Origin of the sequence: Sphingobacterium paramultivorum, assembly GCF_014109745.1 — a bacterium.
GTDB classification, from domain to species: Bacteria; Bacteroidota; Bacteroidia; order Sphingobacteriales; family Sphingobacteriaceae; genus Sphingobacterium; species Sphingobacterium paramultivorum.
Genome location: NZ_CP058555.1, coordinates 3,574,490 through 3,805,175 on the forward strand (window position 1 = coordinate 3,574,490; position 230,686 = coordinate 3,805,175).

The following is a 230,686-nucleotide window of genomic DNA, read 5'->3' on the forward strand; positions in this document are numbered from 1 at the left end:
CTGCACGGATTGAAATCCCAGCAGAGTCATTGCAGCATTATTTGGTGCAAAAACTGTATAGGCTCCCTGATTTGTTTTTTCGGATAAAATGCCGGTCCTTTTTATCGCACGAGCAAATATGCTGATACTCGCATCTGCGTTGATAGCATCCACAATCTTGTCATGTACATAAGGAGTCATAACGCGGTCGAGCACTTGAATTAGTCCATTAGATGCAGGCAAGTTTTGTGTCAATACACGTGCTCCATTCAGTGTCAGTACTGTATCAGCTCCTTTTACCCAATGTGTGGCATAGACCTTACCTCGACGTGTTTTCAATTCTTGATTGAACAGAAAAGGAAGCTTATTGAGCTCATATTTTCCATCCAGTATGTGATAATTAGCGATATTAGAAACTATCGCTGCGCGTTCAGACAACATGCTCACGACAGTTGGATAACCCGCCTTTCCAAAGGCATTGTCGGATGGAGCCAGCAAAGTATAGGGACCTTCGCCCTTTTGCAACTCCTTATCCATATTACTGACACGCAATGCAGCATTAAATACCGATAAATTAAAATTATCAGCAACAACTAAATTGACCTTATTATTATCAAAACTCGTCGCGTTTTCTTCCTTTTTACAAGCAAATAATAGATTAATCGCCAGCAAAAATAGGCTACACTTACTATAACTAAAATTATGTCGTCTCATCTTTTATTTAAGTTTAAATCCTTTTGGAAGCAGTAGGTTATCAACAACATGGATAGGTCCATTGACCGTATTGATATCTGTATCAATAATATTGATCGGCGCTTGCTCGGCTTCTTTGACCTTCATTTGGATCTGATTCGCATTTTTGGAAAAGGAAAGCGGCATTTTATAGGCATATTGAACTTGTCCTGGCCCTCCCACATTCACATAGTAATCATTTAACAATACAGGATCCAGGTCATTACTGTAAAAGACGGTATTATTAGATAGCGCAATGCCATATGCAGGGTCTTTAGTTGCAAACACTCTGCCCCAATTGCGATGAAAACTGAATAAAGTATCTGTCGGATATGCTCCACGTGGTTCAAAATAAATGTCGTCGTATCTTACATCTCCTCGTTTAGCATTAAAAGCTAAAATATCTGCCACGCTATTAAACCCTGCTTTTCGAAAGGCATCATCTGTTGGTGCAAAGGTGGCTGTCAGGGTAAGATTAGGTGCCTCATTGTAAGATGGCCCACTATCTACATCCCAGCCTCGTTGATAGGGAGCTCTGGCCTCTGGATAATAGCTCAAAAACTCCTCTTTACTCATACGATATCCCCATAGAGGTTCAATATCATCCAACATTTTTTTATAAAACATTTCCTCGGACAAACGTTGGGATTCCACAAAAAAAGTAAATCTTCCGTCGGCTATTAGCGCCTCCAATATGGTCATAGTCGGTTTTTCGATCACTTTTTCCAACATATAAACACCGCCATTTGTCGCAGGCTCATAGGCTAATTTTCCTTTAGACTTACCATTGACTAGCAAATCGCCATCTTTCACAGCGAGATAATGACGATAAGCATAGATATCGTAACGTCTTCCTACAGGCTCGGTATTATCATAAAAAGGTACTCGGTAATTTTTATTTTTTAACATCGAGCGAACCATGAGACTATATTTACCAAGTTTAATTTGATTAAGATCTCCTAAAAAACTGTAAAATTGAATGAAATCGGCAGCTTCCTCAGTAGTCATTTTTTGAATAGTCTCTAATGTTATTCCTACTTGCTTCAACGCATTATCGGTTGGGACCAATATGGTCACTTTTGTATTGACTCCAGCAGCCTTGATCAGTGCTACAATGTTACTTTTCTGCCAAGCCGCTAAAAAAACTTTTGCTTCACTATGCTTTGTCAATAGTTGCGTAACATCTTGTGAAGCTTCATTTTTATAAGGGACTTCCTCACCCACAAGCTCCGGCATGAACTCAGTTTTTTGGCAAGATAGCAGTACAAACACAGCAGTAGTACATAACAACAGTATATGCCAAACGGCATTTATTGATTTATTTTTCATCTTTTCCTTTTTTTATCGCTTGATCTGGGCTTACTAATCCTTGATCTAAATCATGAACCAAACCATTACTACACAAATAGTCCATTTTAGCGCCGACAGCATACGTTACATCAGCGAGTATAATCGAATAGAAAGTATCGTTGTCCCTGAGCCTCATATTATAACTTAGTTTCCAGGTCGGATAGGCTTCATTGGCAAAATATTCCATATAATGTATTTTGTCTTTCAAGTGGTATTTGTAATTACCATTCGAATTAATGACATTAAAAACTTGCGAATCCGATATAAAAAAATGTTTATCGTACATGATGTAAGCACCAAATAATACCTCAGCGATATAATTTTGAGGAACGGCACTATTCAAAAATTCCATCGTAATCCCTCTCTTTTCTAGGGCCTCATTTGTTGGTGCAAATACCGTAAAAGGTCCTTTTTCAGCTAACTGATCCCATAGCCCAAATTTCTTCAGTCCAGCTACAAAAACAGTATAGTCTTTCTTGTCACTGAGCCAATCCTGAATATTTTTCTCAAATTGTGGTTTCATTACCTTATCCAGCACATGCAACACCCCGTTGGATAAAACCACGTCTTTGCGGACCGCTTTCGCTCCGCTAAAAAACAGCATATTTGTTGGAGTAATAGCCCCAGGTGAGATAGAACCGATTGAGGCGTACAATTCGGAACCTTCCAGTGTTGCATACCTAAAATCCACCGAATTGCTCGGAATATCGCTCACATAAAGACGCCTTGTGAGAATATGATAAGAAATCAGTCGCCGCAAGCTATCCTTATTCATTCGATCAAGGTCAGCTGGACGAAACACACCGATCTCATTAAAGGCGAGATCGTTTGGCACAAGAACTGTAAATGGCCCATTACCATTTAGTTCGACATTCAGACCTGTTTTCTCCAGCGCCGCATCAAAGAGGCGCATTTCGTAATTGTTGTGAATAAAGTCGGCGGCCGGTCGTATATTTTCATTAGGTTGGGGCACCGTGAGATTATCATGTTTGCAGCCTTGTAGCAACAAAATAAATAAGCACGCAGAAAACCAGCCCATAGCATGAAGCAGTGAAACCTTCTGTTCTATTTTGCTATTATATTGAATCATTTCTGCTAATTTTAGTAAATAGGTGGAGCATATTTTCGTTGTATGGTAGTTAGGTAGACGCGACCATTGACAATTTCGATCGTATTGACCGTTGCGAAAGTGCGTGGATTATCCTTTCCCGAATGTACATTGACCAACAAATTTGGAAGCAGTGTTCCGTTTTCATTACTGGTCAATCCTACTTTTCCGTTCAGGAGACAATTAAGTACAGCCCAGTTGCTACCTGTATTTGTATCACTATCATAAAATGGATTCGTGACGGGATCCATTCCAAGTGTAAAAAAGTCAAATCGTTGCCAAATAGCTGTGCGGATACCGTTGGATTTACTACTCGCCCATAACGGAAAACTTGCATATGCATTCACTTCATTTGAACTTGTATTACGTTTAACGGTTGTCAAAAAACGCCCTTGGTAACCATTTACTTTCGCAGCATAATGGCTGAGCTCTTCCTGACTTTCATAAAGTGACAAAAACACATTCATTTCATCTTTGACGCCATTTTTGAAGCTTTTCAACCTATAATCATCATCTTTTAAGCTTGCATCAGCTTCCCAGAACCCTTTTGCACTCATATTGTAAAAGTTTACGTACACCAATGAATCTGATAAAGGGAGTTTATAGAAATTTTCATGTCTCAATAAGATTCCATGATCCTTCTTGATAAAATCCGTTTGCAAAAGATGGAGTGTATAAACTTCTTTGCTTTGAAGATTGATAACCGTGTCAATCAGAATGTCATTTTTCAAACGATCTTCCAATTCAAAGAAGGGTACCGTATTTTTTGGACGATACGCAAATACGACTCTTACCTCGCCTGAGGGTACCTGAGCCCAGCTACTTAAGTCAAATCCGTTTAAAATAGGGCCGACTAGGACATTTTCCTTTCCTGGATATTCGGGATTGCTTGGGTCTGTACTATTCCCGATGTGAGAAGGATATGGGGGAGCATAAGGATCTCTTTTATCCAAGAAATCACCTATAATTTCCGCTCCTGTAAATTTTCCATCAGATCCTATTTTCGGATTGATAAGCATGCAGAAATAGGGTACTTTATCATCCTTGCTACCCATAGTCTGTACGTAATTGACATTATTAAAAACACGTAGGTAAGCCGGCTCTGCGATCTGTGTATATTCAATCTTCGTACAGGATGCAAACAATAATATAAAAATGGCCAATAGCCAAATACGATTTGATATGTTTTGCTTTTTCATTATTTATTATGTTTGATAATGATCATTCGCGCTTTCTCTTTATCGGACAGCCCCGTTCCACTTTTTCCAATCAACGCCACAGTATAAATTCCTGGCTCAAATGCTGGTAGAGACCTTCCAATGTTTGTGTATAGTGATTTATTTGCTATAAACTCCGTCGATTTCAATACGTCAATATCATCAGCCCAGATACCTGGTATTACATCTGGTTTAGAACGATAAGCCATTATAGCGTAGGGATCCGTCATAACATTTACATTGGTATAAGGCATATTAATCGAAGGAATCCCAGGTTGCAGATTTACATTGCCATTGTTCCCGAAAGGCTGTCCGTTGGGCAGTGTAAAGGTGATATAAGGATTGCTTGCTGATAGATTTAAAAAGCGATTAAAGAAGAAGAATTTAAAAGCTAGTCGGCTGTATGTTCCATCGTCTTCAGCTGGTAAAGGGAGCGTACCACTCAGATCATTGGAAATGAGAAGCAACTGAGCTTTTCCATTTAGATCAGGATAGAGCCATAACGTATAATTTTGATTGCTACGCAATTCCTGCTTTATTGTAGCGAGTACGTTTCCAGTTGCATCTATAGCCTCTATATCATATTGCTTTTGGGTAAACACACTATAATCGCTTCCTTTTCCAAATCCGATACCGCTGGCAATAACCTTTCCATCGACCCGAAATCCTATCGATTGATCCTTATATGCATTTACACCTTGTATCCTCAAATAACTTTGATTAACCTGTCCTGAAATATCTGTGATAATCTGAAACGAATTTTGATAGGCCTCAGCTGTTTCGTTCATCTCATTTGAGAAATAACTAAATCGCTGCGGGGTGACTACGATCGTATAAACACCACCAGGTTGGAAATCCTGAATCGGAGCATAAGCAAAATTAGTGGACTTCGCATAATCTTTTGGAATGGTGGAAGTCGGTAGATCAATAAGCCCATACTCAAACCGCCCCGAGCCCAAAGAAGGAAGGGGTCTGCCATCTGCTAGCAATATTTTAAACTGATAGGTCCCATAGGGCAGTTCAATATAGTCTGAATTGCGACGTGCGACAGAAATATCATTCGTTTTTTGATCAACCAAAGTACCATCGGCATAAGCTAACGATATTGCACCAACGAGATTCTCCTGTGCACCGCCCATCCCATTGGAAGGGTTTTTGATCGCTCCAGCTAGGTTAACAATCCGAATCTTAAAATGGTCTGGCTTACTGGGACTGGTAATAGTCCGCGTTAATGCAACAACTTCAGGTTGACCATTCATAATTAAGGAAGGAAGCAAAAAATAATCCTTGGGTTGCTCATAACTATTGTCAACCTTGACTTTAAAATCATGGTTCAAACCAAAACCCTGATAAAAGCGAGCTGCAAACGTAAGATCTGTCTCTTCTTTCTGATCAAAAAGATCTTGTGGAACTGTCCATGTCTTTCCCAAACGTCCGTCTGTTGGGAAATATGACGTTCCAGGATATTTATGATTCCCCGGATTTAACGGATGCAACACAACAAAACTTGTCAAGCTGTCGCCATTAGCAATAACCTGATTAAAGTCAGATAGATTAACAATTCTGGTATTCGAATTTGGTCGGTTTTCAGTTACAGGACGATTGTCATTAATCACATCCAGCTTTTCTTTTTTACAAGAAACAAAGGATAAAAAACATAAAGCTGCAACACCAAAAAACCGACAACTCACACGCTTAAACATACTGATTTTCATTAGATTAAAATAAGTTATAGGTAAAACCGATCATAATTTCCGCACCGCGCTTATAACTTCTGTTGATATACTCATTTCCATACCACTTTCCTCCGGTTTGCGGATTTGCATAAACAGTTTTAATAGCAGGATTCATTATATTTTTGGCATACCCTTTAAACAAGATCCGTTTATTGAGCTTTTGGGAAAAAACAAAATCAAGGTAAGGTACTGGCTGTGTATACAGATCCGGTTCCCCTGTCAGATTAATTTGCACTAAGCGTTCCCCAACCATATTAAAGGTCACTGTGAGGTCGGTCCCTGATTTGTCGTTATCATAGTTTAACCAAGCATTAATCGAATAAGGAGCCTGCTCGAATAAAGGACTATTTTTGGGGGTATATCTATCCAGTGAACGATTTGCTTCATAACGCTCCTCAGATTTTTTAATTTCACTTTGTGCCAATAAAAGATTGGTACCCAAAAACAAGTTTTTTAAAGGATCATATAAGGTTCCTAAGTTCTTAACAACCTCAAATTCCAATCCCCATACCCTACCAGTATTACCGTCATTCTGAAATTGGATGGTTGGAAATTCCGGATAAGTAGCAGCTAACCCTTGGGTTTTTAGATTAAATACCTTAACCAATTGATTTTCTATACGCTTTCCAAAAGCCGACACGGCAATAACCTCTCCTTTAGCAGGAAACCATTCCCAACGAAAATCCGCATTTTGGGTATATTGATTTTTCAAATTGGGATTACCAACAACTAAGCCCATTTGAAAGGCATCAAATTCAAATACATTGGTAATCTCACGCAATTCAGGTCTTGCCAGGGTCGTGTTGAAGGCCCCACGAAAATTCATATTGTCATTCAGCGTGTAGGTTGCATTGACAGAATAGAATGGTTTATACTTCGTTTTATAGACAGAATTGGGATTAATCGGGTCTAGTGGAATACGTGTACCATCTGGAGATGTTGCGGTCAGTGCAGGGTCTAAAAATACATTAGCAGTATCCACTGCCGAACCAATATTTGTCATCTCAAACCGAACTCCTCCAGCCATGCGGAATCGTTCAGCAATCTTGAGATCCAACATACCATATAGTGCATTGGTTTCAAAATAACCTTTGTAGTTATTTGGCGATTTTTGGCTATTGTATAGAAATCCACCTACTGGCATCATACCTTCACCCTGCCCCGCTTTTGGTAATACAACACCTACAATTTCATTGCTTACCAAACGGTCTAAATTGCCTTGGACGTCATATAAAGGAATGGCCTTATTACCCGTAAAATTTGAACCTGGCAGAAACAGCTGGTTTTCTGTAAATTTACGATCCCTAAATAAATAATTGAACCCCGTTTTAAACAGCTGCTTTTCACCCAATAGCCTGAAAGGAAAACTCAGATCAGCTTTTGCATTAAAATTATCTTCGTTCAAATTTCTCCATCTCCGACCATTAGGTTCAGCTTGAATAATGCCATAATTTCCAAATCCGTTTACATAGCCCGATGTAAGTGCATAGAGATGTTCAGAATATACATAGTCATCAAAATGAGCCTGCTCACCTATAATGGGACGTCGATACCATCCCCCACCCCGAGGTTTGTAGTCTACAAGACTTGCAAATCTAAAATCCGGATCATTCTGTGTGGACTTTGACGTTGCAACATTATAACTCAAACGAGGCGACAACTCATTTTTCAAAAACTTATGTTCGCCCTGCAGGTTAAAGGTATTCAGATTACGGAAAGTCTGCTTAAGCGAGTGTATAGTACTTCTGACTTCGCCAGGCAAGCCCGAATACTCATAGCGCCCGTTTAAATTTGTTGCGATAGATTCTCCTCCCCAGCTTCCCAAATATTGCATACTGATCTCATGCTGCGGATTAAATCGGTAGGTGACCCCTACAAGTGTACCATAGTTTAGTGTTTCGGTTCCTGTATTTTCACTATAAGTTTGATACTTCCCCATAAAAAGACTATTCGGTGTAATATAATTAGGGATATTCCTAAAACTAAAAATATCAGGGTTACCGGTTACTACCCCTTGATAGATGCTATACTGGGTCAGTTCGCCCTGATAAATATCAGCGGTTCTTCTATAATAATTCCCTCCGACAACAAGTCCCAATTTATGCTTTCCAAAAACATCATAACTATTACCGAATGTTGCCGAGTAAAGTTGATTCATCGGCGCACGGCGGTATCGAGTTGTCATAACGGGATCAAACCCTTTCATAATCGTATTAACCCGATTTACCTCCTGGTATCCTGATGGGCTATAGTTGCTATTGGCAATCATATCTTGGATGGAACTTAATCCATTGGGATATTGCGTTGCAAGATTTAGAAAATCCGAGGAAAGGTCTTTTTTATTGATTCGTGTTCCCAATAATCCCATCTCACTGTTCCAAAAGCTGTTGTAATTTCCTCCCAAACCAATGTTCGAATTGAGCCCGGTTTGAGCGATAAGCTCAAATGTCATTTTCTCAGGTACAGATTTCGTTTTGAGCTCAACGATACCCGAAGCAGCATCGGCAGGTTTATCTGGTGTTACTGTTTTATAAACGGTAATATTATCCAATAAGGAAGCCGGAACAAGATCCAATGGGATGGCGCTACGGTCAGGATCAGAAGAAGCCAATCTTACGCCGTTCAACTGACCGATCACAGATCGATCACCTAGCCCTCTTATCGCAACATATTTATCATCAGTCACCGTAACACCAGTAACACGCTGTAATGCTTGTGTAGTCGTGATACTGGCCGTACGCTCAATCAATTCAGCCGAAATAGCATCCTGTACAATAGAAGCGCGTTTACGTTCTTCCAGCACGGCCGTTTCAGTGTTCATTTTACGCCTTGCCTGGACGGTGACCTCTTCCAATGCTGTAGCAAGAGGGCTCAACCCAATGACAAGGTTTTCCTTCACATCATTAATTTCAATTTCCTTGGTCTGATAGCCTAGATAGGAAAGAACGAGAACAGTAGGGATTTTAGAAATCGATAACGAAAAATTTCCATTTGCATCAGAATTCGTTCCTCCAGATGTTCCTTTAACACGGATTGAAACACTAGCCAATGTCCTTTTTGTCTGTTGATCAATGACTCGACCAGCCAAGCGCTGCTGCAATACATCAGCGGGCTTTTCCAGCGCAGTCCGAAGCGCCGTAACAACAACCAGTTTATTTTTCACAACATAACCGAACGGTTGTCCTGCAAAACATATATTCAATGCTTCTTCAACAGTTGCATTGTTTAGATTGACATTAACGGGTTTTGCTCGATTAAAGAGCCCATTATCGTAAAAAAAGTCATAACCGCTCTGCTGCCTTATTTCTTTTAATATAGCTGGGATATGACTATTTTGTTTGTTAAGTGTAATACGTTGACCGTAAGTAAACGCACTGACTTTCATCAACAAACAAGTTAAAAATACCATGGTGATTTTCATAACACGCATGCATTGATAAAAACTCATATATTTGTTGTTGTTAATATTATTTGATGATCATTGAATCGCAACATGATCGATAAGCTTAACACATTGACCAAAGGTGTTACCAGCACCTTTGGTTGTTTTTATCCGGCTTATCGTAAAAATTAGATAGGTCAATCTATCACAATAAGCCTCCTTCCATTTAGCGTTAATTTTACTTTTCCTGTTGTTTGCAACATATCAATAATGGTAGATAGCGGTTGAGAACGCGACACCATACCATCAAATTTCAACTTTTCAAGTCGTTGAGGACATTCTACATCCACGTTGTACCACCTTGAAACTTTACGCAGCAGACTTACCAACTCCTCTCCTTTAAAAACAAAGTCACCATTTATCCAAGCTACTTCCTGAGAAATATCCACATTTTCTACACGCAGGGCTTCATTTAACAAGGCCCGCTGCCCTGGTTTTAAGAGCACCGATTCATTTCTTTTTTTCGAACTAACGCGTACACTTCCCTCCAATAAAGTGGTTGTTGTATAAGGTTCGTCATCATATGCGTTGACATTGAAATGCGTACCAAGAACTTCTATTTTTTGATTTGCGGTCTCCACGTAAAAAGGAATTCGTTTTCCCCCTCCCATTCCCGTCTCAATTTTTGCAATTTCAAAGTAAACCTCTCCGGTCATATGCACATGCCGTTCGTTTTCACTAAATTTCAAAGGATATGTCAGGGTTGAATTTGCATTGAGAAAAGCTTTCGATCCATCTGGCAATATAATTTGATATTGATTTCCCCTATTCGTCGCAATTTTATTCATTGCTGTGCTGGCGATCCGTTCCTTTTCAACAGCTTTATACACCAATTCACCATCCTGGTTCTTTTGTATTTCTACCCCGCCCTGAAGTGCGACGACACTTCCATTCTTTATATCAGCTAAGGAAACAACGGAGCCATCTTTTAGTGTCAATAAGGCATCATCCTTTCCTGGAACGCCAATATGCTGTGCACGTTCTGTTTTCTCGCCCTCCACAAACTGTTGTTTAAATAGAAACAGTGAGATAGCGCCAACAGCGACCAGGAGCGCCGCAATTTTTAACCAGGCAGCCATGCCAATTTCTGTAAAGCTGTGCTGGTTAGCGCGCTTTTTTATTTGAGACTGCAAACGCTCATAGTTTGTTTGAACGGATAGTTCGCCCGCATAATGTCCCATTGCCACAATGGTTTCCTGCAACTCCGCTATGGACGCTTTATGTTCAGGATATTTTTGTAACCATTTTTCCCATTTTTCGATATCCTCTTTATTTGTTCCCTTACAATAGTTCACAAAAGATTCGTCCAATAATAACGCTTGCAAATTAAGTTCGTTCATACTACTCTAATCGTAATTTATACAATAGAGTGGACAGGGTCATTTTTTCACTACTCGTTTTTAAGAAAAAATCAACAAAAATGAAGAAAGTAGCCCTACGGCAACTTTAAGGAATATTTCTTGTTCACTAGAAAGATTGTTTTTTATTTTTTCTAGGGATTTATAGATGGTATTATAGATCGTATGGATCGAAACCTGATTGGCATCAGCGATTTCCTGATAAGAAAGATCCAAAAAAAATCGTTGGTAAATCACCAGTCGTTGTTTTGTCCCTAATTGCTCCATATGCTCCTCAACCAACTGTGTGACGGTATTTGTTGTTACCGCACGGATATGTTGTTCTTCAACAGATTGATGGATTGACGGATCATGGATTTCTTCCACAAAATCCAAATCTGTCAGCTGCAGTGTTTCCTTGCGAAAAAGTTTTTGAAAGAAAACCGTAATAATGTAATTATGATGATTACGTATCTGACAATTACTGGACTTTTTCTCCCATAGATGTAGAAACACATCATTCACGCTATCCTGAACACGCTGTACCGACATTTTCTTTTTTAGCCCCAAATAAGAAAGATAGTGGTAATAATGTTTATACAACGTATAAAATGATTCTTCACACTCCTCTTTCACAAATTGGTCCCAAACATTTCTTAGATCTTTTCCGGTTAGTGCAAACATGATATCTTGGTAACAATGACTTTATACAAAAAAAGGAAAGTCTTATTAACAAGAGATTAACCAAAGATGAAGAATAGGAAAATTGTATGTAAATTGGACTTAGAAAACCAATACCAATTCTTCCTATAGCTGTAACGTGTAAATAATGGCAAAGGGCAGAAAAAAACTAATCATTGGAAAATTTTAACACAAAATGGAAAGACGTATATTTCTTGCAGATAGACTTCGCGAAGTTTTTTTGAATGGACGTTGGATTGCCAATACCAACTATCAGGAACAACTATTGTATACGACCTGGGAACAGGCCATATTCAAAATAAGTAATCTGAATTCTATCGCTGCCCTAACCTATCATATCAATTATTACCTCGAGGGATTACTTATGGCATTTGAGCATGGAAAATTGGAAATCAGCGATAAATACAGCTTTGATATCCCGCCTATCCGATCCAAAGCCGATTGGAATGAGCTAGTAGATCGACTCCTAAAAAACGCAGCAACATTTGCCGACAGTATTGCCCAATTTGAAGAAAACCTATTCGATCAGCCATTTATTGATAAGAAGTATGGATCTTACCTTAGAAATATCGAAGGTGTAATCGAACATAGCTATTATCACCTTGGTCAGATTTCACTGATCAAAAAGTTTATTCTTCAATCGGAATAAATTGTTATTTCGCTAATGCAGTGAGTTCCTGTTTCACTTTCTCTCGGTATTCCAAACCCCAACTGACCAGAGATTCGGTGACGGGGAACACACTTTTACCATAGTCCGTAATTTTATAAAACACTTTTATGGGGTCTTCACTTGGCGGGCGGGCGACTAACAAGTTTAATTCAAGGTCTCGAAGTTCTTTCGTCAACACTTTTGCAGAAATTCCCTGAATCTCCCGTTCCATTTTTTTGAAATAGATTTCCTGCGACTCCCGATTAGCCAAATAACGTAATATCATCAATTTCCATTTTCCGCCCAATATATCTAGCGCGTCACGCATAGCGCGCAATTCTTCTGTACAACTCGCCTCCCGCATTTGATTTCCGTCCAAAACTTGTCCCATATTGATTTCTAACAACTAGTTACCACTTGTTAACTACCAACAAATATATAGCAAACGAAAGGTAGATTTGTCATAACAACTATATAAGATGTAAAATCGATGGATGCAGTGTAAATTATTTCCAATTTGATTTTTCATCCCTTAAAATAGATAGAACTATGAATGCCGTTATATTAGATCAAGACAATCAATTGATAAATGTCAACGTTGACCTTCCTGAAGTGAAGCCCAACGAGGTGAAAATTAAAATAATAGCTTCCGCAATTAATCCCATAGACTACCAGATGCGTGAAAATGAATTTGAACGACGTTATTTATATTCACCGATACTTGGTAGAGAAGGGGCAGGAATTATTACAGATAAAGGTTCAGATGTAAGTGAATATGCAATTGGAGATGAAGTGTTTTTTGCCTGTGGTAGCATGGGCAGCAACGGGACCTATGCAGCATACATTCAGTTACCAGCTGGCCTCGTTGCCCCTAAACCAAAAAATATTTCTTTTGAGCAAGCGGCAGCACTTCCTACCGCTGGTATCACCGCATTACAAGTGTTCGACAGAGCAACAATTAATCCGCAAGACCATATTTTCCTAACCGGCGCGTCCGGGGGCGTGGGTCTTTTTGTATTAAAATTACTCCTGGCTAACGGCATTAAGAATATCGTCGCAACTGCAGGAAGTATGAGCAGTATTGAAAAATTACACCAACTAGGACTGCAAAAAGACAGCATCATTAATTATCGAAAAGAGAATTTGACCGAAATAATCAAGCGTAGAAGTAATCAGCAGGGTATTGATGTCGCTATCGATGCGGTGGGTCAGCATCTCTCGGAAGTTGCCGCCGCAGTACTAAAACCCTATGGAACTTATATCGACATCACACATTTTACGACCACGGCAGCAAGAGACCAACTATTTAGTTCGGCCGCACAGATCATCAATATATCCAACTTTACCCACGCGCAAAGACTAAATTATCCCTATTTCAAAAATGGGCTGGATCGGATCAGACACAGTATTGAGCAAGAAATTATTCAACCCGCCCCTATTTATCTTATCGGTGACCTGAGCGCCGAAACAATAGAAAAAGGGCATCTAATGTTGAAAAACAACCAGACTCAAGGCAATAAATTAATTATACAAAATCAATGAGAACTATACCTAGACTAATCGTGACAGGCATACGTGCCGGCAAATCCTTTATCGAAGCGGATGCATTGGTCGATAATGTATCGGAGCACTATCCCAATCTCGTTATTTCCGATATCTGGCAAACCAGTCAAATGCCGGCCAAGTTTGAGAAAGAGCATCCCATAGAAAACACTGCTATACCCCAAGTCATCAAAAATGGCACGTACTTTCGCTATGTACAGATCCCACCCGATCGGGAACTTGGTATAGAAACAGCGATTGGCACCCCTCATCCCCTCATGCATCAAACGGCAAGTTTAGATTACATCGTTATTCTTTCAGGAGAGATTTACTTGATTACAGACACAGAAGAAACGCTTTTACAGGCCGGCGATATTGTGATCCAACGTGGCACCAATCATGCTTGGAGCAATCGCTCCGATCAAATGTGCCTGCAATTGGCAATTCTAATCGATGCGAATTAAAAATCCACCTATTGCTCATTCGGAAAACTAAACATAGCATCGATTGAATCACATCGAATTTATCTTGCATGAACACCACAATTTTTCTAAGTTTGGACTTCATGATAGCAGCATATTTTCGGTCTTTGCGTCTGTTTGAGGAAGAAGAGATCAATCAGATTGTTCAGCTTTTTGAATATAGAAAGCTGAACAAAAACGACTTTTTTGTTAAAGAGAATCAACCTTGTCATGAGGTTGCATTTATACAATCAGGGATCTTCCGTTCTTATTATAGCAGTACAAACAAGGAAGATATTACCTATTGTTTTCGCTTTCCCAATACCTGGATAGCGGCCTACTCCTCCTTTATTACAGGCGGGCCAAGTACCGAGACCATGCAGGCCATCACCCCTGCCGAACTATGGACGATCAAAAAAAACACCATTGATACACTCGCTACAAATAACCTAAAATGGACAAAGTACCTTAAAATGATTGCCGAGGAACAATATCTTGAGCTTGAAAAACGCGTCTTTCAATTGCAAAAAGAAACCGCATCACAACGTTATGCCAATTTACTCAAAGATCATCCTGAGTTTATCCAACAACTTCCTTTACAATATCTTGCATCCTATTTGGGCATTACACAACGTCATTTAAGTCGTATTCGCAGCGAAATTTCTTTTTAGACATTTGTCCTATAAAGACGGTGGTTCTATCGCTATTTTTGTGATGTAATACGACATCATGCAGAAAAAAATACTTATTATAAATGGCCATCCGAATCGGGAATCCTTCAATTTTGGCATTGCAAATGCTTATCAAGAAGCTGCGGCAGCGTCCGGAGCTACAGTACGAACAATCCATATTATTGACCTTGACTTCAATCCAAACCTTGAATTTGGTTATCGTAAACGGACAGAACTTGAGCAGGACCTACTTCTTGCCTGGGAAGACATCTTATGGGCCGATCATTTGGTCTGGATACATCCCGTTTGGTGGGGTGGCCTTCCTGCCTTGATGAAGGGCTTTATCGATAGACTATTTTTACCTGGACGGGCCTTTCAATACCGCGAAAATTCTCTTTTTTGGGACAAATTGCTAAAAGGAAAATCTGCTCGGATCATTACAACACTCGATCAACCAAGTTGGTATTACGCTTTAGTTTACGGCAGACCAAGTGTTAATCAACTAAAAAGATCAACCCTCCAATTTTGTGGAATATCGCCCGTTAAAGTCACCTATATCGGAATTATCAAAACTTCCGATCCTATTAAACGAAATAAATGGCTACAAAAAGTACGACAGTTGGGACACAAACAAGCTTAAGCGCAATTCAAATTCAGTAATGCTACTGGCCAAATGATAATGAGGAGCACTTTTTGCCAAATGGCAATTGCCCTCCGCTTTGCAAGCCCTAGCTTTGACCATAAATTCAAGACAAACGCAATATGGACATTCTAATTGGGCTCCAGTGGGGAGACGAGGGTAAAGGAAAATTCATTGATCTAATCGGAAGCGACTATGATATTATCGCCCGATTTAATGGCGGCGCGAATGCCGGACATAGTATCTATTATCAAGGTAACAAGGTTACACTAAAACTACTTCCATCGGGAATTTTTTCGTCGCATGTCAAAAACATTATTGGCACCGGTGTGGTGGTTGACCCATTAACATTCAAAGCGGAAATTGAAGAACTCGCGCATATTATGCCTACTCAGGATCTCTTCAATAGGATTTTGATATCCCAAAAAGCGCATCTCGTTTTACCGACCCATCGTTATTGGGATATCTATATGGAACAGTCTCCATTGTATCGCACGATAGGAACGACCAAAAATGGAATTGCGCCAAGCTATTCCAATAAAATACTAAGACAGAACCTTCGTGTTGGTGATATTCACTCGGATAGTTTTAATACGGACGTATATCAAATTTTACACCGTCAATACAACGAACTACAGCTTTTGGGACAAGAAATGCCTGCATTCGAAGAGCTTTACCACGATTTTATTCAAGGATGCACTTCGTTAAAACAAGTGCCAATTATAGATACTGAAATCTTTCTGAATAAAGCAATCCGAGATGGCAAGAAGGTATTGGCGGAAGGTGCGCAGGCAACCCTGCTTGACATCGACCATGGAAGTTATCCTTATGTGACCTCATCAAATACGATTGCCTCCGCAGCCTGTGTAAGCTTGGGTGTGTCGCCTAAACTGGTGGACAAAATTTATGGTGTTACAAAAGCCTATTGCACGCGTGTGGGTAATGGCATTTTCCCAACCGAGATCACAGGACAAGCTGCCAATGATTTACGGGAAAAAGGAGCTGAATTCGGTTCCAATACCAAGCGTCCCCGTCGTGTCGGCTGGCTGGATCTTCCAGCATTAAAATATGCCATCATGTTAAATGGAGTCACTCAGCTTGTTCTTACAAAAGCTGACATCTTGAACGAAATGGCTGACATCCCCGTCTGTACACATTATGAAATAGATGAACAAGAAATTTCCTTAGCATTTCCTCAATCCGCTGAACAAGAAATTAAACCGATCTGGAAATATTTAAAAGGTTGGAATACCGATTTCTCTAATATCAAGCACGCAAACTTACTTCCAGAAACCTTGGGTGCATTTATCTCCTTTTTAGAAGAAGAGTTACAAGTTCCCATAAATTATCTTTCAACAGGACCTCAACGTGAAGAATTGATTAACTTAGCTAAGTAATATAAAGGTAACATGGAGCAATTACTGGAATACATCCGAAAATTTGGACAGCTCGATTTGCGAGAAGAGAACCTAATTCGACAGGCATTCGAAAAAAAAAGTATTCCAAAGTCAAGCTATTTTGTCGCTTGCGGTAAAGTAAACAATAGCATTGCTTTTGTGGAATCGGGGATATTCCGTTCGCTCTATTACAACAGTAAAGGCGACGATTTTACGCGTTATTTCATCTATGAAGGTCGTTTTATTGGAGATCTTCAGAGCTTCTTGGATCGAACACCTTCCAGTGACTATATAGAATCCCTCACAGATACCGAGATATGGAGACTCGATTTTGACAATTTTACGCTCCTTGAAAGGGAAATTAAAGTTTGGCCATTGCTAATGGCCAAACTTTATGGTTTTGTGGTGGAAAGCAAGCTAAAAACGGCAAATACCATGATGAATCTCGATGCCAAAGAACGCTACCTCCTGTTCTTAAAGCTTTACCCTGGTTTGGCCAATCGTGTTCCATTAGCCATGTTAGCATCCTATTTAGGGATTACCGCATCATCACTGAGCCGTATTCGGAAAAATATCTAGTAACCTCGCAACATCTAAATCAAATCGAGCCCCACTAATGCATTAGTCACACGAATACGAATCCTTCCGATCAACTCCGATTATTGCGATAAAATCGTGGCCCTGAACCAATTTACCAACGATAAAGTAGTCTTGTTGTGAAGACATTATCTTTCAAATCGGCCGAAAAGTTTGGTAAACTTGTGGTTTCGTTTGTTACATGCTCATTATATACGGTCAATTTTATCCTATTGTTAATCTGATAGGCAAGACCATAGCCCAGCGTACTAAACTTAACATCTCCGTCGGCCGTAAAATTATCAGGCATGCCAATTGTCATGCCACTTGCTTTAGTATTTGGATCATAGACATCATACGCTAACAGCGCGGTTATACCGGTCTTAGCAATCTCTTGCGTAAACCAAAGATAATATCCGTTAAATTTACGCTGATAAAGGTCTGTTGTCGGTTGGGTCGTAAAACTTCTGCTTGCGTAAGGTCCTTTGATATCGGCACCACCCGCTACCCCTGGCTGATCACCGGCGACATATTCTGTTTTAAAGCTGGACTTTCCCAAACTACTATCAAATTCCAACTGTAAATTGGCGCCATAATAATTCCGACCGATCGCCCTGCCTTCATTCTCGTCGCTGGTATGTGCTGTATAACCATTGCTATTGGGCGTATAATAAGTTTTCGTATCATTACGAACCGAACCTTTATAGAATGAGCCACCAAATCCCAAATGAAGTTTTTTATCTGCTAGGCTATCAAATTTAAAAGCAAGATTACCGATGAGATCTTTTTTGGAATCATAATCTTTAGCCGAATGGCCACTCCCATTCACCAAGGCTAAATCTAAGTTCAAGAACTTGGCTTTACCGCCAGGGTGATAGCTTACCATCCCTCCAAGATCACGTTCGCGTGGCATCAACGTCTGGAATACACGTGCCCGTTCCGGAAAATCACGATAGCCGGATGAGTACACAATAGAGTATCCAAAAGGTCTATTGAAAAGACCCGCCGTTAAACTTAAGCCTTTTTGGCTTGGGTGACGCAATTGAATAAAGGCATCCATCAGTTGTACACCGTCTTGAGTAGCATCCAATTGAAAGACAATACTGGAGTACGTATCCACCCGGTCAATTTTAAGACGTCCCCTGCGGATCATAAATCTGTTATCCGAATTCTTTGAAAAATCCCCCCCCGAAAAGGAAGTAATTCCCGGAGATTGCGCTTTCTGAAACTGTGTCTGAAGGTACCCCGTAATCTTGATATCATGTGGATCATAGCTGGAGGGCGCATTATTATTTTGCGCAAGCGCTACGACAGGACCTATCAGGGCTAAGAGTAAAAGTGCTTTTTTCATGAGAATTTTAAATAAATTATCTTTTTCGCTTGTGATGATATGATACGAATAGAATCATTTTTCCATCTTCTATCCCATCATCTTTCAACGGCGTAAAAATAGATTCTCAATATTAAGTTAATATTAATAAATTGTTAGTCTATTAATTTATATACATAAAATTAACGATTTAGTAATATATCTCGAAAGAGATCGGTCAAGACAATGCGAACTCTCGCAATCTAGAAGTATCCTTAAAATAAAAAGGCCGATACAAATTGTATCGGCCTTTCAATCCTATTGATTTATACGTTGAATTATTCCAAACCCTTATTATAATCGCTTTCACGAAGAGGGATAGACCAAGTCCATTTATTTTTATCTTGAGGATTAATTGTAACAGCTAAAGATGTAAGGAAATTACCCCCGTTTGCGTTATTTCTTCTCACAATAGTATCTCCCCAACGTTTCATATCAAACCAATCGAATCCTTCGCCCCATAGTTCAACCGCGCGATAAAGTTTAATTTCATTAAGTAGATCTGTACCTGTTTTTGTACAAACATATTTCACATCTCTTCCTGAAGTTGCGTTTAATGCGTTAAGAACACCTTGAACTTCACTTGCTGCTTTATTTTGGAAAAATTTAGCTTCAGCTTCAATAAGATACATCTCGGAAGCCCTAAAGTGATTTAAATTTCCAACACCCGGTAGATCATTCGCTTTGAACTTAAAGTTCATGTAAGCGTAAGGCACTGCATTAGACTGTAAATCTGGAAATGTAGCAAAAGCCCTAGCCTTCATAGTCGCTCCGGCCAATCCTGTAGCTGTTGTGTACGCTTCGCCTTTTGGATCTAAGAAAAGATCTCTTCTAATATCTGTTGAAGGAATTTTATCGAACAATTCTCTACTGATACATTTAGGCGCTGTTCTAACAGCACTTGCCGACGAGTTATAAGCAATATACGATTGAAATGAATAGAAGTATAACGTTTCATCAGACGCACCGTAGCTACTCCAAATCCACTCTCTATTTGGATTTGCAAAGCCACTTTTATACTCCGTATTATTCATCAGTTCATAATTAGCCCGAGCCAAAACAGCATATTTCTCAGCATTGACATAATCCTGCTTGTTCAAAGCTGCACGAGCGTAAACCGCATAAGCAACATCTTTGTCCACTTCGTAATTTTTGCTTGCATTACGGACTAATTTTGAAGATTCATACAATGAAATGGCATCATTCAAATCCGTGTAGATCAAATCATAAGTCTGGCCCAAGGTAGATAAAGGCATGTCTCCTGTTGACACATCTTTTCTTAACACCAATCCACTTGTCTGTCCATTATTGGAATCACTCCATCTATTGCCATAGATCTGAGCTAGCATCATGTAACTGTAAGCACGGTAAGTCAATGCTTGCGCTTTTATAAATTGTTTGTCGGCTAAGTTTCCATCCGCAGCATCAATATTTTCGACAATTTGATTTGCGTTACCAATGATCTTGTAGTAATAAAACCAAGGATAATACAGGTAAATACTTGTTAAGTTTTGATTATAATTTGCATTAATAATGTCTGCCCAGCCACTTAAGTTGACAAAAAAATTGTTTCCAGGATAGTTCCCATAGTACATTTTGATTGTCCCCTCTCCATTAAAGCCTTGGCTACCTAAATACTGTTGGGTCATCATTTTTGCCAAACCGTTAACGGCTACTTCAGCATTTTTTGTCGTCTCAAATACTTTAGAAAGCTCAACGGAATCTGTAGGACTTGTATTTAGATAGTCTTTTTTGCAAGAAGAAACAAGAATCATTCCTGCTAACAATACTTTTATATATTTATTATTTTTCATTGTTTGATTTCTTATAATCCAATTTTTACACCAAAAGAAATTGTACGTGGAGTAACCCAAGCATTTGTGCTGGTACCATTCCATTGCTGTTGCGGGTTCATTCCTTTACGTTTTGTCATTGTAGACAAGTTTTCAATTCCAGCAACAACTCTCACGGAAGACAAATCTATTTTACTAATCAATGTTTTTGGCAAACTATAACCTACCGCAATATTCTTGATAACCAAATATGATCCATCAGTTAAGAAACGGTCACTAGTAGCATAATTATTCATACTACTTTGAGAAAAGTTGATAGAAGGGATACCATTTACATCCAACCTATCCGTCGAGGAGGCTGTCATTCCATCTGGAATACCGTTCCACGATTTCATGATATCCGTGTGCAGCGCACTTGGCGTACCGGACATGGCCATTAAACTAGCATAGGAAGAATCGTATACTTTACCACCGATAGCGTAAGTGAATAACGCTGAGAAGCTGAAGTTTTTATACTCAAAGCTAGTATTGAAACTTCCATTCATTTTAGGAATAACCGATCCGGACCAGCCCCTTAAACCATAGCTTGAAGCATTTGTTACATAGTATTTTCCATTAATTTCAACAAGTTCCGCTGTAGGGATCTCTGCTTTTCCTGGTGCAGAACCATTCACATTAAAACGCTCTGTATCTGCCAGGTAAAGTGAACGACCAGTCATCTGATCTACACCCGCATACTTAAACAACCAGAAGTCATAACGGCTTCCGCCTTCAACCCATTTGAAATTACCAGTTACAATTCCGTTCTCCCTATTTTCTTCAGGTAGTGATAATATTTTATTCGTCAACCAAGTTGCATTCGCACCAACATTCCATCTCCATCCATCACCTTTTAACACGTCTACATCAAAAGTTAACTCGAAGCCCCTATTTGACATTGAACCAATATTCCTTGTTACTGTTGAAACTGCACTTGAAGATGATGTTGCTCCAGCAGACAATGGAAGATTAAAATCAAAAATCAAGTTTTGAGACTGCTTGTTAAAGTATTCAAAGCTTAAATTTGCTCGTTTAAATAACCGGGCTTCTACTGCCGCAGAGAACGAACTAGAGGTTTCCCAAATTAAGTCAGGTGAAGGGTTTTGGTTTTTAAATACCGCCCCTGCATTCGCATTCTGGCTTAACTCATATAAGGATAAATAAGAATACTTACTTGCACTTTCATCATTACCTACCTCACCGTAAGATGCTCGAACCTTCAAATCATTAACAGTATTCAGCATATCTTTAAAGAAATCCTCTTTAGATACGCTCCAGCTACCGCCCAATGACCAAAAGTTACCCCAACGATTGTCTGGGCTGAATCGAGATGAGCCATCTCTTCTAAAAGATGCTTCCGCAAAATATTTACCCGCGTAATTATAACGAGCGCGAGACAAGAAACTTTCTACACGATAATCTTCTTGATAGTCATACAGCGACGTGATTTTGGTAAAATTTACCATATCCGTTTGGCCTTCAAAAATTTCATCTGTTTTATAGCCATATAGATAACTCCAGTTGTCAGAATAATTCTCATGTCCTGCCAATATATCCAGATGGTGTAAGCCAAAATCTTTGTTCCAAGTCAATAATTGTTGAACTGTATAGTTTTTGTAACGATAAATATTCCTAGCCGCTCTACCCTGACCGGCACCATCCCCTATTATTGCGTTATTATACGTACGACGTTCTGAATTGCGAAGATTTAAATCACCGTTTAAAGTCAGTGTAAAATCTTTCAGAAACTTGAATTCAAGAAAGCCTCTACCATTTACTGTATTACGAATCGTTTGGTCTCTGTTTAATTCATTTTCCCAAATGGTATGTCTTCCGACATATTGCAATCTTGTAGATTCACCGTTATCATACTGTATTTTTCCGGCCTCGTCCAATGCATAAGATCCGTCTGCGTTATGCAAATGAATTGGATAGATTGGTGCTATCGATCTTGCATAGTTATACGGATTAACAAATGAACCTGCATCGTCAGTAGAACCGCTAATTTGATTTGAGATTTGATGTGAACCTGCTAAGTTAAAGCCATATTTGAACCAATCTTTAGCTTGAAGTTCGGCATTTAATCGTCCAGTAAATCTTTTTAAACCCGAATTTTTAATGTATCCTTTCTCGTCTAGGTATCCTGTCGAATAAAAAACCTTTGCTTTATCTGTAGCGGTAGTTCCATCAATGTTATAATTTTGACGATGTCCAACGCGATCTACTTCTTTAAACCAGTCCAAATCGTCTGCATATCCACTTTTTATTTGGGCATCAGAGACAAGCTTTCCATTGGAATCAAATAGTTTATCATCAGCTTTATCATAGATGTTTAATTTCAAGTAATTGCTCACCAAAGATTTGGTTGCTTCATCATTTGCAGATTGAACTGTTGGATAGGATGTCGAATTGTTAGTTAGTAAACTATTTCTATATCCCTGCCACATGGCTTCCATAAATTGTCTATCATTCACGCGATCGTATTCGGCAATACCTCTCGAGTAGAAACCTTGGTCTGTTGAGATATTAACCTGAGAACGGCCAGCCTTACCCTTCTTGGTGGTAATAATAATTACCCCATTACTAGCCCGACTTCCATAAAGTGCAGATGATGAAGCATCTTTTAACACTGAAATACTTTCCACATCATTGGGGTTGATATCGGAGATATTACCACCAAAAGGTACACCGTCCACGACATAAAGCGGGTTGTTAGATCCATTCAATGATGAAAATCCACGTATCCGTATACTAGGTTCTGCGCCTGGCATACCAGAGGTATTGTTCAGTTGAATACCAGCAGCAGATCCCTCTAAAGCTGCAAATGCATTGGTAACTGGTCTCTTTTCGATATCTTTAGCAGAGACGGAGGTTACGGATCCAGTCACAGATTCTTTTTTGGCAGTACCATAAGCGACTACGACAACCTCATCTAATGCTGTATTCTGATCCTCTAGTGACACGTTGAATAATGACTGTCCATCTTTAACGATTATAGTCTTATCAGAATGACCGACATACCTGAAAACCATCACTTTACCAACAGGAACTGATAAAGAATATTTTCCATTTGCATCTGTTTGAGTAGCAATGTTTGATCCTTGAACAGCAATTGTCACACCGACTAATGGTTTACCATCAGCTCCAGTTACACGACCGCTTACTTTCTTCTCTTGCGCAAAAGCAACAGAAGAAAGGATCATACTCCCCACGAAAAAACTGAGTAGTTTGTGTTTCATATGTTTATGTTTGTTTAATAGTAAGTAGTTTATCTAACTAAAAAAGATAAAAGCGCCAAAAGGATCTTTTAATATATGTTTTTCTAAAAATGATGAGTCTATTAGACTAATACAGTTAGTGTGCAAAACCAAACATGAAATGTTAAGGTTTTGTTAAAAGCAAAGATAAAACAATCTTTTAAAGATGCAACAAGAAGTTAGAAATAGAATTAAAAAACTGGAAAACAAACGATATAAATCATAGTATTTCACATAAAAAATAACACACAAAAACACTAAATACCAAATAATTACACAAACAACACACCTTAATCTAAAAAAGTAACTATTTTTTTTATGAAGTAACAATAAATACTGTAATATTTTATATTTTTCATCATAAAACTATCCTTGCAATCGATAATAATAAAAAAAAACACATAACTGCTATCAAAAAGACAAAACAATAGTCCGAAACAATCAAAGGCAAAAAAAGATGAACTACAAAAGCTTAAATCCAATATTATATACAAAAAACTTAGACCAAACTATTCAGTTCTATACTGAAAAACTCGGATTTACATGTATTGAAAAAAATGAAGCATTGAACTGGGCTTTACTGCGAAGTGGAACCATCGAAATCATGTTTTCGCATCCTGTTGAAAGCATTACTTTTGAAACAGCACAATTTACAGGGTCCTTTTATTTTAACATAGATGAGGTTGATAATTTATGGGAAAGTTTGACAGGTAACGTCAAAATATGTTATGAAATAGAAACTTTCGAATGGGGGATGCGTGAGTTTGCTATTTATGATAATAATGGATATGTGCTTCAGTTTGGTAAAAAAATATAGAGGTAGCAAAATACTTGCTACCTCTATATTACATAAAAATTCCTTTTTTGATCTAATTAAATATGTGTTCTGAATTCTTTCAAATTCAATTTGAATGGAACAACAACAGAAGACTTTACAGCCTCCCCGTTTTGGGTTGCTGGTTTCCATTTACCTGCCCTGTTAAGGGCACGTTGCGCACTCGTTAACACGCCATAACCAGGATCATCTTTTAATTTAACACCAGTAATTTTCCCATCTTCTTTCACAATAAAATTTAACTCATAATCACCAGACAAGCCTGCTTTCAGTGCTTCAGGTGGATATTGGAAATTTTTATAGAATTTTTCAATGAAAGTAGACATGCCTTCAATTGGCTCTGCTTTTACTATTGCAGCTGAATTTGCAGACTCTTTAAAGCTCAACACTTTGTAAGGAAAACGTACCCAAGAAGCAATCGGTTTTCCATTTTTCGTAGCAGGTTCCCAATCCCCAGACATTTTAACAGCCTTTAACAAACGTATCCCCATCCCCTTTTCAATATCCTTCGCGATATCAGCTGAATCAATTTTTCCAAATTCATTTACACGGATGTCCAATATGATTTCCCCTGAAATATCTTTAGAGATCTCACTATCAGTTAATTTGAAAGAACGATTGACCTGTTTGACAAAACTGTCATATCCTATTTTTGGTAGGGCTGCATTTTCCTGTCCAAAGGAGAATACGCAGCTAAGCATTCCGATTAAGCTAAAAATTATTGGTTTCATAGAATTGGTTTTTTAATAAAGTAACTTTCTTTAAATTACCAAAAATTCTCAATAAAAACAAAAGAGACCTGTATTATGTCAGGTCTCTCTTATTTTATTTAAAAAATTAACGTGCTTTGCTGTATGTATAAACTTCTTTAAAGCTTAATCTTACAGCTCCCATTTGAGTCATAAAATAGCTAACTTCAATCTTTTGAACTTTTCCATCAGACCCGAAAGTAACCTTATTTACTCCAGTTGGATCTAATTGACCATCACGTCCTTGAGAGTTTTGCGAAGCAGTTCCATATGCATTTTTCACGCTCGTAATCTTACCGCTACTATCAAAAACGAAAATCGGACACCAGTTTCCATAATTCGTTGCACTTCCTGCTGCAGTTCTAAATATTGTACCATTTACACCGTAGGTATTATCAAAATACAATACACTACTAGCACCATTCGTTTGCAATGAAATATTTTTAGGATATAATCCAACATTGGTTGTTACGACATTGTCAGATGCTGTACCAGTAACTGTATAGACTCCATCGATCGCATTTTTAGCACCGATATTCACCACCATATTACCGAAATTACCTGAAATAACCCCTGAAGAAACAGTTTTTATTGTTAAACCTAAAGCGTAATCTTCGTCAAATTGAAACTGATCAGGTTTCAAATTAAGCGGTAAAATTGCCTCCCGCTCGCCTTTTTTAATGGTCACTTCGGTTGAAGTGAAACTATATACTGACGAAGATAACTCCGCATATTCAGTTTCATTTTCCTCGTTGTATTTTGCAATTAAAGAATTATCCACTGCTATAGTAACTTTAATATCGCTCTCGGCTTTCTTCGCGCCAACACATTTTAATTTTAAGTTTAAGACACCTGTAGGAGCTACATCAAAAGCCATAGTATATAAAGGGATTGAACTCGTTTCACTTGAAGCAGGCACTCCCAAGTCGCCAAACTCAATAACGTTTGCGACAGACCCATCAGCATCAGGTCCAATTAGTTCCTTATCTTTTAAACAAGAGGTAAAGACTAATGGAAGGACTAATGCTATGGATAGATATTTTACAATTTTTTTCATGTTATTCTAAATTTTATTTAGCCCAAAATATTTTTGTTGCATATTTGTCAACGTTCGGCACATTTGCCGCATTATAACTAAATTCTGTATTTGGATACAATATCCTAGTTGGCAATTTATCAGCTGACGTTGCACGAGATGCAATTGAAACAAATGTAGTTCTTGCATTTGCTGTTGTGTTTAAACCAGAAATAACCGGGTACCCTGTACGACGGTACTCATTCCAAGCTTCATGCCCAAATAAGAAATTCAGTGCAATATATTTTTGAGTGATGATTGCTTCCAATTTCTGTTCTTGACTTGTCGCCTTTTCAAAATTTACAAGGTAGCTATCCGGATTTTGTGTCTTATAAGTTTGCAAATAGGTCGCTGCCTCAGCTGCTGTTTTTGTTGCAGCATCAGCCTCATTTTTATATAAATAATTATATGAGGCTTTAATACCATTTTCAAAATACGTATCAGCAGTAACTCCTGAAATTAAACCCTTAACCACACCTTCTGCAGCTAAAAATTGTCCTTCAGCCGCCAGCATTAAAGGTTGGCCAGCTGCAGGACCTTTGATAACGCCCAAACCTCTATAGTTGGTGGCACTAATGGTACCTGAGACCGGACGCATTACCCAAGCTGACGGAGCTATGCCCGCAGGGGGATCATCCGTATTTCCTAATTGATTCTTATTTGTAGAAATTCCATTTGCAAATACCAATGATGCCCTTTCCCCATCTGTAATCTTAAAACCGTCATAAAAAGCCATTACATAATTTGTTGGAATAAATTGTGTACCCCAAGTACCGACAGCAGCATTATCAGCTCCATAAGCCCAAGTGTTCCACATTGGATTTTGCTTACCCGCAATTTTAGTAAACACGGGCTGTACGATAACGTCACTTTCTATTACACCAATATTATCTATTGTCTTATTAGTAAATGCAGCTTTACTTCCAGCTCTTAACACCAATCGCAATTTCAATGTATTTGCAAATTTCGCCCAAGAGGTTGTATTTCCTTTGAAAATGATATCTGCGCTCTTAAATGCATCGGTAGATGTAGCTGTCTTAAAGAATGCAGTTGCAGCATCCAATTTTTTTGCTAAATCCACATAAATGTCAGCAGCTTTATCATATTTTGGGGTTAATATTGCAGCTCCCTTTAATGCTTCTGAGTAAGGAATATCATTATAAGTATCGACAAGGTTTGCATAATTATACACTTTCAATATCTCAGCGACCTGTGCAAATAATGCCTTCTCTTCGCCTGCTTTGTCTACAACATATTGAAGATCTGTCAATGTATTATATGGAGTACTCCATAGGCCAGTCATAAACCCGGTTGAAAAATCGTAAGTAATCATATCACCCCAACCAGAAACACCGCCCGATGTAGCATAATAACCTACTAATCGTCCGCCATAAGTATTATATGTTGGAACAGAAAGAGCTGTCGCAACCATAGCCTGAGGTAAAACAAGCTCCGGAGTCGACTGAGTCGGTGAATTTGGATTATCATTGATATCCAATGCCTTTTTACAGGAAGAAGCGACCAGTAAAGTAGACATTGCTATGGATAAATATTTTATTTTATTGTTCATGAGATTCGATATTAAAAAGTTAAACTAACAGAAAAACCAACATAACGAGACGGTGGTGTTTGACTTAAACCTGTCAAACCAAGCGCATTTCCATTGGATGATCCGTTTCCATCAGAATATTCTGGATCGGTATAAACATTTGTCGCAGGCGTCCATAAAAATAGGTTACGACCCTGCACGCTAACTCTGGCTCTCTTAATTACATTTTGCCCAGCTAGGAATGATTTCGGAAGGTTATAGGATAATGACATCTCACGAATCTTCCAGAAAGCGGCTGAAGTCACATAAGTTTCGTCAATATTCCGTCTTCCTGTTGCCATTGTCCAATAGTCGGCTCCACCATCATAAACCGTAATATTCGTATTTTTAACATAAGATTTTGTTGCTTCATCCCAATAAGAAGAGTTTGGAATAACAAAACGCTCGCGATCGTAAGCGACGGTATTTATTCCTGATCCAGAAAAATCAAACAAATCTGCTCCATTATTAAAGATATAGTTACCTGTACGATACTCAGCACTTGTATAAAATGTTAAATCTTTATAAGATAATGACAAATTCAAACCTAGCGTATGCGTTGGAAGCGCTGCTCCCAACACCTTCAATGTACCATCTGTAGTTGGATATCCTGTAATACGATCCACAATAATACGTCCTTCTGGATCTCTGTTATAAGTCGATCCCATAATAACAGGGAATGACTCACCTTTTACTGCGTAAGAACCTGTACCACCTGTGTAAGTACCCAAAGCCAGCTGATCTAAACCTTCTGCAATTTCGACAACCTTATTCTGAATATAAGTAAAATTTCCGCCTAAAGTTAAGTTCCAATCTGCTGTACGAAGTGGTGTTACAGTCAATCTCGACTCAATACCTTTTCCAGTGGTTGTTCCCGCATTCAATAGATAAGAACTATATCCTGTAGCCCATGAAATACCTGTTGGAACCGTATTGTCCGTTGTTTTATTGTTAAAATAAGTTACATCAGCAGAAATTCTATTATTCCACCAAGCGGACTCAAATCCGAACTCTATCGACCGTGTCATCTCAGGTTTTAAGCCTGGCTGTACAATTTGATTTCCAACAGTATGACCACCGATTCCGTTGTACGGATAACCAGACCCTTGACCAAAGGTAGGAACTGTAGCATAAGCACCAAAGTTGGAAGAGCTACCCACGTTCACTTGCCCAACTTTAGATAAACTTCCTCTAAATTTCAAGAAGTTCAGCGGTTGAAAATCTTTCAATCCCTCTATTGCATCAGTTGCAACAAATGAAACGGTTGCACCTGGATAGAAGAATGAACGGTTCTCGGGGTCCAAAATTGATACCCAGTCATTACGTCCAGTTAATGTTAGAAACAAATAGTTTTTATAAGCTACATCAATTTTACCAGCCAATCCAAAAGTTCTCGCTAAATAGTCGGCCTGACCAGTAGAAGGAGGATTCAAACTATTTCCCTGATTGTAAATTCCATCTACGACCAAACCATTAACTGTAGCTGACAAATTCGAAGATTGATTCTGAACATATTGGAATAACGCCGTATAGTCGAATTTGAAATCTCCGTTTGTATGTGTCGCATGTGCATTAAAATCAGACACTATACTTGTCGCATAACTCGCGGCATCAGAGACGCTACCAGTAATATTAGTTCCTTTATATGCACCATGCAAACCCGCAGCATAAGGTGTAAAGGTGAATTTACCAGTCGTATATTTATAGGATTGATTAGAAGTAGTCATACCCACACGTCCCATAAAGTCTAACCAAGACAAAGGTTTAAAATTCAATTCCACATTACCCATGAAATAATCGTTCCTAATTTTTTGGCGATTATTTGCGGCAATAAAATAAGGGTTATTATAGTAAGCGTTATAATAACCATTTGGATTTGCAAAAGGATTATTTTGCCAATCTTTATAACTCGTTAGCGGGACCTGACCTGGAGATTGCAAAACCGCATCATAAATATTTGCGTTTGCAGAAGTTTGATCGTATCTATTTTGAGCGTAATATGAAGTATAGCTAATGTTTAAAATATCATTTAACTTCCTTGTTCCATTCACACGGGCAGAAGCTCTATTATATTTATCGAAAGGAACAGTACCTGTTGATTTTAAATATTGTCCTGAGAAACGGAAGGAACTATTTTCATGTTTGGATGCCACGGCCAAATTTGTCATGTTTGTCACTCCTGTTTCCCAAAATTTATCCTTTCCACCATTCCATGAATAAGGTCCTGTTTGTATTGATCCATCCTCTAGAGGATCACCAATTTGAACCGTTGAACCATCAAAAGCAGGTCCGTATTGTTGGTTTTCGTAAGGCACGTAAAAGATATTGTGTGCCGAATAACCGGAGCCAAATCGCTTCTGAACCTCGGGCAAGAAATTTACGTTTTCGAATGTTGTTGTATTATCAATTGTGACCTCCATTCCATTCGTTGCAGCTCCTTTTTTAGTTTTTATAATTAATGCACCATTGGATGCTTGAGAGCCATAGAGTGCTGCCGCAGAAGATCCATTTAATACGGTAATATCCTCAACATCGTCCGGATTTAGATTTCCCAACATCGACGACGGAGAAATTACATTATCAATAACGATCAGAGCTTGATTATTACCTGTCAATGAACGCATTCCCCTTAACATCACACGGTAATTGGGGTTCACACCCGATCCTACACCTTGTACAGTAAGGCCCGCAACTTTACCAGTTAAACCTGTCACGATATTGGTTGGCTTAGCTTGTTGCAAATCCTCTGCTTTAATCGTGGTCTGTGCAGCTCCGATTGAACGACGACTAGCAGTTAGACCCGCACCAGTCACAACAACTTCATCAAGAACAGATTCATTTCCACTAAGTTGTATGTTGTACAAACTTGAACCTTGTGCAACTGTGATTGTTTTGTCTGAATAGCCTACAGAGCGAAAGACTAAAATTTTTCCAGTAGGAACATTAATAGAATAGTTACCGTTTGCGTCGGTTTGTGTGGCTTGGTTAGTGCCTTGAATAACAATAGTAACGCCTGGCAACCCCTCGCCATTTGTACCTGTCACTCGTCCACTAACCTTCTTTTCTTGGGCGAATGCTACCGAAGTGAGGATAGCACCACCCAATAAAAAACTGAGTAGTTTGTGTTTCATATGTTTATGTTTAATTAAGTATGTTTATTTAAATTCTTGGCAATAAAGCACCTTGGCTAGCGAATTTTTTACTTCTCAATAATTATTATAAGCTATGTTAGTTAGTCATACATCTTTTAAGTCAGCAATGTCAGCTGTTAAAAAATGTTAAATACAAATTTATAACTTTTTTTAACTTTTGCAATGCAAGCATAACTTTGTGATAACATTTATTTCACAATAAATCACAAACAACTGATAAACAGTTTATTATTTTTAATACAATATTAATTAAAGTAACATTGTTTAAAAAAACATATTTATTTGTACTTCCCCTCGAACCATGTTATCCATTCACTTATCTTTCATCAAATTCTATTTATTTATAATAATATATTTTCCACTGACGGTAAATCCGACCTTAAAATGAATGATCTCAAACTCTCTATTCATCTGTTCACTTCAGACTTATAGATAAGGAAATTTTTATTTCATCGCTGTACGACTTTCCTTATGATCTTCAGGGCAAAAACTTATCATCCCTTTTTTCTCATACATTAACACCCCAGCGTCGCGTATCATAGCATAGACCTTTTCCCGATTGGTCCTGTAGCACACAGTCGTACTTATGAGCTTATTCGGTATGCAGTTCATATTTTTGACCGTAAATCCATGCCAGCGGCTCATCTGCCAGACAAACTCTGTCAGTGGGACATCTTTGTATTCACGTACAGCATTCGCCCATTGCGAAGCTTGTTCAAAATCCCCGTTCGTTAAATAAAATAAACTATCCCTTCGTATTTCTTCACCCTTCGGTAAATAGGATTTGATAACCGCAACTTCATCCAAACATTGAAGCACCTGTCTTTTGCTTGATCTGCGATCAGAAACTAAAACTTCTCCATATGATACCGTTGCTCGCGTAAACTGGGCATAAGAAGCTAATTCAAACCTCCCGTAATCACTCAAAATTTTCCCATTGCTAGTTTGTATTACCATCACGCCCCCAAACAGTTGTCCAGGAATATCTATAAGCGCCTCGCCCTCGATAAACAGATGTGTACTATCTCCTTGCGTCAACGGATAACGAAGAGTTGATTGGGCATTTAGCCGGACCCGCATACCGTACGGAAATTCTATAACACATTGCTGACGAGCAGCTGTTCTGATCACGATATCCGTCTCGTTGGCATTTATTTCCCGCCCACTGGATGATTTATCAAATTCCAATACCCCCTCGGCGGTCTTGGCGAGCGAAATACCGTTTAAATCAAGCAATACTCCGGTTGCATTCGTATCCAATCGAATGATAGATGAATCAGCAAGCATTATTGTACCTGCAGATTCAGACAATGGTATTTCCGTACCAGAGGACATACTAGCACATTCCAGACCGATTTCAGCCCTATAATTCCTGTGTTTTGAAATCAAAATTACACTCGACACTAAAACAAATAAAACCGCTGCTGCAGCACACCCCCACCATAATTGCCTTTTCTTTTTCCTAGCTAACCGATCTCCCGCAGCCCGGATCTGTTCAAAATCAGGCCGCCAATCGAATGACAGTTCGTTTGACCGATCATTAGACATTTCTTCGATCACCTCGGCAATCATTGCATCAAATTCCTCTTCACTAAAAATTTTCTCCGCTGCTTCTAATTGATCGGATTCTGTAAAACTGATACTCGCGTCCATACGCTTCCTAATCAGTTCTTTTACATATGTTCTGTTGTAAATCATTTCACCTTGTATTAAACAAATAAGCCCATAAGATCTTTCAACTTTTTTCGGATCACCTTCAGTGCCCTAGACAATTTATTTTTCACCGTCTGTTCTGCCATTCCATAGGTTGCCATTAATTCCTTGTTACTCCTACCCTCAAACTTCGATTTAATGACAAGCTCCCGATCCTGGGGAGGTAATTCCTCACAAGCCTCCAAGATCAGCATCTCAAGTTCGTTATAGGCAAATCTATCGTCTGCGCATTGACCACTAGCCATATCCAGACCGTTATCGAGCGAAATCTTATTGTATTTTGCCTCATCTCTAACGTAATAAAGAGCTTTATTTTTCGCTACGCGCTGCATCCAATATACAGGTGCTTCCAGCTTCGCGACCAATTGCCTTTTTTCCCAGATTACGATTAATGTCTCATTTAATACATCCTTGACTAGATCGTCATCATTATAGATAAAACAACGGATATACTTTTCCAGACTCCCGCCATAATGCGCAAAAATCTGCTCAAGCGCTGCATTAGGCTGTGAGTCTAATAATTGAAAAAAGTAACGATCGTAAGTATTTGTTTCTTTTGCCATTCGTCTACCCTCTCTAATATCATTTTGATAAATTATAAACTTAAAAATCAGCTACTTATAAAAAATACAGCGTATTAGCAGGTACGAACTAGCCTTTATTGCTAGTAGTATATAGAAGAATTAGAAGATTAGATTTTAAATCATTAATAAAACAAAGATAATAAAAGCTATATAACAAACCAAAAAAAATAACTCACAAAACACTGATTTACAAATAGTTGAATTAAAAATTCAACCCAATACTCTTATGCTTCTTTTATAGATTAGAAAAGACAGTAACAACCAAAAATGAACGCAAGAACAGCACATATCACAATGGAAAGCATCCGAATCGGATTTATGGTCTTTTGGATCTATGTGGCTATAGACAAGCTCATAGAACCCAGTGCATTCCAGGATGCTCTTCTCCGGCAACCGTTACCAAGCAGCTGGGCAAAACCTCTTTCTCTTGCACTTCCTACTTTTGAGTTCACTACCGGAATCCTTTTAGCCGGTCGGTATAAAAAAATAGGATTACTGCTATCTATAGCTTTATTATCCTCTTTCAGTGTCTATATTGCATTGGGACTACTCAATCTATATCCGCAGAAACCGTGTGGCTGCGCATCCGTATTTGAAAGTTTGTCGTGGGAATGGCATTTGGTGGTAAATATGGTCCTTTTTACGTTATCCATATTGGGATGGTACTTGACTGGCCCAACCAGCCCCATGGAAAGGCACGAGAAAAGGAACCTATCAATTGGCTTTACCTTTACACCGCACATTCATTTAGGTATTGTCATACTCTTTCATTATCACACTTCTCAAAAACGCTTTCCGCGAAAATTTGCACTATTCCCGGCTTAGCCGGTATAGAAATAAATTATGATACGTGATGGACAGCCCGTAAAAATCGATCCCGAGGTATAAAACAAACTGAAACACCTCGTTAAAGCAAGGTATCAGTCATCAATAAAAAATTTGAGTTTTTTGTGGAGGTAAACTTTTTTTGCTCTTATAAAAAAGGCCTCGGTATGAAAGCAATATCTTTCATCAAAAAGCATGCAACGGTGATGTTAGCCGGAGCTGCAATAATTGGATTCAGTTCTTTTAAAGTAATTAAACTAAATAACGAAAATAAAGATACTGACTTAATATTTACGTATGTTCCGCCAGCTGGTTCTCCAGCCCCCTATTCGGATACTAACGTAAAAAATACTGCAAATTGGCAGAGGAGTTCTACCAGCTGCTCAGATTCGGAAGACCAGGATGTCGCTTGTTCAATTGCCGTACCATCTACCAGCACGATGAATAGTGGAAATAATATCGATCCTTCCAAAGTAACGATCGAGACATTTCAGCACAGCACCAACAACTATGGTGTGTCTCCTTCTTCGGCGTCCACACCGGAGTACAATGATCCATTGAACAAACCTTTGGATCCATAAATCGAAAAGCCCATAGCCCCTAATTTCGGCTATGGGCTTTCAGCACAATGATACATTGGATTGATTCAGTTCTTATCTTAGAAAAGCATCTAAGTCTGTAGGAGTATTTAAAATTAGCTTTGATGAATTCGGACTAAGCTCCACCCGCTCTCCTTCTATCATACGAACCATTTTAATGGCTGTTCCTTCGAGGTTCAAGCGTTTAATATCTGATAAACGAATTCCCCTCATCAACAGTTCTTTTCGTCTTTCCAGCAATACAATCTCCAAAGCTTCGTTGCTATCCTGTGCTGCTTTTGGCACAAATACCTTCGTACGATCCCACCGATTTTTTAATAGGAGATTAACATCCTGCATGCTCGCTTTCAAAGCACCTTTTCGTGCATTGCTTTCCGCGCGTATCAGAAACATCTCTGCCGTTGTTAACCCCGAAAACATCCACTGTATGGAATGGGAATAAGTCCCTTTAAATTTAAAATACTTGCCCGAAGCACTAAAAAAAGCTATCCGTCTCAAGTCGGCGCTCTCATAGCTATTCATTAAAATAGAATCGATTAAAGCGCGCGTTGGGAGATAGTTCTGAAACTTTTGACCCATTTCAGAATAAAAGATCGTTTCCTTGGTAAACTTCGAAAAGGGCACCGAAGCGCTAATCTTTATTCCGTCTTCAGGCTGATTATAATCCATTAGCACATTGAACAGCTTCAACGATTCATCGGCGGCATTTCCTGCTTGTTCGTAAAGACCCATTGAGAGGTAAGCCCGAGCTAATAGTGCATATGCTCCTGCTTTTGAAGGCCGTGATTTCAGCAATGGTACATCATCTAAATTTTCTGCGGCCGTTTGAGCATCTTTCAATACTTGCTGATAGCATTCACCTACCGTAGAAAATTCACTCTTCACATTGAAATCAGATTTAAAACGCAAGACAATGCCTTTCTCCCCATTCTGTCCCTCCGGATCAAACGCTGGAGCGTAAGTCCATAATAACTGAAGTAAATAGTAAGCCCTGTAAAAATGGGCCGAGCCGTAGACATTTTTCCAGTCACTGTTGTTGACATCGGTCCTTTCAATTTTGTCCAATATTTCCAGGCAAAAGTTGGCATTATATATAGGTAGGTAGGCAGAAGACCAATCATTGGGATATGCATAATCGAAAACTTCCCATTTGTACAGCAACTTCATTTCCGGTAAAAGAGCCTTATAATTGTTGTCCATCAGAAAATAATCATCAGCTGCCGATTCAGCATATGAAGGTGTTCTCCGCTCATTCATATAGCCAAAATCATCCAGTATCTCCTGCAGGTCCCGTATCGATGCCGGAACCTGATAGGCATTGCTATTCTTTGGATCAAGGTAATGGCTGCAGGAAGTACATGCAACCAGACAGCATAAAATAAAATATATCGTCAATTTCATACAGCAAATGGTTAAAAGCTGGCACGAAGGCCAAGTGAATAATTTTTCTGCAAAGGAATCGCTTCGGGATTATCTGGATCAAGCCCGCGCCGGTTTGCACGCCAGATAATTCCTAGATTGGCCGCATTGGCAAATAATTGTATATTATTGATCCCACTGCTTATTTTGGGCAAATTATAGGTCAGGTTGATAAACTGGAGTCGGATATGGTCGCCCTTTTCAACAAGGATCTCACTAGCGCCATAAAACGCATCCCGCCCGGGCATAGTCAATGGAAATTCAAAAGATGGCACGTTGGTATGGTCTCCTTTTTGCTGCCAACGATCATAATAATCGGGATGAACCGTTCCATAATTGATAAGAGCACTTGAAGTGAACGAAGATCTCCGAAAGTAATAGCCCATGCGATAACTCAAATTGAAAGACAGACTCAGATTCTTATAGGAAAATGTATTCAACCAGCCACCATAATGAACAGGTATGGCAGAACCAATAAAATGGGCTGAACCACCCTCCCCCGCACTTCCTATTGAACCTTCACTAATTGCAGTATAGTCCGTCGATATTTCCCCATTCCATACTCCCTGCGGATTTCCCTTATCGTCAAGTCCTTTCCAGATAAATGCCGCAAGACCATACAGTGGATAGCCAATAACCGGATTGATCTGAGTGCCAGAAGTATTTACCATACGATAGAGCTGACTTTGGTCATTGGGGTAGTAATAAGCAGTTGTCTTGTTATTATTGTAATTATAGATCAGCGACGACTGCCATCCCAATACACCTGATTTTAGGTCATAATTTAGCTGTACATCCAATCCTTTTCCTTTCATTGCCGCTACATTCTGGATGATCGTTCCCCTAGCGCCCCAGCTCGTATAATCATAATTGGTCTCGCCATAGAGATCGGATCCATTTTTAATATAGTATTCTATCGAACCAGAAAGCGGGAAATCTTTTAGCGCGAACTCCAGTCCCGTATTCAGCTGCATCACTTCTTCCCAGCGCAAAGAAGGGTTGTTGATTGTTCCGATCCTTCCGTAAGGCAACGAACCATTGATGGCTGAATTTGTCGCCGAACCGCTAATCGGTAAGGCCGACCGGCTCAAATCAACATTTCCACTATAACCCAATGTTGCTTTAAGCTTTAGATAATTTAAAGGAAGTTTCTCAAAAAACGATTCTTTGGACAGCACATAGCCCGCGCCTAAAGACCAAAGCGGCATCCATTTGTCATTCGTCGCTACGCCATAAATATTCGAGCCATCTCTTCTTATATTTCCACTGAGCATATAACGATCTTTCCAGGTATAATGAAAATTTCCGTAAACACTTACAAATCTATTCAGTCTGGTTGGAGACAAATTTGGACTTCCCATTATTGTACCCGAACTTCCGAAAGGTTTCTTGAGATAACTCGTTGTAAAATCGACTGGAACCATTGATAGCGGATCTTCACGATAACCATAATAGACCATGCTATTGCCCCATGCCTTTGTTTGCCGCATCTCCAGTCCGGCCATCGCAATGAAAGCATGCTGGCCTACCTTTTTATTAAAATCAAATTGACTTCTAAAAGCATAAGATTCTTGGTTATTGCCTGTTTTCCATAAAATATCCCCATAAGGTACGATGTAAGTTACCTTTCCTGTGGTTTGATTGATCTGACTGAACGTATTCACCATATCGCGCACAAAATAACTTTCTTTCATATAATGATTATCGATCAGTCCGTCTTGACGCTGACGCTGGTAATTGGCTTTAAACATGCCACCGGAAAAAAGCTTAATACTGATACCAATATTTGCGATATATTCTTGGATCGTATTCGTTTCTGTATTGTATTTAAAATCCTCGACAGGATAGTAATTCCAGTCGAATAACCGTCCTTTTCCTACTGTATCCAGCACTGTTTTTCCATAGTTTTCATAAAATGCTGCCGGACTGCCGTCCTCATCAAACAAAGACAGATAGGGTACCACATACTGGTTGCCCACACTTGCCAATGCAGCATAAGAAGGAATATTGCTATTCCTATTTTTTTGATTAGAATAAGATGCTGACACATTGACGTTCAACCATTTGTTTAAGGTCATCGTATTGGCAAGCCTAATTGTTGTACGTGCAGCGGGCTGGCTATAATTATCTTTCTGCCAGTCCTGCCCCAACGCAAGAGTCCAGCTATTGGATGCGCCTCCTCCTGAGATATTTACTCCCAATTGCTGCGTCTGTGCAGGTTTATAAAAATAGCTGCTATACTGCTGCCTCAGATCAGACTTTAGGTAAAACGCTTTATGAGACTGATATACATCATCCGAGATTTCATTTTTACGCCTTTTATCCAACCAATAAACGATAGGCGAAACAGGTGGCCCATCCCAGCTGTTCAGTCGGCTATCAAACTGGCCAGCAGCAAACAACATTTCCTCTAGGCCAATATAATCCTTATTGCCCACTATAGCTAATGGAGAAAGATCAGGCTTTTCCTTAATACTTGTGTTGAAATTTAGATCAAGGCGTGTCTTTCCATCCATTTTTGACCTTTTTGTAGTCAGGACAATCACCCCATTTCCGCCCCGGGCACCATAGATCGACGTCGCCTCGGCATCTTTCAGGACTGTCACGGATTCAATATCGTTCGGATTGATATTATTGATATCTCCTTCATAGACAAATCCATCCAATACGATTAAGGGATCCAGTGGACCGTTTATGGTACCATATCCACGTACGGTGATCCCCAGTTTATTCTGCGGATTGAGATTGGTTTTTCCTTTCTGAAAAACAAGCCCATTTGTTACACCCTCTAAGCGGTCTAGGATATTCATTCCAACCTGCTTTTCCAGCAGATCTTTTTTAAGTACAGTTACAGAGCCATTGATCTGGTTGACCTTCAGTTTCTGATAGCCTGTACTTATCTCAACTTCCGCCAATTGATTTGTTAGCTCTTTTAGCACCACAACGAGGTTATCATCGTTTCCGCGAGCTATTATAGTTTCCGGCTGGTATCCGATCAGGGAAAAGCGTATCGAATCATTTAGTCCGGCCTTTACAGTAAATTTCCCGGCATTGTCCGAGCGCACAGAGCTACTTTTTGAAACCACATTTACATTTGCCAGCGATGTGCCACTGGAATTCAGAATCTTACCTTTCCATAATCTTTCGCGAGTCTGGCCTGCGGCAAAATGAAGGAGGATAAGAATATAACAAAAGACTTTTAGCATATATTTCATTTTCCACTCCTTTCTTTTAATGCTTTTGCGTTATTTTTATAAAAAGAGAGATCCAATATTTCTATCATCGCGTTAAATTCGCGAATAGAACCTAAAGACAAGACCCTGCCCTTTGGAGAAATCAGGACATAATGGGGAATGCTTCGATGTTGAAAATATTGATTCAAAATAGTGTCTTGATAAATCTGAGGCATATCCATTGCGTAGGAAAAACGACTATGATAGCCTTCAAAGAAAGCTGCAATACTTTCTTTGGTATCCCTATTGCCTTTTTGATTAACTAGGACAATGGCTATATTGTCTTTCAAGGCTCGATGCAAGCTGTCAATTTTTGGGAATCCCTTAACACAGACGGTACACCAGGTCGCCCAAAAATCAAGTAGGATAAATTTCCCTTTTGATTGATGAAAGTTAAATTCAGCAGTATTACCATCTTTAAGTCCGAGATACGAAGTAGACCAAAATTTATCCGGTAACCTATCACCAACCTGGAGCCCTTTTATTTTATCCAGCCCATCAGCCCCGCTGTTCTTGCAGGGCGTCTGAGCTGATAAACTAAACATAGAAACCATAAGAGCTAATACCATAAGAGCTCTGATGCTCTTCAATACCTTAAAAGAAAAATTAGATGATTGAAAAACTATCCTTAAGCATACGCACGACAAAACCATACGATACGCACTCTTAAAACTTGTCACTATTGAAAAACAATTTAAAGCCCGCTGAGCGACTTGTCGCACCAAAGCAAGCTGAGTACTGGCCCGTGTTACTTTAACCTCACAGATCAGATTAAAACACGTTAAAATCAATAGCTTCAATCTCCATCCATCTATCGATTCGAAATCTTTCGTACGCTTAAAAGCTCCATTTTTCTGCGTGTGGCTTGTGCAATGCTTTAGTCGTTCTTGTGTATAACAAGGGCTTAGGAAGGGTGAACCTAGGGTCACGCTATAGTCAAGCTTGTGTGTTTCTTGTGTCGACCTATAGTGGAGCATTATTTGACCAATACCCGTCAAATTTCTACATTTCATCGGATTTTCATCGGGTCGGCATCGGATTTTGATCGGTATGGCCCGATGAAATCCCGATGAAAACTCGATGCCAATAGCATGAAAGGCAGAAGCTGGGGCGAAGTTGGGCAGACAAAAGTCTAAAGAAAACAGCCTTAACATTCGCTTGATTAGTGCAGATTTTATGCTTAAGTAGTGCTTCGCACGTACTTGAAATATATAGGTTATATATAGCCTTACAAAGGCTAGTAATTTTAGGGTATTCATAATTTGTTTGTTAGTGGTTATTCCGATAACCTACCGAAAAAATCAACGATTTTTTTGCTCAATTCCAGCTCTTTTCCTATGCGGTCTTTTGCTTCTGCTGCCAGCTGAATTTCACTCAGGTCTATATGGCGATGGTTGGCGATGCAATAGGCGATCAATACGCGATTCAATGCAGTTGCAAATTCCTGCATTTCCTCATCCTTCAGGAGCCTATTTTCTACCGTGCCACCATCAAGATGCGTACTCAATAGCTGCAGCATATTAGCAGAAATAACCTCTAGCGCATAGTGATTCCAGAATGCTTCAATATCCTTAATAGGGTCATAGTCGTCCTTATGGACATCAAAGATTATCAAGTCAAAAGCAAGTTGTAGCGCTAAAATCCTGTTCATTTTTCAGTAAATCTTCGTAACCGAAAGTACATAGTATCCCCTCCCCGATCGAAATCAGCTTTTTATTGGGAGCCTGATGTTACTCATCAGTTCACATTTGTAATAATTAATTCATTCTTGGAACCAGAGCGCGTTTGATTGAGGGGTCACAAAGGTGTATAATATTGGCTTTACGCAGTCCATGGCAAGAGAAGCCAAATCTTATTTGGCCAAACCAGCCGAGCTACTCGGGGGCAGCGATGATGTTCTTTGATTGTTGTTTTTTGTTCATAACTCGTTTTATTGGTAACGAGTCTTGTTGCAGTGTTAGAAACCAACAATGGCGTGACATCCAACCTACTGTCAATGAGGCCCTGAGAAGCCCTGGAACGAGTAAGCGGACGCCACGCCATTGCTGACGGGCGTTTTGATCCACTTATCGCCTTGTTCCAAATTGAAATTTCTCAGGTTTCATTGACAAGACTCATAAGCGCATCCACCTATATGAGATGGAGCAAAAGTATTATATTTTATCTTATTTTACAATCCGACTTTTTGCTTTTTTTAGTATATTTGGTAATTAACTTTACAAAGATTTAAATTTCTGCACTACAATCAAATAGCAATCAGTTATAAAAACATAACTATGAGTTATAATTAGTTATAAAAATTAGTGATATGACAACAGGTACTAAAATACGATTATTGAGGGAGCAAAAAGGCTGGGGGCAAGACGTTCTAGCAGCGAAATTAAACATCTCTCAACCCGCTATATCAAAATTAGAGTCTGATCAGAATAAATTATCCTGGGATAATGCAGTCACTCTTGGCGAATTATTTGAGGTTGATCCAGAATATTTTTTCGATTCAAAAGTTAATAACTACATCTCTCATAACCAAAAGGTAAATCAGTTATTTAACTCCGATTATAATGATAACAACATAGAATTTATCAAGGGGTTATATGAAACTCAGATTAAATCAAAAGATGAGCTGCTTCAAGAAAGGTATGAAAGAATTGAGGATTTTAAAAGGCAAGTGGAGGAATTGAAGACTGAATTGGCCATTTTGAAGAAAGTTTAATTATTTTTACAATTAATATAAAGTGTAAATCATCAACTACCTATCGAATACAATTACTTAGATTCAATATTAAAAATAATTTATAATCAATTATTTAAAACAATTTCACTGGAGCAACTCCAGATGTTTGATTAACAGCTTTACGCTTACCATTGATAACGGAGTAGATGTTTTTTCCTAAACCAGCTATTTTATTCTAAAATAGGTTTTCGTTAATATAAAATAATATTTCGGGAGCTATATATACCTCATAGCTCCCTAATATTTTAAACTTTAAAAATTATTAACAAGATCAGCAGCAAACGTTTTAACAATTGTGGTTTTAGGCTTACCATTATTGGGTACAACGTCAAAAGAAATTCTTACAAAAGTACCAAGTTGCAGATTATTAACAACGATAGGACGATTAGATCTAGTCCAGAAACCGAAACTAAGACTTCCGACCCCTGTCACTACCTTTCTATCAATACCCATATACTCTTCAAACATCGGATACTCATCAAAATCATACGATGCCCGGCTTCTTAAATCATCTGTCACGACCTCTTGACGATAATTTTGAATTGAAGCTCCATTTAATGAAGTATTAATAATATCAGGATTTGTAACCATCTGAAAAGATTCCTTATCAATAAAGTATTCCGCCTGATAATATTTTAATCTGATATCATCAGGCGGTAAAACAACTGGAGTTACATCGCGTAAGACAACTTTTGGCTTTGCAGAAAGATTAAAAATCCCCAAGCGTCCATTGTAGTTTGGTATATTTCCAGGCGCTCCTGACAGCCCTTGTGTACCTGATATAAATAACGTTGTAGAGAAAAGTCCATTAGGATCATGGCTAATAGAACCGTTTAACTGCATTTTCGTATCCATAATCAAATTAACCTTTTGTTCCGAAAATCCCCCGCCACTTCCACCAGTAACTAATGAACTAACGGCATTAAATATACTAGATCCTCCTGTTTTCAAATTTTTATTTGCGGCTTCATCGATACCTTTTTTAACATTTTCAAGTTTGACAGGACCAAAACTTTTAGAAAAGAAGTTACCCAAAACTTTTGCACCAGTTGCATATAAACCTAGCCCACCTGATCCAACATTAATAGCCCCAGACACTAATTGCCCAAAAAGACTTGTGGTTGGCTTTGGAGTTTGAACTGTGCCATTAATTTCCCCCTTCTGAATACCATCCAAATTAACTTGATCAACACTTGCCGAAAACATATTCCATCGCAACTGGTTGCTTGTGTAACTTTTATTTATCAGACTTGGATCATAAGCCAATTGAAATTCTTCCGAGTACCACGAGCCACTTTGAAAAATTTTCTCTTGCTGAACTTTAGAAACTGTCGTTGGTAAATCCGCAAGATCTATGGCTTCTTGGTTATCGAAGCTCAATATATTCGATTTATTTTCCGTTCCCTTTAAATCGAGTTGAAAAGTAACCTGTGTAGTCTCAACACCGGATTTTGGTAAAAAATAATAATAAATCCTCATTGTACCTCTATACCTATTGTATAAGACAAAATAAGGCGCATCAACCTTAACACTAGAATTAAAAGTATTAAAATACATCTCCCAACCGTCCTCAAGCTTATAATCATTTAGATAATCTGTAGGGAAAGAACGCGATGCACCTCCCGCCCACGGTGCAGGCACAACATCATTTGGGCCGTTATTAAAAAAAGATGCATTACTCCAGTCCAAAGCTGGGGATGGTGTATTTGCTTTCAGTGAGACATTCTTCAAGGTTCCGTTTAATGTTTGGTCATTAACTAGTTCTTTATTACATGAACTAGTTAATGCGACAATTGCAAGAGCAAAATAAATTGATTTTTTCATTTAAATTTAAAGTATTAAATAATGTGATTTCGTAAGCACAATATACATACATAAATTAGTTTCAAAAACAACGATTTAGTAAAAAAAAATGTTGCATAACAGAAATTATTACACTAAACAAAGAAAAAAAAGCGGCAATTTCTTTCGAAATTGCCGCTTTTATAAGCATATAATCTAAAAGATTATTTAACGTCCCACCAAACCGGTACGGTAATCGCTTTCGTACCTGGATAGTTTAAGTTAGTTGTCAACTCAGTATTTGGATACAACAAACGTTGCGGCATTTCACCATTAGCCAAGATTGATGCTTTTGATTGAATCAAGAATGTAGGATAACCTGTTCTTCTATATTCGGTCCATGCTTCAAAGTTTTGAAAACCATTCATTGCATAGTATTTCTGCGTAATGATTGCTTCTAATTGTTTTGAAGCATCAGTTGGAAATTTACCCGCAGCAGCTAAATAAGAAGACAGTCCTTCCGTACCCAAATAGTCAAATGAAGCTGTAATACCTTCATTGTACAACGTTGAAACCGTCCCTGTTCCCCATCCTTTCAAAGCAGCTTCAGCTTGCAAGAATTTGCTTTCGGCAATAGAGAATAATTTTACAGGAGCGATTGCAGAAGCTGTATTTTTCGCATTTGCGCCAGTCGCTGGAGAAGGAGCAGAAACTTTCTTCATATTTTGTCCTCTAAAGTCGCCTTGTATTAAATAGGCTACTGTATCCTGTAGAGTAATGTTGTCAGCTTTGAACAATCTGTTGTACAATGCAAAAGATCTTTTATCCTTATTTGCTTCAAATGCTTTAACAGCAGTTCCGCTTGCAACCACGTTCTGAACGTAATCTAAACCTACCATTTCTGTATAGAATGGGTTCTGGTTACCACCAGTTGTCGTAAACGTGATGGAAACGTCTTTATTTAAAAATGTTGGATTTGTAGCATATAATGCTTTGATACCTGCTTGTGCAGTCGCCGCATCCACATTTGAAATACGTAAATAAGCCTTCAATTTCAAGGTATTTGCGAACGCAATCCAAGAAGCTTTATCACCGCCAAACAGCATATCTTGTTCACCAGGTGTGGTACCAAGATCGCCTTTCAATAACTCGACGCCTTTATCAATACTCTCGAAAATACTGTTGTATACCTCTTTCTGTGTTTGATATTTTGGACTTAAGTTCGTCGCTCCTTGCAAAGCTTCATCCAACGGAATATCTCCAAAAGCGTCAGTAGCTACTTGTAATGTATAAGCTTTCAACAAATACGCCATACCAATTGTATAGTTATTAGCACCTCTCTCTGAATTAATGATTATTTCAGCATTATTTAAAGCACTTCTATAGATTGTTGACCAAATACGATCCGAAGCCGTATTTTTAAGATTATACTGATCAATAGTTTGATACTGTGATGAGGATGGAGCCTGTGTCCAATATTGCGCCCATAAACCACCATACACTTGAAGTTGATTACCAACAATCTGACTTAAAGAGGCTTCAACTGTAGGTAGCAACAGGTTTGGTTCAACTTTTTCTGGATTATTTGGATTGTCGTTAACATCCAAATACTTATTACAACTTGTAAATGCTACGGATCCAACCAATGCAGCAAAAACAAACTTCTTTATATTCTTGTTCATTTTATTATTCTTTATAGTTTAGAAGGATACCTTCACATTGACACCATAGTTACGTAAAGACGGTTGAGCAGTATAGTCAAAACCTTGTGCATTTCCAGCACCAGCAGAGTTCACTTCTGGATCTGCATATTTATTTTCACTTGGAGTCCAGATAAATAGGTTATTACCGAACACACCAACAGTTACATCACCAAAAGGTGTATTTTTTAGCATATCTTTCTTGAATTTATAAGAGATAGCCAAGTTGCGCAACTTCACATAAGAAGCATCGACCACATTCATACCCGCCTCCAAATATGGGTAGTAATCCACTTTGTCATAAGTAGCTGTCGTATTTACAACAGAATTACCATTTGCATCTAAGTAAACAGAGTTCGGGAAGATTTGACCAAAACGCTCACCTCCTGTTTCAGCAGATGTACCTGTGAATGCCATGATATCTTTGGTACGTGAATAGAATACACCGCCGTGTTTCATATCAAACAACGCCGTCAGTGACCAGCTCTTGTAATTGACAGTCGTTCCTAATGATGCTTGGAATTTAGGATTGTAACTTCCTAAGTATTTTGCATCCGAAGTCGGCACAGGTAAACCTGTTTTTTGGTTTACAATCGTTCTACCTTCAGCATCGGTTGCATTCGTTACTGCATAAAATTCTCCATAAGGGCGACCTTTTGCCGCAACGATAGACATACCCGAAAAACCGCCTAGAGAAACTTGATCAATTCCATCCATCAATTCCACAACTTTATTGTTGTTTTTGGTGAAAGTACCCATCAATTCCCAGCTGAAGTTTTCTGTTTTCACCGGAGTTCCACGTAATGCAAGTTCGATTCCCGAGTTCTTGATTTTACCTGCATTGACAACATTGAATCCGTAGCCTGTAGAATTCGCAATAGGAATTGCTAAGATTTGATTTTTTGAGTTATTGTTGTAATAGCTAAAATCAACAGTCAAACGATTTCTAAAGAAACCTAATTCAGCACCTACTTCAGCTGATGTGGTAATTTCTGGTTTCAACTCTGCATTTCCTAATGTAGAACCAGACATGAATGCAGAAACATTACCAAATGGGAAGGTTGTAGTTCCGAATCCACCATTGATTTCACCTCTAGAGAATGTTGTCAACAATTGATATGGATCAGTATCCGACCCCACTTTTGCGTAGTTAGCACGCAATTTACCATAAGAAAGAATGTTCTTAACTTCCGTGCTCAACAACTCAGAAAATACAAATGACCCACTCACACTTGGATAAAAGAATGAGTTGTTTTTCTTAGGCAATGTAGATGACCAGTCATTACGTGCTGTAGCTTGTAAGTACAAGAAGTTTTTATATGACAAGTTCAAGTCTGCATATATACCAACCAAACGACGTTTTGACCATGAATCTTCGATCAAGTTCAATGGACCATTAGAATTAGCTAAGTTGTAATAGCCAGGCTGTACCAAACCTCCGCTTTCGTTGGTTGCTGTACTTAGATTAGAAACATTACGCTGACGAATGTTGTTACCCAACATTAATGATCCTTTAAAATCTTGATTAAATTCATGTGAAGCAGTCACCATGAAATCATGAATAACCTCTGTTACATTATATTGATCGATACGATACTCTCCATTGTTAATAAGATCATTAGCACTCGAATAATTTCCTGACGTCTTATCGATTGGTGTAAAACTATATTTAGGAGATTCTGAACGTCTGCGGTCTGTATAATGATCTACCCCTACACGTTCTTTGAAGTCCAACCACTCAAATGGCTTATAACCTACGTTAAAATTACCCATAATGCGATTTACATTATTGTAGTTGTTATAATTTGCCAATGTCCAATATGGATTCCTTGAATATGCCCCATAATAACCATACTCATTACTATGGTTTAGACCATTTGCGTCAACATAACCATACCCATTATATGGATTATTTAAATCTTTCAGATCAGCAACAGGAATATCACGGGGAGTTTGTAACAAGTTATTGTATACAGACGAATTTCCTTGTCCTCCACCTACGTTGTTCGAGTTAATCTGACTATAGTTAGCTGAAATTCCTGCATAAAATTTATTAGAGAATTCAGTTTGACCATTGAATCGAACACCATATTTATTGTAGTTATCTTTGCTCCCAGGATAAACACCGTTTGAGTTCAAAGAATTTAGACCCAAATAGAAAGATGATTTTTCACTACCGCCCGAGAAACCTAAATTATTATCTGTTGCAAATCCAGTATTAAAAAAATCTTTAATATTGTTTTTTACGGCCGAATATGGTTTTGTCTGTCTTACTCCATTAATAGCTTGGCCCCATTCTTGCATTTTTCCTGTAAAAGGCGCTCCCCATGACCAATTTTCCTTTGGATCATTGACAAAAACTAGATTTCCATCATCGTCATAGTCAGGATAACCTTGACCATATTCATTTTGAAACTCAGGCAATTTCAAAATGGAAGAAAAAGTATTTGTTGTATTAAAAGTAATATCTGTTTTACCCCCACCTTTTTTACCGGTCTTAGTTGTAATGATCAAGGCTCCATTAGATGCCCGCGATCCATACAATGCAGCTGCAGCAGGACCTTTCAATACGGTCATCGATGCGATATCATCAGGGTTAATATCATTACCACGGTTACCAAAATCAACACTAGACAGCGATGAGCCACCACCAATCACGCTGGAATTGTCAATAGGAACACCATCAACAACGATTAATGCTTGGTTGTTCCCTGAAATTGATGAACCACCACGTAATACTACACGAGATGAGCTACCTGGTGAATTCGATGTTGATGTAATATTCACACCAGCTACCTTACCAGCCAATGCATTAATAGCACTCGAATTTTGACCTGATCGTAATTCTTCATTATTCAATGTCGGCGCAGAGTAACCTAACGTTCTTTTTTCACGTTTAATTGCATTTGCAGTGACAACAACCTCTTCCAAGGCATTGTCATGATTTACTAAAGAGACATTAAATACCGCACTGTTGTTGTTAACAATAATGGTTTTATCATCAAAACCAACTGAACGGAATACCACAACTTTGCCTGCAGGCACATTCAATGAATAATTACCATCAGTATCAGTCTGAGTAGCCTGATTAGTACCTTGTACAACTACTGTCACCCCTGGTATTGCTTTACCGTCAGCAGATGTAACACGACCACTAATCTTTTTTTCTTGAGCGAATGCAACCGAAGTCAGAATCATACCGCCAACAAGAAAACTTAGTAATGTTTGTTTCATGTTTTAGTTAGTTAATTTTATTATTTTTTCTAATCCTATATAGTGATATAAATTATATCCGTTATCATAACCGTCCAAACATAAATTGCCTAGACAATAAACAGCAAAAAGCATAATTGCTATTGCAGTTTATTCAGTAACAGTTGAAAATATTTGTGGAAAAGCGGGCCCTAGGTAGATGCAGGGTCAGTTCTTAGATAAATATCCAGCTGTAAATTTGCTCTTTTCAGCATTTACAGTTAATAATAGTTAGTGCGATTTTTATTAGCGGTGTCAAATATAGAAAGCCAAAGTTGTTTTTACAAGTTTTTTAACATAATCTCCAGAAAACAGGAAATACCGCAATAATAAGTTCACAATTTTACAAATTGTTACAAAAGATTCAATTTAGAATAAAAACTCATCAAACTATTTACAAACAGAATTTTATACGGAATCAACTATATTTAACAAAACATTAACAATGCTATAAGAAATCGTTAACATATTAATTTATTAAATTTTTGTATCAAAAAGAAGATTAATTTATAATGATTCTAAACATTTAAAAATCGAATTATAACAAAAAAGACGCTCTACCTTCTCAGGCTGAGCGTCTTTCGTTTTTATATTAAACAAGCGCAAAAGCAACTTATTTATTGATATTTAATCGATATACTCAAATTTAGTATACGGCACCAAAACTGCAGGAATCTTAATTCCTTTTTCCGTTTGATTATTCTCCAATATCGCTGCGACAATACGTGGTAAAGCTAACGCCGAACCGTTCAAGGTATGTGCCAGTTGCATCTTGCCATCAGCATTTTTAAAACGGACTTTCAAACGATTCGCTTGATAAGTTTCAAAATTGGAAACGGAAGATACCTCTAACCAACGTTTCTGAGCAGAACTATACACTTCCATGTCATAGGTCAATGCAGAAGTAAAACTCATATCTCCACCGCAAAGGCGCAATACACGGTAAGGAAGCTCTAATTTCTGCAACAGCCCCTGTACGTATAAACTCATTTCCTCAAGCACTTCATAAGACTTTTCAGGATGTACAAGCTGCACCGTCTCCACTTTGTCAAATTGGTGCAGTCGGTTTAATCCACGCACATGTGCACCATAAGAACCTGCTTCACGACGGAAACAGGGCGTATAAGCACAATGTTTAATTGGAAACTGTGCTTCTTTTACAATCTCGTCTCTATAAATGTTGGTGACCGGAACTTCAGCTGTAGGGATCAAATACAGATTGTCGTTACCCACATAGTACATCTGTCCTTCTTTATCCGGTAATTGTCCCGTAGCAAATGCAGAATCTTCATTGACCAAAATGGGCACCTGTACTTCTTCGTATCCTTCTTCTGCTGCCTGATCCAAAAAGAAATTGATCAATGCGCGTTGCAATTTAGCGCCTTTACCTTTATAGATAGGAAAACCCGCACCGGCAACTTTTACGCCAAGCTCTAAATCAACAATATCATATTTGTTCAACAATTCCCAATGCGGCAATGCATCCTCCGACAAAGCCGGGATTTCGCCATGGCTCAAAACAACTTCGTTGTCCTCAGCACTTACACCTGCAGGAACGGATTGATGCGGTAAATTAGGTAATTGTACGATCTTCTCATTCAATTCGGCCTCAATTGTACCCAATTGATCCAAAAGTTGCTTAACTTGCTCCTTATATCCCGAGGATTTGGATTTAACGGTTTCAGCTTCTTCTTTTTTACCTTGGCGCATCAGATCTCCAATCTGTTTTGCTGCCGCATTAGCTTCTGCCGAAAGTGCGTCTGATTCCGATTGGATCTTACGGCGATCCTCATCTAAACTGATGATTTCGTCGACCAATCCAATTTCCTTGAAATGCTTGACAGCCAATCTTTCGATTACCGTATCCCTGTTCTCACGGATATAATTTAATTGCAACATAATATAAATGTGTTATTTAAAATAGTGAACAAACTTAGATAAATTTGCCTTTATTTACAAGCAATTTTATTCCTAAACCACCATCCAAAAGGCTTTTTAACTGCTTTACGGTCCTCTATTTTCATCGCACCGCACCAGTTAGCATCCACCAACTCATTGAATACTGATCTTCAAAGGGATCGGTATTTACAAACTATGATCCATAGAAAGAGCGTATCCATTAGACTGCTAATCGATACGCTCTATAATTCGATCTATACGCAAAGCCCTGTCGTGAGATTCAACCTGATGAACTCATGTGATGCGCATTTGCTAAACAATGCTTACCTCATCGCATAAATAAACATCCTGAATGGCATGTAATAGTGCGACGCCTTCATTCATTGGCTTTTGGAAAGCCTTACGGCCAGATATCAACCCTGTGCCACCTGCACGCTTGTTGATAACCGCAGTTTTTACAGCTTCCTGTATATCATTCTGTCCCGAAGCTCCACCAGAATTGATCAAGCCAGCCCGACCGGCAAAGCAATTAAGCACCTGGTAGCGGCATAAATCAATAGGATGATCGGAAGAAAGCTGCGTATACATGCGTTCATCCAGCTTTCCATAACTACTTTTCCCCATATTTAATGCTTTAAAGCCACCGTTCAATTCGGGTAGTTTTTGCTTAATAATATCCGCTTTGATCGTTACGCCCAAATGATTGGCCTGTCCGGTAAGATCCGCTGCTAAATGATAATCTTTATCACCTACTTTAAACGCCGAGTTGCGCAGATAACACCATAATACCGTCGCCATCCCCAAAGAATGTGCTTCTTCAAATGCTTTTGCAACTTCGATAATCTGACGGTCTGATTCCTCAGATCCAAAATATATGGTCGCCCCTACCGCAACTGCCCCCATATTCCATGCTTCGCGAATTGTTCCGTACAGGATCTGGTCGGCTCGATTGGGATAAGTCAATAGTTCATTATGATTGATTTTAACCAGAAACGGAATCTTGTGCGCATACTTTCGGGCAACGGCTCCTAAAACACCAAAGGTAGATGCCACGGCATTGCAATTTCCTTCCAAAGCTAGCTTGACAATATTTTCCGGATCAAAATACTGTGGATTTGGAGCAAAAGAAGCTCCTGCACTGTGTTCGATTCCCTGATCTACAGGCAATATCGAAAGATAGCCAGTATTGGCTAACCGACCCGTTCCAAAAAGCTGCCCCAAACTCCGCAAGACCTGCGGGCTACGGTCACTCGAACTATATACTTGGTCAATAAATCCTGCTTGTGGAAGATGAAGTATTGTTTTGGAAACTGCGGGTTGATCAAATTCTAATAAATAACTCGCTTCTGCACCCAGATGTGCCTGTATTTTTTCAATGTATTGCATAATTTATTTAAAATAAAGTGATGGAGTTTACCATTATCTTTAAAATAAAACTCCAAAAAGCACAGAATGTTTTAGCGCATATTATATAGTAAAAAAAACTTAACTTTGACCATGTTATATTTAGTTCCAACACCTATTGGCAATCTGGAGGACATGACGTTCCGTGCGATCAATGTCCTGAAAGAAGTGGACCTCATCTTAGCAGAGGATACAAGGACCAGCGCTCCGCTTTTGAAGCATTTTGGAATCGACAAAAAAGTATTTGCGCATCATCAGCACAATGAACATAAAGCGGTATCTGAAATCATTAAATTCCTGAAAGAAGGGCAAAACATTGCATTGATTTCAGACGCAGGCACACCGGCGATCTCAGATCCGGGATTTTTACTGGTACGTGAGGCCATCAAAGAAGGACTCGAAGTGCAGTGCTTACCAGGCGCAACAGCTTTCGTGCCAGCGCTTGTCAATTCGGGTCTTCCCAACGACCGTTTTTGCTTTGAAGGTTTTCTACCCGTCAAAAAAGGAAGGCAAACGCGCTTAAAAGCTTTGGCAGAGGAAAAAAGAACGATGATCTTCTACGAGTCGCCACATCGTATTCTCAAAACCATAGAAGAATTTATCACCGTTTTTGGCGCAGAAAGACAAGCTTCGATATCGCGTGAACTGAGCAAACTCTATGAAGAAAATGTTCGCGGAACATTAACTGATTTAAAATTACACTTTGAAAACAATCCGATTAAAGGAGAATTTGTATTTTGTGTAGCAGGATTGGAATAAATTTTGACAATCTTTAGGTATTAAAAAGTATTTGACATGAACATGGAACAATTTGCACAGGACGGGCAGGACATAAAAATCATTGAAAAATTGGTTACTAAAGTCCAAGATATGCTTACTCCAGGGGAAAAAATAGATTATATTGCAGTTCAAAAGAAACCTGCAGTTACTATTTTACCAGATAGTATCACCATCAGTAATAAGCGCATATTTATGTGCGAATTTACTAAACTGGGTCTGGCTACTGATTTTGAAATCTTCGGTTGGCAAGATATCAAGGATATTGCCTTTAAGGAAGAAATCTTCGGTTCAAAAGTTACGGTTATACCATTTACGGGCGAGAATTTAAGCATAGACTATATCCCTAAAGTTCAGGCTAGAAAATTGTATCAATATATTAAAGCCGCCCTTGAAAACTATAAAAAAGCGGAATTGGCGGCCGAAAAAGAAAAAATAGTCATTGCTCCAACAGTTGCTAAGGAAGTGATTATCGAACGACCAGAAAATAATATACCAGTTCAGCCAGCAGTTACAGCTCCGGCGGCACCTCAACCTGTTGTATCGGCACCAGTAACTCCGCCAGCGCCAACGGTATCAAACATCCCGCCCGCTCCACTCGTTAAAGAAGAGGAAGATGATGAAATTACCTTAAAGCTCAAAAAATTAAAAACACTCTTCGACAAACAATTGATTACCCAAGAGGAATACGAGAGTAAAAAGAGAGAAGTTTTATCCAGTTTATAATCATAAATGGGAGAAAATATATAGTGAAAAATAACTATTTACTGGCACTTTTAAGTGCCTTTTTATTGTGGTTGGGCTGGCCTCCAATCCCCTATTCCAGTCCATTGTTATTTATTGGGTTTGTGCCTTTGCTGATTGCAGTAGAAAATATTATCCGCAGTGAAACACTCCAAAGAAAAGGCCGTAAAGTATTTCTTACAGCGGGACTCACGGCTGTTGTTTGGAACACGGCTTCCATTTACTGGGTATACAACTCCATTTCGGCAGTTATGCCGCCTTTTGCAGCTGTTGTTATCAGTCTGATACCTTTTTGTCTTGGCGCCGCTTTAATGGCGTTGGCTTTCAGGTTATATGGGCAATTACGAGGCAAAACGAACATCCTGTTATCCCTTTTCGGATTAATGGGATTCTGGATAAGCTATGAATTTCTACACGAATCCTGGGATTTAGCCTTCCCGTGGATGACTTTAGGCAATGGTTTCGCAAGTTTCCACCAATTGATCCAATGGTACGACATCACAGGGGTCTATGGCGGAACAATATGGATCTGGCTGGTCAATATCTTGGTATTTACACTTTACCTCAATGGAAAAGGACTTTATCCCATCAAACGTAAGATTGTCCCGATTGCCTCTTTGGCGACTATATTGTTGGTTCCCAGCGCCTACTCGCTCCTACGTTATTTCAACTACGAAGAACATCAGAATCCTGCACAGATTGTTGTTGTTCAACCGAATATTGACCCTTATATTAAATTCAATTTAAGTCCCGAGGAACAATTAAACACCTTATTCGCCTTATCAAATTCAGTCGCCAAACCCAATACGGAGTTTTTCATCTGGCCTGAAACTGCACTTTCACAGAACGGCGATTTTGACGAGGAAAACTTTAGGGAAACCTATTCTTACCAGCGCATTTTAAAATTTTTAGATCAATATAAAAATGGTAATGTACTTTCAGGTATTGAAAGCTATCAGTTGTACAACTATGCAAAAACACCTACTGCGCGTGAAATAGCTCCTAATGTATACCAGGATAATTTCAATGCTGCGACATTGATCGATTATTCCTCCAAACTTCAGTTTTACCATAAGTCTAAACTCGTGCCGGGCGTAGAGCAAATGCCTTTTGGCGCAGCGATGAATTTCCTGAAACCTTTATTTAAAGCGTTCGGCGGTACGACAGGTGGCTACGGGAAACAGGCCGAACCTTCGGTATTCTATGCCCAAAGCGGTATTGGTGCCGCACCCGTAATCTGTTATGAATCCATTTGGGGCAATTATGTTTCCCAATATGTCAAAAAAGGCGCTCAGTTTATTGCGATCATCACCAACGATGGCTGGTGGGGCAATACTTCGGGTAAAGACCAGCATTTACAGTATGCAAAACTGCGTGCGATTGAAAACAGGCGCTGGGTTGCTCGATCCGCAAATACAGGGATTTCAGGCTTTATCAATCAACGAGGCGATATTGTACAACAGACTAAATGGTGGCAGCCTGCGGCCCTAAATCAGGAAATTAATTTAAATGAAGAAATTACTTTCTACACGCAAGCAGGTGATATTGCTGCCTATTTGGGCTTGGTGCTCGCAATGGGAGGACTTGTGATACTCATCGTGGTCCGACGAAAAAAAGAACTTATCTAAATTGAACAGTAGCGCCAAACTGAAATAGTAATTTGGCGCTATTTTTTCAGTATCAGAATGGGAAAGCACCAATCCTATACCTTCCTCGGCAAAAAGAACCTAATTCTGATGAGCCCCCGGCACGCCAACGCCTATCAGCTATAATTAGGAAAATAAAATGATAAAAATAAGTCATTTAATACCTTTAATTTACTTTGGAGATTTGTAATTTTGCAGCATGCAAGTATATTTTGATAATGCAGCGACTACAGCCTTAGATCCTGAAGTAATAAAAGTAATGGTGGATGTGATGAACAATAACTTTGGAAATCCATCTTCTATCCATAGTCACGGACGACAAGTAAAAACAATTGTAGAAAAAGCACGTAAAACGATTGCCAATCTACTTCATGTATCTCCAGCAGAGATATTCTTCACATCGGGTGGAACCGAGGCCGACAATATGGCCATCGTTAGGTCAATCGCCGACTTTGGGATAACCCATGCCATCACCTCACCGATAGAGCACCATGCCGTATTACATACGTTAGAAGAACTTGAAAAAGCCGGTAAGGTGCACCTCGACTTATTAGAAGTTGACGAAAAAGGTAATTTAAATCTCAACCAGCTGGAAGAACTTTTAAGTACCAATCCGCGTACTTTTGTTTCCATTATGCATGCCAATAATGAGATCGGAAATCTCAACGATATTCAACGTATCTCCGAGTTATGCCAAAAGTATAATGCGATATTCCATTCGGACACGGTACAGACCATGGGGCATTATCCACATGATCTTGGTAAACTTAAAATAGATTTTATAACAGGGGCTGCACATAAATTCCATGGCCCAAAAGGGGTGGGTTTTCTTTACATCAATGCGAATAACAAGATTAAACCGTTAATCTATGGTGGAGCACAAGAACGCAACATGCGTGGTGGAACAGAAAATGTCTATGGAATAGCGGGTCTTGCCAAAGCTTTAGAACTTGCCTATGAGCACATGGAAGAACACCACGCTTATATTCAAGGACTCAAATCTTATATGATCGACGAGTTGCAAAAAGCAATCCCTGAGATTGATTTTAATGGTGTAATCGAAGCTGATAAATCACTGTATACCGTACTAAATGTTTCTTTCCCATGTAGTGACCTTGCCGACATGCTTTTATTCAACCTGGATATTGGGGGTATATCTTGCTCTGGTGGCAGCGCTTGCAGTTCAGGAACAGATATAGGCTCACATGTATTGGGAGCAATAAAATCCAGTTCGGAACGACCTTCAGTTCGTTTTTCATTCTGCAAGCATAACACCAAAGAAGAAGTTGACTTCGTCGTAGCAACGTTAAAAGAACTTTGCACTAAAAACAACTAATATTTTAATAGTTGACAACAGACAACGAATAAGACCGCTCAATGTAGCGCTAATTAAAAATTCAAGCAAGAATTCTTAATTAGCGCTACATTGAGTTAGATAAGTTTAATCTTGCTCCAACGCGCTATCAGAGTCGCAAGCTGGAGTAAGAGGACTTCCTCATCCAACAGCATGTTACACGGCATATTTGTATTCGCTAAACCGTTCTGGATACGTACCCCCCCATTTTCGACAACTACCATAATTACCCGAACTTATACATCATCATATCAACTGAAGCCTAATAACAGTTTTCAATCAGTTTTTAGACAGTGATCAGTCACTCCTTATTCAGTTCATACTGAACAAGCACTGTTAAAAGATCCTATTTGATCCTAACTTGATGCGGTTAAAAATTAAAGAGAAGAAGGGAAGAAAACTTTCAGTATAATCCCAATTAAAGATTGTAATACTGGGGAAAGTGAATAATTTCAAAAAAATAAAAAAGCCGAAAATAGATTCGGCTTTTTTGTTCTTCATACATCTTTTATGCTAGATTCAATTTTTTGTCAAGACATAATATTTGGAAATATCTCCCGTAATGTCATTTCCGGAAAGATCCAACTGACTGAGTATCCGATTTCCTAATTTGAACTTATAGTCAACGCCGTCCAGTGTAATGATGTTACCATCCAATTTCCATTTTCCTTCACGCATAAACACATCATCACTTTTATTAAGGTATTTAGATGAATATTGGTAGGTGTTGTCAGCATGCAATGAAATAAGTGTTTCTATACCATCACAATCCGCACAAGGCATTACACCTTTGTATTCACCAATCACTACTTCCGCCTTATCCCTACCTTTTAGGTCCTGTAAATTATCTTTATAGACCGCAACACTTTGTTTGGGATTATCACATCCCACCATTCCAATTGTCAACAACAAACCCACAATCCAAATAAACCTTTTCATCTCATTCCAAATTCAAAAAAATCAGCATCTAACAGTTACACCAACAAATTCATAACAAATTAAATACCAAAAATTTAGAAAAGATTAAAAATCATCTTCATCGTCGTCTGTCAAGAATGACAACGCACCTTGTAACTCGCCCAAAGCATGGAAATTACGTGTCTTGCGGGCGATCTCAATTCCGGATCTATAGGTAGCAATCGCGGACTCCTGTTTATTTAATTTTTCGTACAATTTACCCAAATGATAATAAGTTCCTACATAATCTGGATTCGTATGTACTAAATTCTCGAATCTTAACATGGCCTCTTGTTCATCTTCCTGCTTGAGATATTCAGCTGCAATTGCATATTTTAAAAAAGGATCTTCGGGGCTCTCTTTCAAAAATTCATTCAGTTGATCCAATCGTGTCGACATATCTTTTTTATTTCAAACTTAGACAAATTGCATTTTATATGCAATTTAATTGTGTATCCCCCTCAAACAATTCCGCATCTCTCCATATCACACGAAAGCTTTTTATAAACAGGAACCCCGAATGAGCTGCGATGCTTTCTAAAATTACTATGCTAGCATATAAAATGACAATTTACTGACGCAATAAATCCATTATCAAGAACCGGCTATTTAAAATAAAAAATTACAAAAAAGACAACAAAACACCTAAATATCACATCATATCAAAAAAAATACACAAAAATAACTGGTAAAATTAAAAATTCATCAAAATCACAAGACGACTCTTTAACAGAATTTAAAACGCCTTAGCGCTTTTTAATTGAAAGAAAATATGGTAAGTTTGAGTAAAACCAATCGTATATGAAAATATTAGTTTGTATAAGTAATGTCCCTGACACTACATCCAAAATCACTTTTACAAATGACAACACTGCATTTAATACAGCTGGTGTACAATTCATTATAAACCCTTATGATGAAATTGCTTTATCCAAAGCAGTTGAGTTGGCTGAAGGTGGAAAAGGAACCGTAACTGTCATCAATGTGGGCGATGCATCGACAGATGCAACCATTCGAAAAGCATTGGCAATTGGCGCAGACAATGCTGTACGGATTAACGCCGCTCCACGCGATGCTTGGTTTGTTGCTAATCAGATAGCAAAGTATGCCAAAGACAATGCATTTGACTTAATTTTAACTGGCCGCGAATCCATCGACTATAACGGTGCTCAAGTGGGGGCAATCGTAGGAGAACTGCTGCATATCCCTTCTGTTTCCATTGCCAAAAAAGTTGATATTGCGGGCGACGCAGTCACAGTTGAGCGCGAGATTGAAGGTGGAAAAGAAGTATTGACAGCAAAGCTGCCAATCGTCATTGGTACAGCAGAAGGTGTTGCCGAGCCAAAAATACCTAATATGCGTGGTATTATGAGTGCGCGGACCAAACCATTGGATGTGCTGGAACCTTCGGCTATAGACGTTCTTGAACACATTGTCAGCTATGAGACACCAGCTCCGCGCGGTACGGTCAAACTTGTTGACGCTGCCGAGGTAGAAAAATTAGTTTCTCTTCTTCACGACGAAGCTAAAGTTATTTAATCTTATAAACGCTAAAACACCATGTCTATACTCGTATATGTAGAAAATACCGATGGAAAATTCAAGAAATCTGCTTTTGAAGTTGTTTCTTATGCAAAATCCATCGCCGATAACATACAGACTGATCTTGTTGCGATTTCAATTGGAAATGTCGCCGGAGACGAACTTGCTGGCTTAGGCAAGTACGGTGCTTCCAAAGTATTAAATGTCGACAATGAACGACTCGCTTCTTTTGTAAACCAAGCGTATGCAAGCATCATTGCTGAGGCCGTAAAAAGTACCGGTTCAAAAATACTTGTGCTGTCCAACTCATTCTCAGGTAAGGGACTCGCACCACGTATCGCAGCCAAATTAGAGGCTGGTCTGGCCGATGGCGCACTCGAATTGCCGAAAATCAATGGCGACAAACTGACTGTCAAAAAAACAGCGTTCTCCAATAAAGCGTTCGCTACGCTCGAACTATCTTCGGATATAAAGGTCATCGCATTAAGTCCAAATGCATATGAAACAAAAGAGACCGGTGGTAGCGCAACTGTCGAAACTTTTGCTCCGAATATTGACCAAACAGATTTCACAACGATGGTCAAAGAGATTGTCCGAGCAACAGACAAAGTTTCCTTACCGGAAGCTGAAATCGTCGTCTCCGCAGGCCGTGGTTTAAAAGGACCTGAAAACTGGGGTATGGTGGAAGAACTTGCAGAAGCCCTTGGTGCAGCTACAGCATGTTCAAAACCCGTATCTGATGCAGGCTGGCGCCCGCATTCGGAGCACGTAGGCCAGACAGGTATTGTTGTTAGCCCCAATCTCTACATTGCTATCGGTATCTCCGGAGCGATACAGCATTTGGCCGGAGTAAGCTCTTCTAAAACAATCGTTGTCATCAATAAAGATCCAGAAGCGCCCTTTTTCAAAGTGGCCGATTATGGAATTGTAGGCGATGCTTTCGAGGTCGTTCCGAAATTAACGCAGGCATTGAAGGCTTACAAAGGTATTTAAAGCTTTCATCCGATATATTCTCCCCATTTATCCAAAATGAATGGGGAGTTTTTATTTGTTATAATTGCATATAAAAGCAAATTTATCTAAGTTTGTAGACCGCTTTGGAATTAAAATGAAGAAAATCAGATTAGATATCGTTGGTTTATCCTATAGTCAAACGCAATCTGGGGCTTATGCTCTTGTATTGGGAGAAGTGGAGGGCAACAGAAGATTGCCCATCATTATCGGCAGCCACGAGGCTCAAGCTATTGCTATTCGGATAGAGAAAATGATTCCTAGTCGTCCGCTGACACACGACCTATTTCAATCTTTTGCAGATTCTTTTGGTATTAAACTCATTGAAGTACTGATCTATAATTTGATTGAAGGGATATTTTATGCTAAAATTATCTGTTCCGACGGCAACAAGATTGTCGAGATTGATGCCCGCACATCCGATGCCGTTGCACTGGCTGTACGGTTTGAAGCTCCGATCTATGCCTACGAATTTATTATGTCCTCTGCTGGAATTATCATTGAAGGACATGAGTTTGCATTTTTGGAAAACCTAGACAAATCCAATAAAGTTCAGGATCCAAGTGTTGTTGAGGTCGAAGAAAAAACACCTTCAAAATCCCCACAAAATCCTTTCTCCTCGTTGACAGATGAGCAACTGGAGCAAGCACTTAATCAGGCATTGACCGAAGAAAACTACGAGCAGGCTGCATTGATTAGGGATGAGATTTCCAAAAGAAAATAACTCCTTTCATTAAAGCGAAACAAAAATTTTAAATAACATCGATTTATGTCTATTAAATTAAGATTGACCATTATGAGCTTCTTTCAGTTTTTTGTCTGGGGAGCATGGTTGATTACAATAGCAAACTATTGGTTTGGCACAAAACAATGGGATGGTACACAATTTGGAGCTATTTTTGCAACCATGGGGATCGCTTCTTTATTTATGCCTACCCTGATGGGAATTATCGCCGATCGTTGGATAAATGCCGAAAGATTATATTTTATTCTTCACTTATGTTATGCGGGTGTTTTATTCTATTTACCGCAGGTAAATGATCCAAACACCTTTTTTTATGCAATGCTTGCGGCAATGTGTTTTTATATGCCGACTTTGGCCCTATCCAATTCCATTGCGTATACGGCATTGAATGAAAATAACTACGATTTGGTCAAGGCATTCCCGCCTATCCGAGTTTTCGGAACGATAGGCTTTATCGTTGCCATGTGGATCACCAATTTAACAGGCAACAAGGCTACAGCTTATCAATTTTATATCGCCGGAACCGCAGCTTTGGCTTTAAGTCTCTATGCTTTTACATTACCTAAATGTCCACCGAAGAAGTTACAACATGAAGATGCTTCCTGGACACAACTATTAGGCTTGGAAGCATTTAAACTTTTTGGAAATTATAAAATGGCTTTATTCTTTATTTTTTCCATGTTCTTAGGTGCCGCACTCCAATTGACCAATGCCTACGGTGATGTATTTTTGGATGAGTTTAAATTCTACCCTAAATTTGCAGAATCTTTCGTTGTGAAATATTCGACCATCATTATGTCGATTTCGCAGATATCCGAGACACTTTTTATTCTTGCTATTCCATTTTTCCTCAAAAGATTCGGTATAAAAAAGGTCATGCTGATTTCGATGTTTGCCTGGGTATTACGTTTTGGATTATTCTCATTTGGTGACCCTGCAGGCGGACTTTGGATGATTGTATTATCCTGCATCGTCTATGGTATGGCATTTGACTTCTTTAATATCTCAGGTTCTCTATTTGTCGAAACCTCGACAACATCACGTATACGCAGCTCAGCACAAGGCTTATTTATGATGATGACAAATGGTTTCGGTGCCGTTGTAGGCAGTTTTGCATCGGGTTGGATCATTGACCATTACTTTACCAAAAGTTTTCAAAACAGCAAAGATCTCGCACAATATCTGGATACAACAATCGATAATACCCATTTTCTACATTTTCTACAGGAAAAGAGTATTTCAATATTACCTGACGGTATGTTAAGTGGTAACCTCATGCTAAAAGACTGGCATGATATCTGGCTTGCATTTGCCATTTACACCTTGGTTATAGCAATCTTCTTTGCTGTATTCTTTAGACATAAACACGAGCGTGAACCGCTAAACTCAAAATAACCGAAAGCCGCTAATTGCGGCTTTTTGTATATTTGTAACATGCAAAGCACAGCAACGGAATTATTCAAAGATTCCCAATCCTACATCTATAACTGGACATTTCAATGGATTAAACAACTTGGTCTTGATAATCAGGGGAGCCATTTTGTTAACTCGATCCTTTTACTCTTACTGGTTATCCTGTTTTTGATCGTCATTGACTATTTCACCAAAAGAACGTTACTCCTGTTAACAATCAAAGCCATCAGGCGAAGCACAAATCGCTTTGACGATCTATTGATCCGCAATAAAACGCTGAAACTTACTGCTCATTTTGTTCCGATATTAGTGGCACAATATATCATGCCCATTATCTTCATGGGTTTTCCAACCTGGAAAGAAAACAGCAATAAAGTACTTGACATAGCAACGACCGTCGTCAGTTTACTGATTATTCACTCGCTTCTGAAAAGTTTACGGGACATGCTGCGCATGAAAAAATCTTTTGCCGACAAGCCCCTGGAAAGTTATTTACAGGTCTGCCAGATTATCCTATTATTTATCGGTGGAACGATCTGCTTTTCGATATTGACAGGAAAATCCCCTTGGTCCTTCTTATTATCCTTGGGTGCCGCGTCAGCAATCTTGATGTTGGTATTCAAAGACACTATACTGGGATTTGTTGCCAGTATACAAGTTTCGGCCAATGACTCCATCCGTGTAGGCGATTGGATAGAAATGCCTAAATATGGCGCCGATGGAACTGTCAAAGAGATTAACCTCAACAATGTGAAAGTGCAGAACTTTGATAAGACCATTACGACGATACCGACGCATACACTATTGTCGGATTCTTTCAAAAATTACAGGGGCATGCAGCAATCGGGCGGGAGGCGCTTAAAACGAGCCATAAACATCAAAATTTCCACGATCCGTTTTTTGGAAAATGAAGAAATTGAAAGGCTCAAAAATATACAGATTCTGCGCCCTTATATCGAGGAGCGTGCCAAGACAATTGACCAATTCAATACGGAACAGCAGATAGATCAATCAAGTCCCATAAACGGTCGCAAAATGACCAATTTAGGAATGTTCAGAGCTTATACACTCACCTATCTACGTCAAAATCCCAATATTCACAAGACCATGCCCTTGATGGTACGTCAGCTTGCTTCAACCGAACACGGTGTTCCGGTCGAACTTTATTTCTTTGTAAATGATATCCGCTGGGAATATTACGAAGGAATTGTTTCAGATGTATTCGACCACTTATTTGCTGCAACAAAATACTTCGACCTGGAGATCTTTGAAAATCCGGCATCAGATGATTTCCGGCAGGTTATCCAACAACAAAACCTTCATGACTTCGCAGACCAACGGCAGTAGGAGCGAACTGAAAGTTCTTTCCGACCAATAACATCAGTCACTTTCAGAAAAAAAGCCGCTACCGCACTAACATTCATATACCAGGTTAACGGCTTAACAAAGTTTGTAGCTGCAAACCGAATAAAGTGTAAAAATGGATCGTAGTAGAAGGACTTAAATTTTGGCAGCATAATTTAAAGTGAAAGGTCTAAAAACAGTGAAAGGTAATCTGGGGAGATTACCTTCACTTTAAAAACAAACTAAATTTTCAGACGTGTTTCACAACAGATCTACACATTAACCCTAACTCTTTATGAATCAAAAATTACTCTACACAAATATAGGATGGTAATGTTAAGTGCATCTTAAGCTATCTTTAAACTTAAAACAACTCTACAACCGGTTATTTATCTCACCTCAATAGTCTTCGTTGCCAGGTGTACTCTATTGAAAAGATCAACAGCCTGAACCTCAATCTGATATTTACCAGCTTTTAATTTGGGCAAATTAGCCGTCCACAGATGACTAGATTTTTCAGGGTTTGAAGGTCTACGCGTATTCTTTAATTCAGTTGCTGTATCGTACTTAGCCAAAGAATTTAGAAATGCTGGATCGTTTTCATTGACAAAATCCATTTCCTTCCATTCGCCCTGATTGATTCTATACGTTACCTTGTCACCTTCCTTTCCAATAAAAAAATTAGCGTATATCGGATATCTCTTTGTGTATTTTTCTGGAACGACCGAAGCTCCATATAAATCGATCTGATACGTTGCCGGCTTACCTACAACCTTATAATCAAAACTGTATTGGTTGCCCTCGATTTTTAAAATGGCATACCCTTTTGGTGTACCGTCCCGCATTGTAGAAACAGGAATTCCCTTTTCATTCAACTCGCCCGAATACCAGTCACCAGAGGTTGTACCTACATTATATTCGTGATGTGGCTTTTCTTGTTTCCATCCGTCCTTTTGTCCATAAAAATATTGGCGCTGAAAGTGTGTATGCGCAGACAAAGACAAGGTATGCTTAAATGGAGCCAAAATATCGAACAGACGTTGTCTATCTTCATTACGAAAGACATCCGAGTTTTGATGATATAAAGGAATATGAAATGCCAATACAATCAATTTATCTTTAGCTACGTTTTTTAAGTCATTTTCCACAAAATCAAGCTGATCTTTACGAAATCCACCTAAATAACCTTTACCTGTCCGCGGATTCGGGTAAATGATATTATCAAGAATGATAAAATGCGTGTTTCCATAATTGAACGCAAAGTTATTGGGGCCAAAAGTCTGCTCGAACGATTCATCGGAGAGGCTATCCACTTTAGCATCATAGTTCATATCGTGGTTTCCCATGACATTATACCACGGTAATCCCATCGTGGAAATCACCGATTTATACTTTGGCTGTAGTGAAAGATCATCTCCCACTAAGTCGCCTAAGCTTATTCCAAATTTCGCAATTGTCTTATCTGAAATTTCATTGATCACACCATTTTTGAAATAGGCTAGTTCTTCCTCCGTGTAGGCTTGTGGATCACCAAAAACAAAAGCTGAAAAGTTAGGATCTTCATCTTGTTGGTACAATGCAAAATTTACAGCAGCCGGGATTTTTCCTGTAGCAGCAACTGCAGGATATTTTGAAGCTGGACTACCGTTTAACTTATGGATATAATAGAATTTTGGATGGTTATTTTCATCCAAAGGCAAAGCGTAACCTGTCGGTTTAACCACGAAAATGATGTTGTCATTTCCAACAGGCAACTGATAATTGCCATCTTTATCGGTTGTCGTCACCTCGCGCCCGTTACTAACAGCAACGGAGGCAACGCCTCTTTCGTTTTTATCCAATTTTCCGTTTTTGTTTATGTCTAGATAAACTTTTCCTTTCGCAAAATCTTGGGCCTGCACCGCATTTACGAATGCCCAGGAAATTGCTAATGCCAAAAATGCTTTCATATGAAATTTTGTTTTGGCGCTAAAGTATTCGATTCAGGTTAAAGGAGTATAAAGAGAATATAAAGAATTTATCAAAAAACAAAGGTAACAATTTAAGACTTCCGTATTAATTAACGCATATTTAATAGTATCATTATAGGGACTTTATCCGTGTTTTATTCGTATTCATCCGAATGAGGTCCCTATCAGGTCCCTATTAGCTCCCTATAAAATCCCTATTAGAAATAATATTGTTAGCTACTTAAATCCTTCTCCCTTTGTTTTCAGACAGGTATTTGGCAAAAAAAAGAGAAACCAATTGCTTGATTTCTCTCTTACCCTTAGGGTTTATTTCTTAACTATCGGGCTTGCGCGGTTGCCAACATACGGTTGACTTCATCGATCATTGATTTTGCCGCGTCATGCATACGCGGGTTGCCTGCAAAATCTGCATCTAAAGTAATATGCTTGGACTTATCTTTATAGTTGTACTCTAAATAAAAACGTGGAACTTTAGAATGTGTTGAATCCTGCTGCCATTCAGGACCAGTCATATCGGTATCCAAGTTCCAAAAGCCGAGCTCCATTGCTTTGCGGTGCAGGTACAATAAATCGTCTTTTGTAAATTTTACAGTATCGGTAATTAAAGAATCTTTTTTGTCTAAATACTTATAGATGCGTGTTTTTGAATTGTATTCGTTGACCATGTGATTCGGCTCGCCGTATTTGAATTCAATGGATTCAAAATCAGCAAAACGAAAAGGGGCATTTTTGATCATATTACTATAGTAATAAACACAATACATCAAAAACGGCACAATAATACATAGGCCCAAAAAAATCTTCTTACTCTTGATTGTCATTTCTATAAAATTTTGACAAAAATAAGGATTTATATAGGGTATAAAAGTTTATATCAAGATATGACATAAAACCTACATGAAATTCACGCATTTAGATATTCGGAGAGCCCGCGTCAACAAAGGTCTTAGCATACCAGCTGTCAGAAAGATCAGAGATAATAACACCTTTCCGTGTCGAAACATGAACAAACTTATTATTATGCAGGTATACACCTACATGATCTATCCCATTTCGTCCGAAAGAAAAAAACACGAGATCTCCTTCTTCAAGTTTATCGACCTTTTTTCTCTTTACTATTCCTTCCATGTCACGCGAAGTCCGGGGCAAATTCCCTTTGTATACTTCAATATAGAGCAGATTAACAAACCCCGAGCAATCTACCCCAGATTTGGTCTGTCCACCCATACGATGCGGTATGCCCATCCAATCGTCAATAAATGAATAAAGATGTGGATTTAGTTTTTTTGTACTCACATTGAGTAAGTCTGCATAATTGTCAAGTCGGGATCCGGAAAAGGTTTTTCCGCGCGCTGAGCTCGCATCTGTTAAAACCCCGCCATTGGAAGAATGTGTATTGGAGCTAAGTACCTTTTTCTTCGTTGAACAACTGCTCAAAAATAGAACTGCACCTAAAAAGAAAATAAAATAAGATCTAACACTCATGCTGTTCGATTTACGTTCTTGCTTAACAAACTTACTTGCCTAACAAACTTAATTAAATTGCTGTTTATATCCAATAAATTTGCCCACTGCTAAAAAACAATTTACTCCTATGACCGCTGCTATAAAGCCGTCCCCGCAACATGTTACGACGAACAGCAATGTTTCCAGTCAATGAATTTCACCTGTTGGATGCATTTACTCCTTACTGTAAAGCTTGTCCCCGAAGATTGCTTTTCTTGATAAGAACGTCAGATAAGAAAAAGAATTGTTCAGAAATCGTAACTTTGACGCCTAATTTATTTGAGAATGGAAAAATTAAAAGGTGCATTAGCTGTCTTTTTAGGTGCGAGTAGTTTTGGGATACTATCAACGTTTGTTAAAAAAGCCTATGGTAAAGGGTTGACTTTAGGAGAGGTAACGGGAATTCAGGTATTGTTTGGCATGCTTATACTGTGGCTTATCTATATTGTCATCAAACTCTTTTCTGCAAAGTCATTTCACTCTTCAAGCAAGAAATCTTCATGGATCAAGATATTAATCAGTGGTACCTCTACAGGTTTGGTGAGTATCCTCTATTACAAATGTGTGCAGCTTGTTCCGGCTTCGTTGGCCATTGTACTGTTGATGCAGTATATCTGGATCGGTGTGCTGATTGAATTTATCTTTTTCAAGACAAAACCTTCAAAAAACAACCTGATTGGCATCGGCATTGTACTCATTGCAACATTATTAGCGACTGGACTTATTGAAAAAGGCTTACAACACCTCAACTTAACAGGTGTCTTATTTGGTCTTTTAGCGGCAACCGCCTATTCGGTCTTCATGATCGTGAATGGCCGTGTCGGCAATGACTATCACCCCATTCAAAAAAGCGCTATTATGGTAACGGGGGCCTGTATCATGGTCTTTACGTTATTTCCACCTGCTTATTTATTGAATGGTCAATTTGATGGTAACTTCCTCTATTTCGGCTTGATCCTTTCTCTATTTGGCACAGTCATCCCACCTTTATTATTTGCCTACGGCTTACCTAAAACGGGCTTCTCCTTAGGCGGAATATTGAGTTCGGCGGAGCTACCTGTAGCCACCTGTATGTCATTTTTTATACTTCATGAAAGTGTATCCACGATACAATGGCTCGGGGTACTTTTGATCTTGGGTACCGTCGTCTGGTTGAACGCAGCAAAGAGCAGTGCACATTAGGGGTGCAATCAATAGGGAAATTAGGAAATTCCCTTTAACGAAAAAAGGCAATCTTACTAGAGAAGATTGCCTTTTTATATGTTATAAATCTTAATATGATATCCCCCTTAAAAAGATTAATGTGTCAGTGTCTCCGGAATTTCTTCTACCTCCACTTCACAGGAATCCGTTACGTCCATAAATTTAACCGGCACAACCTCATTCACCAATAATGGATCGTACAAGGTCCTTACTTTGACATAGTTTTTAGAAAAACCATGCATATATCCATCTTTCTCATCAGCCTCAAACAAGACATCACCAGTCTCGCCAAGCTGTGACTCATAAAAAGCACGGCGCTTCTTCTCCGAAAGGATATGCAACATTTTGCTACGGTCACTACGTTGAGCTCCCGGTACAGCGCCGTCCATTTGAGCTGCAATCGTATTCTCTCTTTCTGAATAGGTAAAGACATGCAGATAAGAAATATCCAAATCATTCAAGAAATTGTACGTATCGATAAAGTCTTCACGTGTTTCTCCCGGAAATCCGACAATAACGTCAACACCAATACAGCAATTAGGCATCAATGACTTGATAAATGCGACGCGCTCTGTGTAAAGTTCTCTTTTGTACCTTCTGCGCATTAAACTCAGAATTTTATTGCTTCCAGACTGCAGTGGCATATGGAAATGTGGAACAAAACGTTTTGATTGTGCCACAAACTCAATAATATCGTTGGAAAGAAGATTAGGTTCTATCGAAGAAATCCGAATCCTGTCGATACCTTCGACTTCATCCAAAGCCTTTACCAAATCCAAGAATCGGTCTTCACGCTTACCATCCCGAATACCAAAATCACCAATATTAACTCCCGTTAACACAATTTCTTTTACGCCTGAAGCTGCAATTTCTTCCGCTTGACGCACAATATCTTCGATCTTACCCGAGCGGCTTCCGCCACGTGCCAAAGGAATCGTACAAAATGTACATGAATAATCGCACCCGTCCTGTACTTTTAGGAAGGTACGCGTACGATCGCCAATCGAATAAGCCGAGACAAATTGATTGGTCTCATCGATTGGACCATTATAAACGATCGTTTTTTCCTGTTTCGTCAAATCATTGATATGCTCAATAATATTAAACTTTTCAGCTGCACCTAAGACCATATCCACTCCGGGAATCTCTGCAATCTCTTTTGGTTTTAGCTGCGCATAACAGCCAACAATCGTAATATAGGCGTTGGGAGAGTGCTTTAATGCTTCCTTCACTACTTTTCTACACTTCTTGTCAGCATTATCCGTTACCGAGCATGTATTGATTACATAAACGTCTGCACGGCTATTGAACGCTGTGGTATCATAGCCCGCATCTTTAAATAAACGACCAATGGATGATGTCTCTGAATAATTCAGTTTACATCCAAGTGTATAAAAAGCTACTTTTTTATTCTCCATAATATTTTGCAAAATTACATTTTTTTTCAGTAACCGCTCTTATCATTTTAAGTTTTGACTTTCTCGTTATAAGGATTTTCCTTAGTTTTGACTATCTTGAAAGGCTGAATGCACCGGCGGCTTATTACAGGCAAACGAAATTAGTCCGGACATGATGTATTCAAATATTCCCCGATTGAGAATCAGACACATAAAACAGCGCTATTCGTCCCTATCCAGTTCGATTATAGCATTGATATTTAGTATTTAATAATTACTTTTTTACAGATGAAACAATATTTAGATTTACTCAGACATGTATATACGAATGGTGTTGTAAAGACAGATCGTACTGGCACGGGTACCAAAAGTGTCTTTGGATATCAGATGCGTTTCAACCTTCAGGAAGGTTTCCCTTTGGTAACGACGAAGAAATTACACTTGCGATCCATTATTCATGAGCTGATCTGGTTCCTTAAAGGTGAAACCAATATTCAGTATCTTAAAGAAAATGGCGTAAGCATTTGGGACGAGTGGGCTGACGAACAAGGGAATTTAGGCCCTGTATACGGATCACAATGGCGCTCCTGGCCAACACCTGATGGCCGCCATATCGACCAGATCACACAGGTGATCAACCAGCTAAAAAATTCACCGGATTCACGCCGCATTATTGTATCGGCATGGAATGTTGCCGAAATAGAGCATATGGCACTCCCTCCTTGCCATGCTTTTTTCCAATTTTATGTGGCGCCAGCACAGCCCGAAAAAGGCATCATGAAACCACAATTGTCCTGTCAACTGTATCAACGCAGTGCGGATATATTCCTTGGCGTACCTTTCAACATTGCCTCTTATGCTTTGTTGACGATGATGGTCGCACAGGTTTGCGACATGGAAGCCGCAGAGTTTATCCATACTCTGGGCGATGCACACATCTACAGTAATCACTTCGAGCAAACGGAGCTCCAATTGAGCCGCGAGCCAAAAGCGCTACCACAGATGAAAATAAACCCTGAAGTAAAAGATATCTTTGAGTTCAAGTTTGAAGATTTTGAATTGTTAAACTACGAATCACATCCACATATCAAAGCTCCGGTTGCCGTTTAACAATGAAGGCACCTAATTTTGTAACCACATTATTTTAGCGGACGAATAATCACATTATATCAAAAATGAGCAACCCAACGATCACATTAATCGTAGCTGCGTCGGAAAACAATGCCATCGGAATCGACAACCAGATGCCTTGGCATTTACCCAACGACTTTAAATATTTTAAGAGAAATACCATTGCGCATTCTGTCCTAATGGGCAGAAAGACTTTTGAGGCCATAGGCAAAGCTTTACCGGACAGAAGGAATATTGTCATCACGCGTAATGCGAATTTCCAGGGAGAAGATATTGATGTAGCCAATAGTATTCAAGAGGCACTTTTATATTGCCGGGATGAACGCGAAGTGTTTATCATTGGTGGCGCAAACATTTATCAGCAAGCGCTACCCTTGGCAAACAAAGTGCTTTTGACACGGGTACATACAACCCTAAAAGGAGATGCTTTTTTCCCTGAATTACCTTCCGAAGAATGGGAATTAATTTCTTCAGATTCGCATCAGGCAGATGAGAAACATGCATTTGCTTATACCTTTGAAGTTTATTCGAGAAAATAATTCCATGTTTACGAATATCAAAACGCAATATCATGGGGCAAAAAGCTCCATGATCCTATTGACATTAAATTTCGGAATTTTTCTACTGGGTACCTCGACCCAAGCTCTCGCACAATTTCGCCTGCCCACCACAATACGAACTCCTGGCGGGAACGTTACTTTACCGGGGTTGTATACCCCCCCGTTCTATTCTTTCAATAGCGAACCGATAAGCAGTAGGTATAAATTTTATATTGTTTTGAAAAATGACAGTACTGTTGTTGCAAAAACAAAAATAAAATTGAGAACTGCAACAGCACCCAGTGAAATATCCTGGCGGGAAAAAGGCAAGAAATATACAGTAACGCCCGATCAGACGAAAGAAATCTATCGGATAGATTATTGGAACAAGAAAATAAAAGGCATTCCACAGGACAGCTGCTGGTTATTTTTGGTCGACACTGTCAGTCATGAAAAGCGAATCCGCCGCTATAGCATGACCGCTGACATCAATCAGCCTGCCATATCGCATTTCAAGATGGAAAAGGCGAAGGAGATTTTACCACTGAAAAAAGAAACCTTGGAGCCTTATGTAGAGGGAAATGAAAAAGCAAAAAAACTCCTGTCAAAAAACAAATTGTTAAAAGCTATAGAAGAGCTTAATCTACAGTACTAAACAAGCGCAACACTTTGATCTAAGGCACATGCACAAATACTTCATCTTAATTTTCACCCTATTCATGTCAGACGCATACGCTCAGCAGATAGATACTGTTTACCTGGAAAAATTACTCCAAAGTCATCCTGATCTATTTCAAAACATATTAAGTCATCCGACGAAAAATGAGGTGCAGATTCTGTATACGCAAATTGATCGTGACAAATCCAATAGGCCACATTTCAGGTCCTATAGCTATCGCCTGAATCCGAACTGGTATTTTTATCCCGCAAGTACCGTGAAGTTGCCGACAGCAATTTTGGCCTTAGAAAAAATCAACGACCTCCATCTTGCCGATTTAACCAAAGACACTCCCCTCCGCATTGATTCTGCATTTGAAAAGCAGACTAAGGTTCTTGTGGACGAGTCGGCAGCCAATGGTCTTCCCTCTGTTGCACAATACGTAAAAAAAATACTATTGACCAGCGACAATGATGCACAAAATAGACTGTTTGAATTTATTGGCCGTGCCGAACTGAATGCGAAACTAAAAAAACACGGCACCAAATACAGCCGTATCGTCAACCGTCTTGCCATTGGCGACAAAGGAATATGGGCCAAACACACCAATCCCATTACCTTTTACAATGGAAAAGATGTCATCTACCAACAAGCGGCCCAATTCGACCCAAAAGACTACACGATGAAGCTGGCCAATACTCTTCAGGGGAAAGGTTACATGAACGATAAAGATGAACTTATTCATGAGCCCTGGAGTTTTGAGGGGCTTAATGTCTACGCACTCGAAGATCAACAGTTCATATTGAAGAAATTACTATTTCCGGAAGCATTTCAGCCTAAAGAACGATTTAATCTAAAAAAGGAGGATTATGACCTACTCTATGACTATATGTCGCGCTATCCCTTTGAATCGGATTTCCCGAAATATGATCCAACAGAATTTTGGCCAACGTATAGCAAGCTCCTTTTCTATGGCCGTGAAAAAAATGCGACCTTAAATCCCAACATCCGGATCTTCAACAAGTATGGAGATTCTTATGGCTATAATATTGATAATGCTTATATCGTCGACTTTGAACATGGGGTAGAATTTATGCTCGCCGTTGTTGTGCAGTCCAATGAAAATGGCATCTACAACGATGGACGCTATGAATACGACACAGTAACCTACCCCTTTTTAAAGAATATCGGGCAGGTAATTTATCAGGAGGAACTGAAAAGGGTTAAAAAGTTCAAACCCGATCTATCCAAATTTGATTTCAGAAAATAAAACACACAAAAACGGCTTTCAATGTATGAAAGCCGTTTTTGTGTGTCGCTATTGCGGCATATTTTTATCCACTTTGGGTAGAAGGCTGCTTGCTTCACGGTATTTTTGAAATAGAACTATTTCGATTGTAAGGCTGTTTCGATCAACTCGCCGTAAAAATCGCCCTCCTTCATTCCAAAAGCCCGTACCTGCTGCGGAATAAAACTTTGTGGAGTCTGCCCGGGAATGGTATTAATTTCGATAAAATAAAATTTATCGGTATCGTTTTCCAAAAAGAAGTCCACGCGAACCATACCTTTACAGTTCAATCTAACATAGATTTCTCTTAAAATACGCGCAGCACGCTCCTGCTGTTCGACCGTCAGGTCTGCCGGCGTAATCTCCTCGGTCAATCCAGGTACATACTTGGCTTCATAATCAAAAAATTCGCGTGTAGTCCGAACTTCTGTGGCAGGCAAAACAACAAGCTCACCTTTTGAATTCCGAAAAATTCCCTCGGAAAATTCTCGTCCAGTCACAAATTCTTCAACAATAACCTGTTTTCCTGTATTTTCCGCATCAAAAGCTTTGTCAATCGCTTCCTGCAGTTGTGCCGATTCCTTTACTTTGGTCATTCCGATACTACTTCCACCGGCATTAGGTTTCACAAAATAAGGGAGTGAAAGATTACTTTCAACGATTTTGAGTGCCTCCGGGCGTTGCGATTCAAACAGTAGGACCGATTTTGCCAAATGCAACTCGGGAATATCCGATAAGATCGCTTTTGTATACCCTTTATTCATAGTTAATGCGGACGTCAAAGCATCACATGAGGTATATGGAATATCTAATAAATCAAAATAGCTCTGAAGTCTTCCATCTTCTCCAGGCACACCATGCACCATAATAAAAGCTAAGTCAAAAGTCAAGATATCCCCATGCAATGGAAGTGTAAAATCAGCTTTTGAAATCGGATGACGCTTTCCGTCTAAATCTTCATAGTACCATGCTTCTTTGGTCACTGTAATCAAATATATATCGTATTTGTCGTGATCAAGTTGAGAATTGACGAAGGCAGAACTTTTAAAAGAAACTTCAGCTTCTCCTGTATAACCTCCAGTTATTAATGCTATTTTTGCTTTCATAAATTTTAGCGATTCGAATAGCAAATATAATTTGCTATACACGGAAAAACGAATAATTTTGTGAGGAATAATTTTATTTAATCATTCTGCAAACTTGGCTTTAATATTGCGGTTCTATGCAGAATTAATTTTTATCAAACAGAGAAATGTCCAAAGTCGTACAATATCTTCAGACCCCCACTTTTAGGAAAAATCTTATTGCCGCTCTTATTGCGATAGTATGTCTATTCCTTTTCGTTTATATTGGACTGAAAATATATACCAAACATGATGAATCTATCGCCGTTCCTAAAGTGAAAGGCCTTCATATCAGTGCTGCCATCCAAGCTTTGGAGGACGCCGGGCTGGAATATCAAATTGACTCCGTCTATCAGATGGATGCCAAACCTGGCATGGTCATAGAGCAGGATCCCGAACAAGGATTTCATGTAAAATCGGGTCGGACTATTTATTTGACCATTATCACACAGGTTGCACCTGAAGTTGCTTTTCCGAATATAAAAGATAAAACATTGATCGAAGCAACAGCCATCTTGAAAAACCATAACCTTCGAATCGGTGACACTTCTTATGTCGCAGACATCGCCAGGGATATCGTATTGGATGCTCAATTTGCGGGACAATCTATCCGCAACGGACGCATGATTCCTAAAGGTTCACGTATAGATCTAGTTTTGGGAAATGGACTGGGAGCAAATGAAGTGGAGATACCTAATTTAGTTGGGCTTCCATTAAACGAAGCAAAGTTCGCCTTGTCTGGAGCTGGCTTAGGTCTAGGTACTGTAACCTATGATCCAAGCGTAACGGATACAGCCACTGCAGTAATCAGTGTGCAATCACCAGGAATAGAAAAGGGCCTGACCAGTTTAGGCGCTAAAATTGACGTAACACTTTCACTCACAGCACCAACAACAACTACAGGAGCTCCAATTGGTGGTACGACAACACCTAAACCACAGGCAAACCAAACACAGGTTACTCCGCCTGCGGCAAAACCTCCGGTTCAGTCAAAGCCTGTTGCTCCAGCAAAAAGTAACACAACAAATAGCCCTGCAGCTAAAACGACAACGACAAATCCTGCAGCAGGGCAAAAAAAGGAAAAAGAAAATAAAGGGAATAGTCTAGGCTTTTAAGCCCACTGACTTAAAAATGAAGCTGCATTGAATGATCTCCATAATAATGGATTAGAGTTCTTGGCAGATTCATCAACCATTGACTGCTAAGGGCTATATAAACGCCATGAATAGCGAACAACAGATGAATAAAAAATTTTAGAATGGAAAATAAAAAAGGAATACCAAGTTGGTTAAAAATCATTGCGCTAATCGTTATCGTTGTTGGAGGTTATTTTGCCTGGACATTTTATAAAGCATTTTATGCTTCGAATGTATCGGGAGAGAAAAAGTACCTGTACATACACGAGGGTGAAAAATATGAAGATGTATTGAAATCAATCAAGGATTCAAATCTCGTGGATGATATCGCTTCCTTTGAGCGTGCTGCACAATATAAAAAATATGAGCAAAGTATAAAACCCGGACGTTATCTGTTAACCCCAGGGATGAACAATAGACGCTTAGTCGGCAATTTGATTGGCGGCTACCAAGAACCGGTAAAATTCAGGTTTTCCAATGTACGACTGAAAGAAAATATGGCCGCACTCCTTGGAAAAAGTTTTGAGGCAGATTCTGCTCAATTTATTGCTGTATTGAATGATGAGGCTACCGCACAAAAGTATGGATTTACGAAAGAAAATCTGATTTCTATGTTCATCCCCAATACCTACGAAATTTACTGGAACACCAATCCGGAAAAAGTAATTGCTCGTTTTGATGATGAATGGAAAAAGTTTTGGAATGCGGATCGCACGGCAAAAGCAAAAGCGCTTAATCTGACACCACAACAGGTGAGCACATTGGCATCGATTGTGAAAGGTGAAGCCTTACACCAGGATGAAATGCCCATGATAGTCGGCTTATATTTAAACCGCCTCAAAAAAGGTATGTTATTGCAAGCAGATCCTACGGTGATCTTTGCTAATAATGACTTTACCATTAGAAGGGTATTGAATAAGCACCTCAGAACAGACAATCCTTACAATACTTACATCTATAGAGGATTGCCTCCAGGCCCTATATCAATTCCAAGTATCGCTGCAATTGATGCAGTCTTAAACTTTAAGCAACATGATTATATCTACATGTGTGCCAAAGATGATTTTTCGGGTTACCATAATTTTGCAAAAACAGAAGCTGAGCATTTAATCAATGCACGTAAATTTCAACAGGCTCTGGACGCTAGAAATATTAAAAAATAATGTTTGTATTTGACCATCAGATTCGCGTCCGCTATGCAGAAACAGACCAAATGGGCTATGTCTATTATGGAAACTATGCTGCGTTTTATGAAATAGCGAGAACTGAAATGTTGCGGAGCACAGGGATATCCTACCGGGAACTGGAAGAAATGGGGGTCATGCTCCCCGTTGCGGAGATGAAAACGAAATATCTGAAACCAGGCAAATATGATGACTTGATCACAATACGTGTAACAATTCGTCAGAAACCCGCCGTTCGCATCATTTTCGAATATGAGCTTTTCAATGAGAGTGGGGAACTACTCAACCAGGGAGAAACAACATTGGTCTTTGTCAATATGGAGAAAAATAGGCCTTGTATGCCGCCACAGGTTTTCCTGGATAAGATGAGTAAATATTTTAATTGATATGGGGAAAATCCACCAATGGCTATTAAATTTTGAACCTTATTTTAGATTAATCGAATGGAGTAAACGCGTCGTACTACCTGGCTTTGGCTCACTACCACTTTACACTGTGGCCGTATTTTTTTTTCAGGAGCTTTCCAGAGATTCCATAGCCAGCAAGGCTTCTTCCCTCTCCTATAGCTTTCTATTGGCCATTTTTCCGGGAATCATTTTTCTATTTACATTAATCCCTTATATTCCGATTAATAATTTTCAGGAACAGTTGTTGGATTTCCTTGCCGTAGTTATTCCTAAAAATGCATTTCTCGTTGTTGAAACGACTTTGGAGGATATTATCAAGAATCAAAATGGCGGGTTACTATCCTTCGGTTTTGTGTTTGCGGCCTATTTCGCGACCAATGGTATGGCCTCCCTCATGAATGCGTTCAATAAGGCTTCATTGATGACGGAAAGAAGACCGTGGATCAGAAAGCGATTGCTTGCTTTAGCTTTGGCTATCCTGATTATTTTTGCGTTAACCGTGGGGATGACGATATTTACCATCGCTGGTATTACGATAGACTACCTCAAGGAAACGACAGGTATTAAATCCAGCTTCTGGGCTATTCTACTTAAAATCGCCCGATGGTTGATTATATTCGCTATTTACTTTTTCACGGTAAGCTGTATTTATAAATTTGGCCCTTCTACCTCCAATAAATGGAAACTCTTTAGTCCCGGAGCATCTATGGCTACCATTCTAGCGATATTGACGTTTTCAATATTTACATTTTATATCAATCATTTCGGCGCATATAACAAATTGTACGGATCCATCGGGACATTAATCGTTATCATGCTCTGGATTTACTTGAATACGCTTATTTTATTATTGGGTTATGAACTGAATGCGGCAATAGCGCTGTCTAAACAAACCATTGTTATTGCCAAGCCACGCATTTTCAACTCTTTTAAGAGAGAAGACTAGTCGTTTTAAGCCTCTTAAAATCTATTTTATCGGAAAAGGATTTCCACAAATAAAGTCGAGAATTAGCAATAGTACAATTCAAATACCATCCGTTGTAAGATTGGCATGTAAAAAGTCCCCTATAACTGAAAGTCTTTCAATAAAATAAGAAAAATAAAATTTTGCATTTAAAGTTTTTTTGTACCTTTGCAACTCCTACAAAGTAGGAAAAAGGAGAAAATTAATTAATGGCAAAAAAACAAGAAGCAGAAAAAGAATTAGCAGCGAAAAACGCAGAGCTACAAGGTGCTGACACTAAAGTAGTGAAAGACACTGAAAAAATTGAATCAGAAGCTGATTCAAACTTAATCGATGAAATCAAATCAAACACTTGGATCACACCAGAAGGTGAATTTGACTGGGATGCAAATGATAAAGGTTTCGGAAATTATAGCGAAGCTGAACGCGCTAAACTTGAAGCACAATACGCAGATACTTTCAACCAAGTTAACCAAGGTGAAATTATTGAAGGTACTGTAGTTTCTATCAACAACAAAGACGTAGTCTTAAATGTTGGTTTCAAATCTGACGGTTTAGTTTCTTTATCAGAATTCCGTGACTTACCAGAATTAAAAGTTGGTGACAAAGTTGACGTATTCGTTGAATCTCAAGAAGATGCTAACGGTCAATTAGTACTTTCTCGCAAACGTGCTAAAACTCAAAAATCTTGGGAAGCTATCAATGAGGCATTGGAAAATGATGCAATCATTACTGGTTTCGTTAAGAGCCGTACTAAAGGTGGTCTTATCGTTGATATCAAAGGTGTTGAAGCATTCTTACCTGGATCTCAAATCGATATCAAACCTATCCGTGACTACGATATATACGTAGGTAAAACAATGGAATTCAAAGTTGTGAAAATCAACCACGAATTCAAAAACGTTGTCGTATCACACAAAGTATTAATTGAAAACGACTTAGAAAACCAAAAATCTGAAATCGTTGCTAAATTAGAAAAAGGTCAAGTATTAGAAGGAACAGTTAAAAATATCACTGACTTCGGTGTGTTCATCGACTTAGGTGGTGTTGACGGTTTATTGCATATCACAGACATCTCTTGGGGTCGTATCGAGCATCCAAAAGAAGTTTTATCGCTAGATCAAACAATCAACGTTGTTGTATTAGACTTTGATGATGAGAAAAAACGTATCGCTTTAGGCTTGAAACAATTATCTGAGCATCCTTGGGAATCTTTAGATACTGCATTAGAAATTGGTTCTAAAGTTAAAGGTAAAATCGTAACAGTTGCTGATTACGGTGCTTTCTTAGAAATCATCCCTGGTGTTGAAGGTTTGATCCACGTTTCTGAAATGTCTTGGTCACAAAACTTACGTTCTCCACAAGAGTTCTTGAAAGTTGGTGATGAGATCGAAGCACAAATCTTAACGCTAGACCGCGATGAGCGTAAAATGAGCTTAGGTATCAAACAATTGACTCCAGATCCTTGGAAAAATATCACTGAGCGTTACCCTGTAGGTTCTAAACAAACAGCTGTTGTTAAAAACATGACTAACTTCGGTGTATTTGTTGAGTTAGAAGAAGGTATCGATGGTTTGATCCACATCTCTGATTTATCTTGGTCTAAAAAAATCAACCACCCTAACGAATTCACTAAAGTTGGTGAAACATTAGATGTAGTTGTTTTAGAATTAGATGAAGAAAACCGTAAATTATCTTTAGGTCACAAACAATTGGAAGAAAACCCTTGGGATACTTTCGAAACGATCTTTACTGAAGGTTCTATCCACGAAGGTACTGTGATCAAAGTTGGTGACAAAGGTGATATCGTAGCTTTACAATACGGTGTTGAAGGTTTCTGTCCTTCTAAACACTCTGTTAAAGAAGACGGTTCTTCATTGAAAGTTGATGAAGTTACTTCATTCAAAATCATCGAGTTCAACAAAGAGAACAAACGTTTGGTAATTTCTCACTCTCGTATCTGGGAAGAAGAGAAAGAAGAAGCTCGCAAAGAAGAGTCTAACAACCGTAAAAAAGACGCTAAAGCTGAATCTTCAGCTGTTAAAAAAGTAAAAGATTCTGTTGAAAAATCTACTTTAGGCGACTTAGACGTGTTAGCTCAATTGAAAGAGCAAATGGAAAATGATAAAAACGCTAAGTAATTAGCAATTTCAATCCATAAAAAGCGGCTGTTCCAAAAGGACAGCCGCTTTGTTTTTATAGGGATGCTTTTGTAATTTTGTATCAATAAACGTTATTGTTATGTCATTCAAATCAGCCTTAATTAACCCCACCGAACTTCAGGAATTATTGGGACAGCATACAGACATTGTCCTTCTCGATTGTACGATCGACAAAGTAGGCCAATCCATCAAGGATACCAAGCTCGAAATACTTCCCCATTCTCAATTTTTTGACATCGAAGGAAAGCTATCGGATCCAACTTCTAAATTACCGCATACCCTCGTGTCGGCAGAAGTATTCGAACACGAAATGCAAAGCCTGGGAATTAATCAGGATAGTACGGTCGTCTTATATGACAGATGGGGCGTTTATTCAAGCCCAAGGGCATGGTGGATGTTTAAGGTCATGGGATTTGAACAGGTCTTTATTCTAAATGGCGGTGTTCCCGCTTGGAAAAATAACAAACTGCCACTCGTAGACCAGTATACAACCACTGCAAGACCCAGTAACTTTAAAGCCCAATTTCAAGCAAACCTGTATGCCGATAAAGAGTATATCTTAACACATTATCGGGATGCTCAAGTGAATATTTTTGACGCCAGAAGTAAAGGTCGATTTAGTGGTTTAGTAGCTGAACCCCGGAAAGGCCTTCATGGTGGGCATATTCCCCACTCCAAAAATTTCCCTTTCGAAGAATTATTTGACGGAATCGTTTATAAACCCGTTGATGAATTGAAACAGCAATTTGATCATTTTAATGCGACCGGAAATGAATATGTATTCTCCTGTGGATCGGGTATCACGGCCTCAATCTTAGCATTTGCTTGTCATCTTGCTGGTCACGAGCAAATCCGTGTATACGATGGTTCTTGGTCGGAATGGGGCCGTGAGGAGCTCAATCTACCCATCGAAAAATAGTTTAAAACAAGGTATTCCAAGAATAGAGATTATCCTCCAAGCGAATTTTTTCGGCATCTAGGAGATCACGGATAATCTCTATTCTTTTCTTTTCTGTACCTATCGTCAAACTTGCCACCAAATCATGAATATTTTTTGCTCCAGCAAGCAAACTGTTTTTGATTTCTGCTTTTATATTTGCCCGCTGCTTTTCCTGATGATTGCGGATCAGACATAAATCGCATACTTCACAGAACCCCGCATTTTTCTCTCCAAAATATAACAACAGCGACTGACTACGGCAATTGCTATGTTCAATATAACCGATCATGCCATTGACTTCCTCTTCCTTCACCTGATGTCGATCACGAATAAAAATATGATCGATATGCAGGTGTTTGTAATCGACGCGGTTCTGCAAAAAGGTCAGTTGTGGCGCATCTGTAGAAGGCAGATAGCTCGCTATTTCCAATGTCTCCAACGATTTCAACAGCTCGACGACACGATCATAAGGCAGCCCTAACTTACGTGCAAATTCATATTCATTGATGAGGATATAGTTTTCAAATACACCTCCATAGCTGCGCAAAATAGCTTTAATGAGCTTATCATATTTTACATACTGCACCTGAACTTTATACAATTCGGCGCTATCAATTTCAAACTTAAAGCGTGAGGGTATTGTGACAGCTTCTGACAAAACCAACCAAGTGTCGCGCTCCAGAAACTTCAGCGCATTCATAACAGGAACCAATGGCAGTTGATATTTTTTGGCAAATGCAACAACATCAAAATCTACAGTCACTCCTTCTCCAGAACCATAGGGAATCTGAAAATGATTACAAAGGTAATGATAGGTCTGTTGAATAAATGGAATATCAGGAAAGCTAGCTTGCAAATTATCGACAAGCTTCTGCTCATCTGCCTTTTGATAAAGAATAACGGGATAGGCCTTCTTGCCATCTCTTCCTGCCCTACCGGCTTCTTGATAATAGGCCTCCAGCGAATCGGGCAAATCGAGATGAATCACAAACCGTACATCGGGTTTATCAATTCCCATCCCAAACGCATTTGTAGCTACAATAACGCGAACAACATTTGTCATCCATCCCTGCTGTTTCTGATCCCGTTCCTGCCCCGAAAGCCCAGCATGATAATAATCTGCTGAAATGCCGTTATTGACCAAAATACGGGCTATCTCCTGCGTTTCTCGCCGATTTCTGACATAGACAATACCGGATCCACCCAACTTATGTATAATCCGTACCATGCGCCCCATCTTATCCTCTTCTTCAATGGCCATATAAGCCAAATTGTCGCGGAGAAAGCTTTTGACAAATACATTTTCTTTCGGAAAATTCAGTTTCTGTTGTATATCGCTGATGACACGCTCAGTTGCGGTCGCTGTAAGAGCCAGAAAAGGAACCTTGGGATGCAGTTCCCGTAACTTAGCGAGTTCTAAATAGGGCGGTCTAAAATCATATCCCCATTGAGAAATACAATGCGCTTCGTCTATGGCAAACAGATTTACATTCATAAATCGTATGCGCTCCCTTACTATATCATTGTACAATCTTTCGGGAGAAAGATAGAGAAATTTTATTTGCCCATAGACGCAATTATCCAATGTAATATCCACCTCCCTCTTCCGCATTCCAGCATAAATTGCGACCGCTTGAATTCCATTTTTTTTCAAATGCTCAACCTGATCTTTCATCAATGCTATAAGCGGTGTAACGACAATACAAATCCCTTCTCGCATCAAGGCAGGTACTTGAAAACAAATCGACTTTCCACCGCCAGTCGGCAATAAAGCCAGTGTATCTTTACCTGAAATGACCGATTGAATAATTTCTTCCTGCAGGGGTCTAAATGAATCGAATCCCCAGTATTGCCTTAAGATTGATATACTATCTTGCGTCATAAGTTCTCCTTATCCCAAACATACGCAAAATTATCCTTCATGAGATAATTCTGTATCCCCAAACTATCTAACATACGTTGTATATGCCTGGATTTCTCCATCGAATTGGATCCATCCAGTATAACAAGTTTTGGTCTAATTTGCTTCAATAAATGGGGTAAACCATTTAGTAAATTTTTCCTGACAATAACGAGGTCAGCTTGTGGCATAGTTTCAACGGCATGGCACAGAATAGCGATATTACCCAAGGGGAGCGTAACAAGATAGTTTTTCCGCTCCCGACCATTCAAAGCTACAAACTGAACTTTTTCACTCGTCAATAATTGGATTTCTCTTCCACATGAATATTGCAAGCCTGAGGCTTGCAAAGAATCAAATGTACTGTAAACGATACCGCGCCCACCTTTGAAATACCCGATCGTCAACTCATGCTTCGTATTATAGACCCGAAACCGTTCTACATCTTTATTTTCTAAGCATTTTTGCGCAGTGATCAATAGTATTCCAATTGTACAGCATCCCCCTAACCAAACGTATTTTTTATCTTTCCATTGAAAAGCATATAAAAAAGAAAATAGTGCAAAATAGGTCAAAAATAGAAGCTCCAGCCCCATAGGTTCAACTTTTATTGTTGAAAAAGCCAAATGGTCAATAAATTTCAAACAGTATAAGATGAAAGCAATGAGATGCTCCAAAAGGAAACCCAATAAATCGTTAAGCCCCTGCATTGGATTGATTGTCATGATAAAACCAAGGTACATCACTAAGGTTGAAGGCAAATCGACTAATACATTGGCTATCAGAAAATAAGTTGGGAATTGACCAAAATAGTAAAGGCTCAGTGGCGTTGTCAGTATCTGCGCAGCAATAGAAACAGCCAATGCATCTCTCAAAAGTCGTAATATTGGTCTTTTGACCGGAAGGAATCCCTCGACAAGCGGCGAACATATCGTCATACCCAAAACGGCGAGAAAGGACAGCTGAAAACCCACATCAACAACAGCCCGGGGAACGACCAGCAAAATCAATAATGCGGCAATAATAAGCGAATTCAGTGTTGAAAAGCTTCGTTTAAAATGCTGTGCACACAGCACAAAACTAATCATAATAGCTGCCCGCGTAATGGGCGGATCAAGTCCTGCAATAAAAGCATATATCCAGATCATACTCCATAACAAAATTAGTGGCAGCCATCTGAGATAGGAAGGCCAGGCAATTCGCTTGAAAATAAGAGATAAAAAACCGAATAAAACAGCAACATGCATTCCCGATACACTTAACACATGTATCGTTCCTGTATTGGTGAACACCTGGATGCTTTCGGCACTGATATCGCTCCGAGAACCATATAATAAAGCTGACGCAATAGCAAAGTGCTCATCCCTTTTGATATGGGGACGAAGCTTAACCAAAAAATATCTCCTCGTTTGTAAAGCGAGCCCAGTTAATGAAAAAGCCGTTGTTTCTTTCCTGTTGATCAGCTTATACCGACCAAAGACTGCGAAAATTTCATGATAGATATGCTGTCTTTTCAAATACTGTCTGTAGTCAAATTCCATTGGATTGAATGGCGGAGCTATTTCCTTTACTTGACCTTTTAACCACAATAGATCACCAAACTGCAGTGAATTCTTCTGGCTAGATTTTAGCGATAACATTAGTCTACCTGTAGTTTCAACAAATTCACCTTTTTGGTAAGCTCCTACTACTTCTGCCGAAAAACGAATGATATCCCGCTTCATTTTTGGCTCTTCAATAATTTTGACTACATAACTATCCGTCATTATATGGGAAAAATGACTGATTGTAACCAAAGGGTCCTCGCGCCAAAATTGGAAAATTCCAAATAATACAACAGACACATAATACCCGTAGCTATAGCCATATCGGCGAATTCTTCCCTTTAATAAATAACAACAAAACGTTATCAAAACCAGCACAACCAATAACTGTTGAACGCATTGGAAAATATGGAGCGACATCGGCAATCCAGGTGCCAGAAGAAGCGTCACAAGATATGGAACAGCAAGCTTCAGCGTAGGAAGTCGCTCCAATCTTTGCAGAAAACTCAACTTTTTCATAACTGCCACCTCAACTGCACCTTAACCTCCGATTTTTTATTGCCCTCAATTTGATCCAGTCCAGTCCCAATACTCCCCCTTTCGGGATAGTAATAGATCGCATATTTGGCCCATACCTGAACATGGCGGCTTAACCGATACTGCAGATTTAAATACATTCTCCATCCCCTTGTATTGTACATTCCAAAACCAGATGCATATAATACATCCTGCTCATAAGCATAGATCCGATTATCATAACTTGCCGCATCGAAATACGCAACGCGTATATTCGACTGGAATTTTCCAGCGCTAGACTTCCAAAATATATCCTGATAACACATATATCCGAAACTATTTCCCTGATACTCTTTTTGGAATAAATTGGCTTCCACACGGGAGCGAATAGTCCATATTGAACTTAGGCGGTATTGAAATTCTACCCTGAACTGCTGTTTGCTGGTATTCACAAGCCCATTCTCGGTTTGTCCCTCTCCTTGGTAGTTAACTTGTTTCAATCGGTTGCGATAGCGCAACGAAAGTTGGCCTTTTTTGTACCACATGTAACTCAGCTGGCTAAAGAAATCAGCACCTGTAGATAGCGTATCAGCCTGATACTTTGCTCCCGGAAAACGAAATATATCGGCATAATTTGACCAGAGTAATTTTCTACCCAATTGATACGTTAGTCCCAAATAAGCCCCCTGCTCGTTGGAGGTGTTATCCGATTCACCAAATCCCTGTCCATAAAAAGTATGAAAATTCTTCTTATAGTCCCGAAGCAATATAACCGACGATAAACGTGGATGCAAACTTATGATAGATCCTGCTAACAGTGCTGAACCACCATCCATGCTGTTGGCATATTCGCCAAATAAATAAGCATTTCGAATTGTATAGTTTGCATATAGACTTATATTTCGTAAAAAATCACCTTCAAAGTCAGCTTCTTGCCGTATTGCCTTCCCTTTTATTTTGAAGACATTCAATTGCGTCTGATTGAAATGAACACCCATTTTGAACCGCTTATAGCGCCACAATAGATTCAATCCATAGGCCAGTTGAGATGCGGCATGACGGTATTGCTGTTCGGTTGCAGTTCGATGCAAGCCTGAGCTTGCAATCGTTGAAATCGTAGGCGGAGAAGTTGTACGGTCAACTTTTCCATCAATGGATTGGTAGGAGAAATAAGGTGTAATTTCAACCTGCCTAATCTGTAATGTTCCTGCAATGCCACGCATAAAATTAGCCTCATTTAATGACGTATATGACTTTACACCGATCCCTTGTCTTGCAGTATGCTGTACCAATCCCCCTTTTCCAAAATTCAAACCGTTCCACATACTGAGTCCCTGGCCAAATTGCAAAGCATAATCGCCGATCACGATATTCTTGAAACGGCCTAAAGACTTTATCGATATACTTAGGCTATAGAAATCAAATCCCATTTTTTGTCTGTCTCTAAAAAATGGTTCTCCGGCATCTTTCTCCATGTTAAGCGCGAGATGAATCGCATCATTCAATTGGGCTCGATATCTTATCGCATAGCGATTCGCATCGCCGAGATAATGGGATCTCGCCGTATCCATTATACGATAGCCTTTTGCTTTTTCGAGTGCCCGGGCGTATCGTATTATAAATTCCTGTTTAAAATTTCTCGATTTCAGAGTTTCAAGGGGAGACCCGGCGCCTACACTTACGAAAGGTAACAGCAAACTGATTATCGGTTCATTAAATCCTTCAATGGACTGTAATTCGAGTGCGTTGATAAAATCTCCTGAAATGGCCCTATGGTCCAGTAGGCGTCCGATCAATAAAGGATTTAAAAATTGTAATTCAGAGAGCTCTCTGCCATCAGTCTTATTGAGATCGATGGGGTGTTTGAGATAATAATACCACTTTTCAGTCAATTCGCTCAAATCAGCATCCTCAGGAAGTTCTTCCGATAAGCTTTCAAATAAATCTTGGAGATCGATTTTTTCATTTGTTTGCGCCATACAGGTTAGTCCAATAAAACAACCTATAAAGAGCAAAATTTTGCTACAATATTTCATAATAGGTTTTAATTAATATTGGCTAAATGCTAGGCGATGAACCTTTTTCCCGGCAGAAAGCGGTTCACTGGTATGAAATTAGGAAATATAAAAGAATAAAAAAAGCCTGATGAAAAATTTCATCAGGCTTTTTTATTCTTTTATGATCAGATCAATTAAATATCAATTTTAGCATAGCGTGCATTTTTCTCGATAAATTCACGACGCGGAGCAACTTCATCACCCATCAACATCGAGAAGATACGGTCACATTCCGCAGCGTTTTCAATCGTCACCTGTCTTAAAGTACGCGTTTCAGGGTTCATGGTTGTATCCCATAACTGTTCAGCATTCATCTCTCCAAGACCTTTATACCGTTGTACGTGTACGCTATCCTCTTTACCTGATCCTTTCAAACGTTGAATCGCATTGATACGTTGGTCTTCATTCCAAGCGTACTCATGCTCTTTTCCTTTTTTCACTAAGTATAGCGGCGGTGTAGCGATATATACATATCCTCTCTCGATCAGTTCCTTCATGTATCTGAAATAGAACGTCAAGATCAATGTTGTAATGTGGGACCCATCCACATCGGCATCGGTCATGATGATGATGCGGTGATAACGTAATTTTTCAATATTCAGTGCCTTAGCATCTTCGGCAGTACCTACACTCACCCCCAAAGCTGTAAACATATTTTTGATCTCCTCATTTTCGTAGATCTTATGTTCCATCGCTTTTTCGACGTTCAGAATCTTACCTCGTAAAGGCATGATTGCTTGATACTTTCTATCACGACCAGACTTGGCAGTACCACCCGCAGAATCCCCCTCGACAAAATAGATCTCACATTTCGTAGGATCGTTGTCTTGACAGTCGGCTAATTTACCTGGAAGTCCAGAGCCACCCATAACGGTTTTACGTTGGACCAAATCACGGGCTTTACGTGCAGCAGCACGTGCTTGAGCTGCAATGACAACCTTTTGAACAATAGATTTTGCTTCGCGTGGATTCTCTTCCAGATAAACACCTAAGATCTCACCAACAGCAACATCTACAGCCCCCATCACCTCAGAGTTACCTAATTTAGTTTTGGTTTGTCCCTCAAATTGAGGTTCTGCAACCTTCACCGAAATTACGGCTGTCAATCCTTCACGGAAGTCATCGCCAGTAATTTCCACTTTCAAGTTTTTAAGCAAACCAGACTTGTCCGCATACGCTTTCAAGGTACGTGTCAAACCACGACGGAATCCTGCAACGTGAGCGCCACCTTCAATCGTATTGATGTTATTCACATATGAATGGACATTCTCCGAATACGTATCGTTATATTGTAAAGCCAGTTCAACAGGGATACCTTGTTTTACGCCTTCAACATAGATAGGTTCAGGAATCAACGACTGACGGTTACCATCTAAAAATTTCACAAACTCTTTCAGACCACCTTCCGAATAGAATGTTTCTTTCTTTTCAGAACCGTCCTCATTTGTATCACGCTCATCATTCAAGGTCAAGTTTACACCTTTATTTAAAAATGCAAGCTCACGAAGACGATTTGCCAATGTATCGTAATTATAAACCGTAGTCTGCGTGAAAATCGTCGCATCTGGATGGAACGTTACAATAGTACCCGTCTTATCCGAAACACCAACTTCTTTCACATCATACAAGGGCTTACCAATTTGGTACTCCTGCTGATAGATCTTTCCATCACGATGAACCTCGGCCTTCAAAAGGGTAGACAGCGCATTCACACAGGAAACCCCAACACCATGCAGACCACCAGAAACCTTGTATGTATCTTTATCAAATTTACCTCCGGCGTGCAATACTGTCATTACAAGCTCTAAGGCTGATTTATTCTCTTTTTTGTTGATCCCTGTAGGAATACCCCGACCGTTATCGCGAACAGAAATAGAGTTATCTTTATGGATAGTAACAAAGATATCTGTACAATATCCCGCTACAGCTTCATCGATTGAATTATCAACAACCTCGTATACCAAATGGTGCAATCCTTTTACACCGGTGTCACCGATATACATGGATGGACGCTTACGAACCGCCTCTAAACCCTCTAATACCTGAATATTATCGGCCGAATAGGTGGATGCATTCTTATTTTCTTCGCTCATTGAAAACCTCTTAAATGTAATATTCAAAAATACGAAATTTTGGCCGATTTATCAAGTCCGTGAACAAGTATTGCACCTATATTCCGAATTATAATACACAGGATAATTTTACTTTTTTATTACTAAAAACTAGAATTTCGATTTTTTTATGTTAGGTTTGTTTTCAGTAATAATTTGCAAATAACAAAAAAATGAACACTATATTTTCAATTGTATCGAAAGTTTCCTTTGGCCTTTTATTGGTTGGAACTATTGCATCATGTAACCAAGGTGCAAAAACAACAAACGAACCTGCAAAAAATGATTCCAATACCGTAAGCAAGGAGAGCCAGGGAAGTAACAAAGATAAAATCGTCTATTTAAACTCGGATTCACTTTCTGAAAAATATCAATATTTTAAGGACATTAAATCGAAGCTTGAAAACAAAGTAAAGAAAGCACAAACGGATCTGCAATCTAAAAGTACTGCATTCCAACGTGAAGTTGCCGAATATCAAAAAAATGCAGCTACAATGTCTGCTCCTGATCGACAAGCTACTGAACAAAAACTAGCGCGTAAACAAGATGAGCTTGCACGTTTAGACCAAACAGCTTCTTCCTCTATTGCAAAAGACGAGTCTGAAGAGTTCAACAATGTTTATAATAAAATTACCGAATTCCTGAAAAAACATGCTGCAGAAAATGGCTACAAACTGGTGCTTACCTATTCAAAAAGCAACCCAACTGTATTGTATGCTGACCCATCTTTGGAAATCACTAATGAAGTAATCAAACAGTTAAACGAAGAATATAAATCTTCAAACAAATAGAAGATCATAATAATTTAGGAAAGCCATCGACTCCGTTGATGGCTTTTTTTATTTTCTTTCTTATCTTGTCCTTACTAAAATTAGATTTATGGTCAGAACGATTGTTGAAAAGGAAATCGCAAACTACGAATGGATAGATATAGCTGAGCCAACCTCAGAAGACTTCACCTTCATTAAAGAGCGCTTCAATTTGAATGAAGCTTCGATCAAGGATTCCAAAGAACCAGAACATCTACCGAAAATTGAAGAATTTGAGAATTATACCTTTGTTATTCTTCGTGTCATGTCGGACAATTTCAAGGAAAATTCAGACAGCATCGGAGAAATCACCGACCGCCTGACCATCTTCTACGGAAGCGATTTTGTGATTACTGTACACAAACGTCGTATTGAATTTTTAGAAAAACTTAAGAACATTGAATTTACGTCCATCAAGACAAAAAACAGCCGTAAACTGGCTGTATTTATCACGACTGCAGCTGTATTTACCTTTAGCCAAACGTTAGAGCAACTTTCAACACGCATCGATGCATACGAAGAATTGATTTTTCTGAAACGCATGAAGCAACAGCCAATACTGAAAAATCTCTATTTTATAAAAAGGCAGATTGATGTTGCACGAAAGGTCATCTTTCTCTACAAGGAGGTTGTTGAGCATTTTCATTCATCCTCCAAAAAGGATGTGTACACCCGGGATTTAAAAGATCTGCAGGTCCGGACATCAACCTTGTACGAAAACTTATCGGAAAATGTAGCACAGCTGCTTAATGTGTATTTCAACATCTCGTCTAATCACACCAATGAGATTATGCGTATCCTGACAATTTTCTCCGTATTTTTTATGCCAATCACTTTTGTGGCAGGAATTTATGGAATGAATTTCAAAAATATGCCCGAATTAGAATGGTACTATGGATATCCGGTAGCCATGGGGATCATGGTCGCCATATCCCTTGCGATTTATTTGTGGTTCAAAAGAAAAGGCTGGCTATAATAAGCCAACCTTTTTCTTTGCCGTGGTAACCACAAAATCTTTAAGATAGAATGGCTCGAAATAAGCGACATCCTCAAACTCTCTGCGCTGAAATTTATCAAAAGCCAACGTCGATAGAAAAGCCGCGGAAACATTAAATCCGCTCAGCACATCCACGTGATCCGTTGTGCTGAACAAATCTTCGAATTTATCGGCTCCCGAACCAAACAAATGGACACGATGGTAGTTCAGCAATAATTCATTGAAATAATCAACATCGATGATCTCTGCAGATGTTGCTCTCACCAACGTAGCATCATGATTATAAACTGCTGTATAGACTTCCATCCGACGGGCATCGAGCATAGGAAGATAAGCTTCATCTTCTGTTAAACCGAATTGCCCTTTATACCCTAAAAACAACGCTTCTAACGTATTAATAGCGATTAAAGGTATATCTAAGGCATAACAAAGACCTTTGGCCGTAGATACCCCTATACGCAAGCCAGTATACGAGCCAGGCCCCATACTCACCGCAACAGCGCTCAAATCCTGCATCTTTCGGCCTGTCTGTTTGAGAATTTCCTCAATCAAAATAGTCAATTTAGCCGCATGAGCATTCTGTTCATCGAGATCGATAACTTGCAACGTTTGACCATTTTCACTCAAGGCAACCGAACATACAGTGGTTGACGTATCAATTTGTAAAATTAAATTATTCATCGTCGTTATAGAAATCAAGGTACAGGATCATGCCCATGGCCACCCCAAGGGTTGCAACGCCCAATTCGTTTCAAAGCCATCCAGCCACCTTTAAAAGGACCATATTTCAGAATAGCTTCCTTACCATACTGAGAACAGGTAGGCGTATATCTACAATTGGCGCCTAAAAATGGTGAGATAAAAACTTGATAGAAACGAATAATAGCCAAGAAAATAAAACTAAACAAGGGTCTAATCCCCTTTTTCCAAATAAGCTTCAGCACATTCATTCTGCAATTTTTTCAGCATTTTATTCATTGCGGTGCTAAACACATCATACGCTAAGATCTGCTTGCCTACATATTGAATAGCTAAATACAAAGTTACATTATGTTTCAACAAAAACGGAATCAAATCATTCGATTTTTGTAAACGGTAACTTTCACGCATCATTCGCTTAATTGAATTGCGATCAACTGCTCTTTTGAACCTACGTTTGGATACGGAAATGATAGACTGACTGGAGGGAATATCGTCAGTCAAGTTGTTTTTCTCGAAGATAAAAACAACTCTAAACGGATACAAGACAAAAGAAGAACCGCTTTTAAAAAGCGCATCAATACGCCTTTTCGCACATAACCGTTCTTCTTTTGTAAATGTATTTCTCATACGATGACTTAATCTTATTAGAAAAAGTTCTTATAAGCGGCCACCGATCCTTGTCAAAGATTAACCTTTGTGACGGTATTCGTCAGACACTGTAAGACGTTTTCTACCTTTAGCTCTACGTGAAGCTAATACTCTTCTACCGTTTGCAGAGCTCATACGCTCTCTAAAACCGTGTTTGTTTCTTCTCTTTCTTTGCGATGGCTGAAATGTTCTTTTCATGACGCTATTATGCTAATTTGTTCTTACTTCAATTAATACAAAACTCCCCAAGAGGAATGCAAAAGTAAAGTTTATTTTAGACAAAAACAAACAATATTACGAACATTTAAAGTTAATGTGACGCGGACAAGCTAATTTATTCAGCTACAGCTTCAAAAAACATTTTTTCAATTACCACAAAATAAAAAAACAGCACAGTTCGACTGTGCTGTTTTTTATAAATAAAGTATATACCTTACACTATTTATTTTTCAGAATATCCCTGATCTCAGTCAAAAGCGTTTCTTCTTTGGTTGGTGCTGCAGGTGCCGCCGGAGCTGCCTCCTCTTTACGTTTCAATGAATTTAAAGCCTTAATAACACAAAAAATACAGAATGCTACAATTAAAAATTGAATAACCACATTAATAAAGTTTCCATAATTAATAGATACTTCAGCTTGTTTAGTAGCTTCATCAGCAGCCTTCAAGATCAATTTTTTGGAGGAAAAATCAACACCACCTGTTAAATAACCAATGGGTGGCATGATAATATCATCAACCAATGAGGTGACAATTTTACCAAAAGCTCCACCAATGACAACACCGACAGCTAGATCTACTACGCTACCGCGCATTGCAAACTCTTTAAACTCTTTTAAAAATCCCATATTTAATTTTTTTAGTCCATGAATTATGACAAAACTAATAATTGTCACATAAATCTAATTAAAATATGCTAATTTTTTATCGTTAAACTCATATTGTGCTATATTTTCTAGCATATATCCTATTTATATAAAAAAAACACGCAACTCGCCCCACCCCAATTTTTATTAACTTAATTTCTTATATTTGCGCGTTAACTAGTAAAATATCAAGATATATTGTATATTGTTAGTACTTTATTTCATACGGTAATTAAAGCCCAGCATCAGATAGCATATCTATGAAAAAGATTCTTATAGCAGACGACCACGGTATTGTACGGTTAGGAGCCTCCGTTATTATTAAAGAAACTCTTCAAAAGGCAGAAATATTCCAAGCTGAAACCTTTGACGAGGTTCTTGAAAAAATAAAGGTAGAGGATTTTGACCTATTATTGCTGGACATTAATATGCCGGGAGGAAATAATATACGCGTCGTTGAGGAGATCCTTCAAATTCGACCGAGCATCAAAATTTTGATTTTCTCGTCTTATGACGAATCACTATATGCGCTACGCTATATCGAAGCAGGAGCAGTAGGCTACCTCAACAAAACAACAGCTATGGCTGAACTTTCCAATGCTATTCTGGCTATTCAGGATAGAGGGAAGTACATGTCGAGCAATGTACAGGATCTATATATTCAGAAATTGACACAGAGCAAGTCTGAACTGACGAAACTAAATCCCTTGGCACGTTTGTCAAATAGAGAGGTGGACGTTGCTAAGCAATTGATAAAGGGACTGGGGATTATTGAAGTATCTAGCTTGTTGGAGTTAAGCCCTTCAACAGTGAGCACCTATAAAAGCAGAATCTTTGAAAAGCTCAATGTTTCTAATATTCCTGAACTTATTGAACTCTTCAGAATACACTCCAACAACTAGTCATTTTGTTGGAGTGCATTTTTATCCTACTAAATTAACTCATCAATAGTAACAACTGGAACATCTTTTACGTTCAGGTCTTTTAAAGGTTGAGATTTCTTATAAGAATACCCCACCTCTGCTTCTAAATCCCATAACATCGGCGCTAAAAAGTTGAGGCACGTCGTAAATCCCTGAACCGTTGCAGAAAAATCACCTGTATCTTTCGAATTCTTAGCTTCGTTTTCGATCTCAAAGGGACCACTGAAACCACGTTCTTGCAATAAGTCAACAAAGCCGCGCCAATCCATACTATCGGATCCACCAAAGCCCGGTAACATTGCTTCATAGTGATGTCTATCCCAGTCATGCCCAGGAATACTTACGTTGGCCTTTTTAGCCAATTCAGCATCAACATGCTGCATAGGGTACATTCCACCCCAATCAATACGTGCAGCGGTCTGTAAATTACGTGTAGTCTTCACATGTATACGCTGTAAGCGGCTGATGTCTGTATTACGAATAACCTCAATCGGATTTGTATTTTGCCAAACATCATGTGAAGGATCATAAATCTCACCATGAGCTTTACTCGGAATCATCGCATACATTAATTTACGAGCGGCCAGCACAGCGGGAAGATTGTTATAGGTAGAGCTATAACGTGATGAGCGCCATCCTTCCATTGGGCAGTTCTCATAGAGGATGGTTACGCCTAAACTCTCTGCATAATTAACAATGGGGGCAAATACACGCTTATATTCTTCAAGATTTTTTTGAAATCCATCAATTTGATTACCCAATTCGTGATTATACCCAACGAATGTTCCTACCTTGACGTTATTTGCATCACCACCAAGCAAATGTGCAATACGGATCAATTTCAATAAATGATTTTGATTCTTCACACGTTGCTCAGGATCACCACCAATCATATTTTCAAAAGCACCAAGCGAAAGTTTTAAATCAGCCTGATTGAACAGCTCAATGATTTCCCTTGCTTTTGCAGGAGTGAAATCATCATAATCCAAATGTGTTGCGGTATGATCTTCTCGGGTACCATCTTTTCTAAACACACAAAGGTCTATCCCCCCCGCTCCGATTCTTTTGGTTGTCTGAATCAACTCCGGTAAGGATAATTTATCAAATGCAGAACTCATTACCCATACAGGGTTATTTAATTTTGTCGTCATAGCTTGTATAATTGTCTTATTTCGGTATTTAAAGATACTAAAAAAGCCATCCGATTGGATGGCTTTTTGTTATTTTATGGTGAATCAACTAGTCTACATTATCATGTAGAAAAGAATTGTTCGGTCTGATTTCAGTATTTCCATCTTCAAAAGAAAGTGTAAAACGAGACACCTGAGATTGTGAAGAATGCGGTGTATCTTCCAATGACATTTGTTTTCTCTTATAAGCAGGCTCATTTTCCAACTCATGTAGACCATTAGAAGATTTTAGTTTCATGCTCAATTCTTTAAGACGCAAGATACGCTCTTTCGTACGAACCAGCTGATCTTCAAACGAAACCTGCTCTTCTTCCACCTGAGGAACTTCTACTTGCTCATTTGTTGTACTTGATGAAAAGGTAGGTTTCTCCTCATATCCCGATGCAGAAGGGGCTGCATAAGAATCAAAAACTGTTGGCATCTGGAATTGAAACACAGATGGTGAGGTTTTCAATTGAAAATCACTGTCTCCAAATGAAGTTTCCTCTTCATAACCACCATCAAAACCTAAATCATGACGTATAACTTGAGGTTCCTCAACAGCCACCTGTTGTTGCACAGCATTTCTTGGTGAAGTGAACAAATCAGATTGCAAATTATTCGGAGTTGGCGTATTTGAAGAAGGGACTGGTGTATCCACACGTTGAACCGGAGTTACGAAACTATTCGTAGCTGGAACTTCTCTTGGTGCTACCTGAGAAACAGGTTTAATAAAAGAATTAGCCGGTTCAGCTGTTAAGGGCATAGACACCTTTGTATTTTCACGTTCTTTATCGCGTTCTTCAGAAGTTTGAAAACCAGTTGCAATAATTGTTACTGACAGCTCATCCTCAAAGTTCTCGTCAATACAGTTACCCCAGATCAAATCTGCTGATAGACCAGCTTTTTCCTGAATGTAATCCGTAATGATCGCTACCTCATCCATGGTTACTTCTTTCGTTCCAGAAGTAATATTTAACAAGATATAACGAGCGCCTTCAATCTCATTGTCTTTCAACAATGGTGAAGCCAAGGCTCCCTCTACAGCACGTAATGCACGATCTTCACCTTCAGCTATTGCGTTACCCATAATAGCAACACCGCTATCATTCATAACGGTACGCACATCTTTAAAATCGACGTTTACATAACCAGGGATAGTAATAATTTCGGCAATACCTTTTGCAGCAGTAGTCAAAATATCATCTGCTTTTGCGAAAGCCGCGGTCATGGTTAAATTTCCGAAGATTTCACGCAAACGATCGTTAGAAATAACAAGATAAGAGTCTACATATTTACGTAATTCCGAAAGCCCTTCCTCCGCTTGAGAACGACGGCGTTTACCTTCGAATGTAAACGGTGTAGTTATGATTGCAACAGTAAGAATACCCAATTCCTTAGCGGCTTTAGCCAAAACGGGGCTCGCTCCAGTACCGGTACCACCCCCCATACCAGCGGTAATAAACAACATCTTCGTATTGGTACCCAACATGCGTTTGATATCTTCAATACTTTCGATCGCTGAATTTTCACCTACATCAGGATCTGCTCCTGCTCCCATACCTTCGGTTAGACTTATTCCCAATTGAACTTTATTTGGGATCGGGCTCAATTCCAATGCTTGCGCATCAGTATTACACACGATAAAATCTACCCCACTAATTCCTTGTTTATACATGTGGTTTACGGCATTGCCGCCACCACCACCAACCCCAATAACCTTGATTATTGAAGATTGTTCTTTTAACATTTCAAACTGTATTGACATAACTTATCCCTATTTAACTTACAATGAAGATGATATCAAAACGAATCAAACCCACTATATGTAATGTAATAATAATATAATTTCAACAAAAGTTTTCCACATTTGTTAAATTGTGGAAAACTTCAACTATTGTGGAAAACTTACTTCTTATCTAAAAAACTTGCGTCATCGATTTCGTTACCGTCTTTGATAAAACGTTTGAACCATGACAATAATCCTTGCTCTTTTTGTTGTTGTTCAGAAACCTCTTTTGTTGTCACCGTAGCAGCCTGCACTTTTTTCGATGGGGCGTGCATTTCTCTACGGCTATCTTCTTCTTCCTCATGGGATTGAATTCCCTTAATCAACAAGCCAATACTTGTTGCATACAAAGGACTTTTCAATTCTTCAAACAACGGTTTTGGTAAAACCTCATTCTTAGAAAGATATTCATTCGGAAATCCGATACGGCAATCTATTCCAGTAATATACTCAACAAGTTGTACCAAATGCTTTAATTGAGCACCACCACCGGTAATAACAATACCACCGATCAGTTTATTTTCATATCCTGAAGATTTGATTTCATAGTACACGTGCTCAATAATTTCTTCCATTCTAGCTTGAATAATATAAGCCAAATTTTTCACGGAAATTTCCTTTGGTTCACGACCTTTCAATCCTGGCACACAAATCACCTCATTTTCTTTATTTTCATCAGCTAGAGCCGATCCGAAACGAGTTTTCAACAATTCAGCCTGAGAACGCAAAACAGAACATCCCTGACGGATATCTTCCGTTACAATATTACCGCCTAAAGGAATCACAGCAGTGTGACGAATAATTCCTTCATGGAAGATGGCAACATCTGTGGTTCCACCACCGATATCCACTAATACAACGCCAGCATTTTTTTCGTCTTCATCCAATACAGCTTCAGAAGACGCTAAAGGTTCGAGAATCAATTCAGCAACTTCCAGATTGGAATTATCAATACATTTCTTGATATTTTTAATATCTGTTACACGTCCCGATATAATATGGAAGTTTGCTTCAATACGGCGACCAGCCATACCGATTGGTTCGCGAATACCGGGTTCGTTATCTACCGTAAACTCCTGTGGTAAAACATGTATAATTTCTTCTCCTGGAGGCAGTACCAGTTTATACATATCCGAAATCAGTCGTTCGATATCGCGTCGAATGATTTCATCATCACCATCAGTTTTGGTAAATATTCCACGGTGTTGAATACTTTTGATGTGTTGGCCAGCAATTCCCACATTCACCACTTTAATATCCACATTGGACTGTGCTTCGGCTATCTCAACAGCCTCTAAAATACTCCCCACAGTTTTCTGGATATTAGCAACCACCCCCCTGCTTACACCTGCAGAGTCAGCTTTGCCCACACCTAATAATTCAATTTTGTTTCCTGAGCTACGTCTCCCAACCGTAACACAAATTTTGGTAGTACCAATATCGAGTCCCACGATAATTGGGTTTTCTCTTTCAATTTCTGCTGCCTTTGAGTTCATAATTTCCTGTATTGTTGCTGTATTACTATAATGTATTATTTGCTACTTTTTTTGTTTGATCATCTGAAAAACTCCAGTTTCCCCTCTTTTCACAGATAATCTGACCTCCATATTTTACGTTGACAACACCGTAAGCATTTATACCCACTTTTGGCATGATCTGCGTATAAAAGGTCTTTAATAATTCAAATTTTTGTTCCAATGAATCTGCCGATCCAACAATCAACTGCTGTGTACCTATACGAGGCACAAGTTCAATATCCTTATCCCCGTTGACATAGATCTGCACAACTTGATTACTCCATAATTCATCGTTTTTGATAAACTCAATAACCTTCACCAAATCTTTAACCAAGGGCGTTGATATGGTATCCAGTGCTTCATTATATCCTTCTGCGATGTTACCCGTTGCAACCATGATATGCGGTATATACTTCAACGTTGTCGGTATCTTCAACCCATTGGGGTCCACATAAAATTCTTTTCCATTTTTGTTGATGACCCGCATGACAGCCTCGCGCTGACTAATATTAATTCTGATCGTACCATCCATATCGGCATGTATACTGGCATCGGAAACATAAGGTAATTTACGCAAGGTTTTTTCAACCTTTTGAAAGGGAATTCCATTGACTTTCTTTCCCGCAAAACTACCATAGTTTTGTTCTATCAGTTTGGAGATATCAGCCTGATCAATAAAAGCTTCCGTGCCTTCAATGACAATTTTGATATCTTTACAAACCTGCTGCTCATCACGTTTCCCCACAATAGTCATAATCACGACGACAACTATTACGCCGATAAAAAACAGCGTAAAGTAGAGTACACGATTCCATTGTATGTTACGTAATTTTTTAAGCATGCTCTAAAATTGTCTGTAACGGTTTAACCAATTTGTCAATATCACCTGCCCCAACTGTAACAATCAGTTCTGGCTTTTCATCGCGCGCGAATTCCAAGACTTCTTCTGCTGTTACAAGCTGTTTTTTCTCTGCCGTAATTTTATCCAATAACCAACTCGAATTGATCCCTTCAATAGGAAGCTCCCGTGCTGGATAAATTTCCATTAACAACAGATTGTCTGCCATGGACAATACCTCTGCGAAACCATCCACAAAATCCCGCGTACGGGTAAATAAATGCGGCTGAAAGACCACATTTAGTTTTTTTGTAGGATACAATTTGCGCATCGAAGTTAAAAATGCACGCAGTTCCTCTGGATGGTGCGCATAGTCATCAATATACACCGCTCCAGGTTTACGGACAATATATTCAAACCTTCTTTTCACTCCTTTGAATGTTGTCAATGCTTTCTTGATCGCTTCATTTTCAATCCCAAGTAAACGGGCTACTGCAATCGCAGCTACCGCATTTTCAACATTATGGGTACCAGGAATACCTAAATGGATATCGTCTATCCGTCCGTTGGTATCTTGGTAGTCAAAAAAGAACTCTCCGTCGCGTACATGCACATTGGAAGCATATGCATCAGCGATTTCATGGCCTGAATAACTTATTTGCCCCGCAAACTCGAGGCCTTTTTTTATAATACGTGTTCCCCCTTCAACTACTTTATCCAAGAACAATTGGAATGATTCGAGCAGATGGCTGCGATCTCCATAAATGTCCAAATGATCAGCATCCGAAGAAGTTACTATTGCAATATTGGGGTGAAGTGTCAGAAATGAACGATCAAATTCGTCAGCCTCCACCACAACTGTATTATTATTTCCATAAAGCACATTGGTACCGTAATTAGAACTGATTCCGCCCAAGAAGGCAGAGCAGTCGTAACCCGAATCTTTCAATACATGTGCAACCATTGTAGAAGTTGTCGTTTTACCATGTGTACCGGCAACAGCGACCGTAAATCTACTCTCACTAATGATCCCCAAAACCTGTGATCTCTTATATAGTATATGTCCTTGAGATTCCAAAAAAGCTTTAATCTTCGAATCTTTAGGAATGGCTGGTGTAAAAATGACTAATGTCTCCGCTGTAGGTACGTGAAAAATAGCATCAATCGTATTGATATCATCCTGATATGAGATCGCGATTCCTTCCTTGACTAAGGTTTTAGTCAGCTCAGTTTCTGTACGGTCATATCCATTCACCTCACAGCCCAAATGCTTAAAATAGCGCGCAAGACCACTCATGCCTATACCACCTATACCGATCAAGTAAACTTGTTTTATTGCATCTAGATTCATACTTCGTCTATTTTTTATTAACCAATTTATACACCTCCTCGGCAATCTGCACGTCCGCATTCAACTTACCGAGTTTTTTAATATTTTCACTTAATTGTGCGACATGAGCTGCGTCTTTTAATAAAGTTAAAGCAGCAGGCACCAGGTCTTTTTTTGCATCACTATCCTTAACCAATAACGCAGCCCCCTTATTGACCAATGCCATAGCATTTTTGGTCTGATGGTCTTCGGCCACATTAGGCGAAGGCACAAGAATAACAGGCTTCCCGACTACACAGAGCTCGGAAATTGTACCAGCTCCAGCTCGGCTAATAATTAAATCTGCCGCAGCATAAGCATAGTCCATACGCTGTAGAAAGGCCAACATCTTAATATTGTCGGGCAGCTGACCTGTTAACTCTTCCCGTAACTTTTCAACGTAGAAACTACCGCATTGCCAAATCACCTGCACTTCTTCCTTCAGCTCATTGAGGTAAGCAACGACACTTTCATTTAATGTTTTAGCCCCCAAACTACCTCCGAGCACCAAAATTGTCTTTTTATGTGTATCTAACTCAAAGAACGCTACGGCCTCCTCTCTTTTTCCCGCTATCGCAATGGACTCGCGTCTTATTGGATTGCCCGTGAGCAATACTTTCTCAGCAGGAAAAAATTGCTCCATCCCCTCATAAGCCACACATATTTTTGCTGCCTTAGCGCCAACTTTTTTGTTGGTTACACCCGCATAGGAATTTTGTTCCTGCACGACTGTAGGCACCCCTAGCTTATTGGCCATCATTAATAATGGACCAGAAGCAAAACCACCTACACCTACAGCCACATCTGGTCTAAAATCTTTAATTATGCTTTTTGCTTTATTTAAACTTTTCATAAGCTTAAACGGCAAAAAGATATTCTTCCACAGCTGCTTTCTATTTATTCCCTGAATATCAAGCCCAACAATCTTATATCCTGCAGCCGGCACTTTATCCATTTCCATCCGGCCATTGGCACCCACAAATAGAATTTCATTTGCAGGATCCATTGCCTTCAACGCATTTGCGATTGAAATCGCCGGAAAGATATGTCCTCCGGTCCCACCACCACTGATAATTACGCGAATTGCCATGCTTAATTTATTATTATGCAGGAATAGATCCTATAACCACTTTTTTCGGTTTAGGCTTTTCATCCAGCTCTTCTTTACCTTTTAATTCTTCAATATTTCTACTCACACTCAGGATAATTCCCAAGGCGACACTCGTAAATAAAATCGAGGTTCCTCCCATACTTACCAACGGTAGTGGAACGCCAGTAACTGGCCCTAATCCTACAGCAACAGCCATATTGGCCAAAGCCTGAATCGTCAAACTAAATCCCAAACCCGCAGCCAAAAAAGTACCGAAAGCTTTGGGACTCATCGTGACAATACGTATACATCGATACATAAATGCCAGATACAGAAATAGCAGAATTACACCACCGACTGTCCCATATTCTTCAATGATAATCGCGTAAATAAAATCGGAATAAGGGTGTGGCAATACGTTGCGTTGCACACTATTTCCGGGTCCTTTTCCAAAAAGCCCACCAGTTGCTATAGCAATTTTCGCATTGTTTGCCTGATAATTTTTATCATCCTGGAAGGATACCGGCGTCGCTTCATCTTTCTTCTCTACACCAAAAAAAGACTTCACACGACTATAATAGGTTGCACGCCGAGGCCCAATAGAAACGACTATAATTCCTAGCAAAACAACCCCAGCAGATACAATAGCAATCTGTTTAAAGGATATCCGACCGATCAAAAGCAATAAAACACTCACTCCAAATAGCATAATCGCGGTGGACATGTTGGCCCATGCAATTAATACGAAAACCCCACATACGGATCCCATGATGGGTAAAAATGACTTTTTCACATCTTTGATCTCCTCCTGTTTCCGGGATAACATCCGTGCAAGAAAAACAATCAATGACAGTTTTGCTAAATCTGACGTTTGGAAAGTCATCCCAATACCTGGAATAGTCAACCAACGACTGGCCTGGTTTACGCTACTTCCAAATGCTAAGGTGAATAGCAATAAAGGAATTGTAATTCCCATTAAGATTTTGGATATACCAGCATAATACCGATAATCCAATTTATGGGAAAGATACATGAGGATAAACCCAATGGCGATAATAGAAAAGTGCTTCAACAAATACATTTCTGTACCCTTTCCTTCTTTATACGCCAACGTACCCACCGAACTGTACACAGCCAAAAGTGACCATCCCGATAAGATAATCACAATGATCCATATCCATCGATCACCCTTCAATTTAGACATTATGTTCTGTAGCATATCCTTCCTCCTCTTATTGGGTTATATCATTTATAATTCCATTACAGCCGCTTTAAATTTATCGCCACGATCCTCATAGTTCTTGAACCAATCAAAACTGGCACATGCAGGGGACAACAATACGGTATCACCTTTTTGCGCCAAGTGCGAAGCCAATACCACTGCATCTTGCATAGAAGTGCTATTGACAATAATCTCCACATCTTGTTCAAATGCCGTATGAATCGCAGCCGTATCTTTTCCCAAACAAACAATAGCACGCACCTTGTCTTTAACCAAATCAGCAAGCATACTGTAATCATTTCCTTTATCGACACCACCTAATAACAATACGATTGGTGTAGAGAAACTTTCCAAAGCATACCATACCGAATTTACATTTGTCGCCTTTGAATCGTTAATGTAATTTACACCGCCGATACAGGCTACATGTTCCAGTCGATGTGGAATATTCACATACGACCCCATACTCTCTTTCATCACTTGATTTCTCAATTCCTGCACTTTCGCAATTAACCCAGAAGCCATGCTATTATAAATATTATGCTTCCCCTGCAATGACAATTCCTCAGCTCTCATAGTGAATGTATCGTTATTTGATGTATTAATAATTATTGTCTTATTGGCATTCAAATAAGCGCCCAATTCAACAAGTTGTTCTTGTGTAAAAGGCAAATAAGTCCCTTTACTATGATGTCTTTCTAATCCTTTGATAGTCTCGGGATCGTCCAGGCAATAAATAAAATAATCCTTCTCGGTTTGATTTTGTATCATCCTGAATTTTGAATTCACATAATTTTCCATTTTATGGTCGTATCGATCCAAATGATCAGGTGTAATATTCAGTATAACAGCAACATCGGCTCTAAAATGATACATATCATCCAACATAAAGCTTGATATTTCCAATACATAGCAGTCAAACTGTTCTTTGGCCACCTGCAGCGCAAAACTTTTTCCGATATTACCGGCCAACCCGACATTTAGGCCCCCATGCTTGAGCATCTCGTAGGTCAACATGGTTGTCGTAGACTTCCCATTTGATCCTGTAATACAGATCAACTTTGCATTTGTATATTGCGCCGCAAATTCAATTTCTGCAATCACGGGTATATTCTTTGCTTTCAATGCGACTACCAAAGGCACCGTCTCTGGAATGCCAGGGCTTTTCACGACCAAAGCGGCACTCAAAATTCGTTCTTCATCGTGATTACCTTCTTCAAAAGCTATTCCCTCGGCTTTCAATTGTTCCTTATAATGGTCCGCAATCAGTCCTTTATCTGATACAAATACATCAAATCCCTTTTCTTTCCCAAGGATCGCCGTTCCAACACCGCTTTCGCCGGCGCCCAAAACGACCAAACTTCCAGATTGAGGATAATATGTTGTTGCAATATTTGACATCATTATCTAATTTTCAATGTTACAATAGTAAGAATGGCCAATATGATTCCTACAATGACAAAACGAGTTACAATTTTTGCTTCGTGATACCCCTTCTTCTGAAAATGATGATGTAATGGCGACATCAAAAAGATCCGTCTACCCTCACCATATTTCTTTTTAGTGTATTTGAAATACGACACTTGAAGAATAACCGAAAGGTTTTCCAACAGAAATACACCACACAAAATCGGAATCAACAATTCTTTCCGAATCAGAATAGCAAAAGCAGCAATTATACCTCCTATTGCCAAACTACCCGTATCACCCATAAAAACTTGGGCAGGATATGTGTTATACCATAAGAAACCTACGCAAGCCCCCACAAATGCCCCGGCGAAAATCACGAGTTCTCCGGAATTGGGGATATACATAATATTGAGGTAATCTGAAAAGATTACGTTACCTGACACGTACGCTAAAATAGCTAAAGTAACACCAATAATAGCGGATGTACTCGTGGCTAAACCATCGATACCGTCCGTAATATTTGCGCCGTTTGAAACTGCCGTAACGATAAAAATAACGACAACTAAAAAGACGACAAAAGTTAGATAATCGCTCTGTAGTCCGAATATTTTAAACACCTTAGCATAATCAAACTCGTTATTTTTATAAAACGGAATATTTGTCTTAGATGATTTCACGTTTTCAGCATAGGTCTTCTCACCTGTACCTTCATTGATAACCACTTCAACGGGCTTGGTAGAGGTTGGTTTATCCACCCCTTTTCGAACAACGATATCTGGATGAAAGTACATCGTACAAGCAATTATGGCTCCCAAGCCAACTTGTCCAACAACTTTAAACTTACCAGCTAAGCCCTCTTTATTATGTCTAAAAACCTTTATATAATCATCTAAAAATCCAATTGCGCCCATCCAAAGTGTTGTCACAATCATGATAATCACATATATATTTGTCAATTTCGCAAATAACAAGGTAGGGATAAGGATACCTGCTATAATGATGATCCCACCCATTGTCGGCGTACCAGCTTTCTTTTTTTCACCTTCAAGCCCCAAATCACGAATTGTCTCTCCGACTTGCTTATTATGCAAGAATTGAATCAATTTTCCCCCAAAAACCGTGGTAATAATCAATGAAGCGATTACAGCCATAGATGTCCGAAAAGAGATGTATTGAAACAAACCTCCTCCAGGTATATGAATATATTCGCTAAGCCACGTAAAAAGATGGTACAACATATTTCTATTGTTCGTTAAATGTATTCTCTAAAACTTCTTTATCATCAAAATGATGCTTTACACCATTTACATCCTGATATTTTTCATGCCCTTTTCCTGCCACTAGGATAATATCCCCGGGATTAGCCAGCTGATATGCCGTCCGTATAGCTTCCTTACGATCAGCTATAGAAAGCGTCTTCGCCTTCTGGTCTGCTGCCACACCAGCCTCAATATCTCTAATAATCTGATAAGGATCTTCCGTACGCGGATTATCAGATGTAATTAAAAAACGATCACTATAACGCAGAGCCGCCTCTGCCATTTCAGGTCTCTTGGTCTTATCCCGATCGCCTCCGCATCCTAACACCGTGATGATTTTTTGCTCTGGACGTCGCAATGAACTTATGGTCTTCAACACATTTTCAACCGCATCAGGTGTATGCGCGTAGTCTACGATCCCAAAAACACCCGAAGCCGATTTCATCGTTTCAAATCGTCCCTCTGCCCCCTTCAAGTTACTGAGTGCGGTCAACACTTTCACCGTTTCCTGCTCAAGCAAGATAGCGGTAGCATAAACCGCCAAAAGGTTATATGCATTGAAATCGCCGATCAATTTCACCCATACTTCCTGTCCGTCAACACTCATCAACATACCATCGAAATGGCTTTCGATCACCTTTGCTTTAAAATCTGCACCGGAACGTAAGCCATAGCTTTTCCGGTGTGCCACTGTATTTTGAAGCATAACCTGACCATTTCTATCGTCAGCATTCGTCAAAGCAAAAGCATTCGCTTCTAAATCATCAAAAAACTTCTTTTTCGCTTTAATATAGTTATCAAAAGTTTTATGAAAATCCAGGTGATCATGCGTAATATTCGTGAATATTGCGCCCGCAAACACCAAGCCTGCAATACGTTCCTGAACGACAGCATGTGAACTAACCTCCATAAATGCATAGTCACAGCCATCATCAACCATATCCCGTAACAATTTATTCAATTGAATAGGGTCTGGTGTTGTGTGTGTGGCTGGTATAATCTTTGTCCCAATCTGGTTTTGCACCGTAGATAATAGGCCTACATGGTAGCCCAACTCAGTAAACAGCTGAAACAACAATGTAGCTACTGTCGTTTTACCATTTGTTCCAGTCACACCAACCAGTTTCAGCTGTTCCGAAGGGTTTCCGTAGAAATTAGCAGCAGCTACACCCAAAGCATAAGCAGAATCGGCCACTAAGATATAGGCGACAGAGTCTAATGTCTCTTTTGGCAACTCTTCTACAATAACGGCTCTTGCTCCGGAAGTAATTGCCTTGTCTACAAACAAGTGACCATCTGTTTGAACACCCCGCACTGCGATAAACAAACTTCCCAACTCCACTTTTCTGGAATCAAAGCACAAAGAGTGCACATCGACCTCTTCAAGGTTCCCTACAACCTGCTGTACAGGGATAGCATGCAATACTTTTTTTAAATCCATCATTACTTAAGTTCTAAATTTATCGCCGTTCCAAAAGCCAGTTTCTGTCCTGCAGCTAACGACTGTATTCCTACTCTTCCTTTTCCTGTCACGTGCGCTTTAAATCCTGCATTCTCCACAACATATAAAGCATCCATCAATCCCATTCCGACAACATTCGGAACAATTCCTTCTTTATATTTTAAATCTATGAATGGCACGCCTCGTGTCGAGGTATCCACCTCTCCCCGCGCAATCGTATCCCAATTCACGGTATTAATCCCCAACCTTTCGTAGACCTTTTTACTTGCTTCTTTCGATCCCTGTAAAGTCAATGGCATTCGCCCACCCACATTCACTGCTTTAAAGGTCTTTTTCCCCTCCATCTCCATATCATTAGCATAAACCATATCGGCAAGTTCTTTAAATACAGGTCCGGCAACAGATCCACCATAATATCCATTTCTCGGGTTACGAATCACCACAATAATGGAATATTTTGGATCTTCTGCCGGAAAATACCCGGCGAATGAAGATTGATATCGTCTAGCACCGTACCCTCTCGAGCCATCAGCCATCTGTGCTGTACCTGTTTTACCACCAGAACTATACAATGGACTGGCAACACTTCTACCTGTCCCTTCAGTCATAACACCTTCCATCATTCCCCGCACCTCTGCTAAAGCATGATCCGAGGCGATCTTTTCGTTAATGACTTTCGCTTGAAACGTTTGAATTGTATTTCCTAAATGCCGAATTTCTTTAACAAATAGCGGCGCTATCAACTTACCGTTATTTGCGACAGCATTATAAAATGTCAACGTTTGCAATGGCGTAATTTTCATTTCATAGCCGTAAGCCATCTGTACCAGCGACAACCCACTCCAGCTTTTACTTTTCGAAGATTTCACCAAGGGTATACCTTCCCCTGGAATCTGTAGATCGAGTGCCTTACCAAAACCAAAAGAATGCAGTTTTGATGTAAACTGATCTGGGTTATCTTTGTAGGCCTGATAAACAAACTTAGTAACACCCACATTCGACGATTCCTCAAAGGCCCTTTTCGCAGAAATTATAGACTTCTTAGGCGCATGTGAATCACGAATGGTATGCTTGTAAATTGGCCAATTACCATTACCAATATTCACTGTTGTACTCGAGTCTATTTTCTTATCATCAATCAAAGCCAAATAAGAAGCCAACTTAAACGTTGAACCTGGATCTGCACTTTGCGCAATCGCAAGATTGAACTTTTCACGATAGACCCCATCTTTATCACGCATAAAATTGGCCACCGCACGCACCTCTCCTGTTTTCACCTCCATCATCACAACACAGCCCTCATCCGCGTTACTCGTTATCATCTGCTTCTCCAGCGCCCTTTGCGCCATATCTTGCATATTCACATCAATGGTCGAGATAATATCAGACCCATCTACCGGAGCGACCTCGATATCTTTGTTAACGGGAATCCATACCCCGCCGGCAATACGCTGCATTAATCTTTTTCCGCTTTTCCCGTCGATAAACTCACCATAGGCTCCCTCCAGTCCAACATGAATATTTTCCTTCACATTTTTATAACCGATGGTTCGAGCAGCGAGATTGACAAAAGGTAAAATACGTTTGTTCTGCCTATCTGTGATCAAACAACTTGGAAAACGCTCCTTGTTGACACGGGCAGATTTAAGTAGGGGAAATTGTTTTATCCGTTTTAAATCCTGATGTGACACATTACGTTTCAGCAACAAGTAGCGCTGTTTTTTATTCCGCGCCTGTTTTAATAATGTCAAATACTGCCGAGATGATTTATCTTTAAAAAAATCAGCAAGTTTAATAGCCAAGGAGTCAACTTTCAAATTGAAATACTCTTCACCCTCTTCCGGAATAGCCATTGCATCAAAACGAAGCTCATATTCAGGTACTGAGGTAGCCAATAAGCTTCCGTCATTTGAATAAATATTACCACGAGCAGCCTCCACCTCCCGTTCCTGAATAGAAAGGCTATCCGCTAAAGCTTTCCAATGCTCTCCATCGACATACTGCAACTTTGTCATTTTTCCAAATACCAAAAACGCAAGTAGTACAATAAGCCCAAAAGCAAAGTAGACACGAACAAGAATCGTATTTCTGATACTCATAACTCTTCCTATTTATCTTCCTTATTCTCTATAACTTCAACCTTGATCGGTGGTTCTACACGCTCTTTCAATCCCAAAGAATCTACACGTTTGGCAATTTCTGTCTGTGTAGACATTTTCATCAGTTCAGCAGAGAGCGATTTATGATCCCAGCCCAATTCCTTCACCTCTTTACTCACTTTATCGATGCTCCGAATAGTTCGCTCTGCAAAATGACGATTGGAAATATACAACAACATCAGAAAGGCGATAAAAGCTCCAAAAGGCAAGTACTGCAATATTTTATTTAACGAAAGGTCTCCAACGGTAAAAAGCGTTTTAATAAACGCTTCTGTTTGTTCCGCCTTTTCTTCGACAGTTTCTTGTAGTTCCTCTTGAACTTCCTCACTCAACTCTTTCTGTCTTATCGTATTTCTGCTCATCCTCTCGCTCCATTTTTAAGACAAATCCAACTTTTCAGCAATACGCAGTTTCGCACTGCGCGATCTATTATTTACCGCCAACTCCTGCGCAGATGCCGTAATTGCTTTACGGCTCAACACATGAAATGGCTTAATTTCATTTCCAAAAAAATCCTTTTCAACTTCCCCTTTGAATTTTCCTTTGGCCATAAAATTTTTAACCAAACGATCCTCCAGAGAGTGATAGGACATCACCGCCAATCGACCTTCAACATGCAGCACATCAACTGTTTGCAACAAAAATTCCTGTAAAGCTTCCAGCTCACGATTCACTTCTATACGAAGCGCCTGAAACACCTGCGCATGATACTTATGTTCTTTACCTTTCGGAACCATCCGTTGAATCACCTCTTTCAATTCGGCAACAGTCTGAATCGGCTGTGCCAAACGCGCAGTAACAATTGTTTTTGCAAGCGACTTGGCATTCATGATTTCACCATACATCCCAAAAATGCGGTGAAGATCTTCCTCCGAATAAGTCGCCAAAAGCGACTTCGCATCCAAATCACCAACCTGATCCATACGCATATCAAGATCCGCGTCAAAGCGGATAGAAAACCCGCGATCAGCAGCATCAAATTGATGCGAAGAAACACCTAAATCCGCCAAAATACCGTCTACAGTACGCACCCCCTCCAAACGAAGGCTATTCTTTAAAAATCTAAAGTTTTGATGTATCAATGTAAAACGAGGATCGTCGATTGCATTCTCCAATGCATCCGGATCCTGATCAAAAGCAAACAACTTCCCTTTTGGCCCCAATCTCTTCAAAATCTCCCGAGAATGACCACCACCACCAAAAGTTACATCCACATAGACACCATCCGGCTTAATAGCCAAAGCATCCATACATTCTTGTAACATTACCGGAACATGATATACATTCTCCATACACTTATAGTCCAAAATTAATATCTCCCATTACCTCTGCCGCCAAAGATGATATATCTTCTACACCGCCTTCACCCATCAATTCCTCATACCCTTCTTTTGACCAAACCTCAATCTTGTTAAACTGACAAGCCAAAACCAGCTCAGTGCTTATACCTGCAAATTCCAACAAACTTTTTGGTAACAAAACACGACCCGCAGCATCCAATGTCAATTCCGTAGCACCGCGTGTAAAAGCACGAACAAACGCACGAACCTTGGGATCGAATTGATTCAATTTAGCCAGCTTGGCTGTCATCAAATCCCACTCTTCCCTTGGATAAAATACCAGATGTTTCTCAAAACCGCGATTCACTACAAGGCCATCCCGCTCTACATGAGGCATTTGCCTCTTGAGCGCAGCTGGCAACACCATCCTTCCTTTGGCGTCTAGCTTGCATTCGAATTCTCCGATCAACTGAGTCATATAGTCAATTATCCTATTCTAATTTAAATGTAAAAGTATACACTTTCTCCCACTTTCCCCCACTTTATCACATAAAAAAGTTTTCCACATCGACAAATAGCTACAACAAACAGAAGTTGACTTTAAAAAAAATACACATAAAACCTTATTTACAAGCAGTTAAACACCAATTTATCTGTAAAACAAGCTATTGCATGAGACGCGATTTTTCGCTCTTTTTTTTATCAAAATCAGAAATGAATTGTAAAAATTTCCTCTTTAGAAATTTAATTTTACCCAATTTTTCTACCAAAAGGGGGCAAAGTGGGAGGCACCAAAAACAGAAACAAAAAATGTGGAAGAAAGTGGGAGAATGCCACTCAAATAACCTGAATAGAATTCGTTATTGTCGAGTAAAACCAATAATTTTGCGTCAAATATAATTTTCATAACGATATGCACAGAACACACACTTGTGGAGAATTAACACTAGCTGACTTAGGGAAAACGGTTACCCTAAGTGGATGGGTTCAAAAATCGCGCGATTTGGGCGGTATGACTTTCATCGATGTTAGAGACCGATATGGTATCACACAATTAACGTTCAATGCAGATGATGATGCTTCCTTGCGCGCAAGTGCCCGTGAGCTCGGAAGAGAATATGTCATCAAGGTAACTGGAGAAGTTATCGAACGCTCTAATAAAAATGCTAAAATCTCCACTGGAGATATTGAAATCAAGGTTTCAAATCTTGAAATATTAAATGCCGCTAAATTACCCCCTTTTACAATAGAAGATGAAACAGATGGTGGTGATGACATCAGAATGAAGTTCAGATACCTCGATTTACGTCGTAACCCCGTACGTGAAAACCTTATTTTACGTCATAAGACCTCACAAGAGGTACGCCGTTATCTTGATTCCCAAAACTTCCTGGAAGTAGAAACCCCATATCTGATTAAATCAACTCCAGAGGGAGCACGCGACTTTGTCGTACCTTCCCGTATGAATCCTGGAGAATTTTATGCGTTACCACAATCCCCACAAACCTTCAAACAATTATTGATGGTTTCAGGTTTTGATCGCTATTTTCAAATTGTAAAATGTTTTCGTGATGAAGATTTGCGTGCAGACCGTCAACCAGAATTCACGCAAATAGACTGTGAAATGTCTTTTGTAGAACAGGAAGATGTTTTAAATATCTTTGAAGGGCTTGCAAAACATATCTTCAAAACAATCAAAGGTATCGACTTAGGTACTGTTCCGCGTATGACTTACGCAGATGCGATGCGCCTTTATGGATCAGACAAACCAGACATCCGTTTCGGAATGCAGTTTGTTGAACTAAACGATGTTGCCAAAGGAAAAGGTTTCCCTGTATTTGATGCAGCGGAATTAGTAGTTGGTATCAACGCGGAAAATTGTGCACATTATACCCGAAAACAACTGGATGCATTGACAGATTTTATCAAACGTCCACAGATCGGTGCAACAGGGTTGGTATATGCGCGCGTGAATGAAGATGGTTCAGTGAAGTCGTCCGTTGATAAATTTTTCACGCCAGAACAACTGTCGGCAATTGCAGTAGCGTTTCACGCGAAACCTGGCGACTTATTGTTAATTATGGCTGGTGGAACAGACAGAGTTCGCAAACAACTCAATGAATTACGCCTCGAAGTTGCGTCGCAACTTGGTTTCCGCAACAAAGAAACCTTTGCACCATTATGGGTCGTTGATTTCCCACTATTGGAATGGGACGAAGAAAATGGCCGTTTCCATGCAATGCACCACCCATTCACTTCACCAAAACCGGAAGATATCCCACTTTTAGATACCAATCCAGGAGAAGTAAGAGCAAATGCCTATGACTTTGTTTTAAACGGTGTAGAAGTAGGTGGTGGATCAATCCGTATCCATGACAGAGAGCTTCAATCGCTCATGTTCAAACATTTAGGATTCAGCCCTGAAGAAGCAAAAAAACAATTTGGGTTCCTTATGGAGGCCTTCACCTTCGGTGCTCCTCCACATGGCGGATTGGCTTTTGGTTTTGACCGACTAGTATCCTTATTGGCAGGTTTAGATTCCATCCGCGACGTCATTGCATTCCCAAAAAACAATTCGGGAAGAGATGTTATGATTGACGCACCGTCAACCATTCACCAAGAGCAGCTGGACGAGCTAAGCTTGAATATTGCAATAAAAGCATAAATTATTTAACTCGATTTTCGAGAAACAATTTATTAACAGTATATTTAAAAGTTGGTAATTTTTACCAACTTTTTTTGTGAAAAATTAGCAGATTAGATGGCAGAGAGTACCGCTAATACGTTTATTAAGGAAAGTGCGCAAAAAGCATTTGACACCAAACACCGCGATATTATCAATTACAATATCGACAAATACAGCATGGCTTTCGAAAAAGGCAAGAGCAAATTTGCGGACCTTGAAAATAGCAAGATAAAAGCGAACCTGATCAAATGGAAGGTCATGGAAAATCTCGATCGTTATTTGTTGCAATTTGAAGCAAACTTCACGGCTAGAGGCGGAAAAGTAATCTGGGCCAATGACGCTACGGAAGCCTTGGACGAAATCTATTCGATCATTGCGCGTAAAAAAGCAAAATCGGTAGTAAAGTCAAAATCGATGGCGACAGAAGAGATCGAGCTTAATCATTTTCTGGCCTCCAAAAATATTGAAGCCATAGAAACTGATCTTGGCGAGTATATCATTCAGCTTCTGGATCAAAAACCTTATCATTTTGTTACGCCGGCCATGCATTTGAGCCTGGAAGATATTGCCAAGCTTTTTCACGAGAAATTTGACACACCGCTAGATGCATCTGCGGAACAGCTTACAATGAAGGCCCGTGAATTACTTCGAGATCGCTACCTATCGGCAGAAGTTGGAATTACTGGAGCCAATTTCTTAATTGCTGAAACTGGAAGTATAGCAATTACCGAAAATGAAGGAAACGCCCGATTGACATCGACCTTCCCCAAAACACATATTGCCGTTGTTGGAATAGAAAAAATCATTCCCAACCTACAAGATTTAGAAGTCTTTTGGCCACTCCTATCCACACATGGCACGGGCCAAAATCTAACGGTATACAACACACTACTCACTGGGCCGAAACAGCCTTATGAATCAGATGGCCCCGAAGAAATGTATGTTATACTGCTTGACAATGGCCGCAGCAAGCTCTTAGCGCAAAAAGAACAACGTCAAGGTTTATACTGCATCCGTTGTGGCGCCTGTCTGAATGTATGTCCAATCTATCAGAACATCGGTGGACATACCTATGAAACGACATATCAAGGCCCAATTGGATCGCTCATATCGCCACATTTGAATGGCATGAAGGAATTTAAACACCTAAGCTACGCTTCCACACTCTGTGGAAAATGTACAGAGGTCTGCCCCGTTGGTATTGACATACAGCGCATGCTTCTCGTCAACAGAAAAGATTCAGTTGATCAAGGTCTGGCAACAAAAACAGAACAAAAAGTCTGGCAATGGTTCACCTACGGGATAATGCGCAGAAAACTGATCGATTTCTTTGGTGGGAAATTCAAAAATTTCTTTCTCAAAAAACTCTTTCAGAAAACCTGGGGAGATCAACGGGAACTACCCAAATTGGCTGACAAATCTTTCTCCAAACAATGGAAAGAACATCAAAAAAATAAAGAATAACAAAAAAGTGGCATTAGTCGATCAAACTAATGCCACTTTTTTTGTTAGCTTCGCTCCCAAACCTCATTACAAATGACTTCTGAAAATACAAAAACTTATCTTCCCTGGATTGATTTCTTACGTATTCTTGCCTGCTTCATGGTACTCATATCCCATAGCTGCGACGCCTTTGTCGGAACATTTGACAACAGCAGCACCTTCCACCAAGGTGTGTTCTGGGGAAGTATTGTTCGCGCCTGTGTCCCCTTATTTGCAATGATGTCAGGTATACTCCTATTTCCTGTCAAAACCGATCTGGCCACATTTTATAAAAAGAGAATCGGAAGAATAATTGTCCCACTGATCTTTTGGTCAATTGTATTGCCAATAGCTTTTTTTGTATACCTGAACTTTATTAAAAGTAGTCCCAGTGCTTTGATCGATATGAATAATTTTACGATGCAGGCAACAATTACAAAAATTTATACAGCAATATTTAATTTTAACTACGATACTACCCCCCTTTGGTATATGTACATGTTAATTGGTCTATACCTAATCATACCTATCATTGGCAGCTGGTTGAATCAGGCAACAAAAAAAGACATTCAATATTTTCTTGCGTTCTGGATGGTCACACTCCTCATTCCATACATAAAAATGATTGCTCCAACATTGGGATATGCTGGCAACTATGAGCAGATGGGAATCTGGGGTGTCTGTAACTGGAATGAATTTGGCACCTTCTATTATTTTTCAGGTTTTCTGGGCTATATTGTGCTAGCTTATTATTTGGTCAACTATCCTTTTCAATGGTCTATCACCAAGACCATAGCGATTGCCTTACCTTTATTTATCGTTGGATTTCTAGCCACATTTTTTGGCTTTTTGGTGACCCAGAAGTACTATCCTGGGAATTATGCCAATCTCGAGGTTATTTGGTATTTCTGTAATATCAACGTAGCGTTGATGACCATTTCTATTTTTCTTGTCGTTCAAAAACTGAAGATACCCGAATCTAAATGGATAAAACGCCTTTCATCAGCCACGTTTGGTATTTACTTAGCGCATTTTATCATTGTTCAAGCATTGACAGACATCTTCTTGACTATTCCTAATCTTCCAGCCACACTGAAAATCCTCTCCATAGCGCTCCTAGGTTTTAGCTTAAGTTTTCTGATCACCAAGCTGATGGATAGTAATTCAATAACAAGAAGGTTTATCAAATAAGCGTATCCTAATGGGAGTACCGAAGCATTTTGCAATCATGTAACCTTGAGCTAGACAAAACACTTCGAATAAATGACGAGCTTAGGTAATAAGGATGAGCTTACATAATAAGAAAGAGGGAACCAATGGTTCCCTCCTCTACTAACACTCACCAATATTTAATATGAAAACTATCCTTGTTTAATTTTTATGATGCTTTTACCTCTGCATCATTTGTTTTAGTTACTTCACCTTTTTTAAAGTCCTTTCTTTTTAGCTGTCTGTCTTTTTTCCAATGTTCTTTGTGCATTTTACGATTTTCAGCGTAGGAATCCTTTAACGTTTTTTGTTGCTCTGGAGTTAACATTCCCATCATTTTTTCATGTTCTGCCACACGTTGCTTTTTCATTTTTGATCGATGTTCCTGATGTTCGGCAGCCATTTTTTGATGGTCTTTTGCTTGCTTCAAATTAAAGGCATAGATATCTTTACGCTGTTTATCTGTAAATTTCAATTTTTGATCCATGCGATCAGTTTTCATCTTAGCAACTTCCTCTGGAGTTTTATTTTTAAAACCATCGTGCATTCTTCCCATTTTATGTTTATGCACGGAAGTTTGCATTTCTTTCATTTCTGGTTTAACATCTTTTTTTTCTTGAGCGAAACCGGCTAACATCAATCCAGATAACGCCAAACTTAACATCAACTTTTTCATTTCTTTATTTTTTATAAAACCAACAATCATTCTTTTTAATAAGTACCCTTTTTCAACTTATTTATCAGTAAGAGTCTTCTCGGCTATCGAAAGTTTAATTGATGATCTGTTAAATAAAGTTAAGAAGCATTTATTGTGAGACAGCACTTAAACGGATCGGTAATGTATACGCTACACGCACTTTAAGTCCATTTTGTACTCCAGGTTTCCATTTTTTCGCTTTCTTCAATAAGTTTATCGCAGCATCTCCCGTACCAAATTTCATATCACGTTTAACAGCAATATCTGTTAGTGACCCATCTTTTTCAACGACAAAAGAAACCTCTATAACACCAGATACCCCTTGATCCAAAGCCTGTTGTGGAAAGTTATAATTCTCGGCGATCCACTTCATAAACGCAGGTAGTCCCCCTACAGGTGTTGGCATAATTTCTACTGATGTAAATGTATTGTTAGAATTATCATCAGTTCCACCTCCGGATAATGAACCATCTTTAGAACCTGTAATATCACCATCCCTTTTTGAAGAACCAAATTCACCACGCGCAATATATGTACCCGATGGACTTGCCTTCAATGTGATCCTTGAGGTCATTGTATTGGGATTTTTCAACTCATCCTGACTCACAAGTTCTTCCGTAACTTGATTTGCTTTGGCCACTTTTATATCGGGCATTCTAACCAAATCAAATTTGGACACATCTTGGGCAACCTGCTGCGGGGCTTTCTCCTGCATCATGACAGGTTCTTCAGGAACCTCCTCTTTTTCCTCTACCTTCTTTTGAATTTCTTCCAGCATGTCGGGCCCAATATCTTGTACCGTATAAATCACGGCCGGAACAGTTTGCTTAAAATATTTATTATATGCATAGGATCCTGCGATCAGCAAAACTGCAAAAGAAACAACAATTCCCAAACCCACATTTGTTGCTTTATCAGAGAGATTTCGCAACTCATAAGCACCGTACATTTTGTTGCGACCCGCAAAAATAACGTCCAGCCATTCTTTGCGGTAGATATTCAATTTAGAGTTCATCATAACATTAAAGTTTAAATCTTTTCATTATGATGAGGGAAAGCCTTATATTTCACAAAAAAATTCAAAATACTTATGAAGTCACTTTTTTCAGCTATTTTTCTACTTACATTATATGCTTGTGGTAACAATCAAAATCAATCCAAGACTGCAATTAAGCATGAAAATAAGGAAGAGACAATTTCGCCATATTTTGGTTTTTTAAACCAGCAAAAGGACTCACTAATCGCTCTTCCTATGGATCAAGCAATGGAGGGTCCCGAAAAATATAATTATGTCATTGTGGAAAATCAGGTCAGTCCGCTTGAATTTGTTCAAAATAAAATGGATAATAAAGAGAGTAACGGAAGACAGACCGCTCAGAACTTCGCAAATAGCGAAGGTTCATTATTTAAAATTAGCGATGCGATTAAATCTGGCGAATTTGGTATGCTTGTCAATAAAGCTTTTATAGACCAGTATAAAATTGAGAAGTTTACAAAAATTCAAAAAGAAACTTCTCCAGAAATTAGGGAGCAGCTTGAGAAGAAATACAATAGGAAGATTAATAAAAGTACAACAGTTGCCATCCTCAGTGATCAGTCCGAGTTTAATCTTACTGTGTTTGAAAATCAACAAGACTCTGCTTTAGCTGTATTTTCCTACGCAAAGGATGAACAGCTGATCAATTTGGATTTCCCGGCTTTATACGATGATATCAGCACTTGGCGTGTTGATGATGGCGGTCAGTTTGACAACGAGGCTTTTCAGATACTAACAGTATTACGTTCTGAGCAAGGAATTAGTTTTATCAGTATCTTTTGGGGTGCTGAGGGTTATGAACTGAACTTTTACCAGCCAAAGAAAAACTTATTTACCTCTACGGCACAGGCCTATGGGTACAGTTCCCCCTTATAAAATAAACCATTTTAAGTTTCCCCAGTACAAAAGGATAGTGCCCGGGGAAACTCAAATACCCGTATTAACTACAGATGCATCCTAGCCATAGGAGCGACGTCCTGTCCTACGAAATCTTTCTTTAAAAATTTGTGATAACCTGCAATAGCAATCATCGCGGCATTGTCGGTGCAGTATTCAAATTTTGGAATAAACACCCTCCAATTGTATTTCTCACCCATTTCAATTAAGCTTTGTCTCAGGCCAGAATTAGCCGAAACGCCGCCTGCGATGGCAATATCCTTTACCCCTGTCTCCTTTGCCGCTTTCTTTAGTTTATTCAACAGGATGGATACAATACGCGATTGTACACTAGCACATAAGTCGGCCATATTGTGGGTCAGAAAATCCGGGTTCTGTTTCAATTGATCTTGAACCAAATATAATATCGCGGTTTTCAATCCTGAAAAGCTGAAATTTAAACCAGGGATCTGGGGTTCAGGAAGCCGATAAGCTGCCGGATTACCTTCTTTTGCAAATTTATCAATAAGCGGTCCACCAGGATAAGGAAGATTCAGGATTTTAGCTGTTTTATCAAAAGCCTCCCCTGCAGCGTCATCCAATGTTTCTCCCAAAAGTTCCATTTCAAAATAATCCTTTACCAACACAATTTGCGTATGACCACCAGAAACAGTAAGACATAAAAACGGAAAACTAGGCTTCGGATCCTCAATAAAATGAGCCAGAATATGCGCCTGCATATGGTTTATATCAATTAAAGGGATATTCTGTGCGAGTGCAAATGATTTGGCAAAAGATGTTCCCACCAAAAGTGCACCTAATAATCCAGGTCCCCGCGTAAAACTCACTGCATCTATTTGATTTTTGCTTACTTTTGCTTGGCGAATGGCTTCTTCCACCGTTGGAATAATATTTTGTTGATGAGCACGTGAAGCGAGCTCGGGAATCACTCCACCATATTTTGCGTGGATTGCCTGAGTTGCAATAACATTTGAACGTATTTCACCGTTAATACAGATAGAAGCGGAGGTTTCATCACAAGAGGATTCAATCCCTAAAATAATAGCCATAGCTTGAGGTAATAAATTTTAATACAAAAGTATCAAAAAAATAATTAAAATAGTGTCAATAGTCCTTGGTAGTATATTCATTATACTGCTTGCATTGGCGTTATCCCTACAGTTGAAACCGGTACAAAATTATGTTGCCCAAAAAGCTGTCGACTATTTATCCAACGAACTAAACACCAAAATAAGCCTCAAAAGTATCTATTTCAAACCTTTTAAATCTATTGTAGTAGAAGATTTTCAACTCTATAGTCCACAGGGAAAAGAAATATTAAAATCAGGAAGGTTAGAAGCCAACGTCAACCTTTCTCAGTTCATTGAACTGAACAAGATTGTGATCAACAAACTAACCATTGAGGGTACCCAAGCTACTTTTGAGCAATTTCAGGACAGCTCAAACATCTCATTTTTAATTCGTTATTTCAACCCACCTAAGAAAAAGAAAAAGAAAAGTTCAAAAAAAATCATCTTCGATTTAAAGGAACTTGTTATTAAGAACAATGCGTTTAACTATGTTAACCATAGACGTAAACATTACAATAAAGTCGTCGATTTTGGAGATTTAGGGATTTCCAAACTTAACGCCCATTTTGATAAGATAAAAATCGATTCTAATCAAATTTCAGCGAACATCAAGACATTCAATCTTCGCGAAAAGAAGGGTTTAGAGATCAAGGGCCTTCTTGCCCAAACGAAGGTAAGCAATACAAGTATCGAGCTCAGTGAGCTTATGCTAGCCACCAACCGTTCTACATTCAAAAATTACATCAAACTTAGCTACAACAACTTTGACGATTTTTCGGACTTCATCAATAAAGTTCATGTAAAACTTCTTGCACGGGACTCCCGTATTCACTCCGAGGATATTGCTTTCTTTTCCTCGCCTATGCACCAAGTCAAATTTGACGTCAATATCAAGCGGGCAAATCTAGAAGGAACTGTATCTTCCATCAACGCATCACAGGTCGATTTAACAATTGGAAAAAAAACTAGTTTAGCAGGCGACCTCCAGATTATCGGTCTACCAGATATCGACAAAACTAAATTTATTGTTCCCAGCATAGCAATTTCTTCTGAGCACAAAGACTTAAATGCAGTTATTACAGATCTCGGAAATCTAAAAAATTTCAAACTCCCTGAAATTTTCCAGATCTTCGACAAATTTTCATTCAAAGGCAGCCTAAATGGATTATACAATAAATTTAAGACAAAGGGAGTTTTCACGACTGCGATCGGTAATGTTGAGGCTGATGCCTTACTGGATATCCAGAAGGAAATAAAATATGCGGGCAATTTTCAATCTAAAAAATTCGATGTAGGTACGATAACAAAATTAAAAGATCTGGGAGCAACAGGCTTCAATTTACAGGTTGACGGAACAGGTACCGATCCTAAGAAAATGAGCCTAAAGATAAAAGGAGATCTTAGTAATTTCAATTACAAGAATTACAGTTATCAACGTATACAAATTGAAGGAAATACAGAGAAACAGTTAATTCTTGCTTCAGGGCAAATATATGATCCAAATTTAAAACTACAGTTTACCACAGATATCGATTGGTCTGTCAAACCCAACTATCACCTGGATGCTGATATCCAACAAGCCAATCTAAAAAAACTCAACTTCTTTCAAGGGGATTCCATCAACATTATTAACACGAAATTCCACACCAGTTTAATTGGGGACAACATCAATAATATTACCGGCGAATTTAAATCAGACAGTGTCAATTTCACTTCCTCTAAGGGCCAATTCGTCATCCGCAACATCAATTTCCTTGCCGAAGGAGATGAAAATGCACGCTCCCTAACCTTGCAGTCGGCTATCGGACACATTGATCTCAAAGGAAGAATAGACCTCAATACAATTGTTCCTTATTTTAAAGCTTTAGCCATGCGCTACGCTCCGGCAATCGGGTTTGAAAACAACATTTTTAATCGCCAGGACTTTGACCTGAATATTAATATAACTTCTTTTAAGCCGATCGCAACATTCTTTCGAAAGGACATTGCGTTAGACAGCGGTGCAACGCTCAATGCAAAATTTGAAAGTGAAAAACAAACGGCCAGTTTTAATTTTTACGCACCCGAATTCAAGTACAATGGCATTCGGCTAACTCACCTGATTGTCGATCAAAATGCCAACTTGAAGAATATGGAATTGCAGACCTCCATCGATCGCATAAATTTCACCGACAGTACCTATATTAAAAACGTCAATATTTCAAACACCTTGGCAAACGATAGTTTACAATTCAACATCAAAATGTCGGAACTTGAAGCAAGCAATAGTCTGGATCTTAATGGCGTCATACGCTTTGCCCATGCCAAACCTGCCTATATCAATTTCTATCCATCGAATATCTTAATCAATAGAGAGCGATGGCTTGTCAATAATGATGCACAATTGAAAATATCGAAAGGAAAATGGTACTTTGAAAAACTAACACTGAGTCACGACGAACAAAAAGTTCATATCGATGGCATCCTGTCCAACGAAGTCAGTGATCAGATCAATCTCAAATTTCAGGACTTTAATCTTACATCCTTAAATGGGATCACCAAACCCCATGGCATCAATCTCTCCGGAAATTTAAATGGAAATATTGAAGTTAATTCCGTATTCAAAGCACCCTTTATTGTCGCCAATATAAAAACATCTCCTATCCTGTATAACAATATTCCGATCGGCTCATTAGCACTGAATGCCAACTACGATCCCGAAAATCAATTGGTTAAACTAGACAGCAAGATAGAGGAAGGAAATAAATTAATTCAGTTACAAGGTTCCTATAACCACCTAAGCGAAAACAATAAGCTTAATCTGAAAGCTAAACTGGAAAATACAGATGTATTTGTTTTTCAGCCATTTTTACGAAGCTTAGTATCCAATATGCAGGGCAAGGTCACTGCAGATCTTGCTATTGAAGGAGACATCCTGAATCCCAAAATTACGGGTTCTGGAAAATTGGATAACGCTTCGATGGTCATCAATTACCTAAAAACGCCATACCGCCTTTCCGACGAAATTGCGGTTACCAATAACCGAATTTTTCTCACAGGGCTAAAAGTATACGATCCCAAAAACAATGTAGCAACCATTGATGGCGTTGTAGATCTCAACAAATTGAGTGATCCCGATATCGATGTAACTGCCGAAACCAAGAATTTCATGGTATTAAATACCACAATAAAGGACAATAATGTATATTATGGCACTGCTTACGCTTCAGGCACCTTTCAGTTTAAAGGACTAACTTCGGCCATGAACATCAATATCCGTGCTAAATCCGAAGAAAATACGATTATCAATATTCCCTTCAATAGTGCCAGTACAATCTCAGATACCGACTTTATCTACTTTATTGAGAAAGACTCGACCAAAACGAAGAAAAACACTAAAAAACGAGATTTCAACGGTCTGACGATGAATATGGACCTCTTGATCAACCCGAATGCAGAAATAAATCTATTCTCCAGTATGGGCGAATTATCAGGAAGGGGAAATAGCAATCTCAACATGCGGATATCTTCATTGGGGGATTTTGAAATGTTTGGGGATTTTATCATAAACAGTGGAAAATTCAATTTCACTGCCCAAGACTATATCAACAAGATTTTTGATCTCAAAGAGGGCGGAACAGTGCGATGGGCAGGAAACCCAACCGAAGCGAATATCAATATCAATGCCATCTATCAACAAAGAACAAGCTTAGCGCCTTTGTATAATGCAGCAGGCCGGGAAGAAAATCCCGAGCGTGTATTGGCACAGGCCGACATGATCCTAAAAGGGCAGTTAAGTCAGCCGGAAATCACGTTTGATATCAACTTTCCACAAAACCCCGGGGTTAAGGATGAACTGCAAGGATACTTTTCAGATGCCAACAATGTCAATCAACAAGCGCTTAGCCTAATCGTGAGACGAAGTTTTACACCTGGTACACAGACAGACTTCGGTAAAGAAGTAAATAACACCTTGCTATCCGCAGGCACAGAAATAGCATTCAACCAAATCAACAACATCATAGCCCAATCGCTAAACATCAATTTCTTTGATATTAATATCAAATCTTTAAATGATGCATCTGCCTCACTGCGTCTATTCAACGACAGGCTTGTTTTGACAGGAGGTATCTCCGACCGTAGAAGTCAGGCTCTAACGGATTTGAATGTATTTTCAGATCGGGTCTCAACCGATGCCGAGGCTATGTTTTATTTAAGAAAAGACGGACGTTTGGTCCTACGTGCTTCCAATCGCCTAAATACACGTAACTTTCTTCTTAGCCCCAATGACGGCGAATATATTAGTGCTTTCGGATTACTCTATCGGCAGGAATTCAACACCTTCTCGGAGTTCTTGAAAAGGCTATTCCCTTTTGGCAAGAAGACGACTACGACAGCTCCTGCTGAAACAAAGAAAAGCAAGGTCAATTGACCTTTCGGAATAGTCCCTTTGCTATTTCAACAGGCCTCTTCCAACTCCAGCAGACCTCTTTCAATTCTGGCAGCCCAACTCCTATTCCAACCGCATTGTCCCTATTCTGGGAGTCCGCTTCGATTCCACCAGCAGAGCTTTTTTTCAGCTCCATATAACGGCCGACACAGGCGATCTTTGGATGATATGAACAACAAAAAAAAGAATAGTGTAAAAGCTGCGACCACACTGCGCTGAAAATAAAAAAGTCCCTCCAAATAGATTGAAGGGACTTTCTTTTTATTTTAAAAATCGCTTATGCTAATTTCTCGAATTCTTTGTATTCAATGTCACTAGCATTCAATTTCACTAAACCTTTCAAGTGATCAAATACTTTTAAAGCTTTAGCTTCTTCGAACAAACGATTACCTTGTTCTCTATCTTGCAACAATTGAATTGCAAATTGGTTCAACTGCTCATCAGAAGGCTCTTCGTTGATGTTGTACATCTTAATTTGCGCGTAGATACGTTCTTTTGCTAAATTGATAACTTCATCATATTTAACTTCAAGACCATTTTCAGTAACAACGCGATTTTCGATAATTGTCCATTTCAAGTTATTCAAGAAATCAGCAAAACCTTCGTTCAATTCTTCTTCAGAAATGCTTGGGTTAGTTGCTTTCAACCATCTTTTCAAGAATTCTTCAGGGAAAGATACATCAACCTTCTCCATACCAAAAGTATACATATCATTACGTAATCTTTGATCTGAATTTTGTTTGAATAAATTCTCAACTTCTTCTTTCACTTTTTCTGTGAATTGAGCTTCTTCTGTTACTTCACCTTCCGCGAATAATTTATCGAAAAATTCTTGGTTAAGATCAGCTTCTTCTAAGCGGTTGATATTCTTAACAGTCAATTCAAATTTAGTGACGTCTAAAGCAGTTGCTTCTTCCTCAGTGATACCTAAGATACGTGCTAAATCTTCAGTTTTGAATGCTTTTTTAACATCAATCTTAACAACATCGTCTTTTTTAAGACCAACTAATGATTTTTTAATCTTAGCATCTTCTACGATATCTGTACGGATAGAAGTTGTTTTTTCTAGACCTTCCTCTTTATCTTGTTTCAATGTTGCATACAATACATCACCTTCTTCAGATACTTCTGGATTAGTCATTTTTCCATAGCTACGACGCAAGTTCTTGATACGATCTGCCAATGTCTCTTCATCAGCTTTGATTTCGTACGAAGTAAATTCAGTCTCAGCGGTAAAAGGTAATTCAAAAGCAGGAGCAAGACCAATTTCATATTTGAAGTTGAAATTGTCTTTATAATCCCAGCTGTATTGTGCATCATCTTCCAAAGGAAGTGGTTGACCTAAAACTTCTAATTTATTTTCAGCAATATAATTGGTGATTTTCTCATTCACTAATTTATTGATCTCATCAAATAAAATAGATTTACCATAAGTACGTCTGATATGTCCCACTGGAACTTGACCTGGACGGAACCCTGGTAATTTTGCTTTTTTAGCTTGCGCTTTAATCTCTTTGTCGACTTGAGGATTATAATCTTCAGGTGCTAATGCGACGTTGACTACCGCATTGATTGCATCTACATTCTCGTGTGAAATATTCATACTCTTTTTAGCTATATCGCATTCATAAAAAAATCCTCCCGAGGTTTTAAGTTCGGGAGGACATCAAGTGCGGAAGAAGGGACTCGAACCCCCACGCCTCGCGGCGCCAGATCCTAAGTCTGGTGCGGCTACCAATTACGCCACTTCCGCATTAGGATTTCTTTTGATGCCACAAAGATAGAAACCAAACCTATATCCTGCAAGTATTTTCTACTCTTTTTTTTATTTTTTTTCAATATTCTCCCAACCCCTTGCATAATTCATTATTATTCATTTACTTTGAATATCAAAGTACTTTTATGGAACAGAAAGATTTATTTAGAGAACTTGGGCAGATCAGATCATTAATGGAAAAATCGTCCAAATTTGTTTCAATAAGCGGATTATCAGGTGTACTCATGGGCTGTTATGCTTTGGTCGGAACGCTATTGGGATACTATATTATACATCAACCCGAAAGCATCGCTCTACTATTGGGCAAAAATCTGAATGAGCCCCTACTGTTTTTAATGATTGCGCTGATCGTCCTGTTATCATCCCTAGTGACCGGCTGGCTAATGGCACGTAAAAAGGCGAGAAAAAATAAGCAGTCGATTTGGAACATTACAAGCAAATCTCTTTTATTTGCAGTTTCAATCCCTTTACTAACAGGTGGCATGATATCCTTGTTGTTTTTTGTCCAAGGCTACTACCAGCTGATTGCTGCTATGCTGCTGATCTTTTATGGACTGGCACTGACTGCGGGTAGTATCTATACCTTTGCCGAAGCAAAAGGCTTGGGTATACTGGAAATCTGTCTGGGTTTGATTGGTATATGTTTCCCGGACAACGGATTACTATTGTGGGGATTGGGATTTGGTGTGCTACACATCATCTATGGTTTTATCGTTTACAAAAAGTACGAATCGTGAAATTAGATCTTTCCTTATATGACAAAATATTTGAAAACAGAGTTCGCCTCCAAATTATGAGTGTTCTCGCTGCCAATGAAGAATATGATTTTAATTCATTGAAAGAATTGTTGGATGTAACCGATGGTAACCTTGCTTCCAACCTAAAAACATTGGAAAAAGAGGAATACATTATTGTCGAAAAAAGCTTTGTTGACCGGAAGCCGAACACCAGATACAAAAGAACGACAAAAGGACTTAAAGCCTTTGAAAACCATCTTATTGCACTTGAAAATTTAATAAAACAGCAATACAAATAATTTTTTTATCTATTCACTTTGAAAACCAAAGTACTTTTAAAACATAATTAAATGAAAGGAATTAGACTGAAACTGATGCTGCACCTCTACAATTGGTCCTCCAAAGTGTATGCAAACATCTTTAAATGGAACAAAAAAGCCTGGGGAATCTCTAAAGCAGATTTCATGACCTACCCCATTGGAAGCATCGGCCATAATTTGGGGCTCTTTTATGAAAGTAAAGGTTTCGATGTCATGCCCAAACTGGAAAATCACGATGTCTTTCATATCCTGACTGAAACCGGAACAGAGATACAAGATGAAATTGCCATGCAATTCCTTTTGCTTGGTAATGGAAAGATAAGCCTGTATCTCATGGCAATGATTTTTATTGGCGGCACCTTATTTCCTGAATACTTCGGTTATTACAAAAAACATTTTCAAAAGGGGCGATCGCTCCAAAGTTTTCATCATTTAGAATTTAAAGAAATCCTTCACTGGCAATTAACGGAGCTTCAAATTGCCTTATACAGCAAAAACATTCAGCTAAACTTAAACCGCTAAAACCATGAACTACAACAATTTACCTCCGACAGAGCAATCCTCATTTTTTGAGAAAATCAGTAATTCTACTGTCCTAAAGCTATTTGTCATTTTCTTTCTTTCCCTCATACTACTTATTCCGCTAGCCTTAATCAGCGATTTGATTGAAGAGCGGAAAAACCGCGAACAGGAAGTATCCGATGGAATTACATTAAATTGGGGAAAGGATCAGGTTATTTCAAGCCCTGTTCTCGCCATCCCCTATCGCGAGACTATCCCACTGTCTACCGAAAAAGCCGAAAAATCTAACCTTAGAGAAGAGCTGAAATGGATATTTGTCTTACCCAAAACTTCCAATATCGCAACAGATGTAACACCACAACATCTCTCTAGAGGTATTTATAATGCGGTAGTTTACAACAGCAACATAACATTAGAAGGTTCTTTTGACAAAATATCCCTAGAAAAACTCGAGATCCCTCATGAGCAAATTGACTGGAAAGGCAGCAAGCTTATTTTCGGTATCCAGGATTTTAAAGGCTTAGGCAAGCGCCCATCCTTGAATTGGGATGGAAACGAGTTAACTTTCGATCCAGACTTTAATAATCTCAAATTATTTACTCAAAATTTAGTCTGTCCGGTATCTTTGGATCCGCAGAAAACGGACAATCGTTTCAAGATAAAACTAAATCTAAAAGGATCCAAATCATTGAATTTTCTCCCTCTTGGTGACCAGACAAACATCCAGGCTAAGGGTAACTGGGCTAATCCAAGTTTCACTGGTGCATTTTTACCGAGCAAACGTAATACCGAAACATCCAATTTTTCCGCTTCATGGGAAATCCCATCTTTCAGTCGGAAGTTACCACAACAATGGACTGGCGATGCTCGTTCAATCTATCAGTTCGATAACAACCTCGAAAATGGAAATGAGGGCAATGAGCACAAAGCGGCTCAAACCGCCACTACTACACTTGCCTCTGCAAATAACCTATTGGATAACACGGACATGATTACAATTAACTTCTTACCAGATATCAACAACTATCAAAAAACAACACGGGTTGCCAAATATGGTATTTTAGTCATTCTCCTGACCTTTACTTCGCTCCTATTCACCGAGGTGATCAAGAAAAAACGGATCCATATCATTCAATATATTCTAATTGGAGCAGCGATGGTTCTTTTTTACACATTGCTACTCGCGCTATCCGAGCATATTGGATTTAATCTAGCTTATTTAACCGCTTCCGTGGCGACAGTTATGCTGATTGGCAGTTTTATTAAATCTATTACCAAAGACCAGAAATCGGCGCTGTTGCTCAGTTCAATTCTGGCTTTATTTTATCTCTTTATCTATATCCTCATGCAACTTCGGGATTATTCCCTTGTCGCTGGAACAATTGGCATCTTTATCATTTTGGCGATTTTGATGCGCGTTTCAACAAAAATAAACTGGTATCAATTTGACAATAGCCATGTGGATCAATAGACAACATCTTCGACTTTATTGGGTATTGATTCAGATATTACTTAAAAAATAGGGATTTACAATTCTCATAAGCCATTTCTAAATGAAAGAGATGGCTATTTTTTTACTTGCCTTAGCATTTATGACCAAATTCTGTAACTTGCGAAGAAATTTTTCAGCGACATAGATATGTTTAAACAGATGAAAAAACTTACAATACTTACATTAGCGATTATGGCGTGCAACCTAAGCAATGCGCAAGAAAGCAAAGGTGGAAAAAGCAATTTTAAATTAGTGTCGGAATCGCCACAACCGATCAACCCAAGTACACTTTGGGATCTTGGTCGTGTTTCGGCCGAAGGACTTTCTGCAGATGGCAAAACATTGGTATATGGTGTTTCCAATTATAATTTGGAAAGCAATTCAAGTGAAAAAAATCTATATACGATTTCACTGGCCAATGGCACCAACCATCAGTTCACCGACCAAAAAGGCGGTGAAACAGTCGTTCAGATCGAACCCAACGGCGACGTAATTTATTTGTTAAAGGGGCAGTTATGGAAGAAGAACCTATCTAAGGGCGAAGCACTTCAATTGACAAATGGCGATATCGCCTTAGAAAATGTCAAATTTTCGCCCGATGGTAAGCAAATACTCTTCAGCCAGTCCGTTCTGGTAAAAAAATACCACAGTACAGATAAATACCCCGAATTGCCAAAGTCAGAAGCTTATATCTATGACAACTTAGATTATAGGCACTGGGATACCTTCAATGATGGTAAGTTCAGTCATCCTTTTGTGGCGAGTTTTATTGACGGTAAAGTTGGTGAGCCGGTAGACCTATTGAAGGACCAAGCCTTCTATAGCCCTCAGGCACCATTTGGTGGCGCCGAAGATTTTGCATGGTCTCCAGATAGCAAAGCAGTGCTGTATGTCTGTAAAAAGAAATTCGGAACAGACTATGCCGTCAGTACCAATACCGATATTTATCGCTATGATATCGCTACCGGAACGACTTCTAACCTGACAGAAGGCATGAATGGGTATGATACAACTCCAACCTACTCTCCCGATGGAAAAAGCCTAACCTGGCTCAGCATGAAGACCGATGGTTATGAATCGGACAAAAATGACATCATGCTATTTGACAAAAACAGCTCAATTCGTTTAAATCTAACAGCACATTGGGATGGTACGGTCAATAGTTTTATCTGGAGCAGTGACAATCGCAAAATCTATTTTACAGCTGCTACGAAAGGTACAGTTCAACTATTTGAACTGGAAGTACCGACCAATATCAAAGCTAAAAGTTTACCAAAAATACACCAAATTTCTGAAGGTGACTTTGACATCACCGGTATTGTAGGCCAAGTAGCGGACAAATTAATCGTTAGCTCGACAAAGTTTACCCGTGCAACAGAAATCTTCAGCTTTGATCTAAAAACCAAATCTTTAACTCCGGTCACCAAAGTCAACGATGCAAAATATGCGAGCATCAGCGAAAACAAAATTGAGAAGCGTATTACAAAGGCATCCGATGGAGCAGATCTTTTTTCATGGGTAATCTATCCGCCAAACTTTGACCCTGCAAAAAAATATCCAACCATACTTTACTGTGAAGGCGGCCCTCAATCCGCTCTGACACAATTTTACTCGTTCCGTTGGAATTTACAATTGATTGCATCACAAGGTTATATTGTCATCGCCCCAAACCGTAGAGGTATGCCTGGCTGGGGGGTAAAATGGAATGAAGCTATTTCCCAAGACTGGGGCGGTCAGCCAATCCGTGATTACTTAACAGCCATAGACGATATCTCCAAAGAATCTTATGTAGATACAACACGCCGCGCGGCGATTGGAGCTAGTTATGGTGGATACTCTGTTTATCAGCTAGCTGGCGTGCATCAAAACCGTTTCAAAACTTTCATCGCGCACAATGGTTTATTCGACATGAGAAGCTGGTATGGTACCACAGAAGAACTCTTTTTCGCCAACCACGAACTGGGCGGAGCGTACTGGGATAGCAAAAATGAGAAATCCTATACCGCATTCAACCCGATTGAAAAAGCAAATAATTGGCACACACCAATTTTGATCTTTCAGGGTGGAAAAGATTATCGTGTTCCAATCGGACAAGGACTGGCGGCATTCCAATTGGCCCAGCTCAAAAAAATTAAGAGCCGTTTGGTCTACCTACCGGATGAAAATCACTGGGTTCTGTCCGGACAAAACGCACAGGTTTGGCAAAGAGAATTCTTTACCTGGCTTAAAGAAACCTTATAGAAAGTAAGGTGAAATCGGATTGGAAGATCATCTACTTTCGCGACTAATAAAGTCGCTCGTAAAGTGCTGAATTTAGCAGATTAGAAACGCCACTCATGGAGTGGCGTTTCTATTTCAACTCATAATTGACCGTATCATGCTCCTATTAACCAACGATTAATATCAAGTTCTAGTTTTACTAGGGTTTTACTAGGGTTTTACAGGGGGTTAACAGGGGTATAACAGGGGGTCAACAGGGGTCTACCCCTATTAACCCCCTGTTATACCCTGTAAAAAGGCAGTTAAAACGCTGCTAATTTAGAACATCGTATAAACTTGGTTACAGGAAAGTACTGGTCGGTAAAGCATAGACCAAGGGAGCAAATTTAAGGTATTGGACCGCCGACAAATTCCAACGTCCAAAGGTTATCTTATGAAAACAAAAAAGCCTGCTATATGCAGGCTTTTTATGTATATCATTGGATCTGATTTCTAAAATCTATTTCTCGCCTTTTTTCCCAAAGATGGAAAGTTTGATATATTTCCCAGGTTTCTCTTTAACGTCCTTCATCAAATTATCCATTTCCTTTGAAGCATTATTGAGATTATTATATAAAGCTTCGTCATTGAGCAATAAACCGATAGATCCCTTACCACTATTAATTTTTCCTGTGATCTCCTGAAAATCATTGACTGCAGCATTTACTTTGTTCATGGTATGTTCAAAATCCAATCGAGCAGCCTTATCGGTAACATTATTCAGATTAGACATAATCGCATTGATTTTCTCACCATTTTGTGAAAAATTGGAAGTGATTGATTCCAGATTAGCCATGATTCTATTGAGCCTTCCTTTTTCATCCCCGACCAGACCTTCGACGTCTTTGGTAATGCCTTCCACATTTTTCAAAGAAGTGGAGATACTATGGATACTCTTTTTAAAGTCGTCCTGAAACTGTTTGTCTAAGACACTATTAACGACTGATAGCGTCGAGTCTAGTTTAATAGTAATGGTTTCGATCCTTTTTTGAATGGGTTCGACCTTATCCATAATATTCGGTTGAACACCTGAAGCTAAAAAATCACCATCCTTTGCCAATTCCTTACTATTGCCCATTTCGAAAACAATCGCTTTACCGCCCAATAAATCTGTACTAGAAATTCTCGCTACTGTATTTTTTGGTATATCGTAATGAGAATGGATCTTGAACTCGGTTTTGATCTTCCCATCTGCTTGTAAAATCATTTTTGAAACACGCCCAATCTGATAGCCGTTGACTAGGACAGGCTTGGAGGGAGTTAAACCATCTACAGCCGTATAGGTCGTATAAAAAGTATTATCGCTACTAAAAACATCATTTCCTTTTAGAAAGCTATATCCTATAAATAATAAAACTATTGCAACTGTTGCTAATATGCCGACTTTTGTCTCGTTTGAAATTTTCACAAATAATCTATTTAGTAATGATCATTAATTTAAGTTTAAAACAGCATAAAAGCAAATCTGTTTAGCGTTCTACAGAATTTTTATAAATTTTTAGAGCTGAAACCAAATTATCAACAATCTCCTGTTGTCCTTCATCGGACAATAGATAGCTCTCTTCTTCTCTATTACTAATAAAGCCAATTTCTGTCAATACAGCAGGCATACCTGCTTCTGCTAGTACAGCTAAACCTTTCTCCCAGAACCCTCTACTGTATCGACCTGCTTTCACATACTCGCCTTCGATCATCTGCGCCAGACGAATACTTTTTTCACGGAATCGGTTTTTCATCAAGGAGAAGATGATCGCACTTTCAGGATCTTTTGGATCAAATCCCTGGTAATTCTCTTTATAGTTTGATTCCAATAACAATGAAGCATTTTCACGAACTGCAGCATCCTGCTGTCCCAAACGATGCGAACCAGAAACCAGTGTTTCGGTACCATGTGCACTAGCGCCACTTGAATTACAGTGTATCGAAATAAATAAGTCTGCCTTATTGGCATTCGCTAAACGGATCCGTTTATAAAGCTCAACAAATTCATCGGTCGTTCTTGTGTAGATGATCTTGATACCTGGAATATCTTTCTGAATCTGCTTTCCCAATTTTAAAGCAACATCCAAGGCTACATTTTTTTCTAAAGATCGTCTTCCCTGTGCTCCGGTATCTTTACCACCGTGGCCAGCGTCAATTACAATTGTCCTTATTTGATAGTCTGGAGGCTCGGGCTGTCCATTGTTTAATTTGAAAGAATTCAATAAAAAAAATCCCAAAGTAGCAAACACAACGCTACACCATTTTCTAATTCTTAAATCTGATTTCATTGAATAATTATTTGCTCTACTATAAACGAATCAAAATGAGTCTATATTATTTCTTTAATAGATAACGATATTTAACATATTTTCTATTGCTTTTTTGACTAATTTTGTCTCTCAAAGTTTAACATTATTTCACAAAAATAACATTTGTCTTTAATTTTGAAGTCGTTAATCAACATTTTAACACTATTTATCATTCTTGCAATGAGCAATTCTAGCTTTGCTCAAAGTAATATTCCATTAAAACAGAACGGACTTCAAGGTAAAGATCCTATTTCGGCGACCAATAAATCGCAAGATACGAGTAAATCCAAAACTGTAGATACGACCAAATCTGTAAGCGATACGACCAAGAAAAAAGGAAGTGGCTTACAGGCCGAAGTGAGTATTATTGCGGTTGACTCGCAGAAATCTGAAGTTGCCAAGAATATCAGTCACCTTTATCGCGGAGCGAAGGTAAAGTATCAAGATTTTGAACTTTCTGCCGATTATATCCGTCTGGACCGAAACAAGAAAAAGATTTTTGCTTCGGGGATCTATGACAAAACGGGGAAGTATGTGGGGCGTCCGATCGTCATTATGGGAAATGGTGAATCACCGAAAACGGTAGACTCACTCTATTACGATTACGAGAAACAAGAGGGAAATACCTATGGTATTATGACCGAAGTTGATGGTGGATTTATCCAGGCCAATATTGTGCGAAAGAATATCTACGACGAAATGTCGATATACAAGGGATTATATAGTACCTGTAATCTACCCTATCCGCATACCCATTTTGGCATTCATATCACCAAAGGAATTGTTACTAAAAACCAGATTATTTCTGGTCCGGCTTATCTTGTGGTGATGGGTGTGCCTATGCCCGTGGCATTTCCATTTGCATTTTTCCCAAAACCAGATAAAAGAGCATCTGGATTTCTCTTCCCATCTTTTGGGGAAGATTATACCAGAGGATTTTCGATGCGGGATATAGGTTGGTATTTGGCCTTCAACGATTATTGGGATAGTGAGATTAGAGGTTCCTTGTATTCAAAAGGTTCATGGGAAGCTTCCATCAATACGCGCTATACCGTCAACTATAAATTTAACGGTGGTTTTAATATCCGTTACGCCAATACAAAAACGGGTATTGAAGGAACATCTAATTATGGCTCCAATAAGGATTTTAATGTCACTTGGAACCATACCCAGCGCCAGGAAGCCAATCCAGGAACATCTTTCTCAGCAAGTGTTAACTTTGGTACAAGTTCTTTCTTTCAAAATACCGGAACAGGAAGTACACAAAACACCTATGAAAATCTTGCACGTAACCGTATGGGATCGTCCATCAGTTATGGAAAAGTATTTGCCGATGGCAAGGTAAACCTCACGGCCAGCTTAACGCATAATCAGGATATGGCTACGCGCAGTATACAGATGAGTTTACCAAATATCAGCTTAAACGTATCCTCTTTCAATCCATTTGACAGCAAAGACCGTGTCGGTGAACAAAAATGGTATCAACGAATCAATGTCGGTTATAGTTTCCAAGCACAAAACTCGGTAAGCACCATTGATACATTGTTATTTAAACCAGGAGGGTTCAAGAAATTCCAAAATGGCTTCCAACACAATATTCCAATCAGTTTATCACTCAATGCTTTTAAATATTTTCAGTTCAACACCAGTGTAAACTATACCGAACGTTGGTATTTGCAAAGTACACGACAAAGCATCGACAATACTGCCGCAGGTTATAAACAACGTATCGATACCGTTCAGGGATTCAATCGTGCATACGATTATTCTGTTTCGACCGGACTTTCGACCAAGGTTTATGGTAATTATTATCCGAAAATCGGTAACCTTCAGCAGATCAGACACGTCGTCACACCGTCGATCAACCTGAACTATAGACCCGATTTTTCGGATCCAAGATATGGTTTCTATCAGCAATATAACGATCAATATGGAAACAGAAATGTATACTCAATCTTTAGTCAGGGTGTCTACGGATCTCCTTCTGCAGGAAAATCTGCAGGGATAGGTTTTTCCATTGACAATAACATCGAAGCAAAGGTCAAAAGTAAATCCGATACCACAGATGGTGGCTTAAAGAAAATCCCTATTCTTCAAGGTCTGACGTTCAGCGGAAATTACAACTTTGTTGCCGACTCGCTGAAGTTGTCCCCAATTACTTTCTCTGGCCGTACAGCTTTTTTCGACCAAAAGATGAATGTAAACTTCAACGGTACATTTGATCCCTATTCGGTCAATGAAAATGGTGTCCGCGTCAATCGCTATGCCATTAAAGACGGTAGCCTTGCTCGTCTGACAAACTTTGGTCTTTCCTTTGACTATAGTCTGAATCCTAAGGCTGCGAAATCACGTAATAACAATATCGATTCTTTAAGAAAAGAAATGTCTGGAGCAGGCATGACTCCTGAGCAAGCACAGGCCTTGGCTCGAATCAGCTCAGATCCAAACGCATTTGTGGACTTTAATATCCCATGGAACCTTGCGGCATCGTTCAGTTTCAATATGGCAAAATCGTTCAACTCCAGTACACGAAGAATGCAGAGCCAGATCACAAGCACATTGAATTTACATGGCGACTTCAGTGTTACACCAAAATGGAAAGTCACCTTTCAATCGGGATACGATTTCAAACAGAAGGAAGTGGTCATGACCTCTTTCAATATCTATCGAGATCTGCATTGTTGGGATATGTCATTTGGCTGGATGCCTTTTGGGCGGTTCCGAAGCTATAACGTCACCATTCGTGCAAAGGCATCGATCTTACAAGATCTTAAGCTTACAAAAAGAGCCAGTTCAGGAGGCAGTTATTTTTAAATAACTGCTTTTTTTTTGAAATGCTATACGCGTATTGGTCAGCAGAACCCTCAGTTTTTTTCAAAAAACTTCTTCCATCAAATACATTTTTACCATTTCGTTGAGCCGCAATTTTATGTAAGTTTATATCCTGAATCTTTTGGTATTGAATTTTCATTTTTTAGGCGCTAGCGCATGGATATTTTAACACCAAAAGATTAAGAAAATCCAACACTATCCTCCACAGATGCATTTTTCAAAGTAGGGAGGTGGTTGCATAATTATTTTAAAGATGAAAGCAGAGATTATTACCATAGGCGATGAGATCCTCATCGGGCAGATCATTGATACCAATTCAGGCTGGATTGCCAAGCAACTGCTCCAATTCGAAGTCGATATCGTTCAAATGACATCGATCCCAGATACCGAAGAGGCTATTTCAACGACATTGAAAGAGGCCTCAGCTCGAGCAGATCTTATTTTAATCACCGGAGGTCTGGGCCCGACGAAAGATGATGTGACAAAAAAAACTGCCGCAGCGTATTTTGGAACCACCTTGATACGGGATGAGCATGTACTTCGGCACGTGACCAACATATTTGAATCGCGCAATCTAAAAATGCTCGACATCAATCTGCAGCAGGCCGATGTTTTGGCAAATTGTGAAGTCCTATTTAACGACTATGGTACTGCACCTGGCATGTTGGTACGCCAGAACCAAAAGAAGTTTATTTTTATGCCTGGAGTGCCATTTGAGATGAAATTTCTGATGGAAAAACATGTGTTGCCTTTATTAGCCAAACAGGATCCTGACTTATTTATCTGTCATGAGACAATTTTGGTAGGCGGAATCGGAGAATCGTATTTGGCAGAAGAAATAAAGGATATTGAATCAGAACTTCCTTCAAGCATAAAATTGGCCTATCTACCAACCTTGGCCTTTATCCGATTGAGACTCTCTGGTAAAAGCAGGAATAAATCTGACATTACGCTCCAGGTTGCCCTATTTAAAACAAAGCTACTCCATCGTTTACAACAATATGTCATTGCAGATTATGATACCAGCATCGAACCTTATTTAATTAAAGAGCTTGGCCGCCGAGGTGCTACATTGACTACCGCAGAAAGCTGTACAGGTGGTAGCCTTGCCGCTTCAATAACCGCAGTAGCGGGAAGCAGCGCTATATTCCTTGGTGGTACTATCCCTTACTCCAACGCTTTAAAACAACAATTGTTGAACGTCAAAGAAGAAACACTGATCCAATATGGCGCAGTAAGTGAGCAGACTGCTATCGAAATGGCTTCCGGTTCAAAAAAGGCATTTTCGTCGGATTATGCTATTGCGACAACTGGGATAGCGGGGCCAGGTGGTGGAACAATTGAGAAACCAGTTGGCACTATCTGGGTGGCTGTTGCGGGAAAAAAAGAAGTTTTAACCAAGAAGTTTCAGTTTAATAACGAAAGACTGATCAACATCGAACGTACCCGTATGAATGCTTTATTACTTTTGTGGAAGTTGCTTGTAAAAGAACAAGAACAAGATACACAATAAAGTAAAATAATATTTCAAAAAACACGTTATTTAAGGAATAATATTTTAAATTGTTGAAAGTAAACCACAATTTATTTAACTTCGTTTTTCTATAACGAGATTGCTAAAAAATATGGCTTTATATAAACTCTTGCTCCCAAAAATGGGAGAAAGTGTATCCGAGGCAACAATCACAAAATGGTTAAAACAACCTGGTGACCTGATTGATGAAGATGACACTTTATTGGAAATCGCAACGGACAAAGTTGATTCAGAGGTACCTTCCCCTGTAAAAGGTGTTTTAAAAGAGCATTGCTATACCGTAGACCAGACTGTCCAAGTTGGTGAAGTCGTTGCAATTATAGAAATTGAGGGCGAAAATGAAGAACCTGCGATTCAAGCACAAGAAAATACAGCTCCTTCAGCGACAGCTCCCGAAGAGATCATAGAGTTAAATATCCCTGGTGTAGACCAGCTGACAAATGTAGCAGCTGAAATTTCGTCTTCTCCCTACGAAAATACCCTTCGTTTCTATTCACCTTTAGTAAAGAATATCGCACGGCACGAAGGATTGTCCCAAGATGAACTTGATCGTATCCAGGGCACTGGAGCAGAGGGAAGAGTGACTAAGGAGGATATTTTAACTTATGTAACACACCGAGATTCATCCTCAGCACCTACAAAGTCTATTCCGGTAGAGCACACGAACACGGCTACGGAATCTCCGAAAATAACCTCCACAGCTCCATCGCATGTTCATACTGTTGCCAATGGCAGTGATGAAATCATTGAAATGGACCGCATGCGAAGGTTGATTGCAGACCATATGGTCAAAAGTGTACAAACCTCTCCCCATGTATGTTCTTTTGTTGAGGCAGATGTAACCAATTTAGTTTTGTGGCGCAATAAAGTTAAAGATGCCTATAAAAAACGCGAAGGAGAAAACATTACGTTCACCCCTTTGTTTATCGAGGCTATTAGCAAGGCGCTCAAAGATTTTCCATTGGTCAATATCTCGATCGACGGTTACAATATCATCAAGAAGAAAAACATCAATATTGGTATGGCGGCAGCATTGCCTAATGGCAATCTCATCGTTCCTGTTATCAAAAATGCAGATCAATTAAGCTTAGTAGGCTTGAGTAAAAGTGTCAACGACCTCGCACAACGGTCTCGGGCAAATAAATTAAAGCCTGACGACACACAAGATGGCACATTTACATTCACCAATATCGGCGCTTTTGGCAATATTATGGGAACTCCTATCATTAACCAACCGCAAGCTGCAATCTTGGCTGTAGGTACAATTACGAAAAAACCAGCAGTCATAGAAACAGAGTATGGTGATATGATTGGTATTAGACATATGATGTATCTTTCACTTTCTTACGACCACCGTGCAATCGATGGTGCCCTCGGAGGTACCTTCTTAAAACGTGTGGCGGACTACCTGGAAAATTGGGATAGCAATAGAGTGATCTAACAATCAAAATCGATAAATAATAAAAATGCCCCAAATAAGTGTCTAACTTTTTGGGGCATTTTTATAACCGAGCCTTTTTTATTATTTAAAATATATTTTTTGTTACTTAAACATACTTTGTTCGAATTGTATTTTCTTCTTCTTGATCACCAATTGAAACCGCAGATAAAGTAAAAGTGAAGAGGTTAACAAGCCTAATGTCAGCCCATACCAAATCCCCTTGATACCCCAGTTAAATACCACTCCCATGAGGTAGCCGCTTGGTAGCCCTATAATCCAGTAAGCAATAAATGTGATAATGGTTGGAATATTCACATCCCCCATACCACGTAACACACCCAGACCGACAACTTGCGTACCATCAAACAATTGGAAAAGTCCCGCAATAATCAACAGCTGAGAAGCAATAATCACCACGGCATGATCTGAGGTAAAGATATAAGGTAAATAATTATTCAACAACGCGAACAAAGACGCTGTAATCACCATAAAGATCAACACCAATTGATACGAAGTGATGGCAAATCGTTCGAGGCGAAAAAGGTTTCTATTACCATAACTATTCCCCACCTTGATTGTTGCAGCAGCAGCAATACCACTCGCCATCATATACGTCATCGCGGCCAGCTGGATGGCTACTTGATGAGAAGCTTGTGCTGTAGCACTTATCGTACCGGCCAATAGGGAAGCCCCCGCAAAAGCCCCAATTTCAAATACATATTGCATAGCCACGGGTGCCCCGATCCGTATTATCTTAAGTAATCTTTGCCGATCTATCAATGTCACCTTAAAGTATTGAATATATTCTTTAAATTTCTGCGATCGCAATACATAAGTCATCATCACAGACATCATTAACACACGGTCGATCAATGTACTGTATCCGACACCCTTGACCCCCATAGGACTAATGCCAAACATCCCTTTGACAAAGATGATCGCCAAAATAATGTTCAGTACATTCCCCCAAATAGTTACATTCATGGCTTGCTTTGTAAACCCCAAGCCTTCGGCAAATTGCTTAAATGTGCTAAATACCATCAACGGAAGCATCGATAAACTCAGAATAAGTAAATAAGGCTTTGCCTCCTTCACCACAGCCGGATCTTGGTTGAGGTGATCGATAGCTAACATCGAACCAAAGTAAACTAAAGCGAACAACAAGAGTCCTGCGATAATATTTAACCAAAAGCTATTGGACAACAATATGGCACATTCTTTTTTATTATCACGGCCATTCTCCTGCGCAATCAACGGCGTGATACCATAAGCAATTCCCAACCCGATGACCATAACAACCATAAAAACAGCATGTACCAACGAAACTGCGGCCAATGGAATGGTTCCTGCAAAATGTCCAACAATCACACTATCTGCGGTATGCACCAGTGTATGTCCCAATTGTGAGATCACCACGGGCCCCGCCAATACCATCGTACTTTTGTAATACGGTTTAAATGTTTTAAAATTTCCCAACATAATCGATTTCCCTAAAAAAATAGCCACAAAAATACGAAGATATTACTACCCTATCGTCATATTAAAAAATATTTAGCAAAAATATAACAATTTACACCCATCAAATAACCGCACTTTGTTAAGTAATTTTTATGTTTCAAATACCTTAAAATTATCTTAAATTTACTTTTGGGTCTAAGAACTATAGAAATATAAATGTACCTTAGCATCTAGTTAGTAATCAAAAGAAGAGGAAAAAGAGTATGTACAATCCAGTAATAGCATTTCTAAACATCGGAACACAAGAGATGATCTTAATTGTGTTTGCAATCTTGTTACTTTTTGGAGGCAAAAAACTTCCTGAATTGGCGAGAGGTTTGGGAAGAGGAATACGTGAGTTCAAAGATGCATCAGAAGGTATCAAACGTGAAATTTCAGATCAAATCAATAATTTCGAGAAAGACATAAACGTTAAAACAGAAATAAAAGAAGAAGCTGTTCCTAATGATGTGCGTTTAGCTGAAGAGAAGGCTCAAGCAGCACACGAAGAAGAGGTTAAACCACAGGAAACCGTAGAAGGTTCAGAAACAGAGCAGCCCAAGAAAAAATATGAATTCACAACACCTGCCGGTGTCGTTGAACATAATCCACATAAACAACCCGATTACGGCGAAGAGCCATCTCACATCACGTACGGGTATAACGATCATTTTGCTGAAACTAAAAACAACGAGGTAGAAGATAAAAAAGTTCCTGAGCAGGACAATACCAATAAACCTGCTTAATTTTACTACTTTAGTTTATAATTAGATATACTTAGAGCTGTTGAATGGTGATTCAACAGCTCTACTTTTTAAGATTAAACCGACAATGAGCTTATCAACACACGAAATTACTATTGCTAACGAGCTTTCTATTAGCGAAAAACAGGTTCGCACGACTATAGCACTATTAGACGAAGGCGCTACCGTTCCGTTTATCTCACGCTACCGCAAGGAAATGACTGGTAGTTTGGACGAAGTTCAAATCACCAATATCAGAGATCGTTTCCAGCAGCTGCGCGATTTAGATAAACGTAAAGAAGCTGTTCTTAAATCTATCAACGATCAGGGAAAATTGACAGCGGAGCTTGAACAGCAGCTTTTGAATGCCGAAACCATGGCCAGTCTTGAAGATATCTATTTGCCTTACAAACCTAAGCGTAAAACTCGCGCCAGTGTGGCACGTGAAAAAGGTCTGCAACCTTTAGCGGATCTTATTTTGGCGCAAGAAACAGGCGATTTCCTCGCTCTTGCCGACAGTCTAATAGATGAAGAAAAAGGCGTAAAAAATACAGAGGAGGCACTAGCAGGTGCCCGCGATATCATTGCAGAGGTCATTGCCGAAGATGCGACAGTGAGAGCCAAATCGAGAGCGATATTCCTCGAAAAAAGCGCATTTGTTTCAAAAGTAGTTCCTGGAAAAGAAGAAGCCGCCCTAAAATATAAAGATTATTACGAATGGTCTGAATCTTTGAAGGATGCACCTTCCCATCGTGTGCTGGCCATGCGCCGTGGGGAAAAAGAAGAGTTGCTCTACTTAGATATAGCGATCAATGAAGAAGAAATTCTACCCCGTATCGAATCCATCTATGTTAAGGGGGCCAACGATGCCGCAGCTCAGGTAAAACTCGCCTTGGTCGATAGCTACAAGCGTCTATTAAAACCTTCCATGGAGACGGAAATTCGTGTATTGACACGTCAAAAAGCCGATGAAGAAGCCATCAAAGTTTTTGCCGACAATGTTCGCCAATTACTTCTAGCCGCTCCACTAGGGCAGAAAAGGCTACTTGCGATCGACCCAGGATTTCGTACAGGCTGTAAAACGGTTGTTCTGGATGAACAAGGACAGCTCAAAGAAAATACGGCTATCTTTCCGCATACGGGTGCCAATGGACTAGCAGAAGCAAAAAAAACAATTCAGTATTTAGTCTCGAAATACGATATCCAAGCCATCGCAATCGGCAATGGAACCGCTGGTCGCGAAACGGAAGAATTTGTACGGAAACTCGGATTAAATAACGTTACTATCGTTATGGTCAATGAAAGTGGAGCCTCTATTTATTCGGCTTCCGAAACTGCACGTGAAGAATTTCCAGATCAAGATGTTACGGTACGTGGTGCAGTATCTATTGGTAGACGATTAATGGATCCCTTGGCTGAGCTGGTTAAGATTGATCCAAAATCGATCGGTGTCGGACAGTATCAGCATGATGTTGATCAAAATAAACTCCAAACTTCTCTGGACGACACTGTTATCAGCTGTGTAAATGCTGTCGGTGTTGAACTGAATACTGCCTCCAAACAAATTTTAGCCTATGTATCTGGATTAGGTCCTTCCCTAGCACAACAGATTATAAAATATAGAAATGAAAACGGTCCTTTCGCCTCCAGACGCGAGCTAAAGAAAGTTCCCCGTCTTGGCGATAAAGCATTCGAACAGGCAGCAGGCTTTCTACGCATCCGACATGCTGCCAATCCACTCGATTCGTCGGCTGTGCATCCTGAGCGCTATACTTTAGTTGAGCAAATGGCTAAAGACCTCGGCAAAAAAGTAGAAGACCTACTAACTGACGCTGACCTGAGAAAATCTATTCCTTTGAAAAATTATATCTCAGAGGAAGTTGGATTACCGACATTGAATGATATTCTTCATGAATTAGCAAAACCTGGATTAGATCCAAGGGAAAAATTCGAAGCATTCTCATTCACGGATGGAGTCAACAGTATTGGCGACTTACGGGTTGGCATGAAACTGCCGGGAATCGTAACCAATATTACGAATTTCGGAGCCTTTGTTGATATTGGCGTACATCAAGATGGCTTGGTACACCTAAGCCAATTATCTAATCGCTATATATCCGATCCGCATGAAGTCGTCAAAGTACAGCAACACGTCATGGTAACGGTAACAGAAGTAGACGAAAAACGTAGTCGCATAGCATTGTCAATGAAAACAGATGAGAAGCCTGCGCTACCCAAAAACAAAAAAAATGATTTTAAAAAGCAGGCCGAACCACAAACGGATATGGCCAGCAAGCTCGCTGCATTGGCGAGTAAGTTCAAATAGATACATTTAGCTCCGAATCAAAAAAGCTGACCGTTCGCTGAACTGCCAAGAAAAGTGTCTAACTTTTTGGAGGCAAGGCATCGCTTGGTCAGCTTTTTTTGATTCGATTAAATCCAATGTTCGTCGTCCGTGTCGCTGTTTTATTTTGTATCTTTAAGGGAAACAAGTTTAGACCCGTTATGAAAAATTGTACCCTCCTATTCTTTCTGTTTTTTGGAATCTATTTTTCTAAAATCCAGGCACAGCAGCAACTTCACGACGGGGCCTACCTGTACCAGGATGGCATCAATAAACATTTAATGCTCGTTAAAGACCATTATATTTCATTTATAAGTTACGATGACGTCAGAAAACGTTTTCAGCATACCTGGGGCGGCGCACTTGATAAGAAGCATAATCTGATCACTATCGCTGTCGAGTATAACTCACAGGATTCGGCTGCCATTGGCAAAACAACCCAATTACCTTATCGGATTGATGCAGACTCCCTTCGACTAAAAACTGCCGATAGCTACCATCTCTATATCAAGCAGAAAAAAGTTCCACAAGACCTTGATGCACTTTGGCGGATCACTGGTCGCCAGCAAGAAGGCAAAATGCAAGATATTCCCAAAGCAGATCGTAAAACAATCAAAATATTGGTTGATGGATATTTTCAATGGGTAGCGATTAATCCTGCTCAAAAAGGTTTCTATGGTACAGGCGGAGGTGACTATCAGTACACTAATAATCGGTATACTGAAAAAATACAGTTCTTTTCGAGAGACAATAATAGAGTTGGGCAAGAACTGGCCTTTGATGGTGAAATCCTGAATGGCGCATGGCATCATAAAGGAAAAAGTTCGAAAGGAGACGATATTTATGAAATCTGGAGCAAAGAAATAACAGAATAAAATATGACAATAGAAGAATTTCAATCTCTTGAAGCTCCGCTTCAGCATTGGACAGCGGTACAAAAGTCACTTTGGTATGATCTAAAAGGAAATTGGAAAACCGCGCATGACCTGATCGATCAATTGGGCGGAACTGACGCAGCACATGTTCATGCTTATTTACATCGCAAAGAAGGCGATCAATGGAATGCAGAATATTGGTATCGTCGTGCCAAACAAAACGTATACAAAGGTAATTTGGATGATGAGTGGAAAGACCTCTTCAAATATTACGCTCCATAACTACAATTACCCTATTTTCGGACAGCCGCTGTTTTCTTTTATATACACAAAAGGACAATTTGGGTAATAAAGTAGTCAAAAATAGTATATAAAATTAACTCAGCACTTTTTAGGCTGTTGAATATCTTTAAAAACATAAAAATATTACCAAATAAGATATAACATCAACCAAATCCGGAGATAATACGTAACAAAAATAACACAAAGAAAAATATTATAAAACTAACAAATAGAATGGCACAGATATTGAACATAGTTTGTTATACTTGAGAAAGTATACTTTTCATAAATTTAGGTTAATAATTGGTTAGGTTAAACACTTGAAGTTCCCCACTTCAAGTGTTTTTTTTTTAGAAAAAACTCAATCAAAGTAACATCAAATCCACTTCCCCATCTTTTTTTAATTAGGATACTTTCCTTCACTAAAAGGTATATTAAAAATTTAAAACAATACATTGTATTACTATGTATTTTGTTATATATTTACTTCCATGAACAAAGAATTTATTGACAAATGGATTTCACAGCTAAAAAAAGGAAGTCTTTCTTTTGTTGTATTAGGTATTCTTGCCTATGATCAGGAATACTATGGCTACGATCTTATCCAGGAGGTCAAGAAGAAAACGGCCATTGATATTGCTGAAGGAACTTTATACCCCTTATTGATCCGTTTAAAAAACGAAGGATTGGTCGAATCGAACTGGGTACCTCAGGAAGCTGGGATTCCAAGAAAATATTACAAAATAACAAAGGAAGGCCAAAGTACTTTCTTAGAGATGAGAACGTATTGGACAAGCTTAAACCAACATTTAACCACTTTGACGCATGCATTATAACCAGATACCCTTTACAAATAGATCCTCAGCTCAGCTATATCATGACTACATGTCAACAGCAACGGCTCTTGTAAAAAAATTAGCCTTGGAGCAAAGACAGGATATATTATGTGAAATCAATAGCCACATATTTGAGGCATTGCAACAGCAGCTTCCCCCACAGTTAATCCATGACGCCATGCCTAGTCAGCTCCAAGAAATCTTAGATAAACTCGGGTTACCGGAGACTTTTATCAAGGAAATGATTTTGTCAACGTCCATTGCCCCGTCAATAGAATCTCCTCGTAAATCCGTATCCTTATTACGGGTACCTATCATGCTCACACAAGGGATCGTAAACATGATTTATTATATCATCTATACCCTTATGCTCATCGCCGTCTTTCTAGTCGTGGCCAAGTTTATTGATCCTCAGGGAGTCGGATTTTTCTATGCGCCCAACAAGTTTTTCATATTCGGCAAACTTATTTTACAGCACGAAGAAGCCCTGCGCTACGAACAATTGGGCAATTATTTCATTCCGGCCTTTCTATTTGTCATCAGTGGACTTTACTATTCCTCCACGTTAATTTTGAAACTCAAAAAATCTATTCCCCATAAATTATGAAAAGAACCACAGTGTTATTGTTCCTCTTAGGAACCCTATCAAGCCCTATTCTCAAAGCCCAGGAATTCACACCTGTTCGCATGGACAGCCTGATGGCCGTCATGGATAAAAATAATGTCTGGATGGGCAGTATTGCGATCAGCAAAGGCGATCAATTACTCTATCAAAAAGCAATTGGATATGCAGACCTGGCGCAGAAAAAGAAAGCGAACATAAATACGCGTTATGGAATAGGTTCAATCTCCAAAACTTTCACAGCAACACTTGTACTAAAAACAGTTGAGCTCGGAAAACTGAAGTTAGACGAACCAATATCTGCATTCTTTAAAGATATTCCAGACGCTGGAAAAATCACCGTTCACCAATTGTTAAATCATAGCAGCGGATTACACAATATCACGGATGACAACGATTATTTGACATGGAATACTAAACCACAGACAGAGAAAGAACTTGTTGAACGTATCGTCAAAGGCGGAGTCGACTTTGCTCCCAGCAGTAAACATGCATATAGTAATTCAAACTACATCCTACTTACCTATATCTTAGACAAAGTTTGGAAAAAAGACTATGCTTTTTTATTGAAAGAATACATCTGTAAGCCATTAAACTTGCAAGAGACAACCTTTGGCCGTCCACAAAATAACAGCTGGGATGTTAGCGAATCTTATCGATTCACTCACGAATGGACCCTTGAACCACACACGGACAATTCTGTTCCGCTTGGAGCCGGAGCAGTTTGGTCAACTCCGGCAGATCTAGGCAAATTTTTCAATGGTTTATTTAGCCATAAAATAATCAATGCTGCAAGCCTGGAAGAGATGAAAAAAATAGATCAGGGCTATGGACTGGGTTTATTCCAATTGCCATTCTATGAACATATAGGCTTTGGCCACACAGGTGGTATAGATGGATACTCCTCCGTAGCTGGTCATTTTGAGGATGGTAATTATAATGTCGCTATCATTAGCAATGCCAACAATTATAATAATAATGAAATATTAAAGTTCAGCCTTGGCGAACTTTATAAAAAACCTTTTCCACTTCCTGATCTTGCGGAAATACAATTGACAGAGGAAGAAATTTTAAGTCTCGTTGGCGAATATAAAAGCGAGCAGCCTCCTATCCAGATAAATATTACCAAAGAAGGCAACAAGGTGCTGGGGCAAGTTGTCGGTCAGCCGGCATTTCAACTGAAACCCAAGGATAGAAACACGCTCGTCCAACCGCAATTTGGCGTAAAAATAGTTTTCGAACGTAGCGAAAACAAAATGACACTCTACCAAAATGGACATACTCTTGTATTGAAGAAATAAGGGGATACTACGGTTAACTAATGTAAAGATTCATGGCCTTTATTTGGCATTATCTTACATTTTTCATTAGGTAGTTATGAACTTATATCGACATCCTCGCTGAGGACCGAAGCCCCGTCATCACGCAGTATGGCTAAAAGAGCAGCGGTTGAACTAAATCGCTGCTCTTTCAATTACGGTGTTTTACAATTTTTCCAAATAGAAATCATCACCATACACCGTACCGCTCAAGGGTTTATAGAAATAGACCGTAGCAGTAGTATTATTGGCTCCAGTTGTAAAAGTTACCGAATTATTGGAGTAGCTGGTCGTACCTATAGTCGCATTGACTGCAGTTCCCCCATAATTTTTGACACCGATACTGACCGACTGGCCAGCTGCAGACACTTTGGCGTAGCCACCGAACCGATAAGTCGTATTCGGCGTTAAACCAGTCAGGTATTGTTCAATGGATGTCTCTCCGCCTGTTTCGCGGATGCATTTGGTTCCTGTCCGGGCATCGGTAGAAACAACCGATGCTCCACCGCCCCATGTTGTCCATGGATAGATGACACCGTTTTCGAAATCGCCATTGCTAAATAAAGGCAGTTTATACACACGTACATAATCCACCTGCATACTAAAGGGTAAGTCAGCATTTGTGATCGCCCCTGGCCATCCCGCTCCACCGGCCTGATTTAGAATCAGATAAAAAGGAACATCAAATGGCCATTGCTGCGTCCCCCCACCGGAAACTCTTGCGTAGGTATACTGCAATACATTGTTGACGTAGAATCGAATGTCGTTTGGACTCCAGATCATCGTATATAGGTTGTAATCTGTCGTATTATAGGTAGCAGATTTCGATGCTGTGCTCCCACCATTTGCATTGGTAACTGAGCCATTATGGATCGTATGGTACATCACACTTTCGTTGTTGACATGCTCCATAATGTCAATTTCACCACAGCTAGGCCAGCCGCCGTACGCTGTAGCTGGTTCGGGCATCATCCAAATAGCAGGCCATGAACCTCTTCCCTGTGTAAATTTAGCCCTCACTTCAACTTTTCCATAAGTCATACTAAATTTTCCCATCGATTTAACTCCTCCCGCATGATAGGCAACAGGATCTCCGGCTACAACAGCATTATCCATACGCAATACGAGATTGCTCCCATCTTGGGAGGCATAAGCCGGCAAGGAGGTCATATACTTATTCCATGCGACAGTGCCCCTGTCAGCATAAGACCATTTTGTGGAATCAAATCCCCCACTACTATTAAACTCATCCGACCAAATCAATTCGTAGTCTGTTGTCGCTACGGTAGTCGCATTTAATAGCTTAGTCGAGGCCTTCGCCTTACTTTCTTCCGGAATCGGATTTTTTGTTGCTGTCGAGGCCTTTTTGCAGGCAAAAATAGACAGGCTGGTTGCGATTAGGCTCAGCACCAGCCAAAATTTGGTTTTTCTCATTTAGTTTTGGATTATTGGTTTTATTTAAGTTTATATCGTTATTTAACAGCTTGTGGAGCAAGCCGCATAATAATCGAGGATTCATTTTTTTCTTTCATTCCTTCCTGTTTTAACCAAAAGGAAGAAATGAAAGAAAATGCATATTATATCGATAACACAATGTGCCCGATTACTTAAAATTTACGGGCAAAAAGACAATTTTGCTGTAATTTTCTTTTTCAAATAAAACGCCGAGTTTATTTTTATTTAAAAGTACTAAATCGGAATAAGCGGCATAATCCCCTTTCACACCCTCCGGCGCTTTGGCAACTACCTGATTAAAATACCATGTTTTGCCCTGATCATTACTTAATCGAACGGTTAGATTGTCTCTTCTATTGGTTGATGCAGCATTACACACAGCCAATATATATTTTCCTTTCTTTTGCCAGGAAAGCACTGAACCCTGGTTGACCGGATCGGGCAGATTTTTATCATAATAGGTTGTATCCCAATTGACACCACCATCACTGGAATAGGATACAATCCTCGATTTTACATTACCTTGTTGATTACGGGAATTCATATACAGTCCTGTGTTAGAGATCTGCGCGGCCATTGTTTCATTTGATCCCTCAAATTTCACACTTGATCCTATCTTGAATGTCTTTCCATGATCGTCCGAGTAATACGAATGCGCAAAATAGTCCTTGCCATTTTCTTTCGGATTTCCTTCAGAATGGTTAGCAGGAATATAAATACGTCCTTTAAACTTACCAGAATCAAATTGTAAAGCATGTCCGGGCGTATTTGCGTAAGTCCGCCAGTCTTCCTTAAAAATATATTGTACATTTACGGATGGTTGATTGGGACGATGCGTCTCAAGCGTTATATTTTCTGGATTAGACCAGGTCTTACCACCGTCTGTCGAACTAATTGACCAACATTCTCGCAAACCATTTCCTTTGCGGACTTCTCCCTCATGATTATTACCCGTATTATAAAAAAGAAACAGGCGTCCTTTCGGATATGCCGGATCCAATAGGTCCACTACCGGAGCTGGATTTCCGACCTGCAAATTATCATTGTCAACAGCAACTTGCAATGGGCCCCATGTTTTTCCATTATCCTGACTGATTTTATAAACAATATCTACATTACCAAAATCGCCGGCATGATCCACCCTACCTTCTGCAAAAGCAATTAACTGTCCGCTTTTATCCTTTACAATAGCAGGTATGCGGTAGCTTTTATAGCCATCTTCGCCTGAAACAAATACATTCACTTCCTGAGCGTGACAAATTCCTGCCAACAGTGCAAATACCAACATTGTCCCTAATTTCTTCATATCTATATAAGTTTTATTGTTACTTCTATTTAAAAAATTCATCTGTGTTAATACAATGCGATCGGTTATTTATTACTCCTTTTCAATCGGTAGGCAGGTAAACATCCATTTTAGTGGATTTTGCCAATCTTTCCCATTTAATTTTCCCACAGGAAGTTTCACCACAACTGTATTCCAGCCTTTCTCCAGCAGAACAATGCTTGGACTTCGGTAGCTGTAACCTTCATCAACCAATGGGAGCTCCAAAATTCCTTTTTGGCCAGCATGTTGCCAATTCGGTGGAAGCACTTCACGCCCGTTTACCCAAATTTTGCTCATTCTATCGTCCCAGGTTCCCAAATTTGGTGAATCACTGGCATATGAACGGGAGAGGTCGTTAAAACCGATCCAGAAACTTTGGTTTCCCCCTTTTTCACTCCATACTTTGCTCACAGCATATACGGTGCTATTTTCAAGCGGCCGATCAATAGCCCCTTTTACCACATCAGCCCACCAATGGCGTAATACGATAGTTCCACCATAAAACTCACCGATCTTTTTTAAAGCGGTAAATTTTCCTGTCGCTTCATTTTTTAAGACCATGCTCAGATCACCTTTATTTTCCACAGGCCCATACAACATCCATTTTTGCCCACTTTGTGCGTAATACGGAAAAATAAGATCTTTAAAATACAATCTTTTATGTTGGAGCAAACGCTTTTCAAATTCAGCAAATTGCGTTAATCCCTTTACATCCGTTTTGATATTACTACGCCATTCAAAATCTCCTCCTCCTCGCCAGCTTCGTTCCGCAAAAGTTAACAAAGCCGGGTAAACTGCGTTCTGATGGAATACATCGCGCTCATGATGGACTGCACGATCGGGCCAGGAACATAACGTCGCACCCATTAACTTTTCATTTTCTGACGATTGACCGCCCAATTCCCTATAGAACAAGGTCGTCACTGTTTCCAAAGGATCCATGTGATTGATATACAAATGCTTTGAATCAATCACTTCAAAAGGTGAGTCATTGGTAATAGCCTGTGGCCCACCCATCCAAAGCTGGCGGATTGTGTGTGGCTGCAAATTACCACCAGGCTCCCAGCCGATGGTTTTTAAACCTAAGTCCTCCGTCCATTTTGTCATCATCGGCAAAAATGCTTGATTGTGAATCTTCACCTCGTCCCCCCCAATATGCAGATAAGGTAGCCCGGGATAGGTGGTCGCAAATTCCTTCAGCAGTTCTTTGATGATCGCTATGCCGCTATCGCTCTGCATATCCGTTTTAAAATAACGGCGAAATGCTGCGGAATGCCCTGGCATATCAATTTCGGGTACGAGCTGAATATGGCGATCACGACAATACCGGATCAGCTGCTGCATATCGTCGACTGTATAATACTTTCCCTTCCAACGCTCCATATTTGCCGAGTCGGTCAAACCGGGGTATTTTTTACTGATCAGTCGCCAAGCAATATCTTCGGTGAAATGAAAGTGAAAAATATTCAGTTTATACCGCGCCATCATATCAATCTGTTCCTTCAACACCTGTATAGACTGAAAATTTCTTCCCACGTCTACCAAGTAGCCACGCCAGCGAAAAGATGGATAATCTGTAATGTCGCAATACGGCAACTTACCATCGCTGCCTCCCAGTTGACGCAAAGTTTGCAGGGCATAGAAAACCCCTTTCCCCGCTCGGGCTTCAATGTTTACTCCCCTTTTATCTATAACGATGCGATAGCCTTCCAAAGAAGACGAGGGAAGTTTCATTTCTTTATTGCAACTAATCGTTATAGCTATATTTTCTTTGCTATCGAAGTCTATCCGCCTTACATCCCAATCGCTTAGCAGTGCTGTCAAAGTCTGTCTATCTGTAGTTGACACGTCTCCTTTGGTGCGTACGCAGATCACTTGTTTGACTTGGTAATACCCGGTTTTCCAGGTAACAGACTGCGGCATGGGAAGCAAAGGTCTGATTTTTTCGGACATACCATATAGCGGAGAGATCATCATGACAATCATCATCAGCCTTTGGAGGAACTTAGTTGTCGCTACAGTTTGTCGCATCATGTTATCCCTTAATCGTGTTAAATTCCTTTAGTATTTGCATACAATACCACTCTTGACGAGGGAGATGGAAAGGTCCTTTAAATAAATTACCTTTTGCCGTTTGCGCAATCTTCCCATCACGATGCAAATACCCATACCACTCACCATTGATTTTATCATGAAAATGATCATAGGCATACTGATTGATCTGCTGATGCCAACTTTTATATTTGTCATTTCCCGTCATTAGGTAAGCGAGTAATGTTGCTATAATCGTTTCATTCTGTGGCCACCAAAACTTCATATCTTGCCAATATTCTTGTACCGGCTTTCCATAGACATCTCGAAAATATAGTATACCACCATATTCTGTATCCCAGCCGCGCTCCCACATATAATCCAACATACGACAGCCCAGGTCAATCAGATGCGGATCGTTCGCCCGATATTTCGCTTCATGCAAGATAAACCAAGCTCCTTCGATGGCATGTCCGGGATTGAGTGTGCGCCCGTCAATATGATCAACAATTTCACCTTCAGGACCAACTTGTTCCATCACACAACGTATGTCATCTTTTACAAAATCACGTTCAATCTGCGCGATAAAATCACTGATAACGAAATCACAGCGTGGATCTCCAATTGTTTCGCGAATTTGCTGTGCGGTATTGATCATAATCATCGGCACACCGATCCCTTTCATTGGCCTGGTCTGTTGGTACTTTGGTTCCACCAATCTTTCTCCCTGTGCATAAGCCAGACAAATTCCAAACAGCTCACGTGCTTCCACAGCAATACCGGCATCTCCCGTCGCTTTTGCATAGGCTGCAAAGGCGATTGCCGCAAAAGTCTCCGAAAAGAAATAACGACGCATACGAATTGGGTTACCTATGCGGTCTACATGAAAATACATTTTGCCGTTTGCATCAAAACAATGTTTCTTCAAAAATTCATAGCCTATCCGGGCCCCTTCCAGCCATTCTTCTTTTTGCTCAACTGTATTGTAAAGTGTGGCCAGCAACCAGCATGCCCTTCCCTGTATCCACACGGCTTTATCTGTATCAATCAACGTCCCATCATGATCACGCATAAATAGGTAACCGCCACATTCATGGTCAATCGATCGTGGAAACCAAAAGGGAACTGTATCTTTTAGAAGCTGGTCACTATAAAAGGATTCCAGTTCTTTCAGGTAATCAGAGTCGACGCTCTTTGTTGTATCTTTTATACTTGTCTGTTTCATCTGTTCTAGTTTTTGTGTCAATTTATTTCTATTTAGTTGATCGTCTTATGTTTAGTTGATCGTCAAATCAAAAGTGGACACTGGCGTTCCAATTTCATTTTGAAGATTTGCCCTGCTAAAAGGTTCATATCCATACAGGATTCTGCTGATTCCGAAACTTGGTTTAACTATTTCGACGACATTGCCCGATAGGATATTTGCATTTACATCAGAAATTTCCCCCTTATTGTCCATTACCTGAAAACCTTTCACAGGCGCATTCCCCGGGGTTATTAATTTTATACAATGATCAAATGTCAATAACAACTTATCATCGCGAAGCGCATACCTGACCAGATCAGGATGATCTGCATTCAATTCAACACCATACACATGTTTACGCACTAAATTTGCCAACCGTCGACCTACCACAATCTTTTCACGGGGATGTACATCCAAAGAATCACCTACATCGATCGTTACGGCCATGTATGTACCAGCAATGGCTTTCTCCAATAAGCGTTGTGAGTTTCTAAAATCACCCCATGAAGGCCTATCTATACTTGTGAGCTGAACAAAGAAAAAAGGTAGATCTTGGTGAAAACTCTTCCGCCAGGAGGAAACCAATGTTTTAAAAAGACGTTCGTGAAGTTCTATATTATGCGCATTGCTCTCACCTTGATACCACAGTATACCTTTCAATCCTGTGCTCAACCATTTGCTGACACCCGCTTCAAAATTGTAAGCTGGTTGATACGGATGGCGTTGATTTTTCACTTTTGAAACTGCTAGATTTTGACTGGCGCGCTCACGGCAGAAATCCTGCAGGAAATCTGATTTTTGCCAGTTGTGAATATAAGAGACAAGCAGATCGTCGTATTCCAATGATTTTCGATCAATCCAAGATTCGGTATTAGACCCACCTACCGATAGATCAATAATGCCAATGGGAATATGCTGTTCGCTGGCGATCTGCTGGGCAAATGAATAAGCAACAGCTGAGAATTGTGCGGCCTCCGCCCCGGTAGCTTGCCGCCAGGCACCCCTGAAATAGTCCAAATCGTTTACTTTCCTTAAGGTCGCGGTATCCCATGCAACAGCATTGGTCTCCACAAGGTTGCGGCATTTAAAAAGGCGCACATTCTTTAAGTGCGGTGCATCGTTGATCAGCTCTTCGCCCTTTATGGCTCCACGAAGTTGAAAAGCCATATTTGATTGCCCCGAAGCAAGGTATACATCGCCAAAAAGAATATTTTTCAACACTATTTTCTGCTTGCTCGAACTCACTGTTATTTCATAAGGTCCTCCGGCTTCCATTTTAGGCAACTTTATTTCCCAGGAGCCTTCGGGATTGACTTGGATCTTATAGTTTTTCTTATTAAATGCAACAGTGATCACATCGGCGGCAGTACCTTTACCATAGATGCTATTTTCCCAATTACGCTGGAGCACCATATCCGAGCCGATGGTTTCGGCCACTTGCAAATCTTGGAGAACAGGGATCAATACATGCGCGACCTGTTCAGCAATCAATGCAGCTCCTTCCCTGTTCGGATGCAAGTAATCGTCAAAAAGATCAATCCGATACCGCAGTGGGCTGTTCAGATCGATCAGTCCCACTTGGTTATTTTTTGCTATCTGCGGTATAAGCGCCTGAATTTGATCGTACCAATCGCATGTCCCGGATAAGAAGCGCGGATGACCACTAAAAATAGGAGTCAATCGACAGATGTAAATTTGTACTTTGGGATTAACGGATCGTATGGAGTCAATCAGAGTCGCATAATCTGATGCAAAGGAGTTCTTATAATTTGGCCAGTTTCTCGGATCAGTATCATTGAGTCCCAGGTGTATAATGGCAACATCAGGTTTAAAATCCAAGGCTTTCCTGTATTCTTCCGTTTTATAATAAGGTCTATGCCCCTTACGTAAAAGTGTAGCCCCTGAATGGCCAAAATTCCTCACTTCAAACCGCTGGCCCAGCAACGCTTGAAGCTGGCTCGGATAAGAATCCTGAGCAGGATTGCCGAGCCCATAACCAAAGGTTACGGAATTACCTATACAAGCTACTTTTGTGCGGGGTTGTCCCACTGAAATGGAGATGGAGACAATCAAACCTAAAAGTAGGCCTCCTTTTTTTGAAATATAGGTATGCAGCGTGCTGATTAAGGATTTCATTTTCATCATCTATTTATTCAGGATATAAAAGCGATTACTTCTCCGTTGTTTTGGGTTTGAGAAACAGGAGTTGCAAGAGTAACGCCAATAGTACGGCGCCCCCCAATAATGCAAAGCCTAAACCAAAATGACCTTCATCCTTAAATTTCCCTAACCATTGCGTGATAACGGCTCCAGCAAACACGCCCACCATATTCATAAAACCATAAGCGGTTGCGCGCAATTTTTTAGGAACAACCTGACATAGGATAGGCATATTGTTGGCATCGAATATGCCAAAGCCAATTCCAAAACAGACTGCGGCTCCGACCACCGCGGGTAAAGTCTGGCCTAATCCCAAAAACAATAAAGCTGGTATGGTCAGTCCAAGCCCAATTGCACTGGTATAGATGCGGCCACGGATATTTTTTTTTACCCATTTGTCACTGAGTATTCCGCCGACGATAACCCCAATAAAGGATGAGATCGCGATTGTAATGGTAGACAATGGACCAGCTTTGGCCATTGGAATATTCAGGCTATCGGCAAACAATGTTGGCAACCAATTTTTGATGGCCCAGCCAGGTAAGCTTGGAGCCGCAAAATAAAATAATAGAATCCAAAACGCCACATTGGAAAATAGCAGCAGTAAACTTTTGGGAAGAGACAATCGCCCTTCCGAAGCAGGCTCCTCAAGGGATGGCTCATGTTTTTTTTCCACAAGCATTACTGCTAGCAGGAGCGCATAACATATTCCGATAATTCCAAACCAATGAAAAGCGGTATGCCATCCTTTTGAAGCGGCCAATGTGGCGCCAAAACCGCCCAAGGCCTGACCTGTATATAGCCCTGTCATATGTAGCCCAATGGCTAACGATCGATTTTTTCCGGTATGGTAATCGGCGATCAGCGAAAGAGCTGTTGGGATATACAATGCTTCACTAAATCCCATAATTGCCCGTAAAGCCAATAGCGTTGCGTAATCGTGTGCCATCCCCATGCCATACGTTACGGCCGACCAAACAAAAAGACTGCCTACAATCAGCCATTTTCTATTGCTGCGATCGGCAACGATACCGGCTATAGGACTCATGATACCATAGATGTAAAGAAAAACGGCCATCAATACACCAAAAGTCTCGGCACGCTGCAGCTGTGGAATATCGACCTGCATGGCTTCACGCATAGTTGATAGCATCTGTCGATCCATATAATTCAGCAGGGCTACCCCCCAAAGGAGGGCTACAACGAGCCATGGGTAAAAAGGTTTATATCGTAAAGAAGAGATCATTTCAAGTTTTATCAGGGTTATATTGAGTTTTTTATATCTTATTTTTTCAATCCTATTTATTAGAAAATGTTGCTACTAAAATCTCAGGAGTACGAACGCCCGCCTTAACTTCGCCACTGGGCAAAATGATCATGTCGCCCCAGACAACAGCTGTCGTGGTTACAGGTCCATTCGACGGCAGATCCCCCATCCGCTTCCATTCATCCGATTTCAGATCATAACGCCATACTGCCCTGCCGAAACCGGGATGATTGACTTGCAATTTATTCTTGGCATCAATCAATTTCTGTCGCTGCGATGGATTTGTTTCCTTTTTAGCATCAAAGATTAGCGCTTCCACCTGATGGAAGGTATTGCCCCGATCCGCACTCAGCAACCATATTCCTTGGTCGGGCAATAAACAAGCTGTTCCTGCCGCAGCAGGAAAAGGAATGTCCGCCCGTTTGGACCAAGTACTACCATCATCGGCTGAGCACCATAGTTCATGATATAACGTTGAAGGGCTCTCTGGATGAGCCTTTCTTCCACCAAGTAGATACAGGCCATTTTGACTATCAGACAACAATTGCAAATGGGAGACTGCATAGGGTAATTTTCCAACACAAACCCATCCTTTTCCAAGATGCGCTAGATCCAATTTCAACACTTGATCCGATACAGCATCAGGCATTTCACCACCGGCAATGAAAAGTTTATTTCCATGAACTACCGTTCCCATATTAGCCAACGGAAATGGGAGATTCGGAAAGTCTGACACCGTAATTTTTTTGGTAGAGCCATCATATTTAATCAGTCTACAAACGGCTGTCTTTCCATCAGGAGTCTCTCCACCGATAACCAGCAATCCATCAGGTAGACTCAGGCTGGCTGCATAAGCAACCGCCATAGGAAGACTATCCTGGGCTATTAAACTCAGTCGTCCCTCTTTTTTTCGGTAAATAAAAACATCTTTTTGGATCTCTTTCGCCCCACCTTTCCAAGGTGGTAAATGTGGAAAATTCGCTCCGCCGGCAACCAGGAAACAATTGCCTGTGACACCAGCTATTGGTCCTGCCATACCAATATGCGCCTTTCCATCTTGCATAGCTGGCAACGTAATGCCTTTATGCCATTCCAATCGACCAACCTGTGCATGAACAGCACCTGTAAACAGTATTCCCACGATAACTCCCATCCAATGTTGTTTTGTCATATCTATTTATTCTCGAACCTACAGTCTACCTTGTAATCTCCCTCTCAATGTAAGCACACATGATACTCATCTCGAGAGGGAGATCTATTTTACTGTGCACAAAACTTCTGAAAATTAAGTTTGTTCACATCACTCTTAAAGAGTTCAAATTGCTCTGCCGACATATTTTTCACGGGCAGTCTAAATGTTCCGCAGTCAAGGCCAATCAATTTCATATACGATTTCCCGACTGAAATACCACCATACTTCCCTAACAATGTGATCATATCGATAGATTGCTGCTGCAAAGCATTAGCTTTTTCAAGATCTCCCCGATCATAAGCCTCGATAAGCTCAAGATATAAAGGTGCAGCGTAGTTATAGGTACTGCCGACAGCTCCTTTGTTACCCAATACTAAAGCGGACAGCATATTCTCATCTCTTCCCCATAACATATCATACTTGCGATCTGCATAATTCAGGCAGCTTAGAAAATCCATAAAATCTTCGTGCGTATATTTGATTCCCTTAAAATTGGGTATTATGCCATCAATCTGCTTCAGCAGGTCGATCATCTGGAAATTTCCACCAGTCAATACCGGGATATGATAATAATAGAAAGCCGTATTCGGCGCAGCACTTGCAATTTCGACGCAACATTTTGCCAATTGATCCACATTGGCAGGTTTGAAATAAGATGGTGAAGTAAATGACACGACATCTACCCCTGCATGCTCGGCCAGCCTAGCCAATTGTTGGCATTCTTTGATATTCGTCCCGCCCAGAAGCATCATGAGTGTAAATGCATTATCCTCTTTTGTTAATCTGGCCCAAGCTGTCATCACCGCAACTTTTTCCTCAAAAGTCAACGACACCCCTTCTCCGGTAGAGCCACAAATAAAGGCACCCGTTACCCGGTTGCGCTTTAACATCGCATAGTATTGCGGAATCAGCTCAAGATTCAATTCTCCGTTTTCATCGAAAGGAGTAAATGGCGCTGCAATTAATCCTGAGATTTTTTGATTTAGCATATGGTATTTTATATAAATAGTTAACAATATCCTGCCTCAGACCCTCGAATAGCGTTGAGACAGGATATTCGTTTTTAGGTTCCCTTGTAACCCGGATTTTGCTGATCATTTAATTTAGGATCTGCAGTAAGTGTCCCCAAGTCTATTGGCCATAAGATTTTATGCTTCTGACCATCAATGTTGTTCAATACGCCGACTAAGTTTAAATCTTTACGAAATAACAAAGGCTTTCCAGTGACATCCTGCATGCGTCGCAAATCGAACCATCGCTTGCCCTCGGACACAAATTCTTTCGTACGTTCATAGAGGATCGCTAATTCGTTTGCCTCAAAACTGCCATTTATAAACAAAGGCGCTTTTCCAGCATAGGCGCGGTTACGCACAGCCATGATTTCAGCAGTTGGATCCTCGCCCAATTTATTCTTAATTTCCGCCAACAATAGATAAGCTTCGGATAAGCGATAAACAGGATAATCATCGGAATAGTTACGAACACCGTCTATCAAAGTTCCCAAGAATTTTCTAAATACTACTGCAGATGTATTTCCTTTATTAAAATTCAGAAATGTTGCATTTGCCCTTGTATCAGCTTTTTCATACAATCTATAGAGATCCATTTTATACTCATAACGGATCAAACCTGTAGACCCGGTCTGAAGAGGATCTTTTGGAATTGCCTGTCCATTATCATCTACATAACCAGTAATATCATCACTTGCTGCATAAATGAAATTACTGAAAAATGAAGTTGCTTCTCCATTTAGGTAACGAAGTACAAAGATCATCTCAGAATTACCTTTCATCGCTGGTACACTGGCAGATTTAAAGGCTTCTGCAAAATTGCTGACGAGCGTATATTTAGGAATTACTTCTTCTATTGCGGCTTTCGCGAGTTTTAATTCCGTAAGACTATTCTCTGGGGTCTTTCCATCCATATCAACTTTGGCCGACCATAAGTACACCTCTGTTTTCAACATTTTTGTTGCCGCCAAAGACCATTGTGCTTTTTGATTTTTAGTCTCATAATTTCCTGAAAACGATTTTTCCGATTTATCAACTTCCGATTTGATAAAGTCTAAGGTTTCTTTTTCCGTTTCGGTTCGCGCTTTGTATGCCTTTTCCGCTGAGGTCGGGGTATTAATTGCGGCTTGTGGTTCTGTCACCAAAGGCACCCGGCCATAGGTTCTAAACAGATAGAAATAATAAAAAGCACGTAGTCCGAAGGCTTGCCCCAAATAATAGCCCTTTTGCACATCTGTCAAATAATCAGCTTTCTCTACCTGATAAATAAAATTATTAACCTGAAAAATTGGCGCGTACAATCCAGCCCAGCCCGATATGCCAGGAGAACTTTCACGAATATCCTGTGTAATTATCCCTGCTGAGTTCAATGATGCTGTTCCTGTAAAACTGGTACCATCTCTTAAGGTTCCCCCACGCAGTTCACCCAAATTCCATAGGTTTTGCTGTTGTCCACGCAATTGAGTATGAAGCCCCAGCATGGCTCCAGCGACCTGCTCATTGCTTTTCCAGAAACTCCCACTGGCAAAGTAATCCTCGGGACTAAGGTCTAGGTCAATTTCTTTACAAGAAGAAAACAGAAAAACTACAAGACCTATATATATAAATATCTTTTTCATAATTTGGAATTAAAATGTTAATTGAAGCCCAAGTATAAATGTTTTAGGAAGAGGGTACCCACCGCCATTTTGTCCAACACTTCCACTTTCAGGGGAGAACAACGTATTTTTTGACCAATAGTGTAAATTTTGGCCTGTCGCGGAGATGCTTAAATCTTCCATTTTTAATCGGTTAGCAATGGATTTTGGCAATCGATAAAACACATTGATCTCTCTAAATGCCAGATAATTCCCCTTATTATAAAACATACTACTTTCCCGACTGGTGTTATTTTTAAATAATTGATCAGCCCAATAATAAGTCGGATATTTTGCATTTGGATTTTCAGGTGTCCATGTATCAAATACACTTGTTGTCGTATTGAATGTTCCCTGCATCATTCCAAGAAACCAAGCTCTCGGTCCATCATAAGCAACATATCCCAATGCATAATCAAAACGGGTACTCAAACTAATATTCTTCCAGCGTAAAGCAGCCCCAAAACCGCCCGTCCATCTCGGTACTGTATTTCCCATATACACCCTATCATAAGAATTGATTATACCATCCCCATTTACATCCTTCCACATAACATCGCCTAAAGCTAATGGATAGTATAAATTCTTCTCACTGCTGGACATCGCATTATAGACATCAGGATGTACCAATGTACGTGCACCGATCAGATCCTTCAATTGCAAGGCATAGCTATCCAACTGTTCTTTTGTCCGAATGATCCCGATGGCTTCATAAGCATAAGCAACATTCGGGTCTTGTCCCTCCTGATTACCCCCTACCCAAACGAGTTCTTTGGATTTTGGATCATAAACCTGTAAACCGCCTTGCCTGTTATTTTCAACACCATTAAATGGTAGTTTTAAGATTTTGTTTTTATTGTAGGCCGTATTCCAGTTAAAGCTCAAATCCCAGTCTTTTCTCCGTAGAATTTGATAATTCACCCCAATCTCGACTCCCTGATTCTGCATATCGCCATTGTTGGTCGTAATTGTGGTAAAACCGGCTGAAGCTGGTAATGATAGGCTTGCGATCTTATCTTTAGTTGTTCGATGATAATAGGCAAGACTCAAATCAATCTTATTTAAGATTCTGGATTCAAGTCCTACTTCTTTTGTAATCAGACTTTCCCATTTGAGGTTTGGAATTGAAAGCGTAGACATTGTGTACCCCACTTGCCCATCATACTTGTTTGTGCCATATGAACCTTGAAGTATATAAGATCCGATTCCACTGACATTACCATTTCCCCCATAACTAGCGCGTAATTTTAACGTATTTACAATTTTATCAGTCCCTAAATAATCCTTCAAGAAATCTTCATGATGTAGTGCCCAACCGATTGAAACTCCAGGAAAGGTTCCCCATCGATTATTTAGCAATGTCGAATAACCATCTCTACGTGCAGTCAATGTCAAAAGGTATTTTTCTTTATAGTCATAGTTTACGCGTCCAAAATAGGACATGATACGTTGTCGATCATGGTATGAATCGATACTTCTTTTATTGGCATCTGGACTCGTTAATCCAAGATCCATAAAGTCGTCTGTGGGAGCCCCACTTCCAGCCGCTGTAAATCCATTGTTATAAGTATCAAAAAATTCAGAACCCAACATAGCGTCGATATGATGCGAACTCGCGATTTCAGTTCTGTAATTTAAAACGGCATTATAGGTTTGATTATATATTTTATCATAGGAAGCCGAGGAATTTCTTGTGCGAACATAATTTCCTGGGCTGGCTAGATAGTCTCTATTAAAGGACTCCGAAGTAGATTGGTTGAAAAACCAGTTACCACTTACATGTAAGCTAAGGTTCTCTAAAAAATTAATTGTAAAAGCTTGGGTAAGCGTAAGCTTCTGATTTAGGTTTTTACGAATGAACTTATCGTCATTTACCACAGGATTCCCATCTTGATAATCACGACCAACGAGTAGATCACCATTGGCGTTCGTACCACGCATTGTTGGAGGAGCCCCCAATGCCCGCGTCATATAGTTTCCTTCTCCGTTAATAGCGTCACGCCATTTTGTATACGCGAAATTCACACCTGATAATGAATGTAGCCAAGGCTTAACTTTATATTCACCATTCAATACAAAAGTTGTACGATCATAAAAAGTATTGATTGGCATCCCTTTCTCATTATATTTCCCCACGCTTCCATAATATTTACCTTTATCGTTCCCACCTTGCAATGCGATATTGTAATCTTGCGTCAAACTAGCATCACGAAGTGCGTATTTAGCATAGTCAAAATCCTTAAAAATTAGTTCTTTTCCTGTTACAGGATCAATCATAGTCTGCCATCCCTGTTGCAACAATTCACGATTGGTATCATCAAGCAACATGGTACTCCACACTGCATTGCTCGTAAGATTGCCATCTAAGATATTTCCCTTATCATCCTTATATTTATTCCCCGTACCAAAGGGCCCCACACTCGTCAATTGATTCAACTGGGACGATTGATATTGCCCCGATACCTGAACACCTTTTCTACTCCAGTTTAAATAATCTCTGGCACTCAGGAAATCAAAAGGGTTGTTCAATTTATTGACACCAACTTTAGACGACAATGTAATATTGGAAACACCTTCTTTTCCCCTTTTTGTGGTAATCAATATCACACCGTTTGCAGCTCTAGCACCATAAATAGCTGTAGCAGAAGCATCCTTTAAGACATCTATCGATTCGATATCATTTTGATTAATGTCATTAAATCCATTTCTAATCAACCCATCAACAATGACCAATGGTGTACCACCGCCGCCATAAGTAGTTCCACCTCGAAGCACAACTGTGGGTACTGCTCCCGGTCTCCCTGAAGTTTGCTGGACTCGAATACCCGGTATCGTACCCGCCAAAGCAGAAGCTGGATTCGAACGAACTCCAGTTTCAAGCACTTTTTTATCCAAGCTACTTACAGATCCCGTTAAATTCGACTTTTTCATTTTTCCATATCCCACCACCACAACTTCATCCATTTGCTCAACCTTGGACTCGAGTTTGATATCCAGTTGATTTAATTGCCCAACTTTTACTTCATATGGTCTATACCCTGTAGACGTGATCACTAAAATAGTATTGGGATTAGTACTGATTGAGAAAGTCCCATCGGTATTTGCCTGCAAAGATTGGTTGGATCCTTTGATTTTTACAGTCACATTGCCTAGCAATTCCCCTGTCTTTGCATCGGTAATTTTTCCCCGCACCGCATGATTTTGCGCCTGCGCTAAGAGCATATTACCCATCAAAACGGATAGGGTGAGAAGGGTTCGTAATTTTAGGTTTGAATACATATTGGTTTGTATTAAGTATTACATATATACAAATATATAAATAACAAAATGTAAAAAACAAATTTTAATTAAATTATGTATAACATATTAATCGCTTTTATTAATTATCTTTGTCTTAATGCGCCTAATGCGTTATATGTAATATATATGGAACCGAATTCTTCGCTGATAGAACATCTTAATACAATTGATACCTCTTCACTAGTAGATCGTGCGGAAAAAGAAATCATCAATCTTTTTGTCAATCAAGGCTTAAAGGTTGGAGATGCTTTACCTAAGGAAATTGAATTGGCCGAAACCCTTGGTGTAAGTCGTACAGTAGTTCGCGAAGCCATGTTGCGGTTGCGTATGGTTGGATTGATCGAATCAAAAAAACATCGCGGAGCTGTTTTAACAAGTCCAGATCTTATAAAGCCCCTACGCAAATCACTTTATCCTACTATCATGGAAAACAAGACCTTACAGGATCTTTTTGAAATGCGTATGGTGCTTGAGGTGGGTATGGCGGATATCCTTTTTGAACATATACAGGAAAAAGACATTGAGGAGCTGGAAGCGATCGTTGCTAAGGAACCTATAGATGCAGATAATACAATTTTCGATATTGAAACTGAAATTGCCTTTCACGGTAAGCTCTATGAAATCACAGGAAATACAATTCTCAAAGATTTTCAGAACATGTTGTTACCAGTTTTTCAGTATGTGCATAGCAGCGGCTTACTAACTAGTCCCAGTTCATCGAAAAGCTTCATCTCACACCGAGGCCTAGTTGATATATTAAAGGTGGGCAATGCCGAGGTTTTTCGAAATGCCATGCGCAAGCATCTTGACAATCATTATCAGCGACTGTTTTTATATAAGAAATCTGTTGGATAATCCCTTTTACGAGATCGATTCACAACACTATAAAAAAGCCCAATCATATGATTGGGCTTTTTCTTTAAAGGGTCTCCACTTGATCCTTTTACTTGGTTATCGTACAATTTGACACTTTGTTATTCAGACAGCAACAGTACAATGATTCCATGCGGAGGAAGAATAAACTTTCTATTTTGGCCAAGTTTTCCCCCATCGCGATGAAGCCATAAATCTCTGAAACGACTTTTTGGGGACAAATTCAGCGCTTTAGTATCCAGTTTAAACATCGTTTCCTTGTCTGATCTATTAAGTATTGCAAGTGCTTTACGCTTTGGATCAGCTAGGTCTTTTTTCCATACTTCTACCTCACTCGCTTTAAACACAGCTTGTGCTTGCTTAAAAGCCTTACCCTGATTTAGCGCGATCATTTCTTTGTTCGTCAATATAGCGAGTGTCTCTTTTGAAATTTTACGCAGATCATTTCCGGCCATCAAAGGTGAATTTAACATACACCACATTGAAAAATGTGTTTTATCTTCTTCATGAGTCATTCCATTGCCCACTTGAAGCATATCCATATCGTTATAATGACCTGGAGAGCTATAAGGATAAAGATTACAATTGAGATCAATAATATGCAACACTGAAGCAAAATTTGGTTGTATATCTTGTGAAATACGCCAGGAATCCACTTGTTTAATTGCCCATTCCCCTGGAAATTGCCAGCGGCAAAGATTAAAACCTACATCTGGACGAACCTTCCTCACTGCTGTTATAATCTTTGTATATTGCTCGCGATCATCCAGTTTCATTTCCAATCCACCACACCAATCCACTTTGATGAAATCAAAATTCCACTCTTTAAAAAATAACTGCGCATCTTGGTCTTCATGACCATACATTCCTACCCCGATACCTTTTGGATCTTTGTCCCAGATAGAACCACAGGTATTTTTTCCACCTTCCGAATACAATCCAGCTTTTAAACCCTTGGAATGAATGTAATCAGCTAGCGCCCGCATTCCATTGGGAAATTTTGAACGGTCTTCGTAAAGTTTTCCCGCTTGGTCACGCCCCCCGAAATACCCGTCATCTACATTGATATAACTGTATCCCGCATCGTGCAAGCCAGTCGCGACCATGGCATCTGCCTGCTCCCGAATCAACTTTTCATTAATATGGATCCGAAAGCTATTCCAGCTGCTCCAACCCATTATTGGCGATTTTGCCTCTTGACACAACGCTTTTAGACTCCAAGCACCTACTAAAGCTCCTAAAAGTATACCCTTAAATAATAACTTAAATCCCATAATTGTAGTATAAAAAAAGATCTTATCTCTCTTTTATTTTCATTTTAATCCGCTTCAAAAATACATAGAGACAATGATATGAAAAAGTAAATTCAATCACTTAATTATTTTATGTAATACATAATAATCATTATCTTAGTCAGCGTTATCACCATCGTGAAATTTACACTATTTTCAATAGCATAGCTTAAAAAAGCTTGATACATTCAATTTAAACCAAAACACAATGAAACTCAGGATCTTTTTATTTGCCGTAATCGCAACACTTCTCTATAAAAATGCTTCTGCACAAAAAAAGCCTAATATCATCATCATTATTTCCGATGATCATGCCTATCAAGCAATTGGTGCCTATGGTTCGAAATATGGGAAAACACCACAAATAGACCGCATCGCTGCTCAGGGTGCGCTATTTAAAAATGCCTTCGTCAACAATTCCATCTGCGGGCCATCCAGAGCGACATTATTAACGGGTAAATACAGCCATAAAAATGGATTCAAAGACAATGAAACTTCTGAATTCGACTTTAGTCAGGATCTTTTTGTGAAACAGCTCCAAAACGTAGGTTACAATACCGCTTGGGTGGGTAAAATTCACTTAGGTGACAAACTGCAGGGTTTCAACTATTATGACATTCTTGTTGGGCAGGGAACCTATTTTAATCCAGATTTTATCAGCAAAGAGGGTCGCAAACGCACTGAAGGGTATGTATCTGATATCGTAACCGAAAAAGCTATTGATTGGCTCGATACGGTAGACGCTGATAAGCCATTTTGTCTAGTCATCGGTCATAAAGCCACACACCGTACCTGGATGCCAGATCCAAAGGACTTCGGCACCTACGATACTGTAAATTTCACCTTACCCGCTACTTTCTACGACAATTACCAAAGTAGGTCGGCAGCAGCATTGCAGGAAATGTCCATTGACAAGGACATGAAAATGGGCTACGATCTCAAAATGTTCAATTCGTTGGAAGACATGATGGCCGACGGTAACTTCAAGCGGATGGACCAAGCTCAAAAGGATAGCTATATCGCCTATTACCGGCCCATTTATGAACAACTAAAGCAAGGTAATTTGACGGGCAAGCAACTTGCAGAATGGAAGTTCAGACGTTATATGATTGATTATCTCAATACTGCCCAATCTATGGACCGCAATATAGGAAAAGTACTAGATTATCTGGATCAAAAATCACTCAGTGAAAATACAATTGTAATCTATCTTTCAGACCAAGGTTTTTATATGGGCGAGCATGGTTGGTTCGACAAACGTTGGATGTATGAGGAATCTTTTCGTACCCCAATGGTCATGCGGTACCCAGCCCTATTACGCGCAAACTCAACCATAAACGCTAAAATTGTTAACGCTGATATCGCTCCCACGTTATTGGAGTTAGCTGCTATCAAAAAACCGAAAGACATGCAAGGTGAATCTTTTGTACATGTCCTGAAAAATAACAAAGAGGAACATCGAAAAGATCTTTTCTATCATTATTTTGAAAATGGAGAACATGCCGTGAGCCCCCATTTTGGTGTTCGTGATGACCGTTATAAATTGATCCGCTATTATAAACGAATCGAAAATTGGGAACTCTTTGACCTTCAAAAGGACCCCAATGAACTCCATAATGTCTACAAAGATCCTGCCTATCAAAGTGTCGTCAAACTGATGAAAAAGAAACTGATCACACAAATGCGCCAATTTGATGACAAAGAAGCAGAAGCTATTTACAAAATCAACATCGACTAATTATGCCATCAGGGTATCCGATCTATTGGATGCCCTTTTTTATTGCTATACGTTTCTTCAAGATGTTTATTGAAATGCTGTCTATATAGTTAAGTCCAATAGGCTCATTGTAAATAGGTTGTTTTGCAGACACATAATCTTAAAAAATTGTAATAAATAGAATCCGCAATCGATTGTCTTATAAATAAATTTTCATTTATAGTATAATTTTCATTTCTTTAATATAGTATTAAAATGGTTTACATAAAATCATTTTAATCACCAATATAGCCAAGATATGCGTACTTAATTTTATGAAAATTTACTTATTTTTAATTTTATTACTCACCACAAATATAGTTCTAGGTCAATCGAAGGGCAAAGTTCTTGGGACTGTATTTTCTCAAAATGCGGAACCATTAGAAAAAGCAACTGTAACGATTCTCAATTCAAAAGACTCTTCCGTAGTTTCCTACCTCCTTACTGACACAAAAGGTAAATTTGAATTTGTTAAAATTCCCACAGGGACCGCATTAACGCTTTTTATTTCACATGTCAATGCAAATCCTTTTCGTAAGGAATTTACTATACCTAACGGAGAAAATTATGATTTCGCTCACTTAAAGCTCGACTCGAAAAGCCTCGATGAAGTAGTCGTCAATATTGTTCCCCCCGTACGGATGAATAAAGACACCTTAGAATATAATACTAATTTCTTTAAGACTCGCCCCAATGCCAACGTCGAGGAATTGCTCAAAGAACTACCTGGTCTGCAAGTCAATATGGATGGTTCTATTTACTATCAAGGAAAGGAAGTTTCAAAAGTAAAAGTAAACGACAAGGATTTCTTTTCGAGTGACGTACGTATTGCCACACGAAATTTGGATGCTTCTCTTATCAAAACAGTACAGGTGTACCGTGATAAGGGCGAAACAAAAAAAGGTAACGAAGACGACGATAAACTGCCGATTACGATTAACCTAAAATTTAAGAAAGATTTTCTCAAGGCCAGTTTTGGTAAACTTTATGGTAGTGCAGGTACAAGGAGCAGGTATGAGGCCGGTGGTTTATTCAATACATTTAAGGACACACTACAGCTGAGTTTCCTCGGTTTCGGAAATAACATTAACCGCCAAAGTTTTGATTACAATGAATTGAACCAAGAAGCTGGACTTGGACGTGCCGAAAATTATGGATTTGATAATTTTGGAGGTAGGAACTATTCGGGTAAGGCCAACGATATTGGCTTGGGCTTTAATCTCAACAATGACTGGGGAAAGAAGACCAAGTTGAACATCATGTACATGCTGAAATATAATAAATCCGAAAATCAAAATACCGGCAATCAAATCTCTTTATACGATCAGGAAAAACAATATTCAGCATCCGATTACCAGCAACAGGAGAAATCTGTAGGGCATAATCTCAAAACCCTCCTCCGACATCGCATGGATACAACAGCCTATTTTGAATTTACACCGAATTTGGGTATCAATTCAAAAAACAATTCAACCTTCGGAATGAACCGCTCCTATACGGATCTCAAAAAACTAAATGACGCAACAGGTACGGGCGGAAATAAGGAAAATACCCTGAACTATTCACATGGATTCTATATCGAAAAACAACTCAATAAAAATCATATCGTATCTTTTAGAAATACGATTTCCATCAATACAAATGAAAAGACCGATACCTCCTTCCAAAATACCAATATATATGACACAGCTAAGCCGCGGACTAGTTTATGGTATAAAAACCGAACACAAAATAATTCCAACAACCTATATTTCAGTGCAGCCTATTATAATAAAATAATTAAAAAACTAAACTTTGACTACTACTTCACCTATGTTACTAACCGCCAAGGACCACAGGAAAGTGTATATATCAACCGCGACAGCACTGGAGAAATGCATGCAGCTCCTTACGAAAATAGCTATCGTTACAAATACCAGGATTATATTACGGGTATTATATTTTACTGGAGACCGACCAAAGATTTTAACGTAAAATTTGGAACAGCCTATCAAGTAAAGGCAAATCATTTTGATTTACTTAAAATCAACTCTGTCGAGAAATCATCTTTAGGCTACTGGTTGCCCAACATTAATATCCGTTATAAAGATCTAAACCTCGGCTGGTATAAAGATCTCGAGTCCCCCGAGCTCTATGGAATTCAGCAGCTCGTCTTGGATTTAAATCCGTTATATACACGAAAGACATCCTTTATATTCAACAATATCGAAAAACAGAATGTCAGTATATCATACTATAAGTATACCTCGAAATTGCAGTTTAATGTAAATGGAAATATCAATTATGTCAATAACAGCATCGGGTCCCGTAGCTGGCGAAACAACAATACAGGAAAAATGACCACCCAGATGTTTCTCGCTGGCTCAAAATATAACTATAGTGCCTATACTTACCTGAGATACAACCTAAAAGCCAGTAAAAATTGGTCATTCTATCTATCGCAAAACAACAATATCTATACCTATGAAAATTATAGTTCCATCAATGATGTTGATAATAAAGGGACCAATATAGGGATCAATGCCAGCCAACAATTTTCCGCGACGTGGAAAAACCTAGTGACGATATCACCACAGTATACCTATTCTTGGAACAAGAACATAAATTCGGTAAAAGATAACCCCGACTTTATTGAATCGACCTATTCAATCCGTAAAATTGGTGCAGGATTGAATATTAATCCGATCCACGGATTTTCGCTGGAATCAACATACTCCTTAGATAACCGGGCCAGTGGATTAAGCGGCAGAAAAAACTACCATATCCTAAATGCGTCAGTCTATTATACCTTTAAAAATAATTCACAGCTAAAACTGACCGGTTTTGACATATTGAATTAGAATACCCAAAATTATTGGGGCAGTCAAGGAAACGTAACATATTTTGGGAATTCACTTACATTGAAACAATATTTTATGTTGGGCTACATCCATAAATTTAATATTATCAAAACAAAGAAATAGATCAGGTAAAGAGCTGAACCTTGTTTATAACAACAATAAAAATGATCATTACAATCTTTCAATATTCGATATCTTACTTTTCATTTCTTCAAGTTCAGCACGTGATAAACGTTGCTTTTCAGAATAGCTGTCTGCATGTTGCTCGCGCAATTTGCGTAGCCCCTTTCGGCTATCCGCTTCATAATCGTTTAGGTCAAAGGTAACAGAGTCGGTCGTTAAATTGGCGATACGGTAAAGCGTACGCATCGTTTTTCCATCTTTTGTATAGGAAACCTCATACACATCACCAACCTTTGGATCTTTCAGGTATTTTTCCTTCTTTTTTGCACCGTAAATTCCTGCTATAACAATAGCAGATACAAAAAGCCCAATCAGAACTAAGCCCGCAAAATATCCAAAAGGTGTTTTACGGATAGCTCCCGAAGATATGGCATGAAGTGTTTGTGGGTTGATTTCACGTTGGTAACTCAACTTTTTGCAATGCGTACAAATGGCAATAACCTCCGAGGCATATGGAAATATGGGTATCCAAAAAACATGGAAATATTTAATTTGCCTGTATGCAAAAAGGGATTGAACTGTGCCACAATAATCGCAGTTTCCGATTGCCGATTGCGATTTATTAGCTAAAACTTTTGTTCTTGTGCCAAAAATAATCATCGTGTTAACGTTTTAATTTACTATCATGGAGACACAAGAACATTGCCCTTTCTTATTCGAAAATACAAGGGTTTACAATCCGTGCGTTATCGTTTACGATTCGCACCTACCAATCAATATCCTGATAGGCAACATATTGCAAATAACACAAGAAGGTGTTCCGGAAAAAAAACTTGATAACTCAGCTACTCCTTTCCTATAACGATGGCATCTCATCATTCTGACTCAAAAATTACAAAAAACAAAAAAACAAAGTATAGTTATCAGGTAGATTTTATATATTTGCATTAACATTTTTTAACACATGAAACAACATACAGATAATATCCTTAAAAAACGAATGTCCTAAGGGGATGTTTTTACAGGTAAATTTCAAATATCTCCTATAACCCAACTCAAACAATAAACTCACTATTATAATTAGTATGGCAAAAAACAACATAAATTTTGTCGTAATGGCCGCGCTTTGTCTTAGTACTGGCGCACTATACGCACAAACCACTATAAAAGGAAAGGTAGTCGACAACAATAACAATCCTATTCAAGGGGCTACAGTTACCGAAACAAACAGTAAAAAACAGGTTCAAACAGATGCAAATGGACTATTTGAGTTCCCTTCGACCGGAAGCTCACTTAACATCAGCATTCAATATATTGGCTTTGAAACTAAGACTGTTCAAACCAATACCACAGGTTTCACCACGGTTCAACTTCTGCCAACGACTTCTCAACTGGACGAAGTTGTTGTGACGGCATTGAATATCTCGAAAGAAAAAAAGACATTGGGATATTCTATTCAGGAGCTGAAAGGAAAGGATCTTTCCGAAGCAAAAGAAAGTAATTTAGTCAACTCACTTGCTGGAAAGGTTGCAGGTGTTCAAGTCACAAATAGTCAAGGTAATATGGGGTCTTCCCGGATTATTATCCGTGGAGAAACATCAATTGCAGGAAATAATCAGCCACTATTTGTGATCGACGGAACCCCCGTTGATAATTCCCAGTTGGGTACGAGCGGTAATCGGGATTATGCCAATGCAATCTCAGACATCAACAGTGAAGATATTGAATCGATCAGTGTACTAAAGGGGCCCAATGCTGCTGCATTATATGGTTCAAGGGCTGCTGCTGGGGTAATTTTGATTACGACAAAATCTGGAAAAAAACGCAAAGGACTTGGAATAAACATCAATTCAAATAATACAATCGAACGACTCTCCGTTTTACCCGATTATCAAAATGTTTTTGGACAGGGTGCCGATGGAAAATTCAGCTATGTAGATGGCAAGGGCGGGGGTATCAATGATGGTGTGGACGAAAGCTGGGGCCCAAAGATGGACGGCAGACTGATTCCTCAGTTTTATTCCAATGGTGAAGCCGTGCCATTCGTAGCACACCCGGATAACGTCAGGAGTTTCTTTGGCACGGGAAGAACCTTAAATAATGGCATTTCAATTGCCGATGCGACTGAGAAGATTGATTACCGTTTCTCCTATAATAACAGCAATCAAACGGGGATTATTCCCAATTCTTCCATTGAAAAAAATAATTTCAATATCAATACCCGTTATAAAATCACAGATGATCTAACGCTTACTGCCAATGCAAACTATGTGCGTACGAATTCTGGTAATTTACCTGGTGTAGGTGGTTTCCGTTCTAATGGTTACATGTTACAATTTACGTGGTTTGGAAGACAAGTGGATGTTTCGCGTCTAAAAAATTATCGAGATGCTAACGGCAGTCTAGTCAATTGGAACAATAGTTATTATAGCAACCCTTATTTCATTGCGGAAGAGAATACGGTTCAGCAGCAACGCGACCGCATTTTTGGCAATATTGGTTTAAACTATAAAATCAATAAGTATTTGACGGCAAACTTCCGTACGGGTAACGATTATTATACGGATCGTCGCAAAATTAGGATCGCATATGGCACGAATGGTACGCCGTATGGATCTTACGAAGAGGACGCATACACAGTAAATGAAAATAACACAGAGTTTACGCTGAATTATAACCGTCCCCTTTCCAATGACTTCACATTGGATATCCTAGGGGGCGGAAACATACGAAGCCAGTCCCGACAAAGGAATAACCAGAAGGCACCGCGTTTGGCAGTGCCAGATGTATATACACTGGCAAACTCGAGAGATGCTTTGATTTCAACAGGTGAATATAGTCCGTTGAAAGCCTACAGCATTTTTTCTTCCGCGCAATTGGGTTATAAAAATTATGCCTTTTTGAATTTGACGGCACGTAATGATTGGTCTTCAACCCTACCAGTTGACAATCTATCTTATTTCTACCCATCAGCAAACGCAAGTATCGTACTGACAGATGCTTTCTCCATTCAAAGCAATGTACTCTCTTTTTGGAAATTACGTGGAGGATGGTCTAAAGTAGGTAAAGATACCGATCCGTTCAACTTGATCGATTCTTATCTTTTTAGTGCTCCTTACGGAAATAGTCCACAATTATCAGTCAATGACATCAAGAAAAATCCAGATTTAAAACCGGAAACAACAACCTCTACTGAATTAGGTACCGAGTTGGCATTCCTCAAAAGTCGGGTACGTTTGGATCTAAGTTTATATAATATCAATAGTATCAATCAAATCCTAAGCGTCGATGTGAGCCCTTCAACTGGTTACAAAAAACAACTTGTCAACGCCGGAAAAATCAACAATAAAGGGTTGGAAATTCAACTTGGAGTTACCCCGATAAAGAAACAGGATTTTCAATGGGACATCAATGTAAATTTTGCTACAAATAAAAGTAAAGTGGTAGAATTAGACGATGCTGGGTTACTACAAAGCTATACGATCGGTTCTTCGGGAACGGTGCAGGTTTTGGCTGCAGTTGGAAAACCTTATGGAACTCTCTACGGAACCGGATTTTTAAGAAATGAAGCTGGACGTATTATTGTCAATGCAGATGGGACACCTGCTACTGACCCTGTCAACCATTATTTTGGAAAATTTACACCGAACTGGTTAGGTGGAATTACCAATCAATTCCGTTACAAAGATTTTGATCTGAGCTTTTTGATCGACATCAAACATGGTGGAAAACTGTATTCTGGCACGAATGCCACAGGTACAGGCACAGGGGTATTAGCCTCTACCCTTCCTGGAAGAGATGCTGAACATGGTGGCTTAAGCTATACCGTGAACGGTATAACATACGATGACGGTATTATTGCAGATGGTGTTAATGCAGATGGCTCAGAAAACACAAAAGTTGTTTCGGCACAACAATATTATAAAACGTTATACAGAACCAATGAAGCAAATGTATTCGATGCGTCTTATGTCAAATTACGCGAAGTAAAATTAGGCTACCAATTACCTAATCGCTGGATTTCCAAAATTGGTTTTCAGGGAGCATCTTTCTCTTTAGTAGGTCGTAATTTGTGGATTATTCATAAGAATGCCCCCAATATTGATCCGGAAACAGCTTTTAATACAGGAAATGCCCAAGGTTTGGAAAGTTTGCAATTGCCCACTACGAGAAGCTTTGGTTTCAATTTGAACCTGAAGTTTTAAGAAAATGGAACAATCGAATTAAACATAGAACAAAACTTACGGATTTATACAAATAACTGGCAATCAACATCAACAAAGCAAATATGAGCACAAGCACAGTTGATAACAGATAATTGATAAACAAATAACGATTAGAAAATGAAAATAAATAGCAAACATATAGCAGGACTTTTTCTCTTACTAGGTCTAACGACGTCCTGTAAAGACGAGTTGGCAAAAGTAAACCAAAATCAGAATGAAGCGGAAACTCCTCAGGCTGCCTACCTGCTAACCAGTACAATTAAGACGACAACAGATAGCTATTGGGGTATAAGTAACAACCTCGCGTCTAGCCTTTTATTTGTTCAACATTGGGCGAGAATACAATATACTGATCCCGACCGTTACATCTTTACAAATAATGATTTTAACGAGGGTTGGTCCACTTGGTATTCGAAAAGCATAAGTCAATTGAAAATCATTCAAAAACTGGCGGAAAACACAGGAAATGACAACTATAAGGGGGTGGAAATCGTCCTACAATCTTGGGTATTTTCGTTACTCACAGACGCTTACGGTGAAATACCTTATACAGAAGCCGGAAACATTGACGTCTATCTTACACCGCATTACGATACGCAAGAGAAAGTATACACAGGCTTATTAAACGATCTGAAAAGTGCTCAGGCTTTATTAAATCCGAGTGGAAAAAATATTGAAGGAGACATTATTTATAATGGTAGCATCGCGCAATGGAAGCGTTTTACAAATGCACTTCGTCTACGCATTGCTTTACGTATCGCAGATCGATTACCAAATCTCTCCAAAACAACATTACAGGAGATTGCCGCAGAGGGAAGTGGATATTTGACCTCAAATGCAGACAATGCACAGCTTATCTACCGCGACGCACCCTATCGCAATCCGGTCAGTGCATCGTTTGAAGCACGGGAGGACTATAGAGTCAGTAAGACAATTGTCGACAAACTACGTTCACTCAACGATCCGCGTTTGGGTATTTATGCCGATACGACCACTACCTCAACGCCAGAAAAATATATCGGAGTACCAAATGGTTTAACGGCAAGTGACGCTAGTAACTTAGGCTTCGCTCGCACTTCAAGACCGGGTATCTATTTTAGAGATCCACATGCTCCAGCAGTAATCTTAAGCTTTTCGGAAACACTTTTTGGTTTGTCCGAAGCAGTCAGCAGAGGATTTATCACAGGTGATGCAGCAGATTATTACCAAAAGGCAATCCGTGCTTCTTTGGAACAATACAACATTAGCAATGACCAAATCGTTAGCTACCTCAGCCAGACAGCCATTAAGTTCGATTCCAACCGCTACAAAAAATCCATTGGGGAACAAAAGTGGATTGCCTTGTACGGACAGGGCTTAGAGGCCTTTGCAGAATGGCGTCGGTTAGATTATCCGCAATTAACACCTGCGAAGGCCGGGGCTTTAAACGGCAAAATTCCTTTGCGGTTTCTGTATCCCGGAACCGAACAATCACTCAACGGAACGAGCTATAAGGAAGCAATCGCACGTCAGGGCAGCAATACATTGTTAACCAAATTGTGGTTTGATGTAGAATAAATGTAGGTTAAAACAATTTTAAAAAAGCGGAAGAAGTTATTTTTCCGCTTTTTTCTGTAGATTTCTTATCTTCGTATAGCACTCTAAAGAATAAAATTTTATGGACGATCAAACATTAGACAGAATAGACCAACTTAGCGAGGAAGGAAACATCCAATGTGATGAAGGCAACTATCAGGCGGCGATCCGGGTGTGGACCGAAGCACTTGATCTAGTTCCTAGTCCACAACATGTTCATGCGGAAAGTCTTTGGCTCGAAGCTTCCATAGGAGATGCCTTTTTCTTACTGGACGATTTTGGCAATGCCCTCACCCATTTTGAAAAGGCAAAACAGAACATTATCGAAAATGCCTACGAAAACCCTTTTATCATGCTGCGCTTAGGACAGTGCTATTTGGAAGACAATAATAGCGAGTCTGCCCAGGAATATCTTCTCCGCGCCTATATGATGGAAGGAAGAGACATTTTCGAAGATGAATCGCCTAAGTATCTTAAATTTTTAGATGACAATATCGATTTGGATTGATAATAATCCGTCAAAACGAACCGATTACTTCACCAACTTCCATAGGGAGATCGGACTCAAGAATGGAGGCTCCTTCCGCAAATATGGCCCCATACTTTTCGGCGCGTTCTGCCTTTGTCTTCAGCTTATCGTAGGTAGACGCAGCTGAAATCATGCACATCACGCCTTTGTTGTTGAAGAATTGATACATCTTCAGATTGGAATCTCTCAGTTCTGGCCCAATATAGACTATCATACGGTCGTAGGGTAATCCAGAGGATTTAAATTTTTCCAATGCAGCCTGATCTTTGATATGCATGGACATATACTGTTCTGGATTCTGCGCCAAATAAAACGCTGCCTGTTCAGTATTATGTACCGTAACCCACACCCAACTGTAGGCATTGTATTTTTTGAGAACTGCTGCTGTAGCCGCCAAAGGCAAGTCTTTCTTATCTAAGTTCAGAATGGTTTTACCTTTTGCCCATTGAATGACTTCTTCAAGTGTGTTAATACCATACCGGGTAATATTTCCAGCCTGATCCTTTAATTTCAGCTTACGCAATTCATCCCAAGTATAGTCAGATACTTTTCCTTTTCCATTTGTTGTTCGCTCCAATATCGCATCGTGCATCAAAATAGCAACACTATCCTGGGTATAACGCGGATCTATTTCAAAAATGGCCGGTGTCTTTCGTAATACGGCTTCAAATGCCGCAATCGAATTTTCAGGAAGTCCAGCCTCCATCGTTCCCCGATGACCACTTACAATTTTTTTATCTTTAGCATAGGTAAAATAATCACGCATCGCCTTTGGAGAAGCAAACTCAAGTGAATGGATTTTTTGTCCGACGACTACTGAGTACGACGAAACAAAAAGAAAAAAAGCGAAAAATGTTCTACTCATTAATTTATAATTACGTTCAAATATATAAGCTTGAGCCACAAAAAATAACAGCCTAAATTAATCAACCAAGATCAATAAATCGTTAACAAAACATTCAATTCATATCAACCACCAATCCACGTATAAACATAAACTTAAGGAATCAAACTTTTACTGCAATATCAAATCCTCCTGAAAATCACTGTATACCACCTCTAAAAATCAAAAAAAAATATAATATAGCTGTTGGCACAACTATAAAATAAACTATATTTGCGCATTAATTTATATTTGATCTAAATAAATTACCATGAAAAACAGAACACGATATATGATGTTCAGCAGTGGAATTCTTTTGCTATTAAGTGCTCAGCTACATGCACAAGAATTATCCCTTATCGTAAAAGACAGAGACAATAAACCATTAAGCCAAGCGAATATCAAAGTTGACGGAAAAAGCGTCGGCTATTCTAATCAACTTGGACAATTCATTTTTGCCAAAAGACCTTCGAATAATCCGATTCAATTGCGGGTATCATACACAGGCTTTTCAACGGTTGAAAAAATGGTCAATTTAGATACCGTTCAACGTCCATTGTCAGTTCAGCTTAATTCTACCCAAGTGTTAGATGAGATTATCGTAACAGCAGGACGTAAGCCGGAAAGCATCTCCACTGTCCCTTCTTCAGTAACGATCTTGACCACAAAAGAAATTGAGGCCCAAAGCCAAATCAGCACCAATCTTTCAACAATTTTAGGGAATACCGTTCCCGGTCTTGGAACATCGACCAATAAAGCGACAAATTCCGGACAAACACTTCGTGGGAGATCTGTGCTTGTTTTGATCGACGGTATTCCACAATCAACGCCTTTGATGAATGGACAACGCGATCTTCGGACCATTGACCCGAGTGTCATCGAACGGGTTGAGGTTATCAAAGGTGCTACATCCATCTATGGAAATGGCTCAGCCGGCGGTATTATCAACTACATTACACGCAATCCATCGAAAGACGCAGCTCCGATACAAGGGATCACAAGTGTTAGAACTACATTCAATCCAGTTCGTAGCGCCGGCACAATGGGCTATCGCATAGGACAAACCTTATACGGACAAAAAAATAAATGGAATTATACCGTCAGTGGATCCGCCGATTATGTTGGTCTGCAACGAGATGGTGACGGTATCCCCCTTGGTCAGACTGATGGTCTTTCAAACACCTATCAATATAACGCATTCCTAAAAGCTGGCTACCGTATTGATAGTAGCTCCAATATCACAGCAGTGTACAACTTCTACCGAAGTAACCAACACAATAGATACATCAGCCAAACAGGTGTATATGGTCAAACGCCAACGATAGGCGTGAAAGGCGAAGATCCAGGTAAACCTGCTGGAACTCCATATAACCACAATGCCATGTTGACCTATACTAAAAGTAATCTATTCGCGTCGACATCTTTAACTGCTTCTGCATACTACAATACATTTCGATCCATGAACCGTTATGTCGAGAAAGCTTCTGCATGGTATGGCCCGGGACAAACACAGATCAATTCGGAGAAAAAAGGCTTACGTGTTAACTTAAACACACCTTTTCAGGTATTGGGTTCAAATGCAGATATCACCTATGGTGTAGATTTACTAAATGATGTAACAGATCAAAATCTGACCGACGGCAGGGTCTATATTCCCTATATGAACATGTTAAACGTTGCTCCATACGCCCAAGTAAAAATTGATTTCCTAGAAAATTTAATCTTTAAAGGCGGTGTGCGCTATGAAAATGCAACAGTCAAAATAAAGGATTTCAATACCATTGCTACAGGCCCCAACAACGAAGGAAGTATTGCCGTAAAAGGAGGCGATATCCCCTACAAAGGAGCGACCTTCAATGCAGGTTTGCGTTACAACAAATTCGCGATCTTTAATCCCTTCGTTAGTTTCTCACAAGGTTTCGCGATCAATGAACTCGGCCGTATTGTGCGTCGGGCAACAGATAACGATCTAGATAGCCTAAAAACTGATCCTATTATCACCAATAATTACGAAATCGGATTCTCAAGCAATTACAGCATTTTCCAGCTATCAGCATCTTATTACTACAGTACTTCCAAAATGGGCGTTGAACTGGTGGACATTGGCGGTTACCTGATGCCACAACGCCTTCCAGAAGATGTGTATGGGTACGAAATTGCATTAAGCGCTAATATTTCGCCTCAATTGACCATCGGTGGAACCTATGCTTATGTGGAAGGAAAATCAAAAAAAGACGATGGATCAAAATCCTACCTCAATGGTTCACGTATCTCGCCAGACAAAGCAACGGGATACATCTACTATACTCCGATCAAACCCTTAACCTTTCAGCTTTTTTGGGTGCATACCGGATCCCGGGATCGCTTTCTTCCAAACGATAAAGGCGTATACAAAAACAGCGAAGGCCACGTTAAGACCGTTGACCTATTTAACTTAAATGGAAACTACCAAGTAAACAAACAATGGTCTATCGGCATGGGAGTAGAAAACTTATTCAATAAAAACTATTACCCTGTTGTCAGTCAATATCGTGCCTTAAATGAGGAATACGTCAAAGGACAAGGTATGCTGGCCTCTTTTAACATCAACTACAAATTCTAATATGTTTAAAACTGTCATTCTTTGGTTGCATAAATGGCTCGGAATCATCACCGGATTTGTGGTATTCATCCTAAGCCTGACAGGCAGCATATACACCTTTCAGGATGAGCTCAAGCTCTGGGCTTATCCTGAAAAATATTTTATCTCCGACACAACCAACCACTCAAAAACTCCGCTACCTTTAAGCACACTTCTTTACAGCGCACAGAAAAGCCTCAAAAAAAATCAAAAAATCACGCGGGTTGATCTCTATCCTTCGAAGAATCGTACCTGGGTATTTCGTGCCATAAAAACGGATGAAAAAGCATTTGGTCATTGGAATTATTACCGCTATTACAAACGCGTTTTCATCAATCCATATACTGGTCAAGTACAGCAAGTAGAAAATTCAAAAACAGAATTCTTTCAACTGGTGCTTCAGCTTCACCTAAACCTCCTCTTGGGCAAGCAATATGGCCATCCTATCGTCGCCTGGTCAACGGCCATTTTTGTCCTTATCTTACTTAGTGGCATTGTTCTTTGGTGGCCAAAAAAATGGAAGGGCAAGAATCTCAAGCGCAGTTTTTGGTTAGATACCAAAGTAAAATGGAAACGACTGAACCACGACCTCCACAATGTCATCGGATTTTACAGTTTATTTATCGGATTGATTTTTGCCATTACGGGACTTGCTTTTGCTTTTCCGGATTTTAAAAAGACCTATATCGCAACATTCAATTTATTGCAGTCGCCAACAGCTTCTTCCACACGCAGCTCCCCTATACCCTTGCCCGCTGTGGAAAAGAAATTTCAGGACAATGCGCTGCGGTATGCCTTGACAAATTATCCGGATGCTGAAATGATGTCGATCCGACTAAAAAAAGAAACCGAAACAGCAATGGATATACAGGTGAGACATCATGAAAAACGAAGCGGTGTATTTGATTGGCTTTATTATAATAAAGAAGACAGCAGTCTTACGGCAGTCAAATCCAGCAACGAATTGCAGTATGGGGATAAGCTCGGTGCACTTAACTATGATATTCATACCGGTGGCATCGGTGGACTCACAACAAAAATTATCGCTTGCCTAGCTAGTCTCTTTTGTGCTTCCTTGCCCATCACAGGATATATCATCTGGATGAACAAAAGCAAAAAGAAGAAAAAGAAAGGTTATCAACATAATGTTAATAAGTACTGTTAATAACTGTATTTTTCTTTTAAACAGGTTTTCAACAGCGTTATTAACATAATGTGGAAAACTAGCCTTTCCCCTATTTACCGATACCATCTCTTGTGCAATTTATACGAATGCGATACACCATCTGAAAAAAACAACATACAAGACAAAAAGACGACAATCTTTAAAACGAGAAGATCCCAACGCCAAGCAGCGCAAACAGCGCAACACTAAAAAAAGGAAGCATTCTTCAACAGAAGGAAGCAAAGCACACAGCCAAAAAAGAAAGTCGCGCAAGAAAAAAAGAAAATCCGATACACAGAAGTGCACCGGATTTCTTCAATAACAAACCAACAACTAACATACTAAAGATTCGGATTTCGCACCGTCTCTTCGTATGGTATAGCAAACAAATAATAAGAACTGTTTTCTACAAAATTAGAACCATTAGGAAATTTAATAACCCGGTGCCCTTGACTATTAACCAGCTTAGGCTTACCGTCTGCACCCACAATTTCTACTTGAATAGGTTTTCCCTCAGCATCAAGATAGGATTTACGCACAACCTTTCCCTGAGTCCGAAGAATATCCGACAAAGCAAATCCTTCACCCCAAAGTTCCTTGCGTCTTTCAATAAGAATGGAAGCAATTAATTGTCCATTATCATTTCCTGAAAACAGCTTAGCGTTTCTAGCCGTCCGTAATTTATTCAGCGCTGCTACCGCTTTATCGTTTTCACCAGCTCTTGCATAACCTTCAGCCGCTATCAAAACCATTTCAGAAGCACGCATGTATACAATATCTCCAATTAAATTGGACTTAAACTTAAACTTCTTATACCGTAGGAAACCTTCCCGACCAGGTAAATTATCCCATTCAAATAAAGCGTAACGCACATCACTGGTATCGAATAAATCTTTAAAATAAGGATCGGCCATAAAACTATAGTAATAAGATCCAGCTGACGACACATCCAAATAATGAAATGTATAACTTGCCACATTTTGCTCGTTAGTCTGCTGATGTCCCCAAATCCACTCACTATTTCCAAGATCATTAAAACCGGCCTGATAATCTGACGGAGTCATTAAATTATACTTCTGAGCTGCTTTTTCAGCATATTCCGCAGCTAGCTTCCATTCGCCTACCTGCAAATAGGTTCTCGCAAGCAGACCATACACGACATCCGCATTGATTTCGTATTTATCCGCTCTGCCAGCAGAAGCCAACAAGCTTTCACTGTCTTTGAGATCTTTCAAGATAAGTTCATACACTTCTGCCTGTGTTGACCTTGATTTTCCTTCAGTCGACAATGTACTTGGTTCGGTATAGATCGGAACAGACTTGGCATTTTTATCTTTCAGATAACTGAACTGGTAAAAAGTCGCCAGGTTTAGATAAGAAAACGCGCGCAATGCTTTCGCTCTTCCTTTCAATACATTTTTGGTTTCGACAGATCCCTCAGCTCCATCCACTTTCGCGATCACATTATTCATATTATCGATCACTTTATACAGCATTATCCAAAAAGAATTAACGCGATTAGAACGATTGTTTGTTAATTCGGTAAATGCGTATGCATCGCGATAACCGTATTTGGTCGTCACCGCAACATCACTTCCCATTGCATCACTTGTACGCATTACCGCCGTATAACCTGGATTGGCATAAGTAAAATAGGTATCATTTAAATACTTCCAGGTACCGTTGATCACCGTAGCAACATTGTCGGTATTTTTAAACACCTCACCTTCCGGCACAGAAGTGGTCGGATCCAACTCAAGCGCATCCTTACATGATGCATTCACTAGGGAGAGCGCCAATATGATATATACAATTTTTAGTTTCATGATTTTCATTTAAATTCTCAGATTAACAATAAGGCATTAAAAAACAAGCTGAATACCACCAGAGATTGTTCGCATTGCCGGATAGCGAAAATAAGTCGCTCCATTCACCGTCTGCTCTGGATCCATTCCTTGATGACCATAAAATGTCAATAGATTTTCGGCAGTTGCAAAGACACGAAGTTTTTCTACACCTATCCTCTTCAATAAATCCGACGGTAATCTATAGCCCAAACTCACATTTTTAAGGCGTGCATAAGTGCCACTGTAAAGAAAACGTGTGGACGAAGAGGTCCAATTCAAATTATCAGTTGTCAATTTAGGCACATCGGTCTGCGTATGCTCAGGCGTCCAACGCTCGAGGATCTCCTTGGACCAAGCACGTCCCGGATTATTACCGCTATGCATAAGCTGAATATAATCGTTATCTAATATCTGTCCACCCAAACTAAAACTCAACAAAGCAGACAAATCAAAATTTTTGTAAGTGAAACTGTTTTGAACCCCACCGACAAGATCTGGCAATGAAGTCCCGGCAATAAAATTACCGGCCTTACTGTATTCCGAAGTTTTTTCACCTGTTTTATTACCGTCCTTATCAGCGGTATACCATTGTGGGAGACCGTTATCTGGATTTACTCCAGCCCATTCCGGCAGATAAAAATCATAGATACTTCCGCCTACACGCAAGAGTTTATTCCCTGTAATGATCGGTTTGTTATCTTTTGGCAAAGCTGTAATCTTGTTTTTGTAATGTGAAAGATTGACGTCTAAATTCCATTTAAAATTTTCATTTCGAACCGGGACAGTACGAATATCCACGTCGACACCTGTATTTTTCAGCGCTCCAATATTTGCATCATAGCCCGTATAGCCTGTTGAATAAGCCATCGGCATGGTAAACAGCAAATCCTTACTCCGACGGTTAAAGTACTCCACACTCAATGAAACCCGGTTTTCAAATGCAGATACATCGACACCTACGTTCAAATTGAGGTTCGACTCCCATTTTAGATCTGGCGTAGCCAACCTACCGGTATACGTTCCGCCTTTACCCAAACTATTTGCAATGGTATAAAGTCCTTTATAAGCATAATAGGTACCTAAATTATCGTTTCCTTGTCCACCATAACTTGCTCTTACCGTCAGCTGATTAATTGTTGTATTATCCTTCAAAAATTCTTCCTGTTTCAGCTTCCATGATCCACCCACAGACCAGAATGTTCCCCAACGTTTTGCTGGCGAAAAGCGCGACGAACCATCGGTACGTAACGAAGTCGATAAATAATACTTGTTATCATAGTTATACTCCGCTCTTCCCAAGAAACTCAATAGCCTATACCCAGCACTTGATCCCGTGAAGTTATTGAGTTGTGATGCAGCAGCAGGTTCATCAAAGTAAGGGAGCACAAATTGCTGTCTGCTACCGTTGATATTACTACTGTTAAAATCATAGTATTCCTGGCCGGCCAATACATTGAGGTAATGTAAGCCAAACTGCTTCTCATAAGTCAATAGATTGTTCCAGGTCTGTGCTACTGTACGCACATTTGAACGATAAACATACCCGCCCGTATTCACACCGTCTCCCAGCAAAGGATTGGTATAGTCGTGTGTATTCCCGTTGATATAATCAACATTATATGTCGACTTAAATTTTAAATTTTTGGAAAACAACACTTCTAGATAAGTCCGGGCAGATAGATTTTCCCGACGGATATCATTTCTGTCCAAAGGAAGAGAAGCAGCTAGATTATTACGCGGTATTGCACCACTTGGACGATATTCTCCAAAATCGTAAATCTTATTTCCGGCTCCATCAAGCACAAATGAACCATCTGCATTGCGCTCATAGTATGGATAAAAAGATGGCACCAGCCTCGTAAAATTTATAATGTTTGCCGTATTGCTGTCCTCAGACTGCGGATATTTTTGTTGTGTACTGCTACCACCTATATTGAGACCGACATTTAACCAGGATTTCACTTTGCTGTCAAGATTTGCACGTAGGTTGTACCGTTTAAATCCAGATTCAATCGCTATCCCCTGATCGTTCAGATAACCACCCGAAATATAATAGGTGCTTTTGGCACTACCACCGCTAAACCCTAGGTCTGCTTGTGTACGCACTCCCGTACGTTGCAATACGTCGGTCCATGGATCATCCCATAGTGTCTTCGCGCCGGCAACTAACTTACCGTCTACTCCGACCGGCTGCGGGTATTGACTGCCATACGGATTGATATTTAAATCTGTCAATACGGTCTTACTTGCGTTGGACGCCGCTTGCTCTGCTGTAAGGCCATTTGACAGGTTTTTGTTTCTCAAAGCTTCCCAATAGAGCTGAAAATATTCATCGGTCGATACCTGATCATAGTCACGAACTGCACGGGTTGAATAGCCCTGTGTAAAATTGAGATTAATCTTGGTGTTGTCGGAAGACACACCGGACTTAGTTGTAATAATAATCACACCATTCGCCCCTCTGGAGCCGTAAAGTGCACTTGATGCTGCATCTTTTAAAACAGAGATAGACTGAATGTCATTCGGATTGATGGAGTTAATATCCCCTGCATAAGGACTACCATCCAACACGATGAGAGGTGAACTGGAGGCATTAATGGAGCCGATACCCCTAATACGTATGGCTGCTTCAGTACCTGGCTGTCCCGAGGACGCTACAGACTGTAAGCCCGGTACCTGTCCCTCCAGGGCCTTTGTAATATTTGATACCTGTCTATTTTCAATAGCTTTACTGCTCACCGTACTGACCGATCCCGTTATGTTTGTACGTTTGGCAGTACCGTAAGCCACGACCACCACCTCTTCCAGATCTGTACTGGAGGGTTTCAAGGACAATGTTAAGTTTGTACTTGTTGCTTTTAGCTGTTGAGATTCATAACCTACAAAGGAAAATTCCAATACAGGTAATACGTCACCTGTGACATTGATTGTAAACTCTCCTTTTGAATTCGTTAAGGTTCCTTGATTTTGCCCCGAAACGCGAACATTTACTCCAGGAAGTAGGTGACCGGTATTGGCATCAACAACTTTTCCTTGTATAGCCCGCTGCTGAGCATACAACCTGTTCATATTGACACCTGATAATGCTATCGCAGCAATAGGAAAGTATTTAAGTTTTGCGTACATCGTAAGAATGCTTTACTAAATAAGTTAAGTGTGATTAAATACAAAAAACACAGTGGCTCCTTGCATTCCAATAAAATCTACCGAATAAGTAGTTTTTATTGGAATGCAAATATATAACAAAATCTATTAATTCAATAGATTTTGTTATATAAAAACACAAAACACTATAAATGAAATATTTAAAATTAAAAAATAAGCTTTTAAAAGTTATTTAGTAAGCTAACTCACTATTATTGATCAAGCCATTTTTGAAACTTCGGAGATCGTTCCTCACTAACAATGACTACAATTCCCGCTGGAGTTGAGGGTATTAACTCTAATTTGATTCTATTTCGACTAATTTTTAACATGGATTGAATCGCATCTATTCGGACAAGAAATTTACGATTGATCTGAAAAAAAACTGTTGGATCTACCTGTGTAACGAGATGAGTGATGGTATCTTCAATAATATATGCAATTCCAGATCCTTTTTCTACAGCATACAGCTCTTTGTCTTCTGCCATAAAATAAGCAATATCAGCAATGGCCAGCGACTTTAAAAAATTACCATATTTCACTAGAAAACGCTGTTTGAGCCGAGGCTCTACTTTGGGCAGTAGCGGTTCGATACGTTTCATGACCTCAGCCAACTCGTCGCTGTCGAAAGGTTTTAACAGATAGGCATACCCCTTATTTTGGAAGGCTTCCAATGCATATTGTTCGTAAGCAGTCGTAAAAATCAGCGGCACATCGATAGATACCTGCTTAAAAATTTCAAAGCTCAGCCCATCCATCAGGTGGATATCCATAAAAATCAGATCGAATTGATTTCTATTGATCGTCATCACCGCTTCCTGAACCTCTTTTGCATTGGTAAAGATCAGTTCGCTTTCTCCGTAGAGCGCAGTCAACATCTCCTTTAAACCTACAAAAGCCCAGTCTTCGTCTTCGACAATCAGTATTTTCCATCCCATGGGTTGAATGTAATAAAAAATCCATTTCCTAAAAAGAAAATGGATTAATATATATAGGATTTAAAAAAATCAATTATTTTAACAGATCGGGATTATTATTGATTGCTTCCTGTGGATAGCGAATCACATAACGTGGATCGTTCTGCTGCAGGGTTACCGTTCTGCCGAAACTACTGTGCGTGATCGCAGGGCGTGTCGTCCGTTTTAGATCATACCAGCGTAATCCCTCTAGCGCCAGTTCACGCTTGCGCTCCAGTAAAACCGCATCCAGTAACTGTGCTGTTGACAAACCTGCGTCAGCCTTAGTTTCTTTGGCATATGCATCTGCTGTGAATCTATTTTTCTTTAAAGCAGACAGATATTTTAATGCCTCTGCAGTATTTCCCAGACGAACATAACATTCGGCCAACGTCAAATAAAGATCAGCATTTCTAAAACTCACATTAAAACGGTTGTCCCCACCTTTGAGGGATACATAATTGCCTCCACTTTTTTGGAAGTAACGACCTTTTCTCAAATCGCCTGTTAAATAACTGTCTAACAAGGCCGGTGAAATAAAGGAACTTGTACGTACTCCAGGAACAGATACTTTTTCCAAAGCCATAATCATCTCTGCGGATTCAAAATCATTCGGAAGTAGGCTTCCAGCAGCATTGAGATCAACCAATTTGTCATTTATAACCAAAGCTTTTTTAGCGGCATCAATTGCTTCTTGCCACTCACCACCGTATAGGTGAACGCGTGAGGCCATTGCAAAAGCAGCGCGTTTGCTAAAGCGGTAATTAACACCTTTTGTCTGATCATCCACAGTCAGTAACGCTGTCCCTTTTTCCATATCAGCCAGGATCTGCACATAAGACTCTCCAATGGTCGCAGGTACAAAACGTTGTTCCAGGTCAATCTTTGTCGATAAAGGAACGCCCCGAAGCCCTGCATTACTCGCCGAATAGACCTCGCTGTAGAGATTTAATAACTCAAAATGAGCATAAGCACGCATTAGGTAAGCTTCTCCTTTGATTTGGTCCACTGCTGCATTGCTAGCCAACTTTTCATCGATTGTACTAATGACCTGATTGGTATAAAAAATACTACTATAAAATGTCAGATAGGGATAAGCAATTGTTGTCGGATCAGGATTTTGATCGTTCCAAAGATAAATATCTTTGGTTCTAGCGGCATCAGTCGAACTTTCATCCAACAATAGCTCATCTGTACGCAAGGACAAATAGGACTTATGTGCAGGAAAGTTTGCATAACTACTTGTCATTAAACCTCTAAAATCACTTTCCGAAGTAGGAATAACCGTCCCTACCGGTTTTATATCTAAATATTTATCGCAGGAAGTCAATGCACTTGCTGCCATGATCATTCCAAAATAAACTATCTTTTTCATGTTATAAATCAATTAAAAGAATTAAAAACTCGCTGACAGACCGAAGGCAAAAGACTTGCTGATCGGTTGTGCATAATAATTACCATAAGTTTCAGGATCAAAATATCCGTCATAATTTGCTCCAAAGACAAATAGGTTACGTCCTTCTACATTCACGCGTAAATTGCTTGTACCAATTTTTTTACTTAGTGCAGCAGGGAGTGTATAACCTAAACGAATGCTATTGATGCGGACATAGCTCATTTTCTTTGCCCAGATATCATAGAGATTGAATGATTTAATTGGATCATTGCTTTCCAACCAAGCATAGGCCATCCAGCGATCATTGAATTCAGAACTTATGCTTCCCAAAGCAGGCATATTACCACCCTCTTGCAGTGCCTTCAAAAGATCTGTTGTATAATTCTGACCACGGTCTACCAGAGCCGGATTATAAGTCGGTGTACGACTTACCCAACGCTCCAAATTAAACACAGCAGAAATCGCGAGATCAAAGTTAGCATAACGGAAACGGTTGGTCATTCCGCCGATAAACTTCGGATCTTTACTACCCTTGTATTTAAATTTAGAACGGTATTCTGCAGCGGTCATATCGGTTTGTGAAATATAACCTGGCAAAAACTCCGCCCATGGATCATATAATCCAAAAAACTGCTCAAAGCTCGAAACGGATCCATCCTGATTTCTGAACTGCATCACCCCATCTTTATCCAAACCAGCCGTTTCCAATACGTATAGGCCATTAATTGGACGCCCTTCCTGTGTTTCAAGCGCATAAGCTTTTGGATCAGCGAGTACTTTTAATAATTTATTACTATTGTGTGCAATATTAAAGTCCGTTGACCAGGAGAATTTATCCGTTTGGATCTGACGGCTTGATATCGTCAATTCCACGCCTTGGTTTCTTGCTGAGGCCCAATTAACTTTTACGTTTTGGAAACCGTTTTCCAAAGGTATTGAGCTATAATCGATTAAGTCGGTACTCTTTCTGTTATAATAATCAACCGTAATATTTAATCTGTTTTTCCATAGGCCTAAATCAATCCCAGCATTATAAGATTGGGTCTTTTCCCAACGAAGTTTATCATTAGCAGGCATATCAACAAATACAGTTCCTTCATTATTACCTGGCAACATTGTAATGTTATTATAAGAACCAACAATAAAAGGATAAGTATTGCGATCAATATTTCCTTGCGTACCGTAAGACGCGCGCACTCGGAGATCAGACAAAGCAGTTTTCCCTTTAATAAACTCTTCCTCTAGCACATTCCACGATCCCGAAACAGACCAAATCGGTAGAAAACGATATTTGGGATCAACACCAAACATATTAGAACCATCTTGTCGAATACTTGCATATACATTGTATTTCCGATCAAATGTATAGGTCGCATTCCCATAGAATGAGGCATATGAGCTTTCTACAAATCCTTTTTTATACTGTACAAACCTTGAATCATTTTGGTAGGTACTATTTGGAAAAACAATACTTTGCGTCGTCAATGTTGCCGGATTGTACCCGAAACCCTTCGTTGTTACGATTTCACTCTTGCTCCGTCTCAGTTCTGTTCCTCCCATCAATTCCAGCTCATGACGATCGTTCCAGGTTTTGTTGTACTTTAAATAAGTTTTCCAATTGTATTGGAAAACGCTATTATTGGAATTTTCTATTGTCCCACCAGTAGGCAAAAAATACTTATTTGTCTTGCTGGCGGCATCGTAGTAGCGGGTCGCAGCACGCAATTTTCGGGTGTTATAACTTTCCTGATCTGCAAATTTTTCAGTTTTATTTTCATCAAATTGCAAACCAAGCTCTGTTCTCAAGGATAACTGTGGTAAAATAGCGTATTCCAAATAACTGATTGCTTTCAGTGCTTTATTTGTTAACGTGTATTTGGTATTATCACGCTCTTCAATTGCGTTAAATGGGATATAAGTATCTCTTTCAAAGCCCTCGATATCTGGATCATAGTTAAATTTCCCAGATTGATCATAAACTGAAAGATATGGATTAACCGAACGCACATAATAACTTGGGTTCGTGAAAGCATCCCGATCCTGAATCGGATTTTGTCTATTCGAAACTGATCCTAATACATTAATACCAGCTTTAAACCGATCGTTGATTGTAAAATCGTTATTTAATGTCAATGAATAACGACGAAGATCTACCGCTTTTGTAGCACCTTTTTCATCGTACAAACCTGTTGACAAATAATAGCGATGCCCATCATTACCGCCTGAAATAGATGCGGAATACTGTTGATTGACCGCCTGACGGTATAATTCATTCCCCCAATTCGTTTGTTGCGTGCGCAATTGACTGATCGACTGCTGCACTTCTGGTGACAAAGCTGCTAAACCACCGGTGCGATAAGCATCCAATGCATTTGCTTTATTTAGGATCCGCATAACAGCGCCCTTATCCGTACGATAATTGAGATCCGTACGATTGGCCATCAATAACTCAAAATCCACTTTTTCATTGGCATCCATCAGATTGAGTTTACCGAAATCCGGACGTTGCGTCACAAAGGTATTTGCTGACACCTGCAATTTTGCGGGACCAGATTTACCTCTTTTTGTGGTAATCACAATGACCCCATTTGCGGCCCGGGCACCATAAATTGAAGTCGCCGCAGCATCTTTTAAAACGGTAATATCGGCGATATCATCGGGATTAATGCCTGCAATAGGAAGATTTGTCAAGCTATTAAGATCATCTTTCTCTATTCGGTTTGGCATTGCCGTACCTTCAATCGGCAGTCCGTCAATCACCCATAAGGGGTCTTGTGTGCCATTGAGTGATACAGTACCACGAATACGGATCTGTGGTGCACTGTTAGGTCCACCATTAAAATTACTCAGCTGCAAACCTGCTACCTGACCAGCAAGCATTTCATCGATCGATGCAACCCCCGTCTGTTTGATGTCTGCTACATTGATTTTATTGTAAGCCGTCGTATTCTTACGCTTTTTGATATCCGTATAACCTGTTACGATCACCTCATCCAAGGATTCACCACTTGGTTGCAGCAGGATTGTTTTATGATCCTGGAATACCGGCACCTGAATACGCTGGTACCCGACATAGCTAATCGTTACATATTTTAAATTACTAGGCACTTTTAAGCGAAATTCACCAGCCGCATCGGTCAATGAACCCAATGCCGACTGCTGCACCTGATTAGGTACACCGATATCTTCTGCTACTGCCGAACTTTCAACGACAACCGTCGCCCCCACGACCGGTTTTAACGTGACCGCATCCAAAACCTTTCCTTTCAGTTCCCTGGATTCCTGCGCATGCGCAACGTGCACACACATGAAGGTCAACGGTATTAAAAACTTATTCATTTTGGTAGATGTTAATATATTAGTTTAATTCTAAGGTATTTGCAATACGTAGTAAAAGATCCATGTAATGCGATTTTGTAGTCGCGTCACCTGTCCGCTGCTTTTGTTTCAACAACTGGTAAATCTCATATAGTTCAGCACGTTTATAGGTCAACATATCGGAAGTACGTATCATGCCAGTGACATGTACATTCCGAAGTCCCGTTTGTGAAGAGGATGCATGTTGCGGATGTAAACATAGATCAGGTTGTGTCGCTTCAACCAGTTGCTCAATGCCTGCCAGTTTCTTCGCATTTAATTTCTCCATGGATTTGTTTGTAGATACCATCAGAACATCCACATAGTTTTGTTGTAGCATCCGTGTTTTAAGATCCAACGATTGTCCACTGATGGTTTTAGCAAAGATCGTCTGACGTACAGAAGTTAGAAACTCAGGTGCACTCCATGCTTTTCTACTTCCAAAAAGATTTTCCATCTCAACCATACGCAGCAAACGTTCATCGTTGACCAGTTTATACAACATGGCATACTGAAATTCACGTTGTAAGTTATAAGGAGCATACTCAAATGGTCCTATTGGTGAATCTTTCAATGGAAAAGTTTTTGCCATCAGCTCTGGGACGAACAACCACTCAGGCATGTAAAAGACATTCTTCTTGAGGTATTCCAAAGCACGTACTTGTTTGTCTTTTGGTACTGGACTATAGGCATCTTTTTGATCGCCCAAAACAGCATTTTCCAGGTATATACCCCCAATATTATTTAAGACATGGTCAGCATACGCGTACCATTGTCCGACTACACCCATATATAATTTACCGGCACGGTAGTAATCATCACCTACATTAGTGGTCCAGTTGATAATATTAGGCATCATACGACGCAGATTCAGCATGCCATATTCACCAGCTTTCATCGCGTCGTCACCAAGATCTTCCGATTGAGCCCGCGGATCAACGATATTTTTAGAATCTTGCTGTTCACCGTAATGGTAAATAGGATCATGTACATGGCTGTCAATTTCCTTTCTCAACAAAGGAATTTCATCCCAAGGTTGCGTTTTGCCATACCAACGGTAAGCCCAGCCAATGGCATACTTGTCGTAAGCACCGATCACGGGAGTAATCTGTTCCACACCATCTTCGGGTTGTGCCACATAATTGAAACGAGCGTAATCCATAATTGAAGGAGCAGTCCCCCCCATTTTGGCGGTGAAGCTTTTGCTACGCAATGAATCAACAGGAAAACTTGCCGAGGAGCCCATGTTATGCATAAGACCCAAAGTATGGCCAATTTCATGGGAAGAAACAAAGCGAATGGCATGTGCCATTTTTTCATCCGAAAACACATTGGATCGTACCGATGTATCTACTATACCTGTTTGTATACGCATCCAGCTATTTAAAATCGTCATGACGTTGTGCCACCAGATCACATCGGCTTCAAGGATCTCCCCCGAGCGCGGATCGACCACTGAAGGTCCCATGGCATTAGCCTGAGCAGATGCGGCATAAACGATCGAGGATACATTGGCATCATCGGGATCAAATTTGACACTATCCGGCTGTTGTTTGGCCAGAATTGCATTTTTGAAACCAGCAGCTTCAAAGGCAACCTGCCAATCATGAACTCCATCGATGATCGCTTGTCGCCACTGTTTTGGTGTCGCCGGATCTAAATAAAAGACAATCGGTTTCTTTGGTTCGACCAACTCCCCTTTCAGATACCGCGCTTTATCTTCGTCACGCGGTTCTAAGCGCCAGCGATTGACCAGATTTTTCTTATCCAGTTCCTGTTGTTTATCATTAAAATACCAACGTGGTGAAGTAAAGAAACCTACTCTTGGATCTGCAAACCGCGCAACCATAGGATTTTCAGGCAATTCGTAAAGGTTACTTGTAATTTCTAAAGAAACCGGCACAGATTCATTACCTTCAGTCACCTTGGTAGAGAATACAGACTTCACAACGATATTATTCGCATAGGATTTAATGTCTTCAACGGTAGATATACTCGTTTTAGGTGAAGTTCCCAAACCCAAAGACGTAAACACATCCGTAAAGCTTTTTTCTGAACCGTCAAATACTTTATTGACTTTGATCACCACGGCACTTGAATCTTTTGAATAGCTTTCAATCTTAAAAGATTCGATATAAGAAGGACGGTAGTTATCATAAACTGAAGCCGCAATCGCATCACCCTTAGGTACTTCGACCTGCGGTTTAATCTCCGAAACCCACACTTCTTTTTTCTCCTTACGATGGGTAAAACGAATGACCTTATTTTCATAATTCATCCCTTTGTTTACCCCAGCCTCATTCAAGGCCAACGGTACAGAAGATAGTTTTTGGATCAACAATATATCTTGCCCCATCTTTTTCAATGGAATTTCAAAGTAGTAGTTGTTTTCTTTACGGATCACAGTAAACATTCCACTATCCACACGCGCATCTTTCAACAATTTGTCGTATGCAGCTGTAGAATCTTTCTTTGCCGTAGAATCTTTGGCAGAAGTAACCGTCTCTTTTTTTCTTAAACCTACTGTTTGCAATAATGAACAAGATTGCATTAGACCCGCCGAAAATAAAAGACCAATGGCTAGCTTAGTATAAGTGTTTTTCATCAAATAATTATTTTTGAGCTCGCTTTCAAAGGCATAAATGAGCTCGTGGCATTCTATTTGTTTTTCACTGGTGACGACGTAACATCAACCGAATATCCATTGTTGATCCTAAGCCTGTTTTAGCTTCGGATTTTGAATCAGAAAGTAATTGCATCTATTCCATGGAGGTCAATCATAAGTTGCACTTTATAAAGACCTTGGCATTTTATGGGATAAGATTAGGCTAATCACAAACTAAAACCGCTGGATTAAGAGCCAAATTTGTTAAAAATATTGTACAGAATAATACATAAAGGGATGAACACGCAATTCAGAGTGATGAACACGCACTATAAAAACATGAATACGTAGACACCTCCAATTTCATTATTCATATACAGCATTATGCGAGTGGTAATCGCACAATAAATTGCCCCGACGCTATCCCGAAATGAAAACCTGCCATGGCATAGTAACTATAGATGGATGACAAATAATTGAGCCCGTACCCCTCACCTTCAAGCTCTGCTCCCTGTCTAGGCTGCCAGTTGTTGCTAACCTCCAGCAGGTTGGTTTCGGGTATATAGATTAAACGAATAGTAAGCGGATTCTCTTTCGAAATGCGTGTATGCTTTATTGCATTCTCAATCAGCATTTGCAAACCCAAACGTGGAATTTTCTGTTCTAATAATTCTCTTGGAATATTTATATCCATATCCTGCAATGCCGCGCCGAACCGCACCTGCTGCAAAAAGAAATAGGCTTTGGCCAATTCCAGTTCCTCCCCTAGTGTAGACCATTCTGCCTCATCTGTACGCAACATTTTACGATAAACCTTGGTCATCTTTCCAATAAAAGACTTAGCCAGTTCATCGTCTTTTCCGATCAGGTACTGAAGCGACCCAAATGTATTGAAGAGAAAATGTGGATTGATCTGTTGTCGCAATTGTACAAGACGCATCTGCGTATATTCATTTTCCTGCTTCAGGGCCAGCAATTTCAATTGTTGAATCTTGCGTCGCTCCATAACATTAAAATAGATCAATACCATCGCCACCAACATCAACCCTACACCGAGCAAGATACTATAGGTCAACAATTCCTGAATTTCCTCTTCGATACTCAACAAGAGAACATACACCTTGATTTCGCCACCAACAAACAGAATGTTACAGGGATAGGAATTAACCATCACGTCCAGCTGCAGAAAATCTGACTGAACAATTTGCCCCTGTTTTGACACAGCGGCAGTATTTCTCTTTCCCCACTTTCGATTATCAGGAGAATACACACAGATGCCGCGGTCATCATAGATCTCAAAATAAGCCCGCCTTCCGAAATTGAGCTTCGCAAAATAAGCATTCAGCTTTTCGATATCCATATAGATATGATATAACCGATGATTTATTGTTCGTGTCCGTAACAATGTTAGCATCCTATGGCTCATATAATCAGGTTGACCAACCGGGATAATGACCAATAAGGAATCACCACTTTCCTTTGGATCAAAAGTGGGTTGTTCCAATATTTTTTTTTCAGAAAGGTACAGATCCTGCTGTAGCAATTCCAATTGCTTTTTGACAAGAAACATATTCTCATCGGCAAAATCGATCAAGATTCTTTTCTTAAGACGATCAACTTTATGATGGATAACACCGAGCAATCCCCCTCCTACCAGCAGCAACAACAACAAACAGACAATCAGGATAATACTATTTTTCTGTTCGGCATTTTTAAATCGAAATTTCACGGCGCAAAAATACATCAAAATTTCCAAAGCTTTAGCAAACAAGTTCATAAGAAAGGCTCTAACCCAGCCTTTTGTCAATGAAAAACGACATAATCCAAGCTCTTTTCAAAATAAATGCATCATATAACTGAGATTAATAATAATTTTCTGACTTTTGTAACCACAAAAAATTACAAAGTGTCAAAAGCTACATTTATAAAGGTTGTGAAACGTATCGCTATCGTTTTTGCAAGCATCATAGTCTTACTCGTTATCAGCATATTATCCATCCCTTATATATTCGAAAATGAAGTCAATAGCAAGGTCAAATCACTGGTAAACGAACATATCAAGGGCGAGTTAAACTACGATAAAGTGAGATTAACCTTCTTTGACCAGTTTCCACTGCTGACAGCGTCGATGGATGATGTCTTCTTAAAAGGTGCCGAACCTTTTAAGAACGATACACTACTTGCCGCAAAGAAAGTAAGTTTTGGTGTGGATTTGATGAGCCTGCTCAAATCCAAAATTGTCATCGATAAATTTATCGTGAACAGCGGAAAGATCAACATCCTGGTAGACTCCCTGGGTAATGCCAATTACAATATTTATAAATCTAGCCCCGCTGATTCCACAAAAACACAAGACAATTCCGAAAGCAGTGCTTTAGCCTTCCAACTGATTAAACTGGAAAAAACCAATCTACATTACGAAGACCGCTCTATTCCGCTTAAGATAGAAGCAAAGGATTTGGAATATGAAGGCAAAGGGGATCTCATGTCAAATATATTTGACTTAAATACACGGGCAAAAATTGCATCTTTCTCCTTCTCTTTTGACAACGAACTATATGTGGACCGAAAATCAATTGATGCCAATTTACTTACACGTATCAATACCAACAACTTGTCATTCGTATTTGAACGAAACGATATCAAGATTAACCAGCTACCGGTTCGATTCAGAGGGCTCCTGTCATTTATATCCCATGGATATCACCTTGATTTTAAATTAAAATCACAGGAAAGTACCCTGGCCGAATTACTTTCATTAGTCCCAAATAGCTATGCTTCTTGGATCAAGGACCTCTCCGTGAAAGGTACATCTGAGGTTTTTGTTAATCTAGAAGGTGATTATATTGTCGACAACAACAAAATGCCTAATCTTTCACTTGGGCTCATGGTCAACAATGGCTTTCTCGCGTATAAACAATCCACCAATCCGCTAACAGACTGGAACGCAAAATTACGGATAGACTTGCCGGCACTGAATCCGGACTCGCTACAAATTGATCTTAAACAATTTGACTTTAAAGTTGCTTCAGGCTATTTCAATGCACAGGGCAACATTGCGGGTTTACACCCTGTAACCGTGCATGCCAACATAAAAAGTGATCTTAATCTCGATAAACTCCATGCCTCGCTACAGTTTCCCGATTTTTCTTTCGGTGGGAAATGGAATCTTGACGCAAAAATCGACGGAACATACGCCAAAGCTATTCGTAAGGTAGGACTTCAAAAACGCGAACAGGAATACGTCGCATCCATTCCTACTTTTGATATCAAAAATACACTCGTAGATGGTAAATTCAAATTGGCTAACCTCCCACAAGGATTGGACAAAATTGCTTATCGTCTGGAAGCAAAGGATCCCGATGGCCAGTTAAAAAGTGCATCAATAGCAATCCATGACATTTCTGTTCAGGCACTTAACAACTATATAAAAGGATTTATTTCAATAACAGATTTTAATAAAATTGCAGTCAATTCGGATTTAAAGGCATCATTTAATTTAGCAGATATCAAAAATTTCTACCCAATTAAACAAGTCGAATTGGCAGGATTGGTGGATGTCAACCTCATAGCAAAAGGTTATGTGGATCTCAAACGAAACATTTTTCCCGAAACCAATACGTCCATCGTGATGAAGAATGGGTTAATCAAGTCAAATGATTATCCTATCCCGATGGAAAATATTCAGGTCGAAGCTTTTGTCAATAGCGAAAAAGGTTCACTTCGAGATCTGAATATCAAAATTCTACCGGTATCATTTACATTTGCGGGTGAACCTTTTTTCTTGAATGCAGACCTCAAGAACTTCAATAACATCAAATACAACATACAGTCCAAGGGTAAGCTCAATCTCGGCCCTATTTATAAACTCTTTGCATTGGATGGCACCAATGTCGATGGCTTTATCTATACAGATTTCAGTTTAAAAGGCTTACAGAGCGATGCCACCAATGGTCATTATAACCGACTCCAAAATAGCGGTCGGTTAAGTATTGGAAATATCCAAGTTCAGTCCGACATGCTTCCACAGCCTATTGCAATTAGAAGTGGGAACTTCAGTTTTAATCAGGAGAAAATGAATTTCGATAAATTCCTGGTTGCCTATGCTAAGAATAATATTTCCATCAAAGGATACCTCAACAATATTATTAATTATGCAACAAGTAGTCAAGCACCGTTAAAAGGTCAATTTACACTCAGCAGCAAGAAAATCAATGTGGATGATTTTATGGTTTTTGCCGCCCCTAGTTCGTCTACAACAACAAGCTCCTCCGAAAGCGGTGTGGTTCTTCTCCCCAAAAATTTGGACGTTCAGGTCTTAGGGCTTGTCAACGCCATATCATATAACAAAATGAATATCAAAGATTTCAAAGGGGACCTACAGGTAAAAGAAGGTAAGATGACACTGAATAAGACAAACTTTGAACTCGCGGGACTGAAAGTAGATATGAACGGAAGTTATCGTCCCATAAATCCACGTCGAGCAAGTTTTGATTATGCTGTGAAAGCCGACAGCTTTGATATTCAACGCGCTTACAAAGAGATACCGATGTTCAGAGAAATGGTTAGCTCTGCTAAAAATGCTTATGGCCTTGTTTCATTGGATTACAAATTGGGTGGCCTATTGAATGGCAATATGCAACCAGTAATGCCTTCTATCGTCGGCGAGGGATCCTTAACGCTAAATCAGATTAAGTTCAGAGGCTTCAAACTACTCAATGGAATTAGTCAATCTACCTCCAAGGAAAAATTGAAGGATGGCGAAGTAAAAAAAGTTGTTATTAAATCCCACATCAAAAATAATGTGATGACCATCGAACGCACGAAAATGAGAATGATGGGATTCAGGCCTCGCTTTGAAGGTCAAGTGACTTTAGACGGACGTATGAACCTAGGTTTTAGACTGGGCTTACCTCCTTTTGGAATCTTTGGGATACCTATGCGAATTACGGGCACTCCAGATAACTTTCACTTAAAAATGGGAAAATACAAAGAAGAGGATCTCGACATGGACATGGATGACGAGGACAGTAAAGTATATAAAGAATCTCAAAAGGTGCAAGAAACACAGGCTAAATAAACGCGCAATTAGTTTTAGTAAATTCATTCGACACAATAGTGCTGAATTAAAAACGTTATTAAGTTAACAGAAAGATTTGTTAACTTAATAACGTTTTTAATTGTTGAAAACTATGAGATACATACTAATTATACCCATTGCGGTTCTATCCATCTGCAGTTGGTCCAGTTTCAATACCGTTAACGATCAGAAAAATCCCTTATATGGGAAAGTATTCCGTGAGATCAATGAAATTGCTGAATTAAAATCTTATACCTACGCAACTGGCGCACTTATTGAAACCGACAAGAATGCACATGGGGACTATCGCTTTGCTGCCGGCTATTTTACAAATGCCAAAAATGGTGTTTGTATTTTAGAGGAATTGTTACCCGATGATAGCAAAGGTAAAGTCAAATACAAGATTTTGGATACCATCAATATCCAAAAACTGAAGTCCAACGAGCAGCTCAGCTTATGCAACTGCAAGCAAGGTGACAAACCAAACAGTGAAATTATAGCCATTAGCCGGGTCGATGAAAGCAAAGAATATTTCGACAAAATCGTCAAGGCATGGCGCATGGATACCAAAAGCCAGAAAATTATTCCTTTAAAAGACACAAAAGGTATAAGCTGTCTCAATGAAGGCTACGGAATCTAGTAGCGACAGGGTTTTTAAATCAATCCGTCAGCCTTCAACTTGTCAAACACATGCAAAACGCCAATGACCTGGATAGGTTCTTCCTGGTACTCTTGGTGTGAAAAATAACGAACGGCGCCAATCTCATTACTGGGTTCGATCTGCTCTGTTAATGGATACAGAAAACAATCTTGTTCCATGATAACCTCCGGCACAAGCCCGTATGCCGGGGCTGTAACATGGCAATAATAGGATATTTTATCCGGATCCAGATTGATATTTAGCTCCTCTAAAATCTCGCGACGAAGGGACTGCAGAGCTTCCTCCCCCGCATCAATCTTTCCACCCGGCAGATACCATGCCTTTCTATTGTTGCTATACGCTAATAATAATTTATCTTCCTTAATACTCACTAAACCCGCTGTAGGCAAACATTTTGTTGTTGTCATGAAATGTATTATAAGCTATTACTGATTAAATACGCTAGATGTGAAATTACTTCTTTTACGACATTTATCAAAGCGCGACAGCTAATTTGGAGAATCCTTCATTAAAACTTTGCACAAAATCAATAGAGAGGCTAATCAATATCCCGAAACATCATAGGCTAGTTTCTCTTTGAGCACAAGCTTCCGTAGGCTCTTCAAAAAAGTCTCCGCATGATTTATGGTAAAACACAGCGGCGGTAATAGACGGAGGGTATAGCGTCCTGCATATCCTGTAAAAATCTTTTCAGAAAACAGAAGTACATCCCGCAGATGTCGAATATCGTTTTCAAACTCTACGCCAATCATCAAACCTTGCCCCCTAACTTCACTCACGCCATGAATTTTTCTTAATTCTGTCAACAAAAATTCACCTACAGCTGCGGCATTATCAATCAATTGCTCCTTTTGAATTACATCAAGTACAGCCAGAGCTGCCGCGCAGATCACATGACTACCACCAAAAGTAGTACCCAATTGCCCTATGACCGGCTTTATCTTAGGCGAAATAATTGTTGCCCCCATCGGCAGCCCATTTGCAATCCCTTTGGCCACCGTAATTAGATCGGCTTCTATCCCAGCATGCTGATGTGCAAAGAAAAGTCCCGTGCGCCCATACCCGCATTGAATTTCATCCAAAATAAGCATGGTCCCAGTTTTCGTGCAAATTGCTCTTACTTCCTGTAAGAAACTAGTACTTGCCCGATGAATTCCCCCGACACCTTGAATAGGTTCAATAATGACCGCACAATATTCTTCCGTTTCCAATTGTTTTTTCAAACTGGAGATCTCATTGAAAGGTGTAAAGACAAATTGTTCACTTTCATTTAATGGTGCACGAATTGACTGGATATCCGTTGCCGCAACCGCAGCTGAGGTTCTCCCATGAAACGCATTGGACATCGCCAATACTTTCCTCCTTCCCGTATGGAACGAAGCTAACTTCAGTGCATTTTCATTTGCTTCAGCTCCCGAATTACTGTAAAAAATAGCATACGTCGGATAACCACAGGCACTGCCTAAGCGTTCGGCCAAACGATCCTGAAGATCGTTTGTAACTGCATTTGAATAAAATCCGATCTTGTTCATCTGTTGTATAGTTTGCTCAACAACATGCGGATGACTATGCCCAACAGAAATAACGGCATGACCACCATAGAGATCTAGATAGGCCTGCTGCTGTTTATCATAGACAAAGCAACCAAGGGCTCGTTCGATCGCAATATCAACTTTCTCAAAAACGGGAAATGGTTTCATGAATGACTTAGAATTAGTAAAACTCAAAAATCCACTTAAATCCCCTTTCATTCCTAGTCCAAGATGGTTATTTATTACTAGTCCAGCCGACACAGGCAATAAACAAAATAACTCATCTTAAATAGAATAGCGCAGCACTGCTCATGCGCCATCTATCGAATGTATTTTAATCCTGCAGAACAATTGTATATTTGAACAATTACCCGATACAACAGCCTCATGCTTAGACCTTGGAATTTAACGATAGATATTGACAGATCCTCTTCAAAAGCGATTTACATCCAAATAGCGGATAACATTGCTGCTGATATTCAATCTGGTAGATTGCCGAAGGGAACGGCCTTACCGAGTAGCAGATCTCTTGCAGCCCAACTAAAATTAAACCGAAACACGGTAATTGATGCCATACAGTTGCTGTTGAGTGAAGGCTGGCTGGTTAGTCAAGCACGTAGAGGTATATTTGTAGCGGCCCAATTACCTTATGGCTCGAACCTATATGTTGCACAAAAGATCGAATTATCTGATCATCAGCCTCCAACACGCATTATATTCGATGACGGTAATCCAGACAGTAAGATTGCCCCGGTAGAACAGCTCGGACGGGCCTATCGCCAAATTTTTAAACGTAGCGCACGTTGGAAAATGATGGGATATGCCGATCCCCGAGGTCATCTAGATTTTCGTGAAGAAATCGCCAATATGCTCAACATCGAACGCAACATGCACATCGATAAAAACAAGCTATGCATCAGTCGTGGAAGCCAAATGGCCATGTACTTGGTCGCCCAATGCCTATTACAGCACGATGATTATATCTTTGTAGAGTCCCCTGGATACCATTCAGCCTGGAAGATCTTTGAAAAAGCCGGCGCGAAATTGATTCCTATCCCTGTCGATACCGATGGTCTTATCGTTGAAGAACTACTGCCTCATTTATTGAAAAAGAGCAATATTAAGGCGCTGTACCTTACCCCACATCGACAGTATCCAACCACTGTCACATTAAGCAAAGAACGGAGATCACAATTAATAGCATTATCCAACCAATATAACTTCACGATCATCGAGGATGATTACGACTACGAATTTCATTTTGAACAAGTTCCCTATTACCCGCTCGCTTCACAGCAGGAACTGATCAATACAGTTTACATTGGTACGCTGAGCAAAGTTGTCGCACCAGCACTCCGTATCGGTTATCTTGCGACGAGAAACGAGCATTTGCTCCAGCAGATTACCGAACTTCGCTACATCATCGATATCCAAGGTGACAATATTATGGAGCAAGCTGTACTGGAACTCATTCAGGATGGAACAATTCGTAGACATATCCGAAAAGCAACACAGCTTTACAAAAGGAAACGTGATTTTATGATCGCCCAATTGGACAAACATCTGCAGGATCATGTGAACTATATTTCTCCACAAGGGGGATTGGCGGTTTGGCTATCTTTTAAACATCAAATCGACTGGGCATTTTTATTCCAAAAATTAAAGGAAAGATCAGTACATATACCGCATCCCGAAAACTACAGCAGAGAAAATGTTTTTGGCGGAATACGACTCGGCTACGGATCCTTATTAGAGGAATTGATCGAAGAAGGAATAGTCATTTTGGCTGAACTTTTGGAACAGGCAAAACTCTCCTCCTAATGGTTTGAAACACAAAAAGCAACTAGACTATTTTCCAATTCGGACGGACTTCATTAGATTAAAATTCTGAAAAAACAAGCACATTCAATATTTAATTCCGCCTCATAAAGACCGATTAAAAGATTAGTATAGGTAATACGTAAAAAACAGTTAAAAATGCTGATAAAACGTAATTATTTTGTCAAAAATCAATTTTTTCACTTATTAATCGCATAAATTAACCGTAGTTTTACGGCGCAAAAGACACACGAGTAATTCCTAATAGGATAGCTATATAATAAGAGAGAGAATAGAGTACATTAATTTATGACTGAGAGAATACCCAGCAGGCCATATGCAGCAATAACTGGTATTGGCGGATATATTCCACCGAATAAAAGATCGAATACAGATTTGGAGCAGTTTTGCGATACATCCGATGAGTGGATTATCAAACGCACAGGTATTAAGGAGCGGAGAATTTTAGAAGAAAATCTTGCCACATCAGACATGGCTGTAAAAGCTATACAAGATTTGGCAACACAATATCATAAAAATCTGAACGATGTAGATGCCCTAATTGTGGCGACTTCTACACCTGATATGCCTATGCCGGCAACAGCAAATATCATTTTAGAAAAATTAGGTCTTACCAATGTTTGGGCTTTTGATGTCAATGCTGCGTGCTCTGGATTTTTATATGCCTTAGATATGGCTTCTGCTCTCGTTGAGACTGGACGTTATAAAAATGTACTCGTAGTCGGAGCCGACAACATCAGTACTTATGTCGATTTAAGAGACCGATCAACCAATATTCTTTTCGGTGATGGCGCTGGTGTGATATGGCTTGAGCCATCTCTAGAAGGTGGAATTATGGATGCCTATCTATGTAGCAATGGAGCGGGAAAAGAATTTTTAAAAATTGAAGCCGGCGGTTCTTTGTATCCAATCGACAGCAATCTTCCTGTTAACGACAACAGATTCCTGAAACAAGATGGTAAAACTGTATTTAGACATGCTGTGCAGTCTATGAGCGATGCCTGTAATACGGTTTTGCAACGCAACAACCTACAGATTGAAGATATCAATTGGTTAATCCCACATCAGGCTAATCAGCGCATCATTGATGCCGTTGGGCGTAGTCTTAATATACCACAAGATAGAGCGTTAAGTAATATCGAATACCTAGGAAATACCATTGCTGCCACGATTCCACTATGTATCTGGCAAAATATTAAAAAATTAAATACCGGTGATTTAGTCATGTTAACCGCCTTTGGTGCCGGTTTCTCTTGGGGAGCCAGCATATTTAAATGGATGATTTAAGCGATCAAAAACTTTAGTCGTCATAAATTCACACTAAAATAAAACCCCAGGAATCAATGATTTCTGGGGTTTTTCTTTATTTCCCGCTACCAAAAACAGGATCGCCATTGCGCAAGAAGAATCGAACCTATCCTCTTTTTTACAGGCAGCACCGTGAAGAAGAAAGGAATAAATAATGGGGAGTTTATAGGGACCTTATACGGACCTTATAGGGACCTCATTCGGATAAAAGCGTCTAAAGTCCGATTTAATTCCCAATGATATACCAATAAAATCAGTATTATTTCAGAAGATGTCCTCCATTTATCCTCTCTTTTAATGGCAAAAGAAAAGGGGGCTTTGCATCGCAAAGCCCCCTTTAAAACTCCAATAAAATCTACGCTTTTAATAATTTAATGACAAACCCACACCAAAACCCATATCACTATCATAATGCGTTCTAAAAGCCATATTTTTGGTGATGACATAATTTAGTCCCGCCATATATTCAAGGTCCGAGTTAACCATAAAATCACCACGGATTCTTCTAGCGATCGGAATATCTTCTCGCATCAGCTGCAATCTGACAATACCATCGTGATACACCTCCGCCTGAAAATTGACCAACATGGGTAAAGTATACATAAAACCCAGACTTAAGGCTTTGCGACTATCTTTTTTATTGGCCTGTCCAAAAATATTTTTCTCATGTTCATCCTCTCCCATACGGCGATAACGATAATCAAAACCTACAAATGGCATAAACCATTGCATCTTCCCAAAGTATCTACCCAGGTGGGTTTCCACCTCATAGCCATGCATATCGTTATACCCTAATCGCCATTCGGAACCAAGCTGCCAACGCGCATTCTGAAACATGGCCTGACCGTCATTTCCATTGGTCGCAAAATCATTTTGCGCCATAAAATGGGTCATATTACTTTCCATTTGCAATTCCTTATAGGCTTTGGCTTTGTCTGGAAGATTGGGATTTTTATAATCGTCCACAGCAAACACGCGGTTCATCCCAGCCATCATATGATACAGGATGTGGCAATGAAAAAACCAGTCACCTTCTTCATTTGCTAAGAATTCGATCGTATCCGTCTCCATCGGCATGATATCAACCACATTTTTCAATGGCGCTTTTGATCCTTTTCCATTCAACAGTCTAAAGTCAAAGCCATGCAGATGTATTGGATGACGCATCATCGAATTATTATAGATGGTAATGCGCAATACCTCACCCTTTTTTACAGGTATCTTATCCGTTTCAGAGAGAATTTTATTGTCCATGCTCCATACATAACGACTCATATTTCCCGTAAGCGTAAATTTAAGATCTCGTATCGGCGCTTCTTTAGGCAGTTCCGTCGCCTGGGGAGATTCCAACATCGCATAGTTTAGCGTTACAATATCGCCCAATGCATTAGCATTATAACGATTTGGATCTTCTTCCATCTTCATTTGTCCATGATCCATACCGCTATGTTTACTGTGATCTTCCTTTTTCTTTCCATCACCTGTAATTTCGGGATACATCACCACATTCATATCCATCTGATTCAAGCTCATCTTCATGCCCATATCATTGAGATCCCCATTCATCTTCATCATATCGTTCATCATCTTCATGCCTTCAAAATATTTAAGGCGGGGAAGTGGAGAAATCAACTGTTTGATGCCATTTCCGACAAAATAACTCGCAGATTGCGTTCGATCTTCTGTTGTTGCCATGAATTCGTAAGCTGTACCTTCATTTGGGATTGTTACAACGACATCATAAGTCTCCGATACGGCAATCATTAATCGATCGACCTCCACCGGTACCACATCATTCCCATCATTGGCAACAACGGTAATTTTGCCACCTGCATAGCGCAGCCAAAAATAAGACGAAGCACCGCCATTGGAAATTCGTAAATGCACTTTATCTCCTGCTTTCAAAGCTTTACCATTCACCGATTTTAAATCCGTGGAATGAGCCCCGTTCATCAAGACCTTATCATAATACACATCACTGACATCCATTGCCAGCTGACGTTTCCATTCATTCGTAACTTTCGTCTTAAACTTCCCTTCTTTAAAAGCTTCAACGTACGATTGTGTAGCCCCTTTTTTTATCGCGGCCCAATCGTTGGCCGTGTGTAGCATCCGCTGAATGTTATTGGGGTTATAATTTGTCCACTCACTCAATATGACCGGAATCGTGGGTAAATCATCAATTCCTTTCCGGAAAGTCTTATCATCTGCACGCTTGTTGAGAATAAGACTACCATACATACCGATCTGTTCCTGCAGGCCGGAATGCGAATGATACCAGTGTGTACCGTGCTGGATTATCGGAAAGCGATAGGTATAAGTCGAATTCGGCTTTATAGGTTCCTGCGTCAGGTGTGGCACACCGTCTTCTTTGTTCGGCAGAAAAATACCATGCCAATGTAGCGACGTACTCTCCTTTAACTCATTGTGAACAACAATTTCCGCCGTATCTCCTTCAGTAAAAGTCAGGGTAGGCATCGGAATCTGTCCGTTTACAGCGATTGCCCGTTTTGATTTGCCGGCATAATTGACAATGGTATCCCGTACATAAAGGTCATGACGAACCACTTTCTGGGCCAGCACTGTCAGTTGTGTCATCAATAATAAAACAACCGTTAATATATTACTCTTTTTACGCATGTTCATTCATTTAATTGATTAGTATTCCATTTCCCATCGGTCCTACGCCATATTGGTAGACCAGTCTAGCCCCGTGATGCCCTGTGATAAATAGTGTCACCGATAAACTTATCAACAAAATCAATATCAAATAGTTTATCCAAGCACCTGTATCTTTCCGCAAACCAACAAAATGCAGGACTGTTGTACTACTTGCAAGCCAAAAGCTGATCCAGGCAAAACGTTGATGGATCTCAAAAACCGCAAAGGCTCCTTCATCGGCATCGCCTGAAATATGGGTTGCGGTATGAATTGCAGCAAGCGCTCCAAGTGTTCCCAATAACAACAATCCAAAAGTCAGTACAGTGAAAGGACGTCGATGTTTTTTTAACAATAAGGCACCAATATGACTGATCAACGCCATCAACAAAAGTACAATCGGAAAATGCACCAATAGCGGATGTAAACTAGGCAGTCCTTCGAATAAGCCTTTCATTGTTTTATTGTATTGTTTCTACGATAGATCCACAGGTGGGCATTGATTGACCTAGATAAGGATTTTCAATTTTCTTTTGTGTGCTCAACCAATTGGCTTCTTTTCCATCACGATATATAGGGCAGTGTTGATAATAGACCGTAATTTCAGGTTTGACAGATTTCATCAACACATACATATTTTTGGAAAGGGTCACAAAGTGCTCCCGCTGATGTTCATTTTCCTTAATTCCAGCGATATGTTCTGTATCGAAAGCCAATTTTCGTTGATATTCCTTCCAAAGCTTTCCTTGAACAGCATCCAATTGTTCGCTATTAACTTTTTCAATGGCAGCCTGGATTCCTTTCGCAGCTGCCTGTGCAGCCGCTCCATTATCCTTAACCAATGCATCTTTCAGTTCGAAATAGGCACTGTATAAGCCTGCAAAAGGATTACTTGCTGTTTTTAGATTAACTTTCTCAGTGGATGATTCTATTTTTGCAGCGGTATTACTTACGCCGGCCGCCTCTTCTTTAGTCAAAGCGGTATCGCCTTTGCCTTTGTCTACAGCTATCGTTGCGGTATCCTCAGCAACAGCGACCATATGATCTGCATGTGTATTTTTGGATGTTGAATTGTTGCATGCAACGAATATCAAAGCCGTCGCCACAATTAGCATAAACTTTTTCATAATTAAGTGTATTTATAGGTTTAGATTTTTAATGTAATTTCGATAGTTTGCTTCGTTTTCAAAATAGGAAACTTCACCCTGATCGCCGGTAATTGCGATGGAAGCCGTCGCCTTATCTACTTCTCTTTTTGAAAAAGGATCGATGGCTACACGTACCACAGCTTCTTGGGGTATGCGCTTTTTACACATTTCACAGCAGCCATAATAATCCTTACCCTCGTGTCTGACCAGCAATTGTTTTTTCCCCATAAAAGCATCATTCACCATGCAAACTTGTGCTGTAGGCACAAGATCGCCCACCTTGTATTGAACGGACTGTACAGGCAAATTGATAGCAGGATCAGTCGAAACTATTCGATCTTCAGCTTTGGTATTCGTTTGTGAACCACTACAGGCCGTTAAAGACAACACAACAACCGATAGGATAGCTAGGAAATAATTCATAACGCAGCCGATTAGTTTAACGTTTCTACTGTACTTCCACAACTGATCATTTGTGCACCAAAGAATGGGTTTTTCACGGCATTCTCCTTACTTAACCAATGCGCTCCCTTGCCTTCATTAAACATGGGGCAATGCTGATAATAAATAGGTCCATCCACTTTACTCACCTTCAGAAGCTCATACAACGTATTTGAAAGAGATGCAAAAGCCACACGTTGCTTAGCCACATCTTTATTTTTAGTTATACCTGCCGCATCGGTTGCCAGCTTATTCATAACCTTCATCCATACGGTATGTTCATCATGGCTAAGTTTATTCATATCGACAGCTTTGATTGCTGCTTGAAATGCCTCTGCCTGAGCTGCAGCCGCCACCGCATCTGTCTTCACCAAAGCATCCTTTAGCGCAAAATAAGGATTTGTCAACAGCGCAAACGCGGTCTTTTCATCGGCTGATTTTGTATTCGCCGAAGGTTGAATTGTTGTTTGTACGCCCTGGCCATGGTTCGTATGATCAACCTGATGTTCAGTACCATTTTTTAATGCGGGTTTTAAGATTCGTTCATATTGTTCAGCTTTTGCCAATTGAATATAAGCATCATCTGGAGCCAGAAATTTTTCATTGTCGAACCCCGCCAATGCAATACGCTTAAGGACCTCATCCGCGCTTGTTTTTGAAGAGTCGTAGGTAACAACTGCTAGCTTGGTTGTCTGATTCCAGTCAACTTTAGCAAATTGTCCGTCCTTGCCTTCTTTTTCAATGATCGTTTTAACAGCCGGAGTATTTCCAAAAATCTTTACAGTAGCTGTCTTTGCATTTTTAATTTGTGCATGTGTATGTTGGGTGGATAGTAATACAGGGATTACCAAACCAAGTAATGAAATTAATCTCATGATTATGATATGTAGTATATAAAAGAATACTGACGAAAAAACCCTTCTACAGCGATTTACTGTATTTGCGTATTGAATCCGATAGATTCAAAGGGATTTTCATAAGCTAAATAAACGGGGTTTTGGATAGAGAAACCGATCCAAACAGACATAGCATAGGCTATCAGTCTAACATTAAGCGATCTGAGGAGGTTGCCAAATGGAAAAATAGGCATCTGCGCAATAAGGTTGTTTATAACGCGCATAAGCGTTTAATGCATCAGCATGTAAGGGTAAAATAAGCTGAGCTTCGATCACTGAAACAATAGGATTACATTGCAGGGAGGTGCGGCATGATTTTTCGCCACAATGTTTACCACAGTCATCCCCATGGTGATCAGATTGTGGCGATTCAGCTCTTTCATCTTTACAACAATCTTCTGTTCCGACGTCTTTTATATGTTGTCTTTCATCAAGACAACAGGATTTTTCTTCCTGTTTTGGCTTTTCGGACGGTTCGTGGCAGGCAAATAACCTATTTGGTGCTAAAAAAAGCCCCAGCATACAGATTACAAATACGATATTGCGTTTTGCCCACATAACGGATTAAATTTGAAAAGTAGAGATGTGCTACTTTGGAGGTAAATTTCGGTAGAATTTACGAATGTACAATTGTAATATTTCTTATTTTGTTTATAATATTTTGATTTGATGTATTTCCGATTCTCGGCCTGACCACATAAAAACTATTTTTCGAGTCCTTTGATCCAGTTAAGCATCAATAGGCAACCGGGTGCATACACTCCTCCATGATCAAAACCCTGCAGTTGGTACAACGAGGTTTTGGTATGCCCAACCTGTTTTAAGATCGCTGCCAAATGCGCGTTTTCCTCAAACCGTGCGGCCATTTCCAATTGTTGATCGCCGGTGATCAGGAGAATTGGCGGTGCATCCTTCCGGGCAAAAGAAAGTGGTGCAAACTGGTCAATCTGGGGGATCACCATAGATTGACCACGTTCCTTTTTAATTGTATAATGCGTATTTGTTTGCCCACTAATCGGCGCCAGCCCTTTTATATTATTTGCATCAACACCAAATTTTTGAAGGTAATGTTTATCCAAACCAACCATTAAAGCCAGGTATCCGCCTGCAGAATGCCCCGACACATAAATTTTTGAGGGGTCTCCACCATAGCTGGCAATATGTGAAAATGTCCATGCAACAGCCTCAGCAGCATCTTCAATATAGCTCGGCGATTTCGCTTTGGGGCTTAGCCGATAATTTACCGCTACAACCGCTACACCTTTCTCTTTAAGTTCAAGTGGAATAAATTTATTTCCCTCCTCTAGTCCACCTCCATGAAACCATACGATGGTAGCAAAATTTTTACGATCAGTCGGGATATAGATATCCAATTTACAACGTTCTTTCTTATAAGAATCTGGTTCATCAGGTTTACAATAGGCAACGTCGGTTGTCGTTTTATATTGCTGCGCAAAAATCAAACTCGGTGAAAACAGAAAAAAGAAGATAACAAGCAATTTGGAGGACATATAAATCGTATTTAAGTGTTAAATAGCTTAAAGTTAACAAAACTCAATCAAAACTATTTGGTTGAGCTAAAATAAGTTTCAACTTTACACTTTTTATTTTATATTGATAATTATCTGGCGATAGATATAACAAAACCCAAATTTTCCTGTTATTAACTTAGAAAACATCATACATTATATGGAACAGATAAAGATTGAAACCCATATCAACGTACGCGTAGAAACGATCTGGAATGCGTATAACTCAGCCGAAGATATCATGCAATGGAACCATGCTTCAGATGATTGGCACTGTACAAGCTCAATCAATGATTTACGCATTGGCGGAAAGTTCAAAAACCGCATGGAGGCAAAAGATGGATCCATGGGCTTCGATTTTGAAGGCAGCTATACCGCGCTTGACCCCTTTAAAAAAATAGCCTATGTTATGCCTGATGGCCGTCATGTTGAAGTCAACTTCAATGCAAAAAAGTCTGCTACGGATATCACGATAATTTTTGATGCAGAAACGGAAAATCCAATTGATATGCAACGTAATGGATGGCAAGCCATACTCGAAAATTTTAGATCCTACGTTGAAAACACCTATGCAACGACACAACTCGGGTAATCGTATGAATGATGAACGAACTTAGCTTGTCTTTTCATGCAATCATCTTTTAAATAAAGGATATGCTTAGGATTCTTAAAAGTATAGTTATATTTAGCCACTAATTTATCTTCCCTTCTCCATTAAAAGCGGGGAACGATACCAACAAAATGCGATAAAAAGATTACATATGACAATAATTAACAATTATGAAGAGTATAAAGCCTTTGAAGGAAAATCATTAGGCGAATCCCAATGGCATGTTATTGATCAAAAACAAATTAATCAATTTGCGGATGCAACACTTGATCACCAATGGATTCATTTAGATAGCGAAAAGGCCAAAACGGATAGTCCTTTCAAATCAACTATTGCCCATGGCTATCTGACCTTGTCTCTCATTCCTTATTTATGGAAACAAATTGCTGAAGTAAGAAATGTCAAAATGGAAATCAATTATGGGATTGAAAACCTACGTTTTGCACAACCCGTTTTGGTTGACAATGCTGTACAGCTACATACACAAGTAAAATCGGTGGTCAATTTGAGAGGGGTTGTTAAAGTTACCATTGAAGCTACATTGAAAATCAAAGACAGTGCAAAACCGGCTTACGTGGGTGATGTTATCTTTTTATATCATTTCAATTAATTCCAACATTAGACTATAGGCCATTAGCGAATTCTTATACATGCGCAATAGCTTTCAAATAAAACTTATTACAAATCATAAGGATTATCCTTATGATTTGTTGCTTTTAGCAGACGAAACCATTCATGCAATCGACAAATACCTCTATGAATCGATGGTTTATGTTGTCTATGAAACGGAAAAACCTATCGCTGTTTTCTGTTTATATCCGATCAATACGGATACATTAGAAATTAAAAACATCGCCGTATCACCAGAGTTTCAAAGTATGGGGCTCGGAAGTCAACTGCTTGATTTTATCAAGGAGAACTACCAGCAATACCCGAACCTGATTGTAGGTACTGCAGATTGTGGTCTGGCTCAAATTCGTTTTTATGAACGAAATGGCTTTGTTAAATACGCCATCCGTAAAGATTTTTTCATCGAAAATTATGAGCTGCCTATTTATGAAAATGGTCAGCTGTTGAAAGATATGATTATGCTGAAGTATACGTTAAATGCTTAAAGACAAAAATAGATATAGACAAGTACCGGTATTGATAATCCCAACCACAGCACTACCCCCTGTAGTATTGCTTTAAAACCTACTGCCAACAAAACCTCCCTAGACAAGCTTGCTCCAATTAAAAACAAAGTTAAGGTAAGCCCCATCTTTGAAATATGGACGACATAGCCTCCTATATGCTGAAAAAAAGGGATATAACTTGTTAAGATAACCGCCAATACAAATAGACCAATAAAATAGGGTATTTTAATGCTCGTCCCTTTGGTCTTGAATGCTACAGCACTTAAACAGGCGATCGGAATAATCCATAAAGCTCTAGTTAATTTTACGGTTGTCGCGACCTGTAGTGCTTCATTACCATACTTACTCGCTGCACCAACGACAGAACTGGTATCCTGTATAGCAACAGCACACCATAAGCCAAATTGCGTCTGGCTGAGATCAAGCAAATGACCGACAACAGGAAATACAAATAAAGCAATGGCATTCAGTACAAATATGGTCCCTAGCGCCACACTGACTTGCTTCTCATTGGCTTTTATCGTCGGTGAAACCGCCGCAATGGCACTTCCACCACAAATGGCAGTGCCGACAGAAATCAAATAAGCGGTTACCTTTTCCAACTTGAGTAACCTACCCAATAGATAGCCCAATGATAATGTTCCGAGAATAGAAATAACTGTTAACACAAACCCTTGCTTACCCGTTTGGATAGCCGTATCGATATTCATTCCAAAGCCAAGTCCAACAACAGAAATTTGCAACAAAATCTGTGTCGCCCTGTGATTGACTGCCAGAAAAGGATGACCGATCCATTGTGCTACAATAATGCCCAAAAGTAAGGCAAGCGGAGCTGAAACGAATGGCGTAAGACACAATACAAATAAGAGCATAAAAATGATTTCCCGAACGGAAACTTTTCGATTGAGCAACTGTTTATAACGAATTGTCGTATTTATTTTTTTGTCCATGACAATGATACATTGATTTGGTACAAAATTGAATAACTCTCAATTATTATAAAAGACACAATTATAAATGAGTCATAACAATTGGTTATAAAAAACAACTACATTTTAGTCAAAATAGCTAAAGAATACGCTATAAAAACGAAATAATCCTTATGGTAGAACATTAAAATACTACGATAAATGATTATATTTCAAATAGGTTACTAAACAGATGGATTAAACTCGACTTAATAATTATATACCGATGAAACTGACAGCCATTCATCCCAAACTGCCCATGCGCAACAAAACCATCACAAAGGATTTTTATCTACATAAACTTGGATTTTCATTATGTGACACTGCCGACTATGAAGGGTATCTGATGTTGAAGAAAGATGATATTGAAATTCATTTTTTTGAATTCCAAGAACTTCCACCCGAAGAAAATTATGGTATGGTTTATATACGCACAGACGATATTGATTGTCTGTATGAATCTTTTAAAGAAAATAACGTTGAGATTCATCCCAATGGTAAACTTGAGATTAAGCCTTGGGGTCAGCGTGAGTTTTCGATTTTAGATCCCGACAGCAATCTACTAACCTTTGGCGCCGATGCTTAAACATTGAAAAGCCCACTAAAGATTGCTAAAAATAAGCGAAGATCCGTAGTGGGCTTGGTATTGTTCGTATGGGTTCTTAGCCGAAAAGGTCAGAACTCAAATAACGATCACCTCGGTCACAGGCAATAAAGACAATAAGGCCTGCTTCGATTTCATTTGCAATTTTAAGTGCTCCGGCAAAAGCTCCGCCGGTACTCATTCCGGCAAAAACACCTTCGCGCTTGACAAGCTCCCGCGCAAACTCGGTTGCTTCCTGTTGGGATATATCGATGACACGATCTACCCTGCTCGGATCAAAAATCTTGGGCAGATACGCTTCGGGCCAACGCCGTATACCTGGTATCGAGGATTCCGGAGTAGGCTGGCAACCTACAATCTGAATAGCTGCATTTTTCTCCTTCAGATAGATGGAGTTTCCCATAATTGTACCTGTAGTGCCCATAGCGCTTACAAAATGTGTAATCTTTCCTTCGGTATCACGCCAGATCTCAGGTCCCGTTGTCTTAATATGTGCTTCGTAATTATCCGGATTTGCAAATTGATTCAATATAAAATAACCTTCTTTTTCGGCCTTTTCTTCTGCATAATCGCGGCATATTTCCATGGATTCCAATAAGGTGACTTTAGCGCCATAAGCCTCCATCGTAAGTGTTCGCTCCCGTGTTGAAGAAGCCGGCATTACAAGCTCAAGGTTAAGTCCATATATACCTGCAATCATAGCCAATGCGATTCCGGTATTTCCACTCGTTGCCTCAATCAATTTGCTATCTTTTGTAATGTCACCGCGTTCCATCGCCGAGCGAATCATATTTAGTGCCGCACGATCTTTCACTGAACCAGCAGGATTATTCCCCTCCATTTTCGCAAATATCCGCACCTTGGGATTTGTATGAAATTGTGTTATCTCGACTAAAGGCGTATTTCCTATGGTATCTATGATATTTCCCATGGTATCTATATTATTGGTTTCGAATCTATAAATTTTGAGGTGGCCTGATGATATACGGTGGTGTAAGGCTCTACAGAACTTGTCAACCAAACATTCCCGCCAATGACCGAATGATGGCCGATGTGTGTTTCACCGCCGAGGATGGTGGCCCCTGAATAGATAATGACATGATCACCGATTGTCGGGTGGCGTTTTACATTGGAAAACACCTTATCAACACTCAGCGCGCCCAAGGTTACACCCTGATAAAGCTTCACGTAATTACCAATGGTGCAGGTTTCACCGATGACTAATCCGGTGCCATGATCAATATGCAGATGATGGCCTATCGTTGCTCCGGGATGGATATCAATACCTGTTTTGGAATGGGCATGTTCCGTCAATATACGCGGTATCAAAGGAACACCCAAGCGATGCAGTTCATTGGCCATCCGGAAGATACAGATGGCAAAGAAACCGGGATAAGTACGTACGACTTCTCTTTTATTCTGTGCTGCTGGATCCCCATCCATCAAGGCATCCGCATCCCAGCACATCAATTCATAAAGCTGTGGAATCCGTTCAAAAAATTTGTGCGCTACTTCCGAATGATTACAACTTTGACAAGCTTTGGATTTGCTCAAGAGCTGCTCGAGCTCCAATTCAAATTGTTCAAAAGCGAGCTTCACATCATCGACCGATTTCATCTCGCTAGAATTTCGTTCGGGGAAGAGCACATCCACAATTCGGATAGCCCAGCCGCAGATCTTCTTGTTAGAAGGCATTTCTAGAACAGCAAGTTGCTGTTCATAGATATGTTGATAAAAATCATGCATCTTCACTAGTTTATTAAAACAAATATACTATACAATATTGATAGATTAAGCCTTATTATCAAAACTTAGCCCCTTTGACCATCACGTATTGTCCCCTGATCAAGGGAGCACATCTTTTAATTTACAGAACCAGACGCTCAAACAGCTCCTTCAATGTTGCTTCGGGGTCCTCACATAATCCGGGATGTGATGCCGAACATTGAATCAGGGTACTCCGCTTTGCGGTCAGCCATCGAAAGCGTTCGGTGATATCCAGTGCAGCAAGTTTGCCGGCATCTTTTTCGCCGTGGCAGATTCGTTGGAAAGATGAAAGATGATTTTCGATCAATTCCAATTCGATATCCCGGCAAAGAGACCGTACCTTCTGTTCATTGACAAGATAAACCATCTTCGCAAAACGATACTTACGACAATAAAGAGCTACGCCTACATTGATAAATTCCTCTCGCTCCACCCGTGGTATCAAACGTACCACAGCATACTCATATACGGTCTTTTCTGGCATCTTCTATTTGTTTTACAAAAATGGATGAATTGGCTATACGCCGTTTCAGGAAAGAAACATACACTTCGCGCGCATCGGCAGCAGAGAGCTCACGTTCGGCATCTTCCAGCCATTCATCGGGTACCACCGCCAATATTCCGCGAAATACCGCCTCCGTAAAAACGGAACGGTATTCCTGATCTATTTTTTCCACCATACTTGCATTTTTGAGCAGTACGTGATCTTTAATCTGAACAAATGGTTTTAGGGATTGTTCTTCCCAATTATCCCAACTGTGATGAAAATATAAAGAAGCGCCGTGATCTATCAACCAAAGTTCTTTATGCCATATCAGCATATTTGTATTCCGCACAGTACGGTCTACATTCATCAAGAGTGAATCCAACCAAACAATTTTCGATGCTTCCTCCGCGCCGATAGCATCGACATTCGCGTCAAATGTGATGGCTCCACTCAGAAAATGAAGTCCCAGGTTTTTGCCCACACTAAATTTGAGCAGATCCTGAATTTCTTCATCGGGTTCTGTACGGCCAAAGGATTCGTCCAACTCCGCAAATACAATTTCGGGAACTCTTAATTTGAGCAATCTTGCTAGCTCTCCACCGATCAATTCCGCGACCAATGCTTTTCGTCCCTGACCTGCCCCTCTAAATTTTATAACATAACTAAAGCCGTCATCGGCATCGACTAATGCGGGTAAAGACCCTCCTTCCCGAAATGGCTGAACATATCGGATGATCTCTACTTCTCTAATAACAGGTTGTTGAAAATCCATGAATTTATATTTTTACTATCTTCAAAGTTGGCAATACACCTTGCAAACTGATCAAACTTATCTAAAGTTACCCATATTTAAACGTTTGGGGATATAGGAAACAAGAAATTCACGCCATGCACTTGCACGATGCTGTTGCCCCTAGCCCCTGCGAACTTTTAATTGTGGTAATATCCAAAATTATTGTTTATATTTTAGCAATAAAGCACAAATTGTACATTCATTTGACCGTTGGAAGTATTATTTTCTAATTATATTTGTAGTGTAATCACAACTTGTCTCATCAAGTTTCTTCAATCAACGATATGGATACCATTCAGGAATATAACAGTGTTATCAAACATTGTCAGGATTTATTTATTAAAAAAACAAAAGATTATGGAACGGCATGGCGGATTATGCGCCTATCTTCCATTACGGATCAGATTTACATTAAAGCACAACGTATACGCACGCTAGAAATCAAAAAGGTTTCCAAAGTAGGCGAAGGAATTGTTGACGAATATATCGGTATTATCAATTACTGTGTCATGGCCATGATTCAGATTGATTTGGGTGAAGATGGTGAAGAAAATTTGGATCCAACCTTTGTAAATCAGAAATATACAGAAAAGGTTACCGAGACCAGAGATCTCATGCTTGCCAAAAACCACGATTACGGTGAGGCATGGCGCGATATGCGTGTTTCTTCCATGACAGATCTGATCTTAATGAAAATACACCGCGTCAAACAAATTGAAGATAATGATGGGCAAACCCTGGTTTCTGAAGGCATCCATGCCAACTATCAAGATATGCTCAATTACGCAGTTTTCGCATTAATTAAATTAGGAATCGCACAACAATAATCGGATTATGACAGTTACACAGCAGCGTACCAAAACAAATTATCTTTTAGGATTTTGCCGGATTTTCACGGGACTTCTTTTCATATTCTCAGGTTTTATTAAAGCAAATGACCCGACAGGGTTTGGCTATAAGCTTCAGGAATACTTTGAGGTCTTTCATCTCACAGCTTTTAATGAATACGCTACTGCCATCGCTGTGGTAATCTGTGGTTTTGAAATTTTGTTAGGAGCACTGTTATTACTGGGTGTCTATGCGAATACCGTTGCCTGGGGCCTGCTACTACTGATTCTATTTTTCACTTTTCTAACCTTCTATTCGGCATTTTTTGAGGTCGTGACCTCTTGTGGCTGTTTTGGGGATGCCATTCCACTTACACCTTGGCAATCATTTTCTAAAGATCTAGTGCTCTTGGCGTTGATCCTTATTATATTTTTTAACCGAAAGCAATTACGATCAATTATCAAAGGATCAGGCAATCAATTCGTTGCTACTGTGATTACAGCGGTTATCTCTTTAGGTATTGGTGTCTATACCGTAAACTACCTCCCGTTTATTGATTTCTTACCCTACAAAGTTGGCAACAACTTACCTTCATTAATGGTGCTTCCTGAAGGCAAACAAGGCGATTTGTTTGAGCAAATCTATACCATGAAAAACAAAAAGACGGGTGAAACAAAAAAGGTCAATGACAAGGTCTATATGGCTGACAAGCTATGGGAAGATGAATCGTGGGAAATTATAGGTGAACCTGAGAGTAAATTGGTCAAAAAGGGATATGATATTCCTATTCCTGATCTCTTGATTACGGATGCCGACGGAGCAGACCATACGCAAGAAATCATCGCTAATCCGTATTACAATCTTGTTATCGTTGCAAAGGATCTTTCTTCGACCAATATTGATGCTATCCAAAAGATCAATCAGGCAGCCATCCAATTAACAAAAGATTATAATGGGCTTCGTATTGTTCTATTGACTGCTTCAGCATCCAAAGATGCCCAATATCTGAGTGATAAAATGCAATTAATTGCGGAGATATTCTATGCCGATCTCATTCCTCTGAAAAGCATGGTCAGAGCAAATCCTGGTGTATTGCTCCTAAAAGGAGGCAACGTCGTCGGAAAATGGCACTATAATAATTTTCCGGATGCCAAAACCATTGAAGATAAATTTCTAAGTAAAGACAAATAGTACCTATGCCTAAACCTATATTTTTGATTGGTTATATGGGAAGTGGAAAAACTACCCTGGGTAAGAAACTTGCCACTAAACTCGAACTCCCTTTTATCGACACAGATGAGGAGATCGTAAAACAAATTGGCATGAGCATTACCGAATATTTTAGTCAACATGGTGAAGACGCATTCCGGGCATTAGAACGCGAGCAATTGCGTAAATTTTCTGAGAATGCTGCCGTAATATCTACCGGTGGTGGTGCCCCCTGTTTCTTTGACAACATGGAATGGATCAGGGCGAATGGATATGCCGTCTATTTACAGATGTCACCTAAAGCACTTTTTGACCGTCTTTCTCAATCTAAACTACACAAAAGGCCCATTCTAATCGGAAAATCACCTGAGGAACTACGGCTATTTATTGAAGAGAAGTTGATCGAAAGAGAACCTTATTATACACAGGCCCATCTGACAGTCGACCAATTAAATACCAGTGTCGAGGCACTAGCCGATCTGATTAATCAGCACAATAGATAGACAATGAATATACGTATACGCCACTACCTCCTTTTATTGATCTGCTTTATCGTAAGCAGTTGCTTTCGTAACGGAGCCAATACGGATGGCTTGCCAGTGGGTAAACGTATACAGCTCCAAAATGTGGAGGAATTATATCAGTTTTTGACCTATGACGATAATCGTTATCCATTGGTCAGTTTGCATCGTGGTGGCCCCGCATCTGGATACCCCGAAAATGCAATCGAAACGTTTTCCTATAATGCGAGCTTGCAGCCAGTCCTTGTTGAATGTGATGTTCGCATCAGTAAAGATTCAGCGCTGATATTAATGCATGACAATACGCTAAGCCGAACAACCACCGGCAGAGGTCCTGTGAATGCCAGCAGTTTGGCTGAGCTCAAAAAGCTTCGTCTATTGGACAATAACAAAAAGATAACGCCATATAGGATCCCCACGCTGGAAGAAGCACTTTCTTGGGGAAAAGGAAAGGTAATCTTCACCTTAGACATTAAAAATGATGTCCCTTATGAAGCCGTTATCAATGCTATTCGCAAACAAAGGGCAGAATCTAGCGTAGTCATCATCACGTATAGTGCCAACCAGGCGGCCAAAGTGCACAGTCTGGCTAGCGACATCATGATTTCGGCCTCGGTCAATAACCTGGATGACCTTGCTCGTCTAAATGAAAAAGATATCCCCGATAATCGCTTGTTAGCCTTCGTCGGAACACGTGCAGCAGACCCAGCATTGACCAAAGTACTACATGACCATGGAATCATGTGCATATTGGGTACACTGGGAAATTTAGACAGACAGGCCGACAAAAAAGGCTTTCAAGTTTATGCCGGATTTATTGATCGCGGTGCAGATATATTAAGTACAGATCGACCTACAGAGGCAGGGCGAGCGCTGAATTTCTACATCAAGAAAAGAGGAATTACTTCGAAATTTATTCAGTAAGATTCCTAACTTGTTCTTAATTCTATTATTTTAATACTTGGATTATCTCTATATAACCCTTCAATCTTTTTTAGCACGTACAATTCTCCCGATCAATTTATAGACCTCAAACCATAACACGGATGCTGCAGCCACGGAGAGCGCTATCCCCAATTCATATCCGCTCAGGGCTGTTACAGCAAAAAATTGGGCGACCGGAGCAACGTATAATATCACGGCTAAAAATAGAAGCACAGCGATCGAAATACCCACGAGCAGCAAGTTTCGGTTTTTAAAACTTTCAAGGATACTATAGTGGAAAGATCGGTTAGCATAACTCAGCAAAATATTGGCAAAGATCAAAGTAGCGAAAACCATAGCCCTCGTTTTTTCCTCAGTTCCCCCCTGCTGAACAGTAAACTGATAAACAAATAGAATCCCTATAGTGATTATCAGGCCTTGAACAATGCTTATTCCGAGCTCATTTATACTTAAAAAAGTGTCGCCCATAGCTCTAGGAGGTCGCTTCATCGTATCCTTTTCAATAGGTTCATTTTCATATACAATCGAGCAGGTGGGCCCCATGACCAATTCGAGGAAGATCACATGCACAGGGCTAAAAATCTGCGGAAATACCCAGCCTAAAAACAAAGGTAGTGATACGGTCAAAATAATGGGGATATGAATAGAAATGATGTATTGAACCGCCTTCTTGATGTTTGCGTAAATCCTTCTTCCGGCTGCGATACCAATGATTAACTTTTGTAGATCGTCATTTGTGATAATCAACGCCGCGGCTGATTTTGCTATTTCAGTACCTTTATTGCCCATAGCAACGCCGATATGGGCTGCTTTTAATGCTGGGCCATCGTTTACCCCATCGCCAAGCATCGCCACAACCTCGCCTTTGTTTTTCAGGGCATTTACAATAGCCAATTTAGCATCCGGAAACATTCTGGTAAATAAAGTTGTTTGCTCCGCTATCGCCATAATTTCAGCCTCGGACCTATTGACTATTTCACTGCCATTTATCGGCGGAGACAAAATACGAATTCCGGCCTGAGCCGCTATTGCTTTAGTCGTATCGGCATTGTCGCCAGTAATTACTTTGACTTTAATCCCGGCTTCATAAATATCTTGGAACACTTCCTGGATACCTTTTTTGGGTGGATCATAAAATACGGTCAACCCTAAAAATTGGAACTCAAAATCCTGTTGCTTCGCGGGGAAATTATTGCCTTCGAATTTCGCTTTCCCCACACCCAATAGACGAAAGCCCTGCTCTCCATAGGATTTAACAATAGCCCTAATTTTATCTTTCTCACTATCGGGCAGCTTCGATACGCTAAGTATAGCCTCCGGTGCCCCTTTGGCAGCAATAATCCGATCTTTTCCTGTATTTTCGAAAAGATGGGTCATCATCGGCGGTTTACCATCTAAAGGATATTCATGAAATAATGCATACTCCTTTCTGAGATCCTGTTTTTGCGTTTTTTCATATATTTTATGCAACGTAATTTCCATGGGATCAAAAGGCACAGGCTCACTGCTCCACATCGCATAATCGATAAGCTCTCTTAAATCGGGTTCATCAAACCTTTCCTGATCATAAGATGAATCCGTAGCATAATTATAGAGGTATTTCAATTGCATGGAATTCTCTGTAATGGTCCCGGTCTTATCTGTGCAAATCACCGTTGTACTACCCAAAGTTTCAACAATACTGCTTCTTTTGATTATAATCCCCTCCCGCATAAGTTTCCATGCGCCAAGCGCCATAAAAGTCGTAAACGCAACAGGGATCTCTTCCGGGAATACAGACATGGCCAAAGTAAGTCCATTGAGCAAGCTCGCCACTAAATTACCACTGTCAATAAAACTGTATAGACATACGATTAAAAAAATTAGGATACCGACAATGGCCATTGCTTTTACAAACTTTTGGATTTGCACCTGCAATGGTGAAATTTCTTCCTTGATATTTTTTATCGATTCACCTATTTTCCCAACGCGGGTCTCTTTACCGATTTCAGTAACTTCAAACACGGCCAGGCCTGAGACCGTAACCGTCCCGCCGTAGACCAGGTTATCTTCGGATTTACTGTCCTTAAAGACGGAAAAACTCTCCCCCGTCAACGAAGATTCATTGACAGAAAAATCGTTACTATGTAGAATACGACCATCAGCGTTTATAATTCGACCTTCCTCTGTAATACAGAGATCCCCCACAACAATCTCATGTGTTGGAATTTCACTAACCTTCCCATTTCGAATCACGGTGCTTAATGGTTCATTCAGCTTTTCCAATTCCTCCAGAGCTTTTTTGCTACGATTATCCTGATAAAAAGAAATTGCCGTAACAGCAACAATAGCGACAAACATAAATACAGCCTCTCCGTAATTCCCCACAAAAAGATAAATCATCGAGATGATAATCAACAGAATCAGCATAGGCTCCTTCAAAATATCCACAAGCAGTTCAAACCATGTATTCTTGTGATTATCGCTCAATTGATTCCAACCATATTTAGCGCGAGAGGCATTAACCTCAGCTACGGAAAGACCTTTCAGATTATCGGGAATATTATATGACATATCGAATGAACTAGGTTACCTAAATATAATGAATAATTCTTGTATCCAGGAGTTAAATCATCTGTCGACGATCATCTCCTTCACATGTAACATCATGTTACAATCTTTTATTTGCAGCACTTACTTTTTGTAAAAAAGTAAGGCTACATAACTTACCAACAACATATTAGCATAAAATTTACCTTCTAATACTTTTCTTTTATTGCATATTTCTATTACAATGATATATTTGCGCAGAAATTCATTTGGGGACTTTGAATTTTATATTAGCCAAAAGCAATTTTACGATCATTTTTCCAATAATGCCAAGACAGCTTCTTGCTATTGAAGTCCTTCTTTGCTACCTATGTTTTCAGATCATGTAAAACACAAAGAGAAGCTGGAAACTAAACATATTGTTAAAATATTTCTGTACCTATCGTTAGATATGGAATAGCATCTAAACTTGTTGTGGCCTCCATAATAGTATATTAATAATAAAAACAAGATGGTCATCTTAATTGCAGAAGATAATGAGTTGATATTACGGACAGTTCAATACAAACTGATCAAGGCAGGTCACGAGGTTATCACTACCACCAATGGAAAAGATGCAATTGAAAAGCTCAATACAATGGATCTAGATCTGATCATTACCGACATTATGATGCCATTTGCTTCGGGGATAGAAGTACTTTCTTCCATAAAAAAGCTCGAGAAAAAAATCCCCGTTATTGTACTTTCCAACATGGGACAAGAGGAAGTCGTCATTGAAGCTTTTGACCTTGGCGCTTCAGATTTTATGGTGAAGCCGTTTAGCCCGGAAGAACTCCTGTTGCGGGTCAAACGACTGACGAGTAACAACATTTCAGCTAGAGCCATCCCAGATCACTTGTAACGAAGAACGGGCAGTTTTCTTTACTTGAGCGTGGTTTCAATTGACTAAATCCATCTTTTCAATAATTTAAAAACTTTGCTCTTTTTAGCATAGGGTGGATAAATCAACGTAGAAACTGAAAATTTAGATTGAAACATGACAGCCCTTTCGTGTGAAAATGCCTTAAAGCCAAACTGCCCATGACAACTGCCCATGCCACTGCCATTGACACCACCAAAAGGCAAATGAGGGTTGGAAACGTGAATCAAAACATCATTCACACAAGCCCCTCCTGAGGACACCTGTTTCAGGATATATTGAATATTAGACTTGTTATTGCTAAATATATATAAAGCTAAAGGCTTTTCAGCGCGATTAATGAGTGCTAGAGCCTCTTGTAGGTCTTCATAGGTTACTATGGGAAGTATAGGACCAAATATTTCTTCTTGCATAATACTGTTGTCGGCCTTCACATCGATCAACAATGCCGGACTTAATGTCAGATCATCGTCTAATTGTCCACCTTCGCACAGTTTTGCCCCACATACTGTTGCATTCGCGATTAATGAAACAAGACGATTAGCGTGCTTTTGGTTAATGATCTTTGCATAAACTGTTCGATCCAGCTGCCCATCTTCCGTAAAAAACATACTTTTAATCGCCTTTAGATAATAGTTTACAAATTCATCCCGCTTATCTTTAGGCAAAAGAACATAATCTGGCGCAATGCAGGTTTGCCCTGCATTGATTAATTTTCCCCAAGCAACTTTATGGGCAGTCATTTCCAAATCTGCAGTCTCATCTAATATAACGGGTGATTTTCCACCAAGCTCCAAGGTTACAGAACTGAGATTGCGGGAGGCAGCCTGCATAACAAGTTTACCTACTGCTGGACTCCCGGTGAAGAAAATATGATCAAAGGGAAGCTCCAATAGCGCTTCGGAAACAGGCTGTTCACCTTCAATACAGGCCACTTCCCGTTGGTCAAATCCTTTGGTCAAGATCTCCCCAATAACTGCAGACGTGAATGAACTATGTTCTGAGGGCTTTAAAATCACACAATTGCCCGCTGCAATAGCTGAAATCAAAGGACTCATTGTGAGCTGAAAAGGGTAGTTCCAAGGCGATATAATGAGCGCCGTACCCTTAGGTTGGTAGGTAATTGTACTTTTAGCAAAAAAATTGGTCATCGAGCGGCCAACCTGTTTAGGGTTCATCCATTTTCGTAAATGTCGTATTGCAAATGCTATTTCACCGTAAATAAACAATACTTCGCTTATGGCGGCTTCACTTCGTGACTTCCGTAAATCTTTTTCGAGCGCCGCATAGATTAAATCCTCATGACTTTCAATAAGCGCCCTTAGCTTATAGAGTTTCTTTATACGCTCCTGTGCACTGCTAGACCGTAATTCATATTTAAAAAGCTGCTGCTGTTCAAATATTAAACCTATCTGATCCGTTAACGTCTCTTTGTTCATACCAATTGAAGATCAATATTATTATTTTTTTGATGGCATATTATTGATCCATTGGCGAATCAGATCCACACCTTCTTTATGTATTATACTTCTGGCCAACTCCGGCATCGCTGTACCGGGTTCCACACTATTCATCCGATAAAGCAGGATAGAATGCTTGGCATCTCCGGGAACCACATCAAAATCCAAGCCACCTGCTCCACCTCCAGCTGAAACAGGAGCTTTACCAATACCAAGGTGGGAAGGAATTTTCACATCATAATCCAGGAAAAGCCCTGTATTATAAGCGTCTCCCCCTTTGGTATGGCAATGCGCACAATTCACATCTAAATAGGCTCTTGCCCGTTGTTCCAAACTGAATTTGTTTTCATCAGTCCATATAGGCAATTGCGGTACTTTCTTTAGATCGGGCATATTGGCCACCCGGCCAAGGGAAAGCCATTTGGCTAGTTGGTTGATCGAATCACCTAATCGCACAAAATTGAGGTTTCGGGCTTTTGGACCTATGGGCATCAGTTTGGAGCTATTGTTATGACAGCGCTTGCAATCGTTGGTGTTGGGTACCATATAGTTTGTCGTATGCTTATTGCCCGCATTATCTATCAATGTAATCGATAGTTTAGCACCGCGAATATGTTTAATAGCATCGGTCTGCCCATCATTCCACAGATAATTCATCACTTTCCAGGCATGATCAGCTGGATCCTTCACCAGTAAGCGCGTCTCTATCAACACTTTTTTCCTTTGTTCATTTATGTAGGAGAAATTCTTTATAATAATGGTTGAGTCGGGAAAATCTAACGGACCATGCGCTGTGTAGCCTATTTTCCCTCCTTTTGGCAAGACAATAAAGCGGTCTTTAACGGCATAATCAGAAAATAGAGGCGTGCTCAGATCGTAGCCCAAGATATCAGCTCTTGCCACTAATTGGTTTAGTTTTCCAGTAAAAAAGCCGTATTCGGACAGTCGTTCTCTAAATTCAAAAGAGACAGCCCTATGATCTGATGATTTCTTTTGCCCCTGCCGACAGCTCTGTTGCAGCAAAAGCAGGATCACACTCAATATTCCGATACAGACGAAGGCAAATTTTGTTGGTTTCACTGTTATTTGCATTGAAAAGGTTGTACATTACTTGAGGGTTTCCACTTCGCCGGTTGACCTGCGTGACTAAAATCTGCCGATACAAACATATTCTCACCCGGCTGATTGATACAGATGGAATCCGGGTTTTGCGTATGACCATTCGTGATCACATTACTGGTAATACCATCATACAATATGGCAGGAATCCGCTTATTTTTCCTATCCGGCTCAACGCTATTCAACTGGGCTTCAGTAGCAATAATCAATTGACCGATACGATGCTCATAAGCTGCTTGCGGGAATTTATCCCCCATCTTAATGGTATTTCTATAAATTTTAACATGTGTGGGTATTGGGGAATAATTTGCATTGATGCGTTCCGCAGCTTTTTCATCCACAGCAAAACCTGAAGCAATCGTAATCGCAGACGTGTTGTTTTGTTCGATAACATTATCGTAAATTTCAATATTTGATGTAGAAAGAATAATGATACCACTTCCCGGAGATGCATTCCCTACTCCCCAAAAAGTTCCGAAACTCCCACCTTTGGCAAAATTTTTAAAATTATTATCATAGATTTTGTTGTGATACGCCTTTACCCTTCCACCACGCTGTGAAAGTTCAGGCAGATCAAAAATCAGAAATCCGGCTGTATTTCCATAGAATTCATTGTCGTAAACTTCAGCATCTGTTGTATTTTCAATTTCACAACCTGCCACATTTTTCGCTGCTTTGCATTTCCGCACAATGACACCTTTTGTCTGTCCAACATAGATACCTGCATCTGAAGCCCCTTCGGCATAACAATTCTCAACAAGCACATTTTTACAGAGCACAGGATAAATCCCATATCCGCCACTTGTAGAATCGGCCAAGCTCCATATACTATGAAGATTTGAAATGACAACGTCTTGGCTATTGTTTATCTTCAATAGATCTCCTTTTGAATCACGAATGGTCATATTCCCAATCGCTAAACCTTTCACATCAGTAACCCGGATTCCCTCTCCTCCCTGTGTCTGACTGGAAAAATCAATAATTGTCTTATCATAGCCCTCGCCTTCAATCTTAATATGATTTACTTGCGCAATACTCAGATTATCGAAGGAGTATTTTCCAGCTTTTAGCACGATATTGGTGCTATCTTTAATGGAAAGGAAAGCTTCTTCAATAGCCTCTTCTTGTCCAGGAGTAAACGTAAGGACTTTGTAACTGTCTTTCGATTGGTCGGCACAGCTGTACAGGAAGGAAGCTGTGACCGCAATACCAATCAATTGTTTTAAATATCTTTTCATGTTCTGATTTATTTATTTTTTGATTAGAAAATATTATAAGCATAAGTGACATAATACACTGCCCCTATACGTGGATTAGCAATTCCTGTCGAATAATACTTGT

General features: G+C 39.6%; 179 protein-coding genes and 1 tRNA gene (2 of these 180 cut by a window edge). 75 read left to right on the forward strand and 105 right to left on the reverse strand.

The genetic code is table 11. The annotated features are described in order from the left end of the window. The 8 genes from HS960_RS15125 to HS960_RS15160 all read right to left on the reverse strand — a co-directional run. On the reverse strand, positions 1-693 hold the 5' portion of the coding sequence (locus tag HS960_RS15125) for a fasciclin domain-containing protein (RefSeq protein WP_159729782.1). The gene continues 306 nt to the left of window position 1, outside the view; the window shows 693 of its 999 coding nt (coding positions 1-693); its start codon is at positions 691-693; its stop codon lies off the left edge, out of view. A 3-nt stretch (positions 694-696) separates the two neighbouring features. Beyond that, the gene (locus tag HS960_RS15130; protein ID WP_182329901.1) at positions 697-2,040 is read right to left on the reverse strand and encodes a fasciclin domain-containing protein; all 1,344 of its coding nucleotides are present in this window, start codon (positions 2,038-2,040) and stop codon (positions 697-699) included. Next, the gene (locus HS960_RS26915; RefSeq protein WP_182329903.1) at positions 2,030-3,151 is read right to left on the reverse strand and encodes a fasciclin domain-containing protein; all 1,122 of its coding nucleotides are present in this window, start codon (positions 3,149-3,151) and stop codon (positions 2,030-2,032) included. The genes HS960_RS15130 and HS960_RS26915 overlap by 11 nt, the downstream gene beginning before the upstream one ends. An 11-nt stretch (positions 3,152-3,162) precedes the next feature. Next, positions 3,163-4,368: a hypothetical protein gene (locus HS960_RS15140; RefSeq protein ID WP_159729788.1), complete on the reverse strand. Its 1,206-nt coding sequence runs from the start codon at positions 4,366-4,368 to the stop codon at positions 3,163-3,165. Then, positions 4,368-6,101 carry a DUF4397 domain-containing protein gene (locus tag HS960_RS15145; protein ID WP_159729790.1) on the reverse strand — a complete coding sequence of 578 codons (1,734 nt, stop codon included), beginning with the start codon at positions 6,099-6,101 and terminating at the stop codon, positions 4,368-4,370. Before HS960_RS15145 ends, HS960_RS15140 begins: the two co-directional genes overlap by 1 nt. A 4-nt stretch (positions 6,102-6,105) precedes the next feature. Continuing rightward, a complete protein-coding gene (locus HS960_RS15150; protein WP_228280033.1) occupies positions 6,106-9,570 on the reverse strand; it encodes a TonB-dependent receptor in 3,465 nt (1,154 codons plus the stop codon). 131 nt (positions 9,571-9,701) lie between these two features. Beyond that, positions 9,702-10,904 carry a FecR family protein gene (locus HS960_RS15155; protein WP_182329905.1) on the reverse strand — a complete coding sequence of 401 codons (1,203 nt, stop codon included), beginning with the start codon at positions 10,902-10,904 and terminating at the stop codon, positions 9,702-9,704. A gap of 60 nt (positions 10,905-10,964) precedes the next feature. Then, the gene (locus HS960_RS15160; RefSeq protein ID WP_182329907.1) at positions 10,965-11,585 is read right to left on the reverse strand and encodes an RNA polymerase sigma factor; all 621 of its coding nucleotides are present in this window, start codon (positions 11,583-11,585) and stop codon (positions 10,965-10,967) included. A gap of 193 nt (positions 11,586-11,778) precedes the next feature. Here HS960_RS15160 and HS960_RS15165 point away from each other — a divergent pair, with 193 nt between their 5' ends. Beyond that, on the forward strand, positions 11,779-12,252 hold the full coding sequence (locus tag HS960_RS15165; protein ID WP_182329909.1) for a DinB family protein: 474 nt from the start codon (positions 11,779-11,781) through the stop codon (positions 12,250-12,252). Between the two features lie 4 nt (positions 12,253-12,256). On the opposite strand, the gene HS960_RS15170 is transcribed toward HS960_RS15165, so the two are convergent. Further along, positions 12,257-12,643 carry a winged helix-turn-helix transcriptional regulator gene (locus tag HS960_RS15170; protein WP_153848620.1) on the reverse strand — a complete coding sequence of 129 codons (387 nt, stop codon included), beginning with the start codon at positions 12,641-12,643 and terminating at the stop codon, positions 12,257-12,259. Positions 12,644-12,801: 158 nt separating this feature from the next. Here HS960_RS15170 and HS960_RS15175 point away from each other — a divergent pair, with 158 nt between their 5' ends. From HS960_RS15175 to HS960_RS15200, 6 genes are all read left to right on the forward strand, one after another. Beyond that, positions 12,802-13,794, forward strand: a complete 993-nt coding sequence (locus tag HS960_RS15175) for an NADP-dependent oxidoreductase (protein WP_182329911.1) — start codon at positions 12,802-12,804, stop codon at positions 13,792-13,794. Then, positions 13,791-14,258 carry a cupin domain-containing protein gene (locus tag HS960_RS15180; RefSeq protein ID WP_182329913.1) on the forward strand — a complete coding sequence of 156 codons (468 nt, stop codon included), beginning with the start codon at positions 13,791-13,793 and terminating at the stop codon, positions 14,256-14,258. Before HS960_RS15175 ends, HS960_RS15180 begins: the two co-directional genes overlap by 4 nt. 101 nt (positions 14,259-14,359) lie before the next feature. Then, the gene (locus tag HS960_RS15185; RefSeq protein WP_182329916.1) at positions 14,360-14,926 is read left to right on the forward strand and encodes a Crp/Fnr family transcriptional regulator; all 567 of its coding nucleotides are present in this window, start codon (positions 14,360-14,362) and stop codon (positions 14,924-14,926) included. Between the two features lie 58 nt (positions 14,927-14,984). Next, complete coding sequence (locus HS960_RS15190; RefSeq protein ID WP_182329918.1) at positions 14,985-15,566, forward strand: NAD(P)H-dependent oxidoreductase; 582 nt, start codon at positions 14,985-14,987, stop codon at positions 15,564-15,566. Between the two features lie 122 nt (positions 15,567-15,688). Then, positions 15,689-16,963, forward strand: a complete 1,275-nt coding sequence (locus HS960_RS15195) for an adenylosuccinate synthase (RefSeq protein ID WP_182329920.1) — start codon at positions 15,689-15,691, stop codon at positions 16,961-16,963. Positions 16,964-16,975: 12 nt separating this feature from the next. Further along, entirely contained in the window at positions 16,976-17,542 is a 567-nt protein-coding gene (locus HS960_RS15200) for a Crp/Fnr family transcriptional regulator (protein ID WP_182329921.1), read from the forward strand. Positions 17,543-17,654: 112 nt separating this feature from the next. Here HS960_RS15200 and HS960_RS15205 read toward each other — a convergent pair whose 3' ends face one another. The 3 genes from HS960_RS15205 to HS960_RS15215 all read right to left on the reverse strand — a co-directional run bounded on the left by HS960_RS15205 (position 17,655) and on the right by HS960_RS15215 (position 23,979). Continuing rightward, positions 17,655-18,890 (reverse strand): porin, encoded by a 1,236-nt coding sequence (locus HS960_RS15205; protein ID WP_075991338.1) that lies wholly within the window; start codon positions 18,888-18,890, stop codon positions 17,655-17,657. Between the two features lie 296 nt (positions 18,891-19,186). Further along, the gene (locus tag HS960_RS15210; protein ID WP_182329923.1) at positions 19,187-20,722 is read right to left on the reverse strand and encodes a RagB/SusD family nutrient uptake outer membrane protein; all 1,536 of its coding nucleotides are present in this window, start codon (positions 20,720-20,722) and stop codon (positions 19,187-19,189) included. Positions 20,723-20,733: 11 nt separating this feature from the next. Beyond that, on the reverse strand, positions 20,734-23,979 hold the full coding sequence (locus HS960_RS15215; protein ID WP_182329925.1) for a SusC/RagA family TonB-linked outer membrane protein: 3,246 nt from the start codon (positions 23,977-23,979) through the stop codon (positions 20,734-20,736). 475 nt (positions 23,980-24,454) lie between these two features. On the opposite strand from HS960_RS15215, the gene HS960_RS15220 reads away from it, so the two are divergent. Further along, complete coding sequence (locus HS960_RS15220; protein WP_182329927.1) at positions 24,455-24,814, forward strand: VOC family protein; 360 nt, start codon at positions 24,455-24,457, stop codon at positions 24,812-24,814. A gap of 56 nt (positions 24,815-24,870) precedes the next feature. Here HS960_RS15220 and HS960_RS15225 read toward each other — a convergent pair whose 3' ends face one another. The 6 genes from HS960_RS15225 to HS960_RS15250 form a co-directional block, all read right to left on the reverse strand. Continuing rightward, entirely contained in the window at positions 24,871-25,563 is a 693-nt protein-coding gene (locus tag HS960_RS15225; protein WP_182329929.1) for an energy transducer TonB, read from the reverse strand. A gap of 106 nt (positions 25,564-25,669) precedes the next feature. Then, a complete protein-coding gene (locus HS960_RS15230) occupies positions 25,670-26,638 on the reverse strand; it encodes a DUF1735 domain-containing protein (protein WP_182329931.1) in 969 nt (322 codons plus the stop codon). A 13-nt stretch (positions 26,639-26,651) separates the two neighbouring features. Further along, entirely contained in the window at positions 26,652-28,226 is a 1,575-nt protein-coding gene (locus HS960_RS15235; protein WP_182329933.1) for a SusD/RagB family nutrient-binding outer membrane lipoprotein, read from the reverse strand. A gap of 11 nt (positions 28,227-28,237) precedes the next feature. Continuing rightward, positions 28,238-31,375: a SusC/RagA family TonB-linked outer membrane protein gene (locus HS960_RS15240; RefSeq protein WP_182329935.1), complete on the reverse strand. Its 3,138-nt coding sequence runs from the start codon at positions 31,373-31,375 to the stop codon at positions 28,238-28,240. Positions 31,376-31,840: 465 nt separating this feature from the next. Beyond that, positions 31,841-33,094 carry a FecR domain-containing protein gene (locus HS960_RS15245; protein ID WP_182329938.1) on the reverse strand — a complete coding sequence of 418 codons (1,254 nt, stop codon included), beginning with the start codon at positions 33,092-33,094 and terminating at the stop codon, positions 31,841-31,843. Between the two features lie 11 nt (positions 33,095-33,105). Then, positions 33,106-33,672: an RNA polymerase sigma factor gene (locus HS960_RS15250; RefSeq protein WP_182329940.1), complete on the reverse strand. Its 567-nt coding sequence runs from the start codon at positions 33,670-33,672 to the stop codon at positions 33,106-33,108. Positions 33,673-33,960: 288 nt separating this feature from the next. On the opposite strand from HS960_RS15250, the gene HS960_RS15255 reads away from it, so the two are divergent. Both HS960_RS15255 and HS960_RS15260 read left to right on the forward strand, forming a co-directional pair. Continuing rightward, complete coding sequence (locus HS960_RS15255) at positions 33,961-34,518, forward strand: MauE/DoxX family redox-associated membrane protein (protein WP_159731774.1); 558 nt, start codon at positions 33,961-33,963, stop codon at positions 34,516-34,518. A gap of 167 nt (positions 34,519-34,685) precedes the next feature. Then, a complete protein-coding gene (locus HS960_RS15260; protein ID WP_070565113.1) occupies positions 34,686-35,099 on the forward strand; it encodes a hypothetical protein in 414 nt (137 codons plus the stop codon). 72 nt (positions 35,100-35,171) lie between these two features. Here HS960_RS15260 and HS960_RS15265 read toward each other — a convergent pair whose 3' ends face one another. Genes HS960_RS15265 through HS960_RS15280 form a run of 4 tightly spaced genes read right to left on the reverse strand, consistent with a single transcriptional unit; the run spans position 35,172 to position 41,420 of the window. Next, entirely contained in the window at positions 35,172-36,518 is a 1,347-nt protein-coding gene (locus HS960_RS15265; RefSeq protein WP_182329942.1) for a RagB/SusD family nutrient uptake outer membrane protein, read from the reverse strand. A gap of 11 nt (positions 36,519-36,529) precedes the next feature. Beyond that, the gene (locus HS960_RS15270) at positions 36,530-39,751 is read right to left on the reverse strand and encodes a SusC/RagA family TonB-linked outer membrane protein (protein WP_182329944.1); all 3,222 of its coding nucleotides are present in this window, start codon (positions 39,749-39,751) and stop codon (positions 36,530-36,532) included. Then, positions 39,748-41,028, reverse strand: a complete 1,281-nt coding sequence (locus HS960_RS15275; RefSeq protein ID WP_182329946.1) for a TlpA family protein disulfide reductase — start codon at positions 41,026-41,028, stop codon at positions 39,748-39,750. Before HS960_RS15275 ends, HS960_RS15270 begins: the two co-directional genes overlap by 4 nt. A 17-nt stretch (positions 41,029-41,045) precedes the next feature. Then, positions 41,046-41,420, reverse strand: coding sequence for a hypothetical protein (locus HS960_RS15280; RefSeq protein ID WP_159731782.1), 375 nt, complete (start codon positions 41,418-41,420; stop codon positions 41,046-41,048). 657 nt (positions 41,421-42,077) lie between these two features. Between HS960_RS15280 and HS960_RS15285 the strand changes: the two genes are divergently transcribed. Continuing rightward, positions 42,078-42,482 carry a helix-turn-helix domain-containing protein gene (locus tag HS960_RS15285; protein ID WP_159731784.1) on the forward strand — a complete coding sequence of 135 codons (405 nt, stop codon included), beginning with the start codon at positions 42,078-42,080 and terminating at the stop codon, positions 42,480-42,482. A 273-nt stretch (positions 42,483-42,755) separates the two neighbouring features. On the opposite strand, the gene HS960_RS15290 is transcribed toward HS960_RS15285, so the two are convergent. The 5 genes from HS960_RS15290 to HS960_RS15310 all read right to left on the reverse strand — a co-directional run bounded on the left by HS960_RS15290 (position 42,756) and on the right by HS960_RS15310 (position 52,522). Further along, the gene (locus HS960_RS15290) at positions 42,756-44,327 is read right to left on the reverse strand and encodes a hypothetical protein (RefSeq protein ID WP_182329947.1); all 1,572 of its coding nucleotides are present in this window, start codon (positions 44,325-44,327) and stop codon (positions 42,756-42,758) included. Between the two features lie 182 nt (positions 44,328-44,509). Beyond that, positions 44,510-45,967, reverse strand: coding sequence for a SusD/RagB family nutrient-binding outer membrane lipoprotein (locus HS960_RS15295; protein ID WP_159731788.1), 1,458 nt, complete (start codon positions 45,965-45,967; stop codon positions 44,510-44,512). A gap of 18 nt (positions 45,968-45,985) precedes the next feature. Then, on the reverse strand, positions 45,986-49,219 hold the full coding sequence (locus tag HS960_RS15300) for a SusC/RagA family TonB-linked outer membrane protein (protein WP_159731790.1): 3,234 nt from the start codon (positions 49,217-49,219) through the stop codon (positions 45,986-45,988). A gap of 645 nt (positions 49,220-49,864) precedes the next feature. Then, positions 49,865-51,136, reverse strand: coding sequence for a serine--tRNA ligase (gene serS, locus HS960_RS15305; RefSeq protein ID WP_159731792.1), 1,272 nt, complete (start codon positions 51,134-51,136; stop codon positions 49,865-49,867). Positions 51,137-51,448: 312 nt separating this feature from the next. Further along, entirely contained in the window at positions 51,449-52,522 is a 1,074-nt protein-coding gene (locus tag HS960_RS15310) for a class I fructose-bisphosphate aldolase (RefSeq protein ID WP_159731794.1), read from the reverse strand. Positions 52,523-52,633: 111 nt separating this feature from the next. Between HS960_RS15310 and rsmI the strand changes: the two genes are divergently transcribed. The 4 genes from rsmI to HS960_RS15330 all read left to right on the forward strand — a co-directional run bounded on the left by rsmI (position 52,634) and on the right by HS960_RS15330 (position 57,043). Beyond that, positions 52,634-53,299 carry a 16S rRNA (cytidine(1402)-2'-O)-methyltransferase gene (gene rsmI, locus HS960_RS15315; RefSeq protein WP_083663502.1) on the forward strand — a complete coding sequence of 222 codons (666 nt, stop codon included), beginning with the start codon at positions 52,634-52,636 and terminating at the stop codon, positions 53,297-53,299. A gap of 42 nt (positions 53,300-53,341) precedes the next feature. Then, complete coding sequence (locus tag HS960_RS15320; protein ID WP_317167947.1) at positions 53,342-54,043, forward strand: PH domain-containing protein; 702 nt, start codon at positions 53,342-53,344, stop codon at positions 54,041-54,043. A 23-nt stretch (positions 54,044-54,066) separates the two neighbouring features. Continuing rightward, positions 54,067-55,689 (forward strand): apolipoprotein N-acyltransferase, encoded by a 1,623-nt coding sequence (lnt, locus tag HS960_RS15325; protein WP_159731798.1) that lies wholly within the window; start codon positions 54,067-54,069, stop codon positions 55,687-55,689. 217 nt (positions 55,690-55,906) lie between these two features. Continuing rightward, complete coding sequence (locus HS960_RS15330; protein ID WP_159731800.1) at positions 55,907-57,043, forward strand: cysteine desulfurase family protein; 1,137 nt, start codon at positions 55,907-55,909, stop codon at positions 57,041-57,043. A gap of 537 nt (positions 57,044-57,580) precedes the next feature. Here the strand turns inward: HS960_RS15330 and HS960_RS15335 are convergent. Both HS960_RS15335 and HS960_RS15340 read right to left on the reverse strand, forming a co-directional pair. Continuing rightward, on the reverse strand, positions 57,581-58,000 hold the full coding sequence (locus tag HS960_RS15335; RefSeq protein ID WP_075991319.1) for a copper resistance protein NlpE: 420 nt from the start codon (positions 57,998-58,000) through the stop codon (positions 57,581-57,583). Positions 58,001-58,084: 84 nt separating this feature from the next. Beyond that, positions 58,085-58,417: a tetratricopeptide repeat protein gene (locus HS960_RS15340; protein ID WP_120335375.1), complete on the reverse strand. Its 333-nt coding sequence runs from the start codon at positions 58,415-58,417 to the stop codon at positions 58,085-58,087. A gap of 402 nt (positions 58,418-58,819) precedes the next feature. Here HS960_RS15340 and HS960_RS15345 point away from each other — a divergent pair, with 402 nt between their 5' ends. From HS960_RS15345 to HS960_RS15365, 5 genes are all read left to right on the forward strand, one after another. Next, positions 58,820-59,557, forward strand: coding sequence for an electron transfer flavoprotein subunit beta/FixA family protein (locus tag HS960_RS15345; protein WP_153846577.1), 738 nt, complete (start codon positions 58,820-58,822; stop codon positions 59,555-59,557). A gap of 21 nt (positions 59,558-59,578) precedes the next feature. Beyond that, positions 59,579-60,553 carry an electron transfer flavoprotein subunit alpha/FixB family protein gene (locus tag HS960_RS15350; protein ID WP_182329949.1) on the forward strand — a complete coding sequence of 325 codons (975 nt, stop codon included), beginning with the start codon at positions 59,579-59,581 and terminating at the stop codon, positions 60,551-60,553. A 115-nt stretch (positions 60,554-60,668) separates the two neighbouring features. Next, positions 60,669-61,295 (forward strand): bifunctional nuclease domain-containing protein, encoded by a 627-nt coding sequence (locus HS960_RS15355; RefSeq protein WP_046674002.1) that lies wholly within the window; start codon positions 60,669-60,671, stop codon positions 61,293-61,295. A 45-nt stretch (positions 61,296-61,340) separates the two neighbouring features. Further along, complete coding sequence (locus HS960_RS15360) at positions 61,341-62,711, forward strand: nucleoside permease (RefSeq protein ID WP_182329951.1); 1,371 nt, start codon at positions 61,341-61,343, stop codon at positions 62,709-62,711. 39 nt (positions 62,712-62,750) lie between these two features. Next, positions 62,751-64,076 carry a mechanosensitive ion channel family protein gene (locus HS960_RS15365; protein WP_182329953.1) on the forward strand — a complete coding sequence of 442 codons (1,326 nt, stop codon included), beginning with the start codon at positions 62,751-62,753 and terminating at the stop codon, positions 64,074-64,076. Positions 64,077-64,462: 386 nt separating this feature from the next. Here the strand turns inward: HS960_RS15365 and HS960_RS15370 are convergent, their stop codons facing one another. The 3 genes from HS960_RS15370 to HS960_RS15380 all read right to left on the reverse strand — a co-directional run bounded on the left by HS960_RS15370 (position 64,463) and on the right by HS960_RS15380 (position 67,528). Next, positions 64,463-66,022 carry a calcineurin-like phosphoesterase C-terminal domain-containing protein gene (locus tag HS960_RS15370; protein WP_182329955.1) on the reverse strand — a complete coding sequence of 520 codons (1,560 nt, stop codon included), beginning with the start codon at positions 66,020-66,022 and terminating at the stop codon, positions 64,463-64,465. 338 nt (positions 66,023-66,360) lie between these two features. Continuing rightward, positions 66,361-66,864 carry a hypothetical protein gene (locus tag HS960_RS15375; protein WP_228280036.1) on the reverse strand — a complete coding sequence of 168 codons (504 nt, stop codon included), beginning with the start codon at positions 66,862-66,864 and terminating at the stop codon, positions 66,361-66,363. A 91-nt stretch (positions 66,865-66,955) separates the two neighbouring features. Continuing rightward, positions 66,956-67,528, reverse strand: coding sequence for a C40 family peptidase (locus HS960_RS15380; protein WP_182329957.1), 573 nt, complete (start codon positions 67,526-67,528; stop codon positions 66,956-66,958). Positions 67,529-67,834: 306 nt separating this feature from the next. Between HS960_RS15380 and HS960_RS15385 the strand changes: the two genes are divergently transcribed. Beyond that, on the forward strand, positions 67,835-68,731 hold the full coding sequence (locus HS960_RS15385) for an EamA family transporter (protein ID WP_182329958.1): 897 nt from the start codon (positions 67,835-67,837) through the stop codon (positions 68,729-68,731). Positions 68,732-68,847: 116 nt separating this feature from the next. Here the strand turns inward: HS960_RS15385 and mtaB are convergent, their stop codons facing one another. Further along, positions 68,848-70,170: a tRNA (N(6)-L-threonylcarbamoyladenosine(37)-C(2))-methylthiotransferase MtaB gene (gene mtaB / locus HS960_RS15390; RefSeq protein WP_075991309.1), complete on the reverse strand. Its 1,323-nt coding sequence runs from the start codon at positions 70,168-70,170 to the stop codon at positions 68,848-68,850. 267 nt (positions 70,171-70,437) lie between these two features. Here mtaB and HS960_RS15395 point away from each other — a divergent pair, with 267 nt between their 5' ends. The 4 genes from HS960_RS15395 to HS960_RS15410 all read left to right on the forward strand — a co-directional run bounded on the left by HS960_RS15395 (position 70,438) and on the right by HS960_RS15410 (position 73,747). Then, positions 70,438-71,259: a thymidylate synthase gene (locus HS960_RS15395; protein WP_120335367.1), complete on the forward strand. Its 822-nt coding sequence runs from the start codon at positions 70,438-70,440 to the stop codon at positions 71,257-71,259. Positions 71,260-71,324: 65 nt separating this feature from the next. After that, on the forward strand, positions 71,325-71,819 hold the full coding sequence (locus HS960_RS15400; protein ID WP_153846570.1) for a dihydrofolate reductase: 495 nt from the start codon (positions 71,325-71,327) through the stop codon (positions 71,817-71,819). 4 nt (positions 71,820-71,823) lie between these two features. Continuing rightward, complete coding sequence (locus tag HS960_RS15405) at positions 71,824-72,474, forward strand: hypothetical protein (RefSeq protein WP_182329960.1); 651 nt, start codon at positions 71,824-71,826, stop codon at positions 72,472-72,474. A 64-nt stretch (positions 72,475-72,538) separates the two neighbouring features. Further along, entirely contained in the window at positions 72,539-73,747 is a 1,209-nt protein-coding gene (locus tag HS960_RS15410; protein ID WP_228280039.1) for a serine hydrolase, read from the forward strand. A 116-nt stretch (positions 73,748-73,863) separates the two neighbouring features. Here HS960_RS15410 and HS960_RS15415 read toward each other — a convergent pair whose 3' ends face one another. Beyond that, on the reverse strand, positions 73,864-74,871 hold the full coding sequence (locus tag HS960_RS15415) for a D-alanine--D-alanine ligase family protein (protein WP_145330310.1): 1,008 nt from the start codon (positions 74,869-74,871) through the stop codon (positions 73,864-73,866). A 146-nt stretch (positions 74,872-75,017) separates the two neighbouring features. On the opposite strand from HS960_RS15415, the gene HS960_RS15420 reads away from it, so the two are divergent. From HS960_RS15420 to HS960_RS15445, 6 genes are all read left to right on the forward strand, one after another. Next, positions 75,018-76,004 carry a PASTA domain-containing protein gene (locus HS960_RS15420; protein WP_159731816.1) on the forward strand — a complete coding sequence of 329 codons (987 nt, stop codon included), beginning with the start codon at positions 75,018-75,020 and terminating at the stop codon, positions 76,002-76,004. A gap of 143 nt (positions 76,005-76,147) precedes the next feature. Continuing rightward, a complete protein-coding gene (gene mltG / locus HS960_RS15425; protein ID WP_182329964.1) occupies positions 76,148-77,188 on the forward strand; it encodes an endolytic transglycosylase MltG in 1,041 nt (346 codons plus the stop codon). Beyond that, on the forward strand, positions 77,188-77,595 hold the full coding sequence (locus tag HS960_RS15430; RefSeq protein WP_153846564.1) for an acyl-CoA thioesterase: 408 nt from the start codon (positions 77,188-77,190) through the stop codon (positions 77,593-77,595). Before mltG ends, HS960_RS15430 begins: the two co-directional genes overlap by 1 nt. 1 nt (position 77,596) lies before the next feature. Continuing rightward, positions 77,597-78,562: a YihY/virulence factor BrkB family protein gene (locus HS960_RS15435; RefSeq protein ID WP_153846563.1), complete on the forward strand. Its 966-nt coding sequence runs from the start codon at positions 77,597-77,599 to the stop codon at positions 78,560-78,562. 227 nt (positions 78,563-78,789) lie between these two features. Then, the gene (gene rpsA, locus HS960_RS15440) at positions 78,790-80,721 is read left to right on the forward strand and encodes a 30S ribosomal protein S1 (RefSeq protein WP_153846562.1); all 1,932 of its coding nucleotides are present in this window, start codon (positions 78,790-78,792) and stop codon (positions 80,719-80,721) included. A gap of 100 nt (positions 80,722-80,821) precedes the next feature. Continuing rightward, positions 80,822-81,661 (forward strand): sulfurtransferase, encoded by an 840-nt coding sequence (locus HS960_RS15445; RefSeq protein WP_159731822.1) that lies wholly within the window; start codon positions 80,822-80,824, stop codon positions 81,659-81,661. 1 nt (position 81,662) lies between these two features. Here HS960_RS15445 and HS960_RS15450 read toward each other — a convergent pair whose 3' ends face one another. The 4 genes from HS960_RS15450 to gyrB form a co-directional block, all read right to left on the reverse strand. Continuing rightward, positions 81,663-83,564, reverse strand: coding sequence for a RecQ family ATP-dependent DNA helicase (locus HS960_RS15450; RefSeq protein ID WP_153846560.1), 1,902 nt, complete (start codon positions 83,562-83,564; stop codon positions 81,663-81,665). Beyond that, positions 83,561-85,645, reverse strand: a complete 2,085-nt coding sequence (locus HS960_RS15455; RefSeq protein WP_182329966.1) for a ComEC/Rec2 family competence protein — start codon at positions 85,643-85,645, stop codon at positions 83,561-83,563. Before HS960_RS15455 ends, HS960_RS15450 begins: the two co-directional genes overlap by 4 nt. Further along, a complete protein-coding gene (locus tag HS960_RS15460) occupies positions 85,642-87,621 on the reverse strand; it encodes a hypothetical protein (protein ID WP_159731826.1) in 1,980 nt (659 codons plus the stop codon). The genes HS960_RS15455 and HS960_RS15460 overlap by 4 nt, the downstream gene beginning before the upstream one ends. A 212-nt stretch (positions 87,622-87,833) precedes the next feature. Beyond that, positions 87,834-89,792 (reverse strand): DNA topoisomerase (ATP-hydrolyzing) subunit B, encoded by a 1,959-nt coding sequence (gene gyrB, locus HS960_RS15465; RefSeq protein WP_153846557.1) that lies wholly within the window; start codon positions 89,790-89,792, stop codon positions 87,834-87,836. Positions 89,793-89,983: 191 nt separating this feature from the next. Between gyrB and HS960_RS15470 the strand changes: the two genes are divergently transcribed. Both HS960_RS15470 and HS960_RS15475 read left to right on the forward strand, forming a co-directional pair. Further along, positions 89,984-90,601, forward strand: coding sequence for an OmpH family outer membrane protein (locus tag HS960_RS15470; RefSeq protein WP_088160428.1), 618 nt, complete (start codon positions 89,984-89,986; stop codon positions 90,599-90,601). A gap of 88 nt (positions 90,602-90,689) precedes the next feature. Further along, on the forward strand, positions 90,690-91,595 hold the full coding sequence (locus HS960_RS15475) for a magnesium transporter CorA family protein (RefSeq protein ID WP_153846556.1): 906 nt from the start codon (positions 90,690-90,692) through the stop codon (positions 91,593-91,595). Here HS960_RS15475 and tsaB read toward each other — a convergent pair. The 5 genes from tsaB to mscL form a co-directional block, all read right to left on the reverse strand. After that, the gene (gene tsaB / locus HS960_RS15480) at positions 91,590-92,297 is read right to left on the reverse strand and encodes a tRNA (adenosine(37)-N6)-threonylcarbamoyltransferase complex dimerization subunit type 1 TsaB (RefSeq protein WP_159731828.1); all 708 of its coding nucleotides are present in this window, start codon (positions 92,295-92,297) and stop codon (positions 91,590-91,592) included. The two genes, HS960_RS15475 and tsaB, sit on opposite strands and share 6 nt — an antisense overlap. Before the next feature lie 14 nt (positions 92,298-92,311). Continuing rightward, positions 92,312-92,566, reverse strand: coding sequence for a membrane protein insertion efficiency factor YidD (yidD, locus tag HS960_RS15485; RefSeq protein ID WP_159731830.1), 255 nt, complete (start codon positions 92,564-92,566; stop codon positions 92,312-92,314). Continuing rightward, positions 92,529-92,945 carry a ribonuclease P protein component gene (locus HS960_RS15490; RefSeq protein WP_159731832.1) on the reverse strand — a complete coding sequence of 139 codons (417 nt, stop codon included), beginning with the start codon at positions 92,943-92,945 and terminating at the stop codon, positions 92,529-92,531. The genes yidD and HS960_RS15490 overlap by 38 nt, the downstream gene beginning before the upstream one ends. A 60-nt stretch (positions 92,946-93,005) precedes the next feature. Further along, positions 93,006-93,164, reverse strand: coding sequence for a 50S ribosomal protein L34 (rpmH, locus tag HS960_RS15495; RefSeq protein WP_075991291.1), 159 nt, complete (start codon positions 93,162-93,164; stop codon positions 93,006-93,008). A 240-nt stretch (positions 93,165-93,404) separates the two neighbouring features. Next, positions 93,405-93,812, reverse strand: a complete 408-nt coding sequence (mscL, locus tag HS960_RS15500) for a large-conductance mechanosensitive channel protein MscL (RefSeq protein WP_046673978.1) — start codon at positions 93,810-93,812, stop codon at positions 93,405-93,407. Positions 93,813-94,090: 278 nt separating this feature from the next. On the opposite strand from mscL, the gene HS960_RS15505 reads away from it, so the two are divergent. Continuing rightward, a complete protein-coding gene (locus tag HS960_RS15505) occupies positions 94,091-94,732 on the forward strand; it encodes a response regulator transcription factor (protein WP_120335355.1) in 642 nt (213 codons plus the stop codon). A 29-nt stretch (positions 94,733-94,761) separates the two neighbouring features. On the opposite strand, the gene HS960_RS15510 is transcribed toward HS960_RS15505, so the two are convergent. From HS960_RS15510 to mraZ, 14 genes are all read right to left on the reverse strand, one after another. Further along, entirely contained in the window at positions 94,762-95,904 is a 1,143-nt protein-coding gene (locus tag HS960_RS15510) for a sugar phosphate isomerase/epimerase family protein (protein WP_153846552.1), read from the reverse strand. An 88-nt stretch (positions 95,905-95,992) separates the two neighbouring features. Further along, on the reverse strand, positions 95,993-97,690 hold the full coding sequence (gene ftsZ, locus HS960_RS15515) for a cell division protein FtsZ (protein ID WP_153846551.1): 1,698 nt from the start codon (positions 97,688-97,690) through the stop codon (positions 95,993-95,995). A gap of 140 nt (positions 97,691-97,830) precedes the next feature. Further along, positions 97,831-99,207 (reverse strand): cell division protein FtsA, encoded by a 1,377-nt coding sequence (ftsA, locus tag HS960_RS15520; RefSeq protein WP_070564959.1) that lies wholly within the window; start codon positions 99,205-99,207, stop codon positions 97,831-97,833. Between the two features lie 25 nt (positions 99,208-99,232). After that, positions 99,233-100,069: a cell division protein FtsQ/DivIB gene (locus HS960_RS15525; RefSeq protein ID WP_120335351.1), complete on the reverse strand. Its 837-nt coding sequence runs from the start codon at positions 100,067-100,069 to the stop codon at positions 99,233-99,235. Next, positions 100,062-101,417, reverse strand: coding sequence for a UDP-N-acetylmuramate--L-alanine ligase (murC, locus tag HS960_RS15530; protein WP_153846549.1), 1,356 nt, complete (start codon positions 101,415-101,417; stop codon positions 100,062-100,064). Before murC ends, HS960_RS15525 begins: the two co-directional genes overlap by 8 nt. 7 nt (positions 101,418-101,424) lie before the next feature. Further along, a complete protein-coding gene (gene murG, locus HS960_RS15535) occupies positions 101,425-102,525 on the reverse strand; it encodes an undecaprenyldiphospho-muramoylpentapeptide beta-N-acetylglucosaminyltransferase (protein ID WP_153846548.1) in 1,101 nt (366 codons plus the stop codon). Between the two features lie 13 nt (positions 102,526-102,538). Beyond that, positions 102,539-103,744: an FtsW/RodA/SpoVE family cell cycle protein gene (locus HS960_RS15540; RefSeq protein ID WP_153846547.1), complete on the reverse strand. Its 1,206-nt coding sequence runs from the start codon at positions 103,742-103,744 to the stop codon at positions 102,539-102,541. A gap of 30 nt (positions 103,745-103,774) precedes the next feature. After that, the gene (gene murD / locus HS960_RS15545; RefSeq protein WP_182333234.1) at positions 103,775-105,148 is read right to left on the reverse strand and encodes a UDP-N-acetylmuramoyl-L-alanine--D-glutamate ligase; all 1,374 of its coding nucleotides are present in this window, start codon (positions 105,146-105,148) and stop codon (positions 103,775-103,777) included. A 2-nt stretch (positions 105,149-105,150) separates the two neighbouring features. Then, complete coding sequence (gene mraY / locus HS960_RS15550; RefSeq protein ID WP_075991283.1) at positions 105,151-106,395, reverse strand: phospho-N-acetylmuramoyl-pentapeptide-transferase; 1,245 nt, start codon at positions 106,393-106,395, stop codon at positions 105,151-105,153. A gap of 4 nt (positions 106,396-106,399) precedes the next feature. After that, complete coding sequence (locus tag HS960_RS15555) at positions 106,400-107,860, reverse strand: UDP-N-acetylmuramoyl-L-alanyl-D-glutamate--2,6-diaminopimelate ligase (RefSeq protein ID WP_182329969.1); 1,461 nt, start codon at positions 107,858-107,860, stop codon at positions 106,400-106,402. Continuing rightward, positions 107,860-109,977, reverse strand: coding sequence for a penicillin-binding protein (locus HS960_RS15560; protein ID WP_182329971.1), 2,118 nt, complete (start codon positions 109,975-109,977; stop codon positions 107,860-107,862). The genes HS960_RS15555 and HS960_RS15560 overlap by 1 nt, the downstream gene beginning before the upstream one ends. 8 nt (positions 109,978-109,985) lie before the next feature. Further along, on the reverse strand, positions 109,986-110,399 hold the full coding sequence (locus HS960_RS15565; RefSeq protein WP_075991280.1) for an FtsL-like putative cell division protein: 414 nt from the start codon (positions 110,397-110,399) through the stop codon (positions 109,986-109,988). 15 nt (positions 110,400-110,414) lie between these two features. Then, positions 110,415-111,329, reverse strand: a complete 915-nt coding sequence (gene rsmH, locus HS960_RS15570) for a 16S rRNA (cytosine(1402)-N(4))-methyltransferase RsmH (RefSeq protein ID WP_153846544.1) — start codon at positions 111,327-111,329, stop codon at positions 110,415-110,417. 4 nt (positions 111,330-111,333) lie between these two features. Continuing rightward, the gene (mraZ, locus tag HS960_RS15575) at positions 111,334-111,795 is read right to left on the reverse strand and encodes a division/cell wall cluster transcriptional repressor MraZ (RefSeq protein WP_159731836.1); all 462 of its coding nucleotides are present in this window, start codon (positions 111,793-111,795) and stop codon (positions 111,334-111,336) included. Positions 111,796-112,230: 435 nt separating this feature from the next. On the opposite strand from mraZ, the gene aspS reads away from it, so the two are divergent. From aspS to HS960_RS15590, 3 genes are all read left to right on the forward strand, one after another. Then, positions 112,231-113,982, forward strand: coding sequence for an aspartate--tRNA ligase (aspS, locus tag HS960_RS15580; protein WP_153846542.1), 1,752 nt, complete (start codon positions 112,231-112,233; stop codon positions 113,980-113,982). Between the two features lie 96 nt (positions 113,983-114,078). Further along, entirely contained in the window at positions 114,079-115,467 is a 1,389-nt protein-coding gene (locus tag HS960_RS15585; protein ID WP_153846541.1) for a LutB/LldF family L-lactate oxidation iron-sulfur protein, read from the forward strand. A 72-nt stretch (positions 115,468-115,539) separates the two neighbouring features. Next, the gene (locus HS960_RS15590) at positions 115,540-116,676 is read left to right on the forward strand and encodes an acyltransferase (protein ID WP_182329973.1); all 1,137 of its coding nucleotides are present in this window, start codon (positions 115,540-115,542) and stop codon (positions 116,674-116,676) included. 187 nt (positions 116,677-116,863) lie between these two features. Here HS960_RS15590 and HS960_RS15595 read toward each other — a convergent pair whose 3' ends face one another. Together HS960_RS15595 and HS960_RS15600 are read right to left on the reverse strand one after the other, a co-directional pair. Next, positions 116,864-117,400 (reverse strand): hypothetical protein, encoded by a 537-nt coding sequence (locus HS960_RS15595; protein ID WP_088160412.1) that lies wholly within the window; start codon positions 117,398-117,400, stop codon positions 116,864-116,866. A gap of 100 nt (positions 117,401-117,500) precedes the next feature. Further along, positions 117,501-118,409, reverse strand: coding sequence for an energy transducer TonB (locus tag HS960_RS15600; RefSeq protein ID WP_088160411.1), 909 nt, complete (start codon positions 118,407-118,409; stop codon positions 117,501-117,503). A 72-nt stretch (positions 118,410-118,481) separates the two neighbouring features. On the opposite strand from HS960_RS15600, the gene HS960_RS15605 reads away from it, so the two are divergent. Continuing rightward, positions 118,482-119,303 (forward strand): hypothetical protein, encoded by an 822-nt coding sequence (locus HS960_RS15605; protein WP_088160410.1) that lies wholly within the window; start codon positions 118,482-118,484, stop codon positions 119,301-119,303. A gap of 68 nt (positions 119,304-119,371) precedes the next feature. Here HS960_RS15605 and tsaD read toward each other — a convergent pair whose 3' ends face one another. Further along, positions 119,372-120,373 carry a tRNA (adenosine(37)-N6)-threonylcarbamoyltransferase complex transferase subunit TsaD gene (gene tsaD / locus HS960_RS15610; protein WP_088160409.1) on the reverse strand — a complete coding sequence of 334 codons (1,002 nt, stop codon included), beginning with the start codon at positions 120,371-120,373 and terminating at the stop codon, positions 119,372-119,374. A 52-nt stretch (positions 120,374-120,425) separates the two neighbouring features. Between tsaD and HS960_RS15615 the strand changes: the two genes are divergently transcribed. Beyond that, the gene (locus tag HS960_RS15615) at positions 120,426-124,805 is read left to right on the forward strand and encodes a translocation/assembly module TamB domain-containing protein (protein ID WP_182329975.1); all 4,380 of its coding nucleotides are present in this window, start codon (positions 120,426-120,428) and stop codon (positions 124,803-124,805) included. Here the strand turns inward: HS960_RS15615 and HS960_RS26920 are convergent. The 3 genes from HS960_RS26920 to HS960_RS15625 form a co-directional block, all read right to left on the reverse strand. Next, the gene (locus tag HS960_RS26920; protein WP_228280040.1) at positions 124,798-124,959 is read right to left on the reverse strand and encodes a hypothetical protein; all 162 of its coding nucleotides are present in this window, start codon (positions 124,957-124,959) and stop codon (positions 124,798-124,800) included. The genes HS960_RS15615 and HS960_RS26920 overlap by 8 nt on opposite strands. A 141-nt stretch (positions 124,960-125,100) precedes the next feature. Beyond that, a complete protein-coding gene (locus HS960_RS15620; protein WP_153846535.1) occupies positions 125,101-126,426 on the reverse strand; it encodes a trigger factor in 1,326 nt (441 codons plus the stop codon). A gap of 68 nt (positions 126,427-126,494) precedes the next feature. Beyond that, a tRNA-Leu gene (locus tag HS960_RS15625) sits at positions 126,495-126,576 on the reverse strand. Positions 126,577-126,725: 149 nt separating this feature from the next. Here HS960_RS15625 and HS960_RS15630 point away from each other — a divergent pair. The 5 genes from HS960_RS15630 to HS960_RS15650 all read left to right on the forward strand — a co-directional run bounded on the left by HS960_RS15630 (position 126,726) and on the right by HS960_RS15650 (position 131,912). Then, positions 126,726-127,337: a hypothetical protein gene (locus HS960_RS15630; RefSeq protein ID WP_153846534.1), complete on the forward strand. Its 612-nt coding sequence runs from the start codon at positions 126,726-126,728 to the stop codon at positions 127,335-127,337. Further along, entirely contained in the window at positions 127,334-127,636 is a 303-nt protein-coding gene (locus HS960_RS15635; RefSeq protein WP_075991269.1) for a winged helix-turn-helix domain-containing protein, read from the forward strand. Before HS960_RS15630 ends, HS960_RS15635 begins: the two co-directional genes overlap by 4 nt. 51 nt (positions 127,637-127,687) lie before the next feature. Continuing rightward, on the forward strand, positions 127,688-128,179 hold the full coding sequence (locus HS960_RS15640; protein ID WP_088160404.1) for a hypothetical protein: 492 nt from the start codon (positions 127,688-127,690) through the stop codon (positions 128,177-128,179). Between the two features lie 4 nt (positions 128,180-128,183). After that, positions 128,184-129,650, forward strand: a complete 1,467-nt coding sequence (creD, locus tag HS960_RS15645; protein ID WP_182329977.1) for a cell envelope integrity protein CreD — start codon at positions 128,184-128,186, stop codon at positions 129,648-129,650. Between the two features lie 180 nt (positions 129,651-129,830). Then, the gene (locus HS960_RS15650) at positions 129,831-131,912 is read left to right on the forward strand and encodes a S9 family peptidase (protein ID WP_182329979.1); all 2,082 of its coding nucleotides are present in this window, start codon (positions 129,831-129,833) and stop codon (positions 131,910-131,912) included. A 478-nt stretch (positions 131,913-132,390) separates the two neighbouring features. Here the strand turns inward: HS960_RS15650 and HS960_RS15655 are convergent, their stop codons facing one another. Continuing rightward, complete coding sequence (locus HS960_RS15655; RefSeq protein WP_153846530.1) at positions 132,391-133,338, reverse strand: MlaD family protein; 948 nt, start codon at positions 133,336-133,338, stop codon at positions 132,391-132,393. Positions 133,339-133,399: 61 nt separating this feature from the next. Further along, positions 133,400-134,200 (reverse strand): N-acetylmuramoyl-L-alanine amidase family protein, encoded by an 801-nt coding sequence (locus HS960_RS15660; RefSeq protein ID WP_153846529.1) that lies wholly within the window; start codon positions 134,198-134,200, stop codon positions 133,400-133,402. Between the two features lie 201 nt (positions 134,201-134,401). Between HS960_RS15660 and HS960_RS15665 the strand changes: the two genes are divergently transcribed. The 3 genes from HS960_RS15665 to HS960_RS15675 all read left to right on the forward strand — a co-directional run bounded on the left by HS960_RS15665 (position 134,402) and on the right by HS960_RS15675 (position 140,028). Then, complete coding sequence (locus tag HS960_RS15665) at positions 134,402-137,035, forward strand: putative LPS assembly protein LptD (RefSeq protein WP_227550212.1); 2,634 nt, start codon at positions 134,402-134,404, stop codon at positions 137,033-137,035. A gap of 271 nt (positions 137,036-137,306) precedes the next feature. Then, entirely contained in the window at positions 137,307-138,566 is a 1,260-nt protein-coding gene (locus tag HS960_RS15670) for a competence/damage-inducible protein A (RefSeq protein ID WP_182329981.1), read from the forward strand. A gap of 112 nt (positions 138,567-138,678) precedes the next feature. After that, positions 138,679-140,028, forward strand: a complete 1,350-nt coding sequence (locus HS960_RS15675) for a dihydrolipoamide acetyltransferase family protein (protein ID WP_153846527.1) — start codon at positions 138,679-138,681, stop codon at positions 140,026-140,028. Between the two features lie 102 nt (positions 140,029-140,130). On the opposite strand, the gene HS960_RS15680 is transcribed toward HS960_RS15675, so the two are convergent. Continuing rightward, positions 140,131-141,507, reverse strand: coding sequence for an MATE family efflux transporter (locus HS960_RS15680; protein ID WP_153846526.1), 1,377 nt, complete (start codon positions 141,505-141,507; stop codon positions 140,131-140,133). 242 nt (positions 141,508-141,749) lie between these two features. On the opposite strand from HS960_RS15680, the gene HS960_RS27055 reads away from it, so the two are divergent. The 7 genes from HS960_RS27055 to HS960_RS15715 all read left to right on the forward strand — a co-directional run bounded on the left by HS960_RS27055 (position 141,750) and on the right by HS960_RS15715 (position 148,528). After that, entirely contained in the window at positions 141,750-142,271 is a 522-nt protein-coding gene (locus tag HS960_RS27055; RefSeq protein ID WP_153846525.1) for a Sec-independent protein translocase subunit TatA/TatB, read from the forward strand. 85 nt (positions 142,272-142,356) lie between these two features. After that, positions 142,357-144,594 carry a Tex family protein gene (locus HS960_RS15690; RefSeq protein ID WP_153846524.1) on the forward strand — a complete coding sequence of 746 codons (2,238 nt, stop codon included), beginning with the start codon at positions 142,357-142,359 and terminating at the stop codon, positions 144,592-144,594. A 179-nt stretch (positions 144,595-144,773) separates the two neighbouring features. Beyond that, a complete protein-coding gene (locus tag HS960_RS15695; RefSeq protein ID WP_153846523.1) occupies positions 144,774-145,487 on the forward strand; it encodes a hypothetical protein in 714 nt (237 codons plus the stop codon). A 3-nt stretch (positions 145,488-145,490) separates the two neighbouring features. Then, a complete protein-coding gene (locus tag HS960_RS15700; protein WP_075991259.1) occupies positions 145,491-145,769 on the forward strand; it encodes a hypothetical protein in 279 nt (92 codons plus the stop codon). Positions 145,770-146,260: 491 nt separating this feature from the next. Beyond that, positions 146,261-146,605: a PadR family transcriptional regulator gene (locus HS960_RS15705; RefSeq protein ID WP_153846522.1), complete on the forward strand. Its 345-nt coding sequence runs from the start codon at positions 146,261-146,263 to the stop codon at positions 146,603-146,605. Between the two features lie 49 nt (positions 146,606-146,654). After that, positions 146,655-147,212, forward strand: coding sequence for a hypothetical protein (locus HS960_RS15710; protein ID WP_182329983.1), 558 nt, complete (start codon positions 146,655-146,657; stop codon positions 147,210-147,212). Beyond that, positions 147,209-148,528, forward strand: a complete 1,320-nt coding sequence (locus tag HS960_RS15715) for a serine hydrolase domain-containing protein (RefSeq protein ID WP_153846520.1) — start codon at positions 147,209-147,211, stop codon at positions 148,526-148,528. Before HS960_RS15710 ends, HS960_RS15715 begins: the two co-directional genes overlap by 4 nt. A gap of 183 nt (positions 148,529-148,711) precedes the next feature. Here the strand turns inward: HS960_RS15715 and HS960_RS15720 are convergent, their stop codons facing one another. The 10 genes from HS960_RS15720 to HS960_RS15765 all read right to left on the reverse strand — a co-directional run bounded on the left by HS960_RS15720 (position 148,712) and on the right by HS960_RS15765 (position 165,150). After that, positions 148,712-149,980 carry a family 16 glycosylhydrolase gene (locus HS960_RS15720; RefSeq protein ID WP_153846519.1) on the reverse strand — a complete coding sequence of 423 codons (1,269 nt, stop codon included), beginning with the start codon at positions 149,978-149,980 and terminating at the stop codon, positions 148,712-148,714. Positions 149,981-150,149: 169 nt separating this feature from the next. Continuing rightward, on the reverse strand, positions 150,150-151,307 hold the full coding sequence (locus tag HS960_RS15725) for a sialidase family protein (protein ID WP_182329985.1): 1,158 nt from the start codon (positions 151,305-151,307) through the stop codon (positions 150,150-150,152). Between the two features lie 72 nt (positions 151,308-151,379). Next, the gene (locus HS960_RS15730) at positions 151,380-153,362 is read right to left on the reverse strand and encodes a family 20 glycosylhydrolase (RefSeq protein WP_202883692.1); all 1,983 of its coding nucleotides are present in this window, start codon (positions 153,360-153,362) and stop codon (positions 151,380-151,382) included. A gap of 1 nt (position 153,363) precedes the next feature. After that, on the reverse strand, positions 153,364-154,584 hold the full coding sequence (locus HS960_RS15735) for an AGE family epimerase/isomerase (RefSeq protein WP_182329987.1): 1,221 nt from the start codon (positions 154,582-154,584) through the stop codon (positions 153,364-153,366). A 51-nt stretch (positions 154,585-154,635) separates the two neighbouring features. Next, positions 154,636-156,741: a GDSL-type esterase/lipase family protein gene (locus HS960_RS15740; protein ID WP_182329989.1), complete on the reverse strand. Its 2,106-nt coding sequence runs from the start codon at positions 156,739-156,741 to the stop codon at positions 154,636-154,638. 34 nt (positions 156,742-156,775) lie between these two features. Further along, a complete protein-coding gene (locus HS960_RS15745; protein WP_182329992.1) occupies positions 156,776-158,011 on the reverse strand; it encodes an MFS transporter in 1,236 nt (411 codons plus the stop codon). A 52-nt stretch (positions 158,012-158,063) separates the two neighbouring features. Further along, positions 158,064-159,203 carry a hypothetical protein gene (locus HS960_RS15750; RefSeq protein WP_182329994.1) on the reverse strand — a complete coding sequence of 380 codons (1,140 nt, stop codon included), beginning with the start codon at positions 159,201-159,203 and terminating at the stop codon, positions 158,064-158,066. Between the two features lie 89 nt (positions 159,204-159,292). Then, positions 159,293-160,213 carry a dihydrodipicolinate synthase family protein gene (locus tag HS960_RS15755; RefSeq protein WP_153846512.1) on the reverse strand — a complete coding sequence of 307 codons (921 nt, stop codon included), beginning with the start codon at positions 160,211-160,213 and terminating at the stop codon, positions 159,293-159,295. Positions 160,214-160,287: 74 nt separating this feature from the next. After that, positions 160,288-161,853, reverse strand: coding sequence for a RagB/SusD family nutrient uptake outer membrane protein (locus tag HS960_RS15760; protein WP_182329996.1), 1,566 nt, complete (start codon positions 161,851-161,853; stop codon positions 160,288-160,290). A 9-nt stretch (positions 161,854-161,862) separates the two neighbouring features. After that, positions 161,863-165,150 carry a SusC/RagA family TonB-linked outer membrane protein gene (locus HS960_RS15765; RefSeq protein WP_182329998.1) on the reverse strand — a complete coding sequence of 1,096 codons (3,288 nt, stop codon included), beginning with the start codon at positions 165,148-165,150 and terminating at the stop codon, positions 161,863-161,865. A gap of 147 nt (positions 165,151-165,297) precedes the next feature. Between HS960_RS15765 and HS960_RS15770 the strand changes: the two genes are divergently transcribed. After that, complete coding sequence (locus HS960_RS15770; protein ID WP_120335314.1) at positions 165,298-166,026, forward strand: FadR/GntR family transcriptional regulator; 729 nt, start codon at positions 165,298-165,300, stop codon at positions 166,024-166,026. 119 nt (positions 166,027-166,145) lie between these two features. Here the strand turns inward: HS960_RS15770 and HS960_RS15775 are convergent, their stop codons facing one another. Beyond that, positions 166,146-167,318: a glycoside hydrolase family 27 protein gene (locus HS960_RS15775; protein WP_182330000.1), complete on the reverse strand. Its 1,173-nt coding sequence runs from the start codon at positions 167,316-167,318 to the stop codon at positions 166,146-166,148. Positions 167,319-167,544: 226 nt separating this feature from the next. Here HS960_RS15775 and HS960_RS15780 point away from each other — a divergent pair, with 226 nt between their 5' ends. Beyond that, positions 167,545-169,074 (forward strand): sulfatase family protein, encoded by a 1,530-nt coding sequence (locus HS960_RS15780; RefSeq protein ID WP_153846508.1) that lies wholly within the window; start codon positions 167,545-167,547, stop codon positions 169,072-169,074. A gap of 293 nt (positions 169,075-169,367) precedes the next feature. Continuing rightward, entirely contained in the window at positions 169,368-171,932 is a 2,565-nt protein-coding gene (locus HS960_RS15785; protein WP_228280044.1) for a carboxypeptidase-like regulatory domain-containing protein, read from the forward strand. A 171-nt stretch (positions 171,933-172,103) separates the two neighbouring features. On the opposite strand, the gene HS960_RS15790 is transcribed toward HS960_RS15785, so the two are convergent. After that, positions 172,104-172,715, reverse strand: a complete 612-nt coding sequence (locus HS960_RS15790) for a zinc ribbon domain-containing protein (RefSeq protein WP_153847924.1) — start codon at positions 172,713-172,715, stop codon at positions 172,104-172,106. 425 nt (positions 172,716-173,140) lie between these two features. Here HS960_RS15790 and HS960_RS15795 point away from each other — a divergent pair, with 425 nt between their 5' ends. From HS960_RS15795 to HS960_RS15805, 3 genes are all read left to right on the forward strand, one after another. Continuing rightward, positions 173,141-176,260 (forward strand): SusC/RagA family TonB-linked outer membrane protein, encoded by a 3,120-nt coding sequence (locus HS960_RS15795; protein WP_182330002.1) that lies wholly within the window; start codon positions 173,141-173,143, stop codon positions 176,258-176,260. A 138-nt stretch (positions 176,261-176,398) separates the two neighbouring features. Then, a complete protein-coding gene (locus HS960_RS15800) occupies positions 176,399-177,838 on the forward strand; it encodes a SusD/RagB family nutrient-binding outer membrane lipoprotein (RefSeq protein WP_182330004.1) in 1,440 nt (479 codons plus the stop codon). Between the two features lie 100 nt (positions 177,839-177,938). Continuing rightward, on the forward strand, positions 177,939-178,364 hold the full coding sequence (locus HS960_RS15805) for a tetratricopeptide repeat protein (protein ID WP_153847922.1): 426 nt from the start codon (positions 177,939-177,941) through the stop codon (positions 178,362-178,364). Positions 178,365-178,374: 10 nt separating this feature from the next. On the opposite strand, the gene HS960_RS15810 is transcribed toward HS960_RS15805, so the two are convergent. Next, positions 178,375-179,250 carry a glycerophosphodiester phosphodiesterase family protein gene (locus HS960_RS15810; RefSeq protein ID WP_182330006.1) on the reverse strand — a complete coding sequence of 292 codons (876 nt, stop codon included), beginning with the start codon at positions 179,248-179,250 and terminating at the stop codon, positions 178,375-178,377. Between the two features lie 289 nt (positions 179,251-179,539). Between HS960_RS15810 and HS960_RS15815 the strand changes: the two genes are divergently transcribed. Together HS960_RS15815 and HS960_RS15820 are read left to right on the forward strand one after the other, a co-directional pair. Further along, positions 179,540-181,870 carry a TonB-dependent receptor gene (locus tag HS960_RS15815; protein WP_182330008.1) on the forward strand — a complete coding sequence of 777 codons (2,331 nt, stop codon included), beginning with the start codon at positions 179,540-179,542 and terminating at the stop codon, positions 181,868-181,870. Position 181,871: 1 nt separating this feature from the next. Continuing rightward, positions 181,872-183,053: a PepSY-associated TM helix domain-containing protein gene (locus HS960_RS15820; RefSeq protein WP_153847919.1), complete on the forward strand. Its 1,182-nt coding sequence runs from the start codon at positions 181,872-181,874 to the stop codon at positions 183,051-183,053. A 341-nt stretch (positions 183,054-183,394) separates the two neighbouring features. Here HS960_RS15820 and HS960_RS15825 read toward each other — a convergent pair whose 3' ends face one another. The 7 genes from HS960_RS15825 to HS960_RS15855 all read right to left on the reverse strand — a co-directional run bounded on the left by HS960_RS15825 (position 183,395) and on the right by HS960_RS15855 (position 198,135). Further along, a complete protein-coding gene (locus HS960_RS15825; RefSeq protein ID WP_182330010.1) occupies positions 183,395-184,879 on the reverse strand; it encodes a RagB/SusD family nutrient uptake outer membrane protein in 1,485 nt (494 codons plus the stop codon). Between the two features lie 36 nt (positions 184,880-184,915). Continuing rightward, a complete protein-coding gene (locus HS960_RS15830) occupies positions 184,916-188,026 on the reverse strand; it encodes a SusC/RagA family TonB-linked outer membrane protein (RefSeq protein WP_202883693.1) in 3,111 nt (1,036 codons plus the stop codon). A 230-nt stretch (positions 188,027-188,256) separates the two neighbouring features. Continuing rightward, positions 188,257-188,982 (reverse strand): LytR/AlgR family response regulator transcription factor, encoded by a 726-nt coding sequence (locus HS960_RS15835; RefSeq protein ID WP_153847916.1) that lies wholly within the window; start codon positions 188,980-188,982, stop codon positions 188,257-188,259. Between the two features lie 73 nt (positions 188,983-189,055). Continuing rightward, positions 189,056-190,375 carry a RagB/SusD family nutrient uptake outer membrane protein gene (locus HS960_RS15840; RefSeq protein ID WP_182330012.1) on the reverse strand — a complete coding sequence of 440 codons (1,320 nt, stop codon included), beginning with the start codon at positions 190,373-190,375 and terminating at the stop codon, positions 189,056-189,058. A 21-nt stretch (positions 190,376-190,396) separates the two neighbouring features. Beyond that, positions 190,397-193,735, reverse strand: a complete 3,339-nt coding sequence (locus HS960_RS15845; protein ID WP_182330014.1) for a SusC/RagA family TonB-linked outer membrane protein — start codon at positions 193,733-193,735, stop codon at positions 190,397-190,399. A 19-nt stretch (positions 193,736-193,754) separates the two neighbouring features. After that, positions 193,755-196,358 (reverse strand): zinc-dependent metalloprotease, encoded by a 2,604-nt coding sequence (locus HS960_RS15850; protein WP_182330015.1) that lies wholly within the window; start codon positions 196,356-196,358, stop codon positions 193,755-193,757. Positions 196,359-196,740: 382 nt separating this feature from the next. Beyond that, the gene (locus tag HS960_RS15855; RefSeq protein WP_182330016.1) at positions 196,741-198,135 is read right to left on the reverse strand and encodes a sensor histidine kinase; all 1,395 of its coding nucleotides are present in this window, start codon (positions 198,133-198,135) and stop codon (positions 196,741-196,743) included. 129 nt (positions 198,136-198,264) lie between these two features. On the opposite strand from HS960_RS15855, the gene HS960_RS15860 reads away from it, so the two are divergent. Both HS960_RS15860 and HS960_RS15865 read left to right on the forward strand, forming a co-directional pair. Next, positions 198,265-201,438, forward strand: coding sequence for an AsmA family protein (locus HS960_RS15860; protein WP_182330017.1), 3,174 nt, complete (start codon positions 198,265-198,267; stop codon positions 201,436-201,438). A gap of 112 nt (positions 201,439-201,550) precedes the next feature. Further along, a complete protein-coding gene (locus HS960_RS15865) occupies positions 201,551-202,078 on the forward strand; it encodes a hypothetical protein (RefSeq protein ID WP_153847911.1) in 528 nt (175 codons plus the stop codon). Positions 202,079-202,092: 14 nt separating this feature from the next. Here HS960_RS15865 and HS960_RS15870 read toward each other — a convergent pair whose 3' ends face one another. Together HS960_RS15870 and HS960_RS15875 are read right to left on the reverse strand one after the other, a co-directional pair. Further along, positions 202,093-202,506, reverse strand: a complete 414-nt coding sequence (locus HS960_RS15870; protein ID WP_088160369.1) for an NUDIX hydrolase — start codon at positions 202,504-202,506, stop codon at positions 202,093-202,095. A 135-nt stretch (positions 202,507-202,641) separates the two neighbouring features. Next, positions 202,642-203,799 carry an aspartate aminotransferase family protein gene (locus tag HS960_RS15875; protein ID WP_159731908.1) on the reverse strand — a complete coding sequence of 386 codons (1,158 nt, stop codon included), beginning with the start codon at positions 203,797-203,799 and terminating at the stop codon, positions 202,642-202,644. A gap of 219 nt (positions 203,800-204,018) precedes the next feature. On the opposite strand from HS960_RS15875, the gene pdxR reads away from it, so the two are divergent. Then, positions 204,019-205,452: a MocR-like pyridoxine biosynthesis transcription factor PdxR gene (pdxR, locus tag HS960_RS15880; RefSeq protein ID WP_182330018.1), complete on the forward strand. Its 1,434-nt coding sequence runs from the start codon at positions 204,019-204,021 to the stop codon at positions 205,450-205,452. Between the two features lie 306 nt (positions 205,453-205,758). Next, on the forward strand, positions 205,759-206,757 hold the full coding sequence (locus tag HS960_RS15885) for a beta-ketoacyl-ACP synthase III (RefSeq protein ID WP_159731913.1): 999 nt from the start codon (positions 205,759-205,761) through the stop codon (positions 206,755-206,757). A gap of 384 nt (positions 206,758-207,141) precedes the next feature. Here the strand turns inward: HS960_RS15885 and HS960_RS15890 are convergent, their stop codons facing one another. The 7 genes from HS960_RS15890 to HS960_RS15920 form a co-directional block, all read right to left on the reverse strand. Further along, positions 207,142-209,418 carry a multicopper oxidase family protein gene (locus tag HS960_RS15890; protein ID WP_182330019.1) on the reverse strand — a complete coding sequence of 759 codons (2,277 nt, stop codon included), beginning with the start codon at positions 209,416-209,418 and terminating at the stop codon, positions 207,142-207,144. Positions 209,419-209,428: 10 nt separating this feature from the next. After that, positions 209,429-209,893: a DUF2231 domain-containing protein gene (locus HS960_RS15895; protein ID WP_182330021.1), complete on the reverse strand. Its 465-nt coding sequence runs from the start codon at positions 209,891-209,893 to the stop codon at positions 209,429-209,431. A gap of 4 nt (positions 209,894-209,897) precedes the next feature. After that, positions 209,898-210,563, reverse strand: a complete 666-nt coding sequence (locus HS960_RS15900) for a DUF3347 domain-containing protein (protein ID WP_182330023.1) — start codon at positions 210,561-210,563, stop codon at positions 209,898-209,900. A 12-nt stretch (positions 210,564-210,575) separates the two neighbouring features. Next, positions 210,576-211,007, reverse strand: coding sequence for a hypothetical protein (locus tag HS960_RS15905; protein ID WP_159731919.1), 432 nt, complete (start codon positions 211,005-211,007; stop codon positions 210,576-210,578). 11 nt (positions 211,008-211,018) lie between these two features. Next, entirely contained in the window at positions 211,019-211,900 is an 882-nt protein-coding gene (locus HS960_RS15910) for a DUF3347 domain-containing protein (RefSeq protein WP_182330024.1), read from the reverse strand. Positions 211,901-212,074: 174 nt separating this feature from the next. Further along, positions 212,075-212,479, reverse strand: a complete 405-nt coding sequence (locus tag HS960_RS15915; RefSeq protein WP_153847902.1) for a hypothetical protein — start codon at positions 212,477-212,479, stop codon at positions 212,075-212,077. Positions 212,480-212,625: 146 nt separating this feature from the next. Beyond that, positions 212,626-213,432 carry an alpha/beta hydrolase gene (locus HS960_RS15920; protein WP_153847901.1) on the reverse strand — a complete coding sequence of 269 codons (807 nt, stop codon included), beginning with the start codon at positions 213,430-213,432 and terminating at the stop codon, positions 212,626-212,628. A gap of 178 nt (positions 213,433-213,610) precedes the next feature. On the opposite strand from HS960_RS15920, the gene HS960_RS15925 reads away from it, so the two are divergent. The 3 genes from HS960_RS15925 to HS960_RS15935 all read left to right on the forward strand — a co-directional run bounded on the left by HS960_RS15925 (position 213,611) and on the right by HS960_RS15935 (position 215,175). Beyond that, on the forward strand, positions 213,611-214,042 hold the full coding sequence (locus HS960_RS15925; RefSeq protein WP_153847900.1) for an SRPBCC domain-containing protein: 432 nt from the start codon (positions 213,611-213,613) through the stop codon (positions 214,040-214,042). A 169-nt stretch (positions 214,043-214,211) separates the two neighbouring features. Continuing rightward, a complete protein-coding gene (locus HS960_RS15930; RefSeq protein WP_046673910.1) occupies positions 214,212-214,670 on the forward strand; it encodes a MaoC family dehydratase in 459 nt (152 codons plus the stop codon). Between the two features lie 40 nt (positions 214,671-214,710). Continuing rightward, a complete protein-coding gene (locus HS960_RS15935; RefSeq protein ID WP_182330026.1) occupies positions 214,711-215,175 on the forward strand; it encodes a GNAT family N-acetyltransferase in 465 nt (154 codons plus the stop codon). Here HS960_RS15935 and HS960_RS15940 read toward each other — a convergent pair. Beyond that, complete coding sequence (locus HS960_RS15940) at positions 215,172-216,146, reverse strand: YeiH family protein (protein WP_182330028.1); 975 nt, start codon at positions 216,144-216,146, stop codon at positions 215,172-215,174. The genes HS960_RS15935 and HS960_RS15940 overlap by 4 nt on opposite strands. A 244-nt stretch (positions 216,147-216,390) precedes the next feature. Here HS960_RS15940 and HS960_RS15945 point away from each other — a divergent pair, with 244 nt between their 5' ends. After that, positions 216,391-216,750, forward strand: a complete 360-nt coding sequence (locus tag HS960_RS15945) for a bleomycin resistance protein (protein WP_182330029.1) — start codon at positions 216,391-216,393, stop codon at positions 216,748-216,750. A 76-nt stretch (positions 216,751-216,826) separates the two neighbouring features. Here the strand turns inward: HS960_RS15945 and cysM are convergent, their stop codons facing one another. The 4 genes from cysM to HS960_RS15965 form a co-directional block, all read right to left on the reverse strand. After that, positions 216,827-217,699, reverse strand: a complete 873-nt coding sequence (cysM, locus tag HS960_RS15950; protein ID WP_153847896.1) for a cysteine synthase CysM — start codon at positions 217,697-217,699, stop codon at positions 216,827-216,829. Positions 217,700-217,704: 5 nt separating this feature from the next. Beyond that, complete coding sequence (locus HS960_RS15955; protein ID WP_075991214.1) at positions 217,705-218,514, reverse strand: serine O-acetyltransferase; 810 nt, start codon at positions 218,512-218,514, stop codon at positions 217,705-217,707. Between the two features lie 121 nt (positions 218,515-218,635). Continuing rightward, positions 218,636-219,019, reverse strand: coding sequence for a DUF3037 domain-containing protein (locus tag HS960_RS15960; protein ID WP_153847895.1), 384 nt, complete (start codon positions 219,017-219,019; stop codon positions 218,636-218,638). After that, positions 218,997-219,794, reverse strand: a complete 798-nt coding sequence (locus HS960_RS15965; RefSeq protein ID WP_153847894.1) for a HipA family kinase — start codon at positions 219,792-219,794, stop codon at positions 218,997-218,999. Before HS960_RS15965 ends, HS960_RS15960 begins: the two co-directional genes overlap by 23 nt. A gap of 305 nt (positions 219,795-220,099) precedes the next feature. On the opposite strand from HS960_RS15965, the gene HS960_RS15970 reads away from it, so the two are divergent. From HS960_RS15970 to HS960_RS15985, 4 genes are read left to right on the forward strand one after another with little or no spacing between them, the layout of a single operon-like run. After that, positions 220,100-220,642, forward strand: a complete 543-nt coding sequence (locus tag HS960_RS15970) for a DUF1599 domain-containing protein (RefSeq protein WP_088163452.1) — start codon at positions 220,100-220,102, stop codon at positions 220,640-220,642. 7 nt (positions 220,643-220,649) lie between these two features. Then, a complete protein-coding gene (locus HS960_RS15975) occupies positions 220,650-221,834 on the forward strand; it encodes a BT_3928 family protein (protein WP_182330031.1) in 1,185 nt (394 codons plus the stop codon). Between the two features lie 5 nt (positions 221,835-221,839). Next, positions 221,840-222,355, forward strand: a complete 516-nt coding sequence (locus HS960_RS15980; RefSeq protein ID WP_120335283.1) for a shikimate kinase — start codon at positions 221,840-221,842, stop codon at positions 222,353-222,355. Positions 222,356-222,358: 3 nt separating this feature from the next. After that, a complete protein-coding gene (locus HS960_RS15985) occupies positions 222,359-223,297 on the forward strand; it encodes a glycerophosphodiester phosphodiesterase family protein (RefSeq protein ID WP_182330033.1) in 939 nt (312 codons plus the stop codon). 60 nt (positions 223,298-223,357) lie between these two features. On the opposite strand, the gene HS960_RS15990 is transcribed toward HS960_RS15985, so the two are convergent. Next, positions 223,358-225,871 (reverse strand): cation-translocating P-type ATPase, encoded by a 2,514-nt coding sequence (locus HS960_RS15990; protein WP_182330034.1) that lies wholly within the window; start codon positions 225,869-225,871, stop codon positions 223,358-223,360. 487 nt (positions 225,872-226,358) lie between these two features. Between HS960_RS15990 and HS960_RS15995 the strand changes: the two genes are divergently transcribed. Then, on the forward strand, positions 226,359-226,748 hold the full coding sequence (locus HS960_RS15995; RefSeq protein WP_153847889.1) for a response regulator transcription factor: 390 nt from the start codon (positions 226,359-226,361) through the stop codon (positions 226,746-226,748). A 44-nt stretch (positions 226,749-226,792) separates the two neighbouring features. Here HS960_RS15995 and HS960_RS16000 read toward each other — a convergent pair whose 3' ends face one another. The 4 genes in view from HS960_RS16000 to HS960_RS16015 are tightly spaced (at most 23 nt apart) and all read right to left on the reverse strand, a layout consistent with a single transcriptional unit that may run on beyond the window. Then, complete coding sequence (locus tag HS960_RS16000; RefSeq protein WP_182330037.1) at positions 226,793-228,205, reverse strand: aldehyde dehydrogenase family protein; 1,413 nt, start codon at positions 228,203-228,205, stop codon at positions 226,793-226,795. 21 nt (positions 228,206-228,226) lie between these two features. Further along, on the reverse strand, positions 228,227-229,306 hold the full coding sequence (locus tag HS960_RS16005; protein WP_228280045.1) for an SO2930 family diheme c-type cytochrome: 1,080 nt from the start codon (positions 229,304-229,306) through the stop codon (positions 228,227-228,229). Positions 229,307-229,308: 2 nt separating this feature from the next. Then, positions 229,309-230,583 carry a parallel beta-helix domain-containing protein gene (locus HS960_RS16010; protein WP_182330040.1) on the reverse strand — a complete coding sequence of 425 codons (1,275 nt, stop codon included), beginning with the start codon at positions 230,581-230,583 and terminating at the stop codon, positions 229,309-229,311. 23 nt (positions 230,584-230,606) lie between these two features. Further along, on the reverse strand, positions 230,607-230,686 hold the 3' end of the coding sequence (locus tag HS960_RS16015) for a TonB-dependent receptor (protein WP_159731939.1). 2,674 nt of this gene lie beyond the right edge of the window; 80 of the gene's 2,754 nt are visible here — the last part of the coding sequence; its start codon lies beyond the right edge, outside the window — the gene reads right to left on this strand; the stop codon is at positions 230,607-230,609.

Excerpts from the sequence above, each read along its gene's own strand:
- HS960_RS15360 (WP_182329951.1), top strand. The coding sequence starts at position 61,341 with ATGTCTATTAAATTAAGATTGACCATTATGAGCTTCTTTCAGTTTTTT.
- serS (WP_159731792.1), bottom strand. The coding sequence starts at position 51,136 with ATGTTGCAATTAAATTATATCCGTGAGAACAGGGATACGGTAATCGAA.
- HS960_RS15310 (WP_159731794.1), bottom strand. The coding sequence starts at position 52,522 with ATGCAATACATTGAAAAAATACAGGCACATCTGGGTGCAGAAGCGAGT.
- murC (WP_153846549.1), bottom strand. The coding sequence starts at position 101,417 with ATGAATCTAGATGCAATAAAACAAGTTTACTTGATCGGTATAGGTGGT.
- HS960_RS15170 (WP_153848620.1), bottom strand. The coding sequence starts at position 12,643 with ATGGGACAAGTTTTGGACGGAAATCAAATGCGGGAGGCGAGTTGTACA.
- ftsA (WP_070564959.1), bottom strand. The coding sequence starts at position 99,207 with ATGAACTCAAAGGCAGCAGAAATTGAAAGAGAAAACCCAATTATCGTG.
- HS960_RS15675 (WP_153846527.1), top strand. The coding sequence starts at position 138,679 with ATGGCTTTATATAAACTCTTGCTCCCAAAAATGGGAGAAAGTGTATCC.
- HS960_RS15330 (WP_159731800.1), top strand. The coding sequence starts at position 55,907 with ATGCAAGTATATTTTGATAATGCAGCGACTACAGCCTTAGATCCTGAA.
- HS960_RS15775 (WP_182330000.1), bottom strand. The coding sequence starts at position 167,318 with ATGGGATTTAAGTTATTATTTAAGGGTATACTTTTAGGAGCTTTAGTA.
- HS960_RS15930 (WP_046673910.1), top strand. The coding sequence starts at position 214,212 with ATGACAATAATTAACAATTATGAAGAGTATAAAGCCTTTGAAGGAAAA.
- HS960_RS15765 (WP_182329998.1), bottom strand. The coding sequence starts at position 165,150 with ATGTATTCAAACCTAAAATTACGAACCCTTCTCACCCTATCCGTTTTG.
- HS960_RS15990 (WP_182330034.1), bottom strand. The coding sequence starts at position 225,871 with ATGTCATATAATATTCCCGATAATCTGAAAGGTCTTTCCGTAGCTGAG.
- HS960_RS15230 (WP_182329931.1), bottom strand. The coding sequence starts at position 26,638 with ATGAAAAAAATTGTAAAATATCTATCCATAGCATTAGTCCTTCCATTA.
- HS960_RS15835 (WP_153847916.1), bottom strand. The coding sequence starts at position 188,982 with ATGGGATGGAAAATACTGATTGTCGAAGACGAAGACTGGGCTTTTGTA.
- tsaB (WP_159731828.1), bottom strand. The coding sequence starts at position 92,297 with ATGAATAATTTAATTTTACAAATTGATACGTCAACCACTGTATGTTCG.
- HS960_RS15210 (WP_182329923.1), bottom strand. The coding sequence starts at position 20,722 with ATGAAAAATAATAAATATATAAAAGTATTGTTAGCAGGAATGATTCTT.
- HS960_RS15455 (WP_182329966.1), bottom strand. The coding sequence starts at position 85,645 with ATGAAAAAGTTGAGTTTTCTGCAAAGATTGGAGCGACTTCCTACGCTG.
- HS960_RS15740 (WP_182329989.1), bottom strand. The coding sequence starts at position 156,741 with ATGAAATCCTTAATCAGCACGCTGCATACCTATATTTCAAAAAAAGGA.
- HS960_RS15945 (WP_182330029.1), top strand. The coding sequence starts at position 216,391 with ATGAAACTGACAGCCATTCATCCCAAACTGCCCATGCGCAACAAAACC.
- rpsA (WP_153846562.1), top strand. The coding sequence starts at position 78,790 with ATGGCAAAAAAACAAGAAGCAGAAAAAGAATTAGCAGCGAAAAACGCA.
- murD (WP_182333234.1), bottom strand. The coding sequence starts at position 105,148 with ATGTCAAATATTGCAACAACATATTATCCTCAATCTGGAAGTTTGGTC.
- tsaD (WP_088160409.1), bottom strand. The coding sequence starts at position 120,373 with ATGGCTATTATTTTAGGGATTGAATCCTCTTGTGATGAAACCTCCGCT.
- HS960_RS15180 (WP_182329913.1), top strand. The coding sequence starts at position 13,791 with ATGAGAACTATACCTAGACTAATCGTGACAGGCATACGTGCCGGCAAA.
- HS960_RS16010 (WP_182330040.1), bottom strand. The coding sequence starts at position 230,583 with ATGAAAAGATATTTAAAACAATTGATTGGTATTGCGGTCACAGCTTCC.
- HS960_RS15150 (WP_228280033.1), bottom strand. The coding sequence starts at position 9,570 with ATGAGTTTTTATCAATGCATGCGTGTTATGAAAATCACCATGGTATTT.
- HS960_RS15470 (WP_088160428.1), top strand. The coding sequence starts at position 89,984 with ATGAACACTATATTTTCAATTGTATCGAAAGTTTCCTTTGGCCTTTTA.
- HS960_RS15280 (WP_159731782.1), bottom strand. The coding sequence starts at position 41,420 with ATGAACAGGATTTTAGCGCTACAACTTGCTTTTGACTTGATAATCTTT.
- HS960_RS15785 (WP_228280044.1), top strand. The coding sequence starts at position 169,368 with ATGAAAATTTACTTATTTTTAATTTTATTACTCACCACAAATATAGTT.
- HS960_RS15900 (WP_182330023.1), bottom strand. The coding sequence starts at position 210,563 with ATGAAAAAGTTTATGCTAATTGTGGCGACGGCTTTGATATTCGTTGCA.
- HS960_RS15630 (WP_153846534.1), top strand. The coding sequence starts at position 126,726 with ATGGAACAGAAAGATTTATTTAGAGAACTTGGGCAGATCAGATCATTA.
- HS960_RS15680 (WP_153846526.1), bottom strand. The coding sequence starts at position 141,507 with ATGTTGGGAAATTTTAAAACATTTAAACCGTATTACAAAAGTACGATG.
- HS960_RS15975 (WP_182330031.1), top strand. The coding sequence starts at position 220,650 with ATGACAGTTACACAGCAGCGTACCAAAACAAATTATCTTTTAGGATTT.
- HS960_RS15290 (WP_182329947.1), bottom strand. The coding sequence starts at position 44,327 with ATGAAAAAATCAATTTATTTTGCTCTTGCAATTGTCGCATTAACTAGT.
- HS960_RS15640 (WP_088160404.1), top strand. The coding sequence starts at position 127,688 with ATGAAAGGAATTAGACTGAAACTGATGCTGCACCTCTACAATTGGTCC.
- HS960_RS15435 (WP_153846563.1), top strand. The coding sequence starts at position 77,597 with ATGGGGAAAATCCACCAATGGCTATTAAATTTTGAACCTTATTTTAGA.
- HS960_RS15370 (WP_182329955.1), bottom strand. The coding sequence starts at position 66,022 with ATGAAAGCATTTTTGGCATTAGCAATTTCCTGGGCATTCGTAAATGCG.
- HS960_RS15415 (WP_145330310.1), bottom strand. The coding sequence starts at position 74,871 with ATGAAAGCAAAAATAGCATTAATAACTGGAGGTTATACAGGAGAAGCT.
- HS960_RS15850 (WP_182330015.1), bottom strand. The coding sequence starts at position 196,358 with ATGAAAAACACTTATACTAAGCTAGCCATTGGTCTTTTATTTTCGGCG.
- HS960_RS15660 (WP_153846529.1), bottom strand. The coding sequence starts at position 134,200 with ATGAAATCAGATTTAAGAATTAGAAAATGGTGTAGCGTTGTGTTTGCT.
- HS960_RS15190 (WP_182329918.1), top strand. The coding sequence starts at position 14,985 with ATGCAGAAAAAAATACTTATTATAAATGGCCATCCGAATCGGGAATCC.
- cysM (WP_153847896.1), bottom strand. The coding sequence starts at position 217,699 with ATGGGAAATATCATAGATACCATAGGAAATACGCCTTTAGTCGAGATA.
- HS960_RS15525 (WP_120335351.1), bottom strand. The coding sequence starts at position 100,069 with ATGCTTAAAAAATTACGTAACATACAATGGAATCGTGTACTCTACTTT.
- HS960_RS15175 (WP_182329911.1), top strand. The coding sequence starts at position 12,802 with ATGAATGCCGTTATATTAGATCAAGACAATCAATTGATAAATGTCAAC.
- HS960_RS15695 (WP_153846523.1), top strand. The coding sequence starts at position 144,774 with ATGAAAAATTGTACCCTCCTATTCTTTCTGTTTTTTGGAATCTATTTT.
- HS960_RS15345 (WP_153846577.1), top strand. The coding sequence starts at position 58,820 with ATGAAAATATTAGTTTGTATAAGTAATGTCCCTGACACTACATCCAAA.
- HS960_RS15450 (WP_153846560.1), bottom strand. The coding sequence starts at position 83,564 with ATGACGCAAGATAGTATATCAATCTTAAGGCAATACTGGGGATTCGAT.
- HS960_RS15130 (WP_182329901.1), bottom strand. The coding sequence starts at position 2,040 with ATGAAAAATAAATCAATAAATGCCGTTTGGCATATACTGTTGTTATGT.
- HS960_RS15300 (WP_159731790.1), bottom strand. The coding sequence starts at position 49,219 with ATGAAACAAACATTACTAAGTTTTCTTGTTGGCGGTATGATTCTGACT.
- HS960_RS15800 (WP_182330004.1), top strand. The coding sequence starts at position 176,399 with ATGAAAATAAATAGCAAACATATAGCAGGACTTTTTCTCTTACTAGGT.
- HS960_RS15205 (WP_075991338.1), bottom strand. The coding sequence starts at position 18,890 with ATGAAAAAAGCACTTTTACTCTTAGCCCTGATAGGTCCTGTCGTAGCG.
- ftsZ (WP_153846551.1), bottom strand. The coding sequence starts at position 97,690 with ATGTCAATACAGTTTGAAATGTTAAAAGAACAATCTTCAATAATCAAG.
- pdxR (WP_182330018.1), top strand. The coding sequence starts at position 204,019 with ATGCTTAGACCTTGGAATTTAACGATAGATATTGACAGATCCTCTTCA.
- HS960_RS15985 (WP_182330033.1), top strand. The coding sequence starts at position 222,359 with ATGAATATACGTATACGCCACTACCTCCTTTTATTGATCTGCTTTATC.
- HS960_RS15155 (WP_182329905.1), bottom strand. The coding sequence starts at position 10,904 with ATGAACGAACTTAATTTGCAAGCGTTATTATTGGACGAATCTTTTGTG.
- HS960_RS15505 (WP_120335355.1), top strand. The coding sequence starts at position 94,091 with ATGAAAAAGATTCTTATAGCAGACGACCACGGTATTGTACGGTTAGGA.
- HS960_RS15165 (WP_182329909.1), top strand. The coding sequence starts at position 11,779 with ATGGAAAGACGTATATTTCTTGCAGATAGACTTCGCGAAGTTTTTTTG.
- HS960_RS15490 (WP_159731832.1), bottom strand. The coding sequence starts at position 92,945 with ATGAGAAATACATTTACAAAAGAAGAACGGTTATGTGCGAAAAGGCGT.
- HS960_RS15540 (WP_153846547.1), bottom strand. The coding sequence starts at position 103,744 with ATGCTACAGAACATAATGTCTAAATTGAAGGGTGATCGATGGATATGG.
- HS960_RS15250 (WP_182329940.1), bottom strand. The coding sequence starts at position 33,672 with ATGGCAAAAGAAACAAATACTTACGATCGTTACTTTTTTCAATTATTA.
- HS960_RS15510 (WP_153846552.1), bottom strand. The coding sequence starts at position 95,904 with ATGACGACAAAATTAAATAACCCTGTATGGGTAATGAGTTCTGCATTT.
- HS960_RS15745 (WP_182329992.1), bottom strand. The coding sequence starts at position 158,011 with ATGATCTCTTCTTTACGATATAAACCTTTTTACCCATGGCTCGTTGTA.
- rsmH (WP_153846544.1), bottom strand. The coding sequence starts at position 111,329 with ATGGAGAATGTATATCATGTTCCGGTAATGTTACAAGAATGTATGGAT.
- HS960_RS15410 (WP_228280039.1), top strand. The coding sequence starts at position 72,539 with ATGTCAGACGCATACGCTCAGCAGATAGATACTGTTTACCTGGAAAAA.
- HS960_RS15915 (WP_153847902.1), bottom strand. The coding sequence starts at position 212,479 with ATGTGGGCAAAACGCAATATCGTATTTGTAATCTGTATGCTGGGGCTT.
- HS960_RS15820 (WP_153847919.1), top strand. The coding sequence starts at position 181,872 with ATGTTTAAAACTGTCATTCTTTGGTTGCATAAATGGCTCGGAATCATC.
- HS960_RS15145 (WP_159729790.1), bottom strand. The coding sequence starts at position 6,101 with ATGAAAATCAGTATGTTTAAGCGTGTGAGTTGTCGGTTTTTTGGTGTT.
- HS960_RS15355 (WP_046674002.1), top strand. The coding sequence starts at position 60,669 with ATGAAGAAAATCAGATTAGATATCGTTGGTTTATCCTATAGTCAAACG.
- murG (WP_153846548.1), bottom strand. The coding sequence starts at position 102,525 with ATGGCAATTCGCGTAATTATCAGTGGTGGTGGGACCGGAGGACATATC.
- HS960_RS15340 (WP_120335375.1), bottom strand. The coding sequence starts at position 58,417 with ATGTCGACACGATTGGATCAACTGAATGAATTTTTGAAAGAGAGCCCC.
- HS960_RS15755 (WP_153846512.1), bottom strand. The coding sequence starts at position 160,213 with ATGCTAAATCAAAAAATCTCAGGATTAATTGCAGCGCCATTTACTCCT.
- HS960_RS15350 (WP_182329949.1), top strand. The coding sequence starts at position 59,579 with ATGTCTATACTCGTATATGTAGAAAATACCGATGGAAAATTCAAGAAA.
- HS960_RS15795 (WP_182330002.1), top strand. The coding sequence starts at position 173,141 with ATGGCAAAAAACAACATAAATTTTGTCGTAATGGCCGCGCTTTGTCTT.
- HS960_RS15270 (WP_182329944.1), bottom strand. The coding sequence starts at position 39,751 with ATGAAATATATGCTAAAAGTCTTTTGTTATATTCTTATCCTCCTTCAT.
- HS960_RS15430 (WP_153846564.1), top strand. The coding sequence starts at position 77,188 with ATGTTTGTATTTGACCATCAGATTCGCGTCCGCTATGCAGAAACAGAC.
- HS960_RS15735 (WP_182329987.1), bottom strand. The coding sequence starts at position 154,584 with ATGAAACAGACAAGTATAAAAGATACAACAAAGAGCGTCGACTCTGAT.
- HS960_RS15585 (WP_153846541.1), top strand. The coding sequence starts at position 114,079 with ATGGCAGAGAGTACCGCTAATACGTTTATTAAGGAAAGTGCGCAAAAA.
- HS960_RS15965 (WP_153847894.1), bottom strand. The coding sequence starts at position 219,794 with ATGGATTTTCAACAACCTGTTATTAGAGAAGTAGAGATCATCCGATAT.
- HS960_RS15980 (WP_120335283.1), top strand. The coding sequence starts at position 221,840 with ATGCCTAAACCTATATTTTTGATTGGTTATATGGGAAGTGGAAAAACT.
- HS960_RS15870 (WP_088160369.1), bottom strand. The coding sequence starts at position 202,506 with ATGACAACAACAAAATGTTTGCCTACAGCGGGTTTAGTGAGTATTAAG.
- HS960_RS15825 (WP_182330010.1), bottom strand. The coding sequence starts at position 184,879 with ATGAAACTAAAAATTGTATATATCATATTGGCGCTCTCCCTAGTGAAT.
- HS960_RS15790 (WP_153847924.1), bottom strand. The coding sequence starts at position 172,715 with ATGATTATTTTTGGCACAAGAACAAAAGTTTTAGCTAATAAATCGCAA.
- HS960_RS15225 (WP_182329929.1), bottom strand. The coding sequence starts at position 25,563 with ATGAAACCAATAATTTTTAGCTTAATCGGAATGCTTAGCTGCGTATTC.
- HS960_RS26915 (WP_182329903.1), bottom strand. The coding sequence starts at position 3,151 with ATGATTCAATATAATAGCAAAATAGAACAGAAGGTTTCACTGCTTCAT.
- HS960_RS15705 (WP_153846522.1), top strand. The coding sequence starts at position 146,261 with ATGAACAAAGAATTTATTGACAAATGGATTTCACAGCTAAAAAAAGGA.
- HS960_RS15215 (WP_182329925.1), bottom strand. The coding sequence starts at position 23,979 with ATGAAACACAAACTACTCAGTTTTTTCGTGGGGAGTATGATCCTTTCT.
- HS960_RS15905 (WP_159731919.1), bottom strand. The coding sequence starts at position 211,007 with ATGAATTATTTCCTAGCTATCCTATCGGTTGTTGTGTTGTCTTTAACG.
- HS960_RS15195 (WP_182329920.1), top strand. The coding sequence starts at position 15,689 with ATGGACATTCTAATTGGGCTCCAGTGGGGAGACGAGGGTAAAGGAAAA.
- HS960_RS15920 (WP_153847901.1), bottom strand. The coding sequence starts at position 213,432 with ATGTCCTCCAAATTGCTTGTTATCTTCTTTTTTCTGTTTTCACCGAGT.
- HS960_RS15260 (WP_070565113.1), top strand. The coding sequence starts at position 34,686 with ATGAAAGCAATATCTTTCATCAAAAAGCATGCAACGGTGATGTTAGCC.
- HS960_RS15475 (WP_153846556.1), top strand. The coding sequence starts at position 90,690 with ATGGTCAGAACGATTGTTGAAAAGGAAATCGCAAACTACGAATGGATA.
- aspS (WP_153846542.1), top strand. The coding sequence starts at position 112,231 with ATGCACAGAACACACACTTGTGGAGAATTAACACTAGCTGACTTAGGG.
- HS960_RS15555 (WP_182329969.1), bottom strand. The coding sequence starts at position 107,860 with ATGATGGATTTAAAAAAAGTATTGCATGCTATCCCTGTACAGCAGGTT.
- HS960_RS15275 (WP_182329946.1), bottom strand. The coding sequence starts at position 41,028 with ATGAATACCCTAAAATTACTAGCCTTTGTAAGGCTATATATAACCTAT.
- HS960_RS15235 (WP_182329933.1), bottom strand. The coding sequence starts at position 28,226 with ATGAACAATAAAATAAAATATTTATCCATAGCAATGTCTACTTTACTG.
- HS960_RS15265 (WP_182329942.1), bottom strand. The coding sequence starts at position 36,518 with ATGAAATTGACGATATATTTTATTTTATGCTGTCTGGTTGCATGTACT.
- HS960_RS15955 (WP_075991214.1), bottom strand. The coding sequence starts at position 218,514 with ATGCATGATTTTTATCAACATATCTATGAACAGCAACTTGCTGTTCTA.
- HS960_RS15710 (WP_182329983.1), top strand. The coding sequence starts at position 146,655 with ATGTCAACAGCAACGGCTCTTGTAAAAAAATTAGCCTTGGAGCAAAGA.
- HS960_RS15935 (WP_182330026.1), top strand. The coding sequence starts at position 214,711 with ATGCGCAATAGCTTTCAAATAAAACTTATTACAAATCATAAGGATTAT.
- HS960_RS15910 (WP_182330024.1), bottom strand. The coding sequence starts at position 211,900 with ATGAGATTAATTTCATTACTTGGTTTGGTAATCCCTGTATTACTATCC.
- HS960_RS26920 (WP_228280040.1), bottom strand. The coding sequence starts at position 124,959 with ATGGAGCTGAAAAAAAGCTCTGCTGGTGGAATCGAAGCGGACTCCCAG.
- HS960_RS15715 (WP_153846520.1), top strand. The coding sequence starts at position 147,209 with ATGAAAAGAACCACAGTGTTATTGTTCCTCTTAGGAACCCTATCAAGC.
- HS960_RS15925 (WP_153847900.1), top strand. The coding sequence starts at position 213,611 with ATGGAACAGATAAAGATTGAAACCCATATCAACGTACGCGTAGAAACG.
- HS960_RS15960 (WP_153847895.1), bottom strand. The coding sequence starts at position 219,019 with ATGCCAGAAAAGACCGTATATGAGTATGCTGTGGTACGTTTGATACCA.
- rpmH (WP_075991291.1), bottom strand. The coding sequence starts at position 93,164 with ATGAAAAGAACATTTCAGCCATCGCAAAGAAAGAGAAGAAACAAACAC.
- HS960_RS15780 (WP_153846508.1), top strand. The coding sequence starts at position 167,545 with ATGAAACTCAGGATCTTTTTATTTGCCGTAATCGCAACACTTCTCTAT.
- HS960_RS15160 (WP_182329907.1), bottom strand. The coding sequence starts at position 11,585 with ATGTTTGCACTAACCGGAAAAGATCTAAGAAATGTTTGGGACCAATTT.
- HS960_RS15815 (WP_182330008.1), top strand. The coding sequence starts at position 179,540 with ATGAAAAACAGAACACGATATATGATGTTCAGCAGTGGAATTCTTTTG.
- HS960_RS15295 (WP_159731788.1), bottom strand. The coding sequence starts at position 45,967 with ATGAACAAGAATATAAAGAAGTTTGTTTTTGCTGCATTGGTTGGATCC.
- HS960_RS15255 (WP_159731774.1), top strand. The coding sequence starts at position 33,961 with ATGAACGCAAGAACAGCACATATCACAATGGAAAGCATCCGAATCGGA.
- HS960_RS15420 (WP_159731816.1), top strand. The coding sequence starts at position 75,018 with ATGTCCAAAGTCGTACAATATCTTCAGACCCCCACTTTTAGGAAAAAT.
- HS960_RS15385 (WP_182329958.1), top strand. The coding sequence starts at position 67,835 with ATGGAAAAATTAAAAGGTGCATTAGCTGTCTTTTTAGGTGCGAGTAGT.
- HS960_RS15885 (WP_159731913.1), top strand. The coding sequence starts at position 205,759 with ATGACTGAGAGAATACCCAGCAGGCCATATGCAGCAATAACTGGTATT.
- HS960_RS15690 (WP_153846524.1), top strand. The coding sequence starts at position 142,357 with ATGAGCTTATCAACACACGAAATTACTATTGCTAACGAGCTTTCTATT.
- HS960_RS15665 (WP_227550212.1), top strand. The coding sequence starts at position 134,402 with ATGAGCAATTCTAGCTTTGCTCAAAGTAATATTCCATTAAAACAGAAC.
- HS960_RS15200 (WP_182329921.1), top strand. The coding sequence starts at position 16,976 with ATGGAGCAATTACTGGAATACATCCGAAAATTTGGACAGCTCGATTTG.
- mraZ (WP_159731836.1), bottom strand. The coding sequence starts at position 111,795 with ATGACTCAGTTGATCGGAGAATTCGAATGCAAGCTAGACGCCAAAGGA.
- HS960_RS15670 (WP_182329981.1), top strand. The coding sequence starts at position 137,307 with ATGAAAGCAGAGATTATTACCATAGGCGATGAGATCCTCATCGGGCAG.
- HS960_RS15810 (WP_182330006.1), bottom strand. The coding sequence starts at position 179,250 with ATGAGTAGAACATTTTTCGCTTTTTTTCTTTTTGTTTCGTCGTACTCA.
- HS960_RS15405 (WP_182329960.1), top strand. The coding sequence starts at position 71,824 with ATGTTTACGAATATCAAAACGCAATATCATGGGGCAAAAAGCTCCATG.
- HS960_RS15720 (WP_153846519.1), bottom strand. The coding sequence starts at position 149,980 with ATGAGAAAAACCAAATTTTGGCTGGTGCTGAGCCTAATCGCAACCAGC.
- HS960_RS15240 (WP_182329935.1), bottom strand. The coding sequence starts at position 31,375 with ATGAAACACAAACTACTCAGTTTTTTATTGGGTGGTGCTATCCTCACT.
- HS960_RS15400 (WP_153846570.1), top strand. The coding sequence starts at position 71,325 with ATGAGCAACCCAACGATCACATTAATCGTAGCTGCGTCGGAAAACAAT.
- HS960_RS15560 (WP_182329971.1), bottom strand. The coding sequence starts at position 109,977 with ATGAGTATCAGAAATACGATTCTTGTTCGTGTCTACTTTGCTTTTGGG.
- HS960_RS15375 (WP_228280036.1), bottom strand. The coding sequence starts at position 66,864 with ATGACAATCAAGAGTAAGAAGATTTTTTTGGGCCTATGTATTATTGTG.
- yidD (WP_159731830.1), bottom strand. The coding sequence starts at position 92,566 with ATGAATGTGCTGAAGCTTATTTGGAAAAAGGGGATTAGACCCTTGTTT.
- HS960_RS15875 (WP_159731908.1), bottom strand. The coding sequence starts at position 203,799 with ATGAAACCATTTCCCGTTTTTGAGAAAGTTGATATTGCGATCGAACGA.
- HS960_RS15770 (WP_120335314.1), top strand. The coding sequence starts at position 165,298 with ATGGAACCGAATTCTTCGCTGATAGAACATCTTAATACAATTGATACC.
- HS960_RS15650 (WP_182329979.1), top strand. The coding sequence starts at position 129,831 with ATGAAAAAACTTACAATACTTACATTAGCGATTATGGCGTGCAACCTA.
- HS960_RS15730 (WP_202883692.1), bottom strand. The coding sequence starts at position 153,362 with ATGATGCGACAAACTGTAGCGACAACTAAGTTCCTCCAAAGGCTGATG.
- HS960_RS27055 (WP_153846525.1), top strand. The coding sequence starts at position 141,750 with ATGTACAATCCAGTAATAGCATTTCTAAACATCGGAACACAAGAGATG.
- HS960_RS15380 (WP_182329957.1), bottom strand. The coding sequence starts at position 67,528 with ATGAGTGTTAGATCTTATTTTATTTTCTTTTTAGGTGCAGTTCTATTT.
- mraY (WP_075991283.1), bottom strand. The coding sequence starts at position 106,395 with ATGTTGTACCATCTTTTTACGTGGCTTAGCGAATATATTCATATACCT.
- HS960_RS15245 (WP_182329938.1), bottom strand. The coding sequence starts at position 33,094 with ATGATTTACAACAGAACATATGTAAAAGAACTGATTAGGAAGCGTATG.
- creD (WP_182329977.1), top strand. The coding sequence starts at position 128,184 with ATGAACTACAACAATTTACCTCCGACAGAGCAATCCTCATTTTTTGAG.
- HS960_RS15970 (WP_088163452.1), top strand. The coding sequence starts at position 220,100 with ATGGATACCATTCAGGAATATAACAGTGTTATCAAACATTGTCAGGAT.
- HS960_RS15805 (WP_153847922.1), top strand. The coding sequence starts at position 177,939 with ATGGACGATCAAACATTAGACAGAATAGACCAACTTAGCGAGGAAGGA.
- HS960_RS15140 (WP_159729788.1), bottom strand. The coding sequence starts at position 4,368 with ATGAAAAAGCAAAACATATCAAATCGTATTTGGCTATTGGCCATTTTT.
- HS960_RS15220 (WP_182329927.1), top strand. The coding sequence starts at position 24,455 with ATGAACTACAAAAGCTTAAATCCAATATTATATACAAAAAACTTAGAC.
- HS960_RS16000 (WP_182330037.1), bottom strand. The coding sequence starts at position 228,205 with ATGAACAAAGAGACGTTAACGGATCAGATAGGTTTAATATTTGAACAG.
- HS960_RS15940 (WP_182330028.1), bottom strand. The coding sequence starts at position 216,146 with ATGGACAAAAAAATAAATACGACAATTCGTTATAAACAGTTGCTCAAT.
- HS960_RS15890 (WP_182330019.1), bottom strand. The coding sequence starts at position 209,418 with ATGCGTAAAAAGAGTAATATATTAACGGTTGTTTTATTATTGATGACA.
- HS960_RS15600 (WP_088160411.1), bottom strand. The coding sequence starts at position 118,409 with ATGATGAACTCTAAATTGAATATCTACCGCAAAGAATGGCTGGACGTT.
- HS960_RS15320 (WP_317167947.1), top strand. The coding sequence starts at position 53,342 with ATGGAACAATTTGCACAGGACGGGCAGGACATAAAAATCATTGAAAAA.
- HS960_RS15620 (WP_153846535.1), bottom strand. The coding sequence starts at position 126,426 with ATGAATATTTCACACGAGAATGTAGATGCAATCAATGCGGTAGTCAAC.
- HS960_RS15840 (WP_182330012.1), bottom strand. The coding sequence starts at position 190,375 with ATGAAAAAGATAGTTTATTTTGGAATGATCATGGCAGCAAGTGCATTG.
- HS960_RS15395 (WP_120335367.1), top strand. The coding sequence starts at position 70,438 with ATGAAACAATATTTAGATTTACTCAGACATGTATATACGAATGGTGTT.
- HS960_RS15590 (WP_182329973.1), top strand. The coding sequence starts at position 115,540 with ATGACTTCTGAAAATACAAAAACTTATCTTCCCTGGATTGATTTCTTA.
- HS960_RS15750 (WP_182329994.1), bottom strand. The coding sequence starts at position 159,203 with ATGACAAAACAACATTGGATGGGAGTTATCGTGGGAATACTGTTTACA.
- mtaB (WP_075991309.1), bottom strand. The coding sequence starts at position 70,170 with ATGGAGAATAAAAAAGTAGCTTTTTATACACTTGGATGTAAACTGAAT.
- HS960_RS15445 (WP_159731822.1), top strand. The coding sequence starts at position 80,822 with ATGTCATTCAAATCAGCCTTAATTAACCCCACCGAACTTCAGGAATTA.
- mltG (WP_182329964.1), top strand. The coding sequence starts at position 76,148 with ATGGAAAATAAAAAAGGAATACCAAGTTGGTTAAAAATCATTGCGCTA.
- gyrB (WP_153846557.1), bottom strand. The coding sequence starts at position 89,792 with ATGAGCGAAGAAAATAAGAATGCATCCACCTATTCGGCCGATAATATT.
- HS960_RS15725 (WP_182329985.1), bottom strand. The coding sequence starts at position 151,307 with ATGAAGAAATTAGGGACAATGTTGGTATTTGCACTGTTGGCAGGAATT.
- HS960_RS15700 (WP_075991259.1), top strand. The coding sequence starts at position 145,491 with ATGACAATAGAAGAATTTCAATCTCTTGAAGCTCCGCTTCAGCATTGG.
- HS960_RS15895 (WP_182330021.1), bottom strand. The coding sequence starts at position 209,893 with ATGAAAGGCTTATTCGAAGGACTGCCTAGTTTACATCCGCTATTGGTG.
- HS960_RS15830 (WP_202883693.1), bottom strand. The coding sequence starts at position 188,026 with ATGTACGCAAAACTTAAATACTTTCCTATTGCTGCGATAGCATTATCA.
- HS960_RS15605 (WP_088160410.1), top strand. The coding sequence starts at position 118,482 with ATGAAGTCACTTTTTTCAGCTATTTTTCTACTTACATTATATGCTTGT.
- HS960_RS15855 (WP_182330016.1), bottom strand. The coding sequence starts at position 198,135 with ATGAACTTGTTTGCTAAAGCTTTGGAAATTTTGATGTATTTTTGCGCC.
- HS960_RS15365 (WP_182329953.1), top strand. The coding sequence starts at position 62,751 with ATGCAAAGCACAGCAACGGAATTATTCAAAGATTCCCAATCCTACATC.
- HS960_RS15335 (WP_075991319.1), bottom strand. The coding sequence starts at position 58,000 with ATGAAAAGGTTTATTTGGATTGTGGGTTTGTTGTTGACAATTGGAATG.
- HS960_RS15760 (WP_182329996.1), bottom strand. The coding sequence starts at position 161,853 with ATGAAAAAGATATTTATATATATAGGTCTTGTAGTTTTTCTGTTTTCT.
- HS960_RS15460 (WP_159731826.1), bottom strand. The coding sequence starts at position 87,621 with ATGGCGCAAACAAATGAAAAAATCGATCTCCAAGATTTATTTGAAAGC.
- mscL (WP_046673978.1), bottom strand. The coding sequence starts at position 93,812 with ATGGGATTTTTAAAAGAGTTTAAAGAGTTTGCAATGCGCGGTAGCGTA.
- HS960_RS15595 (WP_088160412.1), bottom strand. The coding sequence starts at position 117,400 with ATGATTGTTGGTTTTATAAAAAATAAAGAAATGAAAAAGTTGATGTTA.
- HS960_RS15285 (WP_159731784.1), top strand. The coding sequence starts at position 42,078 with ATGACAACAGGTACTAAAATACGATTATTGAGGGAGCAAAAAGGCTGG.
- HS960_RS15185 (WP_182329916.1), top strand. The coding sequence starts at position 14,360 with ATGATAGCAGCATATTTTCGGTCTTTGCGTCTGTTTGAGGAAGAAGAG.
- rsmI (WP_083663502.1), top strand. The coding sequence starts at position 52,634 with ATGTTATATTTAGTTCCAACACCTATTGGCAATCTGGAGGACATGACG.
- HS960_RS15995 (WP_153847889.1), top strand. The coding sequence starts at position 226,359 with ATGGTCATCTTAATTGCAGAAGATAATGAGTTGATATTACGGACAGTT.
- HS960_RS15865 (WP_153847911.1), top strand. The coding sequence starts at position 201,551 with ATGAGATACATACTAATTATACCCATTGCGGTTCTATCCATCTGCAGT.
- HS960_RS15845 (WP_182330014.1), bottom strand. The coding sequence starts at position 193,735 with ATGAATAAGTTTTTAATACCGTTGACCTTCATGTGTGTGCACGTTGCG.
- HS960_RS15565 (WP_075991280.1), bottom strand. The coding sequence starts at position 110,399 with ATGAGCAGAAATACGATAAGACAGAAAGAGTTGAGTGAGGAAGTTCAA.